This is a genomic window from Mycobacterium sp. NPDC049093 (genome assembly GCF_040704635.1).
GTDB lineage: Bacteria > Actinomycetota > Actinomycetes > Mycobacteriales > Mycobacteriaceae > Mycobacterium.
Genome location: NZ_JBEZJS010000002.1, coordinates 115344 through 346029 on the forward strand (window position 1 = coordinate 115344; position 230686 = coordinate 346029).

The 230686-nt window shown below is 66.4% G+C and carries 212 protein-coding genes and 1 pseudogene (2 of these 213 only partly in view); 97 read left to right on the forward strand and 116 right to left on the reverse strand.

Annotated elements, in window-relative coordinates; all coding sequences use genetic code 11:
- A protein-coding gene (locus tag AB0876_RS06120) for an MmpS family transport accessory protein (protein ID WP_526041495.1) crosses the window boundary here: on the forward strand, window positions 1–335 show its 3' portion. It extends 112 nt beyond the left edge of the window; the window shows 335 of its 447 coding nt (coding positions 113–447); the start codon falls outside the window, past its left edge; its stop codon occupies window positions 333–335.
- Window positions 336–391: 56 nt separating this feature from the next.
- A complete protein-coding gene (locus tag AB0876_RS06125; protein ID WP_526041911.1) occupies window positions 392–3229 on the forward strand; it encodes an MMPL/RND family transporter in 2838 nt (945 codons plus the stop codon).
- Between the two features lie 10 nt (window positions 3230–3239).
- On the opposite strand, the gene AB0876_RS06130 is transcribed toward AB0876_RS06125, so the two are convergent.
- From AB0876_RS06130 to AB0876_RS06140, 3 genes are all read right to left on the reverse strand, one after another.
- Window positions 3240–4169, reverse strand: coding sequence for an aromatic alcohol reductase (locus tag AB0876_RS06130; RefSeq protein WP_526041496.1), 930 nt, complete (start codon window positions 4167–4169; stop codon window positions 3240–3242).
- A gap of 105 nt (window positions 4170–4274) precedes the next feature.
- The gene (locus tag AB0876_RS06135; protein WP_491837128.1) at window positions 4275–5186 is read right to left on the reverse strand and encodes a TIGR03564 family F420-dependent LLM class oxidoreductase; all 912 of its coding nucleotides are present in this window, start codon (window positions 5184–5186) and stop codon (window positions 4275–4277) included.
- 378 nt (window positions 5187–5564) lie between these two features.
- Window positions 5565–6866, reverse strand: coding sequence for an acetyl-CoA C-acetyltransferase (locus AB0876_RS06140; protein ID WP_526041912.1), 1302 nt, complete (start codon window positions 6864–6866; stop codon window positions 5565–5567).
- Window positions 6867–6975: 109 nt separating this feature from the next.
- On the opposite strand from AB0876_RS06140, the gene AB0876_RS06145 reads away from it, so the two are divergent.
- Window positions 6976–8328: a 3-oxoacyl-ACP reductase gene (locus tag AB0876_RS06145; protein ID WP_526041497.1), complete on the forward strand. Its 1353-nt coding sequence runs from the start codon at window positions 6976–6978 to the stop codon at window positions 8326–8328.
- 11 nt (window positions 8329–8339) lie between these two features.
- Entirely contained in the window at window positions 8340–9155 is an 816-nt protein-coding gene (locus tag AB0876_RS06150; protein ID WP_491837149.1) for a MaoC/PaaZ C-terminal domain-containing protein, read from the forward strand.
- A gap of 18 nt (window positions 9156–9173) precedes the next feature.
- On the opposite strand, the gene AB0876_RS06155 is transcribed toward AB0876_RS06150, so the two are convergent.
- The 6 genes from AB0876_RS06155 to AB0876_RS06180 all read right to left on the reverse strand — a co-directional run bounded on the left by AB0876_RS06155 (window position 9174) and on the right by AB0876_RS06180 (window position 17556).
- Complete coding sequence (locus AB0876_RS06155) at window positions 9174–9620, reverse strand: lipoprotein LppJ family protein (RefSeq protein WP_491837130.1); 447 nt, start codon at window positions 9618–9620, stop codon at window positions 9174–9176.
- 95 nt (window positions 9621–9715) lie between these two features.
- Window positions 9716–11551, reverse strand: a complete 1836-nt coding sequence (locus tag AB0876_RS06160) for an alpha/beta hydrolase (RefSeq protein ID WP_526041498.1) — start codon at window positions 11549–11551, stop codon at window positions 9716–9718.
- Window positions 11548–11847 carry a type VII secretion target gene (locus AB0876_RS06165; protein WP_526041499.1) on the reverse strand — a complete coding sequence of 100 codons (300 nt, stop codon included), beginning with the start codon at window positions 11845–11847 and terminating at the stop codon, window positions 11548–11550. The genes AB0876_RS06160 and AB0876_RS06165 overlap by 4 nt, the downstream gene beginning before the upstream one ends.
- A gap of 135 nt (window positions 11848–11982) precedes the next feature.
- Window positions 11983–15345, reverse strand: coding sequence for an ATP-binding protein (locus tag AB0876_RS06170; RefSeq protein ID WP_491837133.1), 3363 nt, complete (start codon window positions 15343–15345; stop codon window positions 11983–11985).
- A complete protein-coding gene (locus AB0876_RS06175) occupies window positions 15338–16093 on the reverse strand; it encodes a DUF4194 domain-containing protein (protein WP_491837134.1) in 756 nt (251 codons plus the stop codon). The genes AB0876_RS06170 and AB0876_RS06175 overlap by 8 nt, the downstream gene beginning before the upstream one ends.
- Window positions 16090–17556: a DUF3375 family protein gene (locus tag AB0876_RS06180; RefSeq protein WP_526041500.1), complete on the reverse strand. Its 1467-nt coding sequence runs from the start codon at window positions 17554–17556 to the stop codon at window positions 16090–16092. The genes AB0876_RS06175 and AB0876_RS06180 overlap by 4 nt, the downstream gene beginning before the upstream one ends.
- A gap of 143 nt (window positions 17557–17699) precedes the next feature.
- On the opposite strand from AB0876_RS06180, the gene AB0876_RS06185 reads away from it, so the two are divergent.
- A complete protein-coding gene (locus tag AB0876_RS06185) occupies window positions 17700–18788 on the forward strand; it encodes a methyltransferase (protein ID WP_491837136.1) in 1089 nt (362 codons plus the stop codon).
- Here AB0876_RS06185 and AB0876_RS06190 read toward each other — a convergent pair.
- The 5 genes from AB0876_RS06190 to AB0876_RS06210 all read right to left on the reverse strand — a co-directional run bounded on the left by AB0876_RS06190 (window position 18785) and on the right by AB0876_RS06210 (window position 23357).
- Window positions 18785–19195 (reverse strand): hypothetical protein, encoded by a 411-nt coding sequence (locus AB0876_RS06190; protein ID WP_526041501.1) that lies wholly within the window; start codon window positions 19193–19195, stop codon window positions 18785–18787. The genes AB0876_RS06185 and AB0876_RS06190 overlap by 4 nt on opposite strands.
- A 95-nt stretch (window positions 19196–19290) precedes the next feature.
- A complete protein-coding gene (locus tag AB0876_RS06195; RefSeq protein ID WP_526041502.1) occupies window positions 19291–21162 on the reverse strand; it encodes an alpha/beta hydrolase in 1872 nt (623 codons plus the stop codon).
- Between the two features lies 1 nt (window position 21163).
- Window positions 21164–21469: a hypothetical protein gene (locus tag AB0876_RS06200; RefSeq protein ID WP_526041503.1), complete on the reverse strand. Its 306-nt coding sequence runs from the start codon at window positions 21467–21469 to the stop codon at window positions 21164–21166.
- A gap of 75 nt (window positions 21470–21544) precedes the next feature.
- Window positions 21545–22168 (reverse strand): TetR/AcrR family transcriptional regulator, encoded by a 624-nt coding sequence (locus AB0876_RS06205; RefSeq protein WP_064933861.1) that lies wholly within the window; start codon window positions 22166–22168, stop codon window positions 21545–21547.
- A gap of 52 nt (window positions 22169–22220) precedes the next feature.
- Window positions 22221–23357, reverse strand: a complete 1137-nt coding sequence (locus AB0876_RS06210; protein ID WP_526041504.1) for a glycoside hydrolase family 3 N-terminal domain-containing protein — start codon at window positions 23355–23357, stop codon at window positions 22221–22223.
- A 103-nt stretch (window positions 23358–23460) separates the two neighbouring features.
- Here AB0876_RS06210 and AB0876_RS06215 point away from each other — a divergent pair, with 103 nt between their 5' ends.
- Both AB0876_RS06215 and AB0876_RS06220 read left to right on the forward strand, forming a co-directional pair.
- Entirely contained in the window at window positions 23461–23634 is a 174-nt protein-coding gene (locus AB0876_RS06215; protein WP_003881739.1) for a DUF2613 domain-containing protein, read from the forward strand.
- 40 nt (window positions 23635–23674) lie between these two features.
- Complete coding sequence (locus tag AB0876_RS06220; RefSeq protein WP_526041913.1) at window positions 23675–27907, forward strand: alpha-(1->3)-arabinofuranosyltransferase domain-containing protein; 4233 nt, start codon at window positions 23675–23677, stop codon at window positions 27905–27907.
- 295 nt (window positions 27908–28202) lie between these two features.
- On the opposite strand, the gene AB0876_RS06225 is transcribed toward AB0876_RS06220, so the two are convergent.
- The 3 genes from AB0876_RS06225 to AB0876_RS06235 are packed head-to-tail and all read right to left on the reverse strand — an operon-like array spanning window position 28203 to window position 31471.
- Window positions 28203–29144: a R2-like ligand-binding oxidase gene (locus tag AB0876_RS06225; RefSeq protein WP_526041505.1), complete on the reverse strand. Its 942-nt coding sequence runs from the start codon at window positions 29142–29144 to the stop codon at window positions 28203–28205.
- Between the two features lie 14 nt (window positions 29145–29158).
- Window positions 29159–29824: a TetR/AcrR family transcriptional regulator gene (locus AB0876_RS06230; protein ID WP_491842009.1), complete on the reverse strand. Its 666-nt coding sequence runs from the start codon at window positions 29822–29824 to the stop codon at window positions 29159–29161.
- Between the two features lie 54 nt (window positions 29825–29878).
- Complete coding sequence (locus tag AB0876_RS06235) at window positions 29879–31471, reverse strand: MFS transporter (RefSeq protein WP_526041506.1); 1593 nt, start codon at window positions 31469–31471, stop codon at window positions 29879–29881.
- 34 nt (window positions 31472–31505) lie between these two features.
- Here AB0876_RS06235 and AB0876_RS06240 point away from each other — a divergent pair, with 34 nt between their 5' ends.
- Window positions 31506–31826, forward strand: coding sequence for a GNAT family N-acetyltransferase (locus AB0876_RS06240; protein ID WP_491842008.1), 321 nt, complete (start codon window positions 31506–31508; stop codon window positions 31824–31826).
- A 1-nt stretch (window position 31827) separates the two neighbouring features.
- On the opposite strand, the gene AB0876_RS06245 is transcribed toward AB0876_RS06240, so the two are convergent.
- On the reverse strand, window positions 31828–32442 hold the full coding sequence (locus AB0876_RS06245) for a class I SAM-dependent methyltransferase (protein WP_491842007.1): 615 nt from the start codon (window positions 32440–32442) through the stop codon (window positions 31828–31830).
- A 130-nt stretch (window positions 32443–32572) separates the two neighbouring features.
- On the opposite strand from AB0876_RS06245, the gene AB0876_RS06250 reads away from it, so the two are divergent.
- Genes AB0876_RS06250 through AB0876_RS06265 form a run of 4 tightly spaced genes read left to right on the forward strand, consistent with a single transcriptional unit; the run spans window position 32573 to window position 35939 of the window.
- The gene (locus AB0876_RS06250; protein WP_491842020.1) at window positions 32573–33049 is read left to right on the forward strand and encodes a MarR family winged helix-turn-helix transcriptional regulator; all 477 of its coding nucleotides are present in this window, start codon (window positions 32573–32575) and stop codon (window positions 33047–33049) included.
- On the forward strand, window positions 33046–33462 hold the full coding sequence (locus tag AB0876_RS06255; RefSeq protein ID WP_526041507.1) for a PPOX class F420-dependent oxidoreductase: 417 nt from the start codon (window positions 33046–33048) through the stop codon (window positions 33460–33462). Before AB0876_RS06250 ends, AB0876_RS06255 begins: the two co-directional genes overlap by 4 nt.
- A gap of 19 nt (window positions 33463–33481) precedes the next feature.
- A complete protein-coding gene (locus tag AB0876_RS06260; protein ID WP_526041508.1) occupies window positions 33482–34453 on the forward strand; it encodes a phosphotriesterase family protein in 972 nt (323 codons plus the stop codon).
- Between the two features lies 1 nt (window position 34454).
- Window positions 34455–35939, forward strand: a complete 1485-nt coding sequence (locus AB0876_RS06265; RefSeq protein ID WP_526041509.1) for an AMP-binding protein — start codon at window positions 34455–34457, stop codon at window positions 35937–35939.
- Here AB0876_RS06265 and AB0876_RS06270 read toward each other — a convergent pair.
- Window positions 35902–37020, reverse strand: a complete 1119-nt coding sequence (locus AB0876_RS06270; RefSeq protein ID WP_491842019.1) for an acyltransferase family protein — start codon at window positions 37018–37020, stop codon at window positions 35902–35904. The two genes, AB0876_RS06265 and AB0876_RS06270, sit on opposite strands and share 38 nt — an antisense overlap.
- A 238-nt stretch (window positions 37021–37258) precedes the next feature.
- Here AB0876_RS06270 and pgfA point away from each other — a divergent pair, with 238 nt between their 5' ends.
- Window positions 37259–38449: a cell envelope lipid trafficking protein PgfA gene (gene pgfA / locus AB0876_RS06275; protein ID WP_491842003.1), complete on the forward strand. Its 1191-nt coding sequence runs from the start codon at window positions 37259–37261 to the stop codon at window positions 38447–38449.
- Between the two features lie 19 nt (window positions 38450–38468).
- Window positions 38469–40148: an MmpA family trehalose lipid delivery protein gene (locus AB0876_RS06280; RefSeq protein ID WP_526041914.1), complete on the forward strand. Its 1680-nt coding sequence runs from the start codon at window positions 38469–38471 to the stop codon at window positions 40146–40148.
- A 92-nt stretch (window positions 40149–40240) separates the two neighbouring features.
- Here AB0876_RS06280 and AB0876_RS06285 read toward each other — a convergent pair whose 3' ends face one another.
- A complete protein-coding gene (locus tag AB0876_RS06285; RefSeq protein WP_491842002.1) occupies window positions 40241–41410 on the reverse strand; it encodes a glycosyltransferase family 4 protein in 1170 nt (389 codons plus the stop codon).
- 48 nt (window positions 41411–41458) lie between these two features.
- On the opposite strand from AB0876_RS06285, the gene AB0876_RS06290 reads away from it, so the two are divergent.
- The 3 genes from AB0876_RS06290 to AB0876_RS06300 all read left to right on the forward strand — a co-directional run bounded on the left by AB0876_RS06290 (window position 41459) and on the right by AB0876_RS06300 (window position 44128).
- Window positions 41459–42217: a class I SAM-dependent methyltransferase gene (locus AB0876_RS06290; protein ID WP_526041915.1), complete on the forward strand. Its 759-nt coding sequence runs from the start codon at window positions 41459–41461 to the stop codon at window positions 42215–42217.
- 56 nt (window positions 42218–42273) lie between these two features.
- Window positions 42274–43761, forward strand: coding sequence for an aldehyde dehydrogenase (locus AB0876_RS06295; protein ID WP_491842001.1), 1488 nt, complete (start codon window positions 42274–42276; stop codon window positions 43759–43761).
- A gap of 145 nt (window positions 43762–43906) precedes the next feature.
- Window positions 43907–44128, forward strand: a complete 222-nt coding sequence (locus AB0876_RS06300) for a hypothetical protein (RefSeq protein WP_064933829.1) — start codon at window positions 43907–43909, stop codon at window positions 44126–44128.
- A 23-nt stretch (window positions 44129–44151) separates the two neighbouring features.
- On the opposite strand, the gene AB0876_RS06305 is transcribed toward AB0876_RS06300, so the two are convergent.
- On the reverse strand, window positions 44152–44949 hold the full coding sequence (locus tag AB0876_RS06305; protein WP_526041510.1) for an enoyl-CoA hydratase/isomerase family protein: 798 nt from the start codon (window positions 44947–44949) through the stop codon (window positions 44152–44154).
- Between the two features lie 315 nt (window positions 44950–45264).
- Here AB0876_RS06305 and AB0876_RS06310 point away from each other — a divergent pair, with 315 nt between their 5' ends.
- Complete coding sequence (locus AB0876_RS06310) at window positions 45265–45915, forward strand: TetR/AcrR family transcriptional regulator (protein ID WP_055119627.1); 651 nt, start codon at window positions 45265–45267, stop codon at window positions 45913–45915.
- Here AB0876_RS06310 and AB0876_RS06315 read toward each other — a convergent pair.
- Genes AB0876_RS06315 through AB0876_RS06325 form a run of 3 tightly spaced genes read right to left on the reverse strand, consistent with a single transcriptional unit; the run spans window position 45893 to window position 48253 of the window.
- Window positions 45893–46426, reverse strand: coding sequence for a dihydrofolate reductase family protein (locus tag AB0876_RS06315; RefSeq protein ID WP_055119625.1), 534 nt, complete (start codon window positions 46424–46426; stop codon window positions 45893–45895). The two genes, AB0876_RS06310 and AB0876_RS06315, sit on opposite strands and share 23 nt — an antisense overlap.
- A 3-nt stretch (window positions 46427–46429) precedes the next feature.
- Window positions 46430–47353: a helix-turn-helix transcriptional regulator gene (locus tag AB0876_RS06320; protein ID WP_526041511.1), complete on the reverse strand. Its 924-nt coding sequence runs from the start codon at window positions 47351–47353 to the stop codon at window positions 46430–46432.
- A gap of 60 nt (window positions 47354–47413) precedes the next feature.
- Window positions 47414–48253, reverse strand: coding sequence for an arylamine N-acetyltransferase family protein (locus tag AB0876_RS06325; protein ID WP_055121038.1), 840 nt, complete (start codon window positions 48251–48253; stop codon window positions 47414–47416).
- A 55-nt stretch (window positions 48254–48308) separates the two neighbouring features.
- Between AB0876_RS06325 and AB0876_RS06330 the strand changes: the two genes are divergently transcribed.
- The 5 genes from AB0876_RS06330 (at window position 48309) to AB0876_RS06350 (ending at window position 54104) form a co-directional block, all read left to right on the forward strand.
- Complete coding sequence (locus AB0876_RS06330) at window positions 48309–48881, forward strand: HD domain-containing protein (protein WP_055119621.1); 573 nt, start codon at window positions 48309–48311, stop codon at window positions 48879–48881.
- Between the two features lie 148 nt (window positions 48882–49029).
- On the forward strand, window positions 49030–49839 hold the full coding sequence (locus AB0876_RS06335) for a 1-acyl-sn-glycerol-3-phosphate acyltransferase (protein WP_055119619.1): 810 nt from the start codon (window positions 49030–49032) through the stop codon (window positions 49837–49839).
- A 6-nt stretch (window positions 49840–49845) separates the two neighbouring features.
- Window positions 49846–51483, forward strand: coding sequence for an acyl-CoA ligase FadD12 (gene fadD12 / locus AB0876_RS06340; RefSeq protein WP_526041512.1), 1638 nt, complete (start codon window positions 49846–49848; stop codon window positions 51481–51483).
- A complete protein-coding gene (locus AB0876_RS06345; protein WP_526041513.1) occupies window positions 51476–52720 on the forward strand; it encodes an alpha/beta hydrolase in 1245 nt (414 codons plus the stop codon). Before fadD12 ends, AB0876_RS06345 begins: the two co-directional genes overlap by 8 nt.
- A 10-nt stretch (window positions 52721–52730) precedes the next feature.
- Entirely contained in the window at window positions 52731–54104 is a 1374-nt protein-coding gene (locus tag AB0876_RS06350) for an FAD-binding oxidoreductase (RefSeq protein WP_526041514.1), read from the forward strand.
- Between the two features lie 52 nt (window positions 54105–54156).
- Here the strand turns inward: AB0876_RS06350 and AB0876_RS06355 are convergent, their stop codons facing one another.
- The 7 genes from AB0876_RS06355 to AB0876_RS06385 all read right to left on the reverse strand — a co-directional run bounded on the left by AB0876_RS06355 (window position 54157) and on the right by AB0876_RS06385 (window position 62478).
- Window positions 54157–54789, reverse strand: coding sequence for a TetR/AcrR family transcriptional regulator (locus AB0876_RS06355; protein WP_301123682.1), 633 nt, complete (start codon window positions 54787–54789; stop codon window positions 54157–54159).
- Between the two features lie 189 nt (window positions 54790–54978).
- Complete coding sequence (locus AB0876_RS06360; protein WP_448401116.1) at window positions 54979–56688, reverse strand: MCE family protein; 1710 nt, start codon at window positions 56686–56688, stop codon at window positions 54979–54981.
- The gene (locus AB0876_RS06365; protein WP_301123680.1) at window positions 56688–57872 is read right to left on the reverse strand and encodes an MCE family protein; all 1185 of its coding nucleotides are present in this window, start codon (window positions 57870–57872) and stop codon (window positions 56688–56690) included. Before AB0876_RS06365 ends, AB0876_RS06360 begins: the two co-directional genes overlap by 1 nt.
- Window positions 57869–59191, reverse strand: coding sequence for an MCE family protein (locus AB0876_RS06370; protein WP_301123679.1), 1323 nt, complete (start codon window positions 59189–59191; stop codon window positions 57869–57871). The genes AB0876_RS06365 and AB0876_RS06370 overlap by 4 nt, the downstream gene beginning before the upstream one ends.
- Window positions 59188–60255, reverse strand: a complete 1068-nt coding sequence (locus AB0876_RS06375; protein ID WP_448401112.1) for an MCE family protein — start codon at window positions 60253–60255, stop codon at window positions 59188–59190. The genes AB0876_RS06370 and AB0876_RS06375 overlap by 4 nt, the downstream gene beginning before the upstream one ends.
- Complete coding sequence (locus AB0876_RS06380; RefSeq protein ID WP_448401110.1) at window positions 60245–61276, reverse strand: MCE family protein; 1032 nt, start codon at window positions 61274–61276, stop codon at window positions 60245–60247. The genes AB0876_RS06375 and AB0876_RS06380 overlap by 11 nt, the downstream gene beginning before the upstream one ends.
- A complete protein-coding gene (locus AB0876_RS06385) occupies window positions 61276–62478 on the reverse strand; it encodes an MCE family protein (RefSeq protein WP_448401109.1) in 1203 nt (400 codons plus the stop codon). The genes AB0876_RS06380 and AB0876_RS06385 overlap by 1 nt, the downstream gene beginning before the upstream one ends.
- Before the next feature lie 185 nt (window positions 62479–62663).
- On the opposite strand from AB0876_RS06385, the gene AB0876_RS06390 reads away from it, so the two are divergent.
- Entirely contained in the window at window positions 62664–63425 is a 762-nt protein-coding gene (locus AB0876_RS06390; RefSeq protein WP_448401345.1) for a hypothetical protein, read from the forward strand.
- A 167-nt stretch (window positions 63426–63592) separates the two neighbouring features.
- Here AB0876_RS06390 and AB0876_RS06395 read toward each other — a convergent pair whose 3' ends face one another.
- From AB0876_RS06395 to AB0876_RS06405, 3 genes are read right to left on the reverse strand one after another with little or no spacing between them, the layout of a single operon-like run.
- On the reverse strand, window positions 63593–65278 hold the full coding sequence (locus AB0876_RS06395; protein WP_526041515.1) for a nitric oxide reductase activation protein NorD: 1686 nt from the start codon (window positions 65276–65278) through the stop codon (window positions 63593–63595).
- Window positions 65275–66096, reverse strand: a complete 822-nt coding sequence (locus AB0876_RS06400) for an AAA family ATPase (RefSeq protein WP_526041516.1) — start codon at window positions 66094–66096, stop codon at window positions 65275–65277. Before AB0876_RS06400 ends, AB0876_RS06395 begins: the two co-directional genes overlap by 4 nt.
- On the reverse strand, window positions 66093–67262 hold the full coding sequence (locus tag AB0876_RS06405; RefSeq protein ID WP_526041517.1) for a spirocyclase AveC family protein: 1170 nt from the start codon (window positions 67260–67262) through the stop codon (window positions 66093–66095). The genes AB0876_RS06400 and AB0876_RS06405 overlap by 4 nt, the downstream gene beginning before the upstream one ends.
- Window positions 67263–67386: 124 nt before the next feature.
- Between AB0876_RS06405 and AB0876_RS06410 the strand changes: the two genes are divergently transcribed.
- Window positions 67387–67989, forward strand: coding sequence for a TetR/AcrR family transcriptional regulator (locus tag AB0876_RS06410; protein WP_064882068.1), 603 nt, complete (start codon window positions 67387–67389; stop codon window positions 67987–67989).
- 24 nt (window positions 67990–68013) lie between these two features.
- Here the strand turns inward: AB0876_RS06410 and AB0876_RS06415 are convergent, their stop codons facing one another.
- The gene (locus AB0876_RS06415; protein WP_055121034.1) at window positions 68014–69156 is read right to left on the reverse strand and encodes an amidohydrolase family protein; all 1143 of its coding nucleotides are present in this window, start codon (window positions 69154–69156) and stop codon (window positions 68014–68016) included.
- 16 nt (window positions 69157–69172) lie between these two features.
- Entirely contained in the window at window positions 69173–70633 is a 1461-nt protein-coding gene (locus tag AB0876_RS06420; protein ID WP_526041518.1) for an aldehyde dehydrogenase, read from the reverse strand.
- A gap of 147 nt (window positions 70634–70780) precedes the next feature.
- Here AB0876_RS06420 and AB0876_RS06425 point away from each other — a divergent pair, with 147 nt between their 5' ends.
- The 4 genes from AB0876_RS06425 to AB0876_RS06440 are packed head-to-tail and all read left to right on the forward strand — an operon-like array spanning window position 70781 to window position 74130.
- Entirely contained in the window at window positions 70781–72046 is a 1266-nt protein-coding gene (locus AB0876_RS06425; RefSeq protein WP_526041519.1) for an aromatic ring-hydroxylating oxygenase subunit alpha, read from the forward strand.
- A gap of 4 nt (window positions 72047–72050) precedes the next feature.
- The gene (locus tag AB0876_RS06430) at window positions 72051–72380 is read left to right on the forward strand and encodes a hypothetical protein (RefSeq protein ID WP_491841982.1); all 330 of its coding nucleotides are present in this window, start codon (window positions 72051–72053) and stop codon (window positions 72378–72380) included.
- Window positions 72377–73642, forward strand: a complete 1266-nt coding sequence (locus tag AB0876_RS06435; RefSeq protein ID WP_526041520.1) for a metal-dependent hydrolase family protein — start codon at window positions 72377–72379, stop codon at window positions 73640–73642. Before AB0876_RS06430 ends, AB0876_RS06435 begins: the two co-directional genes overlap by 4 nt.
- A 35-nt stretch (window positions 73643–73677) precedes the next feature.
- Window positions 73678–74130 (forward strand): MarR family winged helix-turn-helix transcriptional regulator, encoded by a 453-nt coding sequence (locus AB0876_RS06440; RefSeq protein ID WP_526041916.1) that lies wholly within the window; start codon window positions 73678–73680, stop codon window positions 74128–74130.
- Window positions 74131–74155: 25 nt separating this feature from the next.
- Here the strand turns inward: AB0876_RS06440 and AB0876_RS06445 are convergent, their stop codons facing one another.
- Complete coding sequence (locus tag AB0876_RS06445; RefSeq protein WP_526041917.1) at window positions 74156–75253, reverse strand: fatty acid desaturase family protein; 1098 nt, start codon at window positions 75251–75253, stop codon at window positions 74156–74158.
- A 230-nt stretch (window positions 75254–75483) separates the two neighbouring features.
- On the opposite strand from AB0876_RS06445, the gene AB0876_RS06450 reads away from it, so the two are divergent.
- From AB0876_RS06450 to AB0876_RS06470, 5 genes are read left to right on the forward strand one after another with little or no spacing between them, the layout of a single operon-like run.
- Entirely contained in the window at window positions 75484–76548 is a 1065-nt protein-coding gene (locus tag AB0876_RS06450; RefSeq protein ID WP_526041521.1) for a 2Fe-2S iron-sulfur cluster-binding protein, read from the forward strand.
- Between the two features lie 7 nt (window positions 76549–76555).
- Window positions 76556–77299: an SDR family NAD(P)-dependent oxidoreductase gene (locus tag AB0876_RS06455; RefSeq protein WP_526041522.1), complete on the forward strand. Its 744-nt coding sequence runs from the start codon at window positions 76556–76558 to the stop codon at window positions 77297–77299.
- A 55-nt stretch (window positions 77300–77354) separates the two neighbouring features.
- On the forward strand, window positions 77355–78620 hold the full coding sequence (locus tag AB0876_RS06460; RefSeq protein WP_526041523.1) for an aromatic ring-hydroxylating oxygenase subunit alpha: 1266 nt from the start codon (window positions 77355–77357) through the stop codon (window positions 78618–78620).
- A 2-nt stretch (window positions 78621–78622) separates the two neighbouring features.
- On the forward strand, window positions 78623–78958 hold the full coding sequence (locus AB0876_RS06465) for a hypothetical protein (RefSeq protein WP_491841976.1): 336 nt from the start codon (window positions 78623–78625) through the stop codon (window positions 78956–78958).
- A 29-nt stretch (window positions 78959–78987) separates the two neighbouring features.
- Window positions 78988–79833 carry a TauD/TfdA dioxygenase family protein gene (locus AB0876_RS06470; RefSeq protein WP_491841975.1) on the forward strand — a complete coding sequence of 282 codons (846 nt, stop codon included), beginning with the start codon at window positions 78988–78990 and terminating at the stop codon, window positions 79831–79833.
- 5 nt (window positions 79834–79838) lie between these two features.
- Here AB0876_RS06470 and AB0876_RS06475 read toward each other — a convergent pair whose 3' ends face one another.
- From AB0876_RS06475 to AB0876_RS06495, 5 genes are all read right to left on the reverse strand, one after another.
- Window positions 79839–81347 (reverse strand): GMC family oxidoreductase, encoded by a 1509-nt coding sequence (locus AB0876_RS06475; protein ID WP_526041524.1) that lies wholly within the window; start codon window positions 81345–81347, stop codon window positions 79839–79841.
- Between the two features lie 75 nt (window positions 81348–81422).
- Window positions 81423–81611 (reverse strand): ferredoxin, encoded by a 189-nt coding sequence (locus AB0876_RS06480; RefSeq protein WP_166907787.1) that lies wholly within the window; start codon window positions 81609–81611, stop codon window positions 81423–81425.
- Between the two features lie 69 nt (window positions 81612–81680).
- The gene (locus tag AB0876_RS06485) at window positions 81681–82436 is read right to left on the reverse strand and encodes a DUF6891 domain-containing protein (RefSeq protein ID WP_526041525.1); all 756 of its coding nucleotides are present in this window, start codon (window positions 82434–82436) and stop codon (window positions 81681–81683) included.
- Window positions 82437–82588: 152 nt separating this feature from the next.
- Window positions 82589–84007 (reverse strand): WS/DGAT/MGAT family O-acyltransferase, encoded by a 1419-nt coding sequence (locus AB0876_RS06490; RefSeq protein WP_526041526.1) that lies wholly within the window; start codon window positions 84005–84007, stop codon window positions 82589–82591.
- Window positions 84008–84034: 27 nt separating this feature from the next.
- A complete protein-coding gene (locus AB0876_RS06495) occupies window positions 84035–85261 on the reverse strand; it encodes an alpha/beta hydrolase (protein WP_526041527.1) in 1227 nt (408 codons plus the stop codon).
- A gap of 124 nt (window positions 85262–85385) precedes the next feature.
- Between AB0876_RS06495 and AB0876_RS06500 the strand changes: the two genes are divergently transcribed.
- Together AB0876_RS06500 and AB0876_RS06505 are read left to right on the forward strand one after the other, a co-directional pair.
- On the forward strand, window positions 85386–87548 hold the full coding sequence (locus AB0876_RS06500; RefSeq protein WP_526041528.1) for an acyl-CoA dehydrogenase family protein: 2163 nt from the start codon (window positions 85386–85388) through the stop codon (window positions 87546–87548).
- A gap of 143 nt (window positions 87549–87691) precedes the next feature.
- Window positions 87692–88594 carry an alpha/beta hydrolase gene (locus AB0876_RS06505; RefSeq protein ID WP_526041529.1) on the forward strand — a complete coding sequence of 301 codons (903 nt, stop codon included), beginning with the start codon at window positions 87692–87694 and terminating at the stop codon, window positions 88592–88594.
- On the opposite strand, the gene AB0876_RS06510 is transcribed toward AB0876_RS06505, so the two are convergent.
- Both AB0876_RS06510 and AB0876_RS06515 read right to left on the reverse strand, forming a co-directional pair.
- Entirely contained in the window at window positions 88574–88819 is a 246-nt protein-coding gene (locus AB0876_RS06510) for a hypothetical protein (protein WP_491841969.1), read from the reverse strand. The genes AB0876_RS06505 and AB0876_RS06510 overlap by 21 nt on opposite strands.
- Window positions 88820–88835: 16 nt before the next feature.
- Window positions 88836–90371 (reverse strand): amino acid permease, encoded by a 1536-nt coding sequence (locus tag AB0876_RS06515; RefSeq protein ID WP_526041530.1) that lies wholly within the window; start codon window positions 90369–90371, stop codon window positions 88836–88838.
- Window positions 90372–90556: 185 nt separating this feature from the next.
- Between AB0876_RS06515 and AB0876_RS06520 the strand changes: the two genes are divergently transcribed.
- From AB0876_RS06520 to AB0876_RS06565, 10 genes are read left to right on the forward strand one after another with little or no spacing between them, the layout of a single operon-like run.
- Window positions 90557–91837: a class-III pyridoxal-phosphate-dependent aminotransferase gene (locus tag AB0876_RS06520; RefSeq protein ID WP_491842015.1), complete on the forward strand. Its 1281-nt coding sequence runs from the start codon at window positions 90557–90559 to the stop codon at window positions 91835–91837.
- A gap of 26 nt (window positions 91838–91863) precedes the next feature.
- On the forward strand, window positions 91864–93411 hold the full coding sequence (locus AB0876_RS06525) for an aldehyde dehydrogenase family protein (protein ID WP_491841968.1): 1548 nt from the start codon (window positions 91864–91866) through the stop codon (window positions 93409–93411).
- Between the two features lie 4 nt (window positions 93412–93415).
- On the forward strand, window positions 93416–94021 hold the full coding sequence (locus tag AB0876_RS06530) for a BMC domain-containing protein (protein WP_491841967.1): 606 nt from the start codon (window positions 93416–93418) through the stop codon (window positions 94019–94021).
- The gene (locus tag AB0876_RS06535) at window positions 94018–94527 is read left to right on the forward strand and encodes a hypothetical protein (RefSeq protein ID WP_526041531.1); all 510 of its coding nucleotides are present in this window, start codon (window positions 94018–94020) and stop codon (window positions 94525–94527) included. Before AB0876_RS06530 ends, AB0876_RS06535 begins: the two co-directional genes overlap by 4 nt.
- The gene (locus tag AB0876_RS06540; RefSeq protein WP_491841965.1) at window positions 94521–94778 is read left to right on the forward strand and encodes a EutN/CcmL family microcompartment protein; all 258 of its coding nucleotides are present in this window, start codon (window positions 94521–94523) and stop codon (window positions 94776–94778) included. Before AB0876_RS06535 ends, AB0876_RS06540 begins: the two co-directional genes overlap by 7 nt.
- 31 nt (window positions 94779–94809) lie before the next feature.
- Window positions 94810–95091 carry a BMC domain-containing protein gene (locus tag AB0876_RS06545; protein ID WP_019347921.1) on the forward strand — a complete coding sequence of 94 codons (282 nt, stop codon included), beginning with the start codon at window positions 94810–94812 and terminating at the stop codon, window positions 95089–95091.
- A gap of 2 nt (window positions 95092–95093) precedes the next feature.
- Window positions 95094–95756 (forward strand): hypothetical protein, encoded by a 663-nt coding sequence (locus AB0876_RS06550; protein ID WP_055119561.1) that lies wholly within the window; start codon window positions 95094–95096, stop codon window positions 95754–95756.
- Complete coding sequence (locus tag AB0876_RS06555) at window positions 95756–96760, forward strand: phosphotransferase enzyme family protein (RefSeq protein WP_491841964.1); 1005 nt, start codon at window positions 95756–95758, stop codon at window positions 96758–96760. The genes AB0876_RS06550 and AB0876_RS06555 overlap by 1 nt, the downstream gene beginning before the upstream one ends.
- 19 nt (window positions 96761–96779) lie before the next feature.
- On the forward strand, window positions 96780–97559 hold the full coding sequence (gene fabG, locus AB0876_RS06560) for a 3-oxoacyl-ACP reductase FabG (RefSeq protein ID WP_526041532.1): 780 nt from the start codon (window positions 96780–96782) through the stop codon (window positions 97557–97559).
- A 49-nt stretch (window positions 97560–97608) separates the two neighbouring features.
- The gene (locus AB0876_RS06565; protein WP_064913153.1) at window positions 97609–98376 is read left to right on the forward strand and encodes a GntR family transcriptional regulator; all 768 of its coding nucleotides are present in this window, start codon (window positions 97609–97611) and stop codon (window positions 98374–98376) included.
- Window positions 98377–98406: 30 nt separating this feature from the next.
- Here the strand turns inward: AB0876_RS06565 and AB0876_RS06570 are convergent, their stop codons facing one another.
- Together AB0876_RS06570 and AB0876_RS06575 are read right to left on the reverse strand one after the other, a co-directional pair.
- A complete protein-coding gene (locus tag AB0876_RS06570; protein ID WP_526041533.1) occupies window positions 98407–98688 on the reverse strand; it encodes a hypothetical protein in 282 nt (93 codons plus the stop codon).
- A gap of 48 nt (window positions 98689–98736) precedes the next feature.
- Complete coding sequence (locus AB0876_RS06575; protein WP_526041534.1) at window positions 98737–99729, reverse strand: alpha/beta hydrolase; 993 nt, start codon at window positions 99727–99729, stop codon at window positions 98737–98739.
- A 69-nt stretch (window positions 99730–99798) separates the two neighbouring features.
- On the opposite strand from AB0876_RS06575, the gene AB0876_RS06580 reads away from it, so the two are divergent.
- Window positions 99799–100500, forward strand: coding sequence for a UdgX family uracil-DNA binding protein (locus AB0876_RS06580; RefSeq protein WP_491841960.1), 702 nt, complete (start codon window positions 99799–99801; stop codon window positions 100498–100500).
- On the opposite strand, the gene AB0876_RS06585 is transcribed toward AB0876_RS06580, so the two are convergent.
- The 7 genes from AB0876_RS06585 to fadD4 form a co-directional block, all read right to left on the reverse strand.
- Window positions 100416–101879 (reverse strand): aminotransferase class I/II-fold pyridoxal phosphate-dependent enzyme, encoded by a 1464-nt coding sequence (locus AB0876_RS06585; RefSeq protein WP_491841959.1) that lies wholly within the window; start codon window positions 101877–101879, stop codon window positions 100416–100418. The two genes, AB0876_RS06580 and AB0876_RS06585, sit on opposite strands and share 85 nt — an antisense overlap.
- Window positions 101845–103011, reverse strand: coding sequence for an MFS transporter (locus tag AB0876_RS06590; protein WP_491841958.1), 1167 nt, complete (start codon window positions 103009–103011; stop codon window positions 101845–101847). Before AB0876_RS06590 ends, AB0876_RS06585 begins: the two co-directional genes overlap by 35 nt.
- Window positions 103008–104285 (reverse strand): amidohydrolase family protein, encoded by a 1278-nt coding sequence (locus tag AB0876_RS06595; protein ID WP_491841957.1) that lies wholly within the window; start codon window positions 104283–104285, stop codon window positions 103008–103010. Before AB0876_RS06595 ends, AB0876_RS06590 begins: the two co-directional genes overlap by 4 nt.
- Complete coding sequence (locus tag AB0876_RS06600; protein WP_491841956.1) at window positions 104279–105391, reverse strand: CoA transferase; 1113 nt, start codon at window positions 105389–105391, stop codon at window positions 104279–104281. Before AB0876_RS06600 ends, AB0876_RS06595 begins: the two co-directional genes overlap by 7 nt.
- The gene (locus tag AB0876_RS06605) at window positions 105391–106293 is read right to left on the reverse strand and encodes a hotdog family protein (protein ID WP_491842014.1); all 903 of its coding nucleotides are present in this window, start codon (window positions 106291–106293) and stop codon (window positions 105391–105393) included. Before AB0876_RS06605 ends, AB0876_RS06600 begins: the two co-directional genes overlap by 1 nt.
- 74 nt (window positions 106294–106367) lie before the next feature.
- Window positions 106368–107252: an enoyl-CoA hydratase/isomerase family protein gene (locus tag AB0876_RS06610; RefSeq protein WP_491841955.1), complete on the reverse strand. Its 885-nt coding sequence runs from the start codon at window positions 107250–107252 to the stop codon at window positions 106368–106370.
- Window positions 107249–108799: a fatty-acid--CoA ligase FadD4 gene (gene fadD4, locus AB0876_RS06615; RefSeq protein WP_491841954.1), complete on the reverse strand. Its 1551-nt coding sequence runs from the start codon at window positions 108797–108799 to the stop codon at window positions 107249–107251. Before fadD4 ends, AB0876_RS06610 begins: the two co-directional genes overlap by 4 nt.
- 225 nt (window positions 108800–109024) lie before the next feature.
- Between fadD4 and AB0876_RS06620 the strand changes: the two genes are divergently transcribed.
- Window positions 109025–111676, forward strand: coding sequence for an ATP-binding protein (locus AB0876_RS06620; protein ID WP_526041535.1), 2652 nt, complete (start codon window positions 109025–109027; stop codon window positions 111674–111676).
- Window positions 111677–111686: 10 nt separating this feature from the next.
- Here AB0876_RS06620 and AB0876_RS06625 read toward each other — a convergent pair whose 3' ends face one another.
- On the reverse strand, window positions 111687–112262 hold the full coding sequence (locus AB0876_RS06625) for a TetR/AcrR family transcriptional regulator (RefSeq protein ID WP_491841952.1): 576 nt from the start codon (window positions 112260–112262) through the stop codon (window positions 111687–111689).
- Window positions 112263–112338: 76 nt separating this feature from the next.
- Between AB0876_RS06625 and AB0876_RS06630 the strand changes: the two genes are divergently transcribed.
- Entirely contained in the window at window positions 112339–115368 is a 3030-nt protein-coding gene (locus AB0876_RS06630; RefSeq protein ID WP_526041536.1) for an MMPL family transporter, read from the forward strand.
- An 89-nt stretch (window positions 115369–115457) separates the two neighbouring features.
- Here AB0876_RS06630 and AB0876_RS06635 read toward each other — a convergent pair whose 3' ends face one another.
- From AB0876_RS06635 to AB0876_RS06645, 3 genes are all read right to left on the reverse strand, one after another.
- Window positions 115458–117287, reverse strand: coding sequence for a phosphoenolpyruvate carboxykinase (GTP) (locus tag AB0876_RS06635; protein ID WP_526041537.1), 1830 nt, complete (start codon window positions 117285–117287; stop codon window positions 115458–115460).
- A 157-nt stretch (window positions 117288–117444) separates the two neighbouring features.
- Window positions 117445–118923 carry a hypothetical protein gene (locus AB0876_RS06640; protein WP_526041538.1) on the reverse strand — a complete coding sequence of 493 codons (1479 nt, stop codon included), beginning with the start codon at window positions 118921–118923 and terminating at the stop codon, window positions 117445–117447.
- Complete coding sequence (locus AB0876_RS06645; RefSeq protein WP_526041918.1) at window positions 118920–119837, reverse strand: P-loop NTPase family protein; 918 nt, start codon at window positions 119835–119837, stop codon at window positions 118920–118922. The genes AB0876_RS06640 and AB0876_RS06645 overlap by 4 nt, the downstream gene beginning before the upstream one ends.
- Before the next feature lie 209 nt (window positions 119838–120046).
- Here AB0876_RS06645 and trmB point away from each other — a divergent pair, with 209 nt between their 5' ends.
- From trmB to mmpL3, 3 genes are all read left to right on the forward strand, one after another.
- Window positions 120047–120844: a tRNA (guanosine(46)-N7)-methyltransferase TrmB gene (trmB, locus tag AB0876_RS06650; RefSeq protein ID WP_491842013.1), complete on the forward strand. Its 798-nt coding sequence runs from the start codon at window positions 120047–120049 to the stop codon at window positions 120842–120844.
- The gene (locus AB0876_RS06655) at window positions 120841–121557 is read left to right on the forward strand and encodes an NYN domain-containing protein (protein ID WP_526041539.1); all 717 of its coding nucleotides are present in this window, start codon (window positions 120841–120843) and stop codon (window positions 121555–121557) included. Before trmB ends, AB0876_RS06655 begins: the two co-directional genes overlap by 4 nt.
- Window positions 121558–121635: 78 nt before the next feature.
- On the forward strand, window positions 121636–124659 hold the full coding sequence (gene mmpL3, locus AB0876_RS06660) for a trehalose monomycolate exporter MmpL3 (protein ID WP_526041540.1): 3024 nt from the start codon (window positions 121636–121638) through the stop codon (window positions 124657–124659).
- A 72-nt stretch (window positions 124660–124731) separates the two neighbouring features.
- Here the strand turns inward: mmpL3 and AB0876_RS06665 are convergent, their stop codons facing one another.
- A complete protein-coding gene (locus AB0876_RS06665) occupies window positions 124732–125868 on the reverse strand; it encodes an AI-2E family transporter (protein ID WP_491841945.1) in 1137 nt (378 codons plus the stop codon).
- 72 nt (window positions 125869–125940) lie between these two features.
- Between AB0876_RS06665 and AB0876_RS06670 the strand changes: the two genes are divergently transcribed.
- Genes AB0876_RS06670 through AB0876_RS06680 form a run of 3 tightly spaced genes read left to right on the forward strand, consistent with a single transcriptional unit; the run spans window position 125941 to window position 128678 of the window.
- The gene (locus AB0876_RS06670; protein WP_526041541.1) at window positions 125941–127104 is read left to right on the forward strand and encodes a lysylphosphatidylglycerol synthase transmembrane domain-containing protein; all 1164 of its coding nucleotides are present in this window, start codon (window positions 125941–125943) and stop codon (window positions 127102–127104) included.
- Window positions 127105–127126: 22 nt separating this feature from the next.
- A complete protein-coding gene (locus tag AB0876_RS06675; RefSeq protein ID WP_526041542.1) occupies window positions 127127–128326 on the forward strand; it encodes a M23 family metallopeptidase in 1200 nt (399 codons plus the stop codon).
- Window positions 128313–128678: a DUF3054 family protein gene (locus AB0876_RS06680; RefSeq protein ID WP_526041543.1), complete on the forward strand. Its 366-nt coding sequence runs from the start codon at window positions 128313–128315 to the stop codon at window positions 128676–128678. The genes AB0876_RS06675 and AB0876_RS06680 overlap by 14 nt, the downstream gene beginning before the upstream one ends.
- Here the strand turns inward: AB0876_RS06680 and AB0876_RS06685 are convergent.
- The 4 genes from AB0876_RS06685 to AB0876_RS06700 form a co-directional block, all read right to left on the reverse strand.
- On the reverse strand, window positions 128666–130012 hold the full coding sequence (locus tag AB0876_RS06685; RefSeq protein WP_491841941.1) for a HAMP domain-containing sensor histidine kinase: 1347 nt from the start codon (window positions 130010–130012) through the stop codon (window positions 128666–128668). The two genes, AB0876_RS06680 and AB0876_RS06685, sit on opposite strands and share 13 nt — an antisense overlap.
- Before the next feature lie 37 nt (window positions 130013–130049).
- Complete coding sequence (locus tag AB0876_RS06690) at window positions 130050–130718, reverse strand: response regulator transcription factor (protein WP_167769574.1); 669 nt, start codon at window positions 130716–130718, stop codon at window positions 130050–130052.
- 76 nt (window positions 130719–130794) lie between these two features.
- Window positions 130795–131178: a hemophore-related protein gene (locus tag AB0876_RS06695; RefSeq protein ID WP_526041544.1), complete on the reverse strand. Its 384-nt coding sequence runs from the start codon at window positions 131176–131178 to the stop codon at window positions 130795–130797.
- A gap of 168 nt (window positions 131179–131346) precedes the next feature.
- The gene (locus AB0876_RS06700) at window positions 131347–131904 is read right to left on the reverse strand and encodes a hemophore (protein ID WP_491841939.1); all 558 of its coding nucleotides are present in this window, start codon (window positions 131902–131904) and stop codon (window positions 131347–131349) included.
- 268 nt (window positions 131905–132172) lie between these two features.
- Between AB0876_RS06700 and AB0876_RS06705 the strand changes: the two genes are divergently transcribed.
- Window positions 132173–135040 (forward strand): MMPL family transporter, encoded by a 2868-nt coding sequence (locus tag AB0876_RS06705; RefSeq protein WP_526041545.1) that lies wholly within the window; start codon window positions 132173–132175, stop codon window positions 135038–135040.
- A gap of 461 nt (window positions 135041–135501) precedes the next feature.
- Window positions 135502–135948: pseudogene (locus AB0876_RS06710) on the forward strand (hypothetical protein); the annotation flags it as partial.
- Window positions 135949–135975: 27 nt separating this feature from the next.
- On the opposite strand, the gene AB0876_RS06715 reads toward AB0876_RS06710, so the two are convergent.
- The gene (locus AB0876_RS06715) at window positions 135976–136665 is read right to left on the reverse strand and encodes a hypothetical protein (protein ID WP_491841937.1); all 690 of its coding nucleotides are present in this window, start codon (window positions 136663–136665) and stop codon (window positions 135976–135978) included.
- Complete coding sequence (locus tag AB0876_RS06720) at window positions 136662–137261, reverse strand: hypothetical protein (RefSeq protein ID WP_491841936.1); 600 nt, start codon at window positions 137259–137261, stop codon at window positions 136662–136664. Before AB0876_RS06720 ends, AB0876_RS06715 begins: the two co-directional genes overlap by 4 nt.
- Before the next feature lie 65 nt (window positions 137262–137326).
- On the opposite strand from AB0876_RS06720, the gene AB0876_RS06725 reads away from it, so the two are divergent.
- The gene (locus AB0876_RS06725) at window positions 137327–139315 is read left to right on the forward strand and encodes a M13 family metallopeptidase (RefSeq protein WP_526041546.1); all 1989 of its coding nucleotides are present in this window, start codon (window positions 137327–137329) and stop codon (window positions 139313–139315) included.
- Window positions 139316–139372: 57 nt separating this feature from the next.
- On the opposite strand, the gene AB0876_RS06730 is transcribed toward AB0876_RS06725, so the two are convergent.
- Complete coding sequence (locus AB0876_RS06730) at window positions 139373–140392, reverse strand: L,D-transpeptidase (protein ID WP_526041547.1); 1020 nt, start codon at window positions 140390–140392, stop codon at window positions 139373–139375.
- 142 nt (window positions 140393–140534) lie between these two features.
- Window positions 140535–141782 carry an MFS transporter gene (locus AB0876_RS06735; RefSeq protein ID WP_526041548.1) on the reverse strand — a complete coding sequence of 416 codons (1248 nt, stop codon included), beginning with the start codon at window positions 141780–141782 and terminating at the stop codon, window positions 140535–140537.
- 138 nt (window positions 141783–141920) lie between these two features.
- On the opposite strand from AB0876_RS06735, the gene AB0876_RS06740 reads away from it, so the two are divergent.
- The gene (locus AB0876_RS06740) at window positions 141921–142220 is read left to right on the forward strand and encodes an MTH1187 family thiamine-binding protein (RefSeq protein ID WP_055119508.1); all 300 of its coding nucleotides are present in this window, start codon (window positions 141921–141923) and stop codon (window positions 142218–142220) included.
- On the opposite strand, the gene ricR is transcribed toward AB0876_RS06740, so the two are convergent.
- Window positions 142217–142522: a copper-sensing transcriptional repressor RicR gene (ricR, locus tag AB0876_RS06745; RefSeq protein WP_003884906.1), complete on the reverse strand. Its 306-nt coding sequence runs from the start codon at window positions 142520–142522 to the stop codon at window positions 142217–142219. The two genes, AB0876_RS06740 and ricR, sit on opposite strands and share 4 nt — an antisense overlap.
- Window positions 142523–142620: 98 nt before the next feature.
- Here ricR and AB0876_RS06750 point away from each other — a divergent pair, with 98 nt between their 5' ends.
- The 3 genes from AB0876_RS06750 to AB0876_RS06760 all read left to right on the forward strand — a co-directional run bounded on the left by AB0876_RS06750 (window position 142621) and on the right by AB0876_RS06760 (window position 146173).
- Entirely contained in the window at window positions 142621–143085 is a 465-nt protein-coding gene (locus AB0876_RS06750) for a hypothetical protein (protein ID WP_526041549.1), read from the forward strand.
- A 65-nt stretch (window positions 143086–143150) separates the two neighbouring features.
- On the forward strand, window positions 143151–144851 hold the full coding sequence (gene ilvD / locus AB0876_RS06755) for a dihydroxy-acid dehydratase (protein WP_491841930.1): 1701 nt from the start codon (window positions 143151–143153) through the stop codon (window positions 144849–144851).
- A gap of 155 nt (window positions 144852–145006) precedes the next feature.
- Window positions 145007–146173 carry an ankyrin repeat domain-containing protein gene (locus AB0876_RS06760; protein ID WP_526041550.1) on the forward strand — a complete coding sequence of 389 codons (1167 nt, stop codon included), beginning with the start codon at window positions 145007–145009 and terminating at the stop codon, window positions 146171–146173.
- On the opposite strand, the gene AB0876_RS06765 is transcribed toward AB0876_RS06760, so the two are convergent.
- Window positions 146145–148751, reverse strand: coding sequence for a LuxR C-terminal-related transcriptional regulator (locus AB0876_RS06765; RefSeq protein ID WP_526041551.1), 2607 nt, complete (start codon window positions 148749–148751; stop codon window positions 146145–146147). The two genes, AB0876_RS06760 and AB0876_RS06765, sit on opposite strands and share 29 nt — an antisense overlap.
- Window positions 148752–148930: 179 nt before the next feature.
- The gene (locus AB0876_RS06770; RefSeq protein ID WP_491841927.1) at window positions 148931–149371 is read right to left on the reverse strand and encodes an SPW repeat protein; all 441 of its coding nucleotides are present in this window, start codon (window positions 149369–149371) and stop codon (window positions 148931–148933) included.
- A gap of 146 nt (window positions 149372–149517) precedes the next feature.
- On the opposite strand from AB0876_RS06770, the gene AB0876_RS06775 reads away from it, so the two are divergent.
- Both AB0876_RS06775 and AB0876_RS06780 read left to right on the forward strand, forming a co-directional pair.
- A complete protein-coding gene (locus tag AB0876_RS06775) occupies window positions 149518–150972 on the forward strand; it encodes a hypothetical protein (RefSeq protein ID WP_526041552.1) in 1455 nt (484 codons plus the stop codon).
- Window positions 150973–151071: 99 nt separating this feature from the next.
- On the forward strand, window positions 151072–152052 hold the full coding sequence (locus tag AB0876_RS06780; RefSeq protein ID WP_526041919.1) for an NAD(P)H-dependent flavin oxidoreductase: 981 nt from the start codon (window positions 151072–151074) through the stop codon (window positions 152050–152052).
- A gap of 88 nt (window positions 152053–152140) precedes the next feature.
- Here AB0876_RS06780 and AB0876_RS06785 read toward each other — a convergent pair whose 3' ends face one another.
- Window positions 152141–152857: a TetR/AcrR family transcriptional regulator gene (locus AB0876_RS06785; protein ID WP_526041553.1), complete on the reverse strand. Its 717-nt coding sequence runs from the start codon at window positions 152855–152857 to the stop codon at window positions 152141–152143.
- A 90-nt stretch (window positions 152858–152947) separates the two neighbouring features.
- Here AB0876_RS06785 and AB0876_RS06790 point away from each other — a divergent pair, with 90 nt between their 5' ends.
- Window positions 152948–154033 carry an oxygenase MpaB family protein gene (locus AB0876_RS06790; RefSeq protein WP_526041554.1) on the forward strand — a complete coding sequence of 362 codons (1086 nt, stop codon included), beginning with the start codon at window positions 152948–152950 and terminating at the stop codon, window positions 154031–154033.
- Between the two features lies 1 nt (window position 154034).
- Window positions 154035–155726: an aldehyde dehydrogenase family protein gene (locus tag AB0876_RS06795; RefSeq protein WP_526041555.1), complete on the forward strand. Its 1692-nt coding sequence runs from the start codon at window positions 154035–154037 to the stop codon at window positions 155724–155726.
- Between the two features lie 8 nt (window positions 155727–155734).
- Here AB0876_RS06795 and AB0876_RS06800 read toward each other — a convergent pair whose 3' ends face one another.
- Window positions 155735–156322 (reverse strand): TetR/AcrR family transcriptional regulator, encoded by a 588-nt coding sequence (locus AB0876_RS06800; RefSeq protein WP_491841921.1) that lies wholly within the window; start codon window positions 156320–156322, stop codon window positions 155735–155737.
- Between the two features lie 140 nt (window positions 156323–156462).
- On the opposite strand from AB0876_RS06800, the gene AB0876_RS06805 reads away from it, so the two are divergent.
- Genes AB0876_RS06805 through AB0876_RS06815 form a run of 3 tightly spaced genes read left to right on the forward strand, consistent with a single transcriptional unit; the run spans window position 156463 to window position 160380 of the window.
- Entirely contained in the window at window positions 156463–157185 is a 723-nt protein-coding gene (locus AB0876_RS06805; protein ID WP_526041556.1) for a class I SAM-dependent methyltransferase, read from the forward strand.
- Window positions 157097–157477, forward strand: coding sequence for an MmpS family transport accessory protein (locus tag AB0876_RS06810; RefSeq protein WP_526041557.1), 381 nt, complete (start codon window positions 157097–157099; stop codon window positions 157475–157477). Before AB0876_RS06805 ends, AB0876_RS06810 begins: the two co-directional genes overlap by 89 nt.
- Window positions 157474–160380, forward strand: a complete 2907-nt coding sequence (locus AB0876_RS06815; RefSeq protein ID WP_526041558.1) for an MMPL/RND family transporter — start codon at window positions 157474–157476, stop codon at window positions 160378–160380. The genes AB0876_RS06810 and AB0876_RS06815 overlap by 4 nt, the downstream gene beginning before the upstream one ends.
- Window positions 160381–160451: 71 nt before the next feature.
- Here the strand turns inward: AB0876_RS06815 and AB0876_RS06820 are convergent, their stop codons facing one another.
- The 5 genes from AB0876_RS06820 to AB0876_RS06840 are packed head-to-tail and all read right to left on the reverse strand — an operon-like array spanning window position 160452 to window position 164167.
- Entirely contained in the window at window positions 160452–161108 is a 657-nt protein-coding gene (locus tag AB0876_RS06820) for an O-methyltransferase (RefSeq protein WP_491841917.1), read from the reverse strand.
- Window positions 161109–161118: 10 nt separating this feature from the next.
- The gene (locus tag AB0876_RS06825) at window positions 161119–161589 is read right to left on the reverse strand and encodes a TIGR04338 family metallohydrolase (protein ID WP_491841916.1); all 471 of its coding nucleotides are present in this window, start codon (window positions 161587–161589) and stop codon (window positions 161119–161121) included.
- Entirely contained in the window at window positions 161586–162329 is a 744-nt protein-coding gene (locus tag AB0876_RS06830; protein WP_491841915.1) for a DUF2786 domain-containing protein, read from the reverse strand. The genes AB0876_RS06825 and AB0876_RS06830 overlap by 4 nt, the downstream gene beginning before the upstream one ends.
- 9 nt (window positions 162330–162338) lie before the next feature.
- Window positions 162339–163331 carry an alpha/beta fold hydrolase gene (locus AB0876_RS06835; protein WP_491841914.1) on the reverse strand — a complete coding sequence of 331 codons (993 nt, stop codon included), beginning with the start codon at window positions 163329–163331 and terminating at the stop codon, window positions 162339–162341.
- Window positions 163328–164167 carry an alpha/beta hydrolase gene (locus AB0876_RS06840; protein WP_064881325.1) on the reverse strand — a complete coding sequence of 280 codons (840 nt, stop codon included), beginning with the start codon at window positions 164165–164167 and terminating at the stop codon, window positions 163328–163330. The genes AB0876_RS06835 and AB0876_RS06840 overlap by 4 nt, the downstream gene beginning before the upstream one ends.
- 44 nt (window positions 164168–164211) lie before the next feature.
- Between AB0876_RS06840 and AB0876_RS06845 the strand changes: the two genes are divergently transcribed.
- A complete protein-coding gene (locus tag AB0876_RS06845) occupies window positions 164212–165240 on the forward strand; it encodes an RNA polymerase subunit sigma-70 (protein ID WP_526041559.1) in 1029 nt (342 codons plus the stop codon).
- Between the two features lie 14 nt (window positions 165241–165254).
- Here the strand turns inward: AB0876_RS06845 and AB0876_RS06850 are convergent, their stop codons facing one another.
- The gene (locus AB0876_RS06850; RefSeq protein WP_526041560.1) at window positions 165255–166151 is read right to left on the reverse strand and encodes a type IV toxin-antitoxin system AbiEi family antitoxin; all 897 of its coding nucleotides are present in this window, start codon (window positions 166149–166151) and stop codon (window positions 165255–165257) included.
- Window positions 166152–166315: 164 nt separating this feature from the next.
- A complete protein-coding gene (locus AB0876_RS06855; RefSeq protein WP_526041561.1) occupies window positions 166316–166840 on the reverse strand; it encodes a VOC family protein in 525 nt (174 codons plus the stop codon).
- 141 nt (window positions 166841–166981) lie between these two features.
- Between AB0876_RS06855 and AB0876_RS06860 the strand changes: the two genes are divergently transcribed.
- Window positions 166982–168106, forward strand: a complete 1125-nt coding sequence (locus AB0876_RS06860; protein ID WP_064957619.1) for an NDMA-dependent alcohol dehydrogenase — start codon at window positions 166982–166984, stop codon at window positions 168104–168106.
- A gap of 58 nt (window positions 168107–168164) precedes the next feature.
- Here AB0876_RS06860 and AB0876_RS06865 read toward each other — a convergent pair whose 3' ends face one another.
- Window positions 168165–168578 (reverse strand): YkvA family protein, encoded by a 414-nt coding sequence (locus AB0876_RS06865; RefSeq protein WP_526041562.1) that lies wholly within the window; start codon window positions 168576–168578, stop codon window positions 168165–168167.
- A 78-nt stretch (window positions 168579–168656) separates the two neighbouring features.
- Window positions 168657–169433, reverse strand: coding sequence for an SDR family NAD(P)-dependent oxidoreductase (locus AB0876_RS06870; protein WP_055119465.1), 777 nt, complete (start codon window positions 169431–169433; stop codon window positions 168657–168659).
- A 72-nt stretch (window positions 169434–169505) separates the two neighbouring features.
- On the opposite strand from AB0876_RS06870, the gene AB0876_RS06875 reads away from it, so the two are divergent.
- The 7 genes from AB0876_RS06875 (at window position 169506) to AB0876_RS06905 (ending at window position 176864) form a co-directional block, all read left to right on the forward strand.
- Entirely contained in the window at window positions 169506–170216 is a 711-nt protein-coding gene (locus tag AB0876_RS06875) for a pirin family protein (protein WP_526041563.1), read from the forward strand.
- Window positions 170194–171450: a PQQ-dependent sugar dehydrogenase gene (locus tag AB0876_RS06880; RefSeq protein ID WP_526041564.1), complete on the forward strand. Its 1257-nt coding sequence runs from the start codon at window positions 170194–170196 to the stop codon at window positions 171448–171450. The genes AB0876_RS06875 and AB0876_RS06880 overlap by 23 nt, the downstream gene beginning before the upstream one ends.
- Window positions 171451–171466: 16 nt before the next feature.
- Window positions 171467–171901, forward strand: a complete 435-nt coding sequence (locus AB0876_RS06885) for a helix-turn-helix transcriptional regulator (protein WP_491841907.1) — start codon at window positions 171467–171469, stop codon at window positions 171899–171901.
- A 5-nt stretch (window positions 171902–171906) separates the two neighbouring features.
- Window positions 171907–172317, forward strand: coding sequence for a VOC family protein (locus AB0876_RS06890; RefSeq protein ID WP_491841906.1), 411 nt, complete (start codon window positions 171907–171909; stop codon window positions 172315–172317).
- Window positions 172318–172320: 3 nt separating this feature from the next.
- Window positions 172321–174684 (forward strand): ATP-binding cassette domain-containing protein, encoded by a 2364-nt coding sequence (locus tag AB0876_RS06895; protein WP_526041565.1) that lies wholly within the window; start codon window positions 172321–172323, stop codon window positions 174682–174684.
- A 305-nt stretch (window positions 174685–174989) separates the two neighbouring features.
- Window positions 174990–175721 carry a TMEM165/GDT1 family protein gene (locus AB0876_RS06900; protein ID WP_526041566.1) on the forward strand — a complete coding sequence of 244 codons (732 nt, stop codon included), beginning with the start codon at window positions 174990–174992 and terminating at the stop codon, window positions 175719–175721.
- A gap of 63 nt (window positions 175722–175784) precedes the next feature.
- Window positions 175785–176864, forward strand: coding sequence for a phosphodiester glycosidase family protein (locus AB0876_RS06905; RefSeq protein WP_526041567.1), 1080 nt, complete (start codon window positions 175785–175787; stop codon window positions 176862–176864).
- Window positions 176865–176866: 2 nt separating this feature from the next.
- Here AB0876_RS06905 and AB0876_RS06910 read toward each other — a convergent pair whose 3' ends face one another.
- From AB0876_RS06910 to AB0876_RS06920, 3 genes are all read right to left on the reverse strand, one after another.
- The gene (locus tag AB0876_RS06910) at window positions 176867–177391 is read right to left on the reverse strand and encodes a LuxR family transcriptional regulator (RefSeq protein WP_526041920.1); all 525 of its coding nucleotides are present in this window, start codon (window positions 177389–177391) and stop codon (window positions 176867–176869) included.
- Window positions 177392–177609: 218 nt separating this feature from the next.
- Window positions 177610–177888 (reverse strand): barstar family protein, encoded by a 279-nt coding sequence (locus tag AB0876_RS06915; RefSeq protein WP_491841902.1) that lies wholly within the window; start codon window positions 177886–177888, stop codon window positions 177610–177612.
- Window positions 177885–178325 carry a guanyl-specific ribonuclease gene (locus tag AB0876_RS06920; RefSeq protein ID WP_491841901.1) on the reverse strand — a complete coding sequence of 147 codons (441 nt, stop codon included), beginning with the start codon at window positions 178323–178325 and terminating at the stop codon, window positions 177885–177887. Before AB0876_RS06920 ends, AB0876_RS06915 begins: the two co-directional genes overlap by 4 nt.
- 72 nt (window positions 178326–178397) lie before the next feature.
- On the opposite strand from AB0876_RS06920, the gene AB0876_RS06925 reads away from it, so the two are divergent.
- A complete protein-coding gene (locus AB0876_RS06925) occupies window positions 178398–180548 on the forward strand; it encodes an SGNH hydrolase domain-containing protein (protein WP_526041568.1) in 2151 nt (716 codons plus the stop codon).
- Between the two features lie 3 nt (window positions 180549–180551).
- Here the strand turns inward: AB0876_RS06925 and AB0876_RS06930 are convergent, their stop codons facing one another.
- Genes AB0876_RS06930 through AB0876_RS06940 form a run of 3 tightly spaced genes read right to left on the reverse strand, consistent with a single transcriptional unit; the run spans window position 180552 to window position 183216 of the window.
- Window positions 180552–182099, reverse strand: a complete 1548-nt coding sequence (locus tag AB0876_RS06930; protein WP_526041569.1) for a carotenoid oxygenase family protein — start codon at window positions 182097–182099, stop codon at window positions 180552–180554.
- Between the two features lie 17 nt (window positions 182100–182116).
- Window positions 182117–182764, reverse strand: a complete 648-nt coding sequence (locus AB0876_RS06935) for a TetR/AcrR family transcriptional regulator (RefSeq protein WP_491841898.1) — start codon at window positions 182762–182764, stop codon at window positions 182117–182119.
- Window positions 182761–183216, reverse strand: a complete 456-nt coding sequence (locus AB0876_RS06940; protein WP_491841897.1) for a MarR family winged helix-turn-helix transcriptional regulator — start codon at window positions 183214–183216, stop codon at window positions 182761–182763. The genes AB0876_RS06935 and AB0876_RS06940 overlap by 4 nt, the downstream gene beginning before the upstream one ends.
- A 61-nt stretch (window positions 183217–183277) precedes the next feature.
- Between AB0876_RS06940 and AB0876_RS06945 the strand changes: the two genes are divergently transcribed.
- Window positions 183278–183604, forward strand: a complete 327-nt coding sequence (locus AB0876_RS06945) for an antibiotic biosynthesis monooxygenase family protein (protein ID WP_491841896.1) — start codon at window positions 183278–183280, stop codon at window positions 183602–183604.
- Window positions 183605–183607: 3 nt separating this feature from the next.
- Here the strand turns inward: AB0876_RS06945 and AB0876_RS06950 are convergent, their stop codons facing one another.
- Entirely contained in the window at window positions 183608–185767 is a 2160-nt protein-coding gene (locus AB0876_RS06950) for an AAA family ATPase (protein WP_491841895.1), read from the reverse strand.
- A gap of 66 nt (window positions 185768–185833) precedes the next feature.
- Window positions 185834–186697: a fructosamine kinase family protein gene (locus tag AB0876_RS06955; protein WP_526041570.1), complete on the reverse strand. Its 864-nt coding sequence runs from the start codon at window positions 186695–186697 to the stop codon at window positions 185834–185836.
- Between the two features lie 80 nt (window positions 186698–186777).
- On the opposite strand from AB0876_RS06955, the gene AB0876_RS06960 reads away from it, so the two are divergent.
- Complete coding sequence (locus AB0876_RS06960; RefSeq protein WP_526041571.1) at window positions 186778–188481, forward strand: BamB-related PQQ repeat family beta-propellar protein; 1704 nt, start codon at window positions 186778–186780, stop codon at window positions 188479–188481.
- 19 nt (window positions 188482–188500) lie between these two features.
- Here the strand turns inward: AB0876_RS06960 and AB0876_RS06965 are convergent, their stop codons facing one another.
- Complete coding sequence (locus AB0876_RS06965; protein ID WP_491841892.1) at window positions 188501–189745, reverse strand: HNH endonuclease signature motif containing protein; 1245 nt, start codon at window positions 189743–189745, stop codon at window positions 188501–188503.
- An 86-nt stretch (window positions 189746–189831) separates the two neighbouring features.
- Here AB0876_RS06965 and AB0876_RS06970 point away from each other — a divergent pair, with 86 nt between their 5' ends.
- Complete coding sequence (locus AB0876_RS06970) at window positions 189832–190563, forward strand: hypothetical protein (protein WP_526041921.1); 732 nt, start codon at window positions 189832–189834, stop codon at window positions 190561–190563.
- Here the strand turns inward: AB0876_RS06970 and AB0876_RS06975 are convergent.
- The 14 genes from AB0876_RS06975 to fadD5 form a co-directional block, all read right to left on the reverse strand.
- Window positions 190526–191212 carry a YoaK family protein gene (locus AB0876_RS06975; protein ID WP_526041572.1) on the reverse strand — a complete coding sequence of 229 codons (687 nt, stop codon included), beginning with the start codon at window positions 191210–191212 and terminating at the stop codon, window positions 190526–190528. The two genes, AB0876_RS06970 and AB0876_RS06975, sit on opposite strands and share 38 nt — an antisense overlap.
- 16 nt (window positions 191213–191228) lie before the next feature.
- Entirely contained in the window at window positions 191229–192170 is a 942-nt protein-coding gene (locus AB0876_RS06980; protein ID WP_526041573.1) for a mammalian cell entry protein, read from the reverse strand.
- A complete protein-coding gene (locus AB0876_RS06985; RefSeq protein WP_491841888.1) occupies window positions 192137–192697 on the reverse strand; it encodes an Rv1363c family protein in 561 nt (186 codons plus the stop codon). Before AB0876_RS06985 ends, AB0876_RS06980 begins: the two co-directional genes overlap by 34 nt.
- Entirely contained in the window at window positions 192694–193671 is a 978-nt protein-coding gene (locus tag AB0876_RS06990; RefSeq protein ID WP_491841887.1) for an RDD family protein, read from the reverse strand. Before AB0876_RS06990 ends, AB0876_RS06985 begins: the two co-directional genes overlap by 4 nt.
- The gene (locus AB0876_RS06995) at window positions 193668–194312 is read right to left on the reverse strand and encodes an Rv1363c family protein (RefSeq protein WP_491841886.1); all 645 of its coding nucleotides are present in this window, start codon (window positions 194310–194312) and stop codon (window positions 193668–193670) included. Before AB0876_RS06995 ends, AB0876_RS06990 begins: the two co-directional genes overlap by 4 nt.
- Entirely contained in the window at window positions 194282–195832 is a 1551-nt protein-coding gene (locus AB0876_RS07000; RefSeq protein WP_491842011.1) for an MCE family protein, read from the reverse strand. The genes AB0876_RS06995 and AB0876_RS07000 overlap by 31 nt, the downstream gene beginning before the upstream one ends.
- Window positions 195833–195838: 6 nt before the next feature.
- The gene (locus tag AB0876_RS07005) at window positions 195839–196990 is read right to left on the reverse strand and encodes a virulence factor Mce family protein (protein WP_491841885.1); all 1152 of its coding nucleotides are present in this window, start codon (window positions 196988–196990) and stop codon (window positions 195839–195841) included.
- Complete coding sequence (locus AB0876_RS07010) at window positions 196990–198624, reverse strand: virulence factor Mce family protein (RefSeq protein WP_491841884.1); 1635 nt, start codon at window positions 198622–198624, stop codon at window positions 196990–196992. Before AB0876_RS07010 ends, AB0876_RS07005 begins: the two co-directional genes overlap by 1 nt.
- Window positions 198625–198633: 9 nt before the next feature.
- Window positions 198634–200199 (reverse strand): virulence factor Mce family protein, encoded by a 1566-nt coding sequence (locus AB0876_RS07015; protein ID WP_491841883.1) that lies wholly within the window; start codon window positions 200197–200199, stop codon window positions 198634–198636.
- Window positions 200196–201227 (reverse strand): MCE family protein, encoded by a 1032-nt coding sequence (locus tag AB0876_RS07020; RefSeq protein WP_064881270.1) that lies wholly within the window; start codon window positions 201225–201227, stop codon window positions 200196–200198. Before AB0876_RS07020 ends, AB0876_RS07015 begins: the two co-directional genes overlap by 4 nt.
- The gene (locus AB0876_RS07025) at window positions 201224–202453 is read right to left on the reverse strand and encodes an MCE family protein (RefSeq protein ID WP_526041574.1); all 1230 of its coding nucleotides are present in this window, start codon (window positions 202451–202453) and stop codon (window positions 201224–201226) included. Before AB0876_RS07025 ends, AB0876_RS07020 begins: the two co-directional genes overlap by 4 nt.
- A gap of 4 nt (window positions 202454–202457) precedes the next feature.
- The gene (locus AB0876_RS07030) at window positions 202458–203327 is read right to left on the reverse strand and encodes an MlaE family ABC transporter permease (RefSeq protein WP_064881265.1); all 870 of its coding nucleotides are present in this window, start codon (window positions 203325–203327) and stop codon (window positions 202458–202460) included.
- A 1-nt stretch (window position 203328) separates the two neighbouring features.
- Window positions 203329–204066, reverse strand: a complete 738-nt coding sequence (locus AB0876_RS07035) for an MlaE family ABC transporter permease (protein ID WP_165610635.1) — start codon at window positions 204064–204066, stop codon at window positions 203329–203331.
- A 306-nt stretch (window positions 204067–204372) separates the two neighbouring features.
- The gene (gene fadD5, locus AB0876_RS07040; protein WP_526041575.1) at window positions 204373–205974 is read right to left on the reverse strand and encodes a fatty-acid--CoA ligase FadD5; all 1602 of its coding nucleotides are present in this window, start codon (window positions 205972–205974) and stop codon (window positions 204373–204375) included.
- 126 nt (window positions 205975–206100) lie between these two features.
- Here fadD5 and AB0876_RS07045 point away from each other — a divergent pair, with 126 nt between their 5' ends.
- Together AB0876_RS07045 and AB0876_RS07050 are read left to right on the forward strand one after the other, a co-directional pair.
- Complete coding sequence (locus AB0876_RS07045; RefSeq protein WP_526041576.1) at window positions 206101–206793, forward strand: GntR family transcriptional regulator; 693 nt, start codon at window positions 206101–206103, stop codon at window positions 206791–206793.
- Window positions 206794–207219: 426 nt separating this feature from the next.
- On the forward strand, window positions 207220–207522 hold the full coding sequence (locus AB0876_RS07050) for a hypothetical protein (protein ID WP_491841880.1): 303 nt from the start codon (window positions 207220–207222) through the stop codon (window positions 207520–207522).
- Here the strand turns inward: AB0876_RS07050 and AB0876_RS07055 are convergent.
- Both AB0876_RS07055 and AB0876_RS07060 read right to left on the reverse strand, forming a co-directional pair.
- Window positions 207519–207959: an SRPBCC family protein gene (locus AB0876_RS07055; RefSeq protein ID WP_491841879.1), complete on the reverse strand. Its 441-nt coding sequence runs from the start codon at window positions 207957–207959 to the stop codon at window positions 207519–207521. The two genes, AB0876_RS07050 and AB0876_RS07055, sit on opposite strands and share 4 nt — an antisense overlap.
- Window positions 207928–208392 (reverse strand): acyl-CoA thioesterase, encoded by a 465-nt coding sequence (locus AB0876_RS07060; protein WP_491841878.1) that lies wholly within the window; start codon window positions 208390–208392, stop codon window positions 207928–207930. The genes AB0876_RS07055 and AB0876_RS07060 overlap by 32 nt, the downstream gene beginning before the upstream one ends.
- A gap of 26 nt (window positions 208393–208418) precedes the next feature.
- Here AB0876_RS07060 and AB0876_RS07065 point away from each other — a divergent pair, with 26 nt between their 5' ends.
- Window positions 208419–209510, forward strand: coding sequence for an alcohol dehydrogenase catalytic domain-containing protein (locus AB0876_RS07065; RefSeq protein ID WP_491841877.1), 1092 nt, complete (start codon window positions 208419–208421; stop codon window positions 209508–209510).
- Here the strand turns inward: AB0876_RS07065 and AB0876_RS07070 are convergent.
- Together AB0876_RS07070 and AB0876_RS07075 are read right to left on the reverse strand one after the other, a co-directional pair.
- Window positions 209507–211225, reverse strand: a complete 1719-nt coding sequence (locus AB0876_RS07070) for an acyl-CoA dehydrogenase C-terminal domain-containing protein (RefSeq protein ID WP_526041577.1) — start codon at window positions 211223–211225, stop codon at window positions 209507–209509. The genes AB0876_RS07065 and AB0876_RS07070 overlap by 4 nt on opposite strands.
- 9 nt (window positions 211226–211234) lie before the next feature.
- Complete coding sequence (locus AB0876_RS07075) at window positions 211235–212131, reverse strand: sigma-70 family RNA polymerase sigma factor (protein WP_526041578.1); 897 nt, start codon at window positions 212129–212131, stop codon at window positions 211235–211237.
- A gap of 99 nt (window positions 212132–212230) precedes the next feature.
- Between AB0876_RS07075 and AB0876_RS07080 the strand changes: the two genes are divergently transcribed.
- Window positions 212231–212611: a DoxX family protein gene (locus tag AB0876_RS07080; protein ID WP_526041579.1), complete on the forward strand. Its 381-nt coding sequence runs from the start codon at window positions 212231–212233 to the stop codon at window positions 212609–212611.
- On the opposite strand, the gene AB0876_RS07085 is transcribed toward AB0876_RS07080, so the two are convergent.
- Window positions 212604–213377, reverse strand: coding sequence for an SDR family oxidoreductase (locus AB0876_RS07085; protein ID WP_491841873.1), 774 nt, complete (start codon window positions 213375–213377; stop codon window positions 212604–212606). The genes AB0876_RS07080 and AB0876_RS07085 overlap by 8 nt on opposite strands.
- 3 nt (window positions 213378–213380) lie before the next feature.
- Window positions 213381–214058 (reverse strand): TetR/AcrR family transcriptional regulator, encoded by a 678-nt coding sequence (locus tag AB0876_RS07090; RefSeq protein WP_064878534.1) that lies wholly within the window; start codon window positions 214056–214058, stop codon window positions 213381–213383.
- A 127-nt stretch (window positions 214059–214185) separates the two neighbouring features.
- Between AB0876_RS07090 and AB0876_RS07095 the strand changes: the two genes are divergently transcribed.
- Window positions 214186–214296, forward strand: a complete 111-nt coding sequence (locus AB0876_RS07095) for a hypothetical protein (protein ID WP_088305440.1) — start codon at window positions 214186–214188, stop codon at window positions 214294–214296.
- Here the strand turns inward: AB0876_RS07095 and AB0876_RS07100 are convergent, their stop codons facing one another.
- A complete protein-coding gene (locus AB0876_RS07100) occupies window positions 214297–214824 on the reverse strand; it encodes a CGNR zinc finger domain-containing protein (RefSeq protein ID WP_526041580.1) in 528 nt (175 codons plus the stop codon).
- An 85-nt stretch (window positions 214825–214909) separates the two neighbouring features.
- Between AB0876_RS07100 and AB0876_RS07105 the strand changes: the two genes are divergently transcribed.
- The 3 genes from AB0876_RS07105 to AB0876_RS07115 are packed head-to-tail and all read left to right on the forward strand — an operon-like array spanning window position 214910 to window position 217430.
- Complete coding sequence (locus AB0876_RS07105) at window positions 214910–215773, forward strand: alpha/beta fold hydrolase (RefSeq protein ID WP_491841871.1); 864 nt, start codon at window positions 214910–214912, stop codon at window positions 215771–215773.
- Complete coding sequence (locus tag AB0876_RS07110) at window positions 215773–216450, forward strand: haloacid dehalogenase type II (protein WP_526041581.1); 678 nt, start codon at window positions 215773–215775, stop codon at window positions 216448–216450. The genes AB0876_RS07105 and AB0876_RS07110 overlap by 1 nt, the downstream gene beginning before the upstream one ends.
- Window positions 216447–217430, forward strand: a complete 984-nt coding sequence (locus AB0876_RS07115; protein ID WP_526041582.1) for a zinc-binding alcohol dehydrogenase family protein — start codon at window positions 216447–216449, stop codon at window positions 217428–217430. Before AB0876_RS07110 ends, AB0876_RS07115 begins: the two co-directional genes overlap by 4 nt.
- A 90-nt stretch (window positions 217431–217520) precedes the next feature.
- Here AB0876_RS07115 and AB0876_RS07120 read toward each other — a convergent pair whose 3' ends face one another.
- From AB0876_RS07120 to AB0876_RS07130, 3 genes are read right to left on the reverse strand one after another with little or no spacing between them, the layout of a single operon-like run.
- Window positions 217521–218309, reverse strand: coding sequence for an ABC transporter ATP-binding protein (locus AB0876_RS07120; protein ID WP_526041583.1), 789 nt, complete (start codon window positions 218307–218309; stop codon window positions 217521–217523).
- A complete protein-coding gene (locus AB0876_RS07125) occupies window positions 218290–219321 on the reverse strand; it encodes a taurine ABC transporter substrate-binding protein (RefSeq protein ID WP_526041584.1) in 1032 nt (343 codons plus the stop codon). The genes AB0876_RS07120 and AB0876_RS07125 overlap by 20 nt, the downstream gene beginning before the upstream one ends.
- Window positions 219318–220181: an ABC transporter permease gene (locus AB0876_RS07130; protein WP_491841866.1), complete on the reverse strand. Its 864-nt coding sequence runs from the start codon at window positions 220179–220181 to the stop codon at window positions 219318–219320. Before AB0876_RS07130 ends, AB0876_RS07125 begins: the two co-directional genes overlap by 4 nt.
- A gap of 213 nt (window positions 220182–220394) precedes the next feature.
- On the opposite strand from AB0876_RS07130, the gene AB0876_RS07135 reads away from it, so the two are divergent.
- A complete protein-coding gene (locus AB0876_RS07135) occupies window positions 220395–221039 on the forward strand; it encodes a TetR/AcrR family transcriptional regulator (RefSeq protein WP_526041585.1) in 645 nt (214 codons plus the stop codon).
- A complete protein-coding gene (locus AB0876_RS07140; RefSeq protein ID WP_526041586.1) occupies window positions 221036–221893 on the forward strand; it encodes a 3-hydroxyacyl-CoA dehydrogenase in 858 nt (285 codons plus the stop codon). The genes AB0876_RS07135 and AB0876_RS07140 overlap by 4 nt, the downstream gene beginning before the upstream one ends.
- 13 nt (window positions 221894–221906) lie before the next feature.
- On the opposite strand, the gene AB0876_RS07145 is transcribed toward AB0876_RS07140, so the two are convergent.
- Window positions 221907–222521, reverse strand: coding sequence for a DUF3159 domain-containing protein (locus AB0876_RS07145; protein WP_526041587.1), 615 nt, complete (start codon window positions 222519–222521; stop codon window positions 221907–221909).
- Window positions 222522–222577: 56 nt separating this feature from the next.
- A complete protein-coding gene (locus AB0876_RS07150; protein WP_526041588.1) occupies window positions 222578–223891 on the reverse strand; it encodes a cytochrome P450 in 1314 nt (437 codons plus the stop codon).
- A 124-nt stretch (window positions 223892–224015) separates the two neighbouring features.
- On the opposite strand from AB0876_RS07150, the gene AB0876_RS07155 reads away from it, so the two are divergent.
- The 5 genes from AB0876_RS07155 (at window position 224016) to AB0876_RS07175 (ending at window position 229307) form a co-directional block, all read left to right on the forward strand.
- The gene (locus tag AB0876_RS07155) at window positions 224016–224678 is read left to right on the forward strand and encodes a TetR/AcrR family transcriptional regulator (RefSeq protein ID WP_526041589.1); all 663 of its coding nucleotides are present in this window, start codon (window positions 224016–224018) and stop codon (window positions 224676–224678) included.
- Window positions 224675–225691 (forward strand): magnesium transporter CorA family protein, encoded by a 1017-nt coding sequence (locus AB0876_RS07160; RefSeq protein WP_526041590.1) that lies wholly within the window; start codon window positions 224675–224677, stop codon window positions 225689–225691. Before AB0876_RS07155 ends, AB0876_RS07160 begins: the two co-directional genes overlap by 4 nt.
- A gap of 118 nt (window positions 225692–225809) precedes the next feature.
- Complete coding sequence (locus AB0876_RS07165) at window positions 225810–227336, forward strand: Re/Si-specific NAD(P)(+) transhydrogenase subunit alpha (protein WP_491841858.1); 1527 nt, start codon at window positions 225810–225812, stop codon at window positions 227334–227336.
- A 36-nt stretch (window positions 227337–227372) separates the two neighbouring features.
- A complete protein-coding gene (gene pntB / locus AB0876_RS07170; protein WP_491841857.1) occupies window positions 227373–228812 on the forward strand; it encodes a Re/Si-specific NAD(P)(+) transhydrogenase subunit beta in 1440 nt (479 codons plus the stop codon).
- A 111-nt stretch (window positions 228813–228923) separates the two neighbouring features.
- The gene (locus AB0876_RS07175) at window positions 228924–229307 is read left to right on the forward strand and encodes a RidA family protein (protein ID WP_491841856.1); all 384 of its coding nucleotides are present in this window, start codon (window positions 228924–228926) and stop codon (window positions 229305–229307) included.
- A 65-nt stretch (window positions 229308–229372) separates the two neighbouring features.
- On the opposite strand, the gene AB0876_RS07180 is transcribed toward AB0876_RS07175, so the two are convergent.
- On the reverse strand, window positions 229373–230686 hold the 3' end of the coding sequence (locus tag AB0876_RS07180) for a cadherin-like domain-containing protein (RefSeq protein WP_526041591.1). 1476 nt of this gene lie beyond the right edge of the window; the window shows 1314 of its 2790 coding nt (coding positions 1477–2790); its start codon lies off the right edge, out of view — the gene reads right to left on this strand; it ends in the stop codon at window positions 229373–229375.

Here is a 230686-nt window from a genome sequence, read left to right on the forward strand (position 1 = left end):
GTTCCGACAACGAGGTGTCACGTCCCAGTGCCGACGCCCTGGAGAACACCGGATACAACCCGAAACGGGTTCTCTTCGAAGTGTTCGGATCACCGGGCTCGGTGGCCACCATCAATTACCTGGACATCGACGCACAACCCCAGCGGGCCGAGGATGTGACGCTGCCCTGGTCGCAGACGCTGGTCACCGATGACCCGACCATGTTCGCCGACCTGCGGGCGCAAGGCGACGGCGCGTACATCGGCTGCCGCATCACCGTCAACGGTGTCGTCAAGGACGAAAGGTCCACCGATAACGTGAACGGCTACATCGCATGCTTGGACAAGTCGGCGTGAGCGGGCAGCACGCCGAAGGCGCAGACGTCCGCTCCAGGACGTCGCGGACCATCCGCATGCTCGCCGTGCCGATCGTGCTGGTGTGGGTGGCCATCGCCGCACTGACGAACATCCTTGTGCCACAACTGGAGGTCGTCGGCGCGGCACGTTCGGTGGGGCTCAACGCCCCCGACGCGCCGTCGACCATGGCGATGCGCCACATCGGCCAGGTCTTCGACGAGTTCAACTCCGACAGCGCAGCCATGATCGTGCTCGAAGGCGATCAGCCGCTCGGTGATGATGCCCACCGCTTCTACGACACCCTGGTGAAAAAGCTCGCCGAGGACACGACCCACGTCGAGCACATCCAGGACTTCTGGGGAGACCCGCTCACCGCAGGTGGCTCGCAGAGCAAGGACGGCAAGGCCGCTCTGGTGCAGGTGTACCTGGCCGGCAACCAGGGTGAGGCGTTGTCCAACCAATCCGTCGACGCCATCCGCGAGATCGTGGCGAGCGTCCCACCCCCGCCCGGGGTCAAGGCCTACGTCACCGGCGCCGCGCCGCTCATCACCGACAACTTCGAGGTGGGTAGCGAGGGCACCGAAAAGGTCACCGGCATAACCTTCTTGGTCATCGCGGTGATGCTGCTCGTGGTCTACCGATCGCTCGTCACGATGCTCCTCATGCTCGTCACCGTCCTCATCGAACTGTCGGCTGCGCGCGGTATCGTAGCCGCGCTCGCGCATTCCGGGGTCATCGGTCTGTCCACCTATTCGACGAACCTGCTGACGCTGTTGGCGATCGCCGCGGGAACGGACTACGGCATCTTCATCGTCGGCCGTTATCACGAAGCGCGTAGCCGTGGCATGGACCGAGAAGCCGCGTACTACGACATGTTTCGTGGCACCGTACACGTCATCGTCGGCTCCGGACTGACCATCGCCGGGGCCGTGGCCTGCCTGCACTTCACCCGGCTGCCCTACTTCCAGACCCTGGGCGTGCCCGCCGCCATCGGCGTGCTGGTGACGCTGGTGGCCGCGCTGACGCTCGGGCCGGCCGTACTGACCATCGGGAGCCGATTCGGACTCCTTGAGCCGAAACGCAACCCACGGGCGCCACGCTGGCGCCGCATCGGCACCGCGATCGTGCGGTGGCCCGGTCCCATCCTGGTGGTGTCGTGTCTGATCGCGCTCGTCGGCCTACTCGCCCTGCCGGGCTACAAGACGAGCTACGACGGCCGTCCCTACCTACCGGAATCGGCACCGGCCAACATCGGCTACACCGCCGCCACCCGCCACTTCTCGGAAGCCCGGCTGAACCCCGAACTGCTGATGATCGAAACCGATCACGACATGCGCAATCCCGCGGACATGCTGGTGCTCGAACGCGTTGCCAAGGCCGTTCTGCACACCCGCGGCATCGCCCTGGTCCAGTCGATCACCCGCCCCCTGGGCACACCGATCAAGCACAGCTCCATCCCATTTCAGATCAGCGCGCAAAGTGCCAGCCAGATCATGAATCTGGGTTACCAGCAAGACCGCGCCGCCGATCTGCTCAAGCAGGCCAACGAGCTGTCCAACACGATCAACATCCTCAAGCAACAGGTCACGTTGCAGCAGGCCAGTGCCGCCGCGACCCATGAGCAGACCCAGGCGTTCCACGACACCGTCGCGATCGTGAACGATCTGCGCGACAAGATCGCCAATTTCGACGACCAGTTCCGTCCCCTGCGCAACTACTTCTACTGGGAACCACACTGTTTCGACATCCCCATGTGCGCGGCGTTGAGGTCCGTCTTCGATGCGCTCGATGGGATCGACAAGCTCAGCGACCAGTTCGGTCAGATCACTGCGAGCCTGGACAAGCTCGATGCCCTCCAGCCGAAACTCGTGGCGCTGCTACCGCCGCAGATCGCCATCCAGGAGCGCAACCGTGATCTGACCCTGTCCAACTACGCCACCACGGCCGGGACCAACTCGCAGTCCCAGGAAGCGCTCGAGAATTCGACCGCGATGGGACAGGCCTTCGACTCCGCGAAGAATGACGACTCGTTCTATCTGCCGCCGGAAGCCTTCGACAACCCCGACTTCAAACGTGGCCTGAAACTGTTCATGTCACCCGATGGCAAGGCCGCCCGCATGATCATCACTCATGAGGGCACTCCCGCCACACCCGAGGGCATTTCGCACATCGATGCACTCAAGGACTCGGCGTTCGATGCGATCAAGGCGACGCCGCTGTCAGACGCCAAGATCTACGTGGCCGGAACCGCCTCTGCGTACAAGGACATTCAGGACGGCGCCAAGTACGACCTGCTCATCGCCGCATTGGCGGCCATCAGCCTCATCCTGCTCATCATGATGTTCATCACCCGCAGCCTGGTCGCCGCGCTGGTCATCGTCGGCACGGTCGTGCTGTCGTTGGGTGCATCGTTCGGTCTGTCAGTCCTGGTGTGGCAGTACATCTTCGGCATCCAGCTGTACTGGATCGTGTTGGCCCTGGCCATCATCCTGCTGCTGGCGGTCGGAGCGGACTACAACCTGCTACTGATATCCCGCTTCCAGGAAGAGATCGGGGCCGGGCTCAAGACCGGCGTCATCCGCGCCATGGCCGGGACCGGCCGGGTGGTGACCGCGGCCGGCCTGGTGTTCGCCGCCACCATGTCCTCGTTCATCTTCAGCGACCTGATCGTGCTCGGGCAGATCGGTACCACCATCGGCCTCGGTCTGCTCTTCGACACCTTGATCGCGCGGTCGTTCATGACGCCGTCCATCGCGGCATTGCTCGGCCGGTGGTTCTGGTGGCCCCAGATCGTGCGGCCCCGGCCGGCCAGCCGCATGCTGCGCCCGTACGGATCCCGCACCTCGGTTCGCAAACTGCTCGAGCCGGAGACCGAGCCCACCACATCCACTTAGCCGCCCGGTCTCAGGACAGGTTCGCCTGCGCCCATTCCTCGGCCGTCGTGGTAGCGATGCCGCGAACGGCGTTGTACGACTGATCTTTCGGCCAGGCAACACCGTCGGTGCGGGCGAACACCGCCCGGTACCTGCTCATCGTGTCCTCGGGATGCTGCCGCAATTGCTCGGCCAGGAAGTCGTTGGTCCACAACGTGCGGGTCACCGCGGTCCCACGGAGCCGGTCGACGATATCGGCGAGTTCGCGGTAGCTGATGGTGTCCCCGGCGAGGTAGACAACGGTGTCGCGAAGTCGCGGTTCGGCGAAGACGATGTCGGCGGTGAGTGCCCCGATGTCTTCGGGGGTGGTTAGGGTGACTTGGTTGTCCCAACTTCCCAGCGCATGCACGGTATTCGCAGGCAGATCCACGACGCCGAACTCGGGCTCGAACAGGAAGCTGGTGAACATGCCGGTGGAAACGATGGCCCACTCCGTGGCGTCCTGGTTGCGCAACAGGTCGCGCACATCGAGCTGCTCGTCGAACAGCGGCTGCGCGCTACCGCGGCCTATCTCGTCGTAATCGACGCCGAATTGCCATGGGAAGTACCGGGATACGCCGGCCGCGAGCGCCGATCGAGCGAGTTTGCGCTGTGTGCCCGGCCCGCCCGCGAAACCGACGCAGCTGATGACCGTGTGGTAGCGCCCCATCACGGCCGCAAGCTCTGCCACCGACGCCGTCGAGACGTCGGCATGTTCGATGGTGATACCCGCCTGAGTCAACTCCCTGCGGCGCGCATCGCTGTTCGCGTCGGCACCTGCCGCCGGCGGCCGCAGCAGTACCGCGAGGTTTGCGTCTGGATGGCGTGCGCCGTGATGGGCGAGGGCGAACAACACGCTGGCGCCGAGTTCTCCTGCCCCGATGACAAGAATGCTCAGATTCTCCGCCGCTGGTGAAGGCAATGCGGTCTCCGTTTCTGGCGATGCGTCAAGCTGTGCCTGGCGACGACATCCACGTGCGGTCACCGGCACGGACTGCAACCGCCAGATCGGCGACAATCATCCCCGTCAGCTGTCGAGCGAGCGCAGCAGCGCCCTGGTGCGGGCCCGGGTTTCGGGGGATGCGTCGAACACCACCCCGACATATTCGTCGACGCCGATCGTTCCGAGTGCCCGAATGCGTTCCGCCACAGTGCTTTCGTCGCCGATGATGGCAGCGTCCTCGGGACCGGCGTAGCCCTCGCGGTCGAGCATGGCGCGGTACGACGGCAGGTGCCCGTACATCGCGAACTGTTTGGCGGCCTGGGCGCGGGCGCCGTCGACGTCGTCGGTGACGCTGACCGGCAGTGCCGCGACGACGCGGACCGGGCGGTCCCCGGCCGCCTCGCGCAGTGTCGGTGACACGTGTTCGGCCAGTGTGGTCGGCCCGGTCATCCAGGTGACGGTGCCTGCGGTGCGACGGCCCGCGAGCTTGAGCAGTTGTGGCCCCAACGCGGCGATGTACACATCGGGTGCCGTCGCCCCCGGGATCTGTAGCGCGCCGCGCGTGGTCACCGTCTCGCCCGGTGCGTCGGCGGGTTCGCCGGCCAACAGCGGCTGTAGCCCGTCCAGATACTCACGGAGCCGACGCACCGGCTTGTCCCACGGAATGCCCCACATCCCCTCCGTCACCGCGGCATGTGTCATGCCGAGGCCGAGCAGGAACCGGCCGCCGCTGATCAGGCTGAGAGTGAGCGCACGCTGCGCCAGCAGCATCGGGTGCTGATTCTGGATCGGGATGACGCCGGTGCCCACCTCGATCCCGTCGACCTCGCGGAAGGCCACAGCGAGCACGGTCAGCAAGTCCGGTTCGTAGGGCATCTGGGTCATCCAGACCCGCCGGAATCCCTCGTCGTGCAATTGCGCGAGATTCTCTACTGTGGCGTCGATCGGGGAGCGGCCACCGGTTTCACTGAGCGAGGCGATGAGGCTGGTCTGCATGGCACCACGCTATGCGGAGGACGGGCTGTATGGGCCAGAAGAGGCGGGGCTCAAAACAGAAAGGGCGGGTTCGGGAGGACACCTGGGGGCGTTTCAATTCGTCTCACGCAGCCGGTCTTTCACCCCTGTACCGACTCTTTGGATCAGTCACTCCCGAACCCGTCGTAGGCTCGATCGTACGCCTCGGATACCCCTCAAACCAGAGAAAAGTACGGCCGAATTTGCCGAGAATTTGAAGCTAGGTCGCCCCGTGTTGCCGTCGGGTCGGGGGGTCAGACGGCAACACGGAGCTACCCATGTATCGACCTCTATGCCGCGGCCGTTACACATCCCCGAAAGAAACTTTTCGGATGTTTTCGGCCTGGGCGTTTCCGGAGGTCACGCCTCCAGGATGGCGGTGACGCCCTGTCCCCCGGCCGCGCAGACGGAGATCAGGCCGCGCACCGGCTTGCCCGTCTGCTTCTTCTTCTCGGCCAGTTGCTTGGCCAGTTGGGCCACGATGCGGCCACCGGTGGCCGCGAACGGGTGACCCGCTGCCAACGAGGAACCGTTGACGTTGAGCTTGGTGCGGTCGATGCTGCCCAGCGCCTTGTCCAGACCGAGGCGCTCCTTGCAGTACTCGTCGGAGTCCCAGGCCGCCAGCGTGGCCAGCACCACCGAGGCGAACGCCTCGTGGATCTCGTAGAAATCGAAGTCCTGCAGGGTCAACCCGTTGCGGGCGAGCAGCCGCGGCACGGCGTAGGTCGGTGCCATCAGCAGCCCGTCGGGTCCGTTGACGTAGTCGACCGCCGCGGTTTCGCCGTCGACGAAGTAGGCCAGCGGCTCGTGGCCGTGCGCCTGGGCCCAGTCCTCGCTGGCCAGCAGCGCCACCGAGGCCCCGTCGGTCAGCGGGGTCGAGTTGCCCGCGGTCATGGTCGCGTCGCCGGCCTTGACGCCGAACACGGGTCGCAGCTTCGCCAACTTTTCTACAGAGGAATCGGCCCGCAGATTGTTGTCGCGGTACAGCCCGAGGAACGGGGTGACCAGGTCGTCGAAGAAGCCACGGTCGTAGGCGGCGGCCATGTTGCGGTGGCTGGCGGCGGCCAGTTCATCCTGGTCGACGCGCTTGATGCCCATCTTCTTGGCGGTGACCGCGGCGTGCTCGCCCATCGACATGCCGGTGCGGGGCTCGCTGTTGACCGGGATCTCGACGCCCAGTGCGGCCGGCAGCTTGCCGACCAGCTTGAGCCGGTCCACGTTGGACTTCGCCCGGCGCAGGCCCAGCAGGACCTGCCGCAGGTCGTTGCCGAACGCGATCGGGGCGTCCGACGCGGTGTCCACGCCACCGGTGGCCGCGGACTCGTATTGCCCAAGCGCAATGGCGTTGGCGGCAACGATCGCGGACTGCAGGCCGGTACCGCAGGCCTGCTGCAGGTCGAAGGCCGGCGTGTAGGGCGACAGAGCGCTGCCCAGCACGCATTCGCGCATCAGGTTGAAGTCACGGCTGTGCTTGAGCACCGCGCCGCCGATCACCGCACCGAGCCGCTCACCAGCCAGATCGAACCGCTCGATCAGCCCGTCCAGCGCGGCGATGAACATGTCCTGGTTGGAGGCGTTGGCATAGGCGCCGTCGGACCGCGCGAACGGAATTCTGTTGCCACCCAAAACGGCAACGCGTCGCCTGGTCGTGTTGTTGGCCATCTGTTTGCCCTCCACTGTCGGGTTGTCCGGGGCCATATTACCCACTGTTCTTACTCTGGAGTAAGTTCGGTATTGACAACGCAGTACTGCGAAGCGAAAGGCAGCTGAAGTGGCTTCCGACCTGTTCTCCCAAGTGGTCAACTCCGGACCGGGATCGTTCCTGGCCAAGCAGCTGGGCGTGCCGCAGCCCGAGACCCTGCGCCGCTACCGCCCCGGGCAGCCTCCCTTGAACGGGTCCCTGCTGATCGGCGGGGAAGGCCGCGTCGTCGAACCTCTGCGCGCCGCACTGGCCGGCGACTACGACGTCGTGTCCAACAACATCGGCGGCCGCTGGGCCGATTCGTTCGGCGGCGTGGTGCTCGACGCCACCGGCATCGCCGACGCCGCGGCGCTCAAGGAGCTCTACCAGTTCTTCACCCCGGTGCTGCGCAACCTCGCGTCGTGCGCCCGTGTGGTCGTCATCGGCACCACGCCGGACGAGGCGGGCAGCGTCCACGCCCAGATCGTCCAGCGCTCCCTGGAGGGCTTCACCCGCTCGCTGGGCAAGGAGCTGCAGCGCGGCGCCACCGCGTCGCTCGTCTATCTGGCCGCCGACGCCAAGCCCGCCGCAACCGGCCTGGAGTCCACCCTGCGCTTCATCCTGTCGGCCAAGTCGGCTTACGTCGACGGGCAGGTCTACCGCGTCGGCGCCGCCGACTCGACCGCGCCCGCCGATTGGGACAAGCCACTGGCCGGCAAGGTCGCCGTGGTGACCGGCGCGGCCCGCGGCATCGGCGCAACCATCGCCGAGGTGTTCGCGCGTGACGGCGCGACCGTCGTCGCAGTGGACGTTCCCCAGGCCGCCGAAGATCTGGGCAAGGTCGCCGAGAAGGTCGGCGGCAGCGCCCTGACGCTGGACGTCACCTCGGATGACGCAGTCGAGGCCATCGTCGCCCACGTCACCGCGCAACACGGCGGCACGGTCGACGTCCTGGTCAACAACGCCGGCATCACCCGCGACAAGCTCCTGGCCAACATGGACGAAAGCCGCTGGGATTCCGTGATCGCGGTGAATCTCCTTGCCCCGCAGCGGCTCACCGAGGGTCTGGTGGAAGCCGGTGCACTCGGCGAGGGCGGCCGGGTGATCGGCCTGTCCTCCATGGCCGGCATCGCCGGCAACCGCGGCCAGACCAACTACGCCACCACCAAGGCCGGCATGATCGGGCTGACCGAGGCGCTGGCACCGGTGCTGGCCGAAAAGGGCATCACCATCAACGCCGTCGCTCCCGGGTTCATCGAGACCAAGATGACCGACGCCATCCCGCTGGCCACCCGTGAGGTGGGCCGCCGGCTGAACTCCCTGTTCCAGGGCGGCAAGCCGGTGGACGTGGCCGAATTGATCGCCTACTTCGCCAGCCCGGCGTCGAATGCGGTCACCGGCAACACGATCCGGGTCTGTGGCCAGGCCATGCTGGGAGCCTAGAAGTGAACAACATGCTGCGCGCCGTCGTCGGCGCCCTGCCGTTCATCCCCCGCTCCGAGAGCCTGCCGGCCCACACCATCACGGTCGAGAACCTGCCTATCGACCCGGCCAACGTGGCCGCCTATGCCCAGGTGACGGGACTGCGGTTCGGTGACACCCTGCCGCTGACCTACCCGTTCGCACTGACCTTCCCGACGGTGATGTCACTGGTCACCGGATTCGATTTCCCGTTCGCCGCAATGGGTTCGGTGCACATCGAGAACCACATCACGCAGTACAAGCCGATCAAGGTGACCGATACCGTCAGCGCGGCCGTGCACGCGGAGAACCTGCGTGAGCACCGCAAGGGCCTGCTCGTCGACATCGTCACCGAGCTCAAGGTCGGCAACGACACGGCGTGGCACCAGGTGACGACGTTCCTGCACCAGCAGAAGACCAGCCTGTCCGGGGAACCCAAACCGGAACCGCAGAAGCAGCCGAAGCTGCCGCCGCCCAACGCGGTTCTGAACATCACCGCGGGCCAGATCCGGAACTACGCGTCGATCGGCGGGGACCACAACCCCATCCACACCAACGCGATCGCCGCCAAGCTGTTCGGTTTCCCCACCGTCATCGCACACGGCATGTTCAGTGCGGCAGCGGTACTGGCGAACATCGAGGGGCAGCTACCCGATGCGGTCAAGTATTCGGTGCGGTTCGCCAAGCCCGTAGTGCTGCCAGCCAAGGCCGGGCTCTACGTCGAGCGCGACGCCGACGGCTGGGAGTTGACCCTGCGCAACCTGTCCAAGGGCTACCCGCACCTGAGTGCGACGGTGCAGCCCCTCTGACGGCGAAATAGCCAGAGGCTATTGCGATTCCAGCTCAGCCGTGACGTCGCCGCGGTCGAACGGATCCTTTGAGTGGTCATAGGTGTCCCGGCACTGACCGCGCAACTCCACACGACCGTGAGCAACCGGCGGCGGATCAGCTGGGTACAAAATCACGTCAGCCACCACTTCGTCCTTCTTCATAGCCACTGAGTGAGAATGAAAGTCCGGGTCGCTTTGCCATCCATGCTGCTGTAACAGGGTGTAGACGCCGGCCGGGTCCACCGGATGGGACCGATCGGCCCCCGGCATCCAGAACTGCATCATCAGCTTGCCCCGGAACGGGCCCTTGTTGTCATCGGTACACGATTCGTAGCTGAAGACCGTCTCCACCAGGTTGCCCCGCAGACCGAGATCGCGAACCATTTCCTTGGCGGCATCCATCACTTGCGCGCGAGCCTGCTCCGGCGACATCGGATCAGTCACCCCGTCACCACACCCGACCGTCACCCCGGCCAACACCAATGCTCCGATCGCGTGTCTCCAGCGTGTACCCAATCCTCATGCTCCTCCCTCGGTTCCTAATGCCGGTGATTGTCCTGAGCGCGTCGATCCGCCTCCGGGTCGAAGGCCTGGTCGACACCTGGAATGGTGATCGATGTGCCGGGCACCGGGATGGGGCCCAACGGGGTTGGTATCACCACCGGAACTTTGGCATACCAGTGATCCGAGCGATGTTCGGCGGTCATCCCATTCTGTTGCAGCCGATCAGCGTGACCCGAGGCAATGTCGGCCATGTTGTACAACGACTCCGAGCCCTGCTCAAAGTACCTGCTGTGATCGGTGCGGTAGTCACGCAACGACGATTCGGCGTCGAATCGGGTCGATCCGAACCCATCGATCGACGGATCAGCGCCCAGGCCCAAGCCGGGCCCGCTGAGGTGCTCACGACCGAGGTAGGTAACCGGATCGGTGCTGGCCGCCCCGACGTACAGATGCCCGTCAGGAGGCAAATGGAAATCGGCCGCCGATTTCGCCAGGTCGGTGCCGGGGCTGCCGATCAACACAATGTCGTCGGCGCGCATACCGTACCCGGCAGCCGCATCGGCCACCGTGGTCGAGCCGTAGGAATGACCGATCACAGTCAGGTGGCTGGAACCCAAGTGGGTGGCGTCCAGTGCATTGACGTCGGCAGCCAACAGTTCAGCACCGTGGCGGGCCATGTTCGGCACCGCGACCGCCTGGTCGTCCGGCGCGTCATAGCCCATCCACATCACCACCGCGTTCGACTTGCCCGGGTCGGCCATGCTGGTCTCGTTGTACAGGTTGACCGGATCCGGGTTGTCCAACGACCCTCCCCTCACCGAGGTGGTGAGACCGGAGACCTTCACGGTGGTGTTGTTGGCTGTGTCGGGGTTACCGATCGCGATCGCCGCCGCGCCCTTGCCGCCGAACGCCTCCGGGTCGTACTTCTTCAAAAAGATCTCCGGGGTCCGGCCGTTACTGTCCTTGGCGTCGCGGCCATAACGGTCCAGCGCCTTCTGCACCTCGACCGCATTGTGATACCGCGTGATGTCGGTGGCGGTCAGACCGTATTTCTCCGGGTGCGCGCGCACCTCGTCGACGCTGACATGGTGCGCCTCAGCCGCAGAGTTGACCCGGGCCAGATCCTGTTTCTGGATCGTCAGATTGGCCTGGCTCTGCACGCCGGTCGGGATGCCGTTGAGGTTCCCGATCTTGTCCGGGTGATCGCGGAGCATCTGCGCCTTCTGCTCCGGGGTCAGGGAAAGCCACCAATCATGGATCGCGTGGGGATCCTTGGTGTCGGGGATTTGGGGCTCGGCCTTGTCACCAGGGGTGGGCGTGCCGCCGCCGGGCCCACTGCCCGGGGTGTCGGTCAAGCCGGCCACCGCCTGCCGCACCGCCTCGTCGGTATGTTGATCGGCCGCGTCGAATTGGGCCAGCAACTTCTTCACCGCGGCAGTGTTGCGAACCGCCAGCATGCGGACCATCAAGGCATTGACCGGGCTGAACCGCGCATAGAAATCCAGCGCACTGCCCGGCCGCACCGAGACCGTGCCGTCCGGAGCAACCTGCCAACCCTGACCCTCCAACTGCGCCACCGTCTGCAACACCGACGATCTGATCTGGGTCAACTGCGTGCCGCCGGCCTGCAGAGGAGCTTGCACCCGCACCATGGCGTCGTGCACGCGCTGCATCTGCTCAAGGGTCTTCTGCGCGTCGGCAATTGCCGCATCCGAAGCCGTGCCCTGCCATCCCGACTTCAGCTTGGCCAGATTGGCCTCCTGCCGTTCGATCTGGGTCTGGTAGGCCGCCGCGGCCGCCTCCATCTGAGCGGCAGCACGGGTCAGCGCATCCGGTTGCGAGGCCTCCACCTGCGGGACGGTGACCGTCATCGACTGAACTGCTGCAATCGACGACCGAATGTGGCGTCAGTGGCCTCATACTGCTGGGCCGCCGCCTCGAGCTTCTCCGAATGACCGTTCAGCGCCGTGCTCACCGACTGGTTGGCCGCATCCAACACCGTCTGGGCCGATTGGCAGCCGCCCGCGGTGCGCAATCCCGCCATGCCGGCCGCCGCATCACCCAGCGCCCCGGCGGCCCCGGTGTTCGACGCGGCGGTGGCTACCGACTTCTCCCCCGCGGCAGCGTCGCGCAAGATGGGCGCGTTCACTCGCAAAGTTGGCGTCATCCGTCAAGGATAAGGGCACCATTACGACAGTTCAGGCAGCAATTTCAGACCGGTCATACTTCCGACAACTTCGTCCCATCTAACCCCGCTGGCAAAGGTATGGCGCCGTCTTGAACGCACACTCAGCCGCTCGAGCTATGTGCTCGGTACCGCGTCCCCCGAAGTGCGCCGCAGATCGGCGAACTCGGAGATCGACGCCGACGTGACCGAAGCGACCGGCCGGGCATTGGGCGCCGACGCGTCCGACTTGGACACCATCACCACGTTGTCGATGTAGGGCTGAATGGTCGTGCTGTTCTGCACGGTCGACACGATCACCAACTGGAAGCCGAACTTGCGGAACGCCGACAGCGCCTGCTGCGCGAACTGCGGGTCCGACTTGGAGAACGCCTCGTCCAGCATGAGCTGGGCGAACAGCGGCCGGGTGTCGTCGCTGTCCGGGCTGGCCAGGTTGAAGCTCAGGGCCCCGGCCAGACAGAACGCCATGAGCTTCTCCTGCTCACCGCCGGAGTTGTCGCCGGAGTTGCTGTAGGTCCGGATGACCTCGCCGGTCTCGGCGTCGCGCTCCTCGCAGTACAGCACGAACCGGTTACGCACGTCGAGTGCATCGCGGGTCCACTGACGATCCTCGGGAGTGTTACCCGCCAACAACTTTCGCAGTTGCAGGATGTCGGTGTACTGCTCGAACATCGCGGTCTCGTCGCCGAAGCTCACCAGGGACACCCGCGAGGAGATGCGCTGGGCCTTCTCGTTGAGTTCGTCGACGGCGGCCAGATGTCGGGTACCGGCATGCAGCGTCAACCGGGTGCCACGGTTGAACTCCACCGCGCCCAGGCCGGTGTTGACGCGGGCGATCTGCTCGGTGATCCGCCGAGCCTCGTTGTCGGCGATCATGTGCAGGTTCAGGATCGCGCCCGGCGCCTGCTCGGTGATCAGCCGCTGCATGCGCTCGTAGGCGTCGGGCAGCTCACGCTCGTCGATACGACGGCACAACGCCACGTAGTCGTGCACCCGCTCGTCGAACACATCGCTGTCGTTGGGAATCGCATCGGGGAACGAGCTGTCGTAGGCGGCCATGATGCCGGCCAACTCGTCGTGAGACCGGTTGCGGTCCGCCCGCAAGCGGTCGCGTTCACGGCTGATGACGCGAACCAGTTCGTTCCGGTAGAGCTCGGGTTCGAGCAACTCCAGGCTCAGCGCGATGTCGGCGGCATAGCCGTCGATCGTGTCCCGGGCATGTGACGGGAATTCGCCGGCCCCGAGCCGCTCGGTCAAGACCTCGCTCAGCTCCAGCAGCGCGGTCCGCCTGCGGTCCAGGGTGGTCTCACGTTCGTTGAGTGAGCCGATCTGTTGGATGACCTTCTCGACGCGCTCCCAGCAATCGTCGGCCCGCTGTTGCAGCCGTTCGGCATCGGGATTGTCGGATACCAGCAGATCGTGCTCACCCTGCAGTCGCTCCAGCATCTCGTCCACCGAATCGGTGTCGATGTCGCTCCACTGCATGTACTGGTCACACAGCGCCCGGCAGGCCCGTTCCCGGGACTGCAGCTGGCCGCGGTGCTCGTCCAGCCGCTCACGGGCCGTGCGCGCCACCTGGTACACGTCCTGGGCGGCGGTCAGATCATCCTGCAACGCTTCGACTTTGGCCGCTGTTCCGCCGAGGAAGATGTAATCCGATGGGCGCAGCCGTGACCGGTCGTCCTTGATGGAGAGCCGGCCACTGTCCTTGCGCAGTCCCTGGTCGGTCACCGCGCGGGACTGCTCGGTGAACTCCCCGGGCCCGTCGACGCACACGTAATCACCCACCGCGGCGATCACGTTGAGCGCCTCCACGGCACTGTCGTGCGTCGGGTCGGCCAGTTGAAGCTTGGTGGCCAGCGTGCCCGGAGGCGGAGTCCGCAACTGCGAACCGTGCTGGACGTGCTGCAGCTGGATCCGGCCGCGCATGTCGTTCTCGTTGACGAAACGCAGCGCCCGTTCCATGTGGGCGTCGGGGACCAGCAAGCGCAATCCGGCCCCGCGCAACACCTTTTCGACCGCCAGCCGCCACCGCGACTCATCCGGCTTGAGCTCCATCAGCTCTGCCACGTACACCAGATCGCGTTCAGAGATGTCGAGCGCCCGGGCAATCCGGGCCCGCATCTCATACTCGGTCCTGGGCAGCGGGGAACCCAGCCGCTGCACCCGCTCCAGCTCGGCCTCCACGCTCTCGCGTGCCTCACGAGCCCGGACTTCCTTCGCCGAAGCCTCGACATAGGGCTGATTGCCGGTGAACAGCTCGCGATGCAGCCGGTCGGCTTCCTCCATCAAAGTCTCACGCAGCGACCAGAATTCCTCGCCGTTGTCCGGCGGGGTCAACCCCAGTGCGGTGACCTTGTCCTCGTAGCCGCTGCGCCGGCGCGACACCTCCTCGCTGACCCGCTCGGCCTCGGTCAGGCGCTGCTGCAGCGGCACCAGATCCACAGTGACGGTGTTGATCTGGGCCATCAGCGAGTTGTGCTCGTTCTTGAGCTGACGCTGCTGGGTACCGAACTCGTCGCGCTGGGCGCCGAGCTGGGTGATCTGATCGTCGAGGTTGGCGATCTCCGGGCCGGCCTGGGCCAGCCGCACATGGTCTACGTAATCGCGGATCATGGCGTTGTCGACGGTGTCGATCACCCCGAACTTGGCGGCCTCCTCGGCATAACGCGCTTGTACCGCAGCGATGTTGCCGAGCGTGTTGCGCTTTCGCCGGGCCACGTCGAGCAGACCACGGGCCTCGACCAGCGGGTTGATCTGCTCGAGCGCCTCCTCCACACCACTGAGACTGGCCGGCTCGTCGAGCATGAACTCGCGGACGAACTGTTCAAGGCCACCAACGCTTTTCAGCGATTTGGCCTTACCCAGAAGCTGTTGAGCCGCTTCGGAGGCCCGGATACCGATACTGGAGTACAACTGCGCCAGGTACTGACTCTCGCTGCGGCCACCGGTCCAGCCGTCGTCCCGGAACACCGCGGCGTCATAGCCGTTGGACGCCCAGCGGTTGCACAGGCCGAAGATGTCGCGGTCGGCGTCGATCAGGTAGTAGCGGCTGCCCGGATCCGAGGTCTTCTCGGCGGCCAGCCATTTAAGGACCAACCCGGTGACCGAACGCCCGGTGCGGTCGCTGTAGGTGACCGCGACCGCGGACCAGGCCGGCCCCGTCCCGCGTAGGTACATGATCTGTCGGCTGGTGCCTTCGCGCCGCTCTCCCCACGCGCCGCGGACGTACTTGTCGACCGTGCGCTTGCCGGTGCCCGAACCCGCGGCGGTGGTGTCGCCGGAGGCGTTGAAGTTGCGGCGGTGCGACGGCAGGAAGGCCAGCGAAATCGCATCCAGCAGTGAGGATTTACCGCTGCCCGAGGATCCGGTGATCAGGGTGCCGTGTCGGCTGAACGGGATCGAGTGATACCCGTCGAACACGCCCCAGTTGATGACCTGCAGGCGCGACAGGGAGAACTGGTTGGTCGGGTCAGCCATGGGCGTCCACTTCGTCTTCGAGCCGTTCGGATACGTCTGTGTCGCCGGAATCATCGACGGTGCCGTTCGCGGCCCGCTTGAGCTGCTCGAACTGCTGCTGCAACTCGGTGATCATCGAGGCCGTCATGATGGCGTTGACGACCGGGCTGATGGTGAAACTGTCCTCGTCCTCCCGGTTGCGCACGAGCATCTCGATGTCGGTGAGCCGCTCGATCGCGTTGTCGATCCGCTTGTCGAACGAGGCGGTGTCGCGGTCGGTGTCGTTGTTCACCCCGGCGAACAGCTCGTGGATCTCGTCGCGGCTGATCAGTACGTTCTCGTCGCGGGCCGCCGCGCGCATGAGCTTGGCCAGGTGCAGGGCCAGGATCGAATCATAGGTGTTGAGGGTCTCGCGGCGCAGCAGCCGGCGCCGCCACTGCGATTCGTAGTCGGCCTGCTCGACGTAGGCGATGTCGTGATCGTCCGAGATACACAGCCGCATATCGAGTTCCGACAGTCGCACGGTGAGTTCGGCACGGTACCGGGTCACCCACGCCCACAGCTCCGAGTGGTTGTCCTTGCTGACGTAACGGCGCGAGAGCAGGTGCTGAAGCGCCCAACAGGCGCGGTCGGGCAGTTCGCTGACATCCCCGTCGAAGCGGGGCGCGCGCCGCTGATCGGTGGACCGTTCGACGGCGTCGATGCTCGGCAGGGCATCGAAATCGATGACGCCGTCTTTGACGGGCGACGTCTCCGGGGTGTCGGTCATAGCATGCTCTCGCTGGCAGTAGGGATCGGTTCGTTGAAAACCAGTCGGGGGATTTCGATTTCGCGGTCGGCGCCCTCTAGAGACCGGAACCGCACCCGGACGGTTTCGGCACTGTCGGAAGGGTTTTGCTTGAGTGCCCAGGACCACAGCACGATCACGTGTCCCAGGTACGCCGCGTCCAGCATGCCGATCGCGTCGGGCAGCGACAACGGGCCGTTCGCCACCGCACCGTTGATCAACTCGGCGAGCTCAGCGGCGTCCACCTGGGAGGCCAGCGCCGAGAAGGCCGACAAGTTCACCTCACCGTGCGATGGCTCGGCCTGCGACGGCGGGAGGGCGTCACGGATCTTGAACGCCACGGCGCCAATCGAATTGAAGTCCGTTCGGACCAGCGGGACCTCGACGCCGATGCGGCTGTCGGCGAGCGAAACGCTGAGCAGTTCCTGCGCGCTGGCCAGGGCGTCGTTGAGCTGACGGGTCACGCCGCGGCTGTGTTCCAACGTGCCGGACGCGACGAATCGTTTGATCCGGCGGGCGCAGCGCTGGCGGGTGCGGCCCACCTCGGCCGTCTGCGCCGACACCAGGCCGAAGAATCCTGTCATCACCTCACGCAGGTCCGGGTCCAGGTGCGGCAGCTCACGGGTCACCGCCTCGATGTCGGCCACCAGCGCAGCCCGCTGCTCGGGGTCCTGGATCATCCGGGTGAAGGCGCTGTAGGACGCACTCTCACGCGAGGCGAACAGCGACTCGTAATCGTCGAACAACTGGCGCTGACGCTCCCGGTAACCGAGATCGGTATCGGCGGAGGCATCCAGCAGTCGGGTGGTGATGCGGTTCAGCATGGCGCCGTACTGCCCGATGTCGGAGACGATCTGCTCCATCTGCAAGGCGATGGCGCGTGCCTCATCTTCGACGTCGACCAGATCGGGTTCAGGCCGCTGGCCCTGCTCGAGGGCATCCAATTCATCACGCAGCTTGGCGATTTCGGCTTCGATGTCGGCGCGGATGCGATCGGGGTCGTTGCTGACCTGGCCGGCAACGCGGCGCAGACCGGCAGCGATGCCGGTGATCGAACCGCCGGTGGCGACGGTGTCCTCGCGGCGCATGCGGCGGGCGAAATCCAGCACGGCCCGCGCCTCGTAGGTGAGGTAGCAGACATTGCGTTCGGTGTCGCCGGACTGTTCGGTGATCCGGTGCAGCCAGCCCTGGCTCGCCCAGTGCTTGATCAGCGCCAGAGCCGACTGGTCCGTTTCGGAGCCGAGGTCGGCGAGGTCGCGTTCCAGCCGGACCACCAGGTCCGTCTCGGTGAGCTTGGCGCCCCGGTCGAGGTGGCGTTCCATCAGCGTCAGGTAGGTGGGCAGGTTGTTCGTCACCAGGAGCCGCAACGAGCGTGAATCGGCCACCTCGCGATGGAGCTGGTAGAGCTGGTCCAGCGACGAGCCGCCGGTGCCTGCGTCAGGCATTCCCGGGCTCCTCGGTCGCGATGAACATTCGCACCACTCTAGGCGGCCGACGCAACAGGTTCCGACGCCAGTTCGGTTTGCTGTTGACTATCAGACCGACCATAGTGACCGACACCTCAGCCCAGCTGACCTAGAGTCATCCGGTGACTCCCGCCAGGGTGCCGCCGGCCGGATTGGTCCGCGCGGTCGAACGCGTTCGCCACCACCTGCGTCGCGTGCATCAGCGCGCGGTCCCGCCACCCGCGGCGATGCTGGAGCTGATCCTGGGCGCCTGGGTCGCCCAGGGCGTCACCGCCGCTGCACAGCTGGGGGTTGCCGACGCGCTGGCCGGTGGACCGCTGCGCCCCGACGAGCTGGCGCGCCGCGTCGAGGCCAATCCCGACGCCCTGGACCGGCTGATGCGCGCGCTGGTGAGCGAGGGCGTCTTCCGGCGGACCCGCGACGGACGCTACGCACTGAATCCGCTGGGCGACACGCTGCGCACAGACGCGCCCGTCTCGATCGCCGGGATGGCGAAGTTCGTCGGCTCGCCGCAGCACCGGGAGCACTGGAGCCATCTCGCCGATGCGGTCCGCACCGGCGAGGCGGTCATTCCCAAGCTGCGCGGCAAAGGGGCGTTCGACTACATAGGCTCCGAGCCTGAACTGGGCGCGATCTTCAACGACGCCATGACCAGCATCTCCGAACTGGCCATCGCCCCCGTGGTGGCCGCCTATGACTTCTCCCGGTTCGGCACCATCGCCGATGTCGGCGGCGGGCACGGCCGGCTGCTGGCGGCCATCCTGCAGGCCACCCCGCAGAGCCGGGGCGTGCTCTACGACCTGCCGCAGGTGGTCGACGGAGCACCGGCGATGTTGGGCAAGTACGGAACCGCCGATCGAGTCCGCGTCATCCCCGGCTCGTTCTTCGACAGCGTCCCCGCAGGCGCCGACGCCTACGTCATGAAGAACATCATTCACGACTGGCCCGACGCCGAGGCACTGTCGATCCTGCGCAATGTGCGCGCCGCCTCCACACCGGGCACCACGCTGCTGCTGATCGAGGGAGTGATTCCCGACCACGACCGCGAGTTCCTCGGCAAATGGACCGACATGGAGATGCTGATCGGGATCGCCGCGAAGGAACGCACCGAGGACGACTACCGAAAGCTGTACCAGGAGGCCGGGTTCCGGCTCACCCGCGTGGTGGAGACGGCCTCGCCGTTCAGTGTGGTGGAGGGTACGGCGGTCTAGTCGTCATTCGCACACGGCGAGGTTGCGGACACGTTGAGTCCGTAGATACCGGCGGCAGTGGTTTCGGCCCTGGCCGAGACAGAGTATCCGCGGCTATCGCGGTAGGCCTTGTCGTTCGGAGGTTCCGGGTCTGGGCGGGTCCATGGGATAGGTTCGAAACCTTCGGCGACCAGAGTGTCGATGCGTTGGAGGGCCGACTCGACAAGTTCTGGGGCCGGGTCAACGATCCACGCGCTGCGTCGCACCTTCCAGGGCGGCCCGTCCGACATCAACCCGGCATTTGTGCGGCAGCCGATCTTTTCCGCATAGGCGGGATCAGGATCGATCGGCTTGCCGACGATCATCGAGACGTAGCCGGATACGGTCCGGGCGGCCTCGGTAACCCTCAATGAAGTTGATTCCATCATCGCCTCACCTTCGGCAGTAGGCCGATCCTTTCGGAGGAATCCACAGGCGCTCGTAAACACCAACAGAGCGGTCACGAAAAGCGTTGCAATCGGCTTCATTTGATCTGTATCCGTGGTCCGCGGTCGGGATTGTCCGTCACTCGCGGATTGTCCCACGGATCCTGTCGCCGTTCGTAAGATCCGTCGTCATCCCAAGGGAGTTCGGGAATGTACGGCGCACCGTTAGCGCGTGCTTGGTCAGAAGACTCGGCTCGGAAATTGCCGTCGTCGCCGATATCGATATCGACGTAGTTGGTCTCGATTCCGCGCTCGACATAACCGGTGGCCTCGCCACCGCTGATGACCGCGACCATGTTGTGGAACGCATCTGATTGATAGTCGTCCCAGTACTTTCCATGTGAATCCCGACCCACGATCACCTCGTTGGCATGCTCACCCTCCCGGCCGTAATACCCGGTGTCCAGACGGGTGACTCCGGGAATCTTGTCGGGGTCGGTGGCAGAGGGCAGGCCGCCCAACGGATGACCGACCTGTCCGTCGACGGTATGTGGGATCCAGGGCAGCTTGTCGACCCATTGTTGATCGGTGGCGTCACGGGGCAGCGACTGCACCACCGAGATCAGGTCTCCCGGAGCGGTCATCGAATAGCGCTGCACGTCCGGATTCGGGTTGGTGTACTCGCCACTCAGGATGCCGGTGCCCGCCGACGAAGCGTGCAGGATGCGGTCGGCGCGCAACCCCATCTGCTCGGCGGTTCCGACGATCGCGCCACCGTAGGAATGACCGATGTAGGTAACCGGCGCGCCGGGCGCCCCCGCACCCACCTCCCGATCGATCTCATGGCCGAACGACACCAGCTTGGGAGCCATCGACGCGGCGTACGACGGGTCCGCCGCCTTGTCGAATCCCTGCGGGAAGTCGTCACCCAGGTACAGGAAGATCGGCGATCCGCTCTGTTTTGCCAGTTCCGCCGCCGATCGATGATTCGACTCGCTGCCATTCAGGTTGGTGTTCGTCCCGGGAACCACGACCCCGACGCCCTTGATACCGGGCTTGATGTCGCCGATCATCTCGATCATCCGCCCATTGCCCTCGGTCGAGAATCCGACGAACTTCCGTGGCACCTTCTGACCACTGCCGGGCGGAAATTCGATCGGGGTGAGCATGGCCTGCAACTGCTTGACCCGGGCTTCATCGGGTGACGGCTTTTTCAACTCAGCGTCGAGTGCGTTGCGGATGTTGATGTTGTTGGCTTCGATCCTGGTATCGAACGGCACACCGTCGGTGTTGCCCATCACCTGCGGATCGGCGAGCACCATCTCGTGCAGGGTTTCAGGGCTCAGCCCCGCCAGGAATGCGGCGCGCTCGTCGGGTGTCATCCCGGCCATACGCTCGACCAGTGCCTTCGGGCTGTTCGGATCGGGCGCCTGCTTGGGATCGGGCGCGCCGAGCGCCGCTACGGCGTCCCTTACCTGTTGTCCGACCTTGGTGTCGGTGGTCTCGAACTGCGCCAACATCGTCTTCAGTTGCGCCGACGCCTTTGCGGCCATCGCCTGCAGCAGCATCCGGTTCACCGGACTCAGCTTCGCGTAGAAATCGAGCACGCTGCCGGGACGAACCGAGACGGTTCCGTCGTCAGCAACCTGCCAACCCTGCCCCTTCAGCTTGTCGACGGTGCCCACGATGCGGCTGCGTTGTTGCACCAGTTCGCCGCCGCCGTCCTGCAAGGCCGAGCGCAGTGCGGACAGCGAGTCATAGAGCCGCTGCATACGTTGCAATGACGCGGTGGCGCCGGCGATGGCGGCATCGGCCGAGGTGCCCGTCCAAGAAGCGCGCAGTTGATCGATCGTGGCCCGCTGCTGGTCCATCTGGGCGGCCAGAGTGGCTGCCCGGGTACCGATGTCGGCGCCGCTCTGCACCAATGCCTCCGGGTGGGAGGCCACCACCTGAGAGATCGAAACCGCCATGTCAACCCGCTGGTAGCGCTGAATTCAGCCGACGGGCGTACTCCTCATCAGTGCGCTGATAGGCACTGGCGGCCTCAGTCAATTTGCCTGCATGCGTACTGATTTCGCCACCGACGGCCGTGGCGGCACTCTCCACGATCGAGGAAGCCTGACCACAGGCCGCGCCGCTCTGCAGGTTCGGCATCGCCGCTGCCGCCGTACTCAACGGTTGTCCGACCTGAAGGCCGGTGACGGCCCCACCGACCGCGGTCTCAGCGGCAGCAGCCGACCGCAACACGGCCGGAGCAACTTTCAGCTCGGAACCCATACCGGGAGCGTAATGCCCTCAGCAGGGGTGTCCGGACACCAGTTATGCAGACGCAGAGCGCGCGGGCAACGGCGACTAGCCTGCCGTGACCGACTGCGTTCCCGCGTCCGAGGGCGTGCCCTTCAGACCGCGCCAGAACAGGTTGATCATCAATTCGGCGGCTTCGTTGACGTCGGCATCCCCGGTGCTGACCCGGCTGGCGATCGCCTCGCCGGCACCCACCAGCGCCACCGCCATCATCTCGAAGTCGCTGTCGGGCTGAGGATTACGTGTACCGGTGCTGAGCAGCCGGGCCACCAGATCGATGATCCGGTCACGGCCCTCCCGGACCGTGTGCGCGAATGCCTGTGAGCTGGTGGCCTGGGTATACAGCACCATCCAGGAGGCCCGGTTGGCGTCGATGTAGGTGAGGAACGCCAGCACGGCACTGCGCAGCAGATCCTTGGGGCTCTGGGTGAAGTCGATCTCCCCGCGCACCACGTCCACGAACCGGGTCAGCTCCCGGTCGAGGCAGGCGCCGAACAGTTCCTCTTTGGAGCCGTAGTAGAGGTACAGCATCGGCTTGGAGATCTCGGCCTCGGCAGCGATCGCGTCCATCGACGTCTCGTGATAGCCGTTGACCGAGAAAATCTGCACCGCGGCGTCGAGCATCTGCTGTTCACGCACAGCCCGCGGCAGCCGCTTGGTTCCACCTGCCATCCGAACAGGATAAGCGTCCGGTTGAGGATCAGGGCAGCAGCTCAGCGAGCTGCTAGCAGTGCACCCCACCCTTGGCGTCAATATTGCGCTGCACCGCCGCATCCACGGCGGCCTGGTTCAGTTGGCCGTCGGCCAACGCCTTCTCCAGGCCGTCGAGCACCGCGGGCACCTCGTCGGTGGTGATCCACAGCGCGTTGTCGGCGCCGGCCTGGAATGCCTTGAGCACCGCGGCAGCCACTCCGTAGCGCTGGTTGATCGCGGCCATGCTGGACAGGTCGTCCGTGTAGACCAGCCCGTTGAAGCCCGGGCCGCCGTATCCGCCCGAACGCAGCAGCTCATACGCGGCGGGGCTGAGGCTGGCCGGGTCGGTACCCGTCAGGCCCGGTACCTCCAGGTGTCCGACCATGACGGCCACCGGAGCCTGGGTGGTCAGGGTGGCGTAGGGCAGCAGATCGTTGGCCTTGAGCTCCTCCAGCGGCGGGGTGGTCACCGAGCCGGTGTGCGAGTCGCCCGAGCCGTGCCCGTGTCCTGGGAAGTGCTTGAGCACCGGAAGCACCCCGGCCTCCCGCAGCCCGCGGGCATAGGCACCGGCGTACTCGGTGACCTTGGCCGGGTCGTCCCCGAAGGACCGGTCGCCGATGACGGTGTCGTCGGGGTCGGAGGTGACATCGACGACGGGGGCGAAGTCGACGGTGATGCCGAGGCCGCGCATCTTCTGGCCGCGCTCCAGCGCGATGCCGTACACCTCGTCGACGGATTTGGTCTGGGCCAGCACCCGCGCCGACGGCTGCTCGCCGATCAGCGACGACAGCCGCGAAACCCGGCCGCCCTCCTCGTCCACGGTGACCGCCAACGGCAGCGGACCGGCGGCCGAGATGTCGCGCAGGGATCCTTCGTTGACCATCGACAGGTCGGTCCAGCTGCCGATCATGATGCCGCCGACGTGCTGGCTGCTCACCACCGAACGCGCGTCGTCCGCGTCCTTGACCCCGACTGTCAGCAGCTGGGCCAACTTGTCGCGGGGCGACAGGCTGGCCACATCACAGACCGGCGCGGCGGGCATCGGTGCGTGGGTGGACATCGGCTTCGTGTCAGAAGACTGAGACTCCGGCGCCGGCGTGCTCGGGGAGCAGGCCAGCAACAGTCCGGACAACGCTGCGAAAGTTGCGACGAGACGCGGTGAAGCCATGGGGCCCGACCTTAGCCGCTGAGCAAGCTGTAATCGATTCTCTGCGTGTCGACCCACGTCCACCTGGCACTGATCGGCGGTGTTGCCATGCTAGGTTGGCCGGGTGAACCGGTTCGTCATACCCTCCGCGGCCAGCATTGTCGTCGGCCTGCTGTTGGGGGCGGCCGCCGTTTTCGGTGTGACGCTAATGGTGCAGCAGGACACGAAGCCTCCGCTGCAAGCGGGCGACCCGGCGTCATCGGTGCTCAACAGGGTCGAGTACGGCGACCGGTCGTAGCTTGGATGTGCCGCTAACGCGGCGGGCGCTCGACGCGCCACTGTCGCGGCGCTGGTTGTGGGTGGTCGCCGCGGCGACACTGCTCCTGACTTTCGCCCAGTCGCCCGGAGAGATTTCACCCGACACCAAGCTGGACCTCACCGCCAATCCCCTGAGGTTCCTGGCTCGCGCCTTCAATCTGTGGAACAGCGACCTGCCGTTCGGGCAGGCACAGAACCAGGCCTACGGCTACCTCTTCCCCCACGGCGCCTTCTTCCTGGCCGGCGATCTGCTGGGGATTCCCGGCTGGGTCACCCAACGACTGTGGTGGGCCCTGTTGCTGACCGTGGGTTTCTGGGGCATGCTGCGCCTGGCCGAACTTCTGGGCATCGGCAGCACCAGTTCGCGTGTCCTCGGTGCACTCGCCTTCACGCTGTCACCGCGCGTACTGACCACCCTCGGCGCGATCTCTTCCGAGACGCTGCCGATGATGCTGGCGCCGTGGGTGCTGGTGCCGATGATCCTGGCGTTTCGGGGGGATAGGAACCTGCGGCTGATGGCGGCCCGGTCCGCGGGCGCCGTGGCGCTGATGGGCGCGGTGAACGCCGTCGCCACCCTGACCGGCTGCCTGGCCGCGATCATCTGGTGGGCCTGCCACCGCCCGAACCGGTTGTGGTGGCGGTTCACCGCGTGGTGGTTCGGCTGCACCGCACTGGCCGTCGCCTGGTGGGTCGTGGCGCTGGTGATGCTCGGCCGGATCAGCCCGCCGTTCCTGGACTTCATCGAATCCTCGGGTGTCACCACACAGTGGATGTCGCTGACCGAGATGCTGCGCGGTACCCACACCTGGACCCCGTTCGTGGCGTCGACCGCCACTGCGGCGGCGTCACTGGTGACGAGCACGGTCGCGGTGCTGGCCACGACCTTGGTGGCGGCGGCCGGCATGGCCGGGCTGGCGCTGCGCTCGATGCCCGCGCGGGGCCGGCTGATCACCATGCTTCTGGTCGGCGTCGTCCTGCTGGGCCTGGGCTACTCCGGAGGGCTGGGCTCCCCGGTGGCGACGGCCGTTCAGGATTTCCTGGACGGCACGGGCACACCGCTGCGCAACCTGGCCAAGCTCGATCCGGTGCTGCGGCTACCGCTGGCGCTGGGTCTGGCTCATCTGTTGGGCCGGATCCCACTGCCGGGCAGCGCGGCGCTGCCGGTGTGGGTGCGGGCCTTCGCCCGGCCCGAACGCGACAAGCGCATCGCGGTGGCGATCGTGGTGCTCGCCGCACTGGCAGCCGGGACCTCGCTCGCCTGGACGGGCCGGATCGCCCCCGCCGGCACCTTCACCGCGATCCCGCAGTACTGGCACGACACCGCGGACTGGCTCGACGAACACAACACCGACCGCGGCCGGGTCCTGGTCGCGCCCGGCGCCCCGTTCGCCACCCAGACCTGGGGCAACAGCCACGACGAGCCGTTGCAGGTCCTCGGATCGAGCCCGTGGGGGGTGCGGGATTCGATCCCGCTGACACCGCCGGAGACGATCCGCGCACTGGATTCGGTGCAGCGGTTGTTCGCCGCCGGCCGCCCTTCCGCGGGCCTGGCCGACACCCTTGCCCGGCAAGGCATTTCGTATGTCGTGCTGCGTAACGATCTGGATCCCGACGTGTCCCGGTCGGCCCGGCCGGTGCTGGTGCACCGGTCGATCGAAGGGTCTCCTGGACTGTCCAAGGTGGCCGAGTTCGGCGACTCGTCGGGTCCAGGGACGCTGGAGGGCTTCGTCGCCGACAGCGGACTGCGACCGCGCTACCCCGCCGTCGAGATCTACCGGGTGGACACCGGCGGGACCAATCCGGCCGCGCCCTATCTGGTCGACACCGACGCGATGACCCGGGTGGCCGGTGCACCCGAAGCGCTGCTGCGTCTCGACGAACGCCGACGCCTGGCCGGCCGACCCCCACTCGGTCCGATGCTGCTGACCGCCGACGCCGAGCGGGCCGGCCTGCCGGTACAACCCGACGGGTCGGCCGGGGTGATCGTCACCGACACCCCGACCGCGCGTGAGATCGACTACGGCCGCGTCGACGACCACGCCTCGGCGATCCGCACCCCCGACGACGCCCGCCACACCCACAACCGGGTCCCGGACTACCCGGCCGACGGGGCCGCACCGGTGTACGGCAAGTGGAACGGCGGACGGGTATCGGTGTCCAGTTCGGCGGCGGACTCCACCGCACTGCCCAACGTTGCACCGGCCACCGGGCCCGCTGCGGCCATCGACAGCGACGGGTCGACGTCGTGGGTGTCCAACGCCCTTCAGGCCGCTGTCGGCCAGTGGTTGCAGGTCGATTTCGATCACCCGGTCACCAACGCCACCTTGACCATCACCCCCAGCGCGACGGCGGTCGGCGCCCAGGTGCGCCGCATCGAGGTGGCCACCGCGACCGGCACCAGCAGCCTGCGCTTCGACACCGCCGGCCAGCAGTTGACCATCCCGCTGCCGGTCGGTGAGACCCCGTGGGTGCGGGTCACCGCGGTCGCCACCAATGACGGTTCGCCCGGTGTGCAGTTCGGCATCACCGATCTGTCCGTCACCCAGTACGACGCGTCAGGATTCGCGCACCCCATCAACCTGCGGCACACCGTGGAAGTTCCCGGACCTCCAGCGGATTCGGTTGTCGCACAATGGGATTTGGGCACAGAGCTCCTGGGGCGGACCGGCTGTGCCGACAGTCCGGCCGGGGTCCGGTGCGCGGCTGCGCTGGCGCTGGCCTCCGAGGAGCCGGTGAACCTCAGCCGCACACTCACGGTGCCCGCCCCCACCGACGTCGAGCCGACGGTGTGGATCCGGTCCCGCCAGGGACCCAAACTCGCCGATCTGGTCGCGCAACCCGGAACCACCCGCGCCTCCGGTGACGCCGATCCGATCGACGTGCTCGGTTCGTCCTATGCCGCCACCGACGGCGACCCGCGGACATCGTGGACCGCGCCGCAACGCGTTGTGCAGTTCAAGGCGCCGCCCACGCTGACGCTGAAACTGCCTGCGCCGACCGAAGTCGGCGCGCTGCGGATCGATCCCGGCGCCAGCCAACCGCCGGCGCATCCGACGCTGATCTCGATCGACCTGGGTGACGGTCCGCAGGTACACAAGCTCCCCGGCAACGGTGAGGCTCAGACCGCACAGCTCAAACCGCGGGTGACCGACACCATCACCGTGTCGCTGCTGGCCTGGAGCGACATCATCGACCGCACCTCGCTGGGCTTCGACCAGCTCAAGCCGCCGGGGCTGGCCGAACTGACCGTCCTCGACGTCCACGGCAAGCCCGTCGCCCCCGCTGACTCCACCGCCAATCGCAAACGGACAGTGTCGCTTCCGTGCGGTCAGGGTCCCATCATCGGCGTGGCCGGCCAGTTCATCCAGACCTCGGTGCGCACCACCGTGGGGGCGCTGCTCGACGGTGATCCGATTGCGGCCCAACCGTGCCGGACCGGCCCGGTCACCCTGCCCGCCGGCCAACAGGAACTCCTGGTCAGCCCGGGCGCAGCGTTCGTCGTCGACGGAGTCGTCCTCAACACCCCGGAGGCCGCCCAACTCCGCGTGGCCACAACAACTCCCGTCGATGCACCGGTGTGGTCACCGGACCGCAGGCAGGTCGAGGTGGCAGCTTCGGAGAAAGCGCGGGCCCTGGTGGTGCCCGAAAGCGTGAACCCGGGGTGGATTGCGCGTACCGCGGATGGCACCGCACTGAAGCCGGTGAAGATCAACGGTTGGCAGCAGGGCTGGGTGATCCCGGCCGGCGAGAGTGGACCCGTCACGTTGTCCTTCCCCTCGAACCGTCCGTACCGCATCGGGTTGATCGGCGGACTCGCACTGCTGCCGGTGCTGGCCCTGTTGGCACTGTGGCCGGCGCGGCGCCGCGATCCGGATCTCGATCCCGTGCGGCCGTGGCAGCCGGCGCGGCCGCTGGCCTGGTCTGCCGTGCTCGCGGTGGGTACGGCGCTGTCAGGCCTGCCCGGACTCCTGGTCGCGGGTGCCACCTTGGGAGTGCGCTATCTGTTGCGTAATCGCGACGCCTGGCAGGAGAAGCTGACCGTGGCCGTGGCGGCGGGCGGGCTCACGCTGGCCGGCGCGGCGCTGAGTCAGTATCCGTGGCGGTCGGTGGACGGGTATGTCGGGCACTCGCCGTGGGTGCAATTGTCTGCGCTGCTGTCGGTCACGTTCGTCGCGGCCTCCACGATCACCTTCGAGCGGACACCCGAGCCGATCGTCGCAGAGTCGGCCCCGGAACCCACCGATCCGGAGTGAACCAGGCCTGAGCCGACGGATTCAGTGGACCTGTTGACAACGCACATATGCAGTACTTACGGTACCGGCACGCGTTGCGCACGCCGGGAATGCCCTTTGCTACATGGGGGATCACAGGTTGCGGACCAGGATTGTGCAGGACTGAGCGTATTAACTACGCAGTCAGTTCATAGTTGAGCCATCTGGCTTAGCTGTGCTCACGCGGCCGCGCACTATGCAGTGCGCACGGCTGCGGTGTCGGCGACTGAGGGGTTCGCCGACACCGCACTGTCGGGATCTGCCGGCGGGGGTGGGCCTACGCCGTAGCAGCCAACGCTCGGGCGTCCTCGTCGGCGAACGTGTCCTCCAACGTCAGCGGCGAGTAGTCGAGGTCGATCTCCTCGAGCGGCCGGCCCCGGGCGCTGCTGATGGTGCCGAACCGGCGCATCCCCTTGTCGGCCGAGTACTGCATGAACTCGTCCTGCACCAGGCCGAACGGAATGTCCGGTGCGTAGAGGGCGAAGCCCTCCTCGGTGAGCCGCAGCGCCAGCGGGATGAGCTCGTTCATCCGCTCCTCGAACACCGCCCAGTTGGCGTCATCGGCGGCGACGTGACGGCGACAGGTGAACGTGCCCCACGCCATGTGCCGGCGTTCGTCGTCCCCGATCCGCCGGACCAGTTCCTGCATCCCGGGCAGGATCCCGCGATCGACGCAAATCTTGTGCCACGCATAGTATCCCGTGAGGGCGAGCATGCCTTCGACGATGTGGTTGTAGGTCACCGACGCCCGAACCTGGGCAGCCGGCGACGCGTCGGTGTACAACGCATCCAGCGACTGCGGCAGCTCCTCGTAGAACATCTGCCGATAGGCCGGAAGCTCGTCGAAGTAGTTGTGCAGATCCTCGCCGATACCGACGGCGTCCAGCCACATGCGGAACACCTGGGTGTGTTTGGCCTCTTCGAAGGCGAACTGGGTCAGGTACATCTCGTCGCCAAGGCGGCCCTCGGCCCGCATCGCGGACATGAACGGCTGAATGTCCTTGGTGACGGCCTCCTCCCCGGCGATGAACTCGGCGCACAGGCGGGTGGCGTACTCCCGTTCCCGATCCGTCAGTGCCTCCCAATCCGCCCGGTCGCGGGAGAAATCGATATCGGCCGGGTCCCAGAATTTCGCGTTACCACCGGCAAAGAGCTTCAGCGGCAAGCTGTTCCAATTGAGGCCACCTTTGGCCAGTGAACCGAACTGGGTGTGTGACATGGGAATTGACCTCCTCAGGTCTGGCGGGCTGGTTGATCGGAGGCGCAGAATGCGGCCGACAACACCGCGACGAGGCGGCGTACGGCCAGTGCCGGTTGCTCAGGGCTGGGCTCATCGAGGCCCAGGATCGGATCCATCCCACGCACGTACGGCGCGAGGGCGAGGTGCGGGAAAATCATCAACATCAGCGACAGCAACGCATCGACGTCGCAGTCGGGCCTCAGGTCGCCGCGGGTCTGCGCATCGCGCACCAGGGGGCGCAGCACATCGAGGTAATGGCGGTGGACCACGGCGCGCACGCTGACCCGCGCGTCGGCGTCGACCTCGAAACTGGCGGCGGCGTGCAGCGCGCGCTCCCTGGGGTGATCGGCGAAGTAGGCCACCCAGTCGTCGAGCAGATCAGGGAGGAATTCGAAGAACGGGCGGCTCGGGTCGAGCTCGCGAATCCGCCCTTCCATGTAGGAGCGAACCCGCTGGCTGCCGACATCGGCGATGAACGCGTACAGGTCGCGCTTGTCCGCAAAGTACTGGAACAGGCTGCCTTTCGCGACACCGGCCTTGCGGGCGATGACGTTGAGGCTGCCGCGGGAGTATCCGTGCGCCCCGAATTCCGCCTCGGCGGCCGCGATCACCGCGGCCCGACGAGCGGGATCGACACGTGCCCAGGTGACCGTTGGCATCAGCGCCTCCAGAGTGGATGACCACTGGTCATATTACTGTGATGGCGCTCACAGTCAAGGAGTGCGCACCGCGATCAGATGATGCGAAACCGGCTCGCCCTCGACCCACCGCTCCACCGATTGCTCGATGAGCAGGTCGTTGCCGGTGAGACGGGTGCGGTGCTGCCGCAGATGCTCGTCCCAGGACCGCACCACGAACGCCTCGACGAAGACGGCGTCACGCTCGACGCTGCGGAACAGCTGCCATTGTGTGGCCCCGGTGCGCTGCCGGGACCGGCCGAGCACACCCATGGCAGCGAAGTACTCGGCCTCATGTTCGGGTTGCACCCGGTAGGAGGTCAGTACCAGGACGGGACCATCCGGCGGAGCCGGCTCGAACACCAGCGCCGGTTCGGGCCAATGCGCCGACGGAGTCAGGTCCAAGTCGCCGGTGCGCGCGTGCAGCGGCCACCACCAGGCCGATACCGCGCAGAACACCAGAAGCCCGGCACTGACCAACAGGGCCGTCACGGTGCTCGTCGCACCGGCCACCAGCCCCCACACCAGCGAACCGATCGCCTGACCGCCCATGAACGTCAGCTGATACACCGACAACCCGCGGGCGCGCACCCACGCGGGCAGACTCAGCTGCATCGAGGCGTTGAGCGTCGACAGTGCCAACAGCCAGGACGTGCCCCCGATCACGAGGGCCGCCAGGACGATACCGAAGTTGTGGACCAGCGCCAGAACCGCAGTGGCTCCGGCGAATCCGACGGCGGCGGCAATCAGCAGGGTGTTCAGGCCGAACATGAACTGCAGCCGGCCCAGGACGAACGCGCCGAGCACCGCCCCGACTCCGAGCGCGCCCAGCAGCAGACCGTAGCCGGACGAGGACAGCGCGAGTTGCCTGTCGGCGATCACCGCGAGCAGGCCCCACAATGCGCTGCCGGGCGCGATGAACAGCACAGCCCGCAGCAGAATCCGCCGGATGATCGGTGAGCTCCGGATGAACCGGCCACCGGCACTGAGCGCCGCCAACGGCCGCTCGGCGGGCAGCAGCTGTTCGGCGACGGGGCTGCGCCAGAGCATCAGCACCACGACGATGCCGACGAACGAGACCGCGTTGAGCGCGAACACCAGGGTGGGGCCCGACAGCGAGACCAACGCGCCGGCGATCGCCGGTCCGATCGCCCTGGCCCCGTTCATACTCATGCTGCCGAGCGCGGCGGCGGCCGGAATCTGTTCACGCGGAACAAGATCAGGTTGAATCGCCTGCCATGCCGGCGCCGTCAGCGCCTGCCCGCAACCGATCAGGAACAGCAGAATCAGCAGCACCGTCGGCGTCGCGAGACCGACACCGGTCAGCGTCGCCAGCGCGGCCACTCCCGCCGCCATCGCGCCCTGCGTGGCCAGCAGCAGCCTGCGCCGGTCGACCAGGTCGGCGAGCACGCCCGACGGCAGGGCCAGCAGCATCACCGGCAGCGTGGTGGCGGTCTGCACCAACGGCACCAGCACCGGGGCACGCGGATCTCCGACCAGCATCCACTGGGCACCCACCGTCTGCATCCACGTGCCGAGGTTGGAGACGAATTGTGCGATCCACAGCGCCCGGTAGACCGGCGATGCCAACGGCGCCCACGTCGAACCTGCGGTGACGGCCATCTGCATGATCGTGCCAGTGCCGCTCGGGCATAGTTGGGACATGGCTGAAGTCCGCAACATTCCCGAAGCGCGCCATTACGAGATCACCGTCGACGGCGAACACGCCGGCCTCGCGGCCTATGTCGACTCCGGCGACCAGCGCATCTTCCACCACACCGAGATCGACGACGAGTTCGGCGGCCGCGGCCTGGCAGGCGAGCTGGTCACCGCGGCACTGACAGATGCGCGCGCCGCCGGCAAACGCATCGTCGCGGTCTGCCCGTATGTCAAGAAGTACGTGCAGAAGCACCACGACTTCGACGACATCCTCGACCCGATCACTCCGGAGGTGCTGGCCGCGGTCGAAGCCGACGCCGGATGAGCTAGACCTTGGTGGCTGTCACCAACAAGGCCGGCATCTCGGTGCGGCCTTCGGGCAGCGCTGCGTGCAGCCGAGCCGGCCGGATCTCGTCGACCTGCCAGTGACGTGAGACCACCTCGCGCAGTTGACCTTCGGTGAACTGCGTCGGACCCGGGCCCTCCAGGTCACCGAATGCGCCGGCACCGAAGGCCAGGATGTAGAACCGCGCGCCGGGTGTCGCGGCGCGATACACGGCCTGCAGGTAGCCGTCACGGAGTTCGGCGGGCAGTGCATGCAGCAGCCCGCTGTCGAAGATCGTCGAGAAGCGACCGTCGTATCCGGTGAACGAGGAGATGTCGGCCTGCGCGAATGTCGCCGTGTCCAGCCCCCGCTCACGGGCGGTCTCGGTTGCTGCCGCGACGGCGGTGGGGCTCAGGTCCAGGCCGACGACGTTGTGGCCGCGGGCAGCCAGCGCCAACGCGAGTTCGGCGTGTCCGCACCCCGCGTCGAGCACCTCGCCTCGAACCGCGCCGTCGGTGTCGATGATCGCCGCATACTCCGGTTGCGGTGCACCGATGCTCCAGGCCGGAGTGTGCTCCTGCCGGTAGGCGTCGTCCCAATCGATCACGTGTGTCATGTCATGCGTCCCTTCTTTTAGTTAAATTTTGTACTATATTGACTGTAGGCCGAGATTTACCACACAGCAAGGCGATGCTTCACACTGTTGAGATCTGAACTAATTGTCCGATCGGAGGAACGTGACGCGAATGCTCTCCACCGCCGAGGCACGGACCTGGCGGCCCTACATCGAGTCCAGCCTGCGCCTGGAGACGCTGCTCGACGAGCGCCTCCGGGAGGCCACCGGCCTCAGCCTGATGGACTATCACCTGTTGATGCTGCTGGCCGCCGCTTCCGATCACCGCCTGCGGATGAGCGAGCTCGCCGAGAAAATGGTGTTCTCGCGCAGCAGGATCACCTACCAGATCAACTCGATGACCAAACGCGGTCTGGTGCTGCGGGAACCGGTTCCCGAGGACCGCCGCGGCTACCGCGCAGTGCTGACCGCCTCCGGCGCCGAAGTGCTACGCGAGGCCATGCCGCTGCACGCCGCGTCGGTCCGCGAACTGTTCTTCGATCACATCCGGCCCGACGAACTCGACTGCATCGAACGAGTATTCACCCGGCTCCACGACACCCTGCAGCACGACGAGCTGCCACCCGACGACGAAAGACAGACACCATGACCTTCACCGCGGCCGAACTGGCCTACCTTCGCGAGCAACCGATCGGACGGCTGAGCACCGTCGACCGCAACGGCGCTCCCCAGATCCGCCCGGTCGGGGTTCACCTCGGCCCCGACGACGCCACCATCGATATCGTCGGCCACGCGTTGGCTTCGACGCAGAAGTGGCGCAATGTGATTGGTAACCCGCAGGTCGCCTTCATCGTCGACACCGTGCTCTCGGTACGCCCGCCCGACGCCCGCGGCATCGAAGTCCGAGGTACGGCAACGGCACTACCCGGCGCGGGCACGACCCACGGCGGCCTGTCCGGCGACATCATCCGGATCGTGCCGCGCCGCGGCATCAGCTGGGGGCTCGACGGGGCCGGCACCACCGCCCGCGACTGGGCCGAATCCCCACACGCGGCGGACTGACGCACCTAGCATCGGGCCCGTGCCGACTGTCAACACCGCCCACGGAGCCATCGATACCGCCGACCTCGGCGTCACGCTCATGCACGAGCACGTCTTCATCATGAGCAGCGAGCTGACCCAGAACTATCCGGAGTCCTGGGGTGACGACGCCAGCCGGGAAGCCGATGCGATCGCGCGGCTCACCGAGCTCAAGTCCAACGGCGTCGACACCATCGTCGACCTCACGGTGATCGGCCTGGGCCGCTACATTCCGCGTATCGCCCGGATCGCCGAGGCCACCGACCTCAACATCGTCGTCGCCACCGGCTTCTACACCTACAACGACCTGCCGCTGACCTTCCACTTCAACGGACCCGCGGTGGGCCTGCCCGAACCGATGACCGAGATGTTCGTCCGCGACATCGAACACGGCATCGCCGACACCGGGATCAAGGCGGCAATCCTCAAGTGCGCCACCGACGAACCAGGCGTCACCCCGGGTGTCGAACGGGTGCTGCGGGCCGTCGCGCAGGCCCACCGGCAGACCGGGGTGCCCATCTCGACGCACACCCACGCGGCCAGCCGGCGCGGCCTCGAGCAGCAGCGCATCTTCGCCGAGGAGGGCGTCGATCTGTCCCGGGTGATCATCGGCCACTGCGGCGACACCACCGACATCGGCTACCTCGAAGAGTTGATCGCCAACGGGTCCTACATCGGCATGGACCGGTTCGGAGTGGATGTCTTCCTGCCGTTCGAGGAGCGGGTCGCCACGGTGGCGACCATGTGCGAGCGCGGCCACGCCGAGAAGATGGTGCTCTCGCACGACACCTGGTGCTACTTCGACGCGCTGCCCGACGAACTGACCGCCACGGCCCTGCCCAACAGTCACTATCTGCACATCCACAACGACGTGCTGCCTGCGTTGCGCGAGCGCGGGGTCACCGAGGAGCAGATCACCACGATGCTGGTGGACAATCCGCGCCGGATCTTCGAGCAGAAGGGCGGCTACTGAGATGACCGAGGCCATCCCGCCGATCCCGGCCCAGGTTGCCCAGTTGGCCGCGGCCGACCCTGACCGGCCCGCGGTGACGTGCCAGGGTCGTACCCTCACCCGGGACGAGCTCGAACGCTCCAGCAACCGACTTGCCCGCGCCTACGCCGAACTCGGTGTGCGACAAGGCGATTACGTGACGATCAGCCTGCCGAACTCGATCGAGTGGGTGCAGGCCACGCTCGCCGCCTGGAAACTCGGTGCGGTACCGCAACCCTTGTCGCCCCGGCTGCCGGACGCCGAATTCGCCGGGATCCTCACGCTGCGCCCCAGGGCCCTCGTCGTCGGCCGCGATGCCGGCGAAACCCCCTGGTTACCAGCCGGTTTCACCCCGGATACCGCACTGTCGGATGCACCGCTTCCCGAGGCGGTCGCGCCGACGTGGAAGTCGATGGCCTCGGGCGGCAGTACCGGACGCCCGAAGCTGATCGAAGCCGGCGGCGACAGCCGGGTGCCCGCCCTGATCGGCGTCCCCCTGGGCGCCCAACCCGACGACGTCACGCTGATGTCGGTACCGATGAGCCACAACACCGGTTTCACCACATTCGCGATCGCGCTGTTGCAGGGCCACCACCTGGTGTTGATGCCGCGCTTCGACCCGACCGAGTTCCTGGCGCTGGTCACCGAACACCGCGTGACGTTCCTGACCACGGTGCCCACCATCATGCAACGGCTGCTTCCGGTGTACCACGCCGACCCGAAAGCCTATGACCTGTCCAGCATTCGGCGGTTCTGGCACGTCGGCGCACCCTGCCCACCTGCGGTCAAGCAGGCCTGGATCGATCTGCTCGGTCCCGAGGCACTGTGGGAACTGTACGGCGGCACCGAACTGCAGGCGCTCACGTTCATCTCCGGCGAGCAGTGGCTGCGACATCCGGGATCGGTCGGGGTGGTGGTGGCCGGCGAGATGAAGGTGCTCGACGACGACGGCCAGGAGTGCCCGCCCGGCGTGACCGGTGAGATCTACATGCGGCCCGGGCCGGGCAGTGCACCCACCTACCGCTACGTCGGCAGCACGGCCAAGAGCCGCGACGGCTGGGACTCACTCGGAGATCTGGGGTACTACGTCGACGATGGCAGCGAGCGGTTCTTCTACCTCAACGACCGGCGGGTGGACATGTTCACCGTCGGCGGCAAGAACGTCTACCCGGCCGAGATCGAAGCCGCGCTGGCCGAGCATCCCGACGTCCTGTCGTGCCTCGTCGTCGGCGTACCGCACGAAGATCTGGGTCAGGTGCCGTACGCGCTGGTGCAGACGCCCGACGGGTCGGACCTGGATTCCGCGGCGGTGCAGGCATTCCTGCGCGAGCGTCTGTCGGGTTACAAGGTGCCGGTTGATGTCGAGTTCGTCGACACCCCGCTGCGCGACGACGCGGGCAAGGCCCGGCGCACCGCGGTGCGCGACGAGATCATCGCGCGGCTGGAGCCGGCTCGGGCTCGTCGGTGATCGAGCTGTCCAACGGCGGCACCGGGGTCTGATTCCGGTACTCCCAGCGCCGCAACGCCTCCCGGCACGGAGATTCGATCAGCGCGTAGCTGACCGCGGCCAGCGCGAAGCCGAACACCAGCGTCAGCACCAGCACCACCAGCATCTGGCCGTTGAACAGGAACTCCCCGATCATCGGGAACACCATGGCCAGCGCCGCCAGGTGCCAGACGAACAGCCCGTAGGACCAGCGGCCCAGCGTCACCATCACCTTGTTGCCCAGAATCGGATGCCCGGTGTCGGGGTGGTCGAGGACCAGCGGGGCCAGCAGCGCGCCCGCGACGATCGCACCCATCGCGGTCTTCAGTGTCACCTGGCCCACCGAGCCTGGGCGTAGCCCTTCCAGTCCGGCCAGCGGCGAGGCCGCGATCGCGAACGCCACCGCAGCGATGACGCCCATCAGCACCCGGCGCCGGGCCAACCGGTGCACCCAGCCGAATGGGCTCACCGTGAGTTCAGCCAGCACCATGCCCGCGGCGAACCAGGAAAAGAACGCCGGCGGCCAGTTCCACGGGTTGAGTCCCGTGGTGCCCGAGAACGGGATGCGCACCCACAACAGGCTCAGCGCCGCCAGCGCGACAATCACGCCGACGCGGGCCCGCACCGGCAGGCGCCGCGCGAGCAGCGCCAGCAGCGGCAGCGCCAGATAGAAACTGACCTCCACCGACAGGCTCCACATCTGGGTGAGGCCCGCGGTCAGCGTCAGCGGCACGTAGATCTGGGTCAGGGTCAGGTTGGCCAGCCACACCGTCAGATCGGCCTTGGCCTCCGGGAGCAGCAGGATGATCACCACAACGGCCACCACATAGCCGGGCATGATGCGCACGACGCGCGAGCGCAGGTAGTGACTGGTGCGCGGGCGGGGACGCATACCGCGGGCAGCGGCGGCATGGCCGCGCCACAGCAGGAACCCCGACAGCGCGAAGAACACCGCGACTGCCAGGTCGAACCGGCCGAAGAACCGGCCACTCACCCCGGTGGTGTGCCCGGTCTGGAAGGCGACGTGGGTGAGCACCACACCCATGGCCGCGCAGGCGCGCATGCCTTCGACCGCCGGCAGGAAGCTACGTGTCCCGCCGACCTGAGATTCCGATCCGGTTTCCGGGTCCGGTGCTCCGGTGGCCACGGCGACCAGTGTGCCGCTCGATGGCAACCCCGCCAAACTGCGGGTTAACGCGCCCGCGGGATGTCGCCGGAGTAAGTAATGGCCTTAGATAGTGCTGTTAGGGTCGAACGGGTTTGCCTCACGGCGAGTTGGCCCACACTGAAGGAGGCACGGTTTGAACCGCGCAGTGGCGCTGCGGATAGCGGCATGCGGACTGATGGGGCTGGGTGCAGCCCTGCTCATTGCCGCACTGTTGCTGACCACCTATACCAAGGGCAAGATCGCCAAGATCCCGCTCAATCTGGATACCAGCCTGGTCAGCGACGGGACCGCGACCGCTTTCGATCCGGAATCGCTGGTGGCCGAGAAGTTCTCGGTCGACCGCAACGTGCCGGTCGCTTTGCAGCAACAGGTCAGTGTGGAATCACCGTCGAACGCCGAGGTGGTGACGCTGCAGGTGGGTAGCACGCTGCGGCGCACGGACCGGCAGAAGGACTCCGGCCTGCTGTTGGCGCTGGTGGATACCGTCACGATGAACCGCAGTACCGCGCTGGCGGTGTCCAGCGACAACAACCCGGGCGGGGCCCTGCAGAAGCCGCGGGCCATCGAGGACGAGAAGCCGCCGACCAACGTCGCGCTGCCGCATGACGGCCTGACCTACCGGTTCCCGTTCGACACCGAGAAGAAGACGTATCCGTTCTTCGACGCGATCGCGCAGAAGGCGTATGACGCGAACTACGACGGCGAAGAAGACGTCAACGGGCTGACCACCTACCGGTTCATCCAGAACGTGGGCTACGACTCCAACGGCAAGCTGGCCGATCCGGTCAAGTACTCCTCGCTCTACGAGGACGACGCCGACAGCTCGGTCACCGCAAGCCCCGAGATGTGGGGTGTGCCCGGCGAACCCGACGAGCGGATCACGATGGACCGCTTCTACGCCGCGCAGCGCACCTTCTGGGTCGACCCGGTGTCGGGCACCATCGTCAAGGCGCAGGACCACGGCTACCAGTACTACGCGCGGGACAAGCTCAAGCCCGAGGTGACCTACGTCGACTACAAGGTCACCTACAACGAGGAGACCGTGGAGTCCCAGGTCGCGGCCGCACAGGATGAGCGTGATCGCGTGTCACTGTGGACCCGCGTCCTGCCCATCACGTTCACCGCGCTGGGCCTGCTGGCACTCGTCGGTGGCGGCGTGGTGGGTTCGTTCGCGATCCGCGCCGAGTCCACGCTGATCGATCCCGGGCTCGACACCGCCGATCACGGCTTCTTCGACACCCAGGGCTTCCAGGTACCCGGCGCCGAGGCCAAGACCGAGAAGCTGCCCGCTCAACGACCATCCGACCTACCGCCGGACCGGTGATCTGAGACTGCGCTCTGCCCTGCTGCCGGCCTACGCGCTGGCACTGTCGCTATCGGTAACCGGGCCCCTGCTGGGGCCCGGTTATCTGCTTTTGCGGGACGCCGTCTCCACGCCCCGCTCATACCTGACCGATGCGGCGCTGGGCCTGACCGAGGCCGCCCCCCGCGCGTTGCCGCAGGATTTTCTCGTCGCCCTGACCTCGACCGTGCTGGACGGCGGAATCGTGGTCAAGGTCCTGCTCGTGGCGGGCCTGTGGCTGGCCGGTTGGGGCGCCGCACACCTGGCCTCCACGGTGATGGACGCCGGGCTGCCCGGTCAGTTCATCGCCGCGACGGTGGCCATCTGGAATCCGTACGTGGCCGAGCGGTTGCTGCAAGGGCACTGGAGCCTGCTCGTCGGCTACGGCTGCCTGCCCTGGGTGGCGGTGTGCGTACTGCGGCTACGCGGGGGGTCCCGCGCGCGACAAAACGGTTCGGGCTACCGCCCGATGTGGGGCCTGCTGTTCTGGATCGCGCTGGCCGGGCTGACGCCGACGGGGCTGATGCTGGCCGCCACGGTCGCGCTCGTGTGCGTTGCGGCCCCCGGCGACGGCGACGGCTGGCGGCGCCTGCGCGTCGCCGCGCTCGCGTTGGGCACCTCGGTGCTCGCGGCGACGCCGTGGCTGGTGGCCGCCGCGGTCGGTGGCACGGTGTCATCTCCGGTCTCGGCGGCCGGGGTGCAAGCATTCGCGGCTCGCGCCGAGCCCGGTCTTTCCACCCTCGGCAGCCTGGCCGGCCTGGGTGGCATCTGGAACGGTGAAGCCGTACCCGGCTCGCGCACAACACTTTTCGCCGTGGTCGCCACCGTCGTACTGGTCGGCGTCGTCGCGCTCGGCCTGCCCGCGGTGGTGCGCAACCGCAGGGCGGTGCCGCTGCTGATCCTGGCCGCGGCAGCGGTGCTGATCCCGGCCGCGATGGCCACCGACGTCGGCCTGGCGTTCGTCGACGCGACGATCCGGGCCGTGCCCGGCCTCGGGGTGGTACGCGATGGTCAGAAATGGGTGGCGCTGGCCATGCCGGGCTATGTCGTGGCCGCTGCCGCCGCGCCGGTCACCGTGCGCCGCCTGGGGATACCGATGACGGCTTCGGCCGCAGTGGCCTGTGCGGCGCTCATCGCGGTGCTCCCAGATCTCACCTGGGGCGTCGGCAATCAGATGCGCGCGGTGCAGTACCCGCCTGGGTGGACCGCCGCAGCGGCCGCCATCAACGCGGATCCCCGACCGGTGGCGGTGTTGCCACCGGACAGTATGCGGTCGTTCTACTGGTCCGGCGCCGCGCCGGTACTCGATCCGTTGCCCCGGTGGCTGCGCGCCGAGGTGCTGTCGACCGGCGATCTGGTGATCGGCGGCCAGGTGGTGCCCGGCGAGGGAACGCGGGCCCGCGAAGTCCAGGATCTGATGCGCTCGGGCGCCGATCGCCAGACAATGGCCGACGCCGGTGTCGGCTGGCTGGTTGTCGAAACCAATGGGGTGCCGGCAGAACTGGATCTTCCGGTGGCTTACCGGGATGCCGATATCGCGCTGTACCGAATCGGCGGCGACCACCCGGGCTCACCTCACCGGAGCATGTTGATCGCCGCACACCTGGTCTGGCTGCTGGCCCTGGTCGGCGGGGCAGTGGGGATGACGGTCAGCTTCTGGCGAGCCAGAACTTCTTGTTGACTTTGAGCTGACGCTGCATTTTTGCGGGTAGCGGTGTGCGTGGTTTCAAAGTCAACGGGCACCGCCCCGCGTAGTCGGAGTGACCGGTGTGGCTAGACCAGTCCGCTGACGTAGTTGCCGTCGTGCACCGATTCGAGCACCGCCCGCATCGCGTCCGCACTGAGCGTCCAAGAGAATTCGTCGCTGCGGGCCTGCGCCTTGCTGCCCAATTGGACCCGCAGCACCGGGTCGCTCAACAGCTGGTGCAAGCCGGCGACCAGGGCGTCACGATCCTCCACCAGCAGCCCGGTGACCCCGTCCACGATCGAGTCGGTCAGCCCGCCTGATGCGCGATAACCGATGGTCGGCACCCCGTGCTGAGCGGCCTCGGTGACGGCGAGTCCCCAGCCTTCTTTCCGTGACGGCAGCACATGCACCCAACTCTGCTGCAGCACACGGTGTTTGGTCTCTTCGTCGACGTGGCCGTGGAACGTCACCGAATCGGAGATGCCGAGCAGTTCGGCGTGTTCGACCAGCCGTTTCCGCCACCAGCCGCCGCCCAGGATGTCCAGGTGCAGCCCGGGAATCTTGGTGCGCAGTGTCGCGACAGCTTCGAGGGCGTCCTCGATCTGCTTGTGCGGCACCAGCCGGGACAGGACCACGAGGCGCGGGCTGGTCGACCGCGGCAGCTCGAGGGTGGGGCCGGGCGCCTCGTCAAGCCCGTTGCGCACCACGGCGATCCGGCCGGAATCGACCCCGAGCTCATTGAGGTCGCGGGCCGACGGCAGGGAGACGGTGACGTACTGGTTGCTACGGTGCAGCCGCGGGGACAGTTTGGACTCGACGAACCAGCCGATGCGGCCCTTCATCGGGCCCGCCACGGGCCACAGTTCCCGGTGACAGTGGTGCACGAGCACCGCCACCCGACGGCCGAACGCCAGCCGGGCCAGGAACGGCAGCCCGTTCTGGGTGTCGATGACGACATCCGGCCGGACCTTGCGCAGCGGCCCGAGACCGACGCGGGAGGCCACCATGGCCAGCCCGGCCCAGATGTACACGCTGTAGGGCCCGCCGGCCCGGTTGATCTGCACCCCGTCGACCACCTCGCGCCGGGCCGCACCCGGGTACCGCGCGGTGCGCAACGTGACGTCCACGCCGTCGTCGGCCAGGCACGCGCCGATCCGCTGTAGATAGGCCTCGCTGCCGCCGCCCTGAGGGTGCCCGGTGTCGCGCCAGCAGAGCAGCAGGACGCTCCGCAGGCGAGGGTCGGGACGGGCAGACATCGTGTTGAGAGTACCGGTCAGTAGGTTGGGCAGGTGCAGCCCAGCGACATATCCGCGCGCTTCGCCCGCCGGGCAACCTTGAACAGGTCGGTACGCCTGCTGGCCCAGTTCCGGTTCGAGCAGACCGAACCGGCCCGCTTCTACGGGGCGCTGGCCGCCGACACCGTCGACCTGGTCACCGATCTGTGGTCGGGCGCCACCGGTGAATCTCCTTCTGGGCGCACCGTGCTCGACGTCGGCGGCGGACCCGGCTACTTCGCCTCGGCATTCGATGCGGCGGGCATGGACTACATCGGGGTGGAACCGGACCCCCGGGAAATGCATGCGGGACCAGCCGCGGACGCGACCGAGGGCACCTTCGTGCGGGCCTCCGGGATGGCGCTGCCGTTCGCCGACGACAGCGTCGACATCTGCCTGTCCTCCAATGTCGCCGAGCATGTGCCGCACCCGTGGCGGTTGGGCAACGAGATGTTGCGGGTCACGAAGCCGGGTGGGCTGGCGGTGTTGTCCTACACGGTGTGGCTGGGTCCGTTCGGCGGCCATGAGATGGGGCTGACGCATTATCTGGGCGGAGCCCGGGCGGCCGAGCGCTACGCCCGCAAACACGGTCGCCGACCCAAGAACGACTACGGCTCGTCGTTGTTCGCGGTGTCAGCGTCGGATGGTCTGCAGTGGGCCGCCAGCACGGGCGCGCTGATCGCCGCATTTCCCCGCTACCACCCACGATGGGCCTGGTGGATGACCTCGGTACCAGGGTTGCGGGAGTTCCTGGTGAGCAATCTGGTTCTGGTTCTTCGGCCGTCCTAACCCGTCCACTGGAACAGGTTCTCGTTTTTCTGGGAAATCTAGGTAATGTGACGGCCATGACACAAACTTCGTCAGCCGCGCCAGCTGTGACCAGGACGGAATTCGACAAACTGTTCATCGGCGGCCACTGGGTGGAGCCCTCGACCTCCGAGGTCATCGAGGTCTTCTCCCCCGCGACCGGCGAGAAGGTCGGCCAGGTCCCGCTCGCCGCCGAGGCCGACGTCAACGCCGCGTGCGCCGCTGCCCGCAAAGCCTTCGACGATGGCCCGTGGCCCCACATGTCGCCCGAGGAGCGCCAGGCCGTGCTGGCCAAGGCCGTCGAGCTCATCAACGAGCGGGCCGAGGATTTCAAGCACCTGCTGAAGCTGGAGACCGGCCAGCCGCCGACCATCGTCGACATGATGCAGTTCGGCGCGGGTGTGTCGAGCCTGCAGTACTACGCCGGCGCAGCCGACAAGTACGACTGGAAGGACATCCGCGACGGCATCTACGGCCAGACCCTGGTCATCAAGGAGCCGATCGGTGTTGTGGGCGCCGTCATCGCCTGGAACGTGCCCTTCTTCCTGGCCTGCAACAAGTTGGGCCCGGCCCTGCTCGCCGGCTGCACCGTCGTCCTCAAGCCGGCCGGCGAGACCCCGCTGACCACCAACCTGTTCGCCGAGATCCTCACCGAAGCCGGGCTGCCCGAGGGCGTGCTCTCGGTGGTGCCGGGTGGCCCGGAGACCGGTCGCGCCCTGACCGCCAACCCCGAGCTGGACAAGTTCACCTTCACCGGCTCCAGCGGCGTCGGCAAGGAGATCGGCAAGATCGCCGCCGAGAAGCTCAAGCCCTGCACGTTGGAACTCGGCGGCAAGTCCGCGGCGATCATCCTCGAGGACGCCGACGTGGACTCCACCCTGCCGATGCTGGTGTTCTCCGGCCTGATGAACTGCGGACAGGCCTGCGTGGGCCAGACCCGCATCCTGGCACCGCGGTCGCGCTACGACGAGGTCGTCGAGAAACTTTCGGCCGCCGTCGCCGCCATGCCGGTCGGTCTGCCCGACGATCCGGCCTCGATGATCGGCCCGCTGATCTCGGAGAAGCAGCGCGAACGGGTCGAGGGCTACATCAAGAAGGGCGTCGAAGAGGGTGCCCGCATCGTCACCGGCGGTGGCCGCCCCGAGGGCCTGGATTCGGGCTGGTTCGTGCAGCCGACGGTGTTCGCCGACGTCGACAACTCGATGACCATCGCGCAGGAAGAGATCTTCGGGCCGGTCCTCGTCGTGATCCCGTTCGACACCGAGGAAGACGCGGTGCGTATCGCCAACGACTCGCCGTACGGCCTGGCCGGCAGCGTGTACACCACGGACTTCCCCAAGGCCGTCAAGATCGCCTCGAAGATCCGCACCGGCACCTACGCGGTGAACATGTACGCCTTCGATCCGGGCGCCCCGTTCGGCGGGTACAAGAACTCGGGCATCGGCCGCGAGAACGGCCCCGAGGGCATCGACGCCTACACCCAGGCCAAGAGCGTGCTGCTGCCGTTTGGCTACACCCCGGAGTAAAACTCCGCGGAACTCGTAAAGGCGCCCTGGAACTACGGTTTCAGGGCGTCTTTCGTTTCAGCGCGCCTGCACCGACAGCCAATGTTCAGGTTCGCCATCTAGCGTGGCGCGGGTTCACCCGGCACCGAGATGCAAGGAGATTCCCATGGCAGTTTCCGTCGATCTGGCCAAGTCGCTCGACAAGGCCTACGAGGACAAGTCGCTCAAGGAGATCCTGGACGCCTCGCCGGCGGCCCTGGCCGGGGTTACCGACGCTGATGCCGAGCATCTCGCTGCCGCGTTCAACATCAAGACCGTGCGCCAGCTCGGGTCCAACAAGTTCTTCGCGGTCGCCGCAGCCCTGGTCGCGCTGGATACCGCCGGCTGATTCCCTTCGGCGAGCTAGAAACTTCAGCGGCCCTGGAAGTTCGCGGCCCGGCGTTCGATGAAGGACTGCACACCTTCGGCCGCATCGGCGGTGGCGAACAGCTCAGCGACCACAGGCCGCAGTCGCGCGATGGCGGCGCCATCCCCTTCGCGGCGGGCCGTGTGTGCCGAGGCGAGGGTGGCCCGAACCCCGAGCGGCGCGGCGCGATCGGCAATCGTGTGTGCGATCGCGCAGGCTCGGGTCAGGGCCGCGTCGGCGTCCGGCGCGACTTCCTGGATCAGTCCGATGCGATACGCCTCGGCGGCGTCGAACTCGTCCCCGGTCAGCAGCCATCGCATCGCATTGCCCCAGCCGGTCTGCCGCGGCAGCCGCAAGGTCGCACCGCCGAACGGGTAGATGCCGCGCAACACCTCGATCTGGGCGAACTTGGTGTCTTCCGCCGCTACCCGGACGTCGGCGGCCAGGAGCAGTTCGATGCCGAGGGTCAGGCACCGACCCTGGGCCGCGGCGACGATGGGCTTCGTCCAGTCGCCGTCGAGGCGCCATGGATCACGTCCACCCTCGGGAGTGGGCAGATCACCACTGGCCACATAGGGGGCGACGTCGACGAGATCGAGCCCCGCGGTGAAGTGGTCGCCATGAGCGAACAGCACTCCGACCCGCAGGTCCTCGTCAGATTCGAGAAGTCCGTAGGCGAGCGAGAGATCGGTGAGCATCGCGACGTTGAACGCGTTGCGTTTCTCCGGACGGTTGAGTCCGATCAACAGGACGTGGCCGTCCCGATGCAGCGTCAGAGTGTCGAGGGCCGGCTGGGTCGTCATGGGGGCAGTCAACGCCTGTTCGCAAAATTATGCAAGGCATCATAATTTTGCCGCGGTCCACCCAAGCGGGGTAGGACCTGTTCAGAAGCCGTTCACCTGCTAGTCTCTTATCCGCCAGCATGTTCGTTAGATACTCGACATCATGCGAGGATTCCATCATTTCTATGGTGGATGACATAGAAGGGCGGTGCGCGATGTGGGTCGTTGAACTCAACCTCGCCGGTCACCGGTTCACCCGTCGGGTCCGCACACCACACGCTCCGGTGCGCACCATCACCCCGCGGATGCTGCTCCGCTGTTCCTCGCAGTTCTTGCATGACCGGGTCGCCTGACTCCGCCACGAAGCCGCGGAACAAACGCGGCTCCACCCGCGCCCGCATGCTCGGCAGCGCGGTCGAGGTACTGCGTGAGCGAGGCGCTGCCGGCGTCACGATCGACGAGGTACTGGCCCGTAGTGGCGCACCTCGCGGTTCCGTCTACCACCATTTCCCCGGCGGTCGCCGCCAGATCCTGATGGAGGCGCTGCAATTCGCCGCGGACACGATCGGTGATGTCGTCGGTGCCGAAACATCGGACAACGCGTGGGATCTGGTGCACCGGTTCGTCGAATTCTGGGAGCGGGTGCTCACCGGAAGCGATTTCACCGCAGGCTGCCCGGTGGTCGCGGTGGCGATCGCCGACCCGGACGAGGAACCGGAACTCACCGCGGCAGCCGGCGCGGTCTTCGACCGCTGGCGCACCGCCCTGACCGCCGACTTCGCCGCCGACGGCTTCGACGCGTCCGACGCGTCTTCGCTGGCGGTCATGTGCATCGCAGCCCTGGAGGGCGCCGTGGTGCTGTGCCGATCGTCGAGATCGGTCGAGCCCCTGCACGATGTCGCCCGCCAACTCGAATTCCTGATCAAGTCAAAGGAATTCGTTCTCCGTAACGGCGTCCCGCGGCTCAGCCGGCAGTCTGCGCCCTGACCCAGCGGGCGCAGACGAAATCGCCGTTGAGCGCAGTCTCGGCCAGTGCCCACTCGGACCGGACCGGCAGAACCGGCGACCCCGCCCCCAGTGAACAGGGTGCGTAGCTGACGATCATCTCGTCGATCAGCCCGGCGGTGACGAACTGGGCAGCGACCTGCCCTCCCCCGACCACCCAGACGTCCTTGCCCGCCGCTGCCTCCACCAGCTCGGTGTGCAGCACGGTGATATCACCCGAGAACACCTGCACCGGATGCTCGGCAGCCACGATCTCGGGTCGGTGGGTCAGCACCCACGTCGGCTGCTCATACGACCACTCATCGGGCTGGTTCTTCACGATCCATTCGTAGGTAGACGATCCCATCGCAAGGGCGCCAATGGTTTTGATGAACTCGTCATAGCCGAACGGGCCCTGCTGGTCGATGTTCCGCGAGATCAGCCAATCCAGACTGTCCTCAGTGTCGACGATGAAACCGTCCAGGCTCGACGCGGTGTAGTACACGGTCTTCAACGGTCAGTCCTTCCTCATCCATTCGAGTGGGTCTCCCCGGTCGACAGCGACACCGTGCCGGGCCAGCATGCCGCGTACGAGGGCACGCCGGTGCGCCGAGTACGTCAGCACGTGCGCGATGATCCCGTACAGCTGAAAGGATTCCGGCGGATCGCACAGTGCGTCGATGACGGTGTCCCCCAGCCGGCCTGCTGCCGAATATTCGGAGATCATTGTGGTCCAGCGCTTTCCGATGTCGGCGTGATGCGCGCCCAGTTGCTCGGCGGTCGTCTGGCTGGTCGTGGCCCTGGCGGGGAAGTCCCGGCCCTCGATGGTGGCCAGCCAGACCTCCTTGGTCCACACGATCGCGCCGAGCACCGCGGCGACACTCTCTTCGGGACCGTCCCAGTCGAGCACCACCTGCCCCGGTGAGATCCCCTGCGCCCATTGCTCTTCGGAGAGCCTGCGGGCGGCACCGATCAGGTACTCGGTGTCGGCGACGTCGTGCACGAGCATGAACTGCGCGATGTCCGGACCACTGGCCTCACTCGGGTCGGCGTCACACCACAAGGCCTGCGGCGGATGGAAGTGCACGCCGTTGGGCGCGGTGAGCCGAAACGCCACATCGTCGGCACGTGACGGCGGCACCCCGAACGCGCGGCGGAACGCCCTGGAGAACACCTCGGCCGAAGACCAGCCCTCGGACTCGGCCACCTCCGCCACCCCGGCCCCCTGCTGCAACCGCCACGCCGCACGCTCGAGCATGACCCGACGGCGCAGCGCCGCGGGCGGTTCTCCGGTGAGTCTGCGGACCTCCCGGGAGAAGTGAAACTCCGACGCGTAACTGCTGCGCGCCATGTCACCGACAGCCGAGTTCGCGTCGTCGACGACGGCGTCGAGCAATTCCCGCAACCGGTCACGCCCGTTCGGTTGTGCTTCCACGGTCACCGAGTATGGTCGGCTACCCGTCCGCGGGACATGACATTTCCTGCTGCGCTCGCGCGGCCGTCAGCTGTCCAGCACCTGCGCCACCCGGGCCTCGACGTCGACGCCGTCGAGATCGGACAGGTTGATGCCGAACCGCCCGGTGAGCGCATCGAGCACCTGCTCGGCGGTGTCGAAGCGGATCTTCTCGGTCCCGTCGTGGTGGTGGATGGCCAGGTTCCGGCCGCGCAGGTTGATCCTGGCATCGTCGGTGACCAGGGCCGCGGTCAGCCCGACGACAAAGATCCCGCCGGGATGCGTTGACACATACCAGCTTCCGACTTCGAGGTCGATGCGCGGTTGCGGCACGGGGGTGAACCGGTACAGCGGTTGCCACTGTCCGCGGACCTGTGCGGACAGTTCGTATACCGGTGCGCCTTGAGTGGGCAATTCCATCAACCGGTAGGGCTCGTGGCGGGTCTGCTGCACCGCGGCGGTCTGCAAACGGATCGGGGACGACAACGTCTGCCCGCCGAAACCGACGTCGACCAGGAAGCGTCCGGCGTCTCCCGGCACCGTCACGGCGAGCACGTTGTGGGTGAGCGCGGGCAACGGCGCGTCGGGTTCCTTCATCCAGACCACCCGCCCGGCCAACCGGTCGACGCCGTATCCCAGCTCGTCCAGGACGTAGCCGAGCAGACCGTTGTGCTCGTAGCAGTAACCACCGCGGCGCCGGGTGATCAGCTTGTCCGCCAACGCCTCTGCGCTGAGGTCGGCGACCGGGATGCCCAGCAGGGGGTCGAGGTTCTCGAAGGGGATCGAGCGACCATGTGCGGCGACGATGTTGCGCAGCGTGTCCACATCGGCCGATACCGGGCCCGCAAGGCCGATCCGGTCGAGGTACGCGGTGAGGTCTGATCCCATGATCGCCATGGTGCCTCAACGGTGGTTGTGGTCAACCTCGGAGGACACTGGCCCCATGGCTGCACATCTCACCGAACGACTGCGGGAAGACCTGCTGGCCCGCTGGTCCGAATCGCACCGGAAGCACCACAACGTCGCGCACCTGCGAGAAGTGCTCGACGCGATCGGCGTCCTTGCCGAGGACGGACTGCAGTTCGACCGGGAAGCGGTCGAACTCGCGGCGTGGTTTCACGATGCGATCTACGAGATCGGTCGCGACGACAACGAAGACCGCTCCGCGGAGTTGGCCCGTCAACTGTTGGCCGAATCCCCCGACAGCGACGAAGTCGCCCGACTCGTCCTGGCCACCAAGTCGCACAAGGTCGAGCCGGGTGACGTCAACGCGGCGGTGCTCAGCGACGCAGACCTGTCGGTGCTCGCCGCGCCGGCACTGCGCTACCGGCAGTACGCCGACGCGGTTCGCGAGGAGTACGCGTCGGTGCCCGACGACGTGTTCCGTCCGGCGCGGGCACGGGTGCTCGCGGCGTTGCTCGACGGACCGATCTTCCACACGGAGGCGGGCCGGCAACGCTGGGAAGCGCAGGCCCGGCGCAATGTCGGCGAGGAGATCAGCGAGCTGAACTCATAGCGACGCCACGCGACCTGTGGTTTTGAGAGGATTGACCGCAGCTACTCGGCAGTAGGGGAACGAACCTGCGAAGCGAATGGGTTTTTTGCCCTCGACCTGGGTACACTAGCAAAACTAGAACACGTTCCAATCCACATAGGGGGACCCTGTGGCCGCGACCGACATCGACCCGTCCGAAATCACCAAGTGGGATCCGGGCCTGACCGAGAAGGTCATGGGCTTGCTGCGGCCGCTGATCAAGGGCTACCACCGTGCCGAGGTGCGCGGGCTGGACAGCTTCCCCAACGGAGGCGCCCTGGTGGTGTCGAACCATTCCGGTGGCCTGTTCGCCCTGGACGTGCCGGTGTTCGCGACGGGCTTCTACGAGAAGTTCGGTTACGAGCGCCCGGTCTACACCCTCAGCCACGACATGCTGATGACCGGCCCGACCGCGGCCTTCTTCAAGAAGACCGGCTTCATCCGGGCCAACCACGAGAACGCCGACGAGGCGTTGCGCTCGGGTGGCGTGGTCGTGGTGTTCCCCGGCGGTGACTACGACGTGTACCGACCGACCCTGTCGGCGAACAAGATCGACTTCGCGGGGCGTACCGGTTACATCAAGGCGGCGATCAACTCCGGCGTCCCGATCGTGCCCATGGTCGGCATCGGCGGCCAGGAGACCCAGTTGTTCCTGTCGCGCGGCACCGAGATCGCCAAGGCGCTCGGCCCGATCGCGCGGATGGCCCGCACCAAGATCGTGCCGGTGTCGTTCGGCTTCCCGTTCGGCCTGTCGGCGGTGCTGCCGCTCAATGTGCCGCTGCCGTCCAAGATCGTGATGAAGACGTTGCCGCCGATCGACATCGAGGCCGAATTCGGCGAGAACCCTGACATCGACGAGGTCGACGCACACGTCCGCCGGGTCATGCAGCGCGCGCTGGACGAGCTGGCCGAAGAGCGCCGCTTCCCGGTGATCGGCTGAGCACCGGTGAATCCGCTTGATCTGCTGGCCGGACCGGTGGACCGGGTCGCCGACGTAGCCGGCCTGGTGGCCACCATGCGCAGGGCCGGAATCATCACCGTGATGCGCCCGGACAAATACCTGCGTATCGCGTCGGCCATGGCCCGCGAGAACATGAGCGTCACTTCGGGTTTCGCGGCCTCGGCGCAGCGGTGCCCGAACCGGCCGGGCCTGGTCGACGAACTCGGGACGCTGACCTGGGAACAGGTCGACCAGCAGGCCGACGCCCTGGCCGCCGGCTTGCAGGCGCTGCCGGGTGGTGAACCCAAAGTCCTCGGCATCATGGCTCGCAATCACCGCGGCTTCGTGCTGTCACTGATCGCGGCCAATCGCATCGGCGCCGACGTGCTGCTGCTCAACACGTCGTTCGCCGCACCGGCCATGGCCGAGGTGGTCAACCGCGAGTCTGTCGACGCCGTCATCTACGACGAAGAGTTCACCGACACCGCCGCCTTGGCCCTCTCCGACCGGCCCGGCGCCGCGCGGATCGTGGCGTGGACCGACACCCACGCCCACGACCTCACCGTCGCGAAACTGGTCGAGCAGCACCGCGGCGCCGAGCCGCGCCGTGCCACCCAGAAAAGCAAGGTGATCCTGCTGACCTCGGGCACCACCGGAACTCCGAAGGGCGCCAAGCATTCCGGTGGCGGTCCCGAGGTGCTCAAGGCGATCCTCGACCGGACCCCCTGGCACACCGAAGAGCGGGTCGTGATCGTGGCGCCGATGTTCCATGCCTGGGGCTTCTCCCAGCTGGCCTTCGCGGCGTCGATGGCCTGCACCATCGTCACGCGGCGCAAGTTCGATCCCGCAGCCACCCTCGAGCTCGTCGACCGGCATCGGGCAAAGGGCCTGTGCGTGGTGCCGGTGATGTTCGACCGGATCATGGACCTGCCCGAGAACGTCCTGAATCGCTACGACGGCCGCAGCCTGCGGTTCGCCGCAGCGTCCGGCTCGCGCATGCGCCCGGACGTCGTCACCGCCTTCATGGACCGGTTCGGCGACATCATCTACAACAACTACAACGCCACCGAGGCCGGCATGATCGCCACCGCGACACCTGCCGATCTGCGCGCCGCACCTGACACCGCGGGCAAACCGGCCGAAGGTACCGAGATCCGCATTCTCGACGCGGAGTTCCGACAGGTCCCCACCGGCGAGGTGGGCACCATCTACGTCCGCAACTCCACGCAGTTCGACGGATACACCTCCGGCAGCACCAAAGACTTCCACGAGGGCTTCATGTCTTCGGGTGATGTCGGTTACCTCGACGAGGCAGGCCGGCTGTTCGTGGTGGGTCGCGACGACGAGATGATCGTCTCCGGCGGCGAGAACGTCTACCCGATCGAGGTCGAGAAAGTGCTGGCCGGCCATGCCGATGTCGCAGAGGCCGCGGTCATCGGCGTCGACGACGAGCAGTACGGCCAACGCCTGGTGGCGTTCGTGAGGGTCTCGGGCGCTGCCACACCCGACGACCTGAAGGCGTATGTTCGGGAGAACCTCGCCAATTACAAAGTGCCGCGGGAGATCACCGTGCTAGCCGAGTTGCCCCGCAACAGCACCGGCAAGATCGACCGCCGTCAACTGCAGGAGATCGTGAGTGGCTGACCGCCAACCTGGATCAAGAAGGCGGCTGCTCCTTGCCGCCGCCGAGTTGCTCAACGCTGCCAATGCGGTGAAACCGCTCGGACGTAGGGGCTACACCACGGTCCAGTCCTTCGCGTTCGGCTGGCCGACCTCGGAGAATGCCCCGCTGGTGATCACCGTGTCGGCTCTCGATGCGCTGCGCCGCGCCATTCGCGGCGACTACCGCTCCGCGGGCGGCCGAATCTCGTTGCTCCTCAAGGCCATTTCCTGGGGCCTGCTGGTGCTGGTGCACCGGCGCGGTGTGCAATCGCGGCCCTACTTCGAAAATCCGGTGCACGAAGCCCTGGCCGACGAATACCCCACAACGGTGCGGCCCCTGCGTCGGGGTGAGGTGTACTCCACCGCGATGAGCCGGCGCCGCTACGCCCGCAAGACCGTCCACTACGGCCCGCACCGGGCCAACCTGGCCGACATCTGGATGCGCCCGGACCTGCCGCGCGACGGCAAAGCGCCGGTGCTGCTGCAGGTCCCGGGCGGGGCATGGATGATCGGGATGCGCAGGCCGCAGTCGTACCCACTGATGAGCCACCTGGCCGAGCAGGGCTGGATCTGTGTGTCGATCGGCTACCGGATCAGCCCGCGCCACCCGTGGCCCAACCACATCATCGACGTGAAGCGCGCGTTGGCCTGGGTGAAGGAGAACATCGCCGAGTACGGCGGTGACCCGGACGCGGTGTGCATCACCGGCGGTTCGGCGGGCGGGCATCTGACCGCCTTGGCCGCGTTGACTCCCAACGATCCCAAGTGGCAGCCCGGTTTCGAGGACGCCGACACCTCGGTGGCGGCGGCGGTACCCGTCTACGGTCGCTACGACTGGTTCAGCACCACGGGTCCCGGGCGCGCGGAGTTCATGGAGATCCTGGAGCGGCTGATCGTGAAATTGCCGCTCGCCACCAATGATCAGGTGTATCGGGACGCGTCACCGATCACCCTGGTTCACCCGGACGCACCTCCGTTCTTCGTGCTGCACGGGACCAACGACTCACTCATCCCGGTGGTGGAAGGCCGCGATTTCGTCGCCGCCCTGCGCAAAGTGTCGAATTCGCCGGTGGTCTACGCCGAGATCCCGCATGCACAGCACGCCTTCGACATCTTCGGCTCACCCCGCGGGCACTACACCGCCGATGCCGTCGCGGAATTCCTGACCTGGGCGCGGGCCCGGGCTCGGCTCACCGCGAGCTCCGCTGCCGGTCGGTAAGCTCCTGAAGATGTCCGCATCGGACACCGAGATCGCCACGCTGGCCGCCGACCTACCCGACGGCGCGGTACTCACCGACCCGGCCGTGATCGAGGGGTATCGCCGCGACGCCGCTCTCGATCCCGAGGCCGGGGTGCCGCGAGCCGTGGTGCGGGCCACCAGCACCGAGGACGTGCAGGCTGTACTGCGGTGGGCGAGCGCACACCGTGTCGCCGTGGTGGCCCGAGGCGCGGGTTCCGGGCTCGCCGGCGGCGCAAACGGCGTCGACGGCGGCATCATCCTCAGCACCGAACGGATGCGGCAGATCCACATCGACGCCGCGAACCGCACCGCAGTGGTGCAACCCGGCCTGCTGAACTCCGAGGTGAAGAAGGCCGCGGCCGAGTACGGCCTGTGGTACCCGCCCGACCCCGGCTCTGTCGAGATCTCCTCGATCGGGGGGAACGCAGCGACCAATGCCGGTGGACTGTGCTGCGTGAAGTACGGGGTCACCAGCGATTACGTACTGGGCATGCAGGTGGTGCTGGCCGACGGCACCGCCGTCCGGTTGGGCGGCCCGCGCTTGAAGGACGTCGCCGGGTTGTCGCTCACCAAGTTGTTCGTCGGCTCCGAAGGAATTCTCGGGGTGATCACCGAGCTCACACTTCGGCTGATCCCAGCGCAGCCTCCGGCGTCGACGGTGGTCGCGGTGTTCGCCTCGGTGGAGGACGCCGCCGACGCCGTCGTGGCGATCACGGCCAAAGTTCGGCCCGCCATGTTGGAGCTGATGGACCACGCCGCCATCAATGCGGTCGAGGACTACCGCCGCATGGGCCTGGACCGTTCGGCGCAGGCACTGCTGCTGGTGCAGTCGGATGCACCGGGCGCGGCGGCCGAGGAGATCGCTCACATCGTCGAGGCCTGCGAGAAGTCCGGGGCCACCGAGGTTTACGCGACCGACGATGCCGAGGAAGGCGCTGCCTTGACAGCGGCCCGGCGGCTGGTGGGCCTGGCCCTGATGCAGCTGGGCACGTTCTATCTCGAGGACGTGACGGTGCCGATCCCCGACCTGCCGGCGTTGGTGGCCGGTATCAAACACATCGCCGAGGATTGCGACGTGCTGATCTGCGTCGTCGCTCATGCCGGCGACGGAAACACCCACCCGGTGGTGGTGTTCGACGCCGACGATCCGGATATGAGCGAGCGCGCCCGTCAGGCGTTCGCCCGGGTGATGGAACTGGCCATCGCCATTGGCGGCACCATCACCGGCGAGCACGGTATCGGCCGACTCAAAAGGGATTGGCTGCCACTGCAACTCGGCGATGACGTGATCGAGCTGACCCGACGCATCAAAGATGCCCTCGACCCGCTCGGCATCCTCAATCCTGGTGCGGTACTGCGCTAGACGGGATGGGGCTGACTCGCCGCCGAAGGTTTCGAGCTGCAGTCAACACCGTCTAGGAGCTATTGCGGTACAGATGGTCGGTCATGAGTTGTGCCATGGCATGGCGTTGCGGTTCGGTCGGTAGTGGGACGTCTGTCACCATCTGTCCGACCATCAGTCCGACGGGCGCGGCCCAGAGAAGATCGGCAATGGCCGCCGCGTGGGGTGAGTGTGGGCCGATGAGTTGGGCTATCCGTTCGAGGCCTGGTTGGAGATTGGCGAGTTGTTCGATGGCCAGGGCGGATCGCAACGATCGGGTGGCGATGAGTATTTCCATCGCGGTCATGCTGGCCGGATTGAGGAAGGTTTCCCACGCGGCGTCGGCGAGTGCCGCCATCCGTTTGTCGGTCTCGGTTATTCCTTCGACTTTGTCGGCGAGATCGTTGATGGAAGTGACGAGTGTGGCGATGGCATGTTCGATGACGGCGGTGAGTAGGCCGTCTCGATCTCCGAAGTGATACTGGACGACCCCGGTGCTGACACCGGCACGTTCGATGATGTGCCGGGTGCTGGCTGCAGCGAATCCCTCTTCGCGGATGCAGCGAATGGTCTCCTCGATGACCAGTTCTCGCGTGCGGTCGGCACGTTCCTGGCTGCGGTGGCGTGACTGTCTTGGTGTTGTGCGGTTCGTGGGATCAGTGGTCATCTGTCTGGTCCCCGTATGCCCACCCCTTGGACGTAACGGGGCCGGTGCGCGGCGGTGCGCTTTCCTGTCTGGGCAGATTGCTGAGCTGTGGTCGTGGCCGAACCGCAGTAGGTGTGATGTCCAGGAACCGCACGTGACGATCCTATGCGGGTACCGCGAACGGAGGCGAATGCATTCATTCGGGGCGTCTCAGTGTTGTCGTGGGTCGAGCATGAGGTCGATCCAGGTTTCTGCGGGACGAAGTGCGGAATCGGCCGAAGCGAAAACGCCGATGTTGCCGTTGGGGTCTTGGAACAAGCCGTTGGCCGAATCGTAGCTGGCGACCTGAGGCCCGGCAGGCTCACTGTCGGTGCGCCCGACGGGTACGGGTGCCTCGGAGGGAGCCGATCTACTCGGCGTGACCGGGGCGCTTTCTTGAGGCTCGGGAGACTTCTGCCCGTAGGGCGGCAACTGCTGATCCGGCGGCGCGTAGTAGGGCAGCGGCGGTGGGGGCGGTCCGGGGGTGACCGGGGGCACCGGCAGCGGGTACGGAGCGTATTCGGCGGGTCCCGGCCCGGGCGGCACGCCCGGCGGCAGTTGTGTCACCGGGGGGCCGGGGTCGTAGTCAGCACCAGGCGGAAGGTAGGGATATTTGTTGTACGGGAGCATGTTTCGAGGGTCGGTAAGGAGTGCGGCTTCGGGTACGGCGGGCCCGCGCCAGGCTTGGTTGCCAATCGGTTTGTAGCCTGCGGGATCGCGGCACAGCGCAACGGTGGGCGCCCGTTTTCCGGGGACTTCTTGGCATGGATAGTTACGGGCGCCGCGCACGACCGATGACGAATTCTGCGGGACCTTGCAGTACATGTCGGTCGGCAGGTCGCGCAAGGTCTGATCACCTGGGGATCGGATCTGTGGCGGCGGGATGAAGCCGACGTTGCACGGAGGCGGGTCGCCCAGTCCGAGCTTGAAGTCGACTTTCACGCCCTCGTCGGCGGGCAGTTGTTGGGCGGCGCTGATGAGAACAGCCGTCACCGCGGGCAGAACGACCAGGGTTTGCTCGATCGACTTGTGATAGATCACGCCGATACGGCCGAAATTTGCGAGGTTGGCCGCCAACATCGGGAACGAGGGCCGAATCCCGTTGAAGGCCTGGGTCGCCGCGTCAGCAGCTGCCGGCGCTGTCTGCAGCAAGGTGCGCAGTTGCGGGTCGGCGTTGCGCAGTTCGGTGGTGAAGCGGGCAAGTCCGTCGGCCAGTGAGGTGATGTTGTCACCACTGCGGATCTGGGAGTCCAGGAACGGGCCGAGTCGGTCGATCAGCGTGGTGGTGTCCTCGCCATGGGTGTCGAGTTGATCGAGCAGGGCCTTGGTCGAGTTGATCAGCCGCGCCAATTCCGGACCAGAGCCGTCGAACGCGGTGGCGGTCTCGCGCAGCACGTCTTTGAGCTTGCTTTGGTCCAGGGAGTTGACGAGTCCTTGTGCCTCGCGCAACAGGCCGGCGATGTCACCGCTGAGCGCGGTGTGGGACCGGTCGATCACCGACCCGTTGCCCAGTGCAGGACCGGGGTTGCCGTGGAGTGCGGGTACGAGGTCGACGTATTGTTCGCCGATCGCCGAGACGCTTTTGGCGGTGGCCGTGACGTCGGCGGGGATGGCGATGCCGGAGTCCAGACGCATGTGGACGTCGACACTGAGATTATCGGTGAGTGTCACCGCGGTGACCCGACCGACCGTCGAACCGCGGTAGGTGACGTTGGCGTTGGGATAGAGCCCGCCGCTGGCGGCGAAGTTCGCGGTGACGGTGTAGCGGCCGATACCCAACGCCTCGGGGATGCGCAGGTAGAAGACGGCTACCGCACCCATCGCTGTAACTGTGACGACGGCGAAGGTGATCAGTTGCCATCGGATGAGTCGGGTGAGCATCAGCGCGGCCTAGTAGGCGTGGGGGCCGGCGCTGGAGGGATGGCAAAGGGGTCGGCCGCCTCTCCAGACAGGTTTGCCTGTTCGCCGATCAGGAAGTCCGGTGTGGTGAGTATTTCGCTGAGATGCTTCATGTTTGGATCCAGCGGCGAGGTGGTGAACACGTTCTCACCGAAGCGGCGCTGAGTCAGATCCAAGGTGGCGATGGCGTTGAGGTAGTCCCCCCGAACGGCTTGTTTGATACCGGACTGCGGGAACGGGTAGGTCGCGATGATGGGCAAGGCGTCGATGAGTTCCTGGGCATGGTCGGTCAGCGGTTTGAGTACGGCGTAGGCGGCCGTGACATCGGCGGTGATGTCGGTCTTGGTTTGGGCCAGGATCTGTGCGGCGATCTCGCTGAAACGGCGCAGCGCGGCGAAGGTGTCGACGATTCGGCTGCCGTTGGCGTTGAGGGTCCGGGTCGCCTCGGGTAGCGCCGCCAGAGCCGCGGTGATGGTGGTGTCGTTGCGGGCAAACTTTGACGACACTTGGTTGATGGACTCCATGGCAGCAACAATGTCGCCGCTTTGCCGGTCGACGGCTGTGGTTAGGTCGGCCAATTGGGAAAGCAAGTTGCCGAACTGCCCGGTGTGCCCCGCCACCGCGGAGTAAATCTCATCGGTGATGTCTTGTAGTGCACCAAGATTGCCCTTGTTGACCACTACACCCAGGGTGGAGAGCACTACTTCGGTGCTGGGATAGCGACCGGCCCGTTCCAAGGGAATCGATGCACCGTCACTGAGCATCCCGTCGGGCGGCTCGGTCGATGGGGCGGCGAGTGCGACGTGTTGGGAGCCCAGCAACGAGGTCTGTCCAAGGGTCACGGTCGCGTTGGCCGGCAGATGTAAGCCCGAGTTCAGCGACAGTTGCAGCGCGGCGTAGAACGTGCCGTCGGGGCGTTGCTTGACTTGCTGGCCGGACACGCTGCCGACGGTGACGTCATCGACGAGGACCGGCGAGTTTTGCGGCAGCGTCGACACATCGGGCAGTTCGACGGTGATAGTGAACGATCCGGCCCCGTGGCCCATGGTGCCCGGCATGTCCAATGAGTTGAGCCCGCCGAACTGGCACCCGCTGGCCACTGCGAGGGTCAGCCCGAGCGCGGCGAGTCGGCGTAACGGCCGGCACAGTGACGTGACGGAGTTCATCGGCCCGGTCCCGACGCCGGGGTGGGACCGGCAGGTGGTTGGGGTGAGTCTGGAGGCAACAGCAGGCCCGCGAGATCAGTTGTCGGCGGGGTCGATCCGGGCAGGGGCTCCCACTGCAGCTGCGACACCGGGGTTTGGGCCTTGGCCTCGGTCGCCGGGGTGTCGTAAACCATCTGGCCCTTGTAGGCGGTAATGGTGTTGATCGGGTGAAACAGCACAGGCGGGAAGTTCATCATCATCCTTCTGATGACCGGCGCCATGCGTTGGCGGCAGATCTCGGTGCGTTTGTAGTAGTCGGGAGTGGCTGCCGCGTCGAAGACCCCAGCGCACAGGAATTGCACGGGGTTGGCGAAATTGGGCAGGGACAGGATTGCGCCGATCGAGCCCTGGGCGGGGTTGTAGATGTTGTAGAAGTTCGCCAAACCGTTGGGTGCCACGTGCAGCACCTGTTCGATGTCTTCGCTGTGTTCTGTCAGTAGTGAGGTGAAGTCGTTCAGTTTGGCGACTTGGCCGGCGATGGTGCCGCTGTTGTCATGAAGGAAGCTCTTGACCTGTGCCAACGCGGTGTTGAGGGTGTCCAGTGAGATAGCGAGGTCGGAGGAGCTGTCGGCGAACACCTGTGACAGAGCAGCGATGTGGCCGGTGAATTGGACGATCTGTTCGTTGCTGTTCGAAAGTGCGTCGACCAGAGTGCGCAGATTCTTGACGGTGCCGGCAATGTCGAAGCGGGAGTCGCCGAGGCGTCCGGCGGTTTGGGACAGTTCGCGGATAGCAGCGCGGAAAGATGGACCGTTGCCGTTGAATGTGTCGGCGGCCTGGTTGATTGCTTCACTGAGCGGCCCTTGCAGGGCGCCGTCCTGTGGACCCAGCTGGGCGGCCAATTGGGTGAGTTCGTCTTTGACTTCGTCCCATTCGACCGGGACGGCGGTGCGCTCGGCGGGGATCGTAGTGTAGTCAGTGAGTTTTGGGCCGGTGGTGTAGATCGGTCCGAGCTCGATTGTGCGGGCCGAGAGCAGGTTCGGTGCCACAATGATCGCCGACGCATCTGCGGGTACTGGAGCATCGCGGCGAACGGTGAAGGTGATCGTGGTGTGTTCGGGTCCGGGTTCGATGCGGGTAACCGATCCTACTGGGACGCCGAGGATTTCGACGTTGTCACCCGGGTAGAGGCCCACTGCCGAGGCGAAGTAGGCGGTGACCGTGAGCGGCGAGGGGCTCGGCCATCCGGTCACTAGTCCTCCGGCTAGCACACCGAGCAGAGCGACGAGCAGCCCGATGCGCGGGTAGCGGCGGCGCAATGTTGCATTGAAGTGGGTCATGGCGATTTCGGCCTGACGATGGCGCGGTCGGTGATGAAGCCGCGCAGGAGGTCGGCCAGACTGTCGGGGAGTTTGCCGGGCTGAAAGTAGGAGTCGAGCAAGACCCCGCCCAGTGTGGGTGGTGGCACACCGAAGACGTTCGCTTGGAAGCCTGGTCCGGATCCGACGACCTCGCCCAGTGCGGTGGAGTAGGCCGGCAGCCGAGTCAGGGCTGCTGAGATGTGTTCGCGGCGGTCGTTGAGGTTGTCCAGGACCAGGTTCAGCTTGGTCAAGACCGGACCGAGCTGCTCTTTGTTGTCGTTGACGAATCCCGACAGTTGGTTGGCAAGGTCTTTGATGCCCGAGATGAGTTGGTCGATCGCGTGGCGGCGGTCGGCCAGTTCGGCGAACAAGACGTTGCCGTCGGTGATCAGCTGGTTGATCTGCCCCGAGCGGGCGGCAACGACCTCCGACAATGATTTTGCGTGGCGAAGCAGTTGTTGCACCTTGTCGTCTCGATTGTTGACGCTGCGCGAAAGGGCCGTGATGCCGTCGAGAGCCGCGCGCACCTGTGGGGTGGCGTCGCGCATGGCAGCAGTCAACGTTTCCAGGGCTTCGACGAACCGGGGTTGGTCGAGTTCTCCGACGTTGTGCCCCAGATCTTGCAGCGCGTTGTTGAGGGTGTAGGGAGTGGTGGTGCGCGCCAACGGGATGGAGGTGACCGATCCGGCGCCACGGGGGCTGACCTCGATGGAGCGTTGGCCGAGCACTGTGTCGGTCTTGATGGCGACCAGGGATTGATCGCCCACGCGGATCTTGCGGTCGATGGTAAACCCGACTTTCGCGGCCTGGTTGACGATGTCGAGTTCCACGGAGTCGACTTGGCCGACGGTGTAGCCGTAGATCTGCACCGAATTCCCGGAGACGATGCCGCCGGCGTGGGCGAAGTACGCGGTGTAGTGCTGGCCTCTAGGCCAGAACGGCAGCTTGGTGTAACCGAACGACACCAGCACCAGACAGGTGATGACAGCGATGCCAAAGATTCCGGTGCGCAACGGGTCTCGGCCATCAGTTCTACTTGGCAAAGTCGCACCTCCCGTTGTTCGATGCCGGTGGTTTCACTGCGGGCAAGAGGATGTCGCTGCCGGCCGGGCCGTTGATCTTGATCTTGACCGAGCAGAAGTAGATGTTGAAGAACGAGCCATAGGCACCCAGGGCGCTCAGGCGCAGATAGTCCTCGGCGAGGGGCTCCACGGTGGCGTTGACGTCTCGTTTGCGGTCATCGAGCGCTGTTGCCAGCGGGCCTGCCGCCTCGATGGCGGCCTGGAATGGGCGCCGGGTTGTGGCGAGTACTTCGGTGAGGTCTTGTTGGGCGGCGGCCAGTGGCGGCAGCGCGTTGACGATCGGGTCGCGTCCGTGGCTCAGCGTGGTAATCAGCTGCTGGAGTTGGTCGACACTGGTGTTCAGGTCGGCGCTCTTCTGGTCGGCGGCCACGAGCACGGTGGTGAGGTTGTCGATGGTCTGGTCGATGAGTTGATTGCGATTGGCGATGGTCTGGGTGAAGTCAGCGGTATTGGCCAGCACGGTGGACAGCGCAGCGCCTTTGCCTTGGAGCAGTTCGATCACGGCGTTGCTGACTTCGTTCAGTTTGACTCCGTCGAGGCCCTTGAGCACCGGTCGCAGACCGCCGAGTAGGGCGTCGAGGTCGAGGGCGGGTTGGGTGTTGCCGCGGGCGATGGTGGCACCGGGCGACATCTTCTGCAGATCGCCAGGGCCTGCAAGGATTTCCAGGTATCGATCGCCGGTCAGATTCTGGTAGCGGATCGCCGCGCGAGTCGAGGTGTACAGCTGTTGGCGCTTGTCGACGGTGAAAGTGACGTTGGCATGGTCGCCCTCAATGGCAATCTTTTTCACCGTCCCGACCGCGATGCCGGCGATGCGGACGTCCTGCCCGGTCTTCAGCCGTGACACAGAAGTGAACTCGGCGTGGTAGGTGTTGTTGGATCCGAACCGGAACTGGCCGAAGGTGATCACCAGTGCGGCCAGCACCAGCAGCATCACGCTGGTAAACACTCCGACCTTCACCGCCGTTGCATGTGGGGTCATCAGTAGTGGTTCCCTTCGGCGTAGGCGCCGTTGAACAGGAACTGCAGCGTGGAGGGTGCGTCGAACTGCAGCTCGGTATTCGGCTGATAGGGGACGTATGCGTTGTCAGTGACCAAAAACGGTGGCCGATACCAGGATCCGGCGCCTTGCTTGGTGGGAAGGTCGGGTAGTCCGCGGCAATTGGGACCGCCGGAAGCATTGACCAGCGGTAGACTCTCCGGGTAGGTGTAGGCCGCTGAGCCGGGGATGAAGCCGGCGTTGACGAACAGGGCTGGCTGTATTCCGCCAATATAGGGGCCGAACTTTTTGTAGGCACTCGCCAAAGATGTGATAAGGCAGCCATATTCGGGCGAGTAGTCGCTGGCTACGCCCAGTGGCGCGCGCAGTCGTTGGATCGCTGCGATCAGATCGGCTTCAGCCGGCCCGAGGGTGTCCGTGCCGGAGGTCGCAAGGCCAGTGGCCGCGAGCATGGTGGCACTGAGGTCATCACTTTCATCAGCGATGGTGTGGCTGATGGTCGGAATGTTGCCGAGGGTGGAGACCAAGTCGTCGGCCGCAGAGTGATAGATATTGCCGACGGTGCTGAGTTTCTGCAGATCGGTTTGCAGGGTCGGAAGATGCGGATTAACCGTGCCCAGGTAGCCGTCGAGAGTGACCAGAGCGTCGCCCAGGCTCTCTCCATTACCGCGCAACCCATCTGCCAGTGCCGTCATCGTGGTGTTCAGCTGGACCGGGTCAATCTTGTCCAGGGTGTCGACGAGCGACTGGAACAGCGTATTGACCTCGACGCTGACATCGGATGCCTGCAGGTGGGCGTTCGGTGCGAGTCGATTCGCGGCTGGCTGAGCGGGCGCCAGCAGCTCCACAGACTTCGCGCCAAAGATGGTGCTACTCGCGATCCGCGCGGTCACGTTGGCCGGGATCTTGGCCAACTCACCGGCACGGATGGCAAGGATCAGCTGCGCCGACGCGCCGTCATAGGAAATCTGGGACACCCGGCCGACCTGCACACCGAGGAACTTCACCTTGGCGTCGCGATCCATCACCAGACCGGCCCGTTGCGAAGTCAAGGTCACAGCGGCAGTGCGCGTGAATGCCCCCTGATACCCCAGGTAGCTGACACACGCCGCGCCCACCATGCCGAACACCAAGATGGCCGCAGCAGCAAGAACTTTCCCGCGTCGGCCCACCCGAACGACCACTGCTCCACCCCTCATCCAACGATTCCCCGCCGGTCGGCCGCACATCCGCATCTCACCCCTCGCGGCGCGCCGACGACTTCTCCCAAGTCCACCTAAAACCTACCGCATGTTATAACATATCGACTGATATAATTTTGGAGTCGGCTCCACCGATGACGCCCAGCTCGATACGGAGGCCCGTGCTGATGACGGAGACGATCAAGCAGAACGGCCCGGGACAGGCGCCATCACGGCCCGCGTTCTCCTCACTGCAGAAGGCACTCTTTGGAGTCCTCGCCTTCTTCTTCGCGATACACCCCGTGTTCTGGTATCTCGAGTTCCATGCCGGGGTCTCGCACGCGGTCGCATCGACCACGATGGTGCTCGTGGTCATCGGCTGCTTCGCGGTCGCGCTGACACTGCCCTGGATCCCTTTCGCCGACCAGCGCACTCGAACCCGCGCCGAACGACTGGGCGCCATGGTGATCGTGTGGGTGTTCATCGCGCTCATACCGCGCTTCATCTGGGAGCTGCCTTGGCTGTTGTTCTTCGACCAGATCAGGCAAGGCGTCGAGAGCGGGTCCCTATGGACCTACATGTGGTCACCCATCCTGCTCGGCGGCGACGCCCGCTACCTCAACGGCGACCCGCTCATCGTCTGCATGGAGTGGATCGCCCTGTTCGTCGGAATCTTCGAGGCCTACGCGCTTTTCCAATTCTTCCGAAACGGCAAGAAATTCACCAGCATTCAGTTGGCACTCATCATGGCGGGCATGATTGTCGAAGTGACGCTGCCTGCTGTCTACTTTGGTGTCGAGATCGCTAACAACCTCGCGAGCATGTCGTCCCCGATGGAGATGTGGGTAAAGTTCGTCCTCATCAACGTGCTCTGGTGCACCATGCCACTGGTTACATACTTCTGGGGCGTGCGCAGATTGACCCGCGGCGACCTGCGCGTGCGGTTCTGATCGCGCACAAGTACCGAAGGCCGTGGCGGCGACTATGACGGTGAACGAGTTGCGTGGCGTCCAATTGCCTTGGCTATTACAGGTATTGGCTAACTGCGGACAGCTCAAGGCGCTGTATGCAAGGCGGGCCGCGTCGACACCGCGTGCGGACCGGTCGGCCCCTGACCTCACCGCGGCTTCGGAGCAGCCAACTCGGCCAGCGCGGACAGGAACAACTCATCCATTCTGGGGCTCAGCTCGGACAGCGTCGCGGCGCCGGCGTGACTGGCCGGGCCGAAGACGCGGTCGAGTGCGTCGGCGTCACGGTCGGTGCCGATCGACAGGCACAGGCACGCCACCCCATCCGCGCGCAACTCTTCGAGGGCCTTGGCGGCGTCGGCCTGGGCATATCGTCCCTCGTAGCCGTCGTCGTACGCGTACCCGTCGGAGAGTACGAGCAGCAGCCGGTGTGGTGTTCCCGCTTGGCTTCTGAGGATCTCGCCGGCACCGCGAATTCCGGCTCCGAGGCGGGTATAGCCGAAGGGCTGCAGCTGGCTGAGCCGGGTCCGTTCGCGAGCGCCAAAGCGTTGCCCGAAGGTCTTTACGGCGAGCAGGTGCACCGCGCGGCGGCCCTGTGAACGAAAGCCGTAGACAGCGACGCGATCACCGAGTTCCTCGAGCGTCACGGCAAGCGTCGCTGCCGCGCGGCGTTGATGCTCATGGACGGCGAGGCCTTCGCCGTCGGCGTCGGTCGCCGATCCCGATGCGTCGACGAGGATGAGCACACCAAGATTGCGGGCGAGTCGGCGGCGCTCGGTGTACACATGCTCGGGCGGTGAATGGCCACAGCGCAGATCGACGAACAGGTCGATCATGGCCTCGATGTCCACGTCGTCGCCGTCGGCGCGGGCGCGTAACACTTTGGGCCCGAGTCCGACTCGTGCCAGCCTGCGTCGCAGTACCGCGTCACGCGCCACCCGAGCGGTTGAGACCTCTGCCGCGGCGGTGATCGGATAATCGATCACACGGCACCAGTTCTCCCGATACCGGTCGCCGAAGACGTTCCATTCCGGATACAGGGCGCCACCGACCGTGAGGGCCGCGCCTGGCCGGTCGGCACCGGTGAAGCGGATCGGCGTCGGTGCCGGCCGCGCGTTCACCCCGGCGCGCGATGTCCGTCGTATCGAGCCGACCCCTACCTCGCCCCCGGCGCTCTCGCCTCCGGATGAGCGGGAGCTGCCGAAGAGCGTGCGCAAGAACCTCGCGGGCGCCTGCATACCGGTGGGAGCCTCGAAAAGTTTGAGGATCCAACTCTTCTCGGCCGGTCCGTCGTCGTCATCGTCCTCATCCATGTCTGACGCGTCGGTGTAGTCGACGTTCAGCCGGACATCGGCAGCGGTTGCCGGTGAATCAGATACACCGCGGGTGCGGATCAGTTTGTTCGGCTTGATCGTTCCGAACCAATCCGGCGGTGCGTCGAGTTCGGCTCGGCCCAAAGCGATCTGCAGCGATTCCTCGCAACTGGTCGACTGTGCCGGCGGGGCGGGGGCGACCGATGCCGCCAGGGCCATCCGCGGGCCGTGTTCGGCCAGGACACGATGGCCTTCGAGCCCCAGATAGCGGCGCGCAACCGACGGCCGCGCCCGCAGTCGCCTGACGTACCGGCTGTCGAGGCTTCCGGCGCCGAGGAGCGCGCTCTGAACCAGCACCTCGCGACGCTGCCGGTCCTGGTCGGCGTTCGCCGAAACGAAGATCATCTGCCCGTCGGTATGTGCGGGCTCGTCCACGCGCGCGACGGCTACCTCGACCGGCCGCCCGGCGAGGAAACCGGCCAGAAACCGGAAGTGATGCGGTTCCGGGAGGCCGGTGCTCACTGCGGTGGCAGGACTGCGTCGACCAGTTCTCCGAGGCTCCGGATGATGTCGGGATCGTCGGACAGCACCTCGACCACCGCGGACTGGACAGCGTCGCGCAGGTTGAGTCCTTCGGCGACGAGACCGCCGGCGAGAATCAGCATGCGAGTCGAGGCCACCTCGCTCAGCGCCGAGCCGTCGAGACGCCGGATGGCGGCGCCGAGGGCGACCAGCGACGCAGCGGTGGATGAGTCGATTCCAGCCTCGACGGCGACGATCTCGGTCTCGATCTCGGCCGTCGGGAAGTCGAGGCTGATCGCGACGAAGCGTTGCCGGGTCGAGTCTTTGAGGCTCTTCAGGATGCTCTGGTAACCGGGGTTGTAGGAGATCACCAGTTGAAAGCCGGGCGCCGCGGACAAGGTGGTGCCCAGCCTGTCGATCGGCAACTCACGCCGATGGTCGGCGAGCGGATGGATGACCACCGTCGTGTCCTGACGCGCCTCCACGATCTCGTCGAGATAGCAGATGGCGCCGTCGCGCACCGCTCTGGTCAACGGGCCGTCCACCCAGAGGGTTTCGCCGCCCTTCAGCAGGAAGCGGCCCACCAGATCGGCAGATGTCATGTCCTCGTGGCCGGCGACGGTGATGAGCTCGCGACCGAGTTCGTGAGCCATCGCCTCGACGAAACGGGTCTTGCCACACCCGGTGGGGCCTTTGAGGAGCACCGGCGCCCCGCGGCGGGAGGCTGCCCGGAAGGTCTCCACCTCCCGGCCCGCGGCACGATAGAACGGCGGCTGTATTCCTGCTGTGGCGATCGGCTGAAACTTACTGACCGTCATCGCTTTTCGGGCCTTTGGATCGGCACCACGGGCGGGATGCTCACCCCATCCGGCAGCACCAGTTCGCCTTCGTGGTTGACATACCCCGAGTGCTTGGTCGGCAGCGGCAGATCAGGATTCGGACACGGCCGGTCAGTTCCCTCGCCGCAGATCCCGGGATTGAAATACGAGCGCTTCTGGACATCTTCGGGCCACGCATCTCCGTGCATGCCCAGCCAGGTCGCGGGAACGTTGTAAAAGAGAAAGAAGCATGCGCTGACACCGCCGAAGATGGCCAGGAAGCGGACGGACTGTTGTTTCACGAACCCGCCGCGGACTCGGTCGATCCCCCGTTCCACCACGGTGCGGCCGCGGTCATCGGTGAAGAAGCGCAGGCAGACCAGCGCCGTCTGGACACCACCCCACATCAGCCCCTCGTAGATCGGCCACTGGTAGTAGGTGCCGGCGTTGAACGACAAGGACTGGATGGCGCCGGGGTAGGAGTAGAACCCGATCGGCAACATGATCAGGGCTTCCATGACGAAGTCGAAGGCAATGGCGATCGCATAGGTGACCAACACCAGCCGGAGATTGCTGATCCCAGGCCAACGGTTCTTGATCTTTCGCATGATCGCGCAGCCGACGATGGTGAGCAGCAAGACACCGTACGCATAGCCGGGGATATTGGTCAGCAGCGGTTCGGGCACTGTGTGGCCCGGTTCCTCGTGCGCCACCCACCCCGGAATGTACGGCGCCCACGACCCCTGGTTGAACAGCCAGGCGTTGTACGTGCACCAGGTGCTGTAGTAGTTGAGCATCGGATCCTGGAACATCATCAGACCCATCGACACGAGCAACATGCCGTCGAGCGTGATGCGCCGCTCGCGCATCCAAGGCCGAATAATGAAGAACCACAAGGCAAACGGCAGACCCACCCAGAGGACCACAGCGTTGACCATCAGCGGGATCTTCATATACATCGGTGGCTCACTCGGGCCACCCGATACCGGCTCGAAATAGGGGCCGGTCACCCACCGGGTGAACACATACAACGTCACCAGTAGAAACACGCCACCGACGGTCGCCCAGATTCGGTACGCATTCGACGATGGCGGACCTTGCTTCTCGAGTTCGGCGACGCCGCCGATCGATTCGGTGACAGCAGGCTTCTTGGACAGATCACTCATGTTCGGTTTCCCCTTGGCGATCGTGGAGACAGCCGGTGGTGTGAGGCCGGCCAACGGATGCAAATATACTCATGGGTATCTGAGATTCCAATAGGTCACTCAGATTCTGTGGCAGAATTCTGCCATGGCGGAGCGCTGGACCCGAGAACGCAGACTGGAGCACACGCGCTCAGTACTGCTCGACGCCGCCGAAGAAGTATTTGCCGAAAAAGGTTTCGCGCCAGCGACACTGGATGACATCGCGCGAGCCGCCGGTTACACCAAGGGCGCCATCTACAAGCACTTCACGACCAAGGAAGACCTGTTCCTGGCCGTCAGTGACCGCTATTGGCGGCGCTACTTCGACAATTTCGCCGAGGTGATGTCGAGCGCGAAACAGGTCGGCACGCGTGAACGCGACGAGATCGCCAAGCGCTGGCGGCAATTGAGTCAAGACCGCGGCGCCGAGCACGCCGCCTTGGGGCATGAGTTCACGCTCTATCTCCGGCGAAACCCGGAGTCACGGGACCGCGTCGCCGCCAAGCGTTCGGAGGTTGTCGACGCGCTGGCAAAGTTCATCGTCAACGGCATCGAGCAGTTCGGCGGCACCCTGCTGATCCCGCCGAAGACGTTCGCCCAAGTTCTCATCGCCACCAGCGACTCGGTGGTCCTGGGCAGCGAACTCGACGATGTCGACCTCTACCGGCCGATGGTCGAGATGTACGTATCGGCCATCAAGCTGCCCTGACGCCCGCCCTGATCGCGCGCCAAGTCAGAAGACCCGAACCTGCCCCTCGAGCACCGGAACCGTCTCGGGCAGCTTGTAGGTCTCGATGCCGTTGCGGAACATGATGGCCTCGCGGGCGTGCTCGGGCAGGTGCTTGACCAGCCAGCGGGGGTCATCGAAGGTCCAGTGCGGGTAATCGCTGGAGAACAGCAGAATCTTCTCGCACTCCATCCACTCGAACGCCCGCGACAGTTCGGTCTTGTCCTCGGGATAATCCAGCGGCTGGGTGGTGAACTTGATGTGGTCTTTGACGTATTCGCTCGGTTTGCGCTTGATGTCCATCCAGCCCTTGCGCTTCTCGTAGATGGCATCCATCCGCCACATCAAGGGCAGGATCCAGGTGAACGCATGCTCGACAAACACCACCCGCAGCGTCGGGAACCGGTCGAAAACCCCGTCGAAGATCAGACTCATCACCTGGTTGGCCGCCAGCAGTGAGTACGTGACCATGAAGTCGTGGTTGTAGCTGGGCAATCCGACCGGCGGGAGCGGGAGTTCGTCGTACTCGCCACGGGACAGGTGGCAGCTCACCGTGATGTCGTGCTTGGTCGCCGCGGCCCAGATCGGGTCGTACTTCGGGTCTCCCCACGACGGACGCGGCTCGGCCTTGATCAGGATCTGCGCCATGTAGGGATGACCGGCCCACCGCTCGATCTCCTGCGCCCCCAACTCCGGTGCTTCGACCGCCAGGCAGATGGATCCGCGCCAGCGCTCATGCCAGTTGTTGTGACTGTCGAGCCAGTGATTGGCCTGCCAGTCGTTCAGCGCACAGTTCATCACATGGTTGGCCTCGGGAATGTGGGCCGAGTATGCCGCGGGTTCCAGCACGGCGATGTCCGCTCCGGCCTCCATGATCAGCTGCCGGAACGCGAGATCGGGGTCGCTGCCGGCGAATTCGCCGTCGGACGGGAAGGAATCGGTCCGCATCGCATACGCGTGCGCGTAGTCGGGAGCGTCGTAGTAGATGAGGTCGCCGACGTCGTGGGTGTTGAAGTATCTGGACCGCCACGGCTCGGGGATGTACTGACCGAGCTCGCCCCGTCGGGGCACGGGATGCACGTCGGAATCGACGCATCGCACCGCGATGCGCTCGGCGGCAGGAATCCTGGGCGACGTAGTGGTGGTCATCGTCATTCCCTCTCGATCACCGGGTGGCCGCGACGGCGATGGACTTGGTCTCGAGGTACCCGTCGAGCCCTTCACGGCCGAGTTCGCGGCCGTAGCCGCTGTCCTTGATACCGCCGAACGGTGCGAACGGATCCATCGTGTACCCCTGGTTTACCCCGAAAGTCCCGGTTTGTACACGCTCGGCGATCCCGATTCCCCGGTCTGGATCGGCCGTCCACACCGAGCCGGCCAGGCCGTAATCGGAGTCGTTGGCAATCGCGACGGCCTCGTCCTCGTCGCGGTATCCGATCACGGTGAGGACGGGACCGAAGATCTCTTCGCGGGCGATGCGCATCGCGTTGTCAGCGCCGGCGAACAGGGTGGGCCGGACGTACCAGCCGGTGTCCACACCGTCGGGCAGATCGGTGCCGCCGCAGACCAGCCGGGCGCCCTCGCGCCGGCCGGTGTCGATGTAGTCGCGCACGCGTTGTTGTTGGCGTCGGGACACGAGTGGCCCGAGCTCGGTGGAGGGATCGGCGGGATCGCCCACGACGAGTGCGTTCATCCGGTCGGCGAGGGCGTCGACGAATTCGTTTTCCCGAGAGGCCGGGACGACGATGCGGGTCAGCGCGTTGCAGATCTGGCCACTGTTGGACAGGCTGGCCGAGCGCACCCCGGCTGCGACCGTGGCCGGGTCGGCGTCATCGAGGATGACGGCCGCCGACTTTCCACCGAGCTCGAGGCTGACCTTGGTCAGGTGGGCCGCGGCGGCTGCTGCGACGGCCCGGCCTGCGGCGCTGGAGCCGGTGAACGAGACCTTGTCGACGCCAGGATGGCCGACCAGACGGGCACCGACGGCGGCATCCCCCTGGACGACGGAGACGACGCCTTCGGGCAGGCCGATCTCTTTGAGCATGTCGCTTAGAAGCACTGCATCCAACGGGGATTCGGGTGCGGGTTTGAGTACCACGGCGCACCCGGCCAGCAGCGCCGGCACCAGTTTGGTGACGATCAGGAATTGCGGCATGTTCCAGGGCACGATGGCGGCGACGACGCCCACCGGCTGCTTCTGGATACGTATGTCCGATCCGAAGAAACCGGTGCGGGTCTCCTGCCAGGGGTAGGTCTCGGCGAGGTCGCTGAACGCGGACATCATCATCGTCGGCAGTCCGACCTGCGCCCGTTGGGCGAAAGTGATCGGCGCACCCATCTCGGCCGAGATCAGTTGGGCCATTTCACCGCGTCGCCCGGCGTAGGCCTCGGCGAGGCGCCGCACCGCCGCGATGCGCTCCGCCGGGTCGAGGCGTGGCCACGGCCCGTGGTCGATGGCTGCACGAGCGGCCGCGACGGCGGCGTCCACCTCGGCCGGCCCGGCCGCCGCCACCCGGGCGATGGGTTGCTCGGTGTGCGGCGAGATCACCTCCACGGTGTCGGCAGGGTCGCCGTCGAGCGACCAGTCGGCCTCGATTCCCAGGTACTCCCCAAGATGCTGATCCATCCAGACCCTCCCGCCTCAGTCGAATTCAGAGTATCAACTACTTGTCATTGATGAAACCGCCGTCTACCGTCGAGCCTGAAGCCCCTGGCCGGCATCGCAGCCCCATGGCGGCATCATCGGTCGAACCACATCTCTTTAGGAGCGAGCATGGCTCGGTTTCCCAAGCCGGCTGAAGGCAGCTGGACTCAGCACTACCCGGAGCTGGGCACCGGCCCGGTGTCCTACGAAGACTCGATCAGCCCGGAGATCTATGAGCTGGAGCGCAAGGCGATCTTCAAACGCGCCTGGCTGAATGTCGGTCGCGTCGAACAGCTTTCACGCAAGGGCAGCTATTTCACCCGGGAGATGAAGGCCGCCAACACCTCGATCATCGTGGTGCGCGGCAAGTCCGGCGAGGTCAAGGCCTTCCACAACGTCTGCCGCCACCGGGGGAACAAACTGGTGTGGGACGACATGCCGTTGGAGGAGACCAGCGGGGTCTGCCGGCAGTTCACCTGCAAGTACCACGCCTGGCGCTACGACCTGGACGGCGAACTCACCTTCGTCCAGCAGGAGGCCGAGTTCTTCGACCTGGACAAGAGCCGCTACGGCCTGGTCCCCGTGCACTGCGAGGTATGGGAAGGGTTCATCTTCGTCAACTTCGCGAAGGTCCCCGAACAGTCGCTGCGCGAGTTCCTGGGCCCCATGATCACCGATCTGGAGGGCTACCCGTTCGACAAGATGACTTCACGATTCACCTATCGCTCTGAGGTGAAGGCGAATTGGAAGCTGTACATGGACGCCTTCCAGGAGTTCTACCACGCCCCCATCCTGCACGCGAACCAATCCCCGACCGCCTACTCGAAGGCCGCCGCGGAGTCCGGTTTCGAGGCACCGCACTACCGGATCGAAGGGCCGCACCGGCTGGTGAGCACGTCCGGTGTCCGGGCGTGGGAGATGCCCGACGAGATGCGCAAGCCGATGGAAGACATCTGCCAGAGCGGCCTTTTCGGCCCGTGGGAGAAGCCGGATCTCGGCGAGATGCCGGCCGGGCTGAACCCCGCCAAGTGCGATCCGTGGGGGCTGGACTCCTTCCAGCTGTTCCCCAATTTTGTCGTGCTGTTCTGGGGCCAGGGCTGGTATCTGACGTACCACTACTGGCCGACGTCGTTCAACACGCACACCTTCGAGTGCACGCTGTACTTCCCGCAGCCGCGCACGCCGCGGGAGCGGTTGGGCCAGGAGTTGGCCGCCGTCTCGTTCAAGGAGTACGGACTGCAGGACGCCAACACCCTGGAGGCGACGCAGAGCTCCATCGAGACCCGGGTGGTCGACGAGTTCCTGCTCTGCGATCAGGAGATTCTGCTACGTCACCTGCACAAGGAGACCGCGGCCTGGATCGACGACTACCAGCGCAAGACCGCAGGAGTGTGAACCGATGAGCACCCAACTACCCGCTGAATTCGCTGACCTGGAACAGTTTTCAGACTGGTGCCTGCCCAGTGAACCGCAGCGCTACGCCAAGCGGCTGGCTTCCACCATGACCGAGATGCAGGCCTTCTACGACGCGATCACGCCGCGGGCCGAGGAAGCGATCAGCTTCTGCGACAAGTTCAGCCTCGACGATTTACCCGAGGACGTGCTCAACCTGATGCACCTGCTGTACTCGATGATCACGGTGTCGTTCCCGGTGGAGTGCTGGAAGCAGCCTCGGGTACCTGATTCCGGTGCGACATCGTTGGACTGCGTCGCTGAGCCCGTGCCGTGACCCAAACCGAAGCCTCGACGACGATTCTGCGCGCCGCCCGTTGGGTGGACGTGGCCGACGGCCAGGTCCGGTCTCCCGCGGTCGTAGTGATCGAGGGCAACCGCATCAAGGACATCAACCCCGAAGGGCCACTGCCGGATTCGGCCACCGTCATCGATCTGGGCGATACCACTCTGCTGCCCGGGCTGATGGACATGGAGCTCAACCTGCTGATCGGCGGTCCGGGCAATCCCGGCGGCCTGCCGACCCCGATGCACGGCGTGCAGGACGATCCGGCGTACCGGACGCTGCGCGGCGCGGTCAACGCCCGCACCACGCTGGACGCCGGGTTCACCACTGTCCGCAACCTGGGCCTGATGGTCAAGACCGGCGGCTACCTGCTCGACGTCGCACTGCAGCGCGCCATCGACCAGGGCTGGCATCAAGGGCCCCGCATCTATCCGGCCGGCCACGCCGTCACCCCCTACGGCGGACATCTCGACCCCACGGTCTTCCAGCGGCTGGCACCGGGCATCATGCCGCTGTCGGTCGCCGAGGGCATCGCCAACGGGGTGCCCGACGTCATCGCGTGCGTGCGCTACCAGATCCGCCACGGCGCCAAGCTGATCAAGGTTTCGGCCTCCGGTGGCGTGATGTCCCACAGCACCGCACCCGGCGCCCAGCAGTATTCCGATGCCGAGTTCGCCGCGATCGCCGACGAGGCCCACCGCGCAGGCGTCAAGGTCGCTGCCCACGCGGTCGGGGACACCGCGATCCAGGCCTGCATCCGCGCCGGCATCGACTGCATCGAACACGGATTCCTGGCCAGCGACGAGACGATCCAGATGATGGTCGACCACGGCACGTTCCTGGTTTCCACCACCTATCTCACCGACGCGATGGCCATCGACCGCATCGCGCCCGAGCTGCGTAAGAAGGCCCTCGACGTCTTCCCACGGGCAAAGGCCATGCTGCCCAAGGCCATCGCGGCAGGCGTGCGTGTCGCCTGCGGCACCGATGCCCCGGCGATCCCGCACGGCGAGAACGCCAAGGAACTGGTTGCCCTCGTCGAACGCGGCATGACCCCGATGCAGGCGTTGCAGGCAGCGACGCTGGTGGCCGCAGAGTTGGTCGATGCCGCCGACGAGCTGGGCCGGCTGGCACCCGGGTACCTGGCCGACGTCGTCGCCGTTGCGGGCGATCCCAGCGTGGACATCGCGACGACGCTGGATGTCCGGTTCGTGATGAAGGACGGCACAATCTACAAACACGAGGTGCGCTAGCGTCGAACGTGACGGGCACGGCAGGAGACGAGAGCATGGACCTCACCGAGAACACCTTGTGGTGGCTCAAGCAGGCGTTCTACTTCTCGCTCACCGAGGTAAACGAGTCGGTCAAGGACCACGGGGTCACCACGGCCCAGATCGGTGTCCTACGCCAGCTGACCAACCAGCCGGGCCTGTCCGGCGCCGAGTTGGCGCGTCGCCTGCTGATCACCCCGCAGGGCGTGCAACTGGCGCTCATCGCGCTGGAGAAGCGGGGCCTGGTCGAGCGCAAACAGGATCCCCAGCACGGACGCATCCTGCAGGTCTTCCTCACCGACGAGGGGCGCGCGGTGGCCTCGGCGGTGGTCGCCGACGCAGTCGCCGCCCATGAGCGGGTGTTCGGCGTGCTCACTGACGAGGAGCAGGAGCACCTGAAGGCACTCCTGCGTCGGGTGATCGAACAGGGCACGGGCCACACCCCGCACTCCGATCACATCGACCCATGACGTCTCCCGCTGGGGGCGGCGAGGCCTAGTTGCGGCGTCGGCGGCCGATGCTCAGCATCCAGTCGGGAAACGCCAACCCGTGGATGATCCGCTGCGTCCGGAAGTACTGGCGCGGAAGCGATGCCGTGTTGTAGGGCAGGTCGTACTTGTCGCACAGTTGCCGTACGCGAACGCTGACCTCGGGAAGGCGGTTGCTCGGCAGGTCGGGGAACAGGTGATGCTCGATCTGATAGCACAGGTGACCGCCTGAGAACGCCAGCAGCCGGCTCGCGTTGAAGTTTGCGGTCCCGACCATCTGCCGCAGATACCACTCGCCTTTGGTCTCGTCGGTCACCACCGCAGGGTCGAACGTCTCGGCGCCGTCGGGGATGTGCCCGCAGATGATGTTCACGTACACCCACAGGTTCCGGACCACATTCGCGGTGATGTTGGCTGCCAGGGTCCGGCGCCACCGGCGCAGGCTCAGGGCGGGCAGGACCACATAATCCTTGCTCAGCTGGCGGGCGATCTTGCCGAAGAACTTCCGCTTCTCCACGGCCAGACCGTCTGCCGTCTCGTGGCGCAGACGCTCGGAGTGCAGGCCGTGCAGGGCAATGCCCCACTCGAACATCGCGGCCAGCACCAGGTTTCGCACCGGGGTCGCCAAGTGGACCCAGCGCCACGGCTGGTCGGTGGTGACCCGATGCAGGCGGTAGCCGATGTCCTCGTCCATCCCGAGCACGTTGCTGTACACGTGGTGCCGGTAGTTGTGCGAGTACCGCCACTGCGCGGAATGTCCGACCATGTCCCACTCCCAGGTGTTGGAGTGGATCTCGGGATCGTTCATCCAGTCCCACTGGCCGTGGGAGATGTTGTGGCCGAGTTCCATGTTCTCGATGGACTTCGCATATGCCAGTGCGCACGTGCCCACCAACCATCCGGTCTTCGACCGGGTGCCGGCGATCGTCAGTCGCGCCGCGACGTCGAGCGCGCGGTGGAAATGGATCACCCGCCGGATGTAGGCCGCGTCCTGCGCCCCGAGGGACTCCTCGACGTCTCGGCGGATGACGTCGAGTTCATAGGCGATCTCTTCGACATCCTCACTGCTGAGATGCAGGTAGGCGGGAACATCGGCGATCGCCATCAAGGTGTCCTCGGGGTGGTGCGGCAGGTAGAGCGGCACAATCACCGCGAGCGTCGGACCGCAGCCTAGAGCCTCAGACTTACCGACGGGTAATCGAGCGCGCCCACCAGGCAAAATGGCGGCGCAGACGTGCGGCCCGCGCGTATCGACCGGAGTCGGCCATGCCGCCATACCGACGTTGATATCTACCACTTGAGATTAATGACAAGTACTTGATATTGTTGGCCGCGATGGAGACATCGACTACGACACCCCGCATGGAATCCGCCGACGTGATCGACGCCGACGGGTTCACCCCCGTGCCGATCAAGCAGGTGATCAGGGAGACCTCCGACGCGGTGTCCCTGGTTCTCGACATACCCGAGCCGAACCGAGATCAGTTCCGTTATGAGGCAGGGCAATTCGTTACCATCCGGGCGAGAATCGATGGGGCCGAACACCGTCGGTGCTACTCGATGTCGTCGTCGCCGGCCGTCGATCCCGATCTGCGGATCACCGTCAAGCGTGATCGCAACGGCCTGGTCTCCAACTGGGTCAACGACACCGTGGGCATCGGCGATGAACTGCACATCGCACCACCCGAGGGCCGCTTTGTCCTCACCTCAAGCGAACGCAACGTCGTCACCTTCGCCGGCGGCAGCGGCATCACCCCCGTGTTCTCGTTGGTGCAGTCGGCGCTGGCCGCCACCACCCGCAGGACTCGACTGTTCTACGCCAACCGCAATCTCGACTCGGTGATCTTCCGGGAGGCGTTGGCCGCCCTCGTCGACAGCCACAGCGAGCGCGTTGAGGTGCACCATCATCTCGACGATCTGGACGGCGTCGTCTCGCCGCAACACATCGCTGACTTCATCGCCGACGACAGCCAGACTGAAACCGATTACTACGTCTGCGGACCCGCCCCGTTCATGGACACCGTCGAACGCGTCCTGCTCGACTTCGGAATCCCCAGGCAGCAGGTGCATCTGGAGCGGTTCAGCGTCGCCGCGATCCCACCGCCCGACCTGACCGAACCCGTGGTCACCGAAGAGGTGACCATCGAACTCGGCCGCAGCACGATCACCGCGCCGTACCGAGCGGGCAACACCCTGCTGCAGACGGCGCGCCTGGCCGGCCTGAAGGCGCCGTCCTCCTGCGAAACCGGTTCGTGTGGAACATGTATGGCTCAGGTGGTCGAGGGCAGCGCGCGCATGCTCAACAACGATGCCCTCGACGACGACGAGATTGCCGAGGGGTGGGTGGTGACGTGCCAGGCGCTGCCCACCAGCCGCCGAGTGAGAGTGGTCTATGAGTAAAGCAAGTATGAGCAGGGTCGCCGTGGTGACGGGCGGGGCGTCAGGAATGGGTGAGTCGACGTGCCACGAGTTGGGACGACGCGGCCACAAGGTCGCTGTGCTCGACGTCAATGCCGATGCCGCCCAACGCGTCACCGACGACCTGCGGTCGGCCGGCGCCACCGCCTTCGCGGTCGGCGCCGACATCACCGACCGGGCCGCGGTGGAAGAGGCCTTCGGCAAGGTGCGCAGCGAGCTCGGGCCGGTCGGCGTCCTGGTGACGAGCGCGGGCATGTTCGGGTACGCCTCGTTCGCCGACATCACCGAACAGTCCTGGGCCCAGATGATCGACGTGAATCTGAGCGGGACGTTCCGCTGCTGCCAGGTGGCCCTGCCGGACATGGTCGAGTCGGGGTGGGGTCGTATCGTGATGATCTCCTCGTCGAGCGCGCAGCGCGGCACCCCGTTCGCAGCCCACTACGCCGCCTCCAAAGGCGCTCTCTTGACCCTGACGAAATCGCTGGCGCGCGAATACGCCGCGCACGGCATCACGGTCAACAACATCCCACCATCGGGTATCGAGACCCCGATGCAGCACCAGTCGCAAGCCGCGGGCTACCTGCCGCCCAATGAGACGATCGCCGCCAACATCCCGCTCGGCCGGCTCGGCACCGGTGCGGATATCGCTGCCGCCGTGGGGTTCCTGTGCTCCGAGGAGGCCGGTTTCATCACCGGCCAAACCCTCGGGGTGAACGGCGGCGCCGTGATGTAACGGCTCCCGAGCCGTCCGAGCAGTCCCAAAACGCACTAGTCACACGGAGGTTCACATGGCAACCAAGTGGCCCAAGCCGGCTGAGGGCTCCTGGACCGAACACTATCCCGATCTGGGTACGGGTCCGATCCCGTTCCGGGACTCCATCTCCGAAGAGTTTTATGCCCTGGAGCGGGAGGCCATCTTCAAGCGGGCCTGGCTCAACATCAGCCGGGTCGAGGAGACGCCCGAGGTCGGCAGTTTCATCACCCGGCAGATCGAGGCCGCCGAAGCGTCGCTGCTTCTGGTGAGAGACCACGACGGCGGTATCCGCGCCTTCCACAATCTGTGCCGCAGGCGCGGGCACACGCTGGTGCCCCCGGACTTCCGCGCCACCGAATTACGCAGTACCGGAGCTGAGTTCGAATGCCGACACTGCGGCTGGCGTTACGGCCTGGACGGAAGGCTGGTATCGCTGCCCGACGCCGACCGCTTCACCGACCTGAACCCTGATGACTACGGCCTGGTCCCCGTTCACTGCGACGTCTGGGCTGGTTTCGTGTTCGTCAACTTCGACCGCGAGCCACGCCAGACCCTGCGCGAGTTCCTCGGCCCCATGGTCACCGCACTCGACGACTACCCGTTCGGGAGACTCACCGAGCGCTACGACTGGGTGGCGCACAACAACAGCAACTGGAAGATCTTCGCCGACGCCTTCCAGGAGTACTACCACGTGCCGTCGCTGCACACCCAGCAGGTGCCGCCCGAGGTTCGGGATCCCAACGCCGGCTTCACCTGTGGACACTTCCAGCTCGACGGCCCACACCGGCTGGTCTCGACGGCCGGCACCCGGCGCTGGCTGCTGGCACCCGAGTACATGTACCCGATCGAACGCGCCACCCAGAGCGGACTGGTGGGACCCTGGCGAACCCCGGACATCGGTGAGCTCCCGGCGGGGCTCAACCCCGGCAACATCGAACCGTGGGGCATCAGCAACTTCCAGATCTTCCCCAACCTGGAGATCCTGGTCTACGGCGGCTGGTACCTGCTGTATCGCTACTGGCCGACCTCGCACAACACCCACCGTTTCGAGGCGTTCACCTACTTCCACCCGGCCCGCACGGTGCGGGAGCGGGTCGAGCACGAGGTGGCCGCCGTGGTGCTCAAGGAGTTCGCCCTGCAGGACGCCGGCATGCTCGGCGGCACCCAGGCCGCGCTCGAATACGACGTCATCGACGAGTACCCGCTCAACGATCAGGAGATCCTGGTGCGGCACCTGCACAAGATGGCGGTCGACTGGGTCGAGGACTATCAGCGCGACCGCACGGCGGCGGGAGCATGAGCATGACCTCGCCCCGACTCCCCAGCGCCTTCGCCGAGCTGGAGCCCTACGCCGAGATCTGGTGCCTGCCAACGGAGACCGAACGGTGGGATCGTCGCCTGGCCAGCACCATGCCGGAGATGCATCAGTTCTACGACGCCTTCTTCCCGCGCGTCGAGGAAGCGATCGAGTACTGCGACAAGTTTCCGCTCGACGACATTCCCGACGATGCGCTCAACCTGCTGCACCTGATCTATTCGCTGATCATGGTCGCCATGTCGGTGGAGATCATGCACCAACCGGCGCCGACCGATTCCGCCGACGCCGTGATGATCCGCACCGGCGAGCCACGGCCGTAACACCACCGAACACCGAAAGGACGCACCCGATGAGTGTGTTGACCATCAACAAGCTGACCACTTCGGTGGGCGCCGAGGTTGTCGGCGTCGACCCCGAACGCCTGGGCACCGACGACAGCCTGGGAGCCGCGGTGCTCGACGCCCTGGAGGACAACGGGGTGCTGGTGTTCCACGACCTGCATCTGGATCCCGAAGCCCAAGTGGCTTTCTCACAGCGCCTCGGCGAGATCGACCGCTCGGCAGACGGCCATCACCCGGTCTCGGGGATCTACCCGATCACGCTGGACAAGACGAAGAACAAGGCCGCCGAATACCTCAAGGCGACGTTCGACTGGCATATCGACGGGTGCACCCCCATGCACGACGAATGCCCGCAGAAGGCGACGGTGCTGTCGGCCTTGGAGGTCGCCGCACGGGGAGGTGAAACCGAGTTCGCGAACACCTATGCGGCCTACGACTCGCTCGATGCGGCCGAGAAGGAGCGCTATCGCGGGCTGCGGGTGGTCCACTCCCTGGAAGCGTCGCAGCGGCGGGTCTATCCGGATCCGACGCCCGATCAACTGAGCCGTTGGCAGGCCCGGCCCACCCACGAGAACCCGCTGGTATGGACGCACCGCAATGGGCGAAAGTCTTTGGTACTGGGCGCTTCGGCGGACTACATCGTCGGGATGGACCGAGACGAGGGCCGGGCCCTGCTCGCCGAGCTCCTCGCCCACGCCACCACCGCAGACAAGGTGTACAGCCACAAATGGTCGGTCGGCGACACCGTCATCTGGGACAACCAGGGAGTTCTGCACCGCGCCGCGCCGTACGAACCCAACTCCCCCCGCCACATGCTGCGCACCACGGTGCTCGGCGACGAGCCGATCCAGTAACCCCGTCAGGCGCCGCGCAGTACGAGATCGGCGGCGCGGTGGGCGATCATCATGGTGGGCGCGTTGGTGTTGCCCGAAGTCAGTGTCGGCATGACGGATGCGTCGATGACGCGGAGCCCGTCGATGCCGTGCACGCGCAACTCGGGGTCCACGACCGACGCGTCGTCGGTACCCATGCGGCACGTTCCGACCGCATGGCCGATGCTGGTCTCCCGTCGGGCCAGCCATGCGTGATCCTGATCGCCGGTGTTCAGGTACGCGCCCGCAATGCCTCTCATCGCCGAGGCTCCCTCGACGACGTCACGGGCGTGGCTCATCCCCTTGCGCAGCCGATCGATGTCGTCCCCGTCGCCCAACCGCTCGAATTCGATCCGAGGCTTCCCGCCGTGCAGTCCGACCCGGCCCCGGGTCTTCGGATGCATGAGCACGGTGTAGACGGTGAACCCGTCGACGCGCTCGATGGCCGTGCGCCCCGTGCTCCCGTCGAGCTCGTAATGTATGGGGCTGACCGCGATTTGGAAATCGTCGGTGAAGATCTGGGCTTCGAACGGCGACATGGTGAGTATGCCGGTGCCACCGAGCAGCAGTGAGCCGACACCCCTCAGCGCCCTGATCGGGCCGAGCGTATTTGCCGTGGGCACCTTCGATTCCCAGAACTGAGTGCCGACCAGGTGGTCCTGGAAGTTCTCGCCGACGCCGGGAAGGTCGAGTACGGCGCCTGCGGGCCCGATACCCGAGTGCAACAGCAGCGCCGGCGAGCCGATGGCGCCCGCGCTCAAGATAACCTCTTGGCGGGCAAGAAGTTTGCGACCCCCGCACTCGACGCCGACGGCTCGACCGTTCTCGATGAGTACCCGTGACACCGTCGTCCTGGCGAGCAGCCGCGGCCGTCGATCTCGGGGCAGCGATCGGAGGAAGCCACGTGCCGAGGAGACCCGCAGGCCCCGGCGCTGGTTGACCTGGGTTCGGGACACGCCCAGTTGCGACCGGCCGTTCTGGTCCGGGTTGAGGTCATGTCCGGCCTCGGCGGCGGCAGCGATGAACGCCTCGTCAACCGCATGGTGGTGCCCACACCACGACACCGGAATCGGGCCGGCGTCGCCGCGATACTCGTCACCGCCGCCGACCCAGTTCTCGATCGCCTTGAAATGCGGCAAAACCACATCGAACGACCAACCCGCGCATCCAGCCTCGGACCAACCGTCGTAGTCGGCAGCGCGTCCACGCACGTAGACCATGGCGTTGATCGACCCGCTGCCGCCGATGATGCGGCCACCGGGGAAGTGCTCGGCGATGTCGCCCTTGCTCGGGTCGGGTGCGCACTGGTGTTTCCAGTTCGCCGTCATGTAGAGCGAGGCAATCCCGGTCGGTACGCGGACGTCGGGCCGGTGATCCGTGCCGCCGGCCTCGATCAGCACCACATCGGCACCTGCCGACGCCAGCCGGGCTGCCACGATCGATCCGGCCGAACCCGCACCGACGACGATGAAATCGGCAATGTCGGCGGCAGGCATGCCACGGAGGCTAGCCAGTTCTCCCGAGATGCGCGGGCGGATCGACCATTTGACCGACAGGCATAGAGGACCCGGTCAGCCGCGCCGCAGTGCCGCGCGCGGGCATTCCTCTATCGCACGAGCGGCGAGTGCTTCCAACTCGGCCGGCACCGGATCGAGCTTCACGACCGAGTAGTCGTCCTCGTCGAGTTCAAACAGCTGCGGCGCGAGTTTCTCGCAGATCGCATTGCCTTCACAACGGTCCAGGTCGACTTCGACGCGCACGGCAACCTCCCGAGGAGTTTCTCCAAGATTTATTTGTAGAAATACTACCTCTGATGGGCACCCGCGGCCCTAGAAACCGTCGCCACGCGGTTTCAACAGACCGCCCAGCCACCGCACCGGCGCCGCCCAGCTCCGGTTCGGCTCCTGCGACACGTCGGCCGCGCGGGGTGACAGCGGCTTGCGCCACTCCTTGATCTCCACTTCGATGCGTTCGCGGCGTGACCCCGACCAGTACGTAGTCAGACCGAAACTCTCGGCCACTGCGACGATTCGCTGCCCCACCATGGTGTCGGTACGGTCCTTTACCTCCTCGGTCGCCGCTTCGTCGCCGTCGTAGGACGCCTGGACCAATGCCTCCGGCAAGTCGGGATGCGCACGAAAAGAGCTGTATCCCAATGCCAATTGCGGCGGGTATTCACCGAGCCGCAGTGCATCTTGCTCGTGGAAGAAGGTGTAGGCCCACTCGCGGTAGCGATACCAGTCCGGCGGATTCGGATTGAGGGTGCGCTCGTCATCGATCTCGCTGGTGCCACAGGTCATGCAACAGGAGAAGCACATCCGGCCGAGGATGCCCTCCGATTCCAGCTGAGTGAACGCGTCCTTCAGCCGTCCGTAATCACCGGTGTCGAGCCAGGCGGCCTGCTCGGCCACCCGCTCATCCCACATCGATCCCACCAGGAGCGCCGCGTCGTCAGGCTGCAGCACTTCGGAATCGGATACCCAGTCCAGCAAGTCGCGGTAGTCCCAGAACCCGGCGATCAGTCGAAGCCTGATCTCCTCCTGTAGCTCGGCGAGATCGCCGGACCTCGAGTCCCCGATGTCCATGGGTGGAATCCTTCCCTTTGGCCGGCTTATTCGGCACCCCCTGCCGGTCTGCGAATGCGCGAGGGTGCGGCAACTGTCGCTGCTGCACGGCGTTTCGGCAGACAAACACGCACGCTCGCGGTGCAGGGAGAGCCGTCTGCCTACCTACGCACCTACTGCGGCATCGCAGACTCGACCACGGTCAACTTCTCCGAAAGCCCTGCGACCCTGCGAATTTCGCGGAATTCCTCGACCATGCCGTCGGTGACCTCGTGCGGATCGTCAACCGTGGCATCGTCGGAGAGCACCGAGATGTTGAGCTGATCGACGTAGCTCCAGACCGTGATGTTCAGCCCGCTGCCCGTCGTGATCGGCCCGACCGAATAGATCTCGGTGACGGTGGCACCGCCGACCTTGCCGCGCTCCCGCGGTCCCGGCACGTTCGAGATGTTGAGGTTGAGCACCTTGTTCTGGCCGTCCTGATGGGACAGCCATTTGAACGCAGCCTCGACCGGCGCCGGCGGCATGTACGCGGCCCAGCGCGCGATCAGTTCCGGACCGATCAGTTGATGGCTTTCCTTCGCCAGCGCAGCCGCATCGTGTGCACGCTGCACCCGCTCGGCGGTGTCGGCGACATCCACCGGAAGCGCCACCAGCACACCGCTGAAGCGGTTCCCCGAGATGCGGTCCGGCGAGAAGTCGAAGCTCATCGGCACCGAGGCCAGCAGCGGATGGTCGGCCTTGCCGTCGTATTTGAGCGACAACGTGCGCAGCGCCCCCGACGACATGGCCAGCACCAGGTCGTTGATCGTCACCCCGAGCTTCTTGCTCGTCTCCTTGACGTCGGCCAATGCCAGTGTGGCCGTGGCAAACAGGCGCTTCTCGTCGAGGATGTGGTTCATGAAGCTGGGCGGCGGGGTGAACGGCCGGGTCAACTCGGGCGACAGCTTGCGGCTGCTGCGTCGAACCCGCCCGAACCCCTTGGCCGTGTATCGCATGGTCCCGGGCAGCCGGCCGAGCTGGCGCATGTGATCGGCGAACGCCGAGCGCACCAGTTCGGACTTGCTCGGCGCTGGATCGGTGGCATACGAGTCGTCGTCGCGGTCCGGGCCGTCGCGCAGGTCCATCCCGCGGGCCAGGAGATTGGCCGAGGCGACCCCGTCGGCCAGGGCGTGGTGGATCTTGCCGACCACGGCGATGCGCCCGTCGGCCAGGCCTTCGACGAAGTACATCTCCCACAACGGCCGGCTGCGGTCCAGCGGCGTACTGCCGATCTCACCGATGGCCTCGTCAAGTTCGCGACGTCCGCCCGGCGCCCGTACCCGCCACGGCCGCACGTGGTACTCCAGGTCGACGTCGCAGTTCTCCCGCCACATCGGGTGGTGGAACTTGAACGGAATGTCGACGAGCTGATAGCGGAACGGGTCCAGCTTGTGCAGCCGCCCGCGGATCACCTCCCGGAACTCGTCGATCCCGAAAGTCCGCTCACCCATGTCGTCGAGCGCGATGACCGCGATCTTCAACGTGTGCATATGCACGTTGGGCGTCTCTGTATACAGCAGGAACGCGTCCCACCCACTCAACCGCTTCACGGTGCCCCTCCCCAGGTGTGGAAACGTCTATATGACCGCTTTAGCCTCGTCCATCGCCCGGTTTCGGTGAATCTGGTTGAGGAACAAGCCGATTGCCGTAGCCATCGTCCCGGTTCTGGCCCCGTCCGTCATGTCGAAGGCATGTCCGGCGCCGGGCAACTCGAGGTAGCTGACCGCGGCCCGCGACACCGCTTTGAGCTTGTCGACGAAACTGCGTGCCTGCGCGACCGGGATGACACTGTCGCCGGTGCCGTGGATGACCAGGAACGGCGGCGCATCGGGATGGATCTGCGCGATCGGTGAGGCCTTCCGGAAGATCTCCGGATATCGATCGAGCTTGCGGCCCACCACGATCCGTTCCAGGAAGTCGACGAAGCGGACCCGCTCCTCGGTGGAGCGATCCTCCCAGTCGTAGCGCCCGTAAATGCCCACGACGGCATCGACCGAGGTGTCGGCGCCCTCCGGCAGGTCCCCCTGGAGATCCGGGTCGTTCGGGGTGAGCCCGGCAAGCGCGGCCAGATGGCCGCCGGCCGAGCAGCCCGCAAGAGCGACGAAGTTGCGGTCGCCGCCGAACTTGTCCACATTGGCCCGCGCCCAGGCGATGGCGGCCTTGACGTCGGTGATGTGCCGCGGCCAGCGATGATGCGGGGCCACCCGGTAATCGATCGACAGACACACCCAGCCCTGCTGGGCCAGATGCGACAACAGCGCGTAGCCCTGCAGGATCCGGCCGCCGTGCACCCAGGCACCGCCCGGTACGAACAACAGGACGGGAGCGGGGGCAGCGCTGGGCAGATCCTTGGACCGCCACACATCGAGCAGCTGGGTCGGGTCGTCGCCGTAGCGCACCGAGGTCCGGTACACGTCGCGCCGGTACTCGTAGGTGTGCCACAACGGCGCCACGCTGTCGGGAGCCGGCCAGTCGATGGCCAGGTCGGCCGGCGACACCACGCCGCGCAGCGCCTCCTGGGCGACGGCGTTGGCCTGTTCCCGCTCCGACTTCCGCAACTCGCTGTTGTCCGGGGCGAACCAGGACTTCGCCGAGGAGGCGACGAACTCGGGCAGGTGGCGGAATCCCCACACGCTCATGGCGGTGAGGGCGCCGAGCGGTTCTAGGTGCTTGCCCACGACGGGCAGCGAAGCCGATGCCACGCTAAGCGCCAGCATATGGTCGGAAGGCTTGGCATGCAGCAACCATTTCGCTCGATCAGCGAGCGTCGGTGCGGGGTACCGGTTATCCGGTCGTGCCGTCATTGCGCGAGCGTACCCCGCAGCCTATTGACTCAGGCGACAACTTCGCCGACTTGTCCACCCGGCGTCGAATTGTGACCTGCATCACGTCGACTTAGCCGCATAACCCCCGTTAGCTTCGCTAACCATGACTAAGTCTGCGCTGGCCATCACCGAAGAGCACCTGGACCTCGCCGATGCTGCACTCGGGCAGTTGAACCGCCTCGACAGCCGCGCAGCCGCCCGCGCCACCTTGGAGAAGGCGGGCAGCTATCCCTACGAGATCTGGGCGGCCGGCGCCGGGCTCGGCTGGAACGGACTCGCCCTCTCCGAGGAGTACGGGGGCTCGGGCTTCGGCCTGCCCGAACTCGCGGTGGTGGCCGAGGTCGCCGGACGCGAACTGTGCCCGGGTCCGTTCCTGCCCACCGTGTCCGCCTCGGTGGTCATCGACCGCTATGCACCGGATTCCGTTCGCGCCGAACTGCTTCCGGGCCTCGCCGAGGGAACGACGGTGGCGGCACTCGGACTGGCCGGCTCGGTGAGCATCGGCGCCGACGGACTCCTCGGCGGGCAGGCCCGTGCGGTACTGGGCGCCCCCGATGCGCAGGTACTCGTGCTGGCCGCCGGGGACGACATCGTCGTCCTCGACGCCGTTTCCGACGGAATCACCGTCACCGCAGAGGATTCCCTGGACACCACCCGCAGCATCGGCGCGGTGGACCTGCGCGCGGTGGCGGTCGACGAGAGCCGGATCCTGCGTGGGGCCGCACGCGGGGCCCGCACGGTGTTCCGGATCCTCGGCTCGGCTGAGGCGGTCGGTGTGTCCTGGGCCGCGCTGGACATGGCGGTCGAGTATGCGAAGGTGCGCGAGCAGTTCGGTCGCACCATCGGTACCTTCCAGGCCGTCAAACACCACGCGGCCAACATGCTCGTCGACGCCGAACAGACCACCGCAGCGGTGTGGGACGCCGCCCGCGCCGACAACCTCGACGGAGCCCCGTTCGCCGCCGCGGTGGCCGCCGCCCACGCCATCCGGGCCCAGATCTTCTGCGCCGAGACCAACGTTCAACTGCACGGCGGCATCGCCTTCACCTGGGAGCATGACGCGCACCTGTACCTGCGACGCGCCAGGACCCTGGCCGCGGTACTCGGCGACGGCGCCGATCCGCTGATCGACGTCGTCGACGGCCAGCGCAGCGGACAGGCGCACGGGGCGTCCTTCACACTGCCCGAAGACGCCGAGCAGTATCGCCAGGACGCGCAGGCCGCGGCATCGGCAGTGCGGGCGCTGCCCGAGGACAAGCGCCGCGACTACCTGGTGGATTCCGGCTACCTGGTGCCGCACTGGCCCAAGCCGTATGGCCGTGCCGCAGATGTGTTGGAACAGTTGGTGATCGAGGAAGAATTCACCGACATCGAGCGCGCAGACATGGGCATCACCGGCTGGGTGACCCTGACCATAGCCCAGGCCGGTACCGACGATCAGCGCGAGCGCTGGGTGGAGCCGGTGCTGCGCGGTCAGGTGATGTGGTGCCAGCTGTTCTCCGAGCCGGGTGCGGGTTCGGATGCCGCCGCCGTGCGCACCGCGGCGAAGAAGGTCGACGGCGGCTGGCGGGTAACTGGTCAGAAGGTGTGGACCAGCCTGGCCCAGCACTGTCAGTGGGGCCTGGCCACCGTGCGCACCGACCCCGATGCACCCAAGCACGCCGGCGTCACCATGATGGCGATCGACATGAAAGCCCCTGGGGTGACGGTGAATCCGTTGCGCGGGCTGACCGGTGACGCACACTTCAACGAGGTGTTCTTCGACGACGTGTTCGTCCCCGACGAAGATGTCGTCGGCGATGTGAACAAGGGCTGGCTGGTGGCGCGCGCCACCCTGGGCAACGAGCGCATCTCGATCGGCGGCGGCTCGGCGGCGCCCACCGGATTCGACGCCGACGAACTGGTGGCCCTGATCGACGCGGATCCCGAGGGGGCCCGCTACGTGCGGCGCGCCGGCGAGGTGATCGCCGTGGGCCACACGCTGCCCCTGCTGAACCTGCGCCGGGTGAGCCGGGCCATCGCCGGTGCGGAGCCCGGACCCGAGGGCAACGTCACCAAGCTGCTGGTGGCCGAACACTCCCAGCATCTGACCGAGCTGGGCATGGATCTGGTCGGCACGGCCGGGGTGACCGGGCAGACGCCGAAGCTGACCCGGGCCTATCTGGGCAACCGGGCCATGACCATCGCCGGCGGGACCTCCGAGATCACCCGAAACACCATCGCCGAGCGCATCCTCGGCCTGCCCCGCGACCCGCTGCTGAAGTAGTGCCCGCTTAGCGCTGGCGCACCGATTTCTACCTGCGGGTCGCGGTGCGACGCGACGCACAACCCGGGCGTGGAAACGGCACGAATGGACGGACGGAGGGCCTGCTTGACATGGCCTCGAGATCACCGGGTAGAACGGTATTTGTGACCTCAAGCACAGGCGCCCGGCCCGCGTTCCACCCGGACCTCGAACGCATCGCCCGGTTCATCCCGCGTCAGCTGGTGACCAGGCGTTCCCTGCCGTTGCTCCAGCGGTTGACGGGGTTGCAGAACCGGCAGACACCCGACGACGTCGAGGTGCTCACCTTGAGCTCTGGTGTCGGGGTGCGGCTGTTCCGGCCTACCGGGGTCACCGCACCGGCGCCGGCGCTGTTGTGGATCCACGGCGGCGGCTACGTGCTGGGGAGCCCGGCGCAGGACGACGCCCTGTGCCGACGCTTCGCCAGGGAACTCGGCATCACAGTGGCGGCGGTCAAATACCGACTGGCGCCGCAGAACCCCTACCCGGCCGGGTTGGAGGACTGCTACGAGGCACTGAAATGGCTCGCCGCGCTGCCCGCGGTCGACGCCTCGAAGGTGGCGATAGCCGGTGCCAGTGCGGGCGGCGGATTGGCTGCCGCCCTCGCGCTCCTGGCTCGTGACCGCGGCGAGGTGTCCCTTGCCGCACAGATACTCGTGTACCCGATGCTCGACGACCGCTCGGTGGGACCGGAACTGGAGAATCCCGGCCACCGACTGTGGACGCAGGGAAGCAACAAGTTCGGCTGGTCGGCCTACCTCGGCGATGCCGACCCGGCCACCGCGGTGCCGGGACGTCGTGACGATCTGGCCGGCCTGCCGCCGGCCTGGATCGGGGTGGGAACACTGGACCTGTTCCACGACGAGGACATGGCCTATGCCGAGCGCCTTCGGGCCGCCGGGGTCGACTGCCAGGTGGAACAGGTGTACGGGGCGTTCCACGGATTCGACCAGATTGCCGCGAAAACACCGGTGGCCCAAGCCTTCATGGCCAGCCAGTGTGAGCGCCTACGCGCGGCGTTCGCCTGATAGACGCTGCTCGCGCAGATGCCGGCAGGCCAGTCCGAGCAGTGACCGGTCCGCCGCCGACAGCGCCCTGACCCTGGGCACCTGACCGGAGACGATGCCGGCGAACCGGGCGCACAACTGCTCGGCGGTCATCCCGAACTCGAGCCAGACGTCGTCCTCGCGCGGACCACCGTAGGGAGCCCACGCGAGGACGAACTTCAGCAGGACACGCTCGAAGGAGTCCATCTACCTGTCGAACGCATCAGTCTCGAACAACGTTGTCCTCGAACACGATCCGGCCGATCAACTCGTAGCGGCGCGGATCGCGCAGCTTGAAGTAGGTGGCCATTCCCGCGCCCAGGACGAAGACGCCCACCACGATCCACGGCGTCAGCTTGAACAGCAGGGTGCCCGACGCCGTCCCCGCGGCGGCGTCCTTGTGTTCCCACAGCAGGTACACGACATAGAGCATGCCGATCCCGCCGAGGCCGGGGGCGATCAGCGTCTTGAACCAGTGCTTGGACACCGGGTGGTTCTTGCGGATGTGGAAGTAGCTGATCACCGAGAACGCACACAGCGACTGCACGATCAGGATCGCCATCGTCCCGAGAATCGCCAGCAGCGTGTACATGTGCACGTAGGGGTCCATTCCGGCGAACAGGAAGGCCAGGATGATCACCAGCGCGATGCCACTCTGTACGAACGAGGCGATGTAGGGCGAACCGTGCGTGGGATGTGTTGAGCCGATGGTCTTCTGCAGCCCCTTGGACAGACCCTCACGGCCGAGCGCGTACAGATAGCGCGAGGCGCAGTTGTGGAATGCCATCCCGCAGGCGAACGATCCGGTGACCAGCAGGATGTTGAACACCGTGATGGCCCATTCGCCGTAGGCATTCCGCACCGGGGCGAAGAAGATCTCCGAGGACGTGGCCGAATCCTGTGCGAGTTCCACCGCGTGCTGCGGGCCGGTGCCGGCGATCGCCATCCAGGACACGAACACGTAGAACACGCCGACACCGACGACGCTCAGCATCGTGGCGCGGGGAATGATCTTCTTGGGGTTACGCGACTCCTCGCCGTACATCGCGGTCGACTCGAACCCGACCCATGACCAGAATGCGAAGAACAAGCCTAATCCGGCACTGGCACCGGCGATTCCAGCTGCCGGAGAGAAGGCGCCGATCGGGTTGATGGTCTCGGCGATCGCGAATCCCTGCGGGCCGCCGCCCTTGAACAGCACCGCCACCGCGCCGAGCGCCAACATCACGATCTCGGTCACCAGGAACACGCCGAGCACCTTGGCGGTCAGGTTGACGTCGAAGTAGGTCAGGGCCGCGTTGATCACCAGCATCAGCAGCGCCGGGATGATCCAGTGGATATGGACACCGAGCTGGGATTGCATGAAGTTCTGGAAGAAGAACGAGAAGATCCCGATGAGCGAGGCCTCGAACACCACGTAGGCCATGGTGATCAGCCCGCCGCTAGCCATCCCCACGATGCGGCCGAGGCCGTGGGAGATGTAGCCGTAGAACGCGCCGGTGGTGGTGATGTGCTTGGCCATGGTCGCGTAGCCGACGGCGAAGAGGCCGAGGACGACCGTCGCCACGATGTAGCCGGCCGGGGCGTGTGAACCATTTCCGAAGCCAACTGCGATCGGGACATTGCCGACCATTGCGGTGATCGGTGCTGCCGTCGCCACCGCCATGAAGATGACGCCGACCGTCCCGACGGCGTTGCGCTTTAGTCGCTGTACATCGTGAGCTGCAGATTCGCTCTTTGCGACAACTTGTTCGGTCATCTAGCGGAATACCTTCCAGGTAACAGTGGATGCTCGATGTGGCCTGGGCCACAGTGCGAACCTAAGGCATATTGGCACGACCAAAAGCGGTTCGCAAGCGCTACTCGCAACCATTGACATAAATGGTTGCGACCGTTTACGGTGAGGGCCATCACAGCTACCGGGTAGCTACTCAAGGGAGCCGCATGTACGACTACGGCACGTTCACGTTCGAATCCAAAGCCGAAGTGCTGGATAGGGCGAAGACGTTCTGGAATCCAGACAAGACGCAGTTCTGGACCGATACGGGTGTCGATCTGGTGATCGACCGCAGGGAAGGCTACTTCCTTTGGGACATGGAGCAGCGTCGTCTCATCGACATGCACCTCAACGGCGGCACCTACAACCTCGGTCACCGTAATCCCGAAGTGATGCAGGCGATTACCGAAGGCATGCAGCACTTCGACGTCGGTAACCACCACTTCCCCTCGGTGGCCCGTACCGCCCTGGCGCAGCGCCTGGTCGAGACGGCCCCGGCGTCGATCAAGAAGGTCGCGTTCGGGTCAGGTGGCGGCGAGGCCATCGACATCGCGCTCAAGAGCGCCCGGCACGCCACCAAGCGCCGCAAGATCGTCTCGATCGTCAAGGCCTATCACGGCCACACGGGCCTGGCGGTGGCCACCGGCGACGACAGGTTCGCCAAGTTCTTCCTGGCCGACCAGCCCGATGAGTTCCTGCAGGTGCCGTTCAACGACATCGCCGCGATGGAGAAGGTGCTGGCTCCCGGCGATGTCGCCGCGGTGATCATGGAGACCATCCCGGCCACCTACGGATTCCCCCTTCCCGCACCGGGATACCTGGAGGCGGTCAAGGCCGCCACCGAGAAGCACGGCACGCTCTACATCGCCGACGAGGTGCAGACCGGTCTGATGCGCACCGGTGAACTGTGGGCCATCACGAAACACGGCATCGAACCCGACATCCTGGTCACCGGCAAGGGCCTGTCCGGCGGCATGTACCCGATCACCGCGGCCCTCCTCGGCGATCGCGCAGCGCAGTGGCTCGATGAGGACGGCTTCGGCCACATCTCCACCTTCGGTGGCGCCGAACTCGGTTGTGTCGCGGCGATCAAGACCCTGGAGATCTGTACCCGACCCGAGGTGCGCTCGATGGTCCACTACATCTCCGACATCTTCGACCAGGGCCTGCGCCGCATCCAGGCCGACCACCCGGACTGGTTCGTCGGAATCCGGCAGAACGGTGTGGTGATCGGCCTGGAGTTCGACCATCCCGAGGGCGCCAAGTTCGTGATGCGCGAGCTCTACCAGAACGGGGTCTGGGCGATCTTCTCGACACTGGATCCCCGTGTGCTGCAGTTCAAACCGGGTCTCCTGCTCTCGCGCGAGCTGTGCGAAGACGTCCTGGACCGCCTCGAAGTAGCGGTGAGCCGGGCCAAGACCGCCGCCATCGGACGGAAGAACGGGTGAGCGAAGCGATGGAAAACCAACACGGTATGACCAGTACTGCACAGGCCGGCCACATGCTCGAACGGGCCAGGTGGGCCGCCGCGGCCTACGCCGACTACGACGCAGCCGCGGTGAGCAACATCGTCAACGCGGTGGCCGAGGCCGGCTACGCCGAGGCCGAACGCTTTGCCGCCGAGGCGGTCGCCGAGACCGGCATGGGTGTGGTGGCCGACAAGGTCACCAAGAACCGGGCCTGCTCCCGGGGCATTGTCGACTACTACCGGGGAGAAGATTATGTGTCTCCCCGGATAGACGATGCCCGCAAGATCGTCGAACTGCCCCGGCCCGCGGGTGTGGTGCTGGCACTGACGCCGACCACCAATCCCGTTGCCACGGTGTATTTCAAGGTGATCCTGGCGCTGATGACGCGCAACGCCGTCGTCGTCGCGCCACATCCGCGGGCCAAGCAGTGCTCGGCCGACGCCGCCCGTGTGCTCGCCGAGGCCGCCGTCGCGGCCGGCGCACCCGACGGCATCGTGCAGGTCGTCGACGAGCCGTCGATTCCGCTGGTCCAGGCGCTCATGGCCGACGAACGCACCGACGTCATCGTCGCCACGGGTGGCACCGGCGTGGTCCGTGCCGCGTACTCGTCGGGCAACCCCGCACTCGGGGTCGGCCCGGGCAACGTCCCCGTGTTCGTCGACGCCAGTGCGGACATCAACGCCGCCGCCAAGCGGATCGTGGACAGCAAGGCATTCGACAACTCGGTGCTGTGCACCAACGAGTCGGTGCTGATCGTCGAAGAGGCCATCGCCGACAAGCTGCGCTCGGCGCTGACCCGGGCCGGGGCGCACATCCTCGACGAGGACGGCGCCAAGCGGCTGCGGGCCTACATGTTCGCCGACGGCCACCTCAATACCGATGTGGTCGGACGGGACGCCGCGTGGATCGCGGGGCAGGCCGGTCTACGGGTGACCCCCAAGACCCGCGTGCTGATCGCGCCGTTCGACGACGTGATCACCGAGGAGATGCTCGCCCACGAGAAGCTGTCCCCGGTGCTCGGCATGACCACCGCTGCAGACGCGGCACGGGGCATCCGGGCGGCCCGGGCCGTGGTACGGATCGGCGGGGCCGGGCATTCCGCCGCCATCCACAGCGAGAACCCCTCGGTCATCACCGAATTCGCCGCGCAGGTCCCCGTACTGCGGGTATCGGTCAACGTCGGCAACTCCACCGGCAGCTCGGGGCTGGACACCAACCTGGCACCGTCGATGACCATCGGCACCGGGTTCGTCGGCCGCAGTTCGATCGGGGAGAACCTGCAGCCGCAGAACCTGATCAACTGGGCCCGTGTCGCCTACAACAGCGACGCCGGGGTACCGATGGGCAATTTCGCGGGCATCAACCCGTGGCACTCCCCGGCCGGTCCGGTGCCCGAATATCCCCGCGCCTCCAACGACCGCGACGGCGTGCCCGTCACGCCGCGCCGTTCGTACCCGACCGCCAACCGGTCGTCGGATCCCGGGCTGGACACGCTGCGCGCCGAACTGCGCGCACTGGTCGTCGAAGAACTCGCACAACTGATCAAGAGGTAGGGCTGTGGCTGAACTTCGTTCCTTCATTTTCATCGACCGGCTGCAACCGCAGACCATGTCATATCTGGGTACCTGGATCAAAGGTGCCCTGCCCAGGGCCAATCAGGCCGCCCAGATCATCGAGGTGGCTCCCGGTCTGGACATCGAGGGCGTCACCGACGTCGCCCTCAAACACGCCGAGGTCAAGGCTGGAATCCTGGTCGTCGAAAGGCAATTCGGCTACCTGGAGTTCCACGGCGAGACCGGGGCCGTCAAGGCCGCTGCCGACGCCGCGCTCGATGAGCTGGGCGGCGACACCGGAAGCGCTGTGGCACCGAATGTGCTGGCCTCGCGGATCATCTCCAGTGTCGACCATCAGCACGCGTTCCTGATCAACCGCAACAAGATCGGGTCGATGGTGCTGCCGGGTGAGTCGTTGTTCGTGCTGGAGGTTCAGCCCGCGTCGTACGCCATCCTGGCCACCAACGAGGCCGAGAAGGCCGCCGACATCAAGGTGGTCGACTTCCGGATGATCGGCGCCACCGGCCGCGTCTACCTGTCCGGTACCGAAGCCGACATCCGCACCGCGGCCCAGGCCGCCCAGGACGCGCTCGCCAGGGCCACGGCATGAACCGTGACGAGCTGCGCGCCCTGGTGCGCGAGGTGGTGCGGGAGGCCGTCCGGGATGCCGGCGCCGCCGCCAAGACTCCGGGGCCGGTGGCTGTCCCCCCACCACCGGCTCCGGCTCCAAAAGTGCCACCTACAGTCGCGGCCCAGTTCGGTGTGGAGCCCACCGGGCCCCGCGCCGTCGACGGCAAGAACCGCACCGAGACCGTGCAGCTGGGCAACGACAGGGACCTCGACACCTTCGTCCGGAAGTTGTTGCGTCTCTTCGAAAGCCCCAAGACACGCGCTGACCTGAAGGCCGGCCGGCTCAGCTTCCGGTTGGCCGGAGCATCCCGCACGTCGGGTGGCGGGGCCAGCAGGCGCATCGACAGCGGCGCGGTCACCGAACGTCAGATCGCCGACATGGCCGGCGGCACGCTCGTGCTCGGTCGCAAGGCGGTGCTCACCCCGCTGGCCCGGGAGAAGGCCCGCACCTTGGGAATCAAGATTGAAAAGGAGCCAAAGTGCTAGCAGCGACTGTCACCGGCAACGTGTGGTCGACCCGACGCATCGACGGTATCCCCGCGGGCGCCTTCCTCGAGGTCGAGGTCGACGGCACCGGATCGAAGCTGATCGCCTTCGATGTCCTGGGCACCGGCGTGGGCGAGCACGTCCTCGTGTCCCAGGGCTCGGTGGCTTCGGGTTGGTTCACCGGAACCCCGCCGCCCGTCGACGCCCTCATCATCGGATCCATCGATATCAATTCAGACACCCAACCCTGATACCGAACCCAACAAACAAGGAGAAACAACTATGTCCAGCAACGCAATCGGATTGATCGAAACCAAGGGCTTCGTGGCTGCGCTGGCCGCCGCCGATGCCATGGTGAAGGCCGCCAACGTCACCATCACCGATCGGCAGCAGGTCGGCGACGGCCTGGTCGCCGTGATCGTCACCGGTGAGGTGGGTGCGGTCAAGGCCGCCACCGAGGCCGGCGCCGAGACTGCCTCGCAGGTGGGCGAACTGGTCAGCGTGCACGTCATCCCGCGTCCGCACAACGAGCTCGGCGCGCACTTCTCGGTCGCCAGCAAGTAGCCATGCCTACCAAAGCGGAGGAGAGCACGCGGATTCGCACCCAGATCCGCGTCTACCTGTTGGTGGAGGATCTGCAGCGCCAGTTCGCTGCGTACCTCGGAACGCCGACCCGGGCGCGGGGATACCCGCCGTACGAGGGTGAGCATGCGCTCATCGTCGAGGTATCCCCCGCCCTGGCCATCGAGCGGGTGATCGATCTGGCCCTGCGTGAAGTCCCCGGCATACAGCCCGGAATCCTGTACGTGGAGCGCCAGTTCGGCGTCCTGGAGATCCACTCGGCCAATCTGGACGATGTCCGGCGGGCCGGCGAGGCGATCCTGGCCGGCACCGGCAACAAGGCATCTGACCAGTTGCGGCCGCGGGTCCTCTACCACGACATCATCGAGAACATCACCGATCAGCACGCGGTGATCCTCAACCGCAACCGGCAGGCATCGATGATCCTGCCCGGGCAGTCACTGCTGGTGTACGAGATGACCCCGGCGCTGTTCGCGGCGGTCGCGGCCAATGAGGCGGAGCGCGCCGCACCCGGGCTTACTGTGGTCGACGTGCAGATGATCGGCGCTGCTGGAAGGCTCTACATCGGTGGCAGCACCGCGGATGTCACGGTGGCACGGGACCGGATCACTGCAGTGCTCGACAGTATCGAAGGACGGGATCACTAATGGTCATCACCGACGAGATCGATGTCGCACAACTGGCGTTACGCCAGTACGACATCGGGACGGACGCGACCCTGCGGTTGCTGAACCTGTCCGAGAATGCCACGTATCTCGTCGAGGACGGCAGCACCCGGTCCATCCTTCGAGTGCACCGGCAGGACTACCACCGCCCCCACGAGATCGAGTCCGAACTGGACTGGCTGCAGGCACTTCAGACCGACAGTGACGTCACGGTGCCCTCGGTGCTGCCGGCCACTGACGGTCGGCGGCTGGTCACTGTCCAGGGCGAGGAGACCGGCGGAATCGCCCGGCATGTCGTACATTTCGGCATGGTCGCCGGGGCCGAACCCGACGAAGGGTCGTTGACCCTCGACGATTTCCACACGCTGGGCCGGATCACCGCTGCGCTGCACGACCATTCGCAGCGGTGGGAACGCCCGGCCGGGTTCGGCCGGTTCTCGTGGGACTGGGAGCACAGCCTCGGCGCGAAACCGCGCTGGGGCCGCTGGCACGATGCCGAAGGCGTCGGCCCGGCCGAGCAACAGGTGCTCGAACGCGCCCAGGCGCTGCTGCACGACCGACTGCAGGCGTACGGCACCGGCTCCGACGTCTACGGGCTCATCCACGCCGATCTGCGGCTGGCCAACCTGTTGGTGGACCCTGACCCCGCAGGAACTCCCAACATCACCGTCATCGACTTCGATGACTGTGGATTCGGTTGGCATTTCTATGATTTCGGCACCGCCGTATCGTTCATCGAACACGACCCAGCCCTGCCGGAATGGCAGGACGCCTGGGTGAGCGGCTACCGCACGCGACGCGACCTGCCGGCCTCCGACGAGGACATGCTGGCCTCGTTCGTGCTGCTGCGCAGGCTGTTGCTGCTGGCCTGGATGGGCAGCCACAGCCACTCCAGGGAATCGGCCACCAAGGCCATAAGCTATGCCGCGGGTAGCTGTGAACTCGCCGAGCGCTATCTGCGCTCCAACGGCCTCACCTTGACCTGACTCTCAAAGGATCCCAACCATGTTCGCATCGCTTCAGGGCCGCTCGGCCATCGTCACCGGCGGCAGCAAGGGCATCGGCCGCGGCATCGCCCAGACTTTCGCAAATGCCGGCGTGGACGTCTTGATCACCGGTCGCAACCAGACCGACCTCGATGAGACGGTCTCGGCGCTCGCCGGCACCCCGGGCCGGGTCAGCGCCCTACGCGCCGACGTGACCAGCCCCGAAGACGCCCGGCAGGTGGTCGACGCCGCCGTCGAACGGCACGGCGGCCTGGACATCGTCTGCGCCAACGCCGGCATCTTCCCGTCCGGACGCCTGGAAGACCTGACCCCCGACGACATCGACCAGGTCCTCGCGGTGAACTTCAAGGGCACCGTCTATATCGTGCAAGCCGCCCTCACGGCACTGACCGCCAGCGGCCATGGACGCGTCGTCATCACTTCGTCCATCACCGGCCCGATCACCGGATACCCCGGTTGGTCGCACTACGGTGCATCCAAGGCTGCCCAGCTGGGCTTCCTGCGCACCGCGGCGATGGAACTGGCACCGAAGAAAATCACCGTCAACGCCGTCCTGCCCGGCAACATCGTCACCGAGGGCCTCGATGAAATGGGCCCCGATTACCTCAACCAAATGGCCTCGGCAGTGCCTGCCGGTCGCCTCGGTTCGGTCGCCGACATCGGTAACGCGGCGTTGTTCTTCGCCACCGACGAGGCCGCCTACATCACCGGACAGTCGCTGGTCGTGGACGGCGGACAGATTCTGCCCGAATCGCACATGGCGATCGCTGAACTCTAGTTCAACCTGGATAGAATTGGCTGGACCAATACACGGGCAGGGGGCCGGGGTGGCAGTTCACAGCGAAGAGTTGCGCAGGCACATCGTCGCCGACATCAACGCGGGCACCCCCGGCGCCAAACTCGGCAGCGAGCGTGACCTGGCCGAACGCTACGGCACCAGTCGCTCCAGCCTGCGCCAGGTGCTGGCCGCGCTGGAAGAAGCCGGGATGGTGCACCGGGTGATCGGCCGGGCCGGCGGCATCTTCATCAGCCACGGCCAGGTGGAGCGGCATCTCTCCGATGTGGTCGGTGTGCCCGCCTTCCTGGCCAACCAGGGTTACGTCGCGGGCACCCGGGTGCTCTCGACGCGCATCACCACCCCCGACGACGCCACCCGGAGCGCGCTGCGGCTGGGTGCAGGCGATTACGTCATCGAGATCCAGCGCGTCCGCCTGGCCGACGGCTCGCCTATCTCGCTCGAACACGCCCAGTTCCCCGCAGACGCGTTCCCCGGCCTGCTCGACCAGCAGTTGGGTGGGTCACTCTACGAAATCCTGCAATCCCGATACGGTTTGGTCACCGGCCGGGCCGATGAGCGGATCGAGGCAGTCAACGCCACCAGCAATGAAGCCACCCTGCTCGGCATCAAGCCCAAGGCGGCACTGCTGTTGATCACGCGGGTCACCTACGACCAGAACGGTTCCCCGTGCGAGTTCTCCCGCGACCTGTTCCGCGGGGACCGCACGGCGCTGGCCGTCACGGCGAAGGGCAGCGGCATCGCCACCCACGCCGATGCCAACACCGCCTCTGTCACCCTGCAGCGCCAGGCCGGCTGACGGAATACTCCACCGCCCGGGTCGATTTCGTCACTCGTCCTGAGGCTCGTCGTCGGGGCTCACGATCCGGAAGCCGTCAGGCTCGACGATCGCCTCGTCGACGTCGCGCGCAGGCCCCGGCCCGGCCGGCTTGTCGGGCCGCTCCGCCTCCAGCTTGCGCTCGAGCGATTCCGGCTCGCCCGCACGGTCAGCACCGTGCAACTGCTCCGGCGGATCGACCACATCGTCGCCGTCGGCATTGGCGACTTCGTCGGAATCGGTCGACTCACTCGGCGACAGAGTGTCGTCCGGGCCATTTTCGATATCGCTCATGGTGGTGGAATGCCCACGGCACCGCCGCGGGAAACTCCGGCAGATCGATCAGGCCGCACTCTGAGCAGGCGCGGCGGTCACACCTTTGACGAAGTCGCCGATATAACCGATGGCCCGCCTGCCTTCCGGCAGGACCTCGGCGGCGAGCGGGAAGTCGTGGATCTGGCCGCTCCAGACGTGAAGCTCGCAGGGTACATGCGCAGCGGCCAGCCGGTCGGCCACCAATTCCGAGTCCGCCAAGAGTAATTCGTCCGCGCCCACATGGATCATGACCGGTGGCATGCCCGCCAGCTCCGCGGTGGCCGGGTCGATCAACGGCTCGGCGTCACACCGGCCGGGCTCACATTGGCTGCGCCGCACACAGTGAGCGAATGCCGACAACGCCGCACCGGTGAACATCGAGCACCGAGAGACATTGCGGTGAGCCAGTTTTTGCGCCGGGTTGAGATCGATCAACGGCGAGATCGCGGCCAGACCAGCCGCCGGCACCACACCGCGGGCCAACGACCTGAGTGCCGTCCCGAAGGCCAGGTATCCGCCGGCCGAGTCACCGGCGATCACTGTCCGCTCGGCGTCGTAGCCTCGCCGCCGAAGCCAGGACAACCCGGCCAGGGCATCCTCGACGGCGTCGGCAAGGCCGCACACGGGCAACATCCGGTAGCCGACGTTGAGCACCAGCGCGTCTGCCGCAGCCGACAATCGAGAAGCCAGAGCACGGTGGGTGTTGAGCCCACAGGTAAGAAACGCCCCACCGTGCAAGTACAGAATCGCGTTACGCCCCGATGTCCCCGGTGCGCGCACCAGTTCCGCCCGGCAATTCGGCAGTGCCACGGGCTGCACCGACACCGGCGAGCGCCGCGGGACCAATCCGACAAGATGATCGATGGAGCTGAGCGGCCACGCCAGATCAGGCTGCAACGCCCAGGCACGGATCGCGTTCTTCACGGCCAACCGACAGCCGATTCCCAGGACCGCGGCCTCAAGGCTGCTTCTGCGATGCAATACCCGTTTCGCCGCGTATGCCCCGGTCATGTCGATCATCTCCTGTTGTCATCACAACGAATACCCGCACTTGCGCGTGGCAAACGGTCGATCGGGTATTCCACGGCAATGCACAGCGCAGCGCCGTTCGTCCCTGAGACACATGAGTTGTCCGAACTGGCCAGCGCGGCGCGGCACTGTGAAGGATGTCCGCTGTATCGCGACGCCACCCAGACTGTCTTCGGGTCCGGACGACCGTCTGCACGGGTGATGCTGATCGGCGAGCAGCCGGGCGATCAAGAGGACCGGGCGGGAGAACCCTTCGTCGGTCCGGCCGGCCGTCTCCTGGACAAGGCCCTGACCGCTGCCGAGATCGACCGAGACGAGCTCTATCTCACCAACGCCGTGAAGCACTTCAAGTTCACCACCAACGAGCGCGGTAAACGCCGTATCCACAAGACCCCCAGCCGAACCGAGGTGGAGGCATGCCGGCCATGGATCGTCGCTGAATTGGACACGGTCTCCCCGGAGGTCGTCCTTCTTCTCGGGGCGACGGCGGCGAAATCCCTGCTGGGAAACGACTTTCGGGTCTCGCGCCACCGCGGGGAGATCCTCCGTGCCGACGGCCTGATGTCCGACGGGGACCCGGCACTGGTGGCGACGATTCACCCGTCGGCCGTGCTGCGCGGGCCGTCGCAGACGCGGGACGAAGCCTTCGACGGACTGGTCGCCGACCTTCGCACCGCCTACGCAACGACGCGAACCGTGCGCAGCGAAGGATCGGCGGGGTCCGGCACGTTCATCCCTGCCGCCAAACCGGTACGCAGGTAATCCAGGACCGCCTCGTTGATCCGTTCACCGGGAACCACTGCCGGGATGCCCGGCGGGTACGGGGTGATCTGCTCGGCGGAGATCCGGCCGGCCGCCTGCTCCACCGGAACATCCTCGACCCGGCCGAAAAACGCATCGCGGGGCGACGCCACGGTCTCCAGCTCCAACTCCGTCGGCGAAGGCAGGTCGACGCGCGGCGGCGGGTCGAAATCGTAGGCGGCCTTGCGCCACAGCTTCAGCGCCTCGACCAGCCGGCCCGCGGTATCCGGGCCGTCGGCCAACGACATGGTGGCCAGGACCCGGCGATGGTCGGTCATCCCCAGGTCGAGTTCACAGCGCTTCCGCAACCAGTCTGCCGCCTGGTAGCCCGACGTACCGGTCCCGGCCACATCGATCAGCACCTGCAACCGATCCAGATCGTGTGAGGCCTGCTTGCCCAGTAGCTCCTTGTCGAGCACCTCGACATCGTCGATCTCCTCGATCTCGCGCCGGGTCTGCCCAGCCAGATCCAGTGCGGCGCCCATCAACTCGTGACCGTGCTCGACCATCTGCCGACGCCAGCCGTCAATCGCGCTGTACACCAGTACATTCGGGCTCGTCGTCATGAGGAGATCCGCACATGCCGATAGGCGGTCCTCGTCCACGAGATCGCCCTGCAGATGAAACACCGAGCCCTGCTCGAAACCGGCTCCCATCTTGTGCACGCTGACCACGCACACGTCGGCGCCCGCGTTCATCGCCCACGTCGGCAGATCCTCGTGGAAGGGCAGATGCGCGCCCCAAGCCTCATCGACGATCAGCGGCTTGCCCCGGCGGTGGCAGACCTGGGCGATGCCCTCGATATCGGCGCAGGTGCCGTACGGACTGGGGCTGACGATCAGCGCGGCGGCGGCATCCGGGTGCCGCTGCCAGGCCTCCTCGACCTGTTGCGGTGACGGCGGGTGGGAGAGGTGGCGTTCGGCGTCCCATTGCGGGGTGATCCAGCGGGGCACCAGACCCGAGAAGATCAGGCCGGCCACCACAGACTTGTGGCTGTCCCGGCTGAGCAGGAGACTGCCATCGCACCCGGCCACCGCCATCATGGCGGCCTTGACCGACAGCGAACTGCCGCACGTCGAAAACCAGGCCGCCTGCGCTCCCACGGCCTCGGCCATCAGGTCCTCCGCCTGCTTCAGATAGCCATTGCTCATCCGTCGGTCATCGAGGCCGCCGCTGGCCAGAACATCGCTGAAGAACGGCTCTCGACCCAGTACCTGCAGCACCCGCCGATCGACACCGCGGCCCTGGCGATGCCCTGGCGGCGAGAACCCGTACCGGTTGGAAGTGTGGTACTCGTGCAGCGCGTCAAGCAGCGGCGCCGCGGCCTGATTGCCCGTCATGGCGGGTGAGTACCCACATCAGCCCAACCGCCACACACGCGGCCGTCATCACCGCGAATGCTGTCGGGAACGAGAACGAGGTGGCCAGCGCACCGACAGCCAGAGAGCCGAGACCGGTACCGGTGTCGAATCCGACGTTCCAGGCCACGCTGACCGCACCGCGCGCGTGCTCACCGGTCGCGGCGAACGCCTGCACCAGGGTGAGGTTCTGCAGGGCCCCGTAGGCGATCCCGAGCAGGACACAGCCGAGGATCACCCCGGCCGCGCCGCGGGTCGAGCCGACTCCGATGCCGATCGCGATCACCGCAAGGCCGACCGCACCGATTCCCAGCATCGGGGCGATGAATCTTGCCGGGCCATGACGATCGGCGACGCCCCCGATCCACCACCGGGCCAGCGCGGCCGTTCCGGTCATTCCGAGCAGTGCCGCGAATGCGGTGGTGGCGCCACCCAGTTGCGGGGCGAAGGTCAGGATTCCGCCGCCGGCCGCGGTGATCACCACAAGTGCGGCGATCGGCCCGACCAGCCCGCCGACACCGTGCAGCCGATCGGAGTGCACCTCGTGGGCCAGGATCGGGGCGGGGCGGGCGAAAGCCAGCGGCAGCCCCAGTAGCGGGGCGGCGGCCAGCGCGAACACCAACTGATAGCCGACATGCTCGGCCAGCCACGGCGCCAGCGGAATGAGCACGAACTGCGGTGCCGCGATGGCCAACCCGTACGCTCCGATCGCCCGGCCGCGGCGCTCCTGCGGGATCAGCGCCGCGATACCGCTGACACCGCAGACCGTCAGGACGCCGAAACCCAGTCCACGCAACGCCGCCAGCACCAACACCTGCCACAGGGAAGTGGCCAGCGGGTGCAGCAGTGCCGGAGCTCCCAGCAGTACCAGCCCGAGCGACAGCGTGAGCGCCCATCCGGCGCGCCGCAACAACCGCCCGACCAACAACTGCGCGATGACGGTGCACAGCATGAGCAGGCCATTGACCACTCCGGCCCCGAGGTTGTCCGCGCCGATCCGCACGGCCCACATGGGGGCCACCGGTAGCAGCAGGGAGAAGCCGGCGAATCCCAGTGCGGCACAGGCCAACAATGCGGGCATGCCGGGTACCCGCCACACGCTGTCGCGGGTCACCGCCGGAACACCACCGCACCGGCGATGATGGTAGCGGCCACCAGATCGGCGTCGAGCGTGTCCACCACCCTCTGCGGGGAGGCCGCCAGCAGGCACAGGTCGCCAGGCTCGCCGGGGGCGATGCGGCGCGGCCGGGCCGGCTGGGTGGCGCTGCCCAGGAACAGCGTCAGCGCGCGACGCCCCGAGATCCGTTCGACCGGGTTCAGCACCACACCGTGCGGGGTACGCCGATCCATCGCGGCGCGCATGGCCGCCCATGGGTCGGGGGCGCCGAACGGCGCGTCCGTGGCCAGCGCCACCGACACCCCGGCGGCCAGCAGAGTCGCCAGCCGCCACAGTTGATCGTGTTCGGCGCCAGGCACATCCGCGTGGTACTGGTCGCCGCGCTCCGCGACGAAATTGGGTTGGGTCACCACCGTGATCCCGAGGGAGACGAGGTCGTCGATACAGTCCTCGGGCACCATCGCGGCATGCTCGATCCGGTCGGCCGGGTGACTGCCTGCGGCGCGTAGCGCGGCGATGGTGACGACGAGTTGGGCAGCCGTCACGCAATGCACGGCCACGGGTTGACCGCCACGGTGCCGCTCGGAGATCCACGCCGTCAGCTCGTCCAGGTCGAGTGCGTCATCGTGCAGGATTCGCTTGCCCGGCGCCAGGTAGTGCACGCGTTGCCGCATCCCGGTGGGGCGGTCCGCGGGCTGCAGGTCCGGGGTCGCATCGGTGACGCCGGTGACGCCATAGCCGGCGAGGCGAGCGCTGAACTCCGCGATCTGAGTGGGACGCCGCTGCAATGCATCCGACCAGGTCGGGTCCGCGCTGCGCAGCCGCCCATCGGGATGATCGCCCAATCCCAGGGCCGCGAGACCGGGCGAATTCACCATCCACATCACCCCGCTGCGATGCTGCACCCGCACCGGGGTGCCCGGCAGCAACCGGTCCAGCAGGTGCCGGTCCAACGGGCCGGCCACCGCCTCGTGATAGCCGACGGCCCGGATCCAGCCGTCGCTGCCCACGACCGCGGCCGTCAGCGCCTGCGCCAGTGCCGCCTCATCGGCCACCTCGGCTGGGCCGACCCGGATCGAATCCTGCTCGGCTGCAGCCGAATGCACGTGTAGATGGTGATCGTGCAGCCCTGGGATCACGGCACCCGATGCGGCGTCGAGCACCTCTTCACCGGGCTCGGGCGACAGCGACTCCGCGACCTGCTCGATGGTCTCGCCGACCCGGATGTCGACCACCGCTCCGTCCAGCAGCGTCGCGTGACGAATCAGCATGGGGCCACGGTCCGTTCCGCCACCAACCGGCGCACCGCCTCGTTGTCGGCTCCGAGTTCGGGGCCGGCCGCACCTGGAGTGGGCCGGACCGCCTGCACCCGGGTGCCGTCACCGTCCGATGAGCGGTACCCGGCAGCCACCGCCGCCATCGAGAACTCGATCAGCTCACCGCCACCGCGTGCGCGCGATTGCGCCACCGCAGCGGCGGCGTGCAGTCCGGTGAGAGGGTCGGCGATGGCGTCGCCGCTGAACATCGGTGCACCGTCTTCGTATTCGACCAGGCCACCGGATACCGCGGCATCATCCCCGAACGCCACCCAGTCGGCCCTGTCCCCACCGGTACCGTGACCGGTGATGCGCAGCCAGATCCGCCCTGGCCGGTCCGAGACTCTGTCCGGCCCCAGGCCGCGACGGGCCAGCGCGGCCGGCCGCGAGGCCTCGATCACCACATCGGCCGCGTCGATCAGTGCGCCCAGCCCATTGGGATCGTCGAAATCAGTGGCGTATGAAAGCTTTCCACCGTTCATCCAGTCGAAGAACTCCGGCTCCCCGGCGCGAGTGCCGTCCGGCCGGCTCCAGCTCTCGACCTTGACCACGGTGGCCCCGGCCCGGGCGAGCAGCTGACCGCACAGCGGCCCGGCCCACATCGACGACAGATCGGCCACCAGCACCCCGGCCAGCGATGCCGGCCCTGCCGGGCCGAGCGAGCGCACCAAGGGGGGCGCCGGCCGCGTTTCGCCCAGCACGCCGACCGGCAACCCGAGCAGGCGAGCGCGTTCGGCGACCGTCGCGGCGCTGGTTTCCGCCACCCACCTCCGGATCGCCGGCCAGGCATCGGCGGCTACCGAATCATCCTGCAGCAGTGCGGGGATCATGGCGATGTCGTCGGGGCGCGAGAGGGTCAGGGCACACCATCCGTCGCGAGCAGCCAACAGGTGCGTCGCCCCACCCGCCGAGATCTGCCCCCGGGGCGCGATGTCCAACAGCGCGGCGCGTCCGGTCAGCAGTTCGACGGCATCGAGCGGCACACCGGTGTGTGCGGTGAAGCCGTCGGCGACCTCCTGGGCCTGCCTCAGCAGGGCCCTCGGAATCGCCAACTCCGCCATCAGAACTGCAACGCGCTGAACCGCCAGTCCAGCACCTGGCGGTCGGGGTCGTCGGGTCCGCCGGCCGCGTACACCAGCGAGCGCAACCGCAGCACCCCGGCATCGGCCGATTCCACGTGCAGCTCACTGAACAGGGTGTCGCCCTCGTGCACCGGACCGGTGTGGTCGCAGGACTCCCAGCCCAGCACGGTCACCAGGTTGGGCAACAACCGGTTGGCCTGGGCCAGCGCGAGCCCGATGGTGTGTCCGCCGTACACCAGGCGCTGGCCACCGGCCCGCCAATCATGATGGGTGGCAGCAATGTTCAAGGTCAGCCGGGCCAGTTCCGGGGCACTACTGACCACATCGGCGGTGCTGTGCAGCACTGCGCCGGACAGGCCCGGATCGAAATGCGGTCCGGGCACCCGGGCGCGGAATGCCTCGGCATCCCATCCGGCGGTCGGGTTCGGCGCGGTGGTATCGGCCCCGATCGCCGATAGGTCGTCGGCGTGTCCGGTGTCGACGTCATCTCCGGACAGCGGCAACATCGCACAGCGGTAGAAGTCGAGGACCTTGCGGTCCTGCTGGTCGACGGTCGTCATCCGCAGGGCGGCCAGACCGGTGGCCGCGCGGCCCGGCTTCGTCGAATTCTGTTTGAGACCAACCACTTCGGTGCGGGTATACAGGGTGTCCCCGATCACCGGGCAGCGGTGGAACGCCAGGCCGCGGTAGAACAGGTTGGCCTTGACCCGCTGCGTCACCAGCGTGCTCTGACCGATCGCCACATCGCAGACCAACCCCGGGTGTGCCAGCGGCCCCGGCTCTCCCGTCACTGCGGTGGCGAGGTCGGCGTCGAGCGCCAGCCGCAACCGGTCGCCGAGGATCGCCTGATGCGTCGCGGCCGCACCGGCGGTCAGCGTCATAGACGGTGCGGTGTCGAATACCTGGCCAACCACCAGGTCATCGAAGTACGGGCCACCCTGTTTCACATCTGGCACTATGCCACCTCGTCTACGAGGCCCCACGTCTGCGCCGTCGCGGCGTCGATGGTGCGCCCGGAGAGCACCAGATACGCGGTGCGCCACCGGCCGATGCGTCGCGTGATGCTCACCGTGCCGCCCGCGCCGGGAATCAGTCCCAGGGCCAGTTCCGGCAGGCCGACGACGGCGTCCGGGTGGCACCGTACCCATCCGCAGAACGAGGCCATCTCCAGACCGCTGCCCAGCACCTGACCGTGCACCTCGGCGCGGCAGCGCCGTCCCAGCCTTTCGGTGAGTTCAGCGAGGACCAGGGCCGGGCTGTGCCGGGTCCGGGCCAGATGGGCGCTGGCCGGGTCGGTGAATGTGCCGAACTCGGCCAGATCGCCGCCGCTGCAGAAGGATCGGCCGTTTCCAGCCAGCACCACCTCGTCGACCGACGGATCCAGTCGGGCCACCTCGAGGGCCTCCAGCAGGGCGCCCCGGGCGTCGGTGGAGAACGCGTTGTGCCGCTGCGGCCGGTTGAAGCGGACGTGCAGCGTGTTCCCGTCACGGTGGGCCTGCACCGGGTCCGGCAGCAGCGGCGCGTTGGCGGGCCCGCGCTCGGCCAGCCACCGGGCGAACTCCGAACCCGACTGCAGCGTCGAGTAGGCCAGCGATTCCGTGATCACCCCGGCGCGGGTCGGCCCGTCCGGATCGAGCGAACGCAGCACGTCATCACACACCGCGGCGGCCTGCGGCCACGCCTGGCAGCGCTCGGTGAGTTCGGCCAGGGCCTGCTCGACCGAGTCCACGGTGACCGCTCGCCGGTCGGTGCTGGGGCGCTCGGTCAACGTGAACGTCACGGCATCGGTCGGGGCGTCGACCCCGACGTGGATCCCCGCGGGCAGTTCCAGGACGGTCACGAGTACTTGTTTATCAGCTCCTGCTTGTACAGCTTGCCGGTATCGGTGCGGGGCAGTTCGATCTCGAACGAGATGGTCCGCGGGCACTTGTAATGCGTCAGCTTGTCACGTAGCCAGGCCAGCAGTTCCTCGGCGAATTCCGGGGTCGCATCGGCCGGGTCGACGGTCTGCACCACGCCCTTGACGCTCTGCCCCATCTCGTCGTCCGGGATGCCGAATACCGCGGCGTCCATCACCTTCGGGTGCACGACGAGCATGTTCTCGGCTTCCTGCGGGTAGATGTTGACCCCACCCGAGATGATCATGTGGTGGCGGCGGTCCGTCAGGTACAGGTAGCCGTCCTCATCGACATAGCCGATGTCCCCCACGGTCTTCCAACCGTGCGACTCACGCGAGGAGGCGGTTTTCTCGGCGTCGTTGAGGTATTCGAAATCGGCACCGCCCTCGAAGTAGATCTCGCCGGCCTGACCGGCGGGCAGTTCGTTGCCGTCCTCGTCGAGGATGTGCACCAGGCCGTTCATCGGCTTGCCGACCGAACCAGGGTGCGTCAGCCAGTCCTCGGCGAAGATCACCGTCGCGCCGATGGCCTCCGAAGAGGCGTAGTACTCGTCGACGATGGGCCCCCACCAGTCGATCATCTGCTGCTTGATTTCCACCGGACACGGTGCGGCCGCGTGCATCACGCGCCGCAGGCTCGACACGTCGTACGAATTACGCACGCTTTCAGGGAGTTTCAGCATCCGGGTGAACATCACCGGGACGAACTGGCCCTGGGTGACCTTGTGTTTCTGGATGGCGTCCAGGCAACCTTCGGCGTCGAACTTCTCGAGCACCACGGTGGTGATGCCGGCGGCGTGGGTCTGCATCGACCACACCGAGGGTGCGGTGTGATAGAGCGGCGCCGGGCTGAGGTACACCGAATCGGGCTGCATCCAGAATCCGACCAGGGCCGACATCATGCCGGGGGTTTCCGACGGCGGCACATGCGGCAGTTCACGTTTGATGCCCTTGGGCCGGCCCGTCGTCCCCGACGAGTACTGCAGCAGATCGCCGTCCATCTCGTCGGCGATCGGGGTGCTCGGCAGGTCCGAGACGGCCTCCGGGTAGCGCTTCCAGCCGTCGAGTTCGCTGGAGGCGCTTGTCGCCGACGGTTCGGCTCCGTCGGCAATCAGCAGAGTGCCCGGCAAGCCGTTGGGCAGCTCCTTCTCCAGGCCGCCCAGGACGTCCTTGAGGACGGCGGAGCCGACGATGGCCTTGGCTCCGCTGTTGTCGATGATGTAGGCCGCCTCGGCGGCAGTCAGGTGCGTGTTGATCGGCACGTAGTAGAGCCCACTGCGGCGGGCCGCCCACATCACCGCATGAATGTGCTCGTTGTTCTCCATGAGGATCGCGACCACATCGCCCTCCTGCAGACCCTGCTGCCGGAAGTAGTGGGCCAGCCGATTCGCGCGGGCTTCGAGCTCACCGAAGGTGACGACGGTTCCCGTCGGGTGGAGGATGATCGCCGGCTTTTCGGGGTTGGCCTCGGCATGCTCGCGGATCTGCATGATGGCACTGTAACCGGCGCCACTTGACAGGTGTCAATTAGGTCGGGGTTACACCCGCCGGGCTGGCCGTGAGCAGGTGTTTGACTGCAGAAGCACCGGGACCGCTCGCACCGCCAAAGTCGTGTCCGGCCCCGCGCAACGGTCCTACGATGTCAGAACGCCCAGCGGATCCAGCGTGGGGAGCGCCGATGCGATTCACCGAACGGCGCTGAGGACGGCCCAGACATGCCGTCGGGAGTCCTCACGTTTCTGTTCACCGATATCGAGGGATCCACTCGACGGTGGGAGTCCGACCGTGACGCCATGCGGGCGGCGCTCGAGGTCCACGATGAGGTGCTGCATCGGACGATAACCGAGCATGAAGGACAGGCATTCAAACACACCGGCGACGGGGTGTGCGCTGTCTTCACCTCACCAGCGGGCGCCGTCGAGGCCGCGGTGGCCGCGCAGCGGGAGTTGGGACTGCCGGTCCGAATGGGTATCGCCACCGGAGAAGCTCAATTGCGCGGCGACGACTACTTCGGACCCGTGCTCAACCGAGCGTCCCGCATCATGGCCGCCGGCCACGGTGGACAGATCCTGCTCGACGGAGTGACATCCGAAATGCTGAGCGACGTAGACCTCATCTCGGTTGGCCCCCGCACGCTCCGCGATATCACCAAACCTGTTGAGCTTTTCCAGGTTCGGGCAGATGGCCTACGCGCCGAGTTCCCACCGTTGAATACGATCGATGCCCAGCCAGGCAATCTGCGAACGCCGAGCACGAGCCTCATCGGCCGCGCGGCCGAACTCGACGAGTTGGACACGACTCTGAAAGCACACCGCGTGGTGACGTTGACCGGTGTCGGCGGTGTCGGCAAGACCCGTCTCGCACTGGAGTTGGCTTCACGATCCGCAGACCGGTACCCGGATGGGGTGTTCGTCATCGAACTTGCCGCGGTCGGAGACCCGGCAGCCGTACCCGATGAGGTCGCAGCCGTGCTCGGAATCACCCAACAGGCAGGATTGAGCGTCTCAGATAGTGTCGCCGTGGCGTTGGAAGGCCGATCCCGGCTGCTGGTGCTCGACAACTGCGAACACGTCCTTGACGCCACGGCGGACCTGGTCGAACGGATCTTCGCCCATTCCGACACCGTCGGAATCCTGGCCACCAGCCGGGAAGGGCTCCGACTCAACGACGAACAGCTCTGGCCGGTACCGTCATTGGATATCCGGGCCGGCAACAATTCGGCCGCTGCCGCATTGTTCATCGATCGGGCGCAAGCGGTGTCACCGTACGCCACGTTCACCGCACCAGCGGAGGCCGCCGCAGTAGTCGAGATCTGCCGCAAGCTCGACGGGATTCCGTTGGCGATCGAGCTTGCGGCGTCCCGCACCGGGTCGATGACGGCTGCCGAGGTGCGGGACCGCCTCGATGATCGCTTCCGATTGCTCATCGGAGCACGGCGCGGGTTGGAGCGCCACCAGACGCTGCGCCACGCTGTGCAATGGTCCTATGACCTCCTGCAAGGCGATGAAAAGGCCCTGCTGGCACGGTGTTCCGTGTTCTCCGGCGGATTCGATCTGGCGGGAGCGTGCGCGGTGTCGGGCTCCAGCGACGAACTCATCACCTTGGATCTCCTCGATGCCCTGGTCCGCAAGTCGCTGCTGGTGGCCGACCGAGCATCCGCGCGAACCCGCTATTCGATGCTGGAGACGATCCGCCAGTTCGCCGAGGAACAACTCGTCGAATCAGGCGACGGCCAAGCTGTCCGCGCCGCGCACGCGCGCTACTTCGCGAACCTGGAGCCGGAAGTGCTTGCCCTGTGGGACAGCCCGCTCCAGCGGGAGTCCTACGCATGGTTCTCCGGCGAACTGCCGAACCTGCGTGCGGCATTCCGATGGGTGGCCGATCACGGCGACCTCGATACCGCCGCCACGATCGCGGTGACGTCGATCTTCCTCGGGTACTTCCTCGAGCAATGGGAGCCCATCGCCTGGGTCGAGGAGATAATCCCACTCGCAAGAGCAACTCGACATCCGCGGCTGGCGCAGTTGTACGTGGGGGCTGCGAACTGTGCGGCATTGGGCCGACTCAACGACTTCGACGAGTACGCCGACGCCGCCCGGGCGGCGATCGACAGCGGAGAGTTCGACGACGTGGGCGACGCGTTCTCGTGTGTGGTGGCCGCCGGGTACAGCACGACGGGTCGGCCCGAGCGGGCAGTTGAGTGGTGCCGGGCCAGCATTGCGCGAAGTCCGGACGGCCACACCGCCAGCGAGTCGGTGATGGTGGTGGCGTTGGCCGTCTGCGGCGCCGCGGCCGAAGCGATGGCGGTGTCGGAGAATCTGCCCGCGGCCGCGGCGGCCGCCGACAATCCCAGCCTGGCGGGCGCGGCGCTGCTCGGATACGGCTGGGCCCGGCGGGAGTCCGATCCCACTACGGCGTACGAAGCCCTTCGCCGGGCACTGGTGATCGCCGACGAAAGCGGCGACCGGCAGCAGACTTCCATCATCGCGGGGCTTCTGGCGGGGCTCGCGGCCGACCGCGGCGAGCTTTCCGAAGCGTTTGGTTACATCGCCCAAACCGTCCGGCACTACTACGATTCCGGGACCACTGAGCTCATGCGAGTCACGCTTGGGCTGCTCGCGGCGCTGCTTGTGCGGCTGGGCATTCACGAGCCGGCGACTACCATCATGGGATTCACCACGGCTGCAATCGGATACCCGAGTTTTCCCGAGATCAGCGCCGCAATCGCCCATCTGCGCGACGTTCTCGGCGACGAACGCTATCAATCACTGGCGATGACCGGCGCCACCATGACCACCACCGAGATTGCCGACTATGCGTTCGAACAGATCGACCGGGCACGATCCGAGCTGGCCACCGAAGGTTGAACCGGGACGTTCAGTCAGCCCCGACACCCCGCAAAAGCAACAGCAGACCGGCACCCGCGTCATCGAGTGGTTGCAGCGACCGGGCGCTGCGGCACTGGATGATGGCGCCCTCGAGTGAACTGACGATGAAGCTGCCGAGCGAGCCCGCAGTCCCGGCGTCCACGCCCTTCGATTCGATCGAAGCGCCGATCACCCGCGCCCAGTCAGCAAACACTGATGCAGAGGCTTCACGCACCGCGAGCGCGTCGGGACCCGCCTGGGCGGCCGCCACGATCGGACATCCGCCGGTGAAATCACTGTCGATCAAGTTCTGTTTCCAACCGCCGATGAAGGCGTGGATCACGTCCTCGGCAGGCAATGCCTGCGTCAACTCTTCGATCCTGGCGGTGATGATCCGCCCGGCCTCCAGCGTCGCCTGCTCCATCAGTTCCGTTTTCCCGGCCGGAAAATGCTGGTAGATCGAACCACGGGCGGTACTGCTGCGCTGCAGGAGGTCGCTGAGGCCCGTCCCGTGGACGCCGTACTCACGCATCAACTCGATCGCGCTCAGAATGAGACGTTCCCGCGGGCCCGCCACCGCCGCCACCCCTCTCCATCACCGAATAGACCAGTCGGTCCATCCTAGTTCACCGCTCATAGACCGATTGGTCTACGATGCCGAAATGCACAATCTGGCGATCTTCGGCAAACTCGCCCGAGTCTGCGCGAAGTATGCGTGGGTGGTCCTGGGAGCGTGGCTGGCCCTGGCCGGCGTGCTCAATCTGGCCATCCCCCAGCTCGAACGCACCGTGGCCGAGCACTCCGCGCCGTTCACCCCGGAGAGTGCGACCACCGAAACCCTGCGGCAGATGTCGCGGGATTTCGACGTCCCCGACACCACCGCTGTCGGCAGCATCGTCGTATCCAGCGACCGGGTCCTCGACACCGCGGACACCACCTACTACCGCGACCTGGTATCGCGACTGGTGGCAGACAAAGACGACGTCGCCTATGTGCTCGACACCTACGGCACCCCCGGACTGGAGGACCTCGGACTGAGCCCCGACGGGAAGGCCATCCACCTGATCGTGGCAACCACCGGCGACGTCGGCTCGACCCGCGCGCACCGGTCCACCGAGAACGTCCGGGCCGTGGTCGAAGAACTTCCCCGCCCGGCCGGGCTCGACGTACATTTCACCGGCGCCGCACCGACGCTGTCGGATCTGTTCTCCGCCATCGACACCTCGCTGGCCATCATCACCGTGGTATCGGTCGTGCTGATCACGCTGCTCCTGCTCGCCGTCTACCGGTCGCTGCTGACGGCGATGATTCCCCTTCTCACGGTCGCTATTTCGCTGGCCGTGGCGCGGCCGGTCATCTCGTGGCTGGGCGGACACGACCTGATGACGGTTTCGAACTTCACCATCGCGCTGGTCACCGCGATGGTGCTGGGCGCGGCCACGGACTACGGCATCTTCCTGCTGGCCAACTACCACGAGGGCCGACGGCGAGGGCTGGGTGTCGACGACGCGGTGGCCCGCTCCGGCGCGCACACCGCGGGTATCGTCATCGCCTCCGCTCTGACCATTGCCGGTGCCGGAATGGCCATGATCTTCACCAAGATCGGGATGTTCCGCACCGCCGGACCTCCCATCGCACTGGCGATCGCGATAGCGGCGGCGGTCAATCTGACGCTGACCCCAGCGGTCATGGCACTGTGGGGCCGGCGCGGATATGCCGAACCCCGGCCGCTGGATGAACGGCGCTGGCGCAAGCGCGGTGCGGCCATCATCCGCCGAGCCCCGGCCCTCGTCGCCGCATCATTGGCGTTCCTGCTCGCCACCAGTTCAGTGCTGTTCACGTTCCAGCCGAACATCGACGAGAACGCCATGCAGTTGCGCGCAACCGACAGCAAACGCGGCTACGAGGCCGTCTACCGTCACTGGGGCGTCAATGAGGCGGCCCCGGAATTCGTCACCATTCGGGCCGACCACGACATGCGCAACACCAATGACCTGGCCGCGCTGGACCTGATCGCCATGTCCATCGGCAACATCCCCCAGGTCGCCTACGTCCGCTCGATCACCCGGCCCGAGGGAAAACCCTTGCCCGAGACGGCCATCGGTTCTCAGACCGCACAAGTCGGCGCCGGCCTGGCGGACGCCCACAATCGCGTCGAACAGGCCATACCGCAGCTGAAACGCCTGGCCTCGGGGGTGACCCAGCTGCACGACGGCTCTACCGGCGCCGCCGAGAGGCTGCCCGAACTCGCCAAGGGCGCCCACGATCTCGTCACGCTAACCCGAAACCTGCTCAGCACCCTGGAATCCGCGAACCGGGTGGTCGACACCGCCTCAGACGGGTCGCTCGATGTGTCGGCTGTCGTGCGCACCATGTCCGGCGCCACCGACGCACTGGAAGGTGCGGTGAACGAGATCGATGCCACCCGAGACAAATTGGCCGTCCCCACGGCAGCCGTACACGCGGTGTTCGACCCACTCACCGCAGCCGATCCCGGCCCCGACTGCACGGCGGACTGCCTGCGCGCACGGCAGGCATTCGCCGACCTCAACACGGCCACCGGCGGGAAGGCGCAACTCGCGATCACCGGATTGACGCTTGCCGCCCCACTGGTCCCCGAGCGTCCGGTGAGCACCGCGCTGGAAACACTGCCCGACCTGCGCGCGGGCATCAAGGGGCTGCGAGCCATGCTCGACCAGCTGGGCACCCGCACGCCCGAGCAGACCCGCGGAGACCTCACCCGGCTGATGTCCGGAATCAACGAACTGTCAACGGGTCTGGGCCAACTCACCACCGGGCTTGGCCAGGTGAAGTCCGGCACCGACACCATGATGGCGCTGACCACCGAACTCAGTGCCGGGCTCAACCGCGCGTCGGACTTCCTGCAGCGGATGTCTGCCGACACCAGCACCGGCGCGGGCCGCGGCTTCTACCTGCCCGAGGAGGGCCGCAGCGACCGCCGGTTCACCGCAGGCGAACGAATGCTCATCTCCCCTGACGGCCACAGCGCCCGCATGATGGTGGTCTGGGCGGTGAACCCGTACGGTGCCGAGGCCATGGGCGCGGTACCCGACGTCATCGCAGCGGCGAACAACGCCGCAACGGGAACCGTGCTGGAGCACGCCCAGATCAAATCGACCGGCCTGGCGTCGCTGTCCCAACGCCATATCGACCAAACCTGGCGTGATTTCGCACTTTTCGGTGTCGTCGCGGTGGCAGCCGTGCTGCTGGTACTGATCCTGATGCTGCGCAGCCTGGTGGCTCCCCTGCTGATGATCGCCGCGGTCGTGCTGTCCTTCGGCGCGGCAGCGGGAATGTCCACCCTGATCTGGCAACACCTGATCGGCATCAGCCTGGACTGGTCGGTCTTCCCGGTGGCGTTCATGGCCCTGGTCGCCGTCGGCGCCGACTACAGCATGCTGTTCGCCGCCCGGATCCGCGAGGAATCCCACAGCGGCGTGACCAGCGGCATCATCCGCGGCTTCGGCAGCACCGGCAGCGTGATCACCACTGCCGGAGTGGTTTTCGCGATCACGATGTTCGCCCTGACCAGCGGGACGGTGCTCAACCTGGTGCAGATCGGATCGACCATCGGCATCGGCCTGCTGCTCGACATCACGGTCGTGCGGACCTACCTGGTTCCCGCCGCGATGAGCCTGCTGGGCGAGCGCATGTGGTGGCCGGCGCGCTGACCCAGGCCCAGACAGCCGAAAGGCCAGTTATTGCACGCTTTTTCGTGGTTTGCGTGCGATAACTGGCCAGTCGCCGGTTCTGGAAAGGGTTAGGCCCCTTCGTCGAGACGGTGCTTGAGGGCGTCGAACTCGTCCTTGATGCCGGTGGGCAGCTTCTCACCGACGAACTCGAACCACTCCTCGATCAGCGGGAGCTCGGCCTTCCACTCCTCGGCGTTGACGGCCAGGGCCTCGTCCACGTCGGCGGGATCCACGTCGAGCCCGTCCAGGTCCAGGTCGGCCGCGGTCGGCACGATGCCGATCGGGGTGCTCTTGCCGTCGGCCTTGTGCTCGATGCGCTCGATGGCCCACTTCAGCACGCGGCTGTTCTCACCGAAGCCCGGCCACAGGAAGCGGCCGTCATCGCCCCGGCGGAACCAGTTGACGAAGAACACCGCGGGCATCTTGGACTCGTCGGCGTTCTTGCCGATGTTGATCCAGTGCTGGAAGTAGTCGCCGACGTTGTAGCCCAGGAACGGCAGCATGGCCATCGGGTCGCGACGGACGGTGCCGACCTTGCCCTCGGCGGCGGCGGTCTGCTCGGAGCCCAGGGTGGCGCCGATGAACACACCGTGCTGCCAGTCGCGGGCTTGGGTCACCAGCGGGACCGTGGTCTTGCGACGGCCGCCGAACAGGATCGCCGAGATCGGCACACCCTGCGGGTCGTCCCATTCCGGTGCCAGCGTCGGGCACTGCGAGATCGGGGTGCAGTAGCGCGAGTTCGGGTGCGCCGCTTTGGTTTCCGCCTCCCGCAGGTTCCAGTCCTGACCCTTCCAGTCGATCAGGTGGTCGGGCTCGCCCTCCAGGCCTTCCCACCACACGTCGTTGTCGTCGGTCTTGGCCACGTTGGTGAAGACGGTGTTGCCCGCAGCAATGGTCTTCATCGCGTTCGGGTTGGAATCCCAGTTGGTGCCGGGCGCGACGCCGAAGAAACCGAACTCCGGGTTGACGGCGTAGAGGCGGCCGTCCTTGCCGAACCGCATCCAGGCGATGTCGTCACCGACGGTCTCAGCGCGCCAGCCGGGGATGGTGGGCTGCAGCATCGCGAGGTTGGTCTTACCGCAGGCCGACGGGAACGCCGCCGCGACGAAGTAGGCCTTGTTCTCCGGGGAGATCAGCTTGACGATCAGCATGTGCTCGGCCAGCCAGCCCTCGTCGTGGGCCATCGCCGAGGCGATGCGCAGCGAGTAGCACTTCTTGCCCAGCAGCGCGTTACCGCCGTAGCCCGAGCCGAAGCTCATGATCTCGCGGGTCTCCGGGAAGTGGGTGATGTACTTCGTGTCGTTGCACGGCCACGGCACATCCTTCTGACCGGGCTCCAGGGGAGCACCGATCGAATGCAGCGCCTTGACGAAGAAGCCGTCGTCACCGATCTTGTCGAGCGCGGCCTGGCCCATGCGGGTCATGGTGCGCATCGAGACCACGACGTACTCGGAGTCGGTGATCTCCACACCGAGCTTGGGATCCTCGGCGTCCAGCGGGCCCATGCAGAACGGCACCACGTACATGGTGCGACCGCGCATCGAACCGCGGTAGAGGTCGGCCAGGATCCCGCGCATCTCGGTGGGATCCATCCAGTTGTTGGTGGGGCCGGCATCGATCTCGCGCTCGGAGCAGATGAAGGTGCGTGATTCGACGCGGGCGACGTCGGACGGATCGGAGAGCGCCAGGTACGAGTTCGGCTGCTTCTCCTCGTTCAGCTTCTGGAAAGTGCCCGCCTCGACCAGGTGGGCGGCCAGACGGTCGTACTCCTCGGCGGACCCGTCGGCGAAAACCACCCGGTCAGGCTGAGTCAACTCTGCGACCTCCTGAACCCAGGCCAGCAGTCCCTGATGTTTCGTCGGTGCGGTGTCCAGACCCGGAATGGTCGCTGAGGTCATCAAATTCTCCTGCGTAGGTTTGTGTAACCCAACCCCGCGTCACGACGCGGTCACGGCTACCCCTTGGGTAGAGGTTAACGCGGGTGACATACCCACGGTGAACCAGTGGTATGTCCGATCACTCACAGGAACGATTCAGATCGACGTTATCAGCTGGTTACTCGTCAGTAGCATCGCTGTTGCCGTACAAATCCGCCCGGACCGCGTCCAGCGCCCGCTGTAGCGGAGGGATCCGACGGTCCCGCTGAGCCGCCGCCCGCGCGGTGGCGATGGCATGTTCGCGCAGTTCGGCGTCCATCGCGGCGGTCTTCTCAGCCGCCGCGGCGCCGTCGGCTTCCTCCCGGGCCGCCTGCTCGGTGGTGAGTGCGGATTCCGCAGCGAGCACCCGCGTCGCGACGAGTTGTTCCACCGCCGAACGCAGCGTCGTGGTGATCTCGCCGACCCACCGATCCAGCACCGCCCGGTCGTGCAACAGCGCGCGGGTGCCGACCACCCAGACCGCCAGGAGCAGGCCCACCACCGCACCGACCACGAGTCCGGCCACGGCCAGTCGCGGCGCCGCGCCGACCAGCAGCCGACTGACCGCCACCGCGACGCCGAGCCCGAACCCCGCACCCAGAACCAGCATCAGCCGGGTCTCGGGTGTGCGGGATTTCAGGGGCGGTGGCGGCAGGTCAGGGATGGCCGCCGACTGAGTCGGCGGCTCGGGCACGGTCAATTCGAGTTCGGCCGCCATGCCGCGCAGGTGCGCGGTGATGCCCTCGTCGACCTCGCCGACAACCTCGCCGGCGCGCTGACGGGCGTACTCCTCGAACGTCGCGACCCGGCGACGGCTGATGCCTGCGACATCCTCCTGCAGTTCGGTGCGAACCGAGTTGCAGCGATTCCGGGCGAAGTAGCCGAGTTGAACCCGGGCCTGCTGCATCTGGCTGCGCAGCGCGATGCTGCGTTCGGTGCGGGTCAGCCTCCGGGCCCGTGCCAACTCGGCGCGACGCTCCCGCAACACATCCACCCGCGCCTGACGATCCGCCCCGGACCCGTCGGCCTCGTAGCGGCCGATCACGGCTTCCAGACGAGTTTCCCAGGCGCGCAATCTGTTCCGTCGGGCTACGTCGGGATCGGCCAACTGGCCGGACAGCAGGTCGACGAGTTCGTCGAGTTGCGGTTCGCCGAGATCGGGTGCCGCCGACACCCCCACCCAGGGCATGCGCTCGTAGCGCTCGTCGCGTCCGCTCAGGATCTCCGCATCGGCGTCACGCACGTCGCGCCAGTCGCGGTAGGCATCGATCTTGGACACCACGCCGATCACCAGGTCGGTGTAGCGCGACGCCAAATCAACCAGGGCACAGTCGGATTCGGTGATCGGAGCGGCCGCCGAAACCACGAAGATCACGGCCGCCGGCGCCTCACCGGCCACCAGTTCGGTGGATTCCACGAACGTGGTCTCCGGCATCCGCTCCCGCAACGCCGCCATCACACTCGTCGAACCGGCCAACCACGGACCGGCCACCAGCACGGCGTCGCGGGTCTCCACCCCCGGCGAGTTCAGGCCGGGATCGATCGCCGCCACCACGGCGTCAGCCGCCGCCACCGCATCCGCCACGGCCTCGTCCCGGGCCGTACCCACGTCGGTCATCGTTCCTTACCCGCCGCACCCAACAGTCTCAGTGACCCTCGCACAATGTCGTCGCCACAACTACGGTGCAGGGCATTCACCGGACCGTCACGGTAGCGCCGCCAGTGCCGGGCCCGGCACAGGTGGGCGTCACGGTCAGTGCCGGGATCCACCGTCAGCCCGTCGGCCTGCACCACGTCCACGGCCGCGGCCATCAGCGCGATCACCGTCTCGTCCGCGGCCAGGAAGCGGCCCACGGCCGGACCGCCGACCGCGCGCAGCTCAGCCAGTGCCCACCGCACCCGTCGGTACCGGACCGAAGCGGCCGCGGTATCGATGGCCGCGACCACCCGGTCGACCTCACTGAGCCGCCGCAACAGCTCCGGCAGGCTCTCGGCGGTTGCACCGCGGCTCAGCGCCAACGTGGTGTGCGCGATCCCGAACCGGTCGAGGCGGTTCAGGAGGTCGACGCGCACCGGCACGTCCAGCCGATGCGGAGCAGAGACGAAGGCGTCCACCGACGTCAGGTCCGCGGGCTCGGCAGCCAGCAGCCGGAGTGCATCTACCAGCGGCCCCGGCAGAACCGTCCGGCTCAGCAGCGCGATCATCGGCGCCACCGGCACTCCGGCCAACTCCTGCAGACGCTGCGCCCGGTGACGGGCGGTCGCGATCGGACCGCCGGGCCCGGACCCGGCCAGATCGGCCTTGTTGAGAACGACGAGTGTCGGACGGCCCGCCCGGCGCAGCTCGGCGAGCAGGGCCTCATCCTCAGGTTTGAGCACCTCGGCGATGACGACCACCGTGACATCTCCGCTTTCGGCGATCTCCAGACCTGCGCCCGCAAGGGCGTGCTCCACCGAGGTCACCCCGACGCCTCGACGTCCCCGCACACCCACCGTCAGGGGAGCCGAAACCCGCGCACCGATCTCCGCCAACCGCGCATCGCCGTCACGGTCGGCAAAGCGTGTGAGTTCGTCTGCGAAAATCTGGCGGCCTTCCCTACGCGGTGACGGGCGCAACCCCGGTGCCTCACAAAAAATCGTGACACGACCCGGACGGACTCGCGAACGGATGTTTGAGCCCTGGCAGCTGGAGGCAACTGTTGGGTATCAATCTCTACCACGATGCGGGCACACCGCCCCCGATAAGAGACGATGGACGGATGCACCCGTCCAGGTCCGACGTCGGTGGGCCGGCGTCGGCAGATGAGGCGGCCGACGTGCCGCCTGCCCAACCGCACCGTTTTCCCCGGGTGACCAGCTTCCGTACCCGGCGGTCGACGCTGTCGCCGGCCCAGCAACAGACGTGGGACCGGCTGTGGCCTGAGGTCGGCATCCAGGCCCGTGACGAGGATTCGCAACCGGTCGTCGACCTCGACACCACGGCCTGGTTCGGCCGCTCGGCCCCGCTGATCCTGGAGATCGGCTCCGGCACCGGGACCTCCACGCTGGCGATGGCCCAGGCCGAGCCCGATTTCGACGTCGTCGCGGTGGAGGTCTACCGCAAGGGCCTGGCCCAACTGCTGAGCGCGATCGACCGCACCAACCAGACGTCGTCCCCCGTCACCAATATCCGCCTGGTTCGGGGGGACGGCGTCGACGTGCTGGAGCACATGTTCACCACCGGGACCCTGACCGCCGTGCGGGTGTACTTCCCGGACCCCTGGCCCAAGGCCCGCCATCACAAGCGCCGCCTGCTGCAGCCGGCCACCGTGGCCCTGATCGCCGACCGGTTGCTCCCCGGCGGAATCCTTCATGCGGCCACCGACCACGCCGGATATGCCGAGCACATCGCCGAGGTCGGCGACGCCGAGCCCCGGTTGCGCCGGGTCGAGCCCGGTGCGGCCCTGCCCGTCTCGGTCGAGCGTCCGGTCACCAAGTACGAGCGCAAGGCACTGGCCGGCCCCGACGTCACCGAGCTGGTGTGGGAGAAACTGCCATGAGTGTGACCGAAGACATGCAGGACGACACCGCGCAGGTAGAGGCCCGATCGAGCGCAGGGTCCGACACGCCGGACGGCACGCCCCCACGCCGCGTGTTGCTGGTCTGGGATGCGCCGAATCTCGACATGGGGCTGGGCGCGATCCTGGGGGGCCGTCCGACGGCGGCGCACCGTCCCCGCTTCGACGCGTTGGGCCGCTGGTTGCTCGCGTACACCTCTGATCTGGTCGCCGAAAGCGGCGATGACGGGGATGTCTCGCTGGAACCGGAAGCCACCGTCTTCACCAACATCGCCCCAGGTAGCGCCGATGTGGTGCGCCCATGGGTGGAAGCGTTGCGTAACGTGGGTTTCGCCGTCTTCGCAAAACCGAAGATCGACGACGACAGCGATGTCGACAGCGACATGCTCGACCACATCGACCTGCGTCGCAGCGAGGGACTGGCAGCGGTTCTGGTTGCGTCGGCGGACGGACAGGCGTTCCGGCATCCACTCGAAGAAATAGCCCGTGAGGGCACCCCGGTGCAGGTGCTCGGATTTCGCGAACATGCGAGCTGGGCGTTAGCGTCGGATACCTTGGAGTTTGTCGATCTGGAGGACATTCCTGGTGTGTTCCGGGAACCGTTGCCACGGATCGGCCTGGACTCGCTTCCCGAGCAGGGAGCATGGCTGCAGCCGTTCCGGCCGCTGTCATCGCTACTGACCGCGCGGGTGTGACAACTGAAGACCTTCGTCGAATCCATGCGCGGGTCACCACAAGTTTTGAAGCGAAATGTTAAAGCGTTAGGAGCCTAAGTGTTCGCCTGGTGGGGTCGAACGGTGTACCAGTTCAGGTACATCGTCATCGGTGTCATGGTGGCGCTGTGCCTAGGTGGCGGCGTCTACGGCGCCAGTCTCGGAGAGCACGTCACCCAGAGTGGTTTCTACGACGAGGGCAGCCAGTCGGTCCAGGCGTCGCTGTTGGGCGACGAGGTCTACGGCCGCGACCGAACCAGCCACGTTGTCGCCATCCTGACGCCGCCGGATGACAAGAAGGTCACCGACAAGGCGTGGCAGAAGACGGTCACCGAGGAACTCGACAAAGTCGTCGCCGATCACCCGGACCAGGTCCAGGGTTGGGTCGGCTGGCTGAAGGCGCCTGACGTCGCCTCGCTCGCCGCGATGAAGACCGAGGACGGACGTCACACCTTCATCAGCGTGCCCCTCAAGGGCGACGACGACGACGCGATCCTGAAGAACTACCAGGCCGTCGAGCCCGATCTGCAACAGGTCAACGGCGGCGACATCAAACTCGCCGGCCTCAACCCGCTGGCCAGCGAACTGACCGGCACCATCGGCACCGACCAGAAACGAGCCGAGCTCGCGATCGTGCCCTTGGTGGCAGTCGTGCTGTTCTTCGTCTTCGGCGGTGCGGTCGCCGCCGCCCTCCCCGCGATCATCGGTGGCCTGACAATCGGCGGCGCGCTCGGCATTCTGCGGTTCACCGCCGAGTTCGGACCGGTGCACTTCTTCGCCCAGCCCGTCGTGACGATGATGGGCTTCGGTATCGCCATCGACTACGGCCTGTTCATCGTGAGCCGGTTCCGAGAGGAACTCGCCGAGGGTTATGACACCGAGGCCGCAGTACGAAGATCGGTGATGACCTCAGGCCGGACCGTGGCCTTCTCCGCGGTGATCATCGTGGCGTCCTCGCTGCCACTGCTGCTGATCCCGCTCGGTTTCCTCAAGTCGATCACGTACGCGATCATCGCCTCGGTCATGTTGGCGGCATTCCTGTCGATCACGGTGCTGCCGGCTGTCCTGGCCATCCTCGGCCCCCGCGTCGACGCCCTGGGCGTGACCACGCTGCTGAAGATCCCGTTCCTGGCCAACTGGCCGTTCTCCCGCCGGATCATCGACTGGTTCGCCGAGAAGACCCAGAAGACCAAGACCCGCGAAGAAGTCGAGCAGGGGTTCTGGGGCCGACTGGTCAACATCGTGATGAAACGGCCCATCGCCTTCGCGACCCCGATCCTGGTCGTGATGACCCTGCTGGTCCTGCCGATCGGCTCGCTCACACTCGCGGGTATCAGCGAGAAGTACCTGCCGCCGGACAACGCGGTGCGCCAGTCGCAGGAACAGTTCGACAAGCTCTTCCCCGGGTTCCGCACCGAACAGATCACCCTGGTGATGCAGCGCCAGGACGGTGAGCCGATCACGGACGCCCAGATCGCCGACATGCGGGCCAAGGCGATGACCGTCTCGGGCTTCACCGATCCGGACAACAATCCGGACGCCATGTGGAAGGAGCGCGCGGCCACCGACAGCGGTTCGAAGGACAAGTCGGTCCGGGTGATCCAGAACGGCCTGGTAAACCGCGGCGACGCGGCGACGAACATCTCGGACCTGCGGGCGCTGCAGCCCCCACACGGCATCGACGTGTTCGTCGGTGGCACCCCGGCCCTCGAACAGGACTCGATCCACAGTCTGTTCTCCAGACTGCCGCTGATGGTGACGATCCTGGTCATCACCACCACGGTGCTGATGTTCCTGGCGTTCGGATCGATCGTGCTACCGGTCAAGGCCGCGTTGATGAGTGCCCTGACGCTCGGTTCGACGATGGGCATCCTGACCTGGATGTTCGTCGACGGCCACGGTTCGGGGATATTGAACTACACGCCACAGCCACTGATGGCACCAATGATCGGTCTGATCATCGCGGTGATCTGGGGTCTGTCGACCGACTACGAGGTGTTCCTGGTCTCCCGCATGGTGGAGGCCCGAGAACGCGGCATGTCCACCGCCGAGGCCATCCGCATCGGTACCGCGACGACCGGTCGCCTCATCACCGGTGCCGCCCTGGTGCTGGCGGTGGTGGCCGGTGCGTTCGCCTTCTCCGACCTGGTGATGATGAAGTACCTGGCGTTCGGTCTGCTCATCGCACTTCTGTTGGACGCCACGGTCATCCGTATGTTCCTGGTGCCCGCGATCATGAAGCTGCTCGGCGACGATTGCTGGTGGGCACCACTGTGGATGAAGCGCGTCCAGGAGAAGCTCGGCCTCGGTGAGACCGAACTGCCCGACGAGCGCAAGCGCCCGATGGCGCAGGACTCCGGCGAGGACCCCCGGGCTCTGGCCGGTGTCGGCGCCCTGCCGGCACCGCGGCCCCACGATCCGACGCACCCGGCGGCCGAACCCATGCGCCCGCTGATGCCACGGACCAACGCCCCCTCGGCTGCGGGCACGGCCCGGATCAGCCCGCCGCAGCGGCAGCCCGAGCAGCAGCCACCGCAGCCCAACCAGGAACCGTCCACCACCCGGTTCGCCATGGCCCGTAACGCCGTGCGCAATGCGGTGAACACGGCCGTCAACACGGTCAACACCGCAACCGGCAACACCAACGCCAACACCGAGCGCACCCCGCAGCCGCCGGCCGGACGGCCTGCCGGAGGCCCGGCGGGGCCGCCGCAGCGCGAAGATCGCGAGATCGAGTCGTGGCTGGGTGCATTGCGCGGCGGTCCGGCCAAGGGTGGTCCGTCCAACGGCACCCCTCCGCCCCCGCCTCCGCCACCGGCACCATCGCCGGCACCGCGACCGTCTGCTGATGCCACCCGCGCGATGCCGCAACAGCAGCACCGTCCGCCTGCCGGTGGTGAGGCTGCGCCGACGACGGCGTTCAACGCGCAGCGTCCGGGACCGGGCCCCGGCCCGAATCCGGCCCCGCGCCAACGTGATCAGGATCCGTCGACCCAGAAGTTCAACCCCCGCGACGACGAACCTCCGCGTCGCGGCGGCGGGATGAGTGCGCAGGATCTGCTGCGCCGTGAAGGCCGTCTGTAGGAGCTCGCTGATCGAACGTCGGCCTGTGTTCGTCGATTCGCCCGAATCGCAACCACAGGCCGACGTTCGGCGTTAATCGTCCGGGTCGTCCGGCGGCGGTACCGCCACCACCGTCCCTTCGGCTTCCTCCTGCCTGGCTTGCTCGGCGTCGGGGTCGTCTGCCAGCAGTACCCGCGTCGCGCTGTTGATGAACGCCACCGTGGGCACCGCGAGCAGGGCACCGACAATGCCCGCCAGGACACCGCCGCCGGCGATGGCCAACACCACCGCCAGCGGGTGGATCGACACCGCACGGCCCATCACCAGCGGTTGCAGCACATGGCCTTCGAGCTGCTGCACCGCGATGATCAGCCCGAGTGTGATCAGGGCGTAGACAAACCCCTTGGCCAGCAGGGCCACCACCACCGCCAGGAATCCGGCGACCACCGCACCGACCAGCGGGATGAACGCGCCCATGAAGACCAGCGAGGCCAGTGGCAGCGCCAGCGGGATACCCATGATTGCCAGGCCGGTACCGATGCCGACCGCATCGACCAGGGCCACCAGGAACGTGGCCCGCATGTAGCCGCCCAGCGAGTGGAAACCGGCCCGCCCGGCATCCTGGACCCGTTCCCGCACATGGGCCGGGAACACCTTGGTGACGAACCCGAAGATGCTGCGCCCGCCCTGCAGCAGGAAGATCAGCGTGAACAACACCAACAGCGCGCCGGTGAGCAGCTCGGTGAGAGTGCCCGCGGTGGACAACGCCCCGGTGGTGAGCTTCTCCTGGTTGCGCTGCAGCGCCTCGATCGCGGTGTTGCCGGCCTGGTCGATCTGCTCCTTGCTCAGCTGCAGCGGGCCGTTGATCAGCCAGTTGCGCAGCCCGTCGATGCTTCGCGTCACCTGCTCGACGAGTTGCGGTGCGCCCTCGATGAATTGGGAGATGACGAAGCTCAGGATGCCGCCCACCACCGCGAAACTGGCGAGCAACACCAGGGCGACGGCGGCACCGCGCGGGGCACCCCGGCGGTCCATGAAGTCGACGGCAGGCAGCAGCAGCGCCGCGACCATGGTGGCCAGCGCCACCGGCACCACGATCACCTCAAGGTGTTTGATCAGCCACAGCAGCGCTACAACGGCCGCCAGGATGACCAGCAGACGCCATGACCACGCCGCGACCTTCCGGACGAACGGCGTAACGGCCTCATCAGCAACAGGGTCCAGTGCCATGTCGGTAGCGTAATGCGGCGCGCCGCCGCAACCGGTGAGGTCGTCGCGACCAGCGCGGTTACCCTGTAGGGCGTGTCACAGGACGCGCCGGCCGACACAGCCCGGGACCGGGTCGGCTCCACGCGCGGCAAGTACTGGTGGGTCCGCTGGGTGGTCATCGCACTCGCGGTGACGGTGCTCGCCGTCGAAGTGACCCTGGTCTGGGACCAACTGGCGAAGGCGTGGCGCAGCCTGCTCACCGCGAACGGGTGGTGGGTGCTGGCGGCAGTGGGCGCCGCGATGGCCTCGATGCACAGCTTCGCCCAGATCCAGCGGACGTTGCTCCGCTCGGCCGGGGTGCCCGTCAGACAGTGGCGTTCGGAGGCCGCGTTCTACGCCGGCAACGCGCTGTCCACCACCATGCCCGGCGGCCCGGTGCTCTCCGCAACGTTCGTCTATCGCCAACAACGCATCTGGGGTGCCTCACCGCTGGTGGCCTCGTGGCAGCTGGTGATGTCGGGGGTGCTGCAGATCGTCGGCCTGGCGCTGCTGGGCCTCGGCGGGGCGCTCATGCTGGGCGCCAGCAAAAACCCACTGTCGCTGATCTTTTCGCTCGGCGCGTTTCTGGCGATCATCCTTCTCGCCCAGGCCGTGGCGACCAGACCGGAGTTGATCGACGGCATCGGCGTCAGGGTGTTGTCGTCGGTGAACTCGTTGCGTGGCAAGCCGGCCAACACCGGGCTGTCCAAGTGGCGCGAAATCCTGCAGCAACTCGAGTCGGTCAGCCTGGGCCGCCGGGATCTCGCAGTGGCGTTCAGTTGGTCGATGTTCAACTGGGTCGCCGACGTGGCCTGCCTGGCCTTCGCGTGCTACGCCGCTGGCGGTCATCCGTCGCTGGCCGGGGTCACCGTCGCCTACGCCGCGGCCCGGGCCGTGGGGTCCATCCCCTTGATGCCGGGCGGCCTGCTGGTGGTGGAGGCCGTTCTGGTGCCAGGTCTGGTCTCCTCCGGAATGACGCTGGCCTCGGCCATCTCGGCAATGCTCATCTACCGCCTGGTCAGCTGGATCTTCATCTCCACGATCGGCTGGGTGGTGTTCTTCTTCATGTTCCGCACGGAGAAGGACATCGATCCGGACGCCGGCGGGCCGGCAATGCAGCAGGACGCCGGCGGGCCGGCAATCCAGCAGGACGCCGGCGGGCCGGCCGCCGACACAGCCACCGGATCCCGGTGCAGATCCCACTTCCCCGAAACCTGAATCCGAGCGCTAGGAGACGTCCATGCGAATCCGGTATCCGATCGCGGTGCTCGTGCTGACCTTGGCCGGGTGCTCGTCGGCGCAGACTCCGCAGTCGGAGTCGCCCACGACCACCACTCCGCCACCGGTGGTCACACCCGTGGTGGGATCGGTTCTGGCCGAACCGGTCCCGGTGGCGGCCACCGATGGCCGCACCCACCTGGCGTACGAGGTGATGCTGACGAATACCTCGCCGGGTGTCGTCACCCTCAACTCACTGAGCACTGCGACGGGCGACCGCAAGCTGCTCACCCTGTCCGGGGACAGCCTCAAGTACTGGACCAGGGCCGTGGGAAATTCCACTGTCGGAACCAACGTGCTCGGCCCCGGGCAAAGTGCTTACGTGTGGCTGGACGTGATCGCCGACGATCCGACGCAGGTGCCCACCGAGCTCACCCACGAACTCGGGATCACCGTGGCCAAGCCGATGCCGCCGCTGGTCCCACCGACCCTGACCGAATCCGTGGCGCCGGTATCGGTGCAGACGCGCAAGCCGGTGTCCATCTCCCCGCCGCTGACCGGCGACAACTGGGTCGACGCCAACAGTTGCTGCGATATGACACCGCACCGCATGGCGCTCAACCCGATCAACGGAAAAGTCTGGGCGGCAGAGCGGTTCGCGATCGACTACGTGCAACTCGGCGCCGATGGCCGGATCTTCGCCGGGGACCGAACGAAGGTGGCGAGCTACCCGTATTTCGGCTCGGAGATCCACGCGGTTGCCGACGGGCCGGTGGTGGCCGTGCTCGACGGACTCAACGAGCAGGTTCCCGGTGTCACGCCGAACGGTCTGACCCTGCAGCAGTACGGCGGCAACCACATCGTGCAGGACATCGGTGACGGCAACTACGCCTTCTATGCGCATTTGCAGCCGAACACCCTCAAGGTCAAACCCGGTGACAAACTCAGCACCGGGCAGGTCATCGGCGCGCTCGGCAACTCCGGCAACTCCGATGCACCGCATCTGCACTTCCATGTGATGGACGGGCCGGATCCGTTGGCGTCCAATGGCTTACCATTTACCTTCAAATCGTTCCGGCTCGATTCCCGGCTCACATCGCTGAGCGCCGCCGACGCACTCTTCGACGGGAAGCCGGCCGCGCGGCAACCGGGCTTCGCCGAGCGCGACCAAACCGACGTCAGCCCACTGGTACTGGATGTGATGACCTATGCGACGAGCTAGCGGCACGGCCTTCCTGGTGGACCTGATCTGCGTGGTGGTGTTCTGCACCATCGGCCGGCGCAGCCATGCGGAGGGCCTGACGGTGGCCGGCGTGGCCGAGACCGCATGGCCGTTCCTGACCGGAACCGTGGTGGGCTGGTTGCTCTCCCGCGGTTGGCAGCGGCCGACGTCGTTGGCCCCGACCGGGGTCGTGGTGTGGATCAGCACGGTGGTGGTCGGCATGGTGTTGCGCAAGCTGACCTCGGCCGGAGTGGCCGTCAGCTTCATCATCGTCGCCTCGCTGACGACCGCGCTGCTGCTGTTGGGCTGGCGCGCGGTGCTCGCCGGGCTGCGGCGTCGTCAATCCGCCTGAGCCGCATCCTCTGTCGGTGAGCCCGACATGGCAACGGTCAACGTGGCCCGCAGGCCACCGAGAGGCCCGTCGGACAACGTGATCTCGCCACCGTGCAACTGAGCCTGCTGCGCCACCAGCGCCAGGCCCAGCCCGGAGCCGCCTGCCATCGCGGTGCTGCCGCGGCGGAACCGGCCCAGCACGGTCTGGTGCTCCTCGACCGGTAGGCCGCGCCCGTTGTCGTCGACGGTGATGACCAGGAACTCGCTGTTGCGGTGCGCGGTCAGCACGATCCGGGTGGCCTCGCCGTGGACAACCGCATTGCGCACCAGGTTGTCCACCGCGATGCGCAGCCCGCCGGGCCAGCCCATCACCAGGCCGATGTCATCGGCGACGTGCACGTCGATCCGGACATGCGCGCTGCCCCGGGCGTTCTCTCGCACCACCCGGTCGAGCAGATCGGCGATGTCGATCAGTTCGCGGTCTTCGGCCTGGGCCAGTTGTCCCGAGGCGAGCTGACCCAGTGCAGTGATGATGGCCTCGACCCGGCGTTGCGCCCTGGACAGATCGGCGACCACCTCGTCACGTTCGGACTCGGGCAGGTTGTGGATTCGCAGGGTGTCGAGGTCTGCGCGCATCGCGGTCAGGGGCGTGCGCAGCTCGTGTGCGGCGTTGGCGGCGAAATCCTGTGCCGCCTGAAGGGAATTGGTGGTGGCGCGCTGCGCGGCAGCCAGCCGGGTGAGCATGCCCGCCATGGCCTCCGACAGGTCCTCGGCCTCCCGCACGCCGCGCACCTTCGGCATCGTGTCGGTGCCGCTGTCCAGTTTCGAGGTGTGCTCGGTGAGCTTACGCAGCGGCCGGATGGCCGGCCCCGCCAACAGCCAGCCCAACCCACCGGCCACCAGAACCGTGGCCACGCCGAACGCACTGTACAGCGGAATTCTGTTGGGGCTCAACAAAATACTGTCCGCGCGGATACCGATGGACATCAGCACTCCGCCGTGCTGGTCCACGTGGACGGTGCGTACCCGGTAATCGACGCCGTTGACCTCGACGGTCTCGGTTCCCGGCGGCAGCTCAGGCAACTGGAAGCCCCGCTGGAACACCACCTGCCCGGTTGACCGCGACCGGCCGGTGGTCAACACGCCGCGCGTCGGATCCTGGAGGTGCTCGGGGTTGATGCTGGCGTCGACGATCGAATCGAGCCTGCGGTCCAACTGTGCAGAGTCGTTGTTGGCCAACACCACCGAGGTCAGGATGGTGAACACCGCGACCACCGCAGCGGCGGCCAGCGCCGAGGCCACCGCGACCCTGGTGCGCAGCGACGCCGAACGGATGAAGCCGAAGATCCGCACCTACTGCTGGTTCCCCACCGAATCGATCACGCGACCCTCACGCATCTTCCCGCAGCACGTACCCGATCCCCCGGACGGTATGGATCACCCGGGGCACGTCCGGTCGCTCGAGCTTGCGCCGCAGATACGAGATGAACACGTCGGCGACGTTGGTGTCCACGTCGAAGTCGTATCCCCAGACCAGCTCGAGGAGCCGCTGCCGGGACAGCACCACGCCGGTGTTCTCCGCCAACACGGCCAGCAGGTCGAACTCCCGCTTGGTCAGGTCGACACGATCGCCGCCGACGAACACCAATCGGCGGGCGGTGTCGATGGTCAACGCCCCGACGGTCATGGTGTCCGACGGACGGTCGGTGTGGCTCGCCCGGCGCAACAACGCGTTGAGACGTGCCACCAGTTCACCGAGGTCGAACGGTTTCGTCAGATAGTCGTCCGCGCCTGCCTCCAGGCCCGCGATGCGGTCGTTGACCGTGTCACGGGCCGACAACACGCAGATGGGGATCTCGTTGCCCAATGCCCGGAGGGCGGTGACCACGGCGACGCCGTCGAGTTCGGGCATCTGGACGTCGAGAACGAGCGCGTCGTGCGACTCGTTCGACAACAGGCGCAGTGCCTCCTTGCCGGACGCCGCGACCCGGACATCGAACCCCGAATGCCGCAATCCGCGGGCAACCGAAGTACGCACATCCGGGTCGTCGTCGACCATCAGCACCGTGCGATTCACGCTCTCGGGTGTCACGTGTCCTTCGCCGCTGGCGGGGGTAGCTTCCACCCGCACTCGGTTACGGGATGGAGGGAGCCGGAGCTTCGCCGCAGCGGTTCTTCAGGTCTACCAGCGGCTGGCGGATACCGGTCAGCTCGGCCTTGGTCTGCGGGTTTGCTTCGAGGTAGTCGTGCACCTTGGTCTTGACCTCCTCGCGCGGCAGGCCTTCCAGGCTGGTGAAGAAGTTGTTCACATCGGGATGGGTGAACAGGTAGGCCGAAGTCGATGCCGATACGCCCGAAGCCACGCCGGCCAGATCGGCTGCGCTGCAGTTGGGAGGGTTGTTCGCCGGGTCGTCGGCAAGCGCCGACGGGATGGCGCCGAGCAGCATCGCACCGGCTACAGCGCCGGCGCCGGCCACGCCAGCTACCACGCGCCGCGTATTTCGGGCCGAGAGCAACATGGTCAAGCTCCTTCATCGGATGGGGAAGGCCGTAACCCCAAACGGTTATCGGCTCAAGAAAGCTAAGCAGAATCCGTGACGACTTTCCTGCCTTGTGCGCAAACCGCCGCGCCGGGCCGTGAACCCGCAGCTCAACGGTGTCACCGCCGCGACGCGACGGCGGCGGAGCTAGCGCGTCGAGGCCGTTGTGGGACCCGGAAGCGGACCGGAGCCCGGTCGCACGGCCGAGGCCGCCGGGGATTGCGCGGGCACCGCGACGCTGGGCACTCCGACGTTCTGCGCCGAGGGCAGCGCACCCGGCAAACCACCGGTGGCCGTCCCGCCCTGTGATTGGGTGGCCTGCACCAGCCCCATCAGCTGCGGCAGCGTGACCGGCAACTTGCAACGCGATCCCAAGACGGTCAGGGGCTGCTGCAACTGCTGGATGTCCTTGGCCGCCTGCGGGTTGGCGTCGAAGTAGGTCTTGAGGGCCGCGATCGACTGGGCTCCACCCTGCTGCTGACTGATCGTGGTCAGGGCCTGGTTGGTCTGCGGGTGGGTGTCGAGGTAGTTGCCGATGTTGGTCGCCACACCGCCCGCGGTACGGGCGACCTCACTGGCCGCGCAGGGATCGCTCGCAGCCGTGGCGGACGGAACCATGAGCGCGGCCACCGTCGCACCGCCTGCCGCGATCGCCGCGAAGGCGACGGCCAGCGAGCGGCGCAATCCACCGTTGGTCGGTTGCATGGAGAACTCCTTCAGCGTGGGCCCCGGCGCATACGTCAGCCGGGGTCGTCCTTGGCTATGTCGCCGGACAGCGCTGTTCTGTTAGCGACGGTGACGTAACGCTATCGGGGTCAGCTGTGGATATTGCTGTGAGAAGTCTCAGGGCGATCTCAGAACCCGCAGAGAGCGGGCCACACTACACCGCTAGAGGTACGCTCTGGCTGACACAAGCCAGGACACGCCCAGCCACGTCGGGGGGAGAAAGCGGGGACCTCGCATCCAGCAGTTCATGATGCGCTTGAGCAGCTATCTGCGCAGATTCCGCTGGGCGGTTTTCGCGACATGGTTGTTGCTTCTGGTGCCCTCGATCTACCTCGCGATCAACCAGTCGTCCAATCTGACCGGCGGCGGTTTCGACGTCGAAGGTTCACAGTCGCTCCACGTCCAGCGACAGCTCGAGGAACATTTCCCGGATCAGGGCGCGTCCCCGCTTGCCCTGATCGCCTCTCCCCGCGCGGACGCCTCGTTCCAGGACATGAACGCCGCGGTGGCCACGCTGGAGAAGATCGCGGGGCAGGTGCCCAGCGTCAAGATCGTGCCGAATCCCCAACAGCCCGCCCCGCAGCCGGACCGGCCCTACGTCATCACCTTGCAGCTGGACTTCAACAACACCGGCGCGGTGGACGTGGCCAAACAGCTGCGCCAGAAGGTCGGGGTGCACGGCGAAGACCCGGGTGAGAGCGAGAACGGCAAGGTCAAGTTCTACGTCATCGGGCAGGGCGCGCTCGGCGCGGCGGCCACCCAGGCCACCAAGCACGACATCGCCGCGGCCGAGAAGTGGAACCTGCCGATCGTGTTGATCGTGCTACTGGCGGTGTTCGGCTCGCTGGCCGCCGCGGCGCTGCCACTGGTGCTCGGTATCTGCACGGTCGTGGTGACCATGGGCCTGGTCTATCTGCTGTCGATGTACACGCAGATGAGTGTGTTCGTCACCTCGACGGTGTCGATGTTCGGCATCGCCCTGGCCATCGACTACTCGCTGTTCATCCTGATGCGGTACCGCGAGGAGTTGCGGGCGGGCCGCGACCCAGCCGATGCGGTCGACGCTGCGATGGCCACCTCCGGGCTGGCGGTGGCCCTGTCCGGCCTCACCGTCATCGCCTCGGTCACAGGCATCTACATCATCAACACCCCGGTGCTGGTGTCGATGGCCACCGGCGCGATCCTCGCGGTCGCGGTCGCGGTCCTGACCTCCACCACACTGACCCCGGCGGTGCTGGCGACGTTCGGCCAGGCGGCGGCCAAGCGCTCGTCCTACCTGCACTGGTCGCGCCGCGCCGAGGCCACCCAGTCGCGGTTCTGGACCCGCTGGACCGGCGCCGTGATGCGCCGCCCGTGGGCCTCGGCCGTCGGCGCGACGATCCTGTTGCTGATTCTGGCTGCACCGGCGTTCGGCATGGTGCTGGGCAACAGCATGCAGCGCCAGTTCGAGCCCACCCACGAGATCCGCGGCGGGGTCAACGCGGCCGCCGACGCCCTCGGGCCCGGCGCGCTCGGCCCGGTGCGGGTGCTGGTGACGTTCCCCTCAGGAGACGCAGGCGGCGCGTCCTCTCCCGCGCGCACTGCCGCACTCGACGCAGTGCGCCAGGAGATGACCCGGGCACCCAACGTGCAGACCGTGCAGCCGCCCGTTTTCGCCGACAACAACAACAGCGCACTGCTGTCGGCAGTGCTGAAGGTGGACCCCGAGGATCTGGCTGCCCGCGAGGCCGTCGACTGGATGCGGGACAACCTGCCGAAGGCCGCGGGCTCGAACGCCAGCGTCGACGTCGGCGGTCCCACCGCACTGATCAAGGACTTCGACGACCGGGTGTCGAGCACCCAGCCGCTGGTCTTCCTGTTCGTCGCACTGATCGCCTTCGTGATGTTGTTGGTGTCGATCCGGTCGGTGTTCCTGGCACTCAAGGGTGTGCTGATGACGGTGCTGTCGGTGGCCGCGGCCTACGGCAGCCTGGTGGTCGTCTTCCAGTGGGGCTGGTTCGAGGAGTTGGGCTTCCAGAAGATCAGCTCGCTCGACAGCACCGTTCCGCCGTTGGTGCTCGCCATGACCTTCGGTCTGTCGATGGACTACGAGATCTTTTTGCTCACCCGGATTCGGGAGCGGTTCCTCCAGACCAACAGCACGCGTGACGCGGTCGCCTACGGAGTCAGCACCAGCGCGCGCACCATCACCAGTGCCGCGTTGATCATGATCGCGGTGTTCATCGGGTTCGCTTTTGCCGGCATGCCGCTGGTGGCACAGCTGGGAGTGGCCTGCGCGGTGGCCATCGCGGTCGATGCAACGGTGGTCCGGCTGATTCTCGTGCCCGCCCTGATGGCCATGTTCGACGAGTGGAACTGGTGGTTGCCGCACTGGTTGGACAGGCTGTTGCCCGAGGTGGACTTCGAGAAGCCTTTGCCCAAGGTCGAGGTCACGGATCTGGTGATCATCCCCGACGACATCTCCGCGCTGGGCCCGAGCGGATCAGACCTGCGCATGATGGTCCGAACTGCCGCCCGAATGAAACACCTTGCCCCACAGACGATCATCGTCACCGATCCACTGGCCTTCAGCGGCTGCAGCAAACCGTCTGCGCGGCTGGCGGCGCGGCGGCCGGGCGGACCGAAGCGCTGCCCCGGTGTCCATCCGGTGACGATGTGGCGGGGCAGGCTGTCGGTAGCCGTGGACGCGCTGGAGGCCGAGGCGGACGCGCAGCGGGCACCGATGGAGCGCCTCGGCCCCGTCGAGACCACCAATGTGCAGCTGCCGACCGGTGATCGGCTGCAGATCCCGACCGGCGCCGAAACGTTGCGGCTGAAAAGTTACCTGGTGATGTGTCGTAACAGCGCCAAGGACTTCGAAGAGTTTGCTGATCTTGTCGAGTCGATGGAAACCGAGACTGCAGCTCTGGTGTTGTCGGGCATGGACCGGTATTACTGTGGGCAGAACCCGAAGAGCAGATGGGTGGCCACGCAGCTGGTGCGGCGACTGGCCGACCCGCAGCCGTCCGATGAACACGAGTTCGCGATGTCGGACCCGGATGCAGCTGCCGAATGGGAGAAGGTCAGGCAGCGCTGCCTGTCAGTTGCGGTAGCGATGCTGGAGGAGGCGAAGTGACGTTGGCCCCCGACGTCCGGGAACCGAGGGATGCGCGGATTGCGCGTCGCGACGAGATTCAACCGGTTCAATCGTCCGCTCGGCGTCCCCAGGGACCGCAGGCCCAACGCACCGCCGGGCCGCGCACGCCCGCCCAACGCACCACCGCCCAACGCGCCAACGCCCAGCGGCCGGCGTCGACTCAACGGCCCGCATCCGCTCAACGCGACGCTTCGGCTCCACGCACGACATCACAGCGCGATACCGCCTCACGCACTTCCGGGCAACGCAGTTCGGCACAACGCTCCCAGAATGCGTCCACCCAGGTACAACGGAAACAGGAGCAACGCACTCCTGGGCACGACACCAAGGGACAACGCACACAGGGACAAGGAACGCAGACGTCACGCACACCGGTACAGCGCTCACAGCAGCCGGCACAGCCACGGCCACCGCGTCAGGGCCAGGCCGCGCCGCAGCAGCGTCAGCCCGCCTTCGACGACCGGCCGGTCGAGTACTGGCCGACCGCGGCGATCCGCGCCGCCCTGGAGACCGACGACATGGCGGTCTGGCAGCGCATCGTCGCCGCGATCAAGCGTGACCCCTACGGCCGCACCGCCCGCCAGGTCGAGGAAGTGCTGCAGACCGCCCGCCCCTACGGGGTGTCCAAGGCGCTGTCCGAGGTGCTGGTGCGCACCCGTGAGCACCTGGAAGCCACCGAGCGCGCCGAGGTCGCCCACCAGATCCAGGCCATGCTGCGCCGGTCCGAACTTCAGGCACCCGAGTTCGCCTCGCGCATCGGGATATCCAACGAATCCTTCGCCGACTACCTGGAGGGCACCACCAGTCCGCCGGCCTCGCTGCTGCTGCGCATGCAGCGCCTCTCGGACCGGTTCGCCAAGCTCTCCGCGCAACGTTCGGCGAAGTAGTCCGCTCCGGCTGAGGACCCCGCCGCGTCAGCGAGAGTGCAGCGGGGTGACATTGTCGACGAGCCAACGCCCGTCGCTCTTGCTCAAGGCCACCCGCAGCGCCATGACGGCATTGTCGGTGGGTTTGCCCGGAGCACTCTGAGTTCCCCGCAGCACCACAGCCACACTGGCCACCTGCGGACCCAGTGCCTCCACCCCGGCCGAAATGGTAGCGGCCGTGGCGGATACGTTCTTGCTCGCCAATTCCTTTGCCACATTGGCGAATTCGTTCTTGAACTGCTGAGCCTGATCGGGCGACATCATGGCGGTCGCACGGTCGATCGAGGAGGTCGGGCTCTGCGGGCTGAACGTGGCGGTGGCCTCCGAGACGCTGCTGGCGATGCGCACCACCTCGTCACGGTCGTTGTTGAAGGTGCGGTCGGGCACCGTCCAGCGCAGGTAACCCACCGTCACCGCGGCCACCACAGCGGCGGCAGCCACGCCCGCGACTGCGAGACGCAGCCCGGGGGCATCGTCATCGGTGCCCAGGGTCACGCCGTCGCGCCGGGCCAGCACGATGTTGACGATGACGCCCTGCACGATCAGCAGGCACAGCACCGAGCACAGCGACACCCACCACAGCGGCCAGGACAGCGCCAGCCCGATGTAGAGGACCGCCGCGATCGCGGCCAGCGGGGCGGCGATGTCGAACGCCAGGACGCGCAACCGGTTCCTCATCGGATCGGCTCCAGCCGCGAGACCATCAGGTTGCCGTCGACGTCGGAGACGTCCAGCCGCAGGTTCCAGCGCACGGTCTGGGGCTTGTCGGTGCCGGCGTTCTCACTGACCGAGGTGGCCACCACGAGCACGGTGTCGGTGCGCGACACCATCCCGGCCAGCTCCTGCTTGGGCGCGGGCACCGGACGACCGTCCGGGCCTGGCGGCGGGTGGTACAGCGATTCGATGGCCACCGAGTCGATCTGGCCGGTGGTGCGGGCCTGCAGCCGCTGCACCAGGTCACGGTAGGGCTGCACGGCCGCATCGAAGTCGGCGTTGAGCTGACCGACGGTGCCCTCGCGCAGCTTCTGCATACCGGCCTCGACGGAGTCCTTGTTGATGTTGATCAGGATGTTGGACCAGTCGGCGGCCGCCCGCAGCACCCGGGTCTGGTACGCGCGTTCGTCGGTCTCACTGCGATGTCCGGTCCACACCATCGCGGCCAGGACCACCGCGGCGACGGCGATCAGGCCCGCGACCGCCGAGGCGAAGCCGAAGCCGGTGATAGCACCGCCGGAGTGATCGTTGGTGCTGTCCTTGCTGGGCGCCTCGGGCATGGCCGTGAGGGTACCGGCAGCCGAACCGCCCCAGCGCACCCGCGGCCTTCTGGAAGAATGTCGGGGTGACGGTAGAAGCGATCAAGTCGGGTATCGACCTGAGCCATGTCGACCCGCAGGCACGCCCGCAAGACGATCTGTTCGGCCACGTCAACGGCAGTTGGCTGACCGACTACGAGATACCCGCCGACCGCGCCACCGATGGCGCCTTCCGGCTGCTGCACGACCGCGCCGAGGAACAGATCCGCGATCTGATCACCCAGGCAGCAGCGTCCGGCGCCGAGCCCGGCACCGACGAGCAGCGCATCGGCGATCTGTACGCCAGCTTCATGGACGAGCAGACCATCGCCACGCGTGGCCTGGCACCGCTGCTGGCCGAGCTCGCCCTGATCGACGGCGCCGCCGACAGCGACGCGCTGGCCTCGGTGCTGGGCGGCCTGGAGCGCACCGGGGTGTCCGGTGGAGCCGGCGTCTATGTGGACACCGATTCCAAGGACTCGACGCGCTACCTGCTGCACATGAGCCAGTCCGGCCTCGGGCTGCCCGACGAGTCCTACTACCGCGACGAGCAGCACGCCGAGATCCTGGCCGCCTACCCCGGCCACATCGCCCGGATGTTCACGTTGGTCTACGGCACAGACACCGCGGAGGCCCAGACCGAGACCGCGGCCCGGATCGTCGCGCTGGAATCCAAGCTGGCCGCCGCGCACTGGGATGTGGTCAAGCGCCGCGACGCCGACCTGACCTACAACCTGCGCAAGTTCACCGACCTGTCCACCGATGCACCGGGCTTCGACTGGACCTCCTGGCTCGGCGCTATCGGCACCACCCCGGAGAAGGCCTCCGAGCTGGTGCTGCGTCAGCCCGACTACGTGACGGCGTTCGCCGCACTGTGGGCGAGTGAGGATCTGGAGGACTGGAAGGCCTGGACCCGCTGGCGCGTCATCCATTCGCGCGCGAGCCTGCTGACCGATGACCTGGTGGCCGAGAACTTCGATTTCTACGGCCGCACCCTCAGCGGCACCGAGCAGAACCGCGACCGGTGGAAGCGCGGCGTCTCTCTGGTGGAGGGCCTGATGGGCGATGCGCTGGGCAAGCTCTACGTCCAGCAGTACTTCCCGCCGGAGGCCAAGGCGCGGATGGACGAGCTGGTGGCCAACCTGCGCGAGGCCTACCGGGTGAGCATCAACGAGCTGGACTGGATGACGCCGGAGACCAGGGCCAAGGCGCTGGTGAAGCTCGACAAGTTCACCCCCAAGATCGGCTACCCCGCCCGGTGGCGCGACTACTCGGCCCTGGTGGTCGAGCGCGACGACCTGTACGGCAACTACCGCCGGGGCCACGTCGTGAACTCCGACCGCGAGCTGGCCAAGCTGGGCGGGCCGGTGGACCGCGACGAGTGGTTCATGACCCCGCAGACGGTCAACGCCTACTACAACCCGGGAATGAACGAAATCGTCTTTCCCGCAGCCATTCTGCAGCCGCCGTTCTTCGACGCCGAGGCCGACGACGCCGCCAACTACGGCGGTATCGGCGCGGTGATCGGGCACGAGATCGGCCACGGTTTCGACGACCAGGGCGCCAAGTACGACGGTGACGGAAACCTGGTGGACTGGTGGACCGATGCCGATCGCGCCGAATTCGGGGTCCGCACAAAGGCTTTGATCGACCAGTACGAAAAGTTCACCCCGCGTGGGCTGGATGGCTCCCACCACGTGAACGGCGCGTTCACCGTCGGGGAGAACATCGGCGACCTCGGCGGGCTGTCCATCGCCCTGCTGGCCTATCAGCTGTCGTTGAAGGGCCAGGAAGCTCCGGTGATCGACGGACTCACCGGTGTGCAGCGCGTCTATTTCGGCTGGGCCCAGGTGTGGCGGACCAAATCCCGTGATGCCGAGGCGATCCGGCGCCTGGCCGTGGATCCTCACTCACCGCCGGAGTTCCGCTGCAACGGCGTCATCCGCAACATCGACTCCTTCTACGAGGCGTTCGAGGTGGACGACTCCGACGAGCTGTACCTGGAACCGGCTCAGCGCGTGCGCATCTGGAATTAGTCCGGATACAACAAAACCCCTGCCCGCGGGCAGGGGTTTTGTTGTATCGAGGTTCGTCTAGAACATCTGCCAGTCGGATGCACCGTCAGGCGTGTTGTACCAGCCGCCACCGGTGTTCTTGATCACCACCGGGTCGCCGCTGCCGAAGTTGTCGTAGAACCACTTGGCGTTCTCCGGGCTGAGGTTGATGCAGCCGTGGCTGGTGTTGCTCTTGCCCTGCTGGGCGACGGACCACGGGGCGCTGTGCACGAAGACGCCGCTGTTGTCGATGCGGACGGCGTCCTGCACCTTCAGCTTGTAGCCCTCCTTGGAGTCCACCGGCACACCGTAGGTCGAGGAATCCATGATGATGTCGGGGAACTTCTCCAGCACGTAGTAGGTGCCGTTCTTGGTCTCATGCTTGCCGTCGGGCTTGCCCATCGACACCGGGAAGGTCTTCTCCAGCTTCCCGTTGCGCAGGATCTCCATCTGGTGGGCCTTGTCGTCAACCGTCGCCACCAGGTAGTCGCCCACCCGGAAGCTCGACTTCGTGCCGGCCGCGTCGATGTTCACCACGGTATTGGACGGCCAGAAGTCCTGCGGGCGCCAGCGCAGCTGAGTGTCGGTGACCCAGTAGAAGCGGCCTGCCACCGGCGGGTTCGACGTGATCCGAATGGCGTCCTGGGCCATCTGCCGGTTGGCGATCGGCCGTTGGAAGTTGATGTAGATCGGCTTGGCGACGCCGACCATCGACCCGTTGACCGGGTTGAACGACGGCGGCAGGAACGGTGCTTCGCCGGTGAACGGCTCGGAGCTCTGCCCGGGCGCGTTGCCCTCGGTGAACGGGACGGTCGGGGAGCCGTAGTTGACGATCGGCGCGGGCGTCGACGGAGCGCCCGGAGCGGCGGCGGCCGGAGCCGCCGGGTCGGCCGGCAGCGGGGGGATGTAGGCGCCGGGCGGGGGGCCCGGAACAGCAGGGTCGACGGGTGCCGGCGGCACCTCGGGGTCTGCGAATGCGGCCGGGCTGAGCACCAGCCCACCGAACAACCCCGCAGCCATGAAAGCAGTGATCAGTCGACGTTTTGCCGATTTCGGCATGAGTAACCTCCAGACAGCACAACTCGCTCCAGTGTCTCACAGCACGGTGACCAGCTACTGCCGCGAGAAGCCGTCATCCCCCGGCAGCGGCCGATTCCACGGCGCTGAACTGCGGTGTTTATCGAGTGTGAGCGTGCTCGCGTTACTTCTCGGTGGTGGGGCAGGAAACTACGAATACGCCACGGGACGACGCGACGCCACACATCGACATGACGATCAGGGCCGCGGCCGCGGCCACTGTCGGCGCCGCTCCGCCGTGGTCGTAGATGCCGCCGCCGATCAGCGCACCGCCCATGATGCCGATCTGGAAGGCCGCGACATACAGCCCGGAGGCTCTGTCGGGGTCTTCCGGAGACGTGCGCATCGCCGAGGCCTGCAGCATCGGCGGCAACGCCGTGGAGGCCGCGCCCCAGGCCACGATGGCCAGTGCACCGAGCACCAGAGCCACCCGACCGCCGACGTGTTCGACGGCCACCATCGACAGCGTCAGCAGCGCGGCAGCCAGCACCGTGAGACACCCCAGCACCGACGCCTTCGGCCACAGGTCCAACGGCCGGGCCATGGCGGCCATCCCGGCCAGACCCGCGACCCCGAACGCCGCGAGCAGCCAGGCCAGATGTGGGCCGTGGATCCCGACCACATCGCGGATGATCACCACGATGAAGGTGAAGGCGATGAAGTGGCCGGTGACACCGATCATCGTCACCGTGGACAGGATGAGCAGACGCCGGTTTCGTCGACGTCCGTGCCGCGCCCCATCGACAGTGGTCGAGCCGGCCGTGGGCGCGAGCGGTGGCAGCATCGTCCATGCCGCCAGCGCCACCACCGCCGCAGCCACGGCGACCACCACCACGGCAAGCCGCCAGCCCCACATTTCGCTCATCGCCGCGGCGAGTGGGTTGCCCACCACCAGAGCCAGGCCGGTGCCGACATAGATCGCCGCGGTGGCCCGGCCGGCGTGACTGGCCGGGACCAACCGTGCGCCGATCGGTGCGATCACCGACCACATCAGTCCATGGGCCAGCGCGCACAGCACCCGCCCACCGGCCAGCACCGCGAAGTTCGGGGCGAGCGCCGAGATCACCTGCGAGACCGTCAGGCACACGAGGGTGGCGACCAAGGTCCGGCGTCGCGGCCAGCGTGCCGTCAGCCGGACCAGCGCGACGGTGGTGAGTGCGGCGACCAGCGCGTAACTGGCCATCAGCGTGGCGACCAGGCCCTCGCTGACCCGGAGGTCTGTGGCGATCGCCGGCAGGGCACCGACCGGGAGCATCTCGGCAGTGACGTAGATGAACGCCGCCGCTGCGAGGACGGCGAGTTGCGTGGCAACACGCGGTGTCCACGGGCTGGTGTGGGCGGAAAGCGATTCGCCGGTGACGCTGAAGGTCATTCTGGGATGCCACGGTAGTGCCATAACGTTGCCGTGCGTGGTTGCCGACCCGAGAGACCGCTACCCGCGTTCGTAACGTCAGGGCGGGACTTCGGCGCCCGGACCGCCGCAGCATTACGAGCGCGCACAATCGAATCTGTGATTGTCGCGTTCAGCATCAGCCCCGCCGGCGGGGACGAGTCCGGAAGTGTCAGCGCTGCGGTGGCCGAGGCCGTGCGGGTGGTGCGGGCCTCAGGCCTGCCCAACGAGACCAACGCCATGTTCACGAACGTCGAAGGTGAATGGGACGAGGTGATGGCCGTGGTGAAACAGGCCGTCGAGGTCGTCGCAGCGGTGTCTCCACGGGTCAGCCTGGTGTTGAAGGCCGACATCCGGCCCGGTTACACCGGGCAGCTCACCGCGAAGGTCGAACGGATCGAGCAGGCGCTGGGCGGCTAGGAGCGGACCAGGCGGGCAATCGCGGCCGATGCCTCGGCCAGCTTGGCCTCGGCCTGGTCACCGCCCTCGGAGACCGCCTGCGTCACGCAATGCCCGAGGTGCTCGTCGAGCAGACCGAGCGCCACGGATTGCAGAGCACTGTTGACGGCGCTGATCTGGGTCAGCACGTCGATGCAGTACTTGTCCTCGTCGATCATCTTGGCGATGCCCCGGACCTGGCCTTCGATCCGGCGCAGCCGCTTGGCGTAGTTCTCCTTCTGCGCCGAGTAGCCATGTGCGCCCGAGCTGTCAGCCACGTCCATGAACCCCATCATACCGGTACCCCACCGGGGTATGCACGCCCGTTTGGCCGGGAGAAATGCCGCAAAACGGCCGGCGCTCGGCCGATACGCTGACTCCGATGACAATGCCACCCTGGCCAGGGCCGCACGGGCAGCCGCCGGCCTATCCCGCACCGGGGTACCCGCCCGCCCAGCCGGCCCCGTATCCCGCGGCCCCGGGTGCGCGCCGGTCATCTGCGGTCGGCACCACGGTCACCGTGGTCAGCGTCGTTCTCGCGGTCGCACTGTGGATCGTCGCCGTGCTCGGTGCGGCGGCCGCCGCGTGGCTGTCGTTGTTCTTCGGGATGTCGACCGATACCTGCCACGCCACCTGCGGCCCGACCCCGTATGACGATCAGGTCTATCCGACGATCTTCGGCTGGATCGGCGGCGGGCTGCTCGCCGGATTCGCCGGCAGCATCGTCATGGTCTTCTTCACCCGCCGCTGGCTCTGGGTGTGGCCGCTGGTGTCGATCGTGTGCACCGTGATCGGGTTCCTCATGGGGCTCGACCTGACTATCAAGTCCACCGAGTGGACCGGCTGACCTGCGCCGCTGGGGCATGGTAAAGAATTTGGGCGGCTAACTAACCCGGGGGCATACTTACCCCCATGTCTTCCGACCAGCCCGATATCAAGCCCCGCAGCCGCGACGTCACCGACGGCCTGGAGAAGGCCGCAGCCCGCGGAATGCTCCGCGCGGTAGGGATGGGCGACGACGACTGGGTCAAGCCGCAGATCGGCGTCGGCTCGTCGTGGAACGAGATCACCCCGTGCAACATGTCGCTGCAGCGGCTCGCGCAGGACGTCAAGGCCGGTGTGCACGAGGCCGGCGGCTACCCGCTGGAGTTCGGCACCATCTCGGTGTCCGACGGCATCTCGATGGGCCACGAGGGGATGCACTTCTCGCTCGTCTCCCGTGAGGTGATCGCCGACAGCGTCGAGACCGTGATGCAGGCCGAGCGGCTCGACGGTTCCGTGCTGCTGGCCGGCTGCGACAAGTCGATCCCGGGCATGCTGATGGCCGCGGCCCGTCTGGACCTGGCCTCGGTGTTCTTCTACAACGGCTCGATCATGCCGGGTGTCGCCAAACTCACCGACGGCACCGAGAAGGAAGTCACCATCATCGACGCCTTCGAGGCCGTCGGGGCGTGCGTGCGCGGGCTGATGTCGCGGGAGGACGTCGACATCATCGAGCGTGCCATCTGCCCGGGCGAGGGCGCCTGTGGCGGCATGTACACCGCGAACACCATGGCATCGGCAGCCGAGGCACTCGGAATGTCGTTGCCGGGCAGCGCATCTCCGGTGGCCGTGGACAAGCGGCGCGGCGAGTTCGCCCGCAAGTCGGGTGAGGCCGTCGTCGAGATGCTGCGCCGCGGCATCACCGCGCGCGACATCCTCACCAAGGAAGCGTTCGAGAACGCCATCGCCGTCGTGATGGCGTTCGGCGGGTCCACCAACGCGGTGCTGCACCTGCTGGCGATCGCGCGTGAGGCCGAGGTGGAGCTGACCCTGGCCGACTTCACCCGCATCGGCAACAAGGTGCCGCACCTGGCCGACGTGAAACCCTTCGGCCGCCACGTGATGAAGGACGTCGACGAGATCGGCGGCGTGCCGGTGGTCATGCGCGCGCTGCTGGATGCCGGTCTGCTGCACGGCGACTGCCTGACCGTGACGGGTAAGACCATGGCCGAGAACCTGGCCCACATCGCGCCGCCGGACCCCGACGGCAAGGTGCTGCGCGCGATGAACAACCCGATCCACCCCACCGGCGGCATCACGATCCTGCACGGATCGCTCGCCCCAGAAGGTGCCGTGGTGAAGTCTGCAGGGTTCGAATCCGACGTGTTCGAGGGCACCGCAAGGGTTTTCGAGCGCGAACGGGCCGCCCTGGACGCGCTGGAGGACGGCACCATCACCCACGGCGACGTCGTGGTCATCCGCTACGAGGGGCCCAAGGGCGGCCCGGGAATGCGCGAGATGCTGGCCATCACCGGCGCGATCAAGGGTGCCGGGCTGGGCAAGGACGTGCTCCTGATGACCGACGGCCGGTTCTCCGGCGGGACGACGGGCCTGTGCGTCGGGCACATCGCTCCGGAGGCGGTTGACGGTGGGCCGATCGCGTTCGTCCGCGACGGTGACCGGATCCGGCTCGACGTCGCCAACGGCACGCTCGACATCCTGGTCGACGAGGCCGAACTCGCCGGCCGCAAGGACGGCTGGCAGCCGCTGCCCCCGACCTACACCACCGGCGTCCTGGCCAAGTACACCAAGCTGGTCCAGTCCGCCGCCGTCGGCGCCGTCTGCACGTAGGACCCCGGCAAAGCTCAGTGGTAGCGTGACGTCGGGCGTGCAGGAACGCCCGACGTCCGCTCGAAGAGGCCAAGCCTCCCTGCACGTTGAGTTGTCGTGTGACCGACCTCTTCTCAGCCCGATTCGCGGACACGGGCGTCTGAGAGGAGGCCGTCATGGCCAGCCGTCTGCCGAGCAACCCCTCGATCGAGCACCTCCGCGATGAAGCCCGCAGGCTGCAGCGCGCGAATCGCACCCCACTGCACCAGGCGCAGCTGACCGTCGCCCGCGCGTACGGTTTCAGCAGCTGGCCCAGACTCGTGCACTACCTCCGGGACGCAGCCGAGCTCAGCATCGACCCAGGCGCGCTCGACGAGAACAACCTCGACACCGCCGACCGATTCTGCTCATGGGCATCGTTGCGCTACAACGAAGCCGATGCTCCGCCCCGGTGGCAAGCCGCCGCAGAGCTGCTCGGATCCGAGCAGAATCTGGTCGACGAGCACGTCTGGGCTGCCGCGTCGGCCACAGATCCGGCCGCGCTGGCACGCCATCTGACGAACCATCCGGGGCTCGCGAACACCAGCGGCGGACCGTTCGGCTGGGTTCCGCTGATGTACCTGTGCTATTCGCGGGTTCCGTTGGGCTGCAGTGCCGATGACGTCCTCACCAGCGCGACGCTGCTGCTCGACGCCGGCGCCGATCCGAATGCCGGGTACCTCTGGTGCGGGATGTCGACGCCGTTCACGGTGCTCACGGGTGTGTTCGGTGAGGGGGAACAGGGTCCGCGTCGTCAACCCCGGCATGAGTTCGCACCCGATCTGGCCACCCTTCTGCTCGATCGCGGCGCACATCCGGCCGACCAACAGACGCTGTACAACCGGATGTTTCGCGCCGACGATTCCCACCTGGAACTGTTGTTCGCCCACGGTCTGGCCGAGGCTGGGCCCAGCCCGTGGGAGCTGAGGCTGGGTGAGGCCATGGAAAACCGTGCCGAGATGTGGGGACGCCAGATCGGCTGGGCCGCCGAGCATGGCTTCACCAGCCGGCTCGACCTGCTGGCCCGGCACGGTATCGACGTATCCGCAGCGCACGTCGTCGTCCCAGTGTTCCCGGACGATCCGAACGTTTTCGACGACGAAGGCGCGACGCCCCTACACCAGGCGGCCTGGTCCGGTGATCTCGAACTGATCCGACGACTCCTCGACGCCGGTGCCGACGCGACCATCACCGACCGGAGATTCGGCTCCACGCCACTGGATTGGGCCGAGCATGCCTACCAGACCGAGGCGGCAGATCTGCTCAGAGGCGTCGTCACAGCCCCTTCGGACCCCGCCGGATGATCGCGGCGAGTTCCTCGCGTGAACTGACGCCCACCCGCTGGCAGGCCCGGTACAGATGGCCCTCGACGCTGCGCACCGACATGACCAGTCGTTCGGCGATCTGTTTGTTGGACAGACCCGCTACGACGAGTTCGACGATCTCGCGCTGCCTTCCGGTCAGCGGCTGTCCGGCCGGGTTGCGCAACGCCGGGGTGCACAGCCCGCCGCATTCGTCGGCGCCCTCCTGCGCCAGCGCGGCCGCGTAGGCGCTGCGCTTGCCCTGACCGTGGCGGCCGAAAGCGACCGCAGCCTGCGCCATCGCGTCGGTGGCGGTGGCACGGTCACCGATAGTGCGGTATCCCTCTGCGGCGGTGAGCAATCCGGTACCGTCATCGGCTGCCAGTGCCTCGATGTGACCGGCCACCGTTTGGGCGAGCGGCAGTTTCAACGTGTCGGCCAGCTCGCGTGCGCGCGCCGCACCGGTGATGTCGCCCCACTGGGCGGCCGTCTGCAGACACAGCAGTTCATGGGTCGGCTGCTCGCGTCTCCCGGCATCGCGCCCCGCTGCGCGGACCACATCGATGGCATCGGTCAGCGCGCCACCGGCTGCCAACGTCCACCCGGTGGCCACCGACATCGCGGTGTTCATGAATACGTAGTCGTCGGGCACCCGCTGCTCGGCCCAGGCCAGCGCCTCCTCGGCAGCGGCCGTCTGGCCGAGCTTGGCGTGCGCCTCGGCCAGCGAAAAGCAGCTGGCGACCCGCAAACCCGTGTTCACCTCATGGGTTTCGGCACCTGCGTACGCCTCGTGCAGATGTTTGACGGCAGTGGCGAGATCCGCGCGAACCAGTTCCGCGTGGCCCAGCAGGTAGGCGAGGTTGGCATAGGCCAGACCCGGGATGTCGCGCGCCGATTCGTCCAGCCGCGCCGCGGTGGTCGTGCACTCGTCGATTCGCCCGGTAAGACGACAGGCCCTACCGTGGACGGCGCCGAACCAGTAACGCATCCATGAAGATTCGAACGACGCGGCGGACCTCGCGATCGCCGTGTCGGCGACCTCGTTGATCTCGTCGGCATGCCCCAACGCACCGAGCGCCATCATCAACGCGATCGAGGCGACCATGGCATGGAAATCGGGTAGCTCGCCGGATGCCAGAGCAGTCCTGGCAATTTCCTCGGCGGCGGCACAACGGCCGAGGACCACGTCGACTCCAGCCTGCACGGCCAGCCGTTCCATCCGCTGTGCGGCGGATTCCTCAGTGCCGGAAAGCTTTTCCAAGACCGCCTGGGCATCCAGTGGCCTGCCGAGCATCCAGGTGAGATTAGCCGCCCGCACCGTCGCCCAGTGGTGGCTGTCCGGCTTGCCGTCGGCGCTGATGTCACGCAGTACCGCCTCGGCCTCATTGCCCCGGCACAGCAGGATCAGCGTCATGGCCCGCATGGGCGCAGCCTCGGGTGCACCGCATTCGGCTGCGGCAGCGGCGAATCGGTCAGCGGCATCAGGGTCGAGCAGGACGGCAGCGCAGCGCGCGGCCGTGAGGTAGAGCTCCGGATCCGGGGGCAGGTCGGAGTGCAGGGCCAGCAATGCGCGGCGGACGGTCGCCCGCATATCCCCGTCGGCCTCCGACCCCAGCCGTCGCGCCAGCCTCCCCCGGATCCTCGACAGGTGCATTTCACCCGCTGTCGCCCTGCGCAATTCGCCGTACAACGGATGTGCGAGGGTCGCCACCAGGCCGCGCCCGTCGCGGTCGACCCTGACCAGATGCATCTGCTCGGCGGCCTCCAGGTCGGCGGGCTCCACAAGGTCGACGAGGACGTCGACGCTCAGCGGTTCGCACTGCGACAGCGTGTCGAGCACCAGCGCCATCCCGGGCTCGAGTCCACCCAGACGGCGCCCGACCATGTCGGTGATGCTCTGGGACACGGCCACATCGCCGTCCCACATCCACACCCCGGCGGACTTGCGCATCCGCCCGGCGGCGATCTGGTCCTTCACCAGCTGCAGCAGGTACAGCGCGTTGCCTCCGGTCAGCTTCCAGAACCGGCGCGTGCTGCGGCTGTCCACCGGGCCCGCGACCGCCGATTCGATCAGCGTGGCGGCCGCCGCGGCGGACAGCGGTTCGAGGTCGATCCGGTCGAGCAGGCTGTCCTTCCACAGGGCGGTCACCGCGTCGGGTTCCGGACCGCCGGAACGCGCGGTGACGACGAGACGTACTCCCTGCGTCTGCGCCAGTTGATGTACGACGTGCGCGGACAGCGGGTCGAGCAGGTGGGCGTCGTCGACGCCGATGACCACCTTGCCCATGCGCTGCTGAGCGACGAAGGAATCGATCACGCGACGCACGTCCGGCAGCGGGTCGCACATGCTCTGGCTGATCGATCCGGTGAACGCCCCGAGCGGGATGGCGCGTGCGGATTCGGTCCCGACGAACCAATTGGTCCGGTGTCCTGACGACGCCGCGTGGCTCAGTGCCTCCCGAGCCAACCGGGTCTTGCCGACCCCGGCACTGCCGACGATCACCACACCGTGGTGGGTTCCCGGCCCACCAAGGGAGCGACGGATCGTCGCCAGTTCTTCTTCCCGCCCCGCCAGCTTCATGTCAGCAGTTGGTACCCGCCATCGCCGTCATCGGAAGTCCCGCGATTGCCCAGGATATGGCGTCAAACCTGCCCGCGGGTGGCAAATTGACGCATCTTCGGATACCCGGACGTGATCCAGGCGCGCCGATTCCCCACCAGCCGGGGTCCGGCTGGTGGGTCAAGGTGCGCGCTTGCCGGTTAGGCGTGCCGTGCTTCGGAATTGCGCACCTGCATCCCGAAATACATCGCGGTGAAGCCCAGCACCATCACCAGCGCACCGCTGATCACATGCGACCAGATCATCCCGGCGCCCGGTCCACTGACAAACACCCACGGCGAGATGATCAGCCACACACCGAATATCGGCAGTGTCCAGGTCATGCCGTGCGCGCGATCCAGCGCGAAGCTGAAACACATTGACAGGAACGCGATCGCCCCTCCGACGATCAGATCGTTGACCGTCAGCCGGTTGAAGGCGTCGTAGCCGACGATCCACGGGGACAGCGCGACGTACATCGCTGTCAGCAACGTCAGGCCGAAGGTGACCTGCGCAGCCATCGACTCTGCCACACGGTCATAGCCGGCCCGTAGGGCCAGAATGTCCGGATGTAGGTCGATCGATGAATGGACTGCACTCATTTCTTGTCCTTTCCGTTACACGGCAAGGCGTTTGGACCCTACCGCCCCCATCCATCGCTTTCCAGATTACGCCGCGACGGGCGAGATGGCGGCGGCTGGAAGCGGCCAGAATCGGCTGCTGACGGACGCCAAGTAAGGTGTTCTCAATGCGGTGGCGCAGCAACGCCCAAACGGATCAACCCACCGGCCCCCGTCAGCAACTCGGCTGGTTCGCAACGCTCTTCGCGATGGCCCTGGTGTTCCATTACACCGACAGCCAACCCCTCGCGATGCTGCCGGCATTGCTGGCCGGCCTGCCCGCCCTGCTATTTCCCGGCTCGGTGGCCGCGGCCGGTCTGGCCGTCGCAGCCGGCGCCACGGTGGCCGCGCTGAACCTGCCCGCAGCCGCGAACCATCTGGTGCTGAGCCTGCTGATCGCCGTGGCGCTCGGCACCGCGGCCTTGTGGGCCCTGGCCACCCGGAACCGGGCAGGCGAAGCGGACGATTTCGTCGAACGCTGGCTGGATGCCGTGCGGAGTCCGATCGGCCTCGTGTTGCTCGTGGTCTACCTTTTCACGGTCTTCGACAAGTTGAACACCGCATATTTCACCCCGGCGACCTCGTGTGGCAGCGAGCTGTTCGGCCAGCTCATCTGGCTGAACGGCTTCGACGATGTGACGCCGGGCCAGGGTGTCGGTGAGTTCGTCGGCATCGCTGCGGTGGTGATCGAGGCCGCCATTCTCGGGTTGCTGGCGGTGCGCCGGTTGCGCTTCTGGGGCGTGCTGCTGGGGGTGGGCTTCCACTCGATACTGGCGATGGCCTCGTTCTACGACTTCGCCACGGTCGTGTTCGCGGCGTACGTACTGCTGGTCCCGACCGAGGTGTTCGCGACCCTGGCGACCCGCGCTTCCGCGCTGCGGACCGTCGCGCTCGCCGGGTTTGCGGCGCATGTGCTGCTGAGTGTGCTGGCGAGCTCGGCCGACTCTCCGAGGAGCCCGGCCGGGCTGCCCTGGCACACCCTGCTGGTGCTCACCTGGTTCGTCGCGGTGGTGCCGTTCATGGCCGCGCTGCTGCGCACGTACTACTCCGCACAGGCGGCAGGTGTCCGTCCGCCGAACTGGAGCTTTCGCCCCGTGGTGCTGCTTCTCGCCCCGCTGCTGGCTCTCGCCAACGGGTTCACGCCGTATGTGGGGCTCAAGACCGTGTCGAACTACTCGATGTTTTCCAACCTGCACACCGAAGAAGGCGCCACCAATCATCTGGTGCCGGGCGTCACCGCACTCCAACTGGCCGACTATCAGCGCGACACCGTCACCGTGGTGGGGATGGAGTTTCCGCAGCAGCCGGAGGACCCGACATACCTTCGCCGACAGCTGCGTTGGATGTCGGAAGATCCCCCGGTCCGCATTCCGTGGCTCGAGCTGCGGCGCAGTGTGGTGCTGTGGCAGGAGGCGGGTATCAGTGGCGTGCGGATCGCCTATCTTCGCGACGGACCACCCCGCGTCGTGGACGACGCCACGAAGGATCCCGTACTCGCGGCACCACTGCCCTGGTGGCAACGGCATCTGCTTGCTTTCCGCCCCGTCGACTCGGGTTGGGGCGCCGACGTCTGCCGCTGGTAGCCCAGGCACCGCGACCGTGCGTGTCTGTCGGCCGCCACGCCGCAAGAAGTCGGCAGTTTGCACACGCTCACACAGACCCACATGGCGCAGAATCGCGGAATGGACATCCCGGATCGGCTGAAACTCGATGCGCCCGTGGTCCAGGCCGGCATGGGCGGCGGCATTGCGGGTGCTCCGCTGGCCGCCGCGGTGTCAGCGGCCGGCGGACTGGGAACCCTGGGGCTCGTGCCGCCCAGGAAGCTCAGGTCGGCTATCGCAACGGTCCGCGACCAGGCCCCCGGCCGTGCGGTCGCCGTCAATCTCTTGATGCCGTTCACCCGTCGTCCCCATATCGACGTCTGTCTCGAAGCGAAGATCGACATCGCGGTGATGGCGTTTGCGATCGACCGGGCGTTGATCGAACGACTGACGGACAGGGGCATTTTCGTCATCGTGATGGTCGGCACTGAACGGCAGGCCACGGAGGCGCTCGCCTACGGCGCCGACGGGTTGATCGCGCAGGGCCGTGAGGCGGGTGGGCATCTGGTCGGCACCGTGGCGCAGGCCGATTTCCTGCCAAAGGCTTTGGCACTGGCCGGTTCCCGCCCGGTGTTCGCCGCGGGTGGCATCGCCACGGCGGACGACACGAGAGCGGCGCTCGCCGCGGGCGCGACGGGCGTGGTGGCGGGCACGCGGTTCCTGCTCACCCACGAGTCAGGTGCACATCCCGTTTACCGGCAGCGGATCATCGACACGGAAAAGACGCTGGAGACCACCGTGTTCGGCCTCGCCTGGCCGGAACGTCATCGGGTGATCCCCAACGCGACAACGGATCGGTGGTGTCACCCGGACGGCACGGCCCGCCGGTTGCCGGCGGCCATCAACAAGTTCAGCGCGCCGCTGTCCCGAGTCCCCGACCGTGGTGACGGCGCGATGCTCCGCCTGCAACGTCCGGCGCTGCCGTTCCTCACCCCGGTCACGCTCACTGCCGACATGCCGGCGACGTGGGCGGACCGCGCCGCGCTGTATGCCGGGGAGACTGCGCTGCGGTTGGACCGGGTCACGTCGGCAGCACAGGCCGTCGCCGATCTCACACCGTAGGCACGCCCGAACGTCCGCGTATGTGCGCAAAATGCCGGCGAAATACGGCGTGGCGGGCGGCAGACACGCACGCACGCGGTGCAAGGGCTCAGACGCCGAGCCGTTCCGGGTTGCGGTAGCTCTCGACCTGCGCGGCGATCACGTCGGGCGTCGGCAGCGGCTCGGCGCTGTCCAGGTACACGCCGCCGGCACGCAGTGTGTCGTCGACCAACAGCCAGATCCAGCGCACGAGATCGGCCGCCAACCGGTCCTGTGCGGTTGAGCCGGGTTGGTCGAGCCACCGGCCGGTCGTCGATTCCACCAACCCGACGATGGCGAACGCCAGTGGTTGAGGGTCGGTGTCCATGCCAAAGGCGTTGAGATACACCGTGAACAGCGCATCCAGTTGAGTTCCGATGGTCAGCCGGATGTCGGCGATGGCATCGGGCGCCGAGCCGTCGTCACCCAGGGAGCACCGTGCCAGGTAGCGGTAGAGATTCCGGTGTTCGACGAGGAACCGGACGTGGGCACCGACGCCGGCCTCGATGATCTGGGCCATCGATCCGTGGGGCGTCCACAGTGGGGCAAGTTCGGTGTTGAGCATCTCGGCTGCGCGCTGCGCGATCGCGCTCTGCAGATCGGCCGCGCCGGCGAAGTGCCGGTAGAGCTTGGTGCGGGTCACCCCGACATGCGCGGCGATCTGCTCGGTCGAGGCCTGCGGACCGTGTTCGGCGATCGCCGACAGTGCGGCGTCGACGAACTCCGCCCGCCGCCGCTCCCGCTGGCCGGCCCATCGACTCACGGAACCGCTGCCCTCAGTTGCCACAGGCACACCCTAGCCAATCAAGTGGTACATGACGTACCATATCGTAACTGGTACATAACGTACCACTAGATTTCGAAGGGAACGACGCAGATGGACGCGGTAATCGCACTTCGCAAAGCGGCAGGTCTGCCGGCAGTTGCCGAACCCCTGGCACCGGCGGAGGACTACGGTTTCTTCGGCCCCGGGTCGGTCACCTGGAAGGTGTGGAGTTACCCCACCTCGCTGCTGATCGGCTTCTCCCGCGCCGTCACCATCGAGCACCTCGATCCGTTCCTGGCCGCCGCCGTCGACGCCACCGGGCAGGTCTACGCCCGCACCCGCCTGCGTTACGACCGGACCATGCAGTACTTCGCCCTGGTGGCGTTCGGCGACGCCAAATCCGTCCTCGACGCATCCGAGATCCTGGTCAAGATCCACTCCAAGGCTGTCGGCACCGAGCCCATCACCAAGCGGCCGTTCGACGCCAACGATCCGCACTCACAGTTGTGGATCCACCTGACCGCATGGCACTCGATCCTCAAGAGCTACGAGATGTTCGGCCCCGGCAAGCTCTCGGCCGAAGAGGAGAGCCAGTACTGGGAGGAATGCGCGCGGGCCGCGGAGTTCCAGACCATCGACCCCGACGACGTGCCACGCACCCGTGAGGGCATCCGCGCGTACTTCGAGGGCTTCCGCCCAGACCTGGTCGGCTCCGAGGTGGCTCAGCGCATGATGGATTACCTGGTCGATCTGGGCTACCACATCCTGCCCGAGCGGATGCCGCGCTGGATGCGCAAGGCGTTCAACATTCCGATGCGCGCCGCCATCATCGCCACCATGCCGCAGTGGATGCGGCTCCTGGGCGGTATCCCCCAGCGCCGGTTCGCCGATGTCGCGGCCCGCGCCGTGGTGCGGCCCTTCCTGCGGATCATCGCCGCCAAGCCGCGACTCGAACTGGCAGTCCTGGACCTCACCACGCCGAACACCACGCCGATCGTCGGCCCCACCCTGGTCGGCATCCCGGCCAGGAACACGGTCACCTACACGCCCGCCGAGGCCCGGGCGAAGTGGCGCAGACAGACTCCGTTCGAGCAGTACAGTCAGATCATGGCCAAGCGGGAGATCGGGCAGGGCCCGACTCCCTACGCCCACAACCACCACGACGCACTGATGCAATTCGACAAGAGCGTGAGCTGATATGAACGAATCGCAGATCGACCAGGCCCTCGATGATCTCGCCGAAGGCGAAAAGACCTGGGCTTCCCTGTCATTGGCGGCCCGCCGCGGACTCCTCGACGAGGTACGCGCCCTGACCGTGCGCCATGCCACCGAGTGGGTCGACGCTGCCGTCGGGATCAAACAACTCGACCCGGCCTCGCCCCTGGTCGGCGAGGAATGGATGTCCGGCCCGTACTCACTGGTGGCCGGGCTGGCCGCACTGTCGGAGAGCCTGACCAAGCTGGAAGCGTGCCGCAGCCCGCTCGACGGCGCCGAGTTCGGCTACGCGCCCGGCGGCCGGACCACGGTAAAAGCTCTGCCGCTCAACACCTTCGATCAACTTCTGCTGTCCGGGTTCAGCGCCGAGGTGTGGTTGCAGCCCGGAATCGAGAAGGCCGAGGCCATCCGGTCGGCCGGTCTGGCTCAACGCGACCCGTCCCGCACCCACGGTGTGGGCGCGGTGCTGGGCGCGGGCAACATCTTCTCCATCGCGCCGCTGGACACCATCTACGAGTTGTACGCCAACAACCGGGTGGTCGCCCTCAAGCTCAACCCGATCACCGATCCGTTGCAGCCCGTGCTGACCAAGGTGTTGGCACCGTTCATCGCCGTCGGCGCGGTGCGCATCCTTACCGGCGGGGCCGAGGTCGGCACATATCTGGTGCAGCACAAGCTCGTTGACCACGTGCACATGACCGGCAGCGCCCTGACGTACGACGCCATCGTGTTCGGCACCGGCGAGGAGGGTGCCCGACGCAAGGCAGCTGACGAACCCGTACTCGACAAGGAGATGACCGCCGAACTCGGCGGGGTGTCCCCGACGATTGTGCTGCCCGGCTCCTGGAGTGCGGCCGACATCGAGTTCCAGGCCAATCACGTTGCCACGCAACGCCTGCACAACAACGGCTACAACTGCGTGGCGGCGCAGGTGGTGGTGCTGCCCAAGCACTGGGCGCAGCGCGACGAGTTCATCGCCGCCATCCGCAAGGCCTTCAACGATGCACCTGCCCGCCCGGCCTACTACCCGGGCTCAGACGTCAGGGTCGCCGGCGCGGACACGTCGTATCCGGACGCACAGCACCTGGGCTCGAGGGGTGCCCGGGTGCTGGTGGTCGATCCCGCCGACCGCGAAGCGTTGTTGTGCACCGAGTATTTCGGTCCGGTTCTCGGCGTGATCGAGCTCGACGTACCCGACGATCAGTTCGCCGAAGAAGCGGTACGCGTCGCCAACGACGAGTTCGTCGGCACCCTCGGGGTGAACATCATCGCCCACCCGGACTCCATCAAGAACATGGGCGACAAGTTCGACCGCCTCGTCGAGCAGCTGCGCTACGGCACCATCGCGATCAACGCGTGGACCGGCGTCGGCTATCTGACCCCGACGGCCACCTGGGGCGCGTTCCCCGGCCACCGGCGCAATGACATCCAGAGTGGAGTCGGCGTGGTGCACAACGCTTTTCTGCTCGATCGGCCGGAGCGCACGGTGGTCCGCGGTCCGTTCCGTCCGGCACCGCGTTCGGTGTTCCGCGGCGAGTGGTCGTTGTCCCCCAAGCCGCCGTGGTTCGTCAACAACCGCACCGCGGCGACGACGGGCCGGCTGTTGGTGGACTTCGCCGGGGCACCCGGTTGGAGCAAGCTGCCCGCGATCTTCGCGTCGGCGCTGCGGGGTTAGGTACGGGGCTACCCGGATGCGACGGGCGCGGCCGGCGCCACTGCAGGCAGCAACCGTTGCGCGCAGTCCAGCAGCACCCGGTGCAGCTCTTCGTCGGTGATGTCGTTGAGGGCGGGATCGGTGGCACTGCCGTAGACACCCGAGGCAAGCACCGACATGCAGATCCGGCCTGCGGCGTCGGGCTCGGGGCCCAGCAGGATCAGCGTGAGCCGTTCGATGGTGTCCTGGAGTTCGGCCCGATCGTGCACCAAAGCGTCGATCACCGGGTCACCGTGGAACACCGCGGTGACCCGACGGTGCCGCACGGCCATCTCGACCATGCCGCTGACGGCGGCCTCCCGCCGCGCCTCCGGCGTGGACATCGCCTCGGCGATGCGGACCAACCGCACCATGTCGTCGAAGACAGGTTGGATGACCGCGAGCGCGATCTCGTCCTTGGAATGGAACTGGTAGTAGACGGCCGCCTTGCTGACGCCGAGGCGGTCGGCGATCATCTGCAGCGACGTACCTTTGACGCCATGCTCTGCGAACAGGCTCAGCGCCGCCTCCAGCACCCGCTCGCGGGCAAAGCCACGCGGCGCAACAGCCTTCGCCACACCCGTCCCTTCGTCGCGCTGAGCGTACCGAACGCGTTCTAGATCACAGCGTCAATAGCCAAACTAACTTGATTGAAGTTAGCCGACTGTATAGGTTTCACTTTACATCCGGCAAGGAATCCTGCGGGGGAGGAGTGATGATGCCAACTACGTGCGCGTCATATCCGGCAGAACTCCTCGACACCTTTCTCCTCGCCGCTGCCGAAACCGGCATCGGACAGGTGGTGTTCCTGTCCTCCGATCTGGACCCACGTCCTTATCAACTGCCCTGGCCCGCAGGCACCCACGTGTACGTCGTCGACCATCCCGCGATCCTCGACGTCAAGACCGCCGCCATGGCCGGCACCACGCCGACCACAGTCGTGCGAGGAGTCCCCGCCGATGTCAGCGGCGACTGGTCTGCCGCACTGGTCCGGGCAGGATTCGACACCGACCGGAGCGCCCTGTGGAGCGTGGAAGGCGTACTACCCTTCGTTCCATCGGATGAACAGCGTCGACTCGTCGCCGACATCACCGCCCTGAGCGCGCCGGGCAGCCGGCTGATCTCAGAGGTGTCGGTCAGTCCGTTCCGGGACGATTCCGACGGGGACGTCACCGCGGACATCGACGTAGAAAGATGTTGGCGGGATTCCGCCGACACCGAAATGATCACGAAGTGGCAATGGAGCTTCGCCGCCGCCCGGTACGTCACCGCGTACCTGACCTCCGAAAGGCCGACCAGCGAATATGAAGCTGTTGAGACGGTTCTGGATTCCGTTGATCATCATCGTGGTGGTGTTGGTAGGCGGATTCACGGTGATGCGGGTGCGCACGTTCTTCGGCGCAGGCGCCGGCTCCGGCATTTCCAGCGCCAAGGTCGATGACACCAAACCGTTCGACCCCAAGGTCGTGGTCTACGAGATCGACGGCGTGCCCGGGGCCACCGCGGACGTGAACTACCTCGATCTCGACGCCCAGCCCCAGCGCGTCGACGGGGTCACCCTGCCCTGGACGCTGCGTCTGGAGTCCACCGCCCCGTCGGTGTTCCCCAACATCGTCGCGCAGGGCGACGGCAACACGATCAGCTGCCGCATCACCGTCGATGACGAGCTCAAGGACGAGAGAACCTCCAACGGCGTGAACGCCCAGACCTTCTGCTTGGTGAAATCTGCATGAGCAATTACGACACTCCTACCGACTCGATCCCGGTCAGCGGCCCACAGCACGCGCAGCCCGCCGGGCACGGCGGGATCGCCAAATGGATCCGGCGCCTGGCCATCCCGATCATCATCGGCTGGATCGCCGTCATCGGTGTCCTCAATGTGATCGTTCCCCAGCTCGAAGAGGTGGGGAAGATGCGCTCGGTGTCGATGACGCCGGACGACGCACCGTCGATGATCGCCATGAAGCGGGTCGGCGAGGTGTTCCAGGAGTTCAAGTCCAACAGCTCCGTGATGGTCGTGCTCGAGGGCGACAAGCCGCTGGGCGACGACGCACACAAGTACTACGACGAGATCGTCGCCAAGCTCGAGGCCGACAAGAAGCACATCGAGCACGTCCAGGATTTCTGGGGCGACCCGCTGACCGCGTCGGGTGCCCAGAGCTCCGACGGCTTGTCGGCCTACGTGCAGGTCTACACCGCCGGTAACCAGGGCGAGGCGCTGGCCAACGAATCGGTCGAGGCCACCGAGAAGATCGTCCAGAGCGTCCAGGCGCCGGAGGGCGTCAAGGCGTATGTGACCGGCCCGGCAGCGATGTCGGCCGATCAGGAGATCGCCGGTAACCGCAGCCTCGAGATGATCACCGCCCTGACTTTCGTGGTCATCATCATCATGCTGCTGTCGGTCTACCGCTCCATCGTGACCGTGCTACTCACCCTGGTCATGGTGGTGCTGTCGCTGTCGGCCGCTCGCGGTCTGGTGGCTTTCCTGGGCTACTACAACATCATCGGGCTCTCGACGTTCGCCACCAACCTGTTGGTGATGCTGGCCATCGCCGCCTCCACGGACTACGCGATCTTCCTGATAGGCCGATATCAAGAGGCCCGAAGTGTCGGCGAGGACCGGGAACAGGCCTACTACACCATGTTCCACGGCACCGCCCACGTCATCCTGGGTTCGGGCCTGACCATCGCCGGCGCCACGTTCTGCCTGCATTTCACGCGCCTGCCCTACTTCCAGTCGCTGGGTATCCCCCTCGCGATCGGCATGGTGATGGTGGTGCTCGTCGCGCTGTCGCTGGGCTCGGCGATCATCACAGTGGCCACCAAATTCGGTAAGACGCTGGAACCCAAGCGGGCCATGCGTACCCGCGGGTGGCGCAAGATCGGTGCCGCGGTGGTGCGTTGGCCGGGACCGATCCTGATCGCCACCATCGCAATCTCGCTGATCGGCCTGCTCGCACTGCCGGGGTACAAGACCAACTACAACGACCGCAAGTACCTGCCGGCAGATCTACCGGCCAACACCGGCTACGCCGCGGCCGACCGCCACTTCTCGCAGGCCCGGATGAACCCCGAGCTGCTGCTGATCGAGAGCGATCACGATCTGCGCAACTCCGCGGACTTCCTGGTGATCGAGCGGATCGCCAAACGCATTGTCGGCGTACCCGGTGTCTCCCGGGTCCAGGCCATCACGCGCCCGCAGGGAACGCCGATCGAGCACACCTCGATCCCGTTCAACATCAGCATGCAGGGCACGACCCAGACGATGAATCAGAAGTACATGCAGGACCGGATGGCCGACATGCTCAAGCAGGCCGACGAAATGCAGGTCACCGTCGACACGATGACCAAGATGATCGCGCTGATGGAACAGATGCGCGGCGTCATGAACAGCATGGTCGGCAAGATGCACGGCATGGTCGACGACATCAAGGAATTGCGCGACCACATCTCGGATTTCGACGACTTCTTCCGTCCGATCCGCAACTACCTGTACTGGGAACCGCACTGCTACAACATCCCGATGTGCTGGTCGATCAGGTCGGTCTTCGACACCCTTGACGGAATCGACACCATGACAGCCGATTTCGAGCAGATCGTCCCTGACATGGACAAGATGAACGCGCTTATCCCCGTGATGATCGCGAACATGCAGCCGATGATCACGACGATGAAGACCATGAAGACCATGATGCTGACGATGCAGGCCACCCAGGGTGGCATGCAGGATCAGATGGCGGCCATGCAGGACAACTCCACCGCCATGGGTCAGGCCTTCGATGCCGCCAAGAACGACGACTCGTTCTATCTGCCACCGGAGACCTTCGACAATCCGGACTTCAAGCGCGGCATGAAGATGTTCCTGTCCCCTGACGGGCATGCGGTGCGGTTCATCATCAGCCACGAAGGCGATCCGATGAGCCCCGAAGGCGTCGCGCACGTCGAACCGATCAAGCTGGCGGCCAAGGAGGCCATCAAGGGCACCCCGCTGGAGGGCTCCAAGATCTACCTCGGCGGCACCGCGGCCATGTTCAAGGACATGCAGGAGGGCGCCAACTACGACCTGCTGATCGCCGGAATCGCCTCGCTCTGCCTGATCTTCATCATCATGTTGATCCTGACCCGAAGCATGGTGGCCGCCGCGGTGATCGTCGGCACCGTCGTGTTGTCGCTCGGCGCCTCCTTCGGCCTGTCGGTGCTCATCTGGCAGCACCTGATCGGCCTGGAACTGCACTGGATGGTGCTGGCCATGTCGGTGATCATCCTGTTGGCGGTGGGTGCGGACTACAACCTGCTACTGGTCTCCCGATTCAAAGAGGAGATACACGCAGGCTTGAACACCGGCATCATCCGCGCCATGGGCGGCACCGGGTCGGTGGTCACCTCGGCAGGCCTGGTATTCGCGTTCACCATGATGTCGATGGCAGTCAGCGAACTGGCCGTGATCGGCCAGGTGGGCACCACCATCGGTCTGGGTCTGCTGTTCGACACCCTGGTCATCCGCTCCTTCATGACCCCGTCGATCGCAGCCCTGATGGGCAAGTGGTTCTGGTGGCCGCAGATGGTGCGTCAGCGTCCCAAGCCCGAGCCGTGGCCGAAGCCGATCCAGCGCGAGCCGCAGGACTCCCTGGCTTAGCCCTGACCTCAACCCCGCGAGCGTGCGTGTCTGCTGATGGACACGCACGCTCGCGGCGTTTGAGGGTCCGTTTACCGCACGAGCGTCACGGCGAAACCGTCCCAGCCCTTGGTGCCCACGGTTTGAATGGCCGCGGTGTCCAACCGCGGATCGGCACCCATCATCTCCAGCATGTCGCGCACGGCCTGCGCCTGTGCGTCGTCGGCCGCCGGTGCGAGAACCCGACCGAACCGGGTGACGTTGTCCACCACGATGATCGAGCCCGGCCGGCCCAGCTTGATCGCCCACTCGACGTAGCGGACGTTGTTCTCCTTGTCGGCGTCGATGAAGACAAGGTCGAACACGTCACCGCGTTCGGCCAGCCGCGGCAGCGTGTCGAGTGCGGCACCGACGATCACCTCGACGCGGTCAGCGACCGCGGCCCGCGCCAGATTCGCCTGTGCGATCTCGGCGTGACGCGGCTCGTATTCGAGCGTGACGACGCTGCCGTCGGGTCCCACACCACGGGCCAGGTTGATGGTGCTGTACCCGGCGAGAGTGCCGATCTCAAGCACCCGACGCGCCCCGGAGATCGTCGCGAGCAGCGACAGCAGCTTGCCGTGCTGAGCCGACACCTCGATGGCGGGCATATCGGCGGCGTGTGCGGACTGACGCGCCGCGATCAGCGCCTCGTCTTCAGTGCGCAACACCTCGTTGAACATGGCATCGACGTCAGCGGCCTCGGTCATGTGCGCCAGGCTAGAGGACGCCTTCCTTGGCGTACACCATCCGCAACACCAGCCCGACCTCCGGACCCATGACCGTTTCGCAGAGCTCGCTGTAGGCGGCGACGAAGGCCGGCCCGTGGGGCGGGTCGGCATGGCTGACGTGGTGGGCCAGTTCGTGAAGTACCACCAACTCTCGCAGTGCCCAGGTATCGCGCTCGGGGACGGCGATGACGGCCTTGCCGTCGACCCATTCGTAGTGCGCCGCCGTGGCTCCCCGACGGGAACGCACCGCAACCGGGCCGGCTCCGACCCGGGCGACGACGTCGTCGACGTAGCGCTGCACCGAATCGACGGACCCGAACCTCGCCTCCGGCGGCAATGTCAGTGAGGTACCGAAGAAGTCGATGGCGCGCGAACTGTGTTGTGCCGCACGGTCGAACATGGTGCGCACGAACTGTTCGGCGGCGTACACCCTGGCGCGCTGGGTGTCCCTGGTGCTCACTGCTCCAAGGCGCCGCGCGCGCCGGAGATCTCCTGGCCGGCCCCGAGCCGCGCGTGGCGACCGGCGCGGTCCCCGGCCCGGCGAGCGGCCGACGAATACCCGGCCGAGGCGTTCGTCGCGCGCCAGGTCCCACGGGCCTGCGAGGCTTCCCGGTAGAAGCTGCGCAGCTCGATGTCCTTGTCCCGCAGGGCGATAGCGGTGCCCGGCCGGTCGGCCTCGTCGGCCTCGCGTTGCGCTTCCTCCCGGGCCTCGGTCAGGCGCTGGCCGATCCGGGCACCGAAGGCCAGCTGGAAGTTCAGCCGGGCGGTGATGGTCGGGGTCGGACGGTGGGCGCCCGAGGCGATATAGCTCTCCGACGCCTTGACCATCTGCACCAGCAGGCTGGTGTAGAGGGCGTGGGTGGCGTCGATGTCCTCGGCGAACCCGTAGGCGTAGACGAAGGTCGAGTTGGACGCCACATCACATTTCACGTCGTTGGCCATCCCGATCACCACGAACAGCTGTACATAGGTACGCAATCCGCGTCTGCCGGCCTCGCCGATGGTGATGGTGCGTTGCACCGGCATCTGCGCTTTGGTGCGCTCCGCGGAATGCGCGCGGGCCAGGGCCAGGTCGATGGAGGTGGCGGTGGCCAGCCGCTGAGCGGCGGCCATGAACGCCTCGGCCTCGTGGAGGTTGTCGGTGCCCTCCGCCTGACGCAGCAGTGCGGCGATGCGCGCCAACATCTTGTCGTCGCTCACGCGACAAACCTAGCCACCGGTACCGACAAACTTGCCGATCGCCTCCACCACCTGGAGTGACAGCGATCCGGGCTTGCCGTAGTTGGCGATGCTGTCGGTGGGATCGTCGCGCAGCACGTGGTTGACGCCCTTCAGTTCGACGACCGTGAGCGCAGTGTGCTTGAGCGCGCCGATCAGCGGACGTTCGGTCTCACAGTTGGCCTGCGCGTCGGAGTCTGAGCAGGTGAGCAGCACCGGCATGCCGTCGGGCAGCCGGGCCGCCAGTTGCAGCGGGTCGATCTTGTCGGCCTCGACGATGGCGTTGAGGTTGTCCTTGTTGACGATGGCGCTCAGGCCCTCGGGCAGGTTGGCGGGCACGGTCCCCTTGGTGCGGATCTCGTCGACGGCGGCCAGCCAGGCTGTCAGTACCTCAGGAGTGGCCCCGGCGCGCACCCGGTTGGTGATGATGTCCAGGTAGCGCCCGGACAGTGGCTGAAACAGGGCCAACGAGTGGACCTTCGGATCGGCAGCGCCGGCCAGGGTCATGGCGTGGATGGCGCCCTCACCCACCGCGTAGATCGACAGCTCGGCCTTGTCGGCGTCCGGCTGTGCGGTCAGGAAGCGCAGAGCGGCGGCCGCGCCGGTGGTGTACACGGCGCTGACCACGTCGGTGGGCTTCTTCGCGTAGGGGCCGAGCTTGGTGGCACCGGTTCCGATCTTGTCGTAGCGCAGGGACGCAACACCCTTGTCCGACAACGTTTCCGCGAGCTGACGCATGTTGCCGACCGGGCCGACGACCTTGTTGTCGCCGTTGCGGTCGGTGGGTCCGCTCTCGGAGATCAGCAGCGCGGCCGGGCGCGCCGCGCCCGCGTGCCGGTAGGACCCGTGGATGGTGAGCCCGTCGGCGTCGAAGGTGACGTCGGTGTCGGTCCACGTCGGCTGCTGAGCCTCCTTCGACGCCTCGTCCGTACCGCAGCCGGCGACCAGGAGCACCGAAAGCAGTGCCACCACAAGCTTTCTCACAGGTGCGTCTCGATCCAGGACGTCACGTCGTCGAGAACCAGCCCCTTCTCGGGCTCGTTGAACACCTCGTGGAACAGGCCCGGGTACACCTTGAGGTGCACATCCTCGGACGCCACACATTCGACAAGACGGTGGCTGCCTTCGACGGCCACCAGCCGATCCTTCTCGCCGTGCACCACCAGCAGTGGCGCGGTCAGGGCCGAGGCCCGCTGCGGCATGGTCTCCCCCACGATGATCAGCGCACGGGCGATACCCGCGGGAACCTTGCCGTGCCACACCAGCGGATCGGCCTTGTAGGCCGCCACCACCTCGGGGTCGCGGGACACCGCATTGGCGTCCAGATTCTCCACCGGCAACCCGGGGGCGATCTTGCCGAGCACCTTGGCCACCGCCGCCAGCACCGGCGACACGGCGGCCTGCGCGGCCACCGCGGGTCCCGACAGCACCATCGCGGTGTACTCGTCGGGGTATTCGACGCCGTAGCTGAACACGATGCCGCCACCCATGCTGTGCCCCAGCACGAGGCGCGGGAGGGCGGGATACTCGGCGGTCGCGATGCCGACGAGCGTGTGGAAGTCGCCGACGTACTCGGACATGTCGCGCAGGTACACCCGCTTGCCGCCCGAGCGGCCGTGACCGCGGTGGTCCAGGGCGTAGACGACCAGTCCGGCCTCCCCGAACCGTTGCGCGACGTGGTGGTACCGCCCGGCGTGTTCGCCCAGGCCGTGGGAGAGAACGACGACGCCCCGCGGTGCGGTGTCGGGCGTCCATACGTCGTAGACGATGCGGACCCCGCCGACGCCGTCAAAGGTCTGTTCACTGCGGGTGCTGGTCACCCTGGCGAGCGTAGCCGCACCGGTCGGAGATTTTCCGGTCGTGGTTGTCGGGGGTGCTGCGTAAGCTCGCGAATGTGACGGTCCTCGCCCACCGCCTGGATGACGACAGCCCGGCCGATGCGTTCCTGGCCGATGCTCAGCGCTACCGTCGTGAGCTGCTGGCCCACTGCTACCGGATGACCGGCTCGCTGCACGACGCCGAGGATCTGGTGCAGGAGACCTACCTGCGCGCCTGGAAGGCGTACGGGGGTTTCGAGGGCAAGTCGTCGGTGCGGACCTGGTTGCACCGCATTGCCACCAATACGTGCCTGACGGCGTTGGAGGGCAGGCAACGCCGCCCGCTGCCGTCGGGCCTGGGTAATCCGAGTTCGTCACCCACCGACGAGATCGCCGAACACCACGAGATCCCCTGGTTGCAGCCTCTCCCCGATTCCACCGACGACCCGGCGGATCCGAGCACGATCGTGGGGACCCGTGATTCGGTGCGGCTCGCGTTCGTCGCGGCACTGCAGCATCTGTCGGCCCGTCAACGCGCGGTGCTGGTGATGCGGGAGGTGCTGCAGTGGAAGGCGGCCGAGGTGGGCGAGGCGATCGGGGCGTCGACGGCCGCGGTCAACAGCCTGCTGCAGCGCGCCCGGGCCCAGCTCGACGCGGTCGGCCCCAGCCAGGACGACGCGGTGGACCCGCCGGATTCCCCGCACGCCCAGAACCTCCTGCGCAACTACATGGCCGCCTTCGAGGCCTACGACATCGACAAGCTCGTCGAGTTGTTCACCGCCGAGGCCATCTGGGAGATGCCGCCATTCGACAGCTGGTATCAGGGGCCGCAGGCCATCGGCGACCTGTCCCGCTACAAGTGTCCGGCCGAGAAGCCCGGGGACATGCGGTTCATCGCGACGAGCGCCAACGGCCAGCCCGCCGCAGCGATGTACATGCTCAACGCCGAGACGGGCCGGCACGAGGCCTTTCAGCTGCACGTCCTCGACGTCGGCCCCGAGGGTATCTCCCACGTGGTGGCGTTCATGGAGTTGTCGCTGTTCGAGAAGTTCGGTCTGCCCGTCGTTTTGCCTTGACGTCGAGTGGCCAGTTACGCCACACGATCTGCTGAAGCCCGTGCAACAACTGGCCACTGAGCTCCTCGGACCCGCAGGGCTTCGCATGTTCGAGCGACGATCACCTGCGGACGATGGTTCAGTAGGTCAGCTCCGACCCTGATGATCAACCACCCTTGCGCGGCGAGTTCGGCATAGCGGTCGATGTCGTTGGTCCGCACCCGAGGATCGGTCCAGTGCTGGGCGCCCTCGTATTCGACTCCGACCTTGAAGTCCGCATAGCCCATGTCGATACGCGCAGACCGCCTGGTGCAGAAGTTCCCATGCACCAAGATCTGTGTCTGCGGCTTCGGTAGACCGGCATCGATCAGCACCAGACGGGTGCGGGTTTCCGGCGGCGATTCGGCACCACCGTCCATCAGGTTGAGGACCTCGCGCAGTTGCACCAGACCGCGAACACCCCGATGCCGGTCGAGGAGCGGTGCGATATCGGCCGCGCACAAACCAGTTGCCTGCGAGAGCGCGTCCACCTGGATGACGGCCTCGTCCCGGCCCGGCCGCCGGCCCAGGTCGAAAGCAGTGCGTGCGGGTGTCGTCACCGGAAGACCGGAGAAACGGCGAGTCTCGTCTGCATACAACTCGTCGCGGTGAATCAGGATCCCGGTGGTCGGTTTTCCATTGCGACGGTAGAGCTCGGCAGGCGCTGTCGGGTCGATCCACTGCGTGCCGTACACCGCCGACGCCGACAGACCCGTCAACGTCGCCTGGCGCCCGGACCACAGCCAGGCGGCCAGCGCGCGCTTTGCAGCTGTCATCTCGGCGCCCTTGGCGAGGTAGACATCGCGATAGACAGCCTCATGACGACTCGCGAGTTTCCGCCTGGTCACCGTCCCAGCCGTCAACGCCTCTGTGCCGAGAAAGGGATCTTCCATGCCCGTACGGTCACCGGACCGTGCGACACATCCCCCGGCCCCCGGCGCCGTGGCACCCCTGTTGTGGATCAAAGCCGCGCTGGGGATATCCCACTCGAATGGCCAGTTATTGCACGCCAAGCCGGTCTTAATGTGCGCCAACTAGCCACTCGACGGGCACGAACCTACGAACCTTTGTAGGCCGCTTCTAGTTCAGCGATGTCGAACTTCCCGTGGGTGCTGAGCACCGCCGCCATCAACCGGCCATCGGCGGCGTCATCACCCTTGTCCAGCAGGTCGTAGTACTCCGTCGGGGTGATCTGCCAGGCCAACCCGTACTTGTCCTTGAGCCAGCCGCAGGGCAGTTCCTCACCGCCCTCGACCAGTGCCGCCCAGATCTGATCGAGCTGCTCCTGCCCGGTGACGCGCACCTCCAGGGAGACGGCCTCGGTGAAGTGGAAGTGCGGGCCACCGTTGATGCCGACGAAGCGCTGACCGGACAGTTCGAATTCGACCACCACCGGCACGTCCTGGGGAGAGGGCGAATCGGGGTGGGAGGCGATGGTCTTGACGATGCGGCCATTACCGCCGAACGCGTCGATGTAGTGCTGCGCGGCCTGTTCGGCCTCGCGGTCGAACCAGAGGTTGGGGACGATGCTTGCGTTGATCTCGGTCATGCGGGATAGACCCGCGTCGGCTGCGCTACTCATCGCCGAGTGGCCACCTGATGCACACAGATCGACCTGACGCGTGTCACAACGAGCCACTCGACGACGAAATCAAGCAGACAAACTGCCTGTTCAGGGCCCAGTTACTCGGCGGTATTGCAACCTGTTCTATTATCGCCTCCCATGAAGACCAAAGGCGCCCTGCTGTGGGAACTCAACTCGCCATTCAAGGTCGACGAGATCGACCTCGGCGACCCCGTCGCCGACGAAGTACAGATCCAGATGCATGCCGCGGGCATGTGCCACTCGGACTACCACCTGACCACCGGTGCGACCCCGATGGCGCTGCCGGCGCTCGGCGGCCATGAGGGCGCCGGCGTCGTCACCAAGGTCGGCAAGAACGTCACCGGCATCGAGGAGGGCGACCACGTCATCCTCGCCTTCATCCCGGCCTGTGGTGAATGCCCGCCGTGTCTGAAGGGCTTCCGCTCACTGTGCGACCGCGGTGCGGTCCTGCTCGGCGGCAAGGCCATCGCCGACGGCACCAGCCGCATCACCGCCGGCGGCCGTGAGGTGTCGCCGATGAACCTGCTGGGCACCTTCGCGCCGTACATGACGGTGCACAAGGATTCGGTCGTCAAGATCGACAAGGACATCCCGTTCGAGACCGCGGCCATCATGGGCTGCGCGGTGCCGACCGGCTTCGGTTCGGCCACCAACGTCGCCGACGTCAAGCCCGGCGAGACCGTCGTCGTCGTCGGTGTCGGCGGCATCGGCATGAGTGCGCTGCAGGGCGCGGTGATCTCGGGCGCCAAGCACGTCATCGCGATCGACCCGAACGAGTGGAAGCGTGAGCAGGCCATCAAGTTCGGCGCCACCCACGTCTACGCGTCGATGGCCGAGGCCATCGCGCCGATGATCGAGTTCACCTGGGGTCTGATGGCCGACAAGGTCATCATCGCCGTGGGCGAGATGAAGGGTGAGTACATCGAAGAGGCGATGATCCTCACCGCCAAGACCGGCACCTGTGTGGTGACGGGCATGGGTTCGATGATGGACGCCGACGTCAAGCTCAACCTGTTCCTGTTCACCATGTTGCAGAAGACGTTGAAGGGCAACATCTTCGGCGGCGGCAACTCGCACGTCGAGACGCCCCGGCTGACGGCGCTGTACAAGTCGGGCCTGCTCAACATCGACGACATGATCACGCGGACCTACAAGCTCGAGGACATCAACCAGGGCTACCAGGACATGTTGGACGGCAACAACATTCGCGGTGTCATCAAGTTCGACGAGTCGGACTGGTAAACCCCCACAGACACGGAATCCCCCTTTTCAGCGTCGAAAAGGGGGATTCTGCTTTTGTTCAGCGGGACAACCCGGTCAGCCGTGTCAGGGCGTCGAACCCGTCGTCGGTACCCGGCCAGTGCGCCCGGACAGCCGCCAACCCCGCATGGCGTACGACGCTGCGCAGCACCAAGGTGACGATGATGGCGTCGTCGGCATAGCCGAGCACGGGGATGAAGTCGGGGATCAGATCGATCGGCAGCGCCAGGTACACGACCAACAGCGCCAACCGGAAGCGCACCCCGCGGGGCAGCGTTTTGTCCCTGGCCAGGCGAGGGATCAACCGCAACAGGTCCGGAAGTATGCGCAGCGCCTCGGTGAGCAGATTTCCGCGCGGCCGCACGATGAGCAGCGCGCCAACCAGGACGAGCCAGCTCAGCAGCAGAGCGACGCCGAGGCCGAGCAACGCATCGCCCCACCAGGTGTCGGTCACACGACGATTTTCCAGCAGACGCAAAAGTCCCCCGGAACTGAAGCGCTCCGGGGGACCTCTCGTGTCTATTCGCGAAGGTTACTTCGGTGGCATCCGGATGCCACCGTCGACGCGGACGACCTCGGCGTTCATGTACGAGTTGGTCAGCAGCTCGACGACCATGGAGGCGAGCTCGTCGGGCTTGCCGAGGCGGTGCGGGAACAGCACCGACTCACCGAGCTTGGCCTTGAACGCCTCGGAGGCCTCGCCCTCGCCGTAGATCGGGGTGTCGATGAGGCCGGGGGCCACGGTGTTGACGCGGATGCCGACAGCGGACAGATCGCGGGCCACCGGCAGGGTCAGGCCGACAACGCCGCCCTTGGACGACGAGTAGGCCGCCTGGCCGATCTGGCCGTCGAACGCCGCGACGCTGGTCATGTTGACGATGGCACCGCGCTCGCCGGTTTCGCTGAGCTCGTTCTTGCTCATCTGGGTGGCGGCGATGCGGATGCAGTCGAAGGTGCCGACCAGGTTGATGTCGAGCACCTTCTTGTACAGGCCGAGGTCGTGAGCCGAGGAGAACTCGCCGTCCTTGCCGATAGTGCGCTGGGCCCAGCCGACGCCGGCCGAGTTCACCAGGGCGCGCAGCGGGCCGAGGTCCGCGGCGGTCTTGACCGCATCGATGATCTGGTCGGTGTTGGTGACGTCGACGGTGACGAAGATGCCGCCGATCTCCTTGGCGAGGGCCTCGCCCTTGTCCGCCTGCAGGTCAGCCACGACAACGCGGGCTCCCTTGGCAGCCAACTGGCGGGCAGTCGCCGCGCCGATACCTGATGCGCCACCTGTGACGATGGCGCTTGCTCCGTTGAGTTCCACGCCCAACACACTAAGCCCCGGCCCTCCCCGATCCACCGGTTGGTCAGCTACTGCCCTCGGTAGGCTGGCACCATGCCTGCCACGGTCGACATCCGCCGCGCCGGGGACCGCGGCGCCAGCACAACCGACTGGCTGAATTCACGGCACTCCTTCTCGTTCGCCGACTACTACGACCCGGCCAACACCCACCACGGCCTGTTGCTGGTGAACAACGACGACATCGTCGCGCCGGATGCGGGGTTCGACACCCACCCGCACCGGGACATGGAGATCGTCACCTGGGTGTTGTCCGGGCAATTGGCGCACGAAGATTCGATGGGCAACTCCGGGGTGATCTATCCGGGTCTGGCCCAGCGGATGTCGGCGGGCACGGGCGTGCAGCATTCGGAGAAGAACGGATCTGCCGATGAGCCGGTGCATTTCGTGCAGATGTGGGTGTTGCCCGATACGGCCGGCGTGACACCGAGCTATCAACAGCAGGAGATCGAGTTGGCCGCCACGCTCACCCCGATCGCCTCCGGTGCCCGCGATGCGGCCGTCACGCTGCACAACCGCGACGCCACGCTGTACGGCGCGCGGCTGCAGCCCGGCGATTCGGTCGAACTGCCGCAGGCCCGCTACGTCCACCTGTTCGTCGCACGCGGCGCGGCGACGCTGGAAGGATCCGGGCCACTCGCCGAGGGCGACGCCGCCCGCCTCACCGATTCAGGCGGACGGGTCACAGCTGACACCGAAGCCGAGATCCTGGTCTGGGAGATGAATGCGGGTTTGGGCGGCGCGTAGCGCGATCGCACTGGTCACCGCGGTCGTCCTGACCGCGTGTGGGACGAACCCCGGAACCGGATCACCGCCGACCCCCTCGGCGTCGACCTCGGAGCCTCCACCTGCCGGCCTCGAGTCGGTACTCGTTCAGGTGCCCGAGCGATTCGCCCAGGCCCCGCTCGACGAACCTCGCCTCGCCCAGATACCCGCCGGTTGGACCATCGAGGTGATCGCCCGGGTGCCCAAGGCCAGGATGGCCGTGTTCGCCCCCGACGGCGCATTGCTGGTGTCGGTGCCGGCCACCGGGCAAGTGCTGACGGTGCGCCCCGACCAGCGCACGCTGCTCGACGGGCTGGAGCAGCCGCACGGCCTGTTCTTCGCCGGGCCGACGTTGTACGTGGCCGAGAGCAACCGGATCGACGCCTATGACTATGTCGAAGGCCGGGCCGTCAATCGCCGCACCATCGCCGACGATCTGCCCGACGCCAAGAGCCCCGACCTGCACGGTGCCTACGCCCACGCACTCAAGAGCGTCGCCGTGGGACCCGATGGCGCCGTGTACTTTTCGATCGGCTCGACGGGCAACGTCTCGGCCGAGGATCGCACCGCCACGCCGCCGCGGGCCACCATCATGCGGGTACCGCCCGGTGGCGGACCTGCCACCCCGTTCGCCACCGGAGTCCGCAACGGAACGGGCCTGGCGCCGGCCCCCGACGGCTCGTTGTGGACGGCGGTGAACAACCGCGACGACGTCGCCGATCCACAGAGCCGGGTCCGCCAGGACTACGTGGACGACCACCCGCCGGAGTCGGTGGCCAAGCTGACGCCCGGACGCGAATTGGGCTGGCCATACTGCAATCCCGACGGCCCGCCACCAGCCGGGTTCATCCGCGACATGCAGACCAACCCCGACGGCAGCAAACTGGACTGTGCGGCGCTGACACCCGTCGAGCAGACCCTCGGTGCCCATTCCGCCCCGCTGGGCATGAGCTTCGCCGAACTGCCGCCACCCTACGGACCAGGTGCCCTCGTCGGGGTGCACGGCTCCTGGAACCGGCGGTCACCGCAAGCGCCGGAAGTGTCGTTCTTCGGTTGGCACGACGGCACATTGGGCCCGCAGCAGACCCTGGTCGGCGGCTTCCAGGCCGACGACGGCTCCCGCTGGGGACGTCCGGTGGCGGCGGTGACGGGCCCCGACGGCGCCGTCTACATCACCGACGACTACGCCGGCGCGGTGTATCGGCTGGGAGCCTAGACGTACCATCGCCGATGTGGCCGACCAACAGCTGGGTGATCTCAAGCTGCTGCGCCGGGTGCGGGACCGCATCGACCGCGAGTACGCGCAACCGCTGAACGTCGAAGCGCTTGCCCGCGGGGTCAGTATGTCGGCCGGACACCTCAGCAGACAGTTCAAGATCGCTTACGGCGAGTCGCCCTATTCGTATCTGATGACCCGTCGTATCGAGCGCGCCATGGCGCTGCTGCGCCGCGGTGACCTGTCCGTCACCGAGGTCTGCTTCGCCGTCGGCTGCTCCTCGCTCGGCACGTTCAGCACCCGGTTCACCGAACTCGTCGGCATCCCGCCGAGTGCGTATCGGCAACAGACCGCCGGAGTGACGAATGGCATGCCGTCCTGCGTCGAGAAGCAGGTCACCAAACCGATCAGGAATCGAGAAGCGCCGGCCACCCGCCTGCACCTAGCGTGAAAACCATGGAACTCACCATTCACTCAAGCATGCTCCCGCTCGACGACCCGGAAGAATCCCTCGCGTTCTATCGCGACGTCCTCGGCTTCGAGGTCCGCCTGGACGTCGGCAAGGACAAGATGCGGTGGATCACCGTCGGCCCACCGAACCAGCCCGACACCTCCATCGTGCTGTACCCACCGACCGCCACCCCCGGCCTCACCGACGACGAGCGCCGCACCATCGCCGAGATGATGGCCAAGGGCACTTTCGGGACACTCCTGCTGGCCACCAAGGACCTCGACGGTACGTTTGAAAAAGTTCAGGCCGGAGACGTCGAAGTAGTCCAGGAACCCACCGAGCAGCCATACGGTGTGCGGGACTGCGCCCTTCGCGATCCCGCCGGCAACATGGTCCGTATCCAGGAGTCGCGCTAACCGATGCATCCCGCCGACAGTCACGATCTGATCCGGGTCACCGGTGCCCGCGAGAACAACCTCAAGGACGTGGACATCGAGTTGCCCAAGCGGCGCTTGACGGTGTTCACCGGTGTCTCGGGGTCGGGCAAGAGCTCGCTGGTGTTCGACACGATCGCCGCTGAATCCCAGCGGTTGATCAACGAGACCTACAGCGCGTTCGTGCAGGGCTTCATGCCGAACCTGGCCCGGCCCGAGGTCGACGTTCTCGAGGGGTTGACCACCGCGATCATCGTGGACCAGCAGCGGATGGGCACCGACCCGCGCTCCACCGTCGGCACCGCCACCGATACCGGAGCGATGCTGCGCATCTTGTTCAGCCGGCTGGGCAGCCCGCATATCGGTTCCCCACAGGCGTTTTCGTTCAATGTGGCCTCGATCAGCGGGGCGGGAGCGGTGACGCTGGAGAAGGGTGGCCGCGCGGTCAAGGAGCGGCGCGACTTCAAGATCGTCGGCGGGATGTGTCCGCGATGCGAGGGTCGCGGCGCGGTCAACGACATCGACCTGACCGCGCTGTACGACGACACGAAATCGCTGAACGAGGGTGCGCTGAGCATCCCGGGTTTCAGCATGGACGGCTGGTACGGCCGGATCTTCCGGGGTTGCGGATTCTTCGATCCGGACAAGCCGATCAACAAGTTCACCAAGAAGGAACTCGACGCGCTGCTGCACAAGGAGGCGACCAAGCTCAAGGTCGACGGGGTCAACCTGACCTACCTGGGGCTCATCCCGCAGATCCAGAAGTCGTTCCTGGCCAAGGACGTCGAGGCCATGCAACCGCACATCCGCGCCTTCGTGGACCGCGCGGTCACCTTCACCACCTGCCCGGAATGCGATGGCACCCGTCTGTCGGAGACCGCGCGGTCGTCGAAGATCAAGGGCGTCAACATCGCCGAGGTCTGCGCGATGCAGATCACCGACCTGGCCGGGTGGCTCGGCGGCGTCAAAGATAAATCGGTGGCCCCGCTTCTGGCAGCGCTGCAGCACACGTTGGACTCATTCGTCGAGATCGGGTTGGGCTATCTGTCGCTGGACCGCCCTGCGGGCACCCTGTCCGGTGGAGAAGCCCAGCGCGTCAAGATGATCCGTCATCTGGGCTCGTCGCTGACCGATGTCACCTACGTGTTCGACGAGCCCACCATCGGGCTGCACCCGCACGATATCGCCCGGATGAACAACCTGCTGCTGGCCCTGCGGGACAAGGGCAACACCGTGCTGGTCGTCGAGCACAAGCCGGAGACCATCTCGATCGCCGACCATGTCGTCGACCTCGGGCCGGGCGCCGGATCGGCCGGGGGCGAGGTGGTCTTCGAGGGCAGCGTGGCGGATCTGCGCGCCGGCGACACCATCACCGGACGCCACCTGGGATACCGCGCGGCCCTGAAGAACAGGGTGCGGGAACCCAACGGTGCGTTGGAGATCCGCGGTGCCGACACCCACAACTTGCAGGACGTGGACGTCGACCTCCCCATGGGTGCACTGGTGGTGATCACCGGCGTCGCGGGCTCGGGCAAGAGTTCGTTGATCGACGGCTCGGTGGCCGGCCGCGACGGCGTGGTGGCGGTCGATCAGAGCCCGATCCGCGGTTCACGCCGCAGCAACCCGGCCACCTACACCGGGCTGCTCGACCCGATCCGTAAGGCCTTCGCCAAGGCCAACGGCGTCAAACCGGCGCTGTTCAGCTCGAACTCCGAAGGTGCCTGCCCGACCTGCAACGGCGCGGGGGTCATCTACACCGACCTCGGGGTGATGGCCACCGTCGAGACCACCTGCGAGGAATGTGAGGGCAAGCGGTTCGGCGCCTCGGTGCTGCAGTACACCCTCGGCGGACGTGACATCGCCGAGGTGCTGGCCATGCCGGTCAGCGAAGCTGAGCAGTACTTCTCCGACGGTGAGGCCAAAGTGCCTGCGGCGCAGAAGATCCTGTCCCGGATGGCCGATGTGGGCCTGGGCTATCTCACCCTCGGCCAGCCGCTGACCACCCTGTCCGGCGGCGAGCGGCAGCGGCTGAAGCTTGCCGCCCGGCTCGGAGATACCGGAGCCGAGAAGGCCGATACATTGATCCTGGACGAACCGACCACGGGGCTGCACCTGGCCGACGTCGAACAGCTTCTCGGGCTGTTGGACCGGTTGGTGGATTCGGGAAAGTCGGTGATCGTGATCGAGCACCACCAGGCCGTGATGGCGCATGCCGACTGGATCATCGACCTGGGTCCCGGCGCCGGGCACGACGGCGGCCGCGTCGTCTTCGAGGGCACCCCGGCGGATCTGGTCGCGGACCGTGCCACGCTCACAGGTAAGCACCTCGCTGAATATGTGGGTGCCTGAACCAGCATTGTCAGGGCACCCGAACTTTCCCGTGTTGATCCCCAAACTTATTGTCGAATAAGCACTTTCGCGCGCCACGGTTTGCACCGACCCCGCGGGCGTGCGTATGGTGGACAACAGCGAAGGGGAGTAGCCCCCAATCGGATATTCGACATACTGGCCGCGCATCAGCGACGCATGAGCGGCCCGGTTATCCGAACCGGTCACGACCGGTGGGCGAGACCTTCGGCCGTAGACCATTGGTTTGCCGGCCGGAGGCATCTGTTCAGCCCCCAACGGCAGCCAACGACCGAGGAGTTTGTCGAGTGCTGGCTGCACTGCTCTTGAGTTTCGCTGTCATCTTCGTCGCCGAGCTCGGCGACAAGTCCCAGTTGATGGCCATGACGTTTGCGCTGCGCTACCGCTGGTGGGTGGTGCTCATCGGCATCACCGCGGCCACCACCGCAGTTCACCTGATCTCGGTCGGCGTCGGTCACTACCTGGGCGCGGCGCTGCCGACACACCTGCTCGGCATCCTCGCCGGTGTGGCGTTCGTGTTCTTCGGGCTGTGGACCCTGCGCGGCGACAAGCTGTCCGACGATGAGGCGACCAAAGCCCAGCGCTCGACGGCGCCGGCGTTCTTCACCGTCACCTCCGCGTTCCTGCTGGCCGAGCTCGGCGACAAGACGATGCTCGCGACCATCACGTTGGCCGCCGACAACGACTGGGTGGGCGTGTGGATCGGTTCCACCATCGGCATGGTGGCGGCCGACGCGCTGGCCATCGTGGTCGGGGCGATCGCAGGCAAGCACCTCCCCGAACGGGTGATCCAGCTGGGCGCTGCTGCCCTGTTCGTCATCTTCGGTGTCGCGATGCTGCTGGAGGGCGCGTTCCCGGCAGCCCCGGCGTTGTTGACCACGGCGGGCGCGATTGCGGTGACGGCGCTGGGTGCGGCAGGCCTGCGCCTGCTGCCCACACATTTGCGGCCTGCGGTACTCCGCAAGACCGAGACGGCCGATCCAGCTAACACCGATCAACCAGGTGCGATCGCCCCTTGATCCAACCGTGACCAGGCTGTTACGCATGTTGACAGAGTTTCCTGTGTGGTTATTGTGTAGTTCGTGCCAGCCCTGGCAAAACTCCTCCAACGTGCGGTCGCTACTGCGGCCGCCGTTGCCGTCTGCGCGGCGCTAGCCACCACCGGCTCGCCCGTCGCACGCGCCGAGGACGCCCGCACGCTGCTGCTCGGAGCGATCGCCAACACCAAGGGCGCCTACCTCGTCTACAACTTCGGCGGCCAGTTCGCCGCACCGTTCCTGTCTGCCGACGGCCGCGCCTACACGCTGAACAACGGCGGCCATCTGATGGCGATGAAGAACGCCTCCGGACGGCTCAACCCGCGCCTGCTGGTCGACAGCCATCAGGGCTATCAGTCCCGCTGCGAGCGCACCCCCGGCGCGCGGACGAGCGAAGGACTCTGGCAAGCGTCGGAAACCTACGCGCCGCTGGCCGCCTGGCAGGTCCTGGGCCAGCCGACCATCGCGGTGAACGCCAACTTCTTCGACGTACGCGGGCAGAAGGGCGGCTCGTGGCGCGATACCAAATGCTCGTCCCCGCTGGGCGCCTACGTCGACAACACCCGCGGCCAGGGCCGGGCCAACGCCGCGGTCACGGGCACGCTGGCCTACGCGGGCAAGCAGGGCCTGTCCGGCGGTGACGAGCGTTGGGCCGCACTGGCGACCATGATCCTTCCGATGGGCGGCGCCCCGTATGTGGTGATGCCCAAGGGTCCCGACGACTACGACTCGGCCACCCCGGTGATCCAGCGCCTGCTGGATCAGAACGCCCGGTTCGTCGCGGTCGCCGGTATCGGACTGCTCGCTCCCGGCGACACCGGTCAGCTCAACGACAACGGCCCGAGTGCGGCCCGCACCGCCATCGGCTACAACCGGGCCACCGACCAGCTCTACGTCTTCCAAGGCGGCAGCTACACCCCGGACAACATCCAGGACCTGTTCCGCGGCCTCGGCGCCGACAACGCACTGCTGCTCGACGGCGGCGGTTCGTCGGCGATCGTGTTGCGCCGTGACACCGGAGGCATGTGGAGCGGAGCCGGATCACCGCGCGGCAACTGCGATACCCGTCAGGTGCTGTGCGATTCGCGTGAGCGGGCCCTGCCCAGCTGGCTTGCCTTCAACTGAGCTCAGTTGACCAGTACTTCAGCGAGAACCGCATTCGGCATGCGCAAGGGCCGCAGGTACTGGTGCAATCCCGGATGGCACAGCTGCAGGAGGCGCTCTTGGGGCTCGCCGCCGTCCATGCGTTGATCGCCAAGGTATTTCAGCGTCGTACCGGACGGAAGATCGCCGGCAACCAAGGAGGCCGTCGTGCCCGATATCAATGTCTGCCCACCATGGGCGATGTCGCGCAGACGCTCGGTGCCGGCCGCAGTGCTGTGCACACCGATGCACAGCTCAAACGGATCCAACGGCATCAGTTGCAGATACAGCGCGCAGGACACGGCATCGGATGCGCGGTCGAAGGCAGCCACGAAACCGTCGCAGGGCCATCGCTTCCCCGATAACGCGCCGCCGTGGAGCGCGACAAAGTGGGTCATCGTCGCTCGAAAGTACGGGAGCGCGGCGGCCATACCCCTGGGGTCGGTTTGCCACAGGTGTGCGGACCCCTCGGTCCGGGCCATCAGCCACGTCGTCGCCGTCGCCGGCATTTCGGTCACGCGCGCGTCGCTCCCGCCTGTTGTCCGCCAGTGATCCCGCACCTGACGGCGCGCAGAACGCCAGGGTAACCAGTTTTCGCAGGCTTCGCTTCAGCCCTCAACACCGTTGCCGCAGAAGCTCGTTGCCAACCCGATGCCGCAGCACCATTGCCCACGCCGGACGCGCGTAAGCTGTCACAGCCGTGATTTGCCGGCCTGACAACTGAGGGTCAGTTCTCCAGCCAGAGGTCGACGCCCTCGGTGGTGAAGATGGACAGCACGGTGCTCCAGGTGTCCTCGCCGAGCGTGTCTTTGATGTTGCGGTAGTCGGTCATCACGAACCGGAACTTGCGATTCTCCGGCGTACCGAAACCGCCGCGCAGGCAGTCGGCCAACGCGTCCAGATTCGAGCCGAAGTAGCCGCCGTCGCCGTTGACCGCGCGGCCGATCTCGGTGAAGAAGTCCGCTCTGGAACCCACCTTGGTCCCGTCGATCCGATACGTCTTCACATGCCTCCGATCAGGCAGAACGATTCGTAATGGTCGCCGGTGTAGTAGTACTCGGGCGGGTCGGTCTGCGGTGATCCCCCGGTGACGATGCGCCGCTTGCCACGGTGCTTGTTGCCCGGCGTCGGGACCGTGTACTCGTGGTAGTAGCCGCGCTCGTGTTTGGGCAACCGGCCTTCGTAGTTTCCGAAAACGACGCCGTCGTTGCGCGGGTAGGGAAACGGCCCTCCGGACTGGATGAGCTCCACGGTCTTGTCCGCTTCCGGCGGGAGGCCGTTCAGCGCGCAGGTGCCGTCGGCTGCCGCAGACTTCGCCGGTGCTGCCGGTCCCGATGTCGAAGCCGGTGGCGCAGCCGGAGATGACGTGGTTTCGGTCGGAGCGCAACACCCTGAAAGCAGGCCGCACAGCACTGCCAGCGCCGCAATGCGTGATCGTCCCATCGGCACGAGGCTAGCAACAGCGGTCGCAAATCCAGGGTCAACACGGGTTGCCGTGCGACGATCGTTACTCGAGTGAACAGAGTGATTACCCCAGCGCGGCCCACCGCCCGCCGCGGCAGTGCCGCGAGCGGGCGAAAACCCCTGTCGAACAAACAATTTCGCCCCGACATCGAGGGGCTACGAGCGGTCGCGGTGCTCGCCGTGGTGCTGTTTCATGCCGGGGTACCCGGCTTCGGTGGCGGGTTCGTCGGCGTCGACGTCTTTTTCGTCGTGTCGGGATTCCTGATCACCGGGATGCTGTGGCGCGAGGCGTCGGGCAGCGGGACCGTCCGGATGGCCCAGTTCTATGCCGGACGCGCGCGTCGTCTGCTGCCGGCAGCTGCACTCGTCCTCGTGGCGACGTCGATGGCGGCGACCCTCCTGCTGCCGCCACTGCAGGCCCGATCCGTGCTGGCCGATGCGATCGCCAGCGCCTTGTATGCCGGGAACTACCGCTTCGCGGCGCAGGGCACCGACTATCTGGCGGCTGAGACGGCAGCGTCGCCGCTACAGCACTACTGGTCACTCGGTGTGGAGGAACAGTTCTATCTGCTGTGGCCGGCCCTGATCCTCGGCACCGCGTGCCTCCTGGCCCGCAACGGCCGGGGCACCCGGTCAGCAGTCCCTTATGCGTGCGTCCTGGCGGTGGTGACCGGCGCGTCGCTCGCGGTGTCGCTGTCATGGACCCAGACCATGCCGCCCTGGGCGTTCTTCTCCCTGCCGACCCGCGCCTGGGAGTTGGCCGCCGGCGGTTTGATCGCGTTGACGGCGGCGCACTGGCGCACCCTGCCGCCGGTGTGTGCGGCGTTGGTCGGCTGGGGTGGCTTGGCGCTGATCCTGGCCACCTGCACTCAACTCGGCACCGCCACGCCCTATCCGGGTACGGCGGCAATACTGCCGGTGATGGGGACCGCACTGGTGATCGGCGCTGGTTGTGCGATACCCGACCTGGGTGTGGGACGGCTCCTGTCGAAACCGGCGATGCGCGGTATCGGCCGGTTGTCGTACTCGTGGTACCTGTGGCACTGGCCCGTACTGCTGTTGGCGCCCGCACTGTTCGGCCACGGCCTGGGCCTCGCCGGCCGGTTGGCGATGGTGGTGATATCGCTGGGCCTGGCGCTCCTGACGTTGCATCTGGTCGAGAACCCGGCCCGGTTCGCTGCGGCGCTGCGGGCGTCCTCGTGGCGCAGTTTGGCCGTCGGCGCGACGGCGACCGGCGTGGCCGTCTGCGCGGGTCTGGTGCTGTTGGCGGTGCGCCCGGTTCCGACAGGGTCCGGACCGGCAGCGGTTCCGGTCGCCCTGATCGGGCCGCCCCCGGCTGCCGCCCCGACGCGGGCTCTGACGCCCGAACAACAGATACAGGCAGCCGTCGCCACGTCGGCCGGTCTGCGCGCAGTGCCGTCGAATCTGTCACCGCCACTGGACAACATCACCAAACCCGAGGCGTTCGTCAACGGGTGCGTCCTGTCGTGGCAGGACGTCGCCGTGCCGGACTGCGCGTCCGGCGACACCACATCGGCCACCAAGGTCGCGCTGATCGGGGATTCTCACGCGGGGATGTGGCAACCGGCCCTGGAAACCGCGGCGCAACAGCAGCATTGGCGGCTTGAGACCTATGCGAAGGTCACCTGTCCGCCGATGAAGCTCCCGATCCTCAGCCCCTACCTCGACCGCGAGTTCACCGAATGCAAGCAGTGGCGGGCCGATGTGCTGACCAGGATCGCCAACGAACGCCCGGCGCTGATCGTGCTGGACATGGTGCGTCGCTACGGGGCCGATTTCGGGTTCGTCAGTTATGACCCGACCTGGCTGGACGCATTGACACGACTGGTGTCGCAGTTACGCGGTACGGGCGCGCGGGTCCTGGTCCTCGGTCCGGTTCCTGACCCGCACACGACAGTGCCGACATGTCTGTCGGCACACATGGACGACGCGTCGGCCTGCGCCCCCAACCGCTCGATCGCGATGAACGACAACGGCATCGCCGCGGAGACCGCGGCGGTGCAGGCCGGCGGCGGCCAGTACGCGCGGCTGGACCAGTTCTTCTGCACCGACCAGCGCTGCCCGGTGATCGTCGGCAACACCTTGGTGTTCCGCGACGACAACCACATCACTGCCGAGTACGCCCAGTTGCTGTCGCCGGTGATCGCACGTTTGACCGAAAGTGCTCTGGCGCCCAACTAGTTTCTACAACCTGGCCACCTGATCAGTGAAGGCACCGTGATAGCTCATCGGCAGATGGAATGGCAGCCAGGCCTCGGCGATCGGTCCGGCATCGATGTGCGGCGCGTCGAACACCATCAGCCGGCTACGGTGCTTGGCCTCGTCATACCCCACGGTCAGCACCCATCCGTCGCCTTCTGCGGTACTGCCCGGGCGCGGCACGAAGATCGGCTCGACAAGTTTGTGGCCCCGCGGGCAGTAGGTCTGCACACTGCCGTCGGCGTGGTTGAAACGGCCGATCCCCTCCCCACTACCCTCCCCGTCACCGGGCACGGTCACGTAGGTCACCGAGTGCGGTTGGGTTGAGCGACGCTGATCGATCTGCGGGAATTCGCAACCCAATTGGGCAAGTGGTTCGGCCAGCACCCGGTCATCGGGTGTGATGCGGAAGCGGGTGAGCCGCACGGTATCCGGCACATCCTCGGCAGGAACATCTCGGTACAACCGTCCCGGGTCGCTGCGACTGTCCGCACCCCAGGCCTGCATCCCGCCGAAGGTCTCCGGGGCGAAGCGGGGTAGCTCAACCACCACGTCGGCCCCCTCCTCGTAGGCGTTGGCGTAGTGCCACATGTAGAACGGGTCGGTCTCGATCGTCCGGACCTTCCCGCCGTCACGCGGAGCCAGGACGAAGTAGGAGGGCTCGTTCTGCTTGAACCGCATGGCGTCCCAATAGGTTTGCCGCCCCAACGCGGCCCAGGGGTTGATCCGCAAGGGCGACAGCATGAAGATGGCGTAACGCGGGGTCAGCGCCATGTCGTGGATGAGTCCCATGCCGGGTAGCGGTACCGCGCGGAGGTACCGGGTAACGCCGTTGCGGTCGGTCTCGTACAGTCGCAGCCGCATACGCGGAATCGCTTCGCCTGCGAGTTCCCTCAGCCGCCTGATCTTTTCGTCCCGGCTCGGCGCACTACGGACGTGTCGCAGATCGAGGCGAGGAAAGTAGGGTTCGAACCCGAAGTTGACCCTGGAGTCCGTCGTCGCGTCGTAGGTGTAGTGCGCCGAGTACGCACCGATCGGACCCTTGAGCACGCCGTCGAGACTGCACATCCCGATCGTGTTGAGCGTGTCGAGGTCCATGCCGTGCGGCCGACCACCCTCCCACAGGGCGAGCAGTTGGTCTGCGCCGATCATCACGTTGGTGTTGGCCGTGTTTGCGGGCAACCGAAATGCGTTGGCCCGCATGCCCCCTGGCCGCTGGTAGGCGAAGCCGCGTTTCACCATCCGGCCTGCTGCCGTGGTGGTGAGGTAGTGCTCGGTGCGGACGAACCGGTTCTTGAACCGGACGCCGTTGCCGTCGATCGCGAACGCGACCACCATGCCGTCGGCGTCGAACAGGCTGTCCACCCGTGACGCACCGATGTTCCAGCGGCCAGACCCATTGCGGTAGAGCGTTCCGGTCAACCCCTGCGGGAGCGTGCCGGTGATCTCGGTGAGGGTCAGGTCATGTTCGCCAGAGACGTCCTCCCAGTACCGCGAGGGACCGTCGACCTGAGGTGAGGTGGGCGCAGCCATAAAAGACATCGTGTCTTTTATGGCTGCCCACTGTCAATAGCCGAAACGTCGAAGGGGCTGAACGGCAGAGCCGAGCCGCCGTCCCAACACAGCTTCGTCAGATGCTCGACGAGTTCGGCGCGAGGCATCGACGAATCCCGGATCCACCACTGGGCACTCACCATCGCCGACCCGACGATGGCCCGGGCCCACGGCGCGGCTGCCGCGGTGTCGACACCGCCGGCCGCCATGGACACCGTCAGCATGACCTCGACGGCGGTGGCGAGTTCGTCGAATATCCCCGGCATCTCGTGTCCCCCGGCGGCATGCACGCTCAACGCCCGGTACAAGTTCGGGTCGTCCTGCATCCAGCCACAGAGGACATCGAAGAACAACGACATGCGTTGCCGCAGGTCGGTCGACCCGGCGGCGCGGCGGGTGATCTCCGTCAGCAACCGATGAGCCTGACGCTCACCGAGCGCAGACAGGATGGCTGCCCGATTCGGGAAGACCGCATAAACGGCCGAGCGCACGAAGCCGGCCTCTTTGGCCACCTCGGCGATGCCCACATCGGGTCCGTGGGCACGGATCGCGCGCTCGGCGGCGTCGAGCAGATCGGTGCGTCGCTGCTCGACGTCGACACCAGGTCCGGCGGGCCTACCTCGCCCACGCCTTGCCGAGGTCACAGGCCAACCGTAGTTACCGGCACGGCCGCCTCGAGGTTCTCCGCGCAACGCAACAGCATCGTTGCGAGCTCATTCTGATCCTTGCCGGACAAACCGTTGAGCATGTCCCGCTCGACGTGGATGACCGCAGAGTGGGCTTGACCCAGTCGACGCTTCCCCGCCGCCGTCAGCTGCAACGCACGGGCACGGCCCCGCTGGGGGCCGGGGGCTTCCTCGACCAGGTCTTCGGCTCGTAGGCCCGCCAACACGTCCTGCAGCGACTGGCGGGTGACGAAACACAACCGCGCCAGCTCCGCGGCCGAGGCTTGCGGATGGTCGGCCAGCGCACGAAGGGCCGTGTACTGCGCCATCGACAAACCGGTGGAGCGCAGTGCCGCATCGCAATTGCGACGCAGGCTCTGCTGGACCCGCTTGACGAGGTAGCCGGCCCCACTTTCCACGTTCGGAGGCATGACAGGAACCTTACATCAGTGCTACCGTCGAGCTTGTAAGGAACCTGACATAGGAGGAATCGTGACCACCATCCAGCAGCACAGCCCGCACGCCACCCTCATCAACGTGTTCACCGTGGAGCCGCAGCGGGCAGCCGAACTCGCCGCGTTACTGGGCCAGGCGACCGAGGACGTGATGCGCCACGTCCCCGGATTCATCTCCGCCAACATCCATCTGAGTACGGACGGCACTCGCGTCATCAACTACGCGCAGTGGCGCAGTGCCGAGGACTTCCAAGCCATGCTCGCCGACCCCACTGCGCGCGAACACATGGGCCGGTGCGCCGACCTCGCCACCAGCTTCGAGCCGCACCTGTACACAGTGGAATCGGTGCACGAGGCGAGCTAGGCGTCAGGCGGCGTCTTTCTTGGTGTCCTTCTTCTCGGGCTTCTTTTCCGGCTTCTTCTCGGGCTTCTTGGCACCCTTCACGTCGTTGACCGCCTTCTCCGCGCCCTTCTGGACACCCTCGGCAGCCGACTGGATCTGCTTGCGGCCGTCTTCGGCGAGCTTGTTCACGCGCTCCTGGGCGTCTTTGACAGCCTTGGCGGTGCGCTCACGCGCCCTCTCCGCGGAAGCCTTCGTACGCTCACCGGCCTCCGTGACCGATTTCTCGACCTCTCGGCGAGCCCCGTCAGCTGCGGCGGTGAGCTTCTTGACGCTGTCGCCCTCAACAGATTTCAGCTTGACGGTGTCCGCGCCGACCTTGGTCTGAGTGATGGGTTGCGGCTCGAAACTCGTCGTCTTCGTAAGGCTCTGTGTCCCAACGTTGTTCTCAGCGTTACCGAGCGCCTCCGGAGTGAGGCTGTTGAGCGAGTCGGTCAGCGCCGAGAGATCCAGGCCGGACAGGTTCGACGAGCCACCGACGCCGAGCAGGCCCAGCAGGGTCTTGATCGGGTTGGAGACCGGGGTCTGACTCACCAGGCCGTCGCTGATCGCCTTCTCGATGCCGGTGACGAGGTTGTTGATCAGATGCCCGGGCACCTGTTCCCAATCGACGTCCGCCGGAAGGGTGCCGAAAGCGGTTGGGACATCGGCTTCGTCGAGCGAGCGCTCATATATGCCCGTCGTCGGGTTGTAGGACACATCGGTGTAGCCGAGGTTGACCAGGCTGGTGAGGACCGGGCTCAGCGCCGTGCCGATCGGATTGTTGAGGTTCGCCCCGGTCAGCAGGTTGATGACGTCGTACGCCAGATACGTCGGCTCCAGCAGCGGCAGGCTGTTGGCGGGGATCGTGATGTAGATGTTGAGCTTGGGACCCAGCTGCGGGTTGTCCCCGGGATTGGCCAGATAGTCGGTGACGTCCGCGCCGAGCTGTGACACGGCTTGGTCGATCAGCACTGTGCCGAGTGTGTCGAGTGACTGGTTCCGCAGGATGTAGGTCGGGAACAGGCCTGCCGCAACATTGTTCGCCATCGTGAACGGGTTGGGCCAGGCGGCGAAGTCCGAGAGCGGCAGGTACTCGGCGGTGGCATCGATCTTGATCGGGATGAGGTTCGCACCGCCGGGAGTGAGTCCGAACAACGGGATGTCACCGACCACGGGGATGCCCGAGACGATGCTGGTCCCGCTGCTCTGCACCTGGGTATCGGGTGTCACCGTGTCGATCCCGAGGAGTCCGAAAAGCGGATACGCCCGCGCCAGAATGCCGCCGTTGGCGCGGCCCGGGTTGTCGATCAAGATCATCGGCAGGATGGTGAAACTGCCCAGCAGGGGGTTGGTTCCGGTGTAGTTGGCGCCACCGGGCTGGTTCGGCAGATCATCGACCACCTGTTGGTAGGCCGCGCCCGCGGCGAACGCGCCGAAGCCCCAGCCGGCGACGATCGGGATGCGCACATCGGCGGCATTCGTACTCAGCGGTGGCAGGGTGATACCGAGCAACGCGAGCGCAGCTTTGAGGCTGTCGAACTTGAGGCCACTCGTCGGCAGACCGAGCGCCGTGAAGATCGAATCGAGGCTGACATCGAGGTACGGGGTGTTGTTGATCTCGTCGGCCACCGAGTTCGGGAACGACGGCACCCACCCGAGGTCCACACCGAGCAGACGGATGAGCGTGAACAGGCCGCCGGTCGTGATCACGTTGACCCCGGCCGAGGACAACGGATCGGTGAGATCGACTCCCAGAAGGTCTTCCACGTCGACCGGCAGGGCGCCGAGTGCCCCACCCAAGATCCCGTTCAGCGCGTCCTTGGTGGGGGTGGTCGGATCGATCCCCGCGGCCTGCAGGAGGGCCAGCAGGTTGAAGTTGTCGACGAACGCCGTCTCCAGCTGCGCGCCGACGGTCTGGAACTGGTTGTACACCTGGGTTCCCAAGCCACCTGTGAGGTCCGGAATCTGGTCGGGCGGCGGGAAGATCTGCACCCCGGATTGCAGCCGAAGATCGCGCTGGACTGCAGCGGCCTGGGCCGGTGGCGGAGCAACGCCCACCGTAAGCGCGGTTACCGTTGCGGTTGCCGCCCCGAGAGTCGCGACCCTCTTGACGCGCCGCCGCTGCCTACGGTGCTTAACTGCCATCTGACCAGTCCTTTCGGTCACCTTCTCAGGTTTATCTCAGGCAACTTAACACTATTGTGACCTTTGTCACTGAATTGCTGGAGAAATTTCACTGTTCGCCTTCGCAATTTGTCGCAAACTTGTTGCAATTGACCCGATCGGTGCTGTGCTGGGCAGAGATATATTGACGCCTGCGACAGGCTGTCCCGCATATCCGCCGCCGAACAGCACAACGTGAGCCAGCAGCGGATAGAGCTGATGCAGGTCGACCCGATCACGCCATCCGTCGCGCAGCGGCCGGATAGACCGGTACGCCGCCAGCACGTCATCCAGGAACGGAAACCCGAACAGCGCCAGCATCGCCAGATCCGTCTCGCGATGACCACCATGTGCGGCGGGATCGATGAACACCGCACCGTCGGCAGTCCACATCACGTTGCCGGTCCAGAGGTCGCCGTGCAGCCTGGCCGGCCCGTCGTCGTCATCGAACGCGCCGGCGCGGCAGAGGTCGGCGACCGCCGCTATGGCGTCGTGCGCCCCTGCATTGAGCCGCCCCGCCGCCAGGTGCGCCATCGGACTCAATCGCTCATCGGCGTAGAACGTGCCCCAAGAATCGTGGTGGGCCAACGACATCGGCAACGGCTGCGACATCGGCCCGAAGAACCCCACTCCCCCGTAGCCGTCCGGCCCGGCTCCGTAGGCCGGCGCACCCGCATCATGGATATGGGCCAGTTGCTCGCCGAAGGCTCGAGCAGCTCGCGCTGTCGGCGGCACCGAGTGCAGGCTCTGCAGCGTCAATGATGTTGCGTCGTAACCGATTACCGGGACACTCGGGACGCCATCTGCCACCGCCAACCAGTTCAGTCCGGCGGCCTCTGCGGCGAAGAATCCCGCCGGCGCCGACTCATTGCGTTTGACGAAGACGTCGGCCCGGTCCGCGGCATTGGGCATATAGGGCAGGTTACCGGCGTGAACTGGCAGAATTTTCCACCGTGCCGTGGGGGAGATCGTTGCTGCGTGTCATGTCGGCAGTGAGCCTGGGATTGGCGTGTTCCCTGCTCATATCCGCGTTGGGCCTCGCCCTCACGGGTTGGCTGACGGGTGAGCCCTCCCCGGCTCTCGGTGCGTGGGAGGAGTTCCTACCGCCTGAAGCAGCATCGCTGGGAGCACAGACACCCCGAACCATCGCCGTCGCCCTGTGCTGGCTGGTCGGGCTGCTGCTGGTGTCCGCTGTCATTGCCTGGTTCGTGGGTCGAACCCACCCGGGTTCATGGGCTGTGCCGGCGATAGCTGGCGTGATGGCGCTGTTGTTCATGGTGTTCTTCGCCGACCGGTTCGGACAGTTCGTCGGCTGGATGATGTTCTATCCACGAACCGCCCAGCTGCCCATCACGCTGGCCGCCTGGCGTATGGCACTGATCGGCGTGGTCGCACTGATCGTCGGCAGCTTCGCCGTTTCCCGCCTCTCGGATCGTGGCTGGCGCGTGCCTGCCGTGGCCGGGGTTGTCCTCGGGTTAGTGGTCTCGGCTTCGGCAACCATGCCGGCGATCCGTGCCGGTGACGACCACCGATTCGTCGATGCGTCGGTCTCAGCACCGCCGTCCACTGATGTTCCGCTGCCGGCGGCCCTGGGCGCAAAACGCTTCACCCTCAAAGTGTCCGACTGGACAAACTGGGACCGGATCGAGCACAACGGGTGGTACGTCGAACCCATCGCCGGCGGCTTCGTCACCTACGGCAACGGACGCGTCACCGCCTACGGCCCTGATTCCACTGAGCGGTGGCATTATTCGCGTCGCGGACCCGGCGAATCAGTCGTGACCTCGCTGCGGGTGTTCGACGCCGGACAGACGGTCGTCATCGGAATCGGCTCATACCCTTCGGTATTGGTGGGTCTCGACGCACCCACCGGCCGCCAGATGTGGTGGTCCTCCGACCGGACTCTGGTCGACACCTACCGCCATGTCAGTAATCACCGCCGCCCACCGGGTCAGACGTACCTGGTGGATGAGGATCCCGATGCCTTGGCCTGGACACGATTCGACGCACGAACGGGGACCGCTTTGTGGACCGCGCCTGTCCCCGTCACAAGTTGCCAGTTCCGGAGCGACAGTGACGCACGCCTACTGCGAGTTGTCGACCGGTGCCCCGACGGCTACGGCATGGATGTCCAGTTCGCCGTTGCCGATCCGAACGATGGCACCACCGCCTGGCAAGCGACGGTGCTACGCGGACTTCCTTACTCGCAGCAGGATTTCAAAACCCACCGCGCGATGCTGTACACCCTGGAAGCAAGTGACGACGCAACCATCATCACCCTCGCCCCCAAAGGGGGACCCGATCGCTCCGTCTTCGTCAACGCCCGACTACGGACACTGTCGGACCTCAACGATCCTGCCTATCCGATCCTCACCACCGACGGCTCCGACCAGTTCCTGACCCATGACAACGACCGGGCCACCCTGCGCAACCCTGACGGACGTGAGCAGTGCTCGTTCACCAACCGTCCCGCGAGTGCCACCGGGCGCATGTCCCCGGACGGCATGGCCGTGATCCTGGACAGGCAGGTCGTTTTCGGCACCTACGACGCGCTCGTGAGCTTCGACCGAGACACGTGCGCGCAGACCGGGAGTATTCCGATCTCGTCGCGTCCGGCCGCACTCATGGCAGCACCCGGTGTCACCCTCGTCGTCCGCACCGATGACACCGGCACCTGGGTCGACGGTTACGCCTGATGCACGGCGCCGCCCGGGGCTAGGCGACTTTAGGCGGTGGTTGCGGTTGGAACGGTGTGTACCACCACCAGTCAGCACGCTCACCGGTAGGTCCGGGGCACGGCGGGACATTGGGTGGGGGTGTGGTGGGTGGACGGGCCAGCGATCCCCCGTGTAGCTGCTTCCCGGTGGGGTCGGTGACGACGAGTTGATGTGCGGGACCGGTGATGGTGATCTCGCCGCGGTGGTGGGCGCGGTGGTGATAGGGGCAGACCAGGACTAGATTATCGAGGTCGGTGGACCCGCCATCTTCCCAGTGCACGATGTGGTGGGCGTGCAGACCGCGCGTGGATCCGCAGCCGGGCACCACACAGCAGCGGTCGCGGTGCTCCAGAGCGCGGCGCAACCGGCGGCTGATGGTGCGGGTGCTGCGGCCGACCCCGATCGGCCGACCCTGGCGTTCCAGCCACACCTCGCAGGTGGCGTCGCACAATAGGTACTGGCGTTCGTCATCGGTCAACACCGGCCCCAGATGCAGGGCAGCGATGCGATCGGCGGCATTCAAATGCACAGCGACGGTGGTGTGCTGGCCGTGCGGGCGCCGCGCCGCCTCGTAGTCCCAGCCCGCCTCGACCAAGCTCATGAACGCATCCGCCCTGTCGGGAAACGGCCGCGCGCCCTCGGCGTCCTCGTCGGTGTCGTGGTCGCGTTTGAAGTCCGCGACCAACGCGTCGTGGTGCGCTTGGCGGGCGGCGTCGAATTTGGCGGCGTCCAAGCGTGGCAGGGTGATCCGGTAGGTGGTGTGTCCGTCGCCCTCGACCCGAGTGAATGACCGCTGCGGCTCAGGTTTCGGGTCAGGTGTTGGACGTGGCTCGAGCTTGACCGCGGTGCGTAACTGCCTGACGGTCGCGACCGCGGCCAACTCCGAATAATGCTCGTCGGACCCGTCGGCGGCTTTCTCGGCGATCACCCCCACTTGATCGAGTGAGAGTCGGCCTTCGCGCATCGCTTCGGCGCAGCGGGGGAACTCCACGAGCCGACGGGCCACCGCAACCACGGTCTCGGCATTACGCGGGGCGATGCCGGTCTTCCAGGCGACAAACGCGGGGATCGAGCGAACGCCGGTGGCTCCGCACAACTCGTCGCGCTCCAACTCCGCCACGATCTCCACGATCCGACCGTCGATCGCATTGCGCTGACCGCACAGCTGCGACAGCTCGTCGCACAGCACCTCCAACCGCCGCACAGGCGTCTCGCCGGCGAAAGAAGATGCCTCCGAATACATGCCACCATCATCCCAAAGGGGACCGACAACTTTTCGGACCACAACGACGACAGCCGCCGCCATCCGGCAAGATAGCTGCGGTGGGGATGAACCTGTTGCCTTCTGCGCACCTCTCCGACGCCGACGTCGCGGGGGCGCTCGAGAATGCCGTGGCTGTCATCAACCCGGTACTCGACATCTTCACCCGATTCGACCCCTTCGGGCTGCGGCGACGTACCCACCGCGAGGAACCCGCCGAGGGCGCCGTCGGCAAGACCCTCGACGTCGCGGCCGCGGTGCTGAACTTCGCCGAGCTGCCGGGCACCAAGGCCTGGGCCGAGATGGATCAAGACGGCCACGTGAAGTGGTGGGTGCATCGGGCCGGTGCGGTGACCACCATCCCGGTGGCATTCCCCGGTGCGTTCGGGGTCATCGCCAACCGCCTCCCGATCCAGGACATCCTGGGGTTCTCCAACCAGGCCATCGTGTTGTGTGCCATGGCCCGCGAGGACGGCGTCACCGACCTCGATGAGCAGGTACGGCTGCTGGGCGCGGTCCTGTGCGACCGTGGCCTCACCAACAGCCCCGCCGACGCCCCGGAAACGCCGCCGCAATCGCTGCCGGAAAAACTCTGGGACTTCGCCGGCAGCGTGCGGGCCGCCGGCGAGGAGATCGCGAAAAGACCGCACCCGCAAAAGGTTTACCGCTACCTCGGGATGCTGCCCGGGGTCGGCGCGGTAGCCGCCTACTTCGGCGAGGTCAATACCCTGCGACACGCAGCGCACGAAGGGGAGAGCTGGATCAGCGCGCGTTCTCCGCAGGAGCCGGCCCGAACTTGAAGATCAACGCGCTGGTCGCCACCACCACGGCCGCCGCAGCGATCACCGGCGCAACCGTGAACTGCGACACCGTCCCGCCGAGCACCGCACCAACACACATCGTCAGCACCACGCCGTAACGGAGCTTCTCGCGGTCCCCGGTACCGCCCGCCAGCCTGCTGTCGAAGCCGAGGCCGACGATCGTCTGCGTCAGCACCGTGGTGCTCAGTTCCTGGATACCGAACTGTCGCGCAGTCGCGTTCTGGATCCCGAAGGTCATCGCCAGAATGATCAGGATCAGCTTCCGGTTGTCGTCATAGGCCAGCACTCCCGTTCCGCAGAGGACCGAAAGCACAGTCAGCAGAACGACTTCCACACCCAACGCAGTTGTCAGCCAGTTCCGGACGTGGCTGTCGAGATGGCGCCGCAGCCGCCCACCCACCACCGTGCCCAGCACGAACCCCATGAACGCGACCAGCGCGCCCGTCACATCCACGCCGGAGTGCGGCACGAACCAGAACCCGAGGAAGATCACGTTTCCGGTCATGTTCGCGACGAACACGTGACCCAGCACCAACACACTGATGGCGTCCACGACCCCGGTCGCGAACGTCAACAACAGCAGGGCCACGACGGTTGACCGCTGTGTCACCGGTGAGGCGATGGCCATGCCTACATCCTCGCCGCTACAGCTGCGGAGACAAGTCCAATTGGGTCAACGTGGGCATCTGGGTGATGCGCCAATCACCATCGGTGCGCTGCAACATCAGCCGGAACGACAAATACCGCAGCGACGGAACGTTTTTGGTGACCGGACTGGTCGACACCGTGTTGGTGTAGACGATCGCGGTGGCCTCATTGCGGCCGATCGTCTCCACCGCGGTGCCCATCACCTCGGTGTTGTTGGTGACCTGCGCCTGCTTGTTGGTGGGCACGAGGGTATCGATGAACTGCCGGTACTGGGCGGCGAAGTCGTTGGACAGGTACCGCTCGGCCCGATCGGGAAGAGTCTCGATGTTGTCCGGGTTGTAGGTCCACAACGTCGTGATGGCATCGGCCGACGTCCGCGCCACCTGAAGCTTGGTGGCCACCAGCGCCCGATCGGCCAGGTATGGCTGCAGCATCGCACCGCCGAAAGCCCCGGCCGCAACGAATACCGCCGCAGCGCCTGCGGCGACGTACGTCAGCCGCTTGCCGGCCTCCCGGTGCGGAACCAGTACCTCGTCCTCGGCCGGCTCAACGTCGGCAGCATCCTCGACCGGCTCAGCGTCGGCAGCGTCGATGCCGGCTTCGGTATCCGACTCCTCCGTCGGCTCAGGTACAACGTCGGCCTCGGGTTCTGGCTCGGCCTCGGCATCACCTTCGGCCTCGGTCACGGCCTTACGGCGCGACTTACCCGTCGGGGTCCGACGTTCCGGAGCCGGCTCGGCCGTGGCTGTATCGTCCGCATCGTTCGTGTCGTCGGTGACGTCGACGTCGTCGGCGTCCTCGGATTCAGAGACGGACTCCGAGACCGATTCCTCGACCACCGCCTCGGCACGGCGACGCCGCCCGAAACGTATTCTGCGGCGCGGCTTGTCAGGCTCGCCGGTGGTCAGATCACCTGAATCAGCTGGCTGATCTTCCACTGCTGTCCTTCCCAAATCGTCGTCGCAATCCAGCGGCTACCGCTTTCGATCACGGACTTGCCGTCCGGAGATCGGGTGCTGATCTTGGTGGCGACCAGCACGTCGGCACTGCCGTTGTCGTTCCATCTCTGAATGCCGGCATCGAGCACAGCACCCTCTGTCGGTTCCGCGCGCGCCACCTGAACGACGATCTCGTTCTGCTTCTCCTGGAACATCTTTCGGAAATCGCCGGTCGCCTGCTCTTTGATGCGATCGGCATAGTCGTTGGCGTGGAACGGATCCAGCGTCGTATAGACCGTCATGAACTCGCGCACGTAATCGAGCGCCCCGGCACTCTTGATCTCGGCACGGCGATCGGATTCGTGACGCACCAGGATCAGGCTGCTGCCCACGATGGCGGCAGCGATGAGCAGGGCGGAGAGCATTCCGACGATCGGCAGACCCCAACGGATGGGTTCCTTGGGCTCCTTCGGCTCGACGGCGAAGTAGTCAACTTGACCCGGCTCGATCCGGCGACGCGGGCTCACTGTCCGCCTCCGCTCAGTACCGGCCGCTTGAGCACCGTCAGGTTGTCGACCAGCCAGTGGTCGTCGGACTTCTTGAACTCCACCCGCACCGTCGCGGTGATGAACTTCAACTCCTGCGGATTGGTGCCGCGTTGGCCCTGCAGCGCCACCAGCATGGTCGCCGCATCCTTCGTCACGCCGGGCAACACCGCACTGCTCACGGCCCAGTAGTCGTTGGTCGTGGGGCCGGCTTTGCGCACCGCGTCCTGCTGGGCAACCAGCTGCTGGCGGTAGTTGTCGGTGGTCAGCGCCTGTGCCTTGGTGAAATCCGCGTCGACGGAATCCACCCCGTAGCTGAGGAGTTCCTCGACGATGCGCGGCCCCTGCTCGGCGATCTGCGCCCGGGACTGATCCACGGCCCGGTCCTGCCGGTACACCAGCAGATATCCCAGCCCCACAGCGATTCCGCTGAGCAGCGCGAGCGTCAGCAACATCGCTCCGACGCGGCGCCGAACATCGGACTGCGGCCGGTCGACGCGACGCACCTCGGTGCGGGTCAGCAGATCGGCGAACGTCCGGTGACGCGAGTCCCACAGCGGCCACAGCCAGCCCACGAACACGGCCGCGGTGTCCAGCAGATGGGCGACATCGCGCAGCAGCAGCCGCCCCAGACCGGCATCGCCGGCCGAGGACACCACCCGGATACCGAACACCGATCGGCCGGGGCTCCACCCGGTCAACGCCGGCAACAGAATGCGATTCACACAAGAAACGGCCACCAGAAGGACCAGCCCGCCCGCGTACACCGCCCACCACAACCACTTGCCCAAATCCGTGCCCTGGGCGACCAGCGTCGCCGTCACGATCAAACCGGCCGGCGCCAGCACATCGATGGCGAACGCCCCGGCCCGCGCCGGCCACGACGCCAACCGCACCCCGTCCGTTCCGGTGCCCTCGGCGGCCACCGGTCCGGCGTTGTCCAGCACAGCGGTCACGACGACGTGACCTGGTCGAGCCGCGCGACCTTGTAGTTGCCGTCCTCCGCGCGGGCCATCTTCACCCGCAGCCGATAACCCTGCTCTTCATCGGACTTCTCGCTGTTGGTGACCAACACCCGCACCGCGACCAACAGGTCCATCGACCCGTCGTCGTTGTGCTTCTCCACCGCAGCCCGCAGATCCGAAACCTTCACCTGCACGTTGGCAGCCTGGTAGGCGTCGAGCAGCATGCCGCTGTAGAGGCCGGCCTGCGCGCCGAAGTCACCGGTCGCACATTCGATGATCTTGGTCTGAGCCTCGATCATCGCCTGGGTGTTGGGTGCCTGGGTCGCGGTGACACAGTCCTTGGCCGCCTGCAGGGCCTCGGCCTCGTCGCTGGCGATCCGTTCACTGTCCTGATGCGCACGCAGTGCCAGGTAGCCACCGACACCGGCGGCCGCGGCCAAGACCAGCAGCCCGGCGAGGATCGCCGCCATCCAGCCCCGCCCGAGCCGGGAAGGCCGCGCTGCGGCCTCCTCGGCGTCCGTGGCTGAGATCGGATCGGTGATCTCGGTGACGGCCTCCGCTTGCGGTTCGGTGGTGTGGGGGTCCTGCTGGTCGGCGAGGTTCAGCTGGCTGGCGCCAGCATCTCCTTCCATCCGTCATCTCCTGGTTTATTCGAGTTGGTGACGGAGTACTTCACACCGCCGGGACCGACCACCTCGCCGCTGGACGGACTATAGGTGGCGGTCGAACCTGCTGCCGGAGTGTAGATGCAGGGGTTCGGCTGCTGTCCACTACAACTCACATTGCCACCCCGCGGCGCGGTCAGCGGATCGCTCCGCATCGCCGTTGATTCCGGTGGTGGAAGTTGACTTGCCGGCAACGGGTTCATCCCATTATTCACCGAAGGCGCGGGGATCACCCGGCCCGGATCGACGGGCTGATCGCAGCGCGCGGCCGGGGCCGGGCAGTTGCGGATCTGATTCGGGTCGCCGTACCACGGGTTGGTGCCCAACGGCTGGTAAGGCTCGTTGCTACGGCACTCCGCGGGGGAAGCGGCCCGCTTGCCGGGCACGTCGGCACACGGGTAGTTACGCGCACCACGCACCGCGTTCGGCGCGTCCTTGGGGATCTTGCAGTACAGGCCCTCGGGCAGCGGAGCCTCGGACGTGTCCGCGGGCGAGCGCCACTGCGAGGCCGGCAGGAACCCGGTCAGGCACGGCGGCGGCATGTTGATGCCGAGACCGAAGTGCAGCAGGCCCTTGGGCGCAAAGATCGTCGCGGTCTGGGCGACGGCACCACCCTGGGGCAGTGCCACCAACACCTGCTCGACGTTCTTGTTGTAGCGCTTGAGCATGTCGATGACGATTTCCAGGTTCGCCAGCGTCTGCGGCAACGACTCCTGGACGTCACCGAACACCGAGTTCAGCTGATCGGCCGTCGGTGCCGCCTGCTGGATACCACCCCGCAACGCGGCATCGTTCTGAGCGCTCTGGGCGGCCAGCGTGTTCAGGTTCTTGGCCCACCGCGAGATCGCGTCGCCCGAATTCACCTGGCTGTCGATGATCGGCCCGGAGTTCTCCACGATGTCGTTGACCGAACCGATGTTGTCCTTGAAGTCACCGGCGATCGCCTGGGTGGAATCGACCAGATGCTGCAGTGACGGCCCGAGCCCGCCGACGGCCTGAGCCGTCTCGTCGAGCAGGGTCGCGATCTTCTCCTTCGGCAGCGCCGCCAAGCCCTTCTGCGCCGCGTCGAGCGACGGGCCCACCTCGGCAGGCACGGTGCCCTTCTGGATCGTGTCGCCGCTGCGGAAGTACTCCTTCGCGCCGTCCTTGGAGACCAGGTCGATGAACTGCTCACCGACCGCCGACACCGAGTGCACGTTGGCGCTCGCGTCGATCGGCACCCGGAACTGGTTGTAGATGTCCATCTTGACGTGGGCACCCTGCTCGGTGGGCTCCACCGAGGTCACCTTGCCGATCGTGGTTCCGCGATAGGTCACGTTGGCCGTGGCGTACAGACCGCCCGAGTTCGGGAGATTGGCGTTGAGCTGGTACATCCCGACGCCGGCCCAGGTCGGCAACCGCAGGTAGACCAGCGCCAGCACGACCAGGGCTATCACCGTCAACACAGTGAACAGAACGAGCTGCATCTTGATGAAGCGGGTCAGCAACATGTCTCACTCCCCCCTTTCCACAAGCGGGCCACCAGGTGCGTCGTGCGGGTTCGGCGTGAACCGGACATCCGGGATCATCGTCGCCGGATCGCGGCCCCATGCCTGCTCCAGCGCACGGAGCATGCCCGAGACACCGGTACCGGACAGGAACGCATTGTCCACCGAGCTCAACGTCAGGTCGATCGTCAGCGACACGTTGATGTAGTCGCCGCGCACCGCCTTCGGGATGTTCTCGATGTTGAACGGCACCGTGAGGATCAGCTTGAGCGCCTCGACCAGGTACGGAGCCGAACGGGCCAACTGCTTGAGCGGCCGCTGCAGGTTCTGCAGGTTGGTGTGCAGGTTGGCATTGCTGTTCGACAACGTGTCGTCAGCGGCCTTCGACAAGCGACCCAGCGAGGTCACCGCGTCGGCGAACAAATCGCGCGTGTCGGCGAAATGCTGGATCAGCGGCGGGAACTCGGTCAGCACCCGGTCCAACGTGTCATTGCGCGCCGCAACGATGTTCAACAGCCGGTTGGTCGAATCGATCGCCCGGGTGATGTCGTTGCGCTGCTGATTGAGCTCGTCGGTGAATGTGTCGAGCCGGCCCAGGAAGTCGCGGATCTGATCGGCGCGACCGTTGAGGATGTTGAACACCTCGGTCTGGATGGTCTCGATGTTCGGGATGCCACCGCCGGTCAGGATGCCGGAGATGCCGGCCAGCGTCCGCTCGATCGTCGGGTACGCCGACGACTGCGACAACGGGATGGTGTCCCCGTTGTGCAACTTCTCCTCGGACGGCTTCTCCGGCGGGTTGAGCTCCACGTGCTGCGAACCCAGCAAGCTGGTCTGGCCGATCTTGGCCAGGGTGTTCTTCGGCAGCACGATGCCGGGCTCCAGGTCGACGGTCAACGTCGGAGTCCAGTTGATCAGCTCGATCTTGCGGACCCGGCCGACGAACACGTCGCGCACCCGCACCCGGCTGTTGGCGTTGAGCGCCAACGTCTCCGGCATCTGCACGTACAGCGTGGTGTGACCGGACTCGGTGCCCGGCCCACCCGGCAGCGGCACGTTGGCGACGCCGCGCCACTGTCCACACGAGGTGAGGATCAGCGCGGACGCCGACAACACCGCGACGCGTCGACCGACGCGACCCCAGTTACGTGTCTCCATTAGCCCTGTCCTCCGACCTCGGCAGGCAACGCCGGTCCGGCGGGAGCCGGAGCCGGAGCGGCCGGTGCGGGACCCGACATCGGGTCACCCGGGATCACACCCGGCGCAGGCGCCGGCGGCGGTCCGGGCTGCGGGTACCACGGCGGCGGCAGCGGGTTGGTCTCGTTGTACGAGTTCGGCGGACCGGGCAGGTTGCCTCCCGGAGGAGCCCCGAACGCCGGCGGGGCCGGCGGCGCCACGATGTCCGGGCCACCCATCAACTCGGACAACGACTCCGGGGTCAGCATCTGCTGAGTGGCCGGCTGCACCTGCACACCCTGCATGCCCGGCGCCACGGTCCAACCCGGCTCGTGGTTGCCGTGCGAGAACAAGGTGTCCCGCGACCAGATACCGGGCACCGTGGTGTCCTTGTACCCGCCGGGTGGCTGCAGGCGGGACTCCGAGTAGGAGATCTGCTTGGGCAGCGTCATCGCGGTGTTGGCCAGGTTCTGGCCGAACGGCAGGAAGTTGAACTTGATCGCGTCGAGGATCGGCGCCAGGTACTGCGCGCACAACTCGGCCGAATCCTGGTAGCCCAACCGACTACCCGCCTGAATCGAACTGCAGATGAACTGCAGCGGGTTGGAGAAGTTGGTCAGGCCCGGCAGAACCGGCAGGCTCACGATGCCACCCTGATTGGGCGAGACGATGTTGAGCACGTTGGCGGCCAGGTTCGGGTAGGAGTGCAGCCCCTTCTCCAGACCCGCGCGCGGTTCCGGTTGCAGGATCGCCGTCGTCGCCTCCGACAGGTTGTTCACGTCGTGAGCGAGCACCCCGCCGTTCTCGTCCAGGAACTCACGGGTGGTCTTGAGCACCCGGTTGAGATCCTGCAGGGCCGTCGCCAGCTCCTGGTCGGTGTTGGTGAACGAGTTGGTGAACTGCGCCAGATCCTGGTTGAGCGCCACGAACTGCTGATCGCTCTTGTGCAGGGCGTTGACGAACAACGCCAGGCTCTTGACCACCTGGAAGAAATCACCGCGGCCCTGGTTCAGCGTGGTCAGCGCCTCCGACAACCCGTTCAGGGTGCGGTTGAGCTGCTCCCCCTTGCCTTCGAAGCCGTCGGCGAAGGAATCGATGATGTCGCCGAACGGCCCCTTGGGTTGCTCGGCGGTCGGACCCAATTCGTCGAGCAGACGGGTGATCTGGTTACGCAGCTCGTCATATTCGACCGGGATCTGGGTGTTCTCGATCGGGATCACCGCGTTGTTCTGCAACCGCGGCCCACCGGTGTACGGCGGGGACAGCTGGATGACGCGCGAGGCCACCAGGCTGGGGTTCAGCACGGACGCCGTGACGTTCTCCGGCACCTTGTACTTGTTGCTGACGTGGAAGACGACCTTCATCTTGTCGCCGTCGGTCTCGATGCTGTCGATCGCGCCGACCTTGACGCCCATGATGAGCACCTTGTCGCCGGGATACAGCGCCAGCACCTCGGGGAAGTACGCGGTGACCGTGGTGTTGGTCATCTTCTTGTACAGGCTCAGGCCGAAGTAGCCCAGCACCAGGGCAGCCACCACCGCCAGCGCACCGACGATGACAGATGCCCGTGATGCCTTGGGCAACTTGATGTTTCGAACGTTGAAAACTGTTGACATGTTTGCGGCCTATCCCTGCGACCCGGGCGGAAGGAACGGCGGGTTACCCGGAAGCGGCGGTGTACCCACCGGCCCCGCGTCCGGCCCCGGTCCCGGCGGTGCCGGGGGAGCGTTCAGCGGTCCCGGATGCGGTGCGTAACCCGGGATGGGTCCCGGCGCCACCGGCAGCGGGGCGATCGGAACGGTGCGGGCTCCCGGCGGGCCGGGGAGCAGATCGACCGGCGCGCCCGGCTGATCGGGCGGCATCTGACCGGGGATGGCCGCACTGGGCACACCCGGCGAATGCGCGATGCCGTCAGGATTCGGTGCCGACGTCGCGAGGTCCGGCGGACCGTACTCCGGGCCACCGAACGGACCCTGCGTGGCCGCCGCACACGGCATCGGGTTGCCCGGCGACGGGATTCCGGCCGCGGTCGGCGTGTACGAGCACGGCGACCCGGGCGGGACGGCAGGTCCCGGATGCTCCGGGGTGCCTTCCAGCGGTGTCGGAGCCGGCGGCGGAGCACCGTTCTCGAACCGCTTGCCGTTGGGATCGGGGAACCGCGACGACGGCAGGCCGGCGTTGCGCCAGAACTCCTCGGGATCGATGCCGCGCTTCTTGAACGCGGAATCGACGAACGGCTGCAGGATCTGCGGCGGGATCAGGTTGACCAGCATCACCTTGAAGTACGGGCCGGAGGCCAGCGCCTCGGCCAGCGAGGTGATGAACTTGCCCGCCACGGTCAGCGTGTCGGCCAGATCCTGCTTGCGCTCGACCAGCAGATCGCTGACCGTGCGCAGCTGCTCCAGCACGTGGTTGAGGTTCGGGTTGTCGTTGATCAGGCCCTCGACCTGACGCGACACCGACGAGACCCGCTCCAACAGCATGCTCACGGCCTGGCCGCGCTCGTTGACCGCGGCCAACAGGGTCTGGGCATTCACCAGCAGCTGGTTCACCTGCGTGCTGCGGTCACCGAGGATCGTCGCCACCTTGTTGGCGTTGGCCAGCAGCTTCTTGACATCCTCGTCGCGCTTGCCGATGGTCTCGGAGAACTTGGCCACACCGTCCAGCGCGGCACTCAGGTGCGGCGAGGTCTGATCGACGGTCTCCGACAAGACATTCAGCGAATCCTTGACCGACTTGGTGTCCCAGCCCGACGCGTTACGCGTGACATCGAGGAACGCGTCGTAGATCTGGTACGGCGTCGTCGTCTGGCCAAGCGGCAACATCCCGCGCGGCGGCAGGGTCTGGCTGCCGCGCGGCTGGATCTCGATGTTCTTCCGACCCAGGATCGTGTCGGTACGGATCGCCGCGCGGCTCTCGGTGCCGATCGTCTTCCCACCGAGGGTGTAGCCGATCTCGACCTTGTCGCCGTTGATGTCCATGCTCTTGACGGTGCCGACATCCATACCGGCGATGCGGACCTTGTCGCCCAGGTTCAGGCCTCCGGTGTCGGAGAACTGGCCGTAGTACGTCGGGACCGCAAACAGCATCGGCACACTCGTCAGCGTCGAACCGACGCCGATCACCAGCGCCACCACCGCCACACCCATCAGGCCTTTGCGGAAGCGGTCGGAACCTTGCAGTGTCCTCATCGCGGCGTGCACCTCCCCGACGGCTGTGAAGCGAGTCTGACGGTTCGGACGGGTCCGCCCGGCTGCAACCCGTTGAGCTTCAACGAAAGGTCGCAGGCATAGAAGTTGAAGAAGTCACCGTAGATGCCACCGGCACGGCCGATGATCTTCAACGCCTGGGGGAACTGCACCAGGATGTCGTTCAGCTGCTGCTTCTGGTCGATCAGCGGCTGCTGGATGACCTCGAGCTGACCGATGGTGTCCTTGAGCAGCGGGCGGTTGTCCCCCAGCAGATCTGCCAGTGAACCGGCCGCGTTGCTGATGTTGGCCACCGAGGCTCCGATCGGATCGGCACGGTTCTTCAGCCCCGTGACCAGCGTCTCGAAGTTCTTCAGGGTGTCGTTGAACTGCTGCTGATGCGCCACGGTGGTGTCCAGCACGATGTTCAGGTTCTTGATCACCTCGCCGATCGCCTGATCCCGGTCGGCGATGCTCTGGGTGAGCTGCGCGGTCTGGTCCAGGATGTCGTTGATGGTGCCGCCCTGGCCCTGGAAGATCGTGATGATCGACTGGGAGATGGTGTTGACCTTCTCCGGGCTCAGCGACTGGAACAGCGGACGGAAGCCACCGACGAGCGCGTCGAGGTCCAGAGCCGGCTCGGTGCGCTCCAGCGGAATGGTGCTGCCGGGAGCGATCTTCGTGTTGCTCTCGCCCCGCTTGAGTTCCAGATAGCGGTTACCGATCAGGTCCTGGTAGCGGATCGCGGCCGTGGTCTCCTCGAACAGCGGCAGCGACTTCTCGACGTTGAACGTGACCTCGGCCTGCTGGCCACCGTTGACCAGCTTCACGGCCGAGACCTTGCCGACCTCGACACCGGAAGCCCGGACGAACTGCCCGGTGCGCAACCCGCTGACGTTCTTGAAGATCGCCGAGTACTCGGAGGTCCGGTTGAACCGGATCTGGCCGAAGACCACGAAGATGATCGCAGTGAAGGTGAGCAGCACCAGTGAGAAGATGCCGAGCTTGATAAGCGTGCCCTTGATGCTCATGGGTTGATCGTGTTCTCCCCCACTTGGCGTCCCCACACATACTCGGCGACGAGAGGTTGCCCCAGCTCGAGGTGGTTGTACGGCGCGATCGATGCTCCGGTATCCATCACCAGGTACGGCATGGGCCACAGGTCCTTGGTGATCGGCTGCCAGCAGCCGGGCCGGCCTTCGGGGCCGCCCTTGGCGTTGACCCGCGGCAGGTTGTCGGGATAGACGTACGGGTTGCCCACGCCCATCACCAGCGACTGGGTCTGCAGCGAGTAGCCGTTACCACCAAGTGCGCCTGCGAGTTTCGGGCCGGCGTCGTGGTAGTTGCGGATCGTGCAGAACAGCGCCGGGCTGTACTTGTCGAGCAGTGCCGAGGTGGGCAACAGGTCCTGGGCGCCGCGGACCAGGTACGGACCGCCACGCTCGAAGATGTCGCCGCCGGTGTTGCCGAAGCCGACCGCAGCCACCAACGCCTGGTCCAGATTGCCGCGCTGCTCGTTGAGCGTGCGGGCGGTGGTGACGGCGTTGGTCAGGCCGTCGAACAGATCCGGCCCCGCGTTGGCGTAGACCTCGCCCAGATCGGCCAGACCCGCGATGTCACGACGGATCTGGGGCATCCGCGGATTGAGATCCGAGAGGATGTCGTTGCCGTTGACGATCGACTGGCCGAACTTGTCGCCCAAACCGTCGAGGGCCTGCGCCGTCGCGGTCAGCGTCTGGTTCAGCTTGATCGGGTCGATCTGCTCGGAGATCGCGGTGATCGTCTCGAACAGCGTGTTGAACTCCGTGGTCACACCCTGCGCCCGGATCGGCGTGGAGGGCGACAAGCGCTCCGACGACGGGTTCGGCGGCGACAGGAACGAGATGTACTTGTTGCCGAACACCGTGGTGGCCCGCAACTCTGCGCTCACGTTCTCCGGGATCAGCTTCAAATACTGGGGCTTGACGTCCAGGGTCAGCTTCGCCTCAGGGTTGTCGTCGACGGTGACGACGTCGATCGAGGCCAGTCGCCCGATGGGCACCCCGTTGAAGGTGACCTTCGAACCCGGATCCATCGACAGACCGGCCCGACCCGACAGCACGGTCAGTTGTGTCTTCTTCTCGAAGGTTCCGCGGAACTGCATCCACGTCAACGCGAAGACCACCATGGTGACGAGGGCGAGGATCAAGCCGGCCAGCTTGTACGGCGGGACCTTCGGCTTGTTCAAGGGCGCGTGCGGCACTGCAGGCTGAGTCATGCCGCTACACCGTGAGGTTGAAGTTGGGGTCGGTGCCGTAGAGCGCCAACGATGCCAACAGGACCACCAACACGATTGCGATCAACGAGGTTCGCATCGACCTCCCTACTGCCTCACCCACACCGACAGCACCGCCACTGGCGTAATAGCCGAAGTAGCAGTGGTTCAACATGACCACGATCGACATGACGATGACCTGGAGGAAGGACCACATCACGTCGTCGACGCGCAGGAACGTATGGAAGTAGTGCTCATACGTACCGACTGACTGCGAGTAGAAGACCGTCGTGACGAACTGCGCAGACAGGAAGGACAGCAGGACCGCCCCGGCGTACAACGGGATGATGACGATCGAGCCGGCGATCAGGCGAGTGGACACCAGGTACGAAATCGACCTGATACCCATGACTTCCAGCGCATCGACCTCTTCGCTGATCCGCATGGCACCGAGCTCTGCGGTGGCACCGGCGCCGACCGTGGAAGCCAGGGCCTGACCCGTCACCACCGGGGCAACGACGCGGATGTTTGCCAACGCGGCGAAGAAGCCGGTGAAGGCCTCGACACCGATGTTGCCCAGGGATGCGAAGCCCTGGATGGCGATCAGGGAGCCGGCCGAGAGGGTGACGAAACCGATGATGGCCACGGTGCCGCCGATGACGGCCATGGCGCCGGTACCCATACCGATCTCGGCGACCAGGCGCAGGGCCTCACGGCGGTAGTGCCGGAACGCATGCGGGATCGATCCGATGGCCTGGACGACGAACCACGCGACGTGGCCCATGCTGTCGAGGAACCGGGCCGGAGTGCCCGCGATGTCCGAGGTGCGCGAGAAAGCCCGGGGGAACCGGGAGCGAAGGACTGTTGCAGTACTCATGTCAGTGCCCTGTTCCGAACCGCACACCGATGGTGGTGAGCACGACGTTGACTGCGAACAATGCCACCACGCACAGCACCAGGGTCTCGTTCACCGCGGTACCGACGCCCTTGGAGCCACCGGCCACCGTCAGGCCCCGGTAGCAGCCGACGAGTCCGGCGATCAGGCCGAACAGGGTTGCCTTGATGACCGAGATCATCACCTCGGGGAATCCGGTGAGCAGGGTCAGGGTGGACACGTACGCACCGGCGGACACGTTCTGGACGTATACGCCGAAGAAGAAGCCACCGATGAGGCCGATGGTGATGACCGCACCGTTGAGCATGAAAGCCACGAAGGTAGAGGCCACCACGCGCGGGACGACCAGCCGCTCGATCGGGTCGATGCCGAGCACCTCGAGCGCGTCGATCTCTTCACGCACAGTGCGGGCTCCGAGGTCTGCGCAAATTGCAGTCGACCCGGCGCCGGCCACCACGAGCACTGTCACCAGAGGACCGAGCTGCGTCACCGCGCCGAGGGCCGCGCCCGCACCGGAAACATCGGCTGCACCGAACTCCGCCAACAGGATGTTGAGCGTGAAGATGATGAGCACCGTCAGCGGGATCGATACCGCGAGCGTCGGCAGGAATGCCACGCGGATCAGGAACCAGCTCTGCAGCACGAACTCTTTCCACTGGAAAGGCCGTGTGAGAAAGGCCTTTCCAGTGAGCACAGTCATCTTGAAGAAGCCACCGACCATAGCCAGCGGCTTCTCCAATTGACCACGTACGTAGCCGACGAGCCCGTCGGCGGGCGCCGTCACCGGTGCGCCCCCTGGACGTGTCGCACGCCCCCTCCTCGTCGCCTGTCAGCTTGTGTGATCCGTCTCTCCCTACTCACGAGTAGTAATTGAGACCACCGGACTGTACCCGATAGAAACCGGGGCGTGCACTGCATCGGGTGGATTGTGCCATCAACCGTTAACAAGGGCGTGCAAAGACAGCAAACTTTCCCCGCGACCTGCAGAAACCCGTTGACGCTGAGTTACTTTCGTAAACGTCAACCGCTACTGGACGTTGATCGGAGAACCGAACCGCTCCCGGAGTTCGGTCTTGAGCACCTTGCCCGAGGGGTTGCGGGGTAAAGCGTCGACGATCTCGATCGCCTTCGGGTGCTTGTAGCGCGCCAGACGCTCGGTGAGGAATCCGTCGAGATCCCCGAGATTCAGTACGTCGCCTCGGGTCAAAGCGACCACCGCAACCGGGACCTCACCCCACTTCTCGTCGTGTCGCCCGATCACCGCGACCTCGGTGATAGCGGGGTGCCCGGCCAGAACATTCTCGACCTCGGCGCAGTAGATGTTCTCGCCGCCGGAGATGATCATGTCCTTCTTGCGGTCGACGACCCAGATGTAGCCCTCCTCGTCCTGGCGCACCAGATCGCCGGAGTGGAACCAGCCGCCGGCGAACGCCTCGGCGGTGGCCTTCGGGTTGTTCCAGTAACCCGCCATCAAAGTCGGGGCGCGGTAGACGATCTCACCGACGTCGCCGACCGGGACGTCGTTCATGTTCTCGTCCACGATGCGGGCCGAAACGGTGGGGATCACCTGACCGACCGAGCCGAGCTTGCGAATTGCGTCGTCCGCCAACAACATGCAGGTGACCGGCGACATCTCGGTCTGCCCGAACGCAGCGAGGATCTGGCTGCCCGGGAACGTCTCGGCCATTGCACGTAGCAACGTGTCCGACGCCGGCGCGGCGCCCCACGACAGCGCCCGCAGGCACAGGTCGCGTGGATTGGCTTTCTGCTCGGCACAAACCGCCTGCCACTGCGCGGGCACCAGGAAGATCGCGGTGACCTTCTCGGCCGCCAGTACGTCGAGCAACGCACCCGGGTCGAATGCGCCCAGCGGATAGATGACCGTCGGCAGGCCGAGGGTCAGACCTGTGTTCACGTTTCCGGCGACACCGGCGATGTGGAACAGCGGGACCCCGATGAAGCCGACGTCGTTGTTGATGTCGACACCGGTGGTGAACAGGTTTGTCATGCCCTGCCCGACCAAGTTGTTGTGCGTCAGCACCGCACCCTTGGGCCGGCCGGTGGTGCCGGAGGTGTACATGATCAGGGCCGGGGCATCGCTGGGGATGTCGACCGGGTCGGCGGGCGGGCCGTCTTCGGCGATCAGGTCCTCATATCCCACTACCGCGCCATCGAGGACGGATTCGGTCGCCGAGCCGGCCACGACGACCGTTGACAGCGTGGCGTCGAGATCGCGTACCGCCGTGGCGACTCCGGCGAGCACGGGCTCGGTGACGATGACGCGGGCCTCGCAGTCGCTGACCAGGAAGGCCACCTCGGGTGGGGTCATCCGGAAGTTCACCGGCACTGCGATCGCGCCGAGCTTGTTGGCCGCCAGCATCGCCTCGATGAACTCGGGGCGGTTCAGCATCAGGATCAGCACGCGATCGCCAAAACCGACCCCGCGCCGGCTCAGGGCGCCGGCCAGCCTCGTCACCCGGTGGTCGAGCTCGCGCCACGTGGTGGTGTGCCCCAGGAAGCGCAGGGCCGTCTTTTCGGGCTGCATCAGGGCATGCCGGGTCAGTTGATTGGCCCAGTTCTGACGACGGGCCAGGTACGGCTGCTCAGTGGGGAACGGCTCGGCAGTCAACGGATCTGTACTCCATGGGTATTGAGTTGCACGAATTTTATATTTGATCAAACATGGGGTTGCCCCGGTCACACTATGGCCTCGGCGCCTCGGCGACAAGCCCACCAGAAAGGCGACCGGATTCGCGTGAATGCACCTGCCAGAGCGGCCGTGCAACGTCGTCGCGGGGGACGGCGCGAGCAACTTTCCGACGAGGTTGCCGCCCAACTGCGGGCCGAGATCATGACCGGCGTACTGCGCCCCGGGACGTTCATCCGGCTCGACGAGACCGCGGCGGCACTCGGAGTCAGCATCACCCCGGTGCGGGAGGCGCTGCGCACGCTCCGCGGTGAGGGCATGGTGCAGCTGGAGCCGAACCGCGGACACGTCGTGGTGCCCCTGACCCGCGCCGACGTCGAGGACATCTTCTGGCTGCAGGCCACCATCGCGCGCAAGCTGGCCGCCACCGCCACCGCCCGCATCACCCCGGCTCAGATCGACGAGCTGGAGCAGCTCAACGCCGAGCTTGCGACCGCCGTCAAGGAGCAGGACCCCGTGGCGATCTCGTCAGCCGAGTTCACCTTCCACCGGGCCTTCAACCACGCCAGCGGCCGGATCAAGCTGGCTTGGTTCCTGCTGCACGTCGCGCGGTACCTGCCCGCGCTGATCTATTCGACCGATCCGAAGTGGGGCACCGAAGCCGTCGAGAACCACCGACTCCTGATCGAGGCGCTGCGCCGGCGCGATCAGGAGGCCGCAGTGGAGCTCAACGCCAACCAGTTCACCGACGCCGCCCAGCGGCTGATCGCGCGGCTGAACGAGATCGGGATGTGGGACTGACGGCGCCCAGTCGGGCCGCCCGCGTGTCCGTGTCGGCGTGTCGGCGCAGGACGGCGACATCCGATCTGCCCGCCTACGAGCGACAATTCAGCGACAATCGCCCCATAGACATCGTCAGCACCGGCGGCCACACGGACGTTCAACACTTCCGCCACTCCAGATGACGCCAGTCCCGTGGGTAACACATTTCAGGTTGCCCACCTGCGAGCGACAGAGTCGCTGACAGGTGGGCACTGGACGGATGAGGCTGACGATGCTGCCGTGGCGCTGGAGACGAATGTGACAGCCAGACGTGAGGCTGTTGAGACGCGCGGCAACGTGTGAGGCGATTGTCGCTGGATTGTCGCTGACAGCCGGGCACATCGGATATGTCACCGAAATCCCGGACCGGCATGAATTGTCAGACCGCCTTGGCACCGTGACTCCATGGCGGACAAACTCCTGCTGCGGGGCACCAACCTCCGTTACGTGCTCACCATGCAGCTGCTCCAATACGGCCCACAATCGGTCGCCGACCTGGTCGATGCCCTTGAGGATCAGGGGTTCACGACCTCGGGGCGCGCATCGAAGTCGATCTCGGACGCCCTGCGCTGGGAGATGAGCCACGGCCGGGTCTACCGGGTCAGGCACGGTCGATACCGCCCCGCCGAGATGCCACGAGCCACCGAGCACCGCATCCGCAATCGGGTACTGGAGCTCCGTGCGGCAGCGGCGGACCGGGCTGCCTAGGCGGACAGTTCCTTCACCCTGGTGACGAGTGCGTTGGCCAGGTGGTCCAGGGTGTCGCCGATGAGCTTCTTGACCATCATCGCCGGGATCGGCAGCTTGACCTCGACCTCGAGATCGACCTGAAGCAGCGTGTTGTCCGGGCCCAGCGGAACGACGGAGAAGCGCTGCTCCTGCTTGGTGAAGTGGTCGCCCTGCTGCAGCACGGTGTAGATCTGGTTTTCGGCGGGGTAGTAGACCGCGTTGATGAAGGTGCCGGACTGACCCTGGATCTCGACGTCCATACGCAGCTGGCTGGGCCGGCCGTCGTCGTAGCGGGCCAGGATCCAGCAGCCCTTGATCTCGGGGTTCCACTGCGGGTAGGCCTCGAAATCGCCGACGATCGCCATGATCTTCTCGGCAGGGGCATCAACCTCGACGGTCTTGCTCACGAGTGGCATCCGGCGAGCATATCGACTGCAGCAGATCGCGGATCACGTCGGGAATCGGTACCGGGCGGCGCGAGGTCCGATCGACGTAGACATGTACCCAATGGCCGACCGCCGCGACCGGCCCATCCGGCTCGAAGAGTCCGAGTCGGTAGGTGACGCTGCTGTTCCCCAACCGGGCCACCGCCAGACCGACCACCAGCGGGTCGGGGAACTTCAGCTCCGCGAAGTAGCGGCACCCGGACTCGGCGACCACACCGAGCCAGGGCGCGGTGACCGGATCGACGTCGCAGTTGGTGTTGATCCAGGCGTTGATCGCCGTGTCGAAGAGCTCGTAGTACACCGCGTTGTTGAGGTGGCCGAACATGTCGTTGTCGGTCCACCGGGTCAGCACCGGCCAGTGGAGGGGAAAGTCCCCGCGGGTCAATTCAGCTCCGTCGGTCATTCCGGCAGTCTGACAGGCTGGAGGTCATGAAGATCCGCGGCGCCGTCCTCGAGCACATCGGCCTCAACCGTCCGTACGCCGAGTCCCGACCGATCCGGGTGAGCGACCTCGAACTCGCCGAGCCCGGCCCGGGCGAACTTCTGGTCCGCATCGAGGCCGCGGGTCTGTGTCACTCCGATCTGTCTGTCGTGGACGGCAACCGGGTACGACCGGTCCCGATGCTGCTGGGCCACGAAGCCGCCGGGATCGTCGAGGCCGGTGACACCGATCTGCCGGTGGGCCAACGGGTGGTGATGACGTTTCTGCCGCGCTGCGGAGATTGCCCCGCATGCGCCACCGACGGCCTCACCCCGTGTGGTCCGGGATCGGCCGCCAACGGCGCCGGCACCTTGATGAACGGCGACATCCGGCTGATCCGTGACGGCGAACCGGTGTTCCATCACCTCGGGGTGTCCGGCTTTGCCACCTACGCCGTCGTGGACCGTCGCTCGGTGGTGCCCGTGCCCTCTGATGTCCCGGCTGTGGTCGCGTCGCTGTTGGGGTGTGCCGTGCTCACCGGCGGTGGTGCGGTGCTCAACGTGGGCACGCCGCGGCCGGGCCAGACCGTTGCGGTCGTCGGTCTGGGTGGTGTCGGCATGGCTGCCGCCCTGACCGCGCTCGCCCACGACGACGTCCGCGTCATCGGTGTGGACCAGCTGCCCGACAAACTGGCCCGGGCCCGTGAACTCGGTGTGCACGAGACCTACACCCCTGAGCAGGCCGCCGACCTCAAGGCCGACATCGTGATCGAAGCTGCCGGTCATCCCGCCGCATTGGAAACCTCGATCGCGCTGACCGGGCCGGGTGGGCGCACGATCACCGTCGGCCTGCCCCGCCCAGACGCCCGGATCTCGGTGTCGCCGTTGGGTTTCGTCGCCGAAGGCCGGTCGCTGATCGGCAGCTACCTGGGCTCGGCGGTACCGGCGCGCGACATTCCGCGTTTCGTCGAACTCTGGCGGGCCGGCCGGCTGCCGGTCGAATCCCTGGTGTCCGACACGATCACCCTCGATCAGATCAACACCGGGATGGACGCCCTCGCCGACGGTCGAGCCGTGCGGCAGATCATCGAATTCGACTAGAACCAGCCGTCGCGCATCTCGAGCGTGGTGTGGTCCAGGCTCTCGAGCAGATCCAATTGTGGTGCGGTCCTGGGCAGTTCGTAACGGAAGAAGTACCGGGCGGCCTGACGCTTACCGTCGTAGAAATCCCCGGTCCGGCCATCGGCCGCAAGGAACTGTTCCAGCCAGATCCAGGCGACGACGATGTGACCGAACGCTTCCAAATACACCGCGCTGTTGCCAATCGCGGCTTCGATGTCACCCGAGGCGAACATGGCAGCGGTGACGGCGACCAGCCGCTGCCAGGCCGCGTCGAGCTGTGCGGCCAGTTCGGGCGCCGCATCCGAAGCCGCCGCGGCCGTGGCGGCGATCCGCTCGCCTAATGCCGCGAGGCCCGCCCCACCGTTCTGGGTCACCTTGCGCCCCAACAGATCCAGGCTCTGGATGCCGTGGGTGCCCTCGTGGATCGGGTTCAGCCGGTTGTCGCGGTAATGCTGCTCGACGTCGTATTCGCGGGTGTAGCCGTAGCCGCCGTGCACCTGGATCGCCAGATTGTTGGCCTCCACGCACCACTGCGACGGCCAACTCTTGGCGATCGGGGTGAGGATGTCGAGGACAGAACTGTCCCCGGCGGACCCGGTGTCGACCAGCTTGGCGCAGTACAGCGCCAGAGCCAGACCGCCCTCGACATAAGCCTTCTGCGCCAACAGCATTCGCTTGACGTCAGCATGTTCGATGATGGGCACCTGCGGGGTCGACGGATCCTTGACTCCCAGCGGCCGGCCCTGGGGACGCTCGCGCGCATACTCCAGCGACTTCAGGTAGCCGGTGTACCCGAGAGCGACGGCGCCCATACCGACACCGAGGCGGGCCTCGTTCATCATGTGGAACATATAGATGATCCCGCGGTGCGGTTCGCCGACGAGATAGCCGACCGCGCCGTCGAAGTTGAGCACAGTGTTGGTGATACCGCGCTGCCCCATCTTGTGGTTCAGTCCGGAGATGGCGACCCCGTTGCGGCTTCCGTCGTCAAGGTACTTGGGCACGATGAGCAGTGAGATGCCCTTGGTCCCGGCCGGCCCGCCGGGAATCTTGGCCAGCACCAGGTTGACGATGTTCTCGGTCATCTCATGCTCGGCGCCGGAGATCCACATCTTCGATCCGAACACCCGATAGCTGCCGTCGGGCTGCGGTTCGGCACGCGTGGTGATGTCGGCCAGCGACGATCCGGCCTGGGTCTCCGACAGCGCCATGGTGCCCGAGAACCGTCCGGCCAGCATGGGTTTGACGAACCGCTCGATCTGCTCTGCCGAGCCGAAACGGGCCAGCAGGTTCGCATTGGCGATGGTGAGCATCAGATAACCCGATGTCGACACGTTGGCCGCGGCGATCCAGGCGAACGCGGCCTGCGCGACGGTGACCGGCAGTTGCGCACCGCCGAGTTCGTCGTCGAAACCCATGGCGATCAGGTCGGCCGCCGCGAACGCGTCCCACGCCTCTTTCACCTCGGGGATCAGCGTGACGGTCTGCCCGTCAAATGTCGGCTCGTTCGCATCGCTGAGCTTGTTGTGCGGCGCGAAGTAGCGGGTCGCGAGTTGCTCGCACAGATCCAGTACGCCGTCGAACGTTTCGCGGGAGTGCTCGGAGTACCGGTCCAGCTTCGTGAGCTTTTCGACGTCCAACCACTCGTAGAGCAGGAAGTCCAGGTCGCGCCGCGAGAGGATGGTCGACTTCATGCGGCCAGGTTAATCGTCGGAAGGCGGCTCGGGCAGTGACATCCTGGCCAGCCGTCGAGGGTCGATGATCGACACGATCCCCACCAGTCGACCACCGTCGACGACGCAGGCCATCACGCTGAGCGGGCGACCGGTCGGACCCCACGCCAGGATCCCCGGCTCGCCGTTGACCGACACGCGCCGGGCCAGGACGCGGGTCCCCTGGCCGCGCCGGACCGCGGCGACGATCGCGTCCGATCCGGTCCCGACGGTCACGCCGGTGGCCGTGTACCGCTGCCAGCTGACGTCGGGGTCCAGCACGCGCAGCAGGGCATCGAAGTCGCCGTCGCGCGCGGCGGCCAGGAAGGCGTCGACCACCGCACGCTGCTCCTGCTTCCGTCGGCGGCCCCCGGTGGGCGCCGGCACGTCCTGCACCTTCCGGCGCGCACGGCTGGCCAGCATCTTGACGGCGTCGCTCGACTTGTCCAGGATCTGCGCGATCTCGGCGAACGGCACGGCGAACATGTCATGCAGGACAAACGCGAGGCGCTCGTCCGGACGCAGCGAACCCAGCACGACGAGCATCGCCAGCCCGACCGAGTCCGCGAGCACCGCGGCGTCCTCCGGGGAGTCCTCCCGGATATCTGAGTCCTCGGTGACCACCAGATCCGGAATCTCGGCGGTGGGCGTCACCTCGGCGCGGCTGGTGCGCGACCGCAACATGTCGATGCAGATGCGGCCCACCACAGTTGTCAGCCAGCCCGCGACGTTCTCGATCGAGTCCGCGTCCTGACGAGACAGCCGTAGCCATGCTTCCTGCACGGCATCCTCGGCATCTGCCCGGGAGCCGAGGACGCGCTCGGCGACCGCGAGCAGTCGGGGCCGCTGCCCTTCGAATGCCTCCGCCAAAGATGCCTCAGGCGTCATCAGTTACCTCTCCTCGCGCCGACCCGTCATAAGAGTGACGAGTCGACGGGGCTCGACGTAACCACGAGGCCCAAACGTAACCACGAAACGGAGCGAGAAATGCACACCGCCCTCTGGATCATCACCATCATCGCCGCGGCGGCGTACGCCGCAGGCGGGACCACCATGCTCCTGATGTCGCGGGAGAGGTACCGGTCGATGGGCAGCACGCAGCACTGGGTCGACGAGTTCGGTGACGGTCACCTGAAGGTGATCGGGACCATCAAGCTGGTCGGCGCGCTCGGCCTGGTGCTACCTGCGGCGTCGGGTATCGCACCGGTGCTGACGCCGGTGGCCGCCTGCGGCCTGGCCCTGTTCATGGCCGGTGCGGCCACGACCAGATTCCGTCGCAGCGAGTGGCTCTACATGGCCGGCGACATCGTCTATCTCGGTGTGTTCGCCTTCTTGGCCTGGGGCTGGTTCACCCTGCCCATCAGCTGATGGTGCTCACGCCGCCGTCGACCGGGATGACCGTGCCGGTGATGTAGGCGCTGGCCCGGCTGGCCAAGAACACTGAGATACCGGCGATGTCGTCGGGCTGTCCGATCCGGCCCAAGGGAAGGACTGCGCCTACCTCTTCCGAGCCGGCGCGCAGCATCTCCTTGGTCATCCGGGATTCGAACAGGCCCGGGGCGATCGCGTTGACGAGGATCTTCGGGGCCAGTTCACCGGCGAGGTGCTTGGTCAGCATGTGCACGGCGGCCTTGCTGGCGCTGTAGGAGAAGTTGTCGCGGCCCTTGCCCGGGGCGACGATGCCGTCGATGCTGCCGGTGTTGATCACCCGGGCCGGATCCTCTTCGGTGGCAGCGGCTTTCAGCAACGGGGTGAGCGCGCGGGTCAGCAGGAAGACGCCTTTGACGTTGACGTCGTAGACCTTGTCGAATCCGGACTCCGGGAACTCCTCGTAGGGTGCACCCCAGGCCGCGCCCGCGTTGTTGAACAGGGCGTGGATCGCGTCCTCGCGTCCAGTGACGGCGGCGGTGAGTGCGGCGACACCTTCGGCAGTGCCGAGGTCGGCCGGTACCGCGGACACCCGCCCGAGCGGGGACAGCGCCTCGACCGCCGCGTTGAGCTCGGCTTCCTTACGGCTCGAGAGGTACACGGACGCCCCGGCCTGCAGCAGGCCACGGGCCATCATCAGGCCGATGCCCCGGCCACCTCCGGTGACGACGGCGACCTTGCCGTCCAGTCGGAACAGATCGGTCATGTTCTAGGCCTTTTCCTCGATCTCGACGCCCAACGGCGATTCGTTGCGGATTCCCTCGTCGCGGATCAGCCCGCGCAGCAGCGCCGTGCTGAACTCGACGGCGATCTCCTGGGCACTCCGCCGGCCGTGGGGTCGCAGCCAGCGGTAGGAACCGAGCGTCATGCCGATGTAGCCCAGAGCCAGCACGTGCGAGTCGCAGTCGTAGAACTCGCCGCTCGCGATGCCGCGATCGATCACGTCCCGGACGTGCTCGTAGACCTGGGTCTCGGCCCGCCGGATGTAGGCCACCTGCTCCTCGGTGAACCACTCGGCGATGTACGGGCCCTCCTGGAAGTACACCGCAGCGCGCTCCAGGTCGTTGGCGATGCCGACCATCAGCCGCCGGGTGAAGTTGTAGATGGTCTCCCGCGCCGAGGCGGTCGGGTCATCGTGGAGCGCCTCGACGGTGAAGTCCGCAGTGCCCTTGTAGATGTCGTAGAGGATCAGCGACTTACTGGAGTAGTAGTGATAGACCGTGGCCTTGTTCAGCCCGACGGCCTCGGCGACATCGTCCATCCGGGTGCCGTGATACCCGCGAGCGGCGAACAGTTTCGCCGCAACGGTCAGCAGTTCATCGCGGCGGGATGTCCCGTTGGCAGTCGCGCCCCCGCGGCCCCGGCCGCCCTCTGCATCGGATGACATAGCACACTCACTATCAGCATCGCCGGGACCTTGCCCGGGAAATCAATCAACTAGATGGTTGAAGAGTGTAGGCAATTTCCGTTCTCGGCCCTGTTCCGACCTCGCGTACTGCGTCTAGACTGCGGGAATGGATCCGAATCCTGACTACGACGTCAGCGACGAGAGCGACTTCTTCTTCCCGTGGCTGGCCTGGGGCTTGCGTGGCGTCTACCCGCCGCCGGCCTATCCCCCGGTGTAATCAGGGCTGTTCGTCAGTCTTCGCAGTCCTTGCGCGCCGGTGATACCGGCGCGCCTTCATGCGGTTTCCGCAGGTAGTCATCGAGCACCAGCGTTTCGCGTTGGGCTTGCTCCGATCCATCAGGAAGAGCCGACAGTCCGGGTTCGCGCACGCGCGTAGCCGCCCCGGCCGCGCGATCCGCAGCGCATCCCAGGCCAGGACCGCCCGCACGGCGCCGCGCATCGCTTCGCCGACATCCAGGTCCCAGTTCACGCCGTTCTCCGTCGCGTGCGCCCGTAGGGTCGCGGCGTTGAGGTACGGCGTCAGCGCAACCGCCGACTCGGTTCCGCGCACCACGGCCTGAAGCACATTCCGGGCCGCGGCCAGTTCGGCCAGTTCGGCTTCGGCCGCCCCGTGCTCACGCAACCAGGCCTGCGCGGCGGCCTCTTCTTTCAGCACGTCGTATTGCATTCCCTCCACCAACGGCGTGGTGTTGAGGAGATCGAGCAGCAGCGACTCGTCCGTCAGGCCTACCTCCATGAGTCTCATATCTAACCTCCAAATAGCTATTGACAGGTTATGTCGACGGGCGTTAGATGTCACTAACCACTAAAACTAGTTATAGGAGTTAGTCATGACCGTTCACCATCGCTACGCCACCGTCGACGGGCAGCGGCTGTTCTACCGCGAGGCCGGCGCGCCCGACGCACCGGCGATCGTCCTGCTGCACGGCTTCCCGACGAGCTCGTACATGTTCCGCGACCTGATCCCCCGGTTGGCCGAGCGCTTCCACGTCATCGCCCCCGACCACCTGGGCTACGGCCACTCCGATGCACCCGCGGTCACCGAGTTCGACTACACCTTCGACGCCCTGGCCGACCTCACCGACGGCCTGCTGAACCAGCTCGGGGTGTCCCGCTACGCGATCTACGTCCAGGACTACGGCGCCCCGATCGGCTGGCGACTGGCCCTGCGGCATCCGGAAGCCATCACCGCGATCGTCAGCCAGAACGGCAACGGCTACGACGAAGGTTTCGTCGAGAGCTTCTGGTCCGGCGTGTGGGCCTACCAGCGCGAGCAGAACCCCGAGACCGAGGCCGGAGTGCGGACCGCATTGAGCCTCGACGGCATCAAATGGCAGTACCTGACCGGGGTTTCCGACGAAAGCCTGGTCAATCCCGACACCTGGGTGCACGACGCGGCGATGGTGTCGCGACCCGGCAATGATCTGGTGCAGCTCAAACTGTTCCGCGACTACGCCACCAACGCTCCCCTGTACCCGACACTGCACGAATACCTGCGCACCAGTCAGGTTCCCGTGCTTGCCGTGTGGGGTGAGGGCGATCCGATCTTCGGTCCCGACGGGGCGCGCGCCTTCGCCAAGGACGCCGCCGACGCCGAGATCCACCTGCTCGACGGCGGGCACTTCCTACTGGAAACCCACGTCGACGAAGTCGCGAGCCTGATCGACGGATTCCTGCAACGCCGGGTCGCCTGATGAAGCCGGCGGTGCTGGTGTTCGACGTCAACGAGACGCTCATCGACATCGACTCTTTGACGCCATATTTCGAGCGAATCTTCGGCGACCCTCAGGTCCTTCGCGAATGGTTCAACCAGCTGGTGATGTACTCCATGGCCATCACACTGTCCGGGCGATACACCGATTTCTTCACGCTCGGTCAAGCTGCGCTGCGGATGACCGGCGACATCCGCCACGTGGGTCTCACCGAGGACGATCTCACCGCACTTGCCGACAGCATGCGCTGCATGCCGGCACACGCCGATGCCGCAGCAGGCTTGCAGCGACTTCTGGCAAACGGCTTCCGCCTTGTCACACTTACCAACTCACCACATCGCGACGAGCCGACCCCGCTGGAACGGGCCGGCTTGGGCAGTTACTTCGAGCACCAGTTCAGCGTCGACGGGCAACGCGCTTTCAAGCCGGCGCCGTCGCTGTACACCGGCGTCGCCGAATACCTGGGGGTGGCGCCCTCGGACTGCATGATGGTCGCCGCGCACATGTGGGACACCCTGGGCGCCCAGGCCGCCGGATTCAGCGGAGCACTCATCACCCGCCCCGGCAACGGTGTGCTGCGAGCACCGAATGTGCCCCAACCCACCGTCGTCGCATCAGATCTATTACAGCTCAACGACATCCTGGAGAGACTCTCATGACCACACAGATGCGCGCGATCGTTCTCGACGGCTTCGGTGGACTCGACCACCTGGTCTACACCGATATCCCCAAGCCCGAGCCCAAAGCCGGCGAGGTGGTCATCAAGATCAAAGCCTTCGGCATCAATCACGCCGAGATGCACATGCGCCGAGGTGAATGGGCCGAGGCCGCGGAGGTCAGCGGCATCGAATGCGTCGGCATCGTCGAATCGTGTCCGGGCGGCGAGTTCCCGGTCGGCGCCAAGGTCGCCGCACTCATGGGTGGGCTGGGCCGCACAGTCAACGGCAGCTACGCCGAGTACACCCGGGTGAGAGCGGCCAACGTCGCGCTGATCGACGCCGACTTGCCGTGGGACCGACTGGCCGCGCTTCCCGAGACCTATGCGACGGCCTGGACCTGTCTGTTCCGCAACATCGACCTGCAGCCCGGTCAGACCCTGGTGATCCGCGGCGCCACCTCGTCGTTCGGCCAGGCCGCGGTCAAGCTCGCGGTCAACGCGGGGGCGCGCGTCATCGCGACCACCCGCAGCCCTGAACGATTCGCACTGCTGGAAAGTCTCGGCGTCGCTCGCGCCGAACAAGAAGTGCCCGATCTGAGCGCACACATCGCCGAATCCGGCACCGTCGACGCGGTACTGGACCTGGTCGGCAACAGCACCATCCTCGACTCACTGGACATGTTGCGCCGAGGCGGAACCGCGTGCCTGGCGGGGTGGTTGGGTGGGCTCGATCCGATCCCGGATTTCAACCCGCTGCTGCAGATGGCCAGCGGCGTCAAGCTGACTTTCTTCGGCAGCTTCGTGTTCGGCTCACCCGGGTTCCCGCTGTCCGACGTGCCGTTGGGCGACATCGCCCGCCAGGTCGCCGACGGCGCGCTGGAAGCCGCGCCGTCGCGGGTGTTCACGTTCGATCAGATCCGCGAAGCGCATGAGGTGATGGAGTCAGGCGCCGCCGGCGGGAAGATGGTGGTTGTCGTCTGATGTGGCGTGTTGGTAGCGGCACTGCCGAAAGTGACGCCAGGGTCGTTGACCGCGAAGGTTTACGACCCTGGCGTCACTTTCGTTGCGAGATCAGGCCGCAGCGAGTTTGACCGCCTCGCTCACATCGGTACGCAGCTTGAGGTATTCCGGCGAGCGTCGCAGTTCGTGCGCGTCGACGCCGGTGCGCGGCAAGTCCACCGGCAGGTCCAGCGCGATTTTCCCGGGCCTGCGCGTCAGCACCACGATCCGCGAACCCAGGAACGCCGCCTCGTCGGCACTGTGCGTCACGAACACCGTGGTGCGACCGGACTCCGCACTGACCTGACGGACGTCCTCCTGCAACCGCTCACGGGTCAGCGCGTCCAGAGCCGCGAACGGCTCGTCCAACAGGAACAGCGGAGTCTCGGCGGCGAGCGCCCGCGCGATCGCGACACGCTGCTGCTGGCCGCCGCTGATCTCCCAGATCTTGCGCTTGGCAGTACGTTCCAGACCGACACGTTCCAGCAGTTCCTCGCGCCGCTCCGTCCGTCGCTCCCGCGGCACGCCGGCGTACTTGAGCGCCAGATCCACGTTGCCGCCCACCGTGCGCCACGGAAAGAGCCGCGGCTGCTGGAACACCACACCCGAGGTGACCCCGGGCGTGGGGCGGGAACCGGACACCTCGACCTCGCCCTCGGACGGGGTCTCGAAGCCGGCGATCAGCCGCAACAGCGTGCTCTTGCCGCACCCAGAGGCCCCCACCAGCACCAGGAACGAACCGGGATCGACATCGAGATCCACCGGTCCGAGCGCGGTCACCTCATCCGAGCCGCGCCCGTACCGATGGGCGACGTTCTTGATCTTCAGGCCGCCCGATGCGTCACTGCTTGGCGAGGACATCCGGCAACCCCTTCGTGTAGACGGCGTCCTTGAAGACCTGCAGCGGAGCCGCCTCGGGGATCTGCTTCTGATCGGCGAGGAACTGCGACGCGCTCTGCAGGTTGGCGGCGATGTTGCCCGGTGCGCCATCGGTACCCAGCCATTCGGGAGACGCCACCTCGGCCGGGGTCAGGTAGACGCCCTGCTTGAGTTGTCCGGCAACATCTTCCGGGCTCAGACCGACCTCGGCGGCGATCGCCTTGGCCGCGGCCTGCGGATCGTCCTTGATGACGTTCAGCGCGCGGGCCTGCTGCTGGCGCCAGATGTCGACCACCTCAGGGTGGGCGGTCGAGAATTCGTCGGATACAGCGGCCAGGTCCAGCGTCGGCTTGCCGTCCTTGGCCAGCTGCCGGCTGGTGATCAGATCCTTGCCCGTCTTGCGCAGCTGGTCGAGCGTGGGCAGCCAGCTGTAGGCCGCGGCGATGTCGCCCCGGTCCCAGGCCGCCAGGATGGCCTGCGGCTGCAGGTCGATCAGCTGGACATCGTTGGGCGACAAGCCGTTCTGCGCCAGCGCGGCCAGCAGGCTGTAGTGCGCGGTGGACGCGAACGGTGTGGCGACACGCTTGCCCCGCAGGTCGGCGATCGAGTTGACGCCGGCGCCGTCACGAGCCACCAACGCCTCGTTGTCACCGGCGACGTCGAGCACGAACGCCACCTTGTACGGAATGTTCAGCGGCGCTGACAAACCGCGGGCCACCGGGCTCGAACCCAGGGCACCGAAGTCCAGTTCCTTGGCGATGAATGCGGTGTTCACGTCGGCGCCCGAGTCGAACTTCGTCCACTTGATGTTGTAGTCGGGCAGCGCCTCTTCGAGCCACTTGTTGTTCTTGACGATCAGATCGCCACTCGGAAAGGATTGGTAGCCAAGGCGAATGGTGGGTTTCTGGGAGTTCCCCCCGGAGTGGTCCACCGCGCAGCCGGCCAGTGCCACCGTCGCGGCAGCCAGCACTGTGACCAGCTTCGTCAATCTCATATTTTTCCTCTCCAGGGGACGGCCCGTCGTTCGACAGCCCGCAAACCTCCGTCGATCACCAGGCCCGAGATCCCGATGGCGAAGATCCCGACCAGCACGACCGGTGTGTTGTTGTAATTGCTTGCGTCCTTGACCAATCCACCGATGCCGGGGATGCCGTTGAACAGTTCGGCGGCAACCACCGACGAGTACGCCATGCCCACGGCCAGGCGGATACCCGTGAAGGTCTCCGGCAGTGCCGAGGGCACCACGACGTCACGGATGACCTGTGCCCGGGTGGCGCCCAACGCCCGGGCCGCTTCCTGCAGACCGACGGGAGCAGCGACCACGGCGGCCGTGGTGGCGACCGCGGCCGGCGGCAGCGCGGCCAGGGCCAGCAGCGTGATCTTGGGTGCCTCGTCGATCCCGAGCCAGATCACCAGCAGGAAGAAGTACGCCAACGGCGGCAGCGCACGCAGGAAAGTCAGCCACGGTTCGAGCACGCTGCGCAGCCATCCGACCGAACCCATGAGGAGGCCCAGGAGAACGCCGACGACCACACCGATCACCACACCGGCCAGTACGCGGCGCAGCGTCATGTAGAGGTGCTCGTAGAGCAGGTACCCCGCATAGCCGCGCGCGCCGTCATGGGTGGTCGAGACATCGATGAAGGCCCGCCAGACTGCCGACGGGTAAGGCACGAACGTCTGGTTCCAGATGCCTGCCCAGGCCACCGCCTGCCACACCACGAAGAACAGGACCACCGATAGAAGTGGCAGCGCGGACGTGGTCAGCAGCGTGCGCCACCGGTTTGACGGTGTGACCGCGCGCGGCGGACCGGCTTCGGCCTCGGGAGGAACGATGTCGACGAACACAGACACTGTGGGCAGCTTTCTGTTGCTGAAGGTAGTGGGGTGGCGATGGGCTTCAGCGACGACAGCAACCAGGCAGTGATCCGTTCACCTGGGTATTGGTACCGGTGAGCACCGGCGTGGTGAAGGTCTGAAATCGAGCTGAGTTTATTCACCCCGGTTGACACCGCTCCGGATTAATGAGTACGTTCATTAATGAGCGCACTCATTAATGAGGTGATCATGACAGGCCGACGGACGCGCAACATGCAGGACAAGCAGCAGCGGATCTTCGCTGCGGCGAGTGCACTGTTCGAAGCGCACGGATTCGAGCCCGTCACGGTGGCCCAGATCGCCGAGGCCGCCGACGTCGCGGCGGGCACCCTGTTCCGCTACGCGTCCTCGAAAGCCGAACTGCTGCTGATGGTCTACAACGACCAGTTCCGGCAGGCCATCGAAACCGGCATGCGCAACGCAGCCGACATCGACGATCCGAGCGCCGCGGTGTTCGCGATGGTGGCTCCCGTCATCGCCGAGGCCGCACGGCAGCCGAGCAACGCCACGGCCTACCAACGAGAGCTGCTGTTCGGCTCCCCCACCGAGCGTTTCCGGGCTGAAGGCCTCGACCACGTCATGCGGCTCGAGGATGCGATCGCCGCGCGCCTGATGCGCTGCCACCCGGCCGATCCGACCACCGACAACGAGCTGCGGGCCGACGCCGACCGCGCCGCCAGAAGCGTCTTCGCGGCACTGCATCTCCTGGTGGTCCAACCGTCGACCGGCGTGAAGTGGGGTGCCGACGGCGCCCACGAACTGCTCCAGCAGATCAACCAGATCGTGCTGGGGTTCCTGGCAACCACAACACCACGAGAAGGAGAGACATCATGACGAACTCCATCAAGAAGGTGACCGTGCTCGGGACCGGAGTGCTCGGTTCCCAGATCGCGTTCCAATCCGCGTTCAAGGGCTTCACCGTCACGGCCTACGACATCAACGACAAGGTTCTCGAGGCGGCCAAGGACCGATTCGCGAAGCTGGCCGAGACCTATGCCAACGAGGTACCCGATGCGCGTGACGGCAAGGCCCAGGAAGCGCTGAGCCGGCTCACGCTGACCTCCGACCTGAAGGACGCGGTGGCCGACGCCGATCTGGTCATCGAGGCGATCCCGGAGATCCTCGACCTGAAGCGGGACACCTACCAGAAGCTCGGGGAACTCGCCCCGGCCAAGACCATCTTCGCCACCAACTCCTCCACCCTGCTGCCCAGCGACCTCAAGGATTCCACCGGCAGGCCGGACAAGTTCCTGGCATTGCACTTCGCGAACCGGGTGTGGCAGTTCAACACCGCCGAGATCATGGGAACCACCGACACCGACCCGGCGGTGTTCGCCGAAGTGGTCGAGTTCGCCAAGGCCATCGGGATGGTGCCGATCGAACTGCACAAGGAGAAGGCCGGCTACGTCCTCAACTCACTTCTGGTGCCGTTCCTCAATGCGGCCGCCGAGCTCGCGGCCGGCGGCTACGCCGACCCCAGCGCCGTGGACGACACCTGGCGGATCGCCACCGGAGCACCCGTCGGACCGTTCCAGATCTACGACATCATCGGCCTCACAACGCCGTACAACATCATGGCCAACGGAGACGCCGAAGCTCAGAAGCTCGCCGCGTGGCTCAAAGAGAACTACATCGACAAAGGCAAGTTGGGCCTCGCCACCGGCGAGGGCTTCTACAAGTACAACTGAGGGCCGGCTCCGCTCAGGATGCCGACCGCGGCAGCGCCCGGATGGCGTACCGGGCGCTGAGCAGGACCAGCGTCGTAGTGACCACGAACAACGGCCAGCCCATCGCGAGCCGGGCCACCGCCAGCAGTCCGTCCTGCCCTGTGTCGTAGAGATAGTTCTGCACCAGGAATCGCGACCAGGACACTGTCGCCAGGACCGCGGTGACGATGTTGAAGACCAGCCGCACCCCGGGGACCTGGCGCCAGCTGCCGTCCCGGCCGGTGGCCCAGGCCCAGATCACCCCGACGAGGGGGCGCCTGACCAGGATCGAGCCGGTCATCACGATGGCCGATGCCAAGGACATCCAGATACCCGGGAGGTAGAAGTCCTTGGCCTGGCCGGTCACCAGGGCCAGCAGCCCGCAGGCCGCCACCCCGACAAATCCCCACAGTGCGGGCCTGATCGATTCTCGGCGCAGCAACTGCCAACCGAATACGAGGGCCGCCGTCACCAGCGCGGAGATGATCGCGGGCACCCGTCCCGAGAGCGCCGAGACCGACGCGTACACGGTGACCGGGAGCGCCGAGTAGACCATGCCGCTGACGCCCCCGACGCGCGCCATCAGTCCGTCGAGTGGGGAATCCGTCATGGGGGGTGTGGGCCTCGCGTTCAAGATCGGGCAGGTCCCCACCGAGAGTACCGAGCTCAGCAGACCAGACCGGCCGGCTCGGTGCGCCGGGACCCCAGCAGAGCGGGCAGCTTCACATATCCGTGCAGATTGACCAGACCCCGCGGGCGCGGGGCCTCGGTCAGGCGCAGATCCGGATAGGCCTCGAACAGTGCGCGCAGCGCAGTCGCCCCCTCGATGCGAGCCAGGGCCGCACCGAGGCAGGCGTGGATGCCCGAAGCGAATGCCAGATGCTCGCGGGCATTGGAGCGGGTCACGTCGAAACGGTCCGGTTCGGCGAACACCCGCGGATCGCGGTTGGCGCCGCCGAGCAGCACTGCGACCATGTCCCCGGCGCGAACGCGTCGACCCTCGATCTCCACGTCGCACTGCGCGGTGCGCGCCGTCATCTGCACCGGGCTCTCGATGCGCAGGATCTCCTCCACCGCGGCGGGCCACAGGTCCGGATCGTCACGCAGCAGGGCGAGTTGGTCGGGGTGCTGCTGCAGCAGGACTATCCCGTTGCCGATGAGGTTGACGGTGGTTTCGAACCCGGCGCCGATGAGAAGCGCTGCGTTGGCGGCGAGTTCGTGGTCGGTCAGTGTGTGGTCGGCGGCCATCTTGGTGAACGGGTTGTCCTCGGCAGCGCCGGCGCGGACTTTGTCGAAGTGCTCGGCGAGGAATGCGCCGAGACCGCGCATGCCGTCGATGCCACGACGGTAGGTCCGCCACGGGATCCCGACGTCGAGCAGCGGCGCCCCGTCGTGACCCCACTCGAGCAGTTGCGCATGGGATTCGCCGGACAGACCGAGGATCTCGGCGATCATGGCAACCGGGAGGACAGCGGCGAAGTCCGCGATCAGATCGGGTCGAGGCGTACCTGCCAGCCGGTTGACGAGTTCCGCAGTCACCTCCGCCACCCTGGCGTCCAGCTTGTCGATCGCCCGCGGGGTGAAACTCTGCGCGACCAGCTGCCGGTACTGCGTGTGCGCAGGCGGGTCGACGATGACCATCGCGGGCGGCTCGACCGGATTGGCCACTTTCGGATCGGTCAGGTCCAGCAGCTGCTGCACGGGTTTCGGCATCCCCATCCCGGTGGGCGGGGTGACGCCGAACCGCTTGTCCCGCAGGATTTGCCGAGCCACCCCGTGGTCGACGGTGGCCCAGACGAACGGAGTCTTCACCAATGGGCCGCGTCGACGGATCTGCTCCATCAGCGGATACGGGTCGATGCCCTTGCCGTGGCTGGAGATCAGCGCACCCATCGGATTACCCACCCGGCCTTGAAACGACATGAACGCCTTCGGTACGGCATGCAGTGCCGTCCAGCGGGTCCACAATCCGATGCTCATAACGCCCTCCCTCGTCGGCCCGGACAACTATGGTGAGACATGTGAGACATCGATACGCTCACTGTCTCGCTAGTCTCTTTGGTTAGGCTACGGCCATCGCGACGCACGGGCAAGGAGAGACTTCGTGACTTCCACGCGAACAGCGGACTTCGTGCGGCGCCTCGCCGAACCGGATCCCGCGGTACTGGCCCGCGTGCGCGACCCCGACGAGATCACCGCACGCATCTTGAGCGCGACGCTGGAACAAGCCGAGTTGGTCGGCATTCGGCGCACCACCATGGAGGACGTCGCGCGGCGCAGCGGCGTCGGGAGGGCGACTCTCTACCGCCGCTTCCCCACCAAGGACGTATTGATCGACGCGGTGGTGCTCTCCGAAGCACGGCGTTACCTCGATGGCAGTGCACAGGCCCGGGCCCACGCCGACACCCTCGAAGACCGCATGGTCTACGAAACCGTCTTCACGGTGACCTTCCTGCGCGAGCATGCGCTCCTCAAAAAGCTGCTACGCACCGAACCCGAGACGATCCTGCCCAGCCTGACTGTCGACGCAGGCGCCATCATCGATTTCGCCACCGACTTCTCGGTCGCGCACCTGCGCACCGATCTCTACGGGACCACCAAAACCACCCCGGCACAGGAACGTCACCTCCGAACCGTCGCCGAGTTGCACACCCGACTTACGTTGTCGTTCATCGTGACTCCGCACACCAGCATCAAACTGACCAGCCTGGAGGACACCCGCGACTACGTGCGCACCTACCTGCTGCCGATGGTGGCCGCCCCGTGAGGCAGGTGCAGGGACGGATCTGGCGCAACGGACAGCCGGTCGACGGCGGCTTCAAGTTCACGGATATCTCGGACTGCCTGACCGACGAGGACACCTTGGTGTGGGCGGACATCTACGACCCCGATCACGAGGCACTTCGTGAACTGGCCACCGAGCTCGGGCTCAACATGTGGGCCGTCGAGGATGCTGTCGCGCCCAAGGAACGCACGAAAACCTCGGTGTACCACTCCCATACGTTCTTCACCGTGTACGCCGTGGACACCCGGGAGCCGGAAGCCGACGCGACACCCGACACGTCATTGTTGATCAAACATCGCATCTCGGCGTTCGTCCTGCCGCGAGGCCTGATCACCGTCCGGCTACCCAGCTCCAACGGTGAGTCCACCGAGTTCGACATCAGCAAGGTGTCGCACCGCTTCGACGACCTCGGCGGCCAGCGGTACGGCGTCGGGTCGCTGGTCCACGCGCTGCTCGACGTCGTGGTCGACGGACACTTCGAGGCTGTCGAGGCGCTCGACGACGCCATCGAAGGACTCGAGGACGAGTTGTTCGCCGACGGCGGTCCACGACGCGGCCTACAACGACGCACCTTCCAACTGCGCAAGGACCTGGTCGAGCTGCGGCGGGTGGTGCTACCCATGCGTGAGGTGGTCAGCACCATCCAGCACCGGCGGATGGACTCGTCCACCTCGCCCGACCTGGACCCGCTTTACGCCGACCTGTACGACCACGTGTTGCGGGCCTCGGAATGGACCGAATCGCTCCGCGACATGGTCACCACGGTGTTCGAGACCAACCTGTCTCTGCAGGACGCACGGCTCAACACCGTGATGAAGAAACTCAGCGGCTGGGCCGCCATCATCGCGGTGCCGACGGCCATCACGGGCTTCTACGGCCAGAACGTCCTGTATCCCGGGATCAACACCGCCGTGGGGTTCGTCGCCAGCTCCATTTTGATTGTTGTGCTGGTCATCCTGTTGTATGTGATGTTCAAACGTCGTGACTGGCTGTAGCCGCACCAGGGCCAGCAGTCACATCCCCCAAAAGGGGCATGCGCGTTATCTGAACACAAGTGCGACACTCTTCCAGGCTGAACGAAGAGGCCTGGACACATAGAACGGAGCGGATTCGATGCTCATCGGGATCCCGCGCGAGTCCCTACCTGGGGAAACGCGCGTCGCCGCCACCCCGCAGACAGTCGGGCAGATCATCAAGCTCGGCTACGCGGTAGTCGTAGAAACCGGCGCCGGTGCTGCCTCGAGCTTCTCCGACGCGGCCTACGTCGACGCCGGTGCCGAGATCGGTGACGCGTGGGACGCCGACGTCGTGCTGAAGGTCAACGCCCCCAACGATGACGAAGTTGCCGTCCTCAATGACGGAGCGACTCTGGTGAGCTTGATCTCACCCGGGCTCAAGCCCGAGCTGGTCGAGAAGCTGTCCACCCGGCCGATCACCGTGCTGGCCATGGACGCGGTGCCGCGTATCTCGCGTGCCCAGTCGCTCGACGTGCTGTCCTCGATGGCCAACATCGCCGGTTACCGCGCCGTGGTCGAGGCCGCCCACGCATTCGGCCGGTTCTTCACCGGTCAGGTGACCGCTGCGGGCAAGGTGCCGCCGGCCAAGGTGCTCGTGGTGGGCGCCGGTGTGGCCGGTCTGGCCGCGATTGGCGCCGCCGGCAGCCTGGGCGCGATCGTGCGGGCCACCGACCCCCGACCCGAGGTCGCCGATCAGGTCGCTTCGCTCGGTGGCGAGTACCTGTCCGTGGCCAACGAGGCCGCCGAGGTGTCGGCCACCGGATACGCCAAAGAAATGGACGACGACTACAAGGCCCGCGAGGCCGCGTTGTACGCCGAGCAGTGCAAGGACGTCGACATCATCGTCACGACCGCGCTGATCCCCGGTAAGCCCGCGCCGCGCATCATCACCGCCGAGATGGTCGCCTCGATGAAGGCCGGCAGCGTGATCGTCGACATGGCCGCGGCCAACGGCGGCAACGTCGAGGGCACGGTCAAGGACCAGGCGATCGTCACCGACAACGGCGTGACGATCATCGGCTACACCGACCTGGCCGGCCGTCTGCCCGCCCAGGCCTCCCAGTTGTACGGCACCAACCTGGTGAACCTGCTCAAGCTGCTGACCCCGGACAAGGACGGCAAGGTCGTCCTTGACTGGGACGACGTGGTGCAGCGCTCGATGACCGTGGTGCGCGATGGCGAGACCACCTGGCCCCCGCCACCGGTGCAGGTCTCCGCCGCGCCGGCCGCCCAGCAGGCTGCGGCCGCCCCGGCGGTCAAGGAAGAGAAGCAGCCGATGTCGACCGGGCGCCGGCTCGGCATCACGTTCGCCGCCGCGGCCGCCGTGTTCGCCCTGATCGCGCTCTCACCCGCCGCGCTGCAGGTTCACCTGACCGTGTTCGCTCTGGCGATCGTGATCGGCTACTACGTGATCGGCAACGTGCACCACGCGCTGCACACCCCGCTGATGTCGGTGACCAACGCGATCTCGGGAATCATCGTGGTCGGTGCCCTGCTCCAGGTCGGCCACGGCAACACGCTGGTGACCGCGATCGCGACCTGCGCGATCCTGCTGGCCAGCATCAACGTATTCGGCGGCTTCGCGGTGACGCGTCGCATGCTCGCGATGTTCTCCCGTAGCTAGAACCTGCGTGCCCACAAAGACTTTGGAATGGATTCCATGTTCACCCTAGAAAACGTTGCCACGGCCGCCTACGTCGTCGCGGCACTGCTCTTCATCCTGGCTCTGGCCGGACTGTCCAAGCACGAGACCTCCCGTGCCGGAAACACCTTCGGCATCACCGGCATGGCGATCGCCCTCATCGCGACCATCGCGCTGGCCTTCGACCGCGAGATCGAGCCGCTGGGCCTGGCCCTGTTGATCGGCGCCATGATCGTCGGCGCCGCGATCGGCCTGTGGCGCGCCAAGGTCGTCGAGATGACCGGCATGCCCGAACTGATCGCACTGCTGCACAGCTTCGTCGGTCTGGCCGCGGTACTGGTCGGCTGGAACGGCTACCTGGACGTCGAGAACGCCCCCACCAGCCACGAGGCCGTGAAACTTGCCGCCGAGGGCATGACCGGCATCCACTCGGCCGAGGTGTTCATCGGCGTCTTCATCGGTGCCGTCACCTTCACCGGCTCGATCGTGGCGAACCTCAAGCTGTCGGCCCGCATGAAGTCCGCGCCGCTGATGCTGCCCGGCAAGAACTTCCTCAACATCGGTGCGCTGGTCGTCTTCGCCGCACTGACCGTCTGGTTCGTCGTCGAACCGCACCTGTGGCTGCTCATCGCCGTCACCGTGCTCGCGCTGCTGCTCGGTTGGCACCTGGTCGCCTCGATCGGCGGCGGCGACATGCCCGTCGTGGTGTCGATGCTCAACAGCTACTCGGGCTGGGCCGCCGCAGCATCGGGCTTCCTGCTCGGCAACGACCTGCTCATCATCACCGGCGCCCTCGTCGGCTCCTCCGGTGCCTACCTGTCGTACATCATGTGCAAGGCGATGAACCGGTCGTTCATCTCGGTGATCGCCGGCGGGTTCGGCATCGAAGCCGGACCGGCCGAGGACAAGGACTACGGCGAGCACCGCGAGATCAACGCCGAGGGTGCGGCCGAGCTTCTCGCTCACGCCGACTCGGTGATCATCACCCCCGGTTACGGCATGGCCGTGGCCCAGGCCCAGTACGGTGTGGCCGACCTGACCCGCAAGCTGCGTGAGCGCGGCGTCAACGTCCGCTTCGGCATCCACCCCGTCGCGGGCCGCCTGCCCGGCCACATGAACGTGCTGCTGGCCGAGGCCAAGGTGCCCTACGACATCGTGCTCGAGATGGACGAGATCAACGACGACTTCGACGGCACCTCCGTCGTGCTCGTGATCGGCGCCAACGACACCGTCAACCCGGCTGCGTCCGAGGACCCGTCCAGCCCGATCGCCGGAATGCCGGTGCTCACGGTCTGGAACGCCGACAACGTCATTGTGTTCAAGCGCTCCATGGCCTCGGGTTACGCCGGTGTGCAGAACCCGCTGTTCTTCCGCGAGAACACGCAGATGCTCTTCGGCGACGCCCGCGACCGCGTCAACGACATCCTGGCGGCGCTGCCCGCTGCGGAACGCGTCTAGGTTCTCTGCCGAGCAGTCCCCCGTAAGCGGGAGATCCCCAGTGGAAGCCCCCTATTTCCTTGGAAATAGGGGGCTTTCGCGTCTGCCCGCGGAGAGACAAGGAGATCGTCCATGAAAATCGTTGTTCCGCAATGGATGCAGCCGATGTACGACGCCCACCATTTCGCGCCCGCGGTGATCGACGGCGACCACCTGCGCTGCTCGGGGATGATCGGGATGCTTCCCGACATGTCCGTTCCGGAGGATCCACGGGCCCAGTTCACCCAGGCCTTCTCGAACCTGCAGGGGCTGTTGGCGGAGGCCGGGCTGACGTTCGCCGATGTCGTCGACATCACCAGCTACCACGTCGGCCTGCAGCAGCATGTGCAGGTTTTCGGCGAGGTCAAGGACGAGTTCGTGCCCGCGCCGTATCCGGCCTGGACGGCTGTCGGCGTCACCGAGCTGGCCATGCCGGGCGCGCTGGTCGAGATCCAGATCGTCGCGCGGATGCCTTGAACGCCAACCGCTCCGACGCACTCTCCGTGAGGTGAGCGGGTCGGAGCGGTTGGGCCGTTCGTGAACTACATGTTCGCCCTGTCGTCGTCGATCCTGTCCTGATCGTTGACGCTCTGCACGTCACCGTCGAGGTCAGAGGTGATGTGGCCCGTCATCGTCCGCTGAAGCTTGTTGATCGTGGCGTCCGCCTTGAGATATCCGGTGTGCTCTCCCGTGACGGTGATGTCGGCGAGGTAGCGGATGGATGACTGGCTGGCGGTGGTATCGGTTGATTCGGTGCCGTTGAGGATCATTCCCTGCTCGTTGACGTAATCGGTGTAGGTGACGGTGCGGACGATGTGGCCTGTCGTCGCATCGGTCGCCTCGGTGACCACCGCGGTGCCGCCGCCGGCACCGGCATACGTTCCGGTCGGCGGCAACGGTGCTGTGCTGGGCACGTATGTCTTGAGTTCGGGAGCCCATGTCGGATCCGGGGTGGTGCGATCACCCGCCACGGGGCCGACGCTGGTGGTGTAGTTCACCTTGGCGATGACCAACCGGGTGTCTGTCGCATCAGCCCCGCTGGCTTCCCAGAACGCCACCGCATCTCCGGTGTTGTTCCAGCTCGCCATGCTCCGGGCGGTGTACCCGTCACCGTCAGCGAACACCGGAATCCCGTTCTCGCCCTTCAGGTCATCCTCGATTGCGATGACCCATTCCTGGTTGGTGATATTCGTCGAATCCCCGGTTCCCCGGTACGCCTCGTACACCGCGCCCTGGATGTCCGCCGGCAGGAACGCCGGTCGGACGATCCGCGACATCGGCGTCAGCGCGTCGTACCCTCGGGTGCTGCCGACCGCGATCCACTGCCCGTTGGGGGACATGTCGATGTCCTCGTCGTAGTCGAGGTTGCCGGTCAGGCGGGTCACCTCTCCGGTCTCCAGGTCGACGACGATGTCGTCGACGTTCCCCGCCTCGTATCGCCCACCGAGGATGATCACGCCCTTGCCGTCCGGGGTCCACTGCTTGCCTTCACCGACGGGATAAACCACCCTGGCATCGGCGATCTCGTAGCCGGCGTCGGTTCGTTCCAGCCGCCCCACCACCGGTACCGCGGTGATGAGACCTTGCGGGCTCATCTGGATCTGGCTGAACAGCACGTGCGTCCCGTCGGGGGAGATGCGCATCTCACGCTGAGGGTCGAGGACGCGTGTCCCCGCGGGCGGGGTGATGACGGGAACCAGTTGTTTGCCGTCAGCTGTCTCTTCGTAGACGACGTAGGAGTTCGGGCTCGTCGTGACCTGAATCATCAGCCGACCCGAACCATCCTGGAAAGGAACGACTCTCGACAGGCCGGCAGTGACTTCGGTGGACACGCCGCAGGTGATGCACTCGACGTC

Excerpts from the sequence above, each read along its gene's own strand:
- AB0876_RS06125 (WP_526041911.1), top strand. The coding sequence starts at position 392 with ATGCTCGCCGTGCCGATCGTGCTGGTGTGGGTGGCCATCGCCGCACTG.
- AB0876_RS06135 (WP_491837128.1), bottom strand. The coding sequence starts at position 5,186 with ATGCAGACCAGCCTCATCGCCTCGCTCAGTGAAACCGGTGGCCGCTCC.
- AB0876_RS06140 (WP_526041912.1), bottom strand. The coding sequence starts at position 6,866 with ATGGCCAACAACACGACCAGGCGACGCGTTGCCGTTTTGGGTGGCAAC.
- AB0876_RS06150 (WP_491837149.1), top strand. The coding sequence starts at position 8,340 with ATGCTGCGCGCCGTCGTCGGCGCCCTGCCGTTCATCCCCCGCTCCGAG.
- AB0876_RS06160 (WP_526041498.1), bottom strand. The coding sequence starts at position 11,551 with ATGACGGTCACCGTCCCGCAGGTGGAGGCCTCGCAACCGGATGCGCTG.
- AB0876_RS06165 (WP_526041499.1), bottom strand. The coding sequence starts at position 11,847 with ATGACGCCAACTTTGCGAGTGAACGCGCCCATCTTGCGCGACGCTGCC.
- AB0876_RS06170 (WP_491837133.1), bottom strand. The coding sequence starts at position 15,345 with ATGGCTGACCCGACCAACCAGTTCTCCCTGTCGCGCCTGCAGGTCATC.
- AB0876_RS06175 (WP_491837134.1), bottom strand. The coding sequence starts at position 16,093 with ATGACCGACACCCCGGAGACGTCGCCCGTCAAAGACGGCGTCATCGAT.
- AB0876_RS06180 (WP_526041500.1), bottom strand. The coding sequence starts at position 17,556 with ATGCCTGACGCAGGCACCGGCGGCTCGTCGCTGGACCAGCTCTACCAG.
- AB0876_RS06190 (WP_526041501.1), bottom strand. The coding sequence starts at position 19,195 with ATGATGGAATCAACTTCATTGAGGGTTACCGAGGCCGCCCGGACCGTA.
- AB0876_RS06195 (WP_526041502.1), bottom strand. The coding sequence starts at position 21,162 with ATGGCGGTTTCGATCTCTCAGGTGGTGGCCTCCCACCCGGAGGCATTG.
- AB0876_RS06200 (WP_526041503.1), bottom strand. The coding sequence starts at position 21,469 with ATGGGTTCCGAGCTGAAAGTTGCTCCGGCCGTGTTGCGGTCGGCTGCT.
- AB0876_RS06205 (WP_064933861.1), bottom strand. The coding sequence starts at position 22,168 with ATGGCAGGTGGAACCAAGCGGCTGCCGCGGGCTGTGCGTGAACAGCAG.
- AB0876_RS06210 (WP_526041504.1), bottom strand. The coding sequence starts at position 23,357 with ATGGCTTCACCGCGTCTCGTCGCAACTTTCGCAGCGTTGTCCGGACTG.
- AB0876_RS06225 (WP_526041505.1), bottom strand. The coding sequence starts at position 29,144 with ATGTCACACACCCAGTTCGGTTCACTGGCCAAAGGTGGCCTCAATTGG.
- AB0876_RS06230 (WP_491842009.1), bottom strand. The coding sequence starts at position 29,824 with ATGCCAACGGTCACCTGGGCACGTGTCGATCCCGCTCGTCGGGCCGCG.
- AB0876_RS06235 (WP_526041506.1), bottom strand. The coding sequence starts at position 31,471 with ATGCAGATGGCCGTCACCGCAGGTTCGACGTGGGCGCCGTTGGCATCG.
- AB0876_RS06240 (WP_491842008.1), top strand. The coding sequence starts at position 31,506 with ATGGCTGAAGTCCGCAACATTCCCGAAGCGCGCCATTACGAGATCACC.
- AB0876_RS06245 (WP_491842007.1), bottom strand. The coding sequence starts at position 32,442 with ATGACACACGTGATCGATTGGGACGACGCCTACCGGCAGGAGCACACT.
- AB0876_RS06250 (WP_491842020.1), top strand. The coding sequence starts at position 32,573 with ATGCTCTCCACCGCCGAGGCACGGACCTGGCGGCCCTACATCGAGTCC.
- AB0876_RS06255 (WP_526041507.1), top strand. The coding sequence starts at position 33,046 with ATGACCTTCACCGCGGCCGAACTGGCCTACCTTCGCGAGCAACCGATC.
- AB0876_RS06265 (WP_526041509.1), top strand. The coding sequence starts at position 34,455 with ATGACCGAGGCCATCCCGCCGATCCCGGCCCAGGTTGCCCAGTTGGCC.
- AB0876_RS06270 (WP_491842019.1), bottom strand. The coding sequence starts at position 37,020 with ATGCGCGCCTGCGCGGCCATGGGTGTGGTGCTCACCCACGTCGCCTTC.
- AB0876_RS06285 (WP_491842002.1), bottom strand. The coding sequence starts at position 41,410 with ATGTCTGCCCGTCCCGACCCTCGCCTGCGGAGCGTCCTGCTGCTCTGC.
- AB0876_RS06295 (WP_491842001.1), top strand. The coding sequence starts at position 42,274 with ATGACACAAACTTCGTCAGCCGCGCCAGCTGTGACCAGGACGGAATTC.
- AB0876_RS06300 (WP_064933829.1), top strand. The coding sequence starts at position 43,907 with ATGGCAGTTTCCGTCGATCTGGCCAAGTCGCTCGACAAGGCCTACGAG.
- AB0876_RS06305 (WP_526041510.1), bottom strand. The coding sequence starts at position 44,949 with ATGACGACCCAGCCGGCCCTCGACACTCTGACGCTGCATCGGGACGGC.
- AB0876_RS06310 (WP_055119627.1), top strand. The coding sequence starts at position 45,265 with ATGACCGGGTCGCCTGACTCCGCCACGAAGCCGCGGAACAAACGCGGC.
- AB0876_RS06325 (WP_055121038.1), bottom strand. The coding sequence starts at position 48,253 with ATGGGATCAGACCTCACCGCGTACCTCGACCGGATCGGCCTTGCGGGC.
- AB0876_RS06330 (WP_055119621.1), top strand. The coding sequence starts at position 48,309 with ATGGCTGCACATCTCACCGAACGACTGCGGGAAGACCTGCTGGCCCGC.
- AB0876_RS06350 (WP_526041514.1), top strand. The coding sequence starts at position 52,731 with ATGTCCGCATCGGACACCGAGATCGCCACGCTGGCCGCCGACCTACCC.
- AB0876_RS06355 (WP_301123682.1), bottom strand. The coding sequence starts at position 54,789 with ATGACCACTGATCCCACGAACCGCACAACACCAAGACAGTCACGCCAC.
- AB0876_RS06360 (WP_448401116.1), bottom strand. The coding sequence starts at position 56,688 with ATGCTCACCCGACTCATCCGATGGCAACTGATCACCTTCGCCGTCGTC.
- AB0876_RS06365 (WP_301123680.1), bottom strand. The coding sequence starts at position 57,872 with ATGAACTCCGTCACGTCACTGTGCCGGCCGTTACGCCGACTCGCCGCG.
- AB0876_RS06370 (WP_301123679.1), bottom strand. The coding sequence starts at position 59,191 with ATGACCCACTTCAATGCAACATTGCGCCGCCGCTACCCGCGCATCGGG.
- AB0876_RS06380 (WP_448401110.1), bottom strand. The coding sequence starts at position 61,276 with ATGACCCCACATGCAACGGCGGTGAAGGTCGGAGTGTTTACCAGCGTG.
- AB0876_RS06390 (WP_448401345.1), top strand. The coding sequence starts at position 62,664 with ATGACGGAGACGATCAAGCAGAACGGCCCGGGACAGGCGCCATCACGG.
- AB0876_RS06400 (WP_526041516.1), bottom strand. The coding sequence starts at position 66,096 with ATGACGGTCAGTAAGTTTCAGCCGATCGCCACAGCAGGAATACAGCCG.
- AB0876_RS06405 (WP_526041517.1), bottom strand. The coding sequence starts at position 67,262 with ATGAGTGATCTGTCCAAGAAGCCTGCTGTCACCGAATCGATCGGCGGC.
- AB0876_RS06410 (WP_064882068.1), top strand. The coding sequence starts at position 67,387 with ATGGCGGAGCGCTGGACCCGAGAACGCAGACTGGAGCACACGCGCTCA.
- AB0876_RS06415 (WP_055121034.1), bottom strand. The coding sequence starts at position 69,156 with ATGACCACCACTACGTCGCCCAGGATTCCTGCCGCCGAGCGCATCGCG.
- AB0876_RS06420 (WP_526041518.1), bottom strand. The coding sequence starts at position 70,633 with ATGGATCAGCATCTTGGGGAGTACCTGGGAATCGAGGCCGACTGGTCG.
- AB0876_RS06425 (WP_526041519.1), top strand. The coding sequence starts at position 70,781 with ATGGCTCGGTTTCCCAAGCCGGCTGAAGGCAGCTGGACTCAGCACTAC.
- AB0876_RS06430 (WP_491841982.1), top strand. The coding sequence starts at position 72,051 with ATGAGCACCCAACTACCCGCTGAATTCGCTGACCTGGAACAGTTTTCA.
- AB0876_RS06440 (WP_526041916.1), top strand. The coding sequence starts at position 73,678 with ATGGACCTCACCGAGAACACCTTGTGGTGGCTCAAGCAGGCGTTCTAC.
- AB0876_RS06445 (WP_526041917.1), bottom strand. The coding sequence starts at position 75,253 with ATGGCGATCGCCGATGTTCCCGCCTACCTGCATCTCAGCAGTGAGGAT.
- AB0876_RS06450 (WP_526041521.1), top strand. The coding sequence starts at position 75,484 with ATGGAGACATCGACTACGACACCCCGCATGGAATCCGCCGACGTGATC.
- AB0876_RS06455 (WP_526041522.1), top strand. The coding sequence starts at position 76,556 with ATGAGCAGGGTCGCCGTGGTGACGGGCGGGGCGTCAGGAATGGGTGAG.
- AB0876_RS06460 (WP_526041523.1), top strand. The coding sequence starts at position 77,355 with ATGGCAACCAAGTGGCCCAAGCCGGCTGAGGGCTCCTGGACCGAACAC.
- AB0876_RS06465 (WP_491841976.1), top strand. The coding sequence starts at position 78,623 with ATGACCTCGCCCCGACTCCCCAGCGCCTTCGCCGAGCTGGAGCCCTAC.
- AB0876_RS06470 (WP_491841975.1), top strand. The coding sequence starts at position 78,988 with ATGAGTGTGTTGACCATCAACAAGCTGACCACTTCGGTGGGCGCCGAG.
- AB0876_RS06475 (WP_526041524.1), bottom strand. The coding sequence starts at position 81,347 with ATGCCTGCCGCCGACATTGCCGATTTCATCGTCGTCGGTGCGGGTTCG.
- AB0876_RS06485 (WP_526041525.1), bottom strand. The coding sequence starts at position 82,436 with ATGGACATCGGGGACTCGAGGTCCGGCGATCTCGCCGAGCTACAGGAG.
- AB0876_RS06495 (WP_526041527.1), bottom strand. The coding sequence starts at position 85,261 with ATGACGGCACGACCGGATAACCGGTACCCCGCACCGACGCTCGCTGAT.
- AB0876_RS06500 (WP_526041528.1), top strand. The coding sequence starts at position 85,386 with ATGACTAAGTCTGCGCTGGCCATCACCGAAGAGCACCTGGACCTCGCC.
- AB0876_RS06510 (WP_491841969.1), bottom strand. The coding sequence starts at position 88,819 with ATGGACTCCTTCGAGCGTGTCCTGCTGAAGTTCGTCCTCGCGTGGGCT.
- AB0876_RS06515 (WP_526041530.1), bottom strand. The coding sequence starts at position 90,371 with ATGACCGAACAAGTTGTCGCAAAGAGCGAATCTGCAGCTCACGATGTA.
- AB0876_RS06520 (WP_491842015.1), top strand. The coding sequence starts at position 90,557 with ATGTACGACTACGGCACGTTCACGTTCGAATCCAAAGCCGAAGTGCTG.
- AB0876_RS06525 (WP_491841968.1), top strand. The coding sequence starts at position 91,864 with ATGACCAGTACTGCACAGGCCGGCCACATGCTCGAACGGGCCAGGTGG.
- AB0876_RS06535 (WP_526041531.1), top strand. The coding sequence starts at position 94,018 with ATGAACCGTGACGAGCTGCGCGCCCTGGTGCGCGAGGTGGTGCGGGAG.
- AB0876_RS06545 (WP_019347921.1), top strand. The coding sequence starts at position 94,810 with ATGTCCAGCAACGCAATCGGATTGATCGAAACCAAGGGCTTCGTGGCT.
- AB0876_RS06550 (WP_055119561.1), top strand. The coding sequence starts at position 95,094 with ATGCCTACCAAAGCGGAGGAGAGCACGCGGATTCGCACCCAGATCCGC.
- AB0876_RS06555 (WP_491841964.1), top strand. The coding sequence starts at position 95,756 with ATGGTCATCACCGACGAGATCGATGTCGCACAACTGGCGTTACGCCAG.
- fabG (WP_526041532.1), top strand. The coding sequence starts at position 96,780 with ATGTTCGCATCGCTTCAGGGCCGCTCGGCCATCGTCACCGGCGGCAGC.
- AB0876_RS06570 (WP_526041533.1), bottom strand. The coding sequence starts at position 98,688 with ATGAGCGATATCGAAAATGGCCCGGACGACACTCTGTCGCCGAGTGAG.
- AB0876_RS06575 (WP_526041534.1), bottom strand. The coding sequence starts at position 99,729 with ATGATCGACATGACCGGGGCATACGCGGCGAAACGGGTATTGCATCGC.
- AB0876_RS06580 (WP_491841960.1), top strand. The coding sequence starts at position 99,799 with ATGCACAGCGCAGCGCCGTTCGTCCCTGAGACACATGAGTTGTCCGAA.
- AB0876_RS06585 (WP_491841959.1), bottom strand. The coding sequence starts at position 101,879 with ATGACGGGCAATCAGGCCGCGGCGCCGCTGCTTGACGCGCTGCACGAG.
- AB0876_RS06595 (WP_491841957.1), bottom strand. The coding sequence starts at position 104,285 with ATGCTGATTCGTCACGCGACGCTGCTGGACGGAGCGGTGGTCGACATC.
- AB0876_RS06600 (WP_491841956.1), bottom strand. The coding sequence starts at position 105,391 with ATGGCGGAGTTGGCGATTCCGAGGGCCCTGCTGAGGCAGGCCCAGGAG.
- AB0876_RS06605 (WP_491842014.1), bottom strand. The coding sequence starts at position 106,293 with ATGACGCTGACCGCCGGTGCGGCCGCGACGCATCAGGCGATCCTCGGC.
- fadD4 (WP_491841954.1), bottom strand. The coding sequence starts at position 108,799 with ATGCAGATCCGCGAGCATGCCGAGGCCAACCCCGAAAAGCCGGCGATC.
- AB0876_RS06620 (WP_526041535.1), top strand. The coding sequence starts at position 109,025 with ATGCCGTCGGGAGTCCTCACGTTTCTGTTCACCGATATCGAGGGATCC.
- AB0876_RS06630 (WP_526041536.1), top strand. The coding sequence starts at position 112,339 with ATGCACAATCTGGCGATCTTCGGCAAACTCGCCCGAGTCTGCGCGAAG.
- AB0876_RS06635 (WP_526041537.1), bottom strand. The coding sequence starts at position 117,287 with ATGACCTCAGCGACCATTCCGGGTCTGGACACCGCACCGACGAAACAT.
- AB0876_RS06640 (WP_526041538.1), bottom strand. The coding sequence starts at position 118,923 with ATGACCGACGTGGGTACGGCCCGGGACGAGGCCGTGGCGGATGCGGTG.
- AB0876_RS06655 (WP_526041539.1), top strand. The coding sequence starts at position 120,841 with ATGAGTGTGACCGAAGACATGCAGGACGACACCGCGCAGGTAGAGGCC.
- AB0876_RS06665 (WP_491841945.1), bottom strand. The coding sequence starts at position 125,868 with ATGGCACTGGACCCTGTTGCTGATGAGGCCGTTACGCCGTTCGTCCGG.
- AB0876_RS06675 (WP_526041542.1), top strand. The coding sequence starts at position 127,127 with ATGCGAATCCGGTATCCGATCGCGGTGCTCGTGCTGACCTTGGCCGGG.
- AB0876_RS06680 (WP_526041543.1), top strand. The coding sequence starts at position 128,313 with ATGCGACGAGCTAGCGGCACGGCCTTCCTGGTGGACCTGATCTGCGTG.
- AB0876_RS06690 (WP_167769574.1), bottom strand. The coding sequence starts at position 130,718 with ATGGTCGACGACGACCCGGATGTGCGTACTTCGGTTGCCCGCGGATTG.
- AB0876_RS06695 (WP_526041544.1), bottom strand. The coding sequence starts at position 131,178 with ATGTTGCTCTCGGCCCGAAATACGCGGCGCGTGGTAGCTGGCGTGGCC.
- AB0876_RS06700 (WP_491841939.1), bottom strand. The coding sequence starts at position 131,904 with ATGCAACCGACCAACGGTGGATTGCGCCGCTCGCTGGCCGTCGCCTTC.
- AB0876_RS06705 (WP_526041545.1), top strand. The coding sequence starts at position 132,173 with ATGATGCGCTTGAGCAGCTATCTGCGCAGATTCCGCTGGGCGGTTTTC.
- AB0876_RS06715 (WP_491841937.1), bottom strand. The coding sequence starts at position 136,665 with ATGAGGAACCGGTTGCGCGTCCTGGCGTTCGACATCGCCGCCCCGCTG.
- AB0876_RS06720 (WP_491841936.1), bottom strand. The coding sequence starts at position 137,261 with ATGCCCGAGGCGCCCAGCAAGGACAGCACCAACGATCACTCCGGCGGT.
- AB0876_RS06730 (WP_526041547.1), bottom strand. The coding sequence starts at position 140,392 with ATGCCGAAATCGGCAAAACGTCGACTGATCACTGCTTTCATGGCTGCG.
- AB0876_RS06735 (WP_526041548.1), bottom strand. The coding sequence starts at position 141,782 with ATGACCTTCAGCGTCACCGGCGAATCGCTTTCCGCCCACACCAGCCCG.
- ricR (WP_003884906.1), bottom strand. The coding sequence starts at position 142,522 with ATGGACGTGGCTGACAGCTCGGGCGCACATGGCTACTCGGCGCAGAAG.
- AB0876_RS06750 (WP_526041549.1), top strand. The coding sequence starts at position 142,621 with ATGACAATGCCACCCTGGCCAGGGCCGCACGGGCAGCCGCCGGCCTAT.
- ilvD (WP_491841930.1), top strand. The coding sequence starts at position 143,151 with ATGTCTTCCGACCAGCCCGATATCAAGCCCCGCAGCCGCGACGTCACC.
- AB0876_RS06760 (WP_526041550.1), top strand. The coding sequence starts at position 145,007 with ATGGCCAGCCGTCTGCCGAGCAACCCCTCGATCGAGCACCTCCGCGAT.
- AB0876_RS06765 (WP_526041551.1), bottom strand. The coding sequence starts at position 148,751 with ATGAAGCTGGCGGGGCGGGAAGAAGAACTGGCGACGATCCGTCGCTCC.
- AB0876_RS06770 (WP_491841927.1), bottom strand. The coding sequence starts at position 149,371 with ATGAGTGCAGTCCATTCATCGATCGACCTACATCCGGACATTCTGGCC.
- AB0876_RS06775 (WP_526041552.1), top strand. The coding sequence starts at position 149,518 with ATGCGGTGGCGCAGCAACGCCCAAACGGATCAACCCACCGGCCCCCGT.
- AB0876_RS06780 (WP_526041919.1), top strand. The coding sequence starts at position 151,072 with ATGGACATCCCGGATCGGCTGAAACTCGATGCGCCCGTGGTCCAGGCC.
- AB0876_RS06790 (WP_526041554.1), top strand. The coding sequence starts at position 152,948 with ATGGACGCGGTAATCGCACTTCGCAAAGCGGCAGGTCTGCCGGCAGTT.
- AB0876_RS06795 (WP_526041555.1), top strand. The coding sequence starts at position 154,035 with ATGAACGAATCGCAGATCGACCAGGCCCTCGATGATCTCGCCGAAGGC.
- AB0876_RS06805 (WP_526041556.1), top strand. The coding sequence starts at position 156,463 with ATGCCAACTACGTGCGCGTCATATCCGGCAGAACTCCTCGACACCTTT.
- AB0876_RS06815 (WP_526041558.1), top strand. The coding sequence starts at position 157,474 with ATGAGCAATTACGACACTCCTACCGACTCGATCCCGGTCAGCGGCCCA.
- AB0876_RS06820 (WP_491841917.1), bottom strand. The coding sequence starts at position 161,108 with ATGACCGAGGCCGCTGACGTCGATGCCATGTTCAACGAGGTGTTGCGC.
- AB0876_RS06850 (WP_526041560.1), bottom strand. The coding sequence starts at position 166,151 with ATGGAAGATCCCTTTCTCGGCACAGAGGCGTTGACGGCTGGGACGGTG.
- AB0876_RS06855 (WP_526041561.1), bottom strand. The coding sequence starts at position 166,840 with ATGAGTAGCGCAGCCGACGCGGGTCTATCCCGCATGACCGAGATCAAC.
- AB0876_RS06860 (WP_064957619.1), top strand. The coding sequence starts at position 166,982 with ATGAAGACCAAAGGCGCCCTGCTGTGGGAACTCAACTCGCCATTCAAG.
- AB0876_RS06875 (WP_526041563.1), top strand. The coding sequence starts at position 169,506 with ATGCCTGCCACGGTCGACATCCGCCGCGCCGGGGACCGCGGCGCCAGC.
- AB0876_RS06880 (WP_526041564.1), top strand. The coding sequence starts at position 170,194 with ATGCGGGTTTGGGCGGCGCGTAGCGCGATCGCACTGGTCACCGCGGTC.
- AB0876_RS06890 (WP_491841906.1), top strand. The coding sequence starts at position 171,907 with ATGGAACTCACCATTCACTCAAGCATGCTCCCGCTCGACGACCCGGAA.
- AB0876_RS06895 (WP_526041565.1), top strand. The coding sequence starts at position 172,321 with ATGCATCCCGCCGACAGTCACGATCTGATCCGGGTCACCGGTGCCCGC.
- AB0876_RS06910 (WP_526041920.1), bottom strand. The coding sequence starts at position 177,391 with ATGCCGGCGACGGCGACGACGTGGCTGATGGCCCGGACCGAGGGGTCC.
- AB0876_RS06920 (WP_491841901.1), bottom strand. The coding sequence starts at position 178,325 with ATGGGACGATCACGCATTGCGGCGCTGGCAGTGCTGTGCGGCCTGCTT.
- AB0876_RS06930 (WP_526041569.1), bottom strand. The coding sequence starts at position 182,099 with ATGGCTGCGCCCACCTCACCTCAGGTCGACGGTCCCTCGCGGTACTGG.
- AB0876_RS06940 (WP_491841897.1), bottom strand. The coding sequence starts at position 183,216 with ATGCCTCCGAACGTGGAAAGTGGGGCCGGCTACCTCGTCAAGCGGGTC.
- AB0876_RS06950 (WP_491841895.1), bottom strand. The coding sequence starts at position 185,767 with ATGGCAGTTAAGCACCGTAGGCAGCGGCGGCGCGTCAAGAGGGTCGCG.
- AB0876_RS06955 (WP_526041570.1), bottom strand. The coding sequence starts at position 186,697 with ATGCCCAATGCCGCGGACCGGGCCGACGTCTTCGTCAAACGCAATGAG.
- AB0876_RS06965 (WP_491841892.1), bottom strand. The coding sequence starts at position 189,745 with ATGTATTCGGAGGCATCTTCTTTCGCCGGCGAGACGCCTGTGCGGCGG.
- AB0876_RS06970 (WP_526041921.1), top strand. The coding sequence starts at position 189,832 with ATGAACCTGTTGCCTTCTGCGCACCTCTCCGACGCCGACGTCGCGGGG.
- AB0876_RS06975 (WP_526041572.1), bottom strand. The coding sequence starts at position 191,212 with ATGGCCATCGCCTCACCGGTGACACAGCGGTCAACCGTCGTGGCCCTG.
- AB0876_RS06995 (WP_491841886.1), bottom strand. The coding sequence starts at position 194,312 with ATGGAAGGAGATGCTGGCGCCAGCCAGCTGAACCTCGCCGACCAGCAG.
- AB0876_RS07005 (WP_491841885.1), bottom strand. The coding sequence starts at position 196,990 with ATGGAGACACGTAACTGGGGTCGCGTCGGTCGACGCGTCGCGGTGTTG.
- AB0876_RS07010 (WP_491841884.1), bottom strand. The coding sequence starts at position 198,624 with ATGTCAACAGTTTTCAACGTTCGAAACATCAAGTTGCCCAAGGCATCA.
- AB0876_RS07015 (WP_491841883.1), bottom strand. The coding sequence starts at position 200,199 with ATGAGGACACTGCAAGGTTCCGACCGCTTCCGCAAAGGCCTGATGGGT.
- AB0876_RS07020 (WP_064881270.1), bottom strand. The coding sequence starts at position 201,227 with ATGAGCATCAAGGGCACGCTTATCAAGCTCGGCATCTTCTCACTGGTG.
- AB0876_RS07025 (WP_526041574.1), bottom strand. The coding sequence starts at position 202,453 with ATGACTCAGCCTGCAGTGCCGCACGCGCCCTTGAACAAGCCGAAGGTC.
- AB0876_RS07030 (WP_064881265.1), bottom strand. The coding sequence starts at position 203,327 with ATGAGTACTGCAACAGTCCTTCGCTCCCGGTTCCCCCGGGCTTTCTCG.
- AB0876_RS07035 (WP_165610635.1), bottom strand. The coding sequence starts at position 204,066 with ATGGTCGGTGGCTTCTTCAAGATGACTGTGCTCACTGGAAAGGCCTTT.
- AB0876_RS07050 (WP_491841880.1), top strand. The coding sequence starts at position 207,220 with ATGGCGGACAAACTCCTGCTGCGGGGCACCAACCTCCGTTACGTGCTC.
- AB0876_RS07055 (WP_491841879.1), bottom strand. The coding sequence starts at position 207,959 with ATGCCACTCGTGAGCAAGACCGTCGAGGTTGATGCCCCTGCCGAGAAG.
- AB0876_RS07060 (WP_491841878.1), bottom strand. The coding sequence starts at position 208,392 with ATGACCGACGGAGCTGAATTGACCCGCGGGGACTTTCCCCTCCACTGG.
- AB0876_RS07065 (WP_491841877.1), top strand. The coding sequence starts at position 208,419 with ATGAAGATCCGCGGCGCCGTCCTCGAGCACATCGGCCTCAACCGTCCG.
- AB0876_RS07070 (WP_526041577.1), bottom strand. The coding sequence starts at position 211,225 with ATGAAGTCGACCATCCTCTCGCGGCGCGACCTGGACTTCCTGCTCTAC.
- AB0876_RS07075 (WP_526041578.1), bottom strand. The coding sequence starts at position 212,131 with ATGACGCCTGAGGCATCTTTGGCGGAGGCATTCGAAGGGCAGCGGCCC.
- AB0876_RS07080 (WP_526041579.1), top strand. The coding sequence starts at position 212,231 with ATGCACACCGCCCTCTGGATCATCACCATCATCGCCGCGGCGGCGTAC.
- AB0876_RS07085 (WP_491841873.1), bottom strand. The coding sequence starts at position 213,377 with ATGACCGATCTGTTCCGACTGGACGGCAAGGTCGCCGTCGTCACCGGA.
- AB0876_RS07090 (WP_064878534.1), bottom strand. The coding sequence starts at position 214,058 with ATGTCATCCGATGCAGAGGGCGGCCGGGGCCGCGGGGGCGCGACTGCC.
- AB0876_RS07095 (WP_088305440.1), top strand. The coding sequence starts at position 214,186 with ATGGATCCGAATCCTGACTACGACGTCAGCGACGAGAGCGACTTCTTC.
- AB0876_RS07100 (WP_526041580.1), bottom strand. The coding sequence starts at position 214,824 with ATGAGACTCATGGAGGTAGGCCTGACGGACGAGTCGCTGCTGCTCGAT.
- AB0876_RS07105 (WP_491841871.1), top strand. The coding sequence starts at position 214,910 with ATGACCGTTCACCATCGCTACGCCACCGTCGACGGGCAGCGGCTGTTC.
- AB0876_RS07110 (WP_526041581.1), top strand. The coding sequence starts at position 215,773 with ATGAAGCCGGCGGTGCTGGTGTTCGACGTCAACGAGACGCTCATCGAC.
- AB0876_RS07115 (WP_526041582.1), top strand. The coding sequence starts at position 216,447 with ATGACCACACAGATGCGCGCGATCGTTCTCGACGGCTTCGGTGGACTC.
- AB0876_RS07120 (WP_526041583.1), bottom strand. The coding sequence starts at position 218,309 with ATGTCCTCGCCAAGCAGTGACGCATCGGGCGGCCTGAAGATCAAGAAC.
- AB0876_RS07125 (WP_526041584.1), bottom strand. The coding sequence starts at position 219,321 with ATGAGATTGACGAAGCTGGTCACAGTGCTGGCTGCCGCGACGGTGGCA.
- AB0876_RS07135 (WP_526041585.1), top strand. The coding sequence starts at position 220,395 with ATGACAGGCCGACGGACGCGCAACATGCAGGACAAGCAGCAGCGGATC.
- AB0876_RS07140 (WP_526041586.1), top strand. The coding sequence starts at position 221,036 with ATGACGAACTCCATCAAGAAGGTGACCGTGCTCGGGACCGGAGTGCTC.
- AB0876_RS07145 (WP_526041587.1), bottom strand. The coding sequence starts at position 222,521 with ATGACGGATTCCCCACTCGACGGACTGATGGCGCGCGTCGGGGGCGTC.
- AB0876_RS07150 (WP_526041588.1), bottom strand. The coding sequence starts at position 223,891 with ATGAGCATCGGATTGTGGACCCGCTGGACGGCACTGCATGCCGTACCG.
- AB0876_RS07165 (WP_491841858.1), top strand. The coding sequence starts at position 225,810 with ATGCTCATCGGGATCCCGCGCGAGTCCCTACCTGGGGAAACGCGCGTC.
- pntB (WP_491841857.1), top strand. The coding sequence starts at position 227,373 with ATGTTCACCCTAGAAAACGTTGCCACGGCCGCCTACGTCGTCGCGGCA.
- AB0876_RS07175 (WP_491841856.1), top strand. The coding sequence starts at position 228,924 with ATGAAAATCGTTGTTCCGCAATGGATGCAGCCGATGTACGACGCCCAC.